We start from the raw sequence: 230,686 nt of genomic DNA, 5'->3' as shown, positions 1-230,686 counted from the left end.
AGCTGCAAGACATTATAAAGTCATTTAAGCCTACAGATATTTACTATCCTTTAGCAGATGACGTACATCCCGATCACTGGGCTGTAAGCAACTTCACAAGATACGCAATAATCGCACTTAATCTAAACGTAAGAGAGCACATGTTTTTAGTTCACCATCCACAATGGCCTGTTCCATGGTTATTGATGCCAAATGACTCTCTTTTACCACCAACAGACATGAAAGACAGCAACACTGTATGGCAAAGTATTCTTCTTTCGAAGCAAGAAGAATCTAAAAAGGAAGAAGCCATTAAGAAGTATACATCACAGATAAAAGTGATGGAGCCATTTTTATTGGCATTTGTAAGGAAAAATGAGCTTTTCGGGACAAAGCCTGTCATTACGATTCCAGAAGTTGAAACGAAGCCAAACTTATACGACAAAAACATGCCTTTCTCGCTTTTAAGCATACCAGCAGGCGGAATTCTCGAACAAGAAATCTATAAAAGTGCTGATCTTACAAAGCTTGCTTCCTTCTACTACGACAACCACTTGTATATAGGTGTTCAAACACTGTCGCCTATATCTAAAAATGTTAGATACAACATCGAAATGAGGTTGTTTTACAATAACAGCATAAAGAGAATCGATTTAGGACTGGTAAATGGCAAGCTCTATCAGTACAAAAAAGCCAATAATTCGCTTCTTAAATCTATAGCATCAAGACCAATAATAGACAAAAATATATTGTGGATAAAATTGAATATTCCACAAAAACAGGACTTGCGCTATATATTCATGGGCTCTGACTCAATATACAAAGGAAGACTTATCGATAAGATTCCTTGGAATTTGTACAAGATATCTAAGCAAGCATAGCCGCTTTTCATGAATCGAGGTGACTAATTTGCAAAAGAAATATTTAAAGACAGTGATATCGCTTTTCATCGTGTCGGTACTAATAATAACGGCAGTAGGTGGCTACTTTTACGTAGAAAAGTACAAAAAATCATCACAGGAGACTAAAGCTAAAGTTATAGAGGAAAATTCAAATCTTCCTAAACCTATAAAGCTTAACCTTCCTAAAGACGGAAGCCAATACGATGTCATAGTAGTAGGAGCAGAGCCGGAAGGCGTCGCCGCTGCAAGGTCTGCTGCAAAAAACGACGCCAAAGTCTTAATAATCGACAAGCACGATGGTCCCGGCGGCCTCATGACGTACGGTATGCTAAATACAATCGACATGAGCATAGGTCCTGATGGTACATTGCTTACACAAGGCACATTCAAAGAGTTTTTTAAAGGCATAGGCTCAAAAAACTCCTTTGATGTAAAAAAGGCAAAAGAAGTATTCTTGAAGCTTTTAAGCCTTCCAAACATCACCCAGTCGTACAATACAACATTTGAAAAACCTATAATGGACGGAAACAAGATAATAGGCATAACAGCATTAAAGGACGGAAAAGAAGTAAACTACTACGGCAAAAGGATAATCGATGCAACGCAGGATGCCTCAGTTGCAGCATCTGCAGGTGTGCCATACACAATCGGCGCAGAAGACATGGGCTTAAAAGGGAAAGTACAGGCATCGACTCTTGTCTTTAGACTAAAAGGTATTGACTGGGACAACCTAATAAAAATAATAAAATACGAAAAAAAGATACCAGAAACGTATATAAACAATACATCTGCAAATGGATTTCTATCCATCACAAAAAACTACAAGCCTTCAACGCCTATGCTTAGGTTAAGAGGTCTTAATCTCGGTAGACAAGATGACGGCACAGTATTAGTAAACGCACTTTTGATATACGGCGTAGACGGACTTAATCAATCATCAATAGAAAAAGGAATAGAATTAGCAAAGAAAGAGCTCCCAAGAATAGTACAATTTTTTAGAGAAAACATCCCTGGCTTTGAGAAAGTGCAGCTTGACGGCACAGCAGATGAGCTGTATGTAAGAGAGACAAGGCACATAAAAGGATACTACACACTTGACATAAACGATGTTGTATTCAACAGGGACTTTTATGACAGGATAGCAATAGGGTCATATCCTGTAGACGTACAAGCAACATCACCAGAAGACACGGGATATGTATACGGAAAGCCTGTAGAGTATGCAGTGCCATTTAGGTGCATAGTGCCAGAAAAAGTAGACAACCTTTTAGTAGTAGGGCGATCAGCATCCTACAGCCACTTAGCTGCAGGCTCTGCCAGAACAATACCAATAGGCATGGCAGAAGGAGATGCGGCAGGTGTAGCGTCAGCGTACTCCATAGCCAAAGACAAATCATTTGAAGACATCGCAAAGAATGAAGAAGATATAAAGAACATACAGTCCATATTGGTAAGCCAAGGAGCGTACCTTAAACCGTTTAAAGTAGAAGAAACTGTAGAGAAAAGTTGGGCTTTTGACGGACTAAAATTTGTCCTTCACTGGGGGCTTATAGTACCTGGATACACAAATGATTTTAAGCTTAATGAAAACATAAAAAGCATATCATTTTATTATATGGCATCAAACATGATTAAAAGGTCAATACCAGATAAATCACAGCTCATAGATGATGATTATCAATATCTGCAAAAATACATTGTAGACAAGCCTCTTACGAAAGAAGAAGCTGCAGATATACTATTGACGTATGCTGGATACAGAAATGAGGCTAATAAATATAGTGGTAGTTTATGCGATTTAGCACATGAAAAAGGACTAATATCTGATACAGCATATCAAAAGATGAAAGATACAAAATATATAAAATGGGAAGATTCATATGACATGATATTGTCACTTCACAATTATCTAAGCAAACTCTAACAAAGTAAAATATATGCAAAAAAGCTCGGTTTTTAGCCGAGCTTTAATTAATTCTGAAAATTAATTATTCTGTTTGCAACAATGCCAAATAAGTATTTAAACTCTTTCACTTTTAAAAGAAGCATCATACCAACGTATATAGCACCACCAATAATGACGATCAAACTTGTAAGCAACAATTCCATCTTAAATCCAACCATGTATCTTGAAAGAAAATTGTTCATTAAAAATACCGCTGCGCCCATGACAATAGAAGATAATACCAATTTACCACCGGTAATTACAATATCGCGTCCACCAAAAGCTCCCATCTTCTTTCTAAAATCCTTCATCAATAATATAGCACAGATTGCTGCAGATGCAGATGAGCCTATGGCAAGACCAGCGATACCTATATATTTTACCAGTATTATGCTTATCAATATATTTACTGCTATGCCTAAAATACTGTTTATCATAGGCGTTCTCGTGTCATTTGTGGAGTAAAATGATACATTAAACACATCTCTTATGCCGTAAAAAATCATTCCTATTGAAAGGTATAAAAGCGCAATAGCTGTAATCTCAACACTATAATCATTAAACCTACCATGTTTAAAAAGTATATCTATTATGTGGTACCTTAAAATCATGATGCCTAAAGTAACGGGAATCATGATCATATTGATATTGTTTATAGCCTTTATCATGTGAGATTTCATGCCTTTATAATCGCCGGTGCTCCCTTCCCTTGACAAAGTAGGAAATATGACTGTCACAACCGACGTGGCAAATGTCCCGTAAAAAGCACCTGTCAATAAGCTGGCATAGCTAAAAGCGGTGATGTTTCCATTCGGCAATCCTGAAGCAAGCCTCGTATTTATGATTATGTTTATCTGATTTACAGATAATCCCACAATGACAGGGCTAATGAGCTTAAGCATCCTTACTATGCGAGGATCTTTAAAATCAATTTTTAGACTGTATCTGTACTTGTTCTTGATAAGCCACGGTATCTGGTTTACCACCTGAAGGCCAAATGCGACTGTAGTGTAGATAGTAAGGCCTACTATGCCACCATCCTTTGCAAAAAACAGCATAAACACTATAGGTGGAATGTCTATCAAAATACCATTTAAAGCAGGTGCAGTAAAGTCGTTAAGAGTCTGAAGAATAGCAGTAAAACCTGCTGACATGCTTAAAAACAGCATGTTTACAATGCTTATTTTGGTCAAATTTACTGCAAGTTGGAACTTCTCACCTGTAAAATTCGACGCCATCAATCTTACCAAGTATGGCGAAAAAATCCATGCTATGACGAATATGGCAAATGAAAACAAAAATAAAATGTTCATTATATTGTTAGCAAAATCAAACATCTCATCTTTGCCACGCTTAGCATACGTCTCATTTAAAAGTGGTATAAAAGCTGTAGATACAGCAACACCTATTATAGAGTAAAGCACTGTAGGAATATTTAAAGACACCGTATATGCATCAGTAGCCCATGTGGTGCCAAACACCTTACCCTGTACAGTATTTTTCAAAAGCCCAGCAAATTTCCCCAAAATCGTTATAAATGCAACAATGCTTGCCGACTTAAACAGTTTCTTATTACTCATACGATCTCCAATCTAACTCGTAATTTTTCTTAGCAGTGATTTTAAGCTTCATAACAATTTTATATTTTACATCGCAAACGGCTTTTAGGCAATACACAGCAATTTCAAAATTGAAGAGTTTTATCGACTAAAAATAAATTTTTTACATTAATAGCCATTGTAACTTATGAAAAAAACAGATCATAATACTTCTGTATCTTCTCTTCTAAGATGTCCATGCTTATAAATCTCGCCTCTCTTATGACTTCTTTCCCTTCCACAAAAAGAAGCACTGTTGGCACAGTAAAAACCGAAAACTCCGATGATGTAGCAGGCAATTCGTCTATAGAAACATGACCACTGGATATCTTGTCATAATTTAATAGCATCTCTTCAAGTTTTGGAAGCAATGTAGTGCATATACCACAATCATTTGTTGAAAAATACAATAGCGCCATTTCTTCATCATTCACAAATTTCTTTATATCGTCAACTGCATATAATTTTTCCATCATCTTTGCCCTCCGAAATTATTTTTAAATCTAACATATAAAGTATTTTACCACAAAGCGAAAAATTTTTATATATCTTGCCTTAATATTAAAATTTAATTTTCAATGGTGATATAATATATTATGTAAAAATATACTAGGAGGGATTTAGATGCCATTACCACCATTTTTGTCATCTCTTGATAAAAATGATCCTGAATTTGCATCTGCAATAGAAAAAGTCTATTCTTATGCAATGGGACCAGGCTCATTAGACCAAAAGACAAAATTGTTAATTGCACTGGCTATTGATGCATTGTACGGCGCTAACCTTGGAGTAGAAAACATATCAAATCAACTGCGAAATATGGGGGTAAGCGAGGAAGAAATAAAAGAAGCAATTAGAATCGCATACTTCGCATCCGGAAATACAATATTAGCTTCATATATTTCTGCTTTCAAAAACAAATAACCATTAAAAAGTGAGAAGCTTTAATGAAATTTAAGCTTCTCACTGTATTAAAAATCATATAGTAGAGGTGAACACAAATATGGATAATAAAGAAAAGCTGATACATTCATATATTGACAAGAAAGTTTCCAAAAATATCAACGAAGAACACAAAGATTCCCTGACATTTGGCGATAGGATGGCAGATAAATTAGCAGATTACGCTGGCAGTTGGTCTTTTATATTTACGTTTAGCTTTCTGCTTATCGTTTGGATGGTTATAAATAGTGTCGCTCTTATAAGGCACTTTGACCCATATCCATTTATACTCTTAAATTTGGTTTTATCCTGCCTTGCTGCAATACAAGCTCCAATAATCATGATGAGCCAAAACAGACAAGAAGCAAAAGATAGGTTAAAAGCACAAAATGACTACGAAGTCAATTTAAAAGCAGAGTTAATAATAGAAGACCTACATACAAAAGCAGATAAAATCATTGAAAATCAAGAAAAAATACTGAAACTTTTAGAAAGTCAAACGCAAAAACAATAAATTATTGAATCCTCCATCTAATCCATCCATTTTGATGCAAATAGCGTAAATATTTGTTTAGTCTATCGTATGTAGGCTCAGCTTTATCGCCGTAAACTTCTTTAAGCTTAATGCCAATGTCATAAACAGTTCTTTTTCCGTCAATAAGCTTCCAAACGGTGCTGCCGATTTCATCAAGCTCTATCGTAGTTATCTTTGGTCTTTTGATAAAAAGCCTCACCAACCGCTCAACAATTTTATCATGTCTAAACAAAAGCTTGACTATGTTATCATTCTCTTCCCACATAAGTTTTTTTGAATGAATAGGTACATAAAGCATGAAATTGTTGTTCTTTTTAGCCATTTATCACATCATCCTTATATTATCGTGTTTTTTTATGCAGTCACTAAAATATATTATATCACACATTTATTTGTAGAATATCAGTGCATTACTTAAATCCCTACCTGGCTTTGTTAAATACCCACCTTTAAAATAAAGCCCAGAAGAAGCACCACCATCAAGATTCATTGCATTGTATGCACCTAAATCTTTCATTATCTGTGCCAACTGATACACAGTAATCTCTGGTGTAGTCACAAGAAGAATGTCACCTTGTGCCGTTACTCCAATAGCACTTCTCGCATATGATAAGCTTACGATTTTATCCTCTGTAAAACCCTCTCCTACAGGGTCTGCACTGACCACACCATCTTTAACAAGAGTAGGACCTGCTCCTACAGCCTCAACAACATCAGACCAGTCAACTGGATTTCCACTATCATTTGTAAAGTTGATTTTATAGTCAACTGTCTTGCCTACATTGAATACTTTAGCCAAGTATTCCTCGCTGCCATTGAGATTTATGACATATCCATCTGCAGGAATATTTACATCTTGATTTTCTTCAATATCTTTAACAACGCCATTTTCTACCACAATATTTATTCCATAGTTGAAGCCAAGGTGACTGCCCCACTCAGATGTAAATATATATACCGAGTTTATAGAAGGTATGTGATTGAAACCATAAGCATACCAATTATTTGGCCAGCTATAAGAACCATTAGTCCCACCTACAATACTTATTCTCAGCTTATCCATCTTCACCTGCCCATTAGCCGTAAAGCCAAAGACAGATCCTACATTAACTATATGCACAACTTTGCCATCTTTGATTATAGTATTCCACGGTACCGGATCTCCACCATAAGCATTGAAAAATGTACCGTTTATTGCAATATCTGCATTGTAGTATTTGGCCATGTCATATAGGCTCTGTGTAGTACCTATCTGATTATTTGCCAAAATAACCGCAGGTTTATATGGCGAGTTGTGAGGTATTCTTACAGCCGTCACAACAACACCATCAACTTTCTTAGTAAAACTTGTCGCATCTAAGCTATAATCAACCGCTTTAACATAAATATATGAATTATTAAAAGGAATAGCAGCAGTTTGCGTACTATCATCCCATTTAACTTGATTATCACCAATCAATTCAGCCAAAAACCGAAGTGGCAAAAAGGTTGATCCGTTCTTTATTATAGCAGGCACCGGCATATCTTTGCCTTCTCCATTGACAACTGCATTTGTACTGTTAATCTTAAGCACGATTTGAAGGCTGTCTTTTATGATTTTAACTGTTTGAGTATCACCATCCCATTTTACATCTGCCCCCATGCTCTGAAATACACCTCTGGCAGGCACCATCATATAGCTATTATTTTGGTATGTATACAAAAAACCATTGTAGTATGTATCAGCATAAACATGTGAAAATATAAAAACCAAAATCAAGAGTACAATAATTTGTGGAATTTTTTTCATATCAATTGGAACAACTATTATCTAAGTGTTATTCCTTATCCTCCTCTCATTTTATAGAAATAGCTTATAAGAAATTATAGTTATTATAATACTTTATTAAGATTCGACATATTTTAAAAAATTCCTTCTTAATTTTTGTTAATTTTTGTGGGAGTAATTGCTGATGTAATACGCGTTATTATAAATCCTAATATTATTAATAAAACAGGTCCACCATAGTCCTTTAATATAGGTATTATTGCTTCACTGAAGCTTTTAGAATCGACAAAATCTCCCCAACCAGCGCCGAAAAATGCAAATATACCAAGAATAAGAACTATTCCAGAAGCTATAATAACTATTGATTTCGACTTAAGCATTTCAAATGGAGCGTGATTTCCTCTCATTCTGAAAACCAGATATGCAGCCCCAAGTACAATGTAAGGAATAACCAATGAAAGTGATGATAAGTTAGTAAGCAATACAAAGAAATCATTTATTCCCTTTAGTCCTACAAGAGGGACTGCGATAAGCACAATAAGAACTGCACACTGAATCCATAATGCATTAACCATAGTTCCATCTTCACGCTTTTTAGTTATAAATTTTGGGAATGTACCCTCTGGAACTTCTGAAAACATAGCTCTAAGTGGTGATTCCATCCAAACAATATATGCTGCAATAGAAGTTATTGTATAGATAAGTGCATATATTTGAACAGCAACTTTACCACTTCCTAGTCCCCAGTTATGTGCAAGAATTTTATATACAATATATCCTGCATCCTTTAGTCCTGCCTTTTCAAGTACCTCCGGTGATGCAACAAAGCAAACTGCAAGTGAACCAATAATGTACGCTAGAGCTATAAATATAGTAGCTATAATAACACCTTTAGGAAAAGTTTTCCTCGGATTATCCACATCTTTAATATAAGTACCAGCTACTTCTGCGCCTGCAACAGCCAATAATAACCATGAGAATGTTGAAAAATATGATGCATTAAATTTAGGAATAACGGTCTTGGCAGTAAATGTAGTTGCAGATGGATTTTTACCAATTATTACTCCAACGATAGCAAATACTATAAATATGACAGTTGTTGCTAATGTTAATTTTCCTCCAATGTCGCTAATTTTCGAGAACGTTTTTACACCTAATGTAGCTATATATGTTAAGACAACTACTAAAATTAAACTTAAATAAACAAGGATAGCTGGATTTGTAAATCTGTTTTCACCAAATAAAGCCCAAGATACCATAACAGGTATTCTTGCAAAAACCATTTGAAGATAAAAAAGGTTTGCTACAAAATAAGACCATGTACCTATAAATGCCCAATTAGGACCTAAAGAACTATTTATCCAAGTATAAATACCACCTTCTTTATCTTGATTTGCAGATGCTAACTCTGCAATCATAATCGATAATGGTAAAAAATATAATAGAGAGACAATAAGCCAAGATGGAATTGCAGCTGGTCCTAATGCAACAGCATTTGTCGTAATGTTATTAAATCCAAATGTTGGTACAAAAGTTAGCATTACTAATGACCATAAACCAATTCTTTTTTTGCTATGCAAAATTTACCACTCCTTTTTTATAGAATTTATAGTTTTAAACTAGCTTTTCTAAAGCACTTTTTATTCTTTCAAGACCAATTTTGATATTTTTAACTGAAGTTGCGTAGGATAATCTAATATAATTGTCATTTCCAAAAGGTTGTCCAGGTATTATTGCCACATTAGCTTCATCTACTAAATATTTAGCCATATCAATTGAATCATTTATAATAACATTTTTATAAGATTTACCAATATAATAATCTATGTTGACATATACATAGAAAGCACCTTTTGGTATTATGTATTTAAGCCCTCTAATATTATCTAGCAATGACAGAATTAAATTTCTTCTTTTATCAAATTCTTTTTTCATTTCGTCTGTAAAATCATGACCTTCTTTTAAGGCAGCAATACTAGCATATTGTGCTATTGTATTTGGATTAGAAGTAGTATGACTCTGTATATTGCTAATTACCTTAGCTATTTTTAAGCTTGATGCACTATAGCCAATTCTCCACCCTGTCATTGAATATGCTTTTGACATGCCATTTATCACTATTGTTAAATCTTTAATTTTTTCATCTATAGATGCAATACTTACGTGTTTCCCTTCATATATTAATTTTTCATATATTTCATCAGAAATTATAAATATGTTATTTTCAACCGCTATTCTTGCAATTTCTGATAATTCTTCTCTTGAATAAATTGCTCCTGTAGGATTATTAGGGCTATTTAAAATCAATAATTTTGTTCTTTTTGTAATTGATCTTATAAATTCATCAGCGGAAATTTTAAAGTTATTCTCTTGCTTTGTTTTCACAATGACAGGTTTGCAATTAATCAACTTAACCATTTCAGGATAACTAACCCAATATGGTGATGGAATTATAACTTCATCTCCAGGGTTTAATATAGCAAGCATAGCATTGAAAATAGAATGCTTAGCGCCACTAGAAACAACTATTTGATCTACTGTGTAATTTAACCCATTGTCAAGTAATAATTTTTTGCATATAGCCTCTTTTAGTTCACCAATACCTGACGATGCAGTATATCTAGTATAATTCTTATTTAATGCGTCTACTGCTGCATCTTTTATGAATTGAGGGGTAGGAAAATCTGGTTCTCCAGCTCCAAAACTAATAACGTCTATTCCTTGCGATCTCAATTTATTTGCTTTTGCTGTTATTTCAAGTGTTGCAGAAGGTGTTATTCCCATAGCACTTTTAGATAAAATCATATTCTTATCTCCCCTAACTTAAATATCGTGTTTAATATTATCTAATTTTGATTTAAAAACAGATAATAATTTATTAGCAGTTTCCAAATAATTTTTCCTTTCATTCCATGTTTTTAAAGGATCTAGCAATTGGTTAGGGACATTATCACAATTTTCTGGTATTAATAAATCAAATACCGCATCTTTTTCAAAATTTGTCTTTTCTAATTTGCCATCTAATGCATTTTTAATTATTTCTCTTGTATATTTTAGTTCTATTCTTTTACCAATCCCATAAGGCCCACCTATCCATCCAGTATTTATCAGGTAAACTGTTGTATTATTTTCTGCAATTTTTTCCTTCAATAAATCAGCATATTTCTTGGGAAATGACGGCAAAAATGGTGCCCCAAAACATGGCGAGAATGTCGCTTGAGGCTCGGAAATTCCCTTTTCTGTTCCAGGTATTTTGCTCGTATAACCCAATAAGAAATAGTCAACAGCTTGTTCATTTGTCAATTTGGCAATTGGAGGTAATACTCCAAAAGCATCGGCTGTCAAGAAAAATATAATTTTAGGATTTCCTCCAATTCCATTTTTAGATCTTCTAGAAATATATTCAAGAGGATATGAAGCTCTTGTATTTTCAGTTACTTTACTGCTTGTATAGTCCGGTACATTATTCGTATCATAAACTACATTTTCTAAAATTGTTCCAAACTTGATTGCATTCCATATTTCAGGTTCACTATATGGGGATAAATTTATACATTTTGCATAGCAGCCACCTTCAAAATTAAAAATTCCACGCATAGACCATCCATGTTCATCGTCACCAATCAAATACCTTTCTGGATCTGTTGATAAAGTTGTCTTTCCAGTTCCAGACAATCCAAAAAAAAGTGCTGTATCATTATTTGGACCTATATTTGCTGCACAATGCATAGGTAGTACATTTCTTTTCAACATCATATAATTCATCATTGTGAAAACGGATTTTTTTATTTCTCCAGAATATTTTGTTCCACCAATTAAAATCATCTTTTCCTCAAAACTTATAATGATAAATGCTTCAGAATTTGTTCCATCAACAATTGGGTCAGCTAAAAAATTAGGAACACAAATAACTGTAAAATCAGATTCTTTTTTTAGTTCATTTTCACTTTTAGGATTAATAAATAATTGATGTACAAAAGCATTTTGATAAGCATATTCATTAACAACTGTAAGTTGATATTTATATTGTGGATCTGCACCAACAAAGCCTCTAAAAACATATAGCTTTTTATTTTTTATATAATTAACGACTTTGTTATAAATTTTTATAAAATTTTCTTTTTCCATAGATTTATTATTTGTCCACCAAATATCATTATGAATAGACTCTTCATCTACAATGTATTTATCTCTTGGTGATCTTCCAGTGTATTTCCCTGTATAAACGTCAAATGCACCATTTTCTAATAATTTTCCTTCATTATTTTTTATAGCTTCCTCTATCAAGTCTGAAACAGGCATATTATAGAGAATATTGCTAGAATTTTCCAAAACATCATCTATATCAAGCATAAACAATTCTCCTCTCAAGCATCATAAAGGTATACTAACATTGCAATGCTCTTAATATGCAGATTGAAACATTCTTTTAATTTCTTCATAATTATTTGAATATCCTAAGCTCAACATCAACTTTATTCTTGCTTTAAGCCCATTGAGATTTTCACCCAAAATAGCTCCTATTGATACTAACTCTTTACCTCCACCCTTATATCCATAAGTGTCAAGCACACGACCAGTAAGACACCGAGAAACTATAACAACAATAACATTATTGGCTAATGCATATTTGATTCCTTCTACCATAGTAGGCGTTACATTACCTCTTCCTGTACCTTCAATAACTATTCCTTTATCTCCAGAGTCAACGCAAAACTTTATTAATTTGTCATCCATCCCAATTACAGTCTTTAAAAGGCTAACTTTCTCTTCTACTGCATCAGTTAAAATTTTCTTCTGCGGTATTATGTTTCTGTAAAATATGACTTTATCGGTATCCACAAAGCCAATAGGACCTAACATCGGACTGCAAAAAGCATCCAAGCTGCTGGTACTAATCTTGACAACTTCACTGGCAGCAAATATCTTATTATTAAACACAACTAATACGCCTTTGCCAATAGATTTTTCATTAATCGCAACTCTAATTGATGCCTTTATGTTATTTATCCCATCATACTCATCTTCAGAAACATTTCTCATTGAACCAGTCAAAATAACTGGTTTAGAAAAATCCAACGTTAAATCCAAGAAATACGCAGATTCTTCTAAAGTGTCAGTGCCATGTGTCACTACAACTCCACATATGTCACTTCTATTTAATAGACTCAGAATTACACTTTTTAATTTTTTTAATAAGTCAATTGTAATATGTGGACTTGGATAATTCCCAAAATCAACTATTTCTATTTCAACATCATCAAAATGATTATTAAACAATTTCATAATTTCATAACCTGTTAATGCTGGAACAAAAGAATTTTTATCTTTATTCATCGCCATAGCAATAGTTCCACCTGTAAATACAATTGCAACTTTTTTGCTCAAACTTTTCACCTTACCTCTTTGATTAGATTAATCCGTCATTCAAACTCACTATTTTAGCCTCAACATCAAATCTCCATTAAATCTTTTGGTGAATTTGTAAGATCTAAAACATTATTTTCTTTTATTACTACCATATCTTCAATCCTAACTCCTCCAAAATTTGGTATATATATTCCTGGCTCAACCGTTACTACCATATTGACTTTTAAAATACCATTCTTATTTTTAGCCATAAATGGTGCTTCGTGTATTTCAAGTCCAACACCATGACCTAATGAATGTCCGAAATATTCACCATATCCTTCATTTTCTATGATACTTCGTGCTAGATAATCTCCTTCATTTTCTTTTATATTTGCTTTTAAATTTTCTATGGCATTTCTTTGCGCATTTAACACAATATTATATATCTTTTTTTGTTCTTCTGTAGCTTTACCTATGACTACTGTTCTAGTCATATCTGAACAATATCCATTATATTTACATCCAAAATCAAATGTAACAAACTCGCCATTTTCTATTGTTTTTTCAGATGCTTTGCCATGTGGTAATGCAGATCTAAATCCTGATGCAACAATAGTATCAAAAGATGTACCTTCTGCACCCTCTTTTCTCATGTAGTATTCTATTTCAGCAGCGATATCTTTTTCTTTCATTCCTACTTTTATAATGCTCAAGATATGTTCAAATGCTTTCTCAGCTATCCTTTGAGCTTGTTTAATATTTTCAATTTCTTTTTCATCTTTTATAGAACGAAATGACTCTATTATGTTATTCAGTGGTTCTAGCTGAATTTTGCAAGTTTCTTTTAGCATTGAATAGGTTTCATAAGTCATATAACCACTTTCGAAACCTAATTTTTTTATTCCAGACAAATTGATACATTCGCTTACCGCTTTAAACATATCACGATTATTGTCTATTATTGAAAAGCCATCTGTCTCAATTTTTGCCTGTTCAGTATATCTTGAATCTGTAATGAAAAAAGCTTTATCTTTTGTAACAATAGCAATACTATCATCTCCTGTAAAACCGGTTATGTAAGATACATTTGCCGGTTTTGATATGTAATAACCATCAAAATCGTATTGGCTCAGCAAATCTTGTAATTTTATTAAACGTTTATTCATATTAAAATCTCCTTTTCATTTTCACATTTATTTTTAATATATTGACATATTTTATAAATCTTTGTATTTTTCTTAAATAAACGGGAGATTTTCTATCCCTTTAGGTCCTTTTGTTAACTAATAATTCTACTGTTTTTATAATTATTAAACCTTTACTCGCTACATAGGTAATTAGTATAATAAGCAATATACCTAATAATCCAATAACTTGAGTCGAATTTAGTCCAAACAATCTGAGAGATGAGGTTTTGTCTGTGCCAAAAATTATATTAGAGATATTTATAAAAATCGTTGAACAAATGCTGACCATCCATACAACATATGAAGCATACCACATAAAAGTACCTACAAAGGCGTATTTAGGACCAACCGATCTTTCCATCCACGTATATATTCCGCCACTTTCTTCTTTAAATGCAGCTCCAAATTCCGCCATCATAAACGCATAAGGCAAGAAAAATGTTATACCTGATATGATGTACCACGGTATTGCGCTGTATCCCATAAGATAAAAAGCTCTTGGCATATTGTTAAATCCAAAAACAGAAGTAAAGATCATTAAAATTAAAGGCACCAGTGTCAGCTTTTTCTTTGATTCATCATTCATAATAGCACTCCTTCCTATTTGATTAAACTTTTATTTTATTTATTAAAATTTTTTAATCTAACTAAATTATAATACCTTTAACAGGTAATTGCAATACTATTTCAAATTGAATTATTAATTTTAATTTATGCAATTTTCTGTATAAATACCTGAAATTATTGTTTTGTATTTGCAGCATAAAATTCTGTTATGGTATCGTTTGAATAATTTATAATAGAAAATTTCAATAATTTTTTAGATACTTTTTAAAATATCGCCTTTTCTATTGATTCTATAAATAAAGCTTTACATCATAACGCAGAAAGTATAAATGCGTTCGAATGTCAGAAAATATTTTGATTTTTATTAAAATATTTTAATGTATTAAAACACAAAAACTATATCAACTATTAAAAATGAATCGATGCAAAAATATCTTGATTTATTTATACAAGATTATTATTGTTTTATATGTATTATATTCGACGTATTTCATCGAAATCCTGTTTAAATGCAATAAATAATTCATGAATATTTTAGATAATTTAATTTCATTAAAAACTAATATTTGCATAATACTAAATATTTTATAAATTCTCAGATTTGTATATACTAATATAAGTGATCTATTTTTCATAAAAACGTGAAGATAAATCGAAAAAGTAGTTTATTTTTTATGTTAGCAAAATATACTTTTAAAGCAAAATCCAAAAAAATAAAAGCCATGAAAGGCTTGATATCGCTTGATTTTATATGGAGGCGGCATCCAGATTCGAACTGGAGATAAAGGTTTTGCAGACCTCTGCCTTACCACTTGGCTATGCCGCCAAATTTTGGAGCGGACAACGAGACTCGAACTCGCGACCCTCACCTTGGCAAGGTGATGCTCTACCAACTGAGCTATGTCCGCTTAACTTGATGGTGCCTCGAAGTGGAATCGAACCACTGACACAGGGATTTTCAGTCCCTTGCTCTACCGACTGAGCTATCGAGGCTTTTTAAATTTTATGGCGACCCAAAAGGGGCTCGAACCCTCGACCTCCAGCGTGACAGGCTGGCGCTCTAACCAACTGAGCTATTGGGCCATGACAGTGGTCGCAATAGGGCTCGAACCTATGACCCCCTGCTTGTAAGGCAGGTGCTCTCCCAGCTGAGCTATACGACCAATTTCCGTGACAAGTATTAGTATACATAAAAAACTCTAATTCGTCAATATCCTTTTTTAATTTTTTTCGCATCTCGTCTAAATATGCATAGATAAATATTTCAAAACCCTAACATTGCTGTTAGGGTTGATTTTATCCATTAGGAAACTTTTTTAACGTTAGCGGCTTGTGGCCCTTTTTCAGCCTCCACTATATCAAACTCAACTTCCTGACCTTCTTCTAATGTCTTAAAACCATCCTGTTCAATTGCTGAGTAATGAACGAATACGTCTGAGCCTCCTTCTCTCTCTATGAAGCCATAACCTTTCTCAGCATTGAACCATTTTACTTTACCTCTTACCATTATATCTTCCTCCAAACGTGATAAATAATTTACTTCTTTATAATAGCACTGAAACATATACATTGTCAAATGAATTTTAGCCTTGTTGTGCCGCCTTTAAATATCTTACGATTTTGCTTAAAGCTTCGCCTGCCGATTCTCTTATAATTGCATCTGCCCTTCTATCTTCAGGTGTCTCTGACTTATTTATTATGACAAGATGCTTTGATAGTCTCGGAAGAAAGTTTACAGGTGATACGGTAAGCGATGAACCAATGACTATCATCAAATCGCTGTCTTCGGCCTCAAGCCATGCCTTTTCAAAATCTTCAGGCATCTGATCTCCAAACATCACAACATCTGGCCTTAAAATCCCATTGCATTTGTCGCATTTAGGCGGGATTTCCCCTTTAGACACTTTGACCTCCAATAAATCAATTGGTACCACTGTGCCACAATTTGTGCAACTTCCTGTCCTCGTCTGGCCGTGTACTTCGTATACTTTCTTCGATCCTGCTTTTTGGTGCAAATTATCTATGTTTTGAGTAATTACACTGGATATAAACCCATCTTGCTCCAGTTGCGCCAATATATAGTGTGATTTGTTTGGCTTTGCATCTTTCATGGACAGTAAAATTTTAAAACCATTGTTGTAAAACTTTTTAGGGTCATTGTATAAAACTCTTGTTGACAGTGCTTCCATAGGGTCCATCTTTTCCCAAAGTCCAGTTCCTGGACTTCTGAAATCAGGAATGCCGCTTTCTGTAGATATTCCAGCACCCGTCAGTACAACAGTCTTTTTAGAATTCTCTATCAACCTTGCAACTTTTTCATATACATCCTCTTGCCCCATTTGTCTCACCTCAAATACAAGTATACCACCACAACAAAAATTTTACATGACCGATTTATATTTTTTCTTTTTCACAATGGCTCCAATCTTCCCTGTTTCTTGTGCTGTCAAATTCGACCATCCTACCTTATGTACCTTATCTAATAGCCCCAACTCTTTAGCCGCCTCTATCTTTAATTTTTCATCCATAGTATCATCTCCTAATAGCCTTTTTCAAATTCATTTACAGATACCTTTTGACCAGTTAATGCATCCACTATTGAATTCATTGTAGACAAACGATATATTGGCATAAGCTCATATTTACTTGTGTACAAATAATAAAGAGATGGTTTTTCACCAACTAATATATTTTTTGCAATACTTTCATTCAAAATATCTGCTTTTGATGATTTATCAGCCTCATCCCAATTTAATGAGACATTTATTATTTTGCCGTTTTTATCTGTTTTAATTCTCACATAATTATCCAAAACTATTGCACCATTGTAAACTCGATAAAATACGTATGTATAATCATCATCTTCTATGGCAGGTTTCTTTAAAAGATCCAAATTGCAATCTTTTCCTCTTAAAATTTCCTTTGTAAAACCGATTATTCTGTCCAAATTGCCATACGTATCAAATAACCCATCATCATCAGAAATATCTACGTTCTCGCTTATTATATTTCCTGTCTCTTTGTCGACTGCTATATTTGCATTGGCTATTAGGCTTTTATCAGTATGATTCATATTAAATGTATATGTTTCTCTTTCAGTGAGAAAATACCTTTCAATTGTCTTGCTGTCTAATACTTTAATATCTTTTATGTGAAAGTTATTCAATTCATTCATTGCTATTTTCAATGCCTCATCGTTAGCTACTATGCTATACGATTTTTTAAAATCATTGGCATCACACTTAATCTTTAAAACATCATCATATAGCATATTACCATTAAAATCTACCAAATCACCATTTACTGCGTCTATACCAACGAGATTATAATCTATGCTTAAAGCATAGTACAGCCGATATTTAGGAAAATTATCGTTGTTGTTTTTCAAATACACAAGAATGGGATTAAACTTGCTGTTAAACACATTTAACGCGCCAACATTGTCAATCATCTTTATATTTTTATCAAAAGATAGTTCATCTACGCGCTGCCCCTTTAATTTCAATATATCGCCACTTTCAGAGTCAATGTAAACATAAGCATCTATATTGTAAACCGGTATATCATCAACTAAATTCTTGTAACGAAATTTATAAATTATTGGTCTTTCCAAAGCATTATCAATATACATTGAATCATTGATCTCAGATACATAATCAAATTTTTCTCCAAAAACATTTTCCAAAAGTTTTTTGCCTATGATTATAGCCTCATCTCTGCTTATTTTCGATTCACCACTTTTACCAAATAAATATTTCATTTGATCAACGTAATAATCTACGCTTTTGATGTTTCCATTATTGTCTAATACAGCATCAAAGGTTTTGTAGGTATCGCCTTCGCTTTTCATGTTTATTTGGATAAATCCATCGCTATTTTTTCTGATTTGATCTACCGACATATCACTTATAAATGGCATCTTATCTTTTAACGATTTTAAATAATCTTGATTTTGAATATCGCCGGAAAAACCAAATGAAAAAGCATTTAAGCTAAATGCAATTAGCAACGTCAAAGTTAAAAGAAAAATCCTTTTAATCATACATAGAATACCTCCATTAAGTAAAATATTACCATATATAGTATTCTATGTATTTCTGAAAAATCCTTTTTTTAATACAAAAAAATCCGGTTAATTCCGGATTTTTTATCTTAAAGAGCAACAACTTCCTTTACTTCAGGTATTTCTTCTTTTATTGCTCTCTCTATTCCTTCTTTCAAAGTCATTACTGCAAATGGACAGCCGCCACAAGCACCTGTAAGCCTTACTTGAACTACACCATCGTCAGTAACGTCGACGAGTTCCACATCTCCGCCATCTGCTTGAAGAGAAGGTCTTAAAAGCTTTAAAACTTCTTCTACTCTTTCTCTCACGTTACGCCCTCCTTTTTAAAATCTACAACATATATTATAACACGAATTGCGGAAAATAGAAATAAAACAATCTTAATGAATACGTTTTTGCTTGTAAAATAACTTTTTATTTGATAATTTTTATTTTTGCACCCTAAGTGGTAATATATATTTTGAAAGGAGATGTTTTTATGTTATTTACACCTATAAAAATAAAAGACATTACCATAAAAAACAGGATTATGATGTCTCCAATGTGTCAGTATTCCGCTGATAAAGATGGACTTGCAAACAGTTGGCACTTTGTTCACTACGTCAGCAGAGCCGTCGGCGGTGTAGGGTTAATAATGGTTGAAGCAACGGCAGTAGAAAGTCGAGGGCGAATAACTGATCGCGATCTTGGCATCTGGAACGACCAACAGGTAGAACCACTCAAAAGAATTGTTGATGAGTGCAAAAAACACGGTGTTACAATGGGAATACAATTAGCCCATGCTGGGAGAAAATCAGAAGTGGCAGATGAAACGCCTGTTGCGCCTTCAGCAATAAACTGGAGCGATGATTATAAATTGCCACATGAACTCACAAAAGAAGAAATAAATGCTATCGTAGAAAAGTTTAAAGATGCAGCGGTAAGAGCCTTGAATGCTGGTTTTGATGCCATTGAAATACATGCGGCGCACGGTTATTTGCTACACGAATTTCTGTCGCCCCTGTCAAACAAGAGAAATGACGGATACGGCGGTGATATCACTAACAGAGTGAGAATGCTTAAAGAAGTCATAGAAGCTGTAAAAAAAGTATGGCCAGAAAATAAACCTTTATTTGTAAGAGTTTCCTCCGACGATTACATTGAAGGCGGCATCGACATTGACGAAATGATAAAAATTTTATCATACATAAAGCCTTTGGGCGTAGACGTGATAGATGCAAGCAGCGGTGGACTTCTAAATGCAAAAATCGATCTTTATCCAGGCTATCAAATCAAATACTCTGAAAAAATAAAAAGTCAGCTTGGTTTTAAAACAGCAGCGGTAGGTCTAATAACAAAAGCTGAAATGGCTGAGCAAATCCTCAAAGACGGAAAAGCTGATTTAATAGCCTTAGGCCGTGAGCTTCTAAGAAATCCGTATTGGCCCCTGTATGCAGCCCACGACCTTAAAGAAGATGTAGAATGGCCAAAGCAATATGAAAGAGGAAAGTTTAGAGTTTAGCGGCCAGCTCCACCTCCACCGGTGGAACCACCGCCAAAACTTCCACCTCCTCCGCTGCCAAAGCCTCCTCCGAAGCCACCGCCGCCAGTTCCAAATCCGCCAAAGCCACCAAATCCTCCAGGGCCAAACCCGCCAGGACCGCGCCACCACCATCCGCGTATATTAGAAAAAATAATAAGCAATATTATCATGGCGATTATAGAAATTATTCCTTCCGCTTTGTTACTGCCACTGTCATTTTGCTGAGCATACTGGCTTTGGTCAACATTTTTTAAATCCACATTGTATTCTTTGGCAACCAATGTGACTATTGCCTTATATCCTTCTACAATGCCCCCAGAATAATCTTTATCATTCCATTTAGGCAGTACGTAATCGTCCAAAATCCTTCCTGCTACAGAATCTGGTATAGCACCTTCCAACCCGTATCCGACAGATATAAATACTTTGCCGCTTAATCCTTCCAATAGCCTTTTTTTATCTACTAAAAGAAGTACGCCATTATTTTTGTCTTTCTGTCCAATTCCCCAGCTTCTAAATAAGCTTAATGCGTAATCTGATATTTGATAGTCTCCTATATCGTCAACCGTCACTACGATGATCTGAGCACCAGTTAAGTTTTCTATCTCTTTCCCTATGTTTCTTATTGTATCAATATCGCTTTGGCTCATAAGTTTTGCGTAGTCGTACACATAATCGTACTGGGAAGGCTTAGGAGGAATTGCAGCAGCAAATATTTGGCCAAAAATTAGTATAGGAAAAAATATCAGCAAAAATAATGTTTTGGCATATTTTAACACCACATAACCTCCCTATTTCGAAAAATCGACTTTTGGAACTTCTGATGCTGATGCTTGTGCTTTAAAATACTGTTTCTCCGTAAATCCAAACATCCTTGCTATGATGACGTTAGGAAACTGCCTTATACTGGTGTTATACTGTTGAACAGCATTGTTGTAATCCATTCTGGCAACGGCGATCCTATTTTCTGTGCCTGCCAATTCATCACTTAACTGCCTGAAATTTTGATCGGCTTTTAAGTTAGGATAGTTTTCTGATATGGCCAGAAGCCTTCCTAAAGCTGTCCCAAGCTCATCGTTGGCGTTGGCTTTTTCTTGTACAGTATTTGCCGCAAGAAGCTTCTCTCTGGCTTTATTTACGCTATCAAACACAGACTGTTCATGAGCAGCATAACCTTTTACAGTCTCAACGAGATTAGGAATCAAATCAGCCCTCCTTTGTAGCTGATTTTCTATTTGGCTCCACTTGCTATTTACATTTTCCTGCTGACTTACAAGCCCGTTATAACTTGAAAAAAAGTAAACAACTATTAATAGCACGACTGCTGCTACTGAAATCAACACAACAGAAGATCTTTTCATGTTGTCTCTCCTTTCTCAGTTTTCTTTGATATTATATGATCATTTTTTATTTTTTTGCTGACTATTTCTGCCACAGCTTCTAAAAATGCTCTATCATCATCGTCAAAAGCCGCTTTTTCATCGCTGTCTATGTCAATTTCGCCGATTATTTCATCGCCAATTCTTATAGGCACTACTATCTCAGACTTTGTCTCGATGCTACAAGCCAAGTAATTGTCCTCTTTTGTCACATCATCTACGACAATTGTGGCATTTTCAGTCACGGCTCTGCCGCATATACCTTGACCAACGTTTATCTTCACATGTTCTGTGGGCCTTCCTATGTATGGGCCAAGTTTCAACATCCCATCTTCCATGAAATAAAAACCTGTCCAATTGTAGTAAGGTAAATTGCTGTCCAATATTTTCACAACCTCATGGTAAAAATAGTTTAAATCATCTATCTCACTTGATGATTTCTCTATCATCGAAAGCAATCTTTTAAATAATTCTTTTTTCTCCATCACAATCTCCCTCTCTCATTTTTCATTATATAAAAAACCCGCGTAAAGCAGGTCAATAATTTACTTTCTTATTTTCTGGATCATTTAATACACGCCTCATCATCCAGTATGCCAATATAAGTATGAAAGGAGTTGCAATCTGCGTCAAAGTAAAAAAGCCGATTCCAAGGTGCTTATTTAGATAAACTGGCCAAAATAGTGGATTGTCCCTTACAGTTTCTTCAATAAGCCCTCTCATAAGCTGATAGTAAAATATAAAAGACCAAAACTGATACCCATACGGCATGTGCTTTCTCTCGATGTAAAAATAACGTATTAAAAGGATAAGTCCCATTGCTACACCAACTAATTGTGCGGGCCATCTTCCAAAAGCAAAATCAGTCTGCCTTCCCAAAACCTCTTGGTTAAATATATTTCCTATTCTTACAAGCATATTCCCTATAGCCAATCCTATGACAGCATAATCTTCCAATGGATTTATCTTGACGTTTTTCTTATGGCAGTAATAAAGGCCTGCAAGAAATCCTCCCAATACAGCTCCATGCCATGATAGTCCACCTTGATAAATCTTAAGAATCTGTATCGGATCTTTGTAAAACCAATCAATGTCATTCGCCAATACAAACATCAATCTTGCTCCTACTATTCCGGATATAACCACAATCATCAAAAGATTTAACAAGAAATCTTCATCGTAGTTAAGCTCTTTCGACCTAACGTACAAGTAATATGCACCAGCAGCTATAGATAAAGCCATAAAAATTCCGTACCAATGTACAGCAATCGGTCCAATTTTAAATGCATACGGGCTAATAGATGGTATATACATAACTAACCTCCAATATATGTTTATTTGTCATGATTTGATTATATTATTCTTTTAACAGTAAGTCAACGTTTTATTGAATTTACCAGAGATTTCGCATCAAAATTCCAGCAAAAAATTTATCTTTACAAGAATTTTTATATTTTACATCTAGTTGAATATATGGTAATAGTAAATCCATTTAGATGCTAAAAAAGTTATACTTTCCCCTTACCCCATGAATTTTAATAATGAATTTCCAGTTTTGTTTCAAATTATGTCTTCACAAACAGTGGATTACTCCATCCAGTTTCTATGATAAATATCTCATCTTTTATATCTTCAATAATATCTATTTGAAGCATATGCTTTTCCCTAAAATTTCTTATACACCTGAAGAAATATAATTGCATCAAATTAAATGCTATTATTATAAACATTAACACAGTTTCTACACCCTCAGGACTGTGCATAAAACAGTGATTTAAGTGCCATTCTGTTTTTAATTGATGAAAAGCATTGTTTTCAATTTCCCATCTTTTATGTATTATTTTCCATAAAGTTTCTACTGAAGTAACTTTAGAGGTAGTTATTATCCATGATTCTTTTGTTTCTACTTTGCTTGAGCTATGTATCTCCTCTATAAATTTTATAAACCTTACTTCTATGTCGGAATTAGGCATTTGAAAATTGTCTTCGTCCCAGGCCTTTATTTTAATATAATTGTTACTTTTTTTCTTAACAGTCCATTCTTTATCTGCTTCTCGACACTTGAATAAACCAAGTGCATCCTTAACTATATTAAGTCTTTCATCTTTAACCCTTACTACTGCATCCATCCCTATTGATAATACTTCTTTAATCCAAGTAGATTTGCAATATAATGCATCAGCTACTATAATGTCTGCAAAATGATGAAATTCTTTATGCAATTTTCTAATTAGACGCTTGCCTGCTGTGATTTCTCCTTCGTCTTTATCTGAAGCATCTCTTTTTGGTTCAAGCATTTCCTGACCTATGATAAGATGTGGATCAGAACCTACAGATGCACATATTACTGACCTATGAAAGTAATGAGTAATCCCGTCCTTTTGGACTCGTGTAAGACAATTATCACAGCACTTATTAGTGCTTTCAAATAACTCTACACCATCTATTGCAACAACTTTTAGTCCATCTATAGTTCCTTTTCTAAAAACCTTATTTTTTGTACTTGTCTTGATTATACTATTATTAAGTTCATTTAAGCCATCTAAATCAAAATTGCTTAAAACACGCCTAATAGTGTCAATACGAGGAATTTTAGTCTTTTTAGGTAATACTTTTTTAAATTTACCTTTTTTAAGCCAATGTTCCAACCTATTAAAACTCCTTATTTGAAGCATAAATCCAAATAATACTACAAAGGTAACTGTTGAAATTTTTACTGAAGATTTTGCTCTTTTATCTTTTAGGGTATTGATTTTTTCTCCAAGATGGTATATCTTAGAGAAGTAAATAAGCATTTGTTTTAAATAACTTTTGTTCATTTTATCAGCATCCTTTCTATTTAGGTTTTCGCAAAACATATTATAGAAAGGATGCTTTTATTTTGCAAATTTTTTTCTTTCAATTTCCAGTAAAAAACGGAAAATCACATATTTCTAGCTGCTCTTAGTTAAATTATATAAATCAACGTGTTTATCACTCTATAATTTTTTAAATGCGAAATCTCTGTGAATTTACAGATGAATCAAAAACCACCCGCTATGCGAGTGGCTACTACTTACTTTGCTCCAATCTTTTTGGCTATAACCTGCCAAAATGATGGTGTTTCAAAACCTATTCTCCATATGCAAATGCCATGAATGCCGTATTTTTTCGCTATATCTATTTTCTCAGCCATCGTCGTAGAATTTTCAAACCATACCTGCCTTGTGGCGCCATATGTGCTGTCATAATATGTGTAATATGGCTCTTGATACGTATTGCTCCACTGTACTGTCACACCTTTCTGCTGAGCATTCTGAAGTATCGTCTTTGTTGGAGCAGAAAAACCACCTGACTTATTTGCAGGCCAATCGTATCCATACGTCGCAACACCAAGGCAAATCTGACTTGGTTTAAAGCCTTCTTTTAATGCATCCTTCACATTGTTCTCAACCCACTGCTCCGGAGATACTGGTCCCGGTGGCGATGAAGCATTATGCCTGTCGTAAGTCATCAATGTCACATGATCAACTAATGGTGCCAATTTGTGATAATCGTAAATTCCCGATATATCAGGTGAAACCTGATAATGAGGAATCACAGACATATCTAAGATTTTACCCTCTCTTTTCATCATCGTCCTAAAAGTACCCATAAATGCCGTAAGGTAGTCTTTATCCTTAACATAATTTTTTGTGCCATGTGGGATAAACTCAAAGTCTATGTTGTATCCGTCAAATCCATGTTTTTTAAGAAGACTTATAAGCTCATTCATGGTCTCAGTCTTCACTTTAGAATCAAGCAAAACTGAATCCTTGCTATCAGCTACGTTTACAAGCGGTATAACTTTTAAACCATTTTTCTTTGCAAAGTTTAAAGCTTGCGGATTTGTTGAATCTTTAACAGATCCATCGCCTTGAACAGTAAGCCACAGTGGCGAAACTGTGTCCATGTACTTCGCGTATTTTACAAGCGAATTGTATGAGTTGTCGTATCCAGGTGAATCAACATAAAATCCAACAACATTTAAACTTCTCTTTGATGTAACTGGCTTTTTAACTGAGCTTTTGCATCCTGCCAATGATGCAGTTGCAAGCACCATAACAAAAATCAGCATCATCGCAATATATCTTTTATATTTTTTCATGAGATATAACCTCCTCATAATTCTTTCTGGTTATATCTTTTCATGAAATCTACATATTTATGTAACAAAAATCCGTTTTTAGTTTTTTTGTCCCGGTGTGTAATCGCCTGGTTTCACATTAAACGAAATACTTTGCCCATCGCTTACAGCAATTATTGTCCCACATTCGTCTGTCCTATAGACCGGTATGTTTCTGGCTTTAAGTTTTTTCAATGTAGAACTGTGGGGATGTCCGTAGTCATTGCCTTTTCCACAGGAGATTACAGCATATTTAGGACTGACATCATCTAAAAAGCTCGCAGTAGTTGATGTTGAGCTTCCATGATGACCAACTTTAAGTACATCCGACTTCAAATCATACCCCTTTTCAATCATTTCCCTCTCCGATTCAGCACCAGCATCGCCAGTAAACAAAAACGATGTGTTTTTATAAGTAAGTTTTATCACTGCACTGTATTCGTTAAGATCGGCGTATTTAGAGCTATTTGGCGCTATAATTTCAGCACTAACAGAAGGACCAAGGTCCAAAGTCACTCCTGCTTTTGCCACATCTATCTTCAATCCCTTATTTTTTGCAGCATTTAATACATATTCAAATGTCTTTGTATTTGTAGTCACCTTTGGCATGTAAAATCTTCCTATTTCAAAGCTTTCTATTACTCTATCCATTCCACCAATGTGATCTTCGTGTGGGTGTGTTCCAACTAATATATCGATTTTTGTTACACCTAAACTTTTTATGTAGTCGACGACCTTTTTCCCCATTTCTGGTACACCAGCATCGATTAGCATCGCCTTATTGTCAGGTGTCTTAATAAAAATGCTATCGCCCTGTCCTACATCGATAAAATACACTTTAAGTAAGCCATTTGTAGATTGTACTGTAGAATTCTGAATTTCGCCTTGTTTCTGATTGAAATTTGTGGTATCAGAACATCCAACCAAAGAAAAAAGCAAAGCAAATATCAAAACGAAAATTGCTATTTTTTTAAACATGATGCACCTCTCTACTCTCTAAAAAGTTCATCTGCCAGCCTTTTTATTTTCTGGTTTCGCTTAAGCGTTTCTTCACTGTCAATTCGTACATCAAACTTTATTACATCGCCTTCTTTTAAATCTTTTGGTAAAAGAGTACGAGGAAAATTAAATGTAATACGCCCAAACTCAATTACAGCGTAATCACCTTCGAATCTGTCTATTATGCACATTTCATTCATAATCATCCCTCCCAAACTATTATATCATGGGAACCTTTTATTCCATTCACTTAAATGCAAAAAATAAAAAAATATGGCACCAATTGGGCACAAAAAAGGGTTTGGACTTAAGTAAAATGTCCAAACCCTTGATTTTTCTAAGTGGAGATGAAGGGATTTGAACCCTCGACTCCCACAATGCGAATGTGGTACTCTCCCGCTGAGTTACATCCCCATCAAAAATAATTATATCATAAGATGGTGATGATTTCTACTTTTTTGTCAAAAAGTAGAAATGTTGTTCAAGCCGCCTTTTAGAGGCGGTTTTTTGCAAAATAAAAACAGCTTTTTAAGCTGCATATTTCAGATTGGTGGGGTTAACAGGATTCGAACCTGTGGCCTCTACGATGTGAGCGTAGCGCTCTAACCGGCTGGGCTATAACCCCACTTAAAAATCCATATTTAAATTTTAAATTAGTTAAAATGGTGGGGTTAACAGGGCTCGAACCTGTGACCTCTACGATGTCAACGTAGCGCTCTAACCAGCTGGGCTATAACCCCACTCGCCTCACATGTTTAGTATATTATATTTTTACCTCTATGTCAACATCACTTTCTACACGTAAGACCTTATAAGTTTGCAATTGCCAGTAATGGTGTATTTGCCAATTGACGCAGGTATCAAAAGCGATTCACCGCTTTTCAAATCAGCTTCCCCATCTTCGTAAATTATCTTTCCTTCGCCTTCTACCATCACCAACGTATTAAAAATGCCGTTAGTCTCTATATTGACCGTTGACTCAACATAGATTACATCCGTTTTAAAGTATTTTGACTGAACGACATTGGCAATGCTTCCCCCATCTACCTTTTTATATTTAGGAACTATTTTATCGCTTTTTAAATTAAAATCAATCACGTCTAAAGCTTTATCAATGTGAAGCTCTCTTTTGTTTCCATTGTCATCTACTCTATTGTAATCATAGACTCTGTAAGTTAAATCCGAATTCTGCTGTATTTCGCAGATTAGTATGCCTTCTCCGATGGCATGTACCATCCCTGAAGGTATGTACACTACATCTCCTGGCTTTACCTCTATCTCATTTAGACATTCTTCAAGACTTTCCTTTTCAAGCAATGACTTAAATTGTTCCTTCGTCGTGCCTTCTTTTAAACCACAGATAAGTTTGGCACCAGGCTTTGCATCGATTATATACCACATTTCTGTTTTGCCTATATCGCCATTTTCATGATGATAAGCGTAATCATCATCTGGATGCACTTGAACAGACAATTTATCATTGGCATCTATTATCTTTATAAGCAATGGAAATCTACCGTACGATTTGCCTTCTCCATAAAGCTCGTCTCCATGCTTATTTGCAAGTTCGCTTAATTTAACTCCATCGTAAATACCGCCATCTACTTCACTTACAGCAGTTGTATTGTCAGAAATGCACCAAAGCTCACCTATCTTTTTGCCGTAAGGTACATTAAAGCCGTACTTTGTCTTCAAGGCATCTCCGCCCCATATCCTTTCCATAAATATGGGTTTAAACTTTAGTGGTTGCATTCTCATCACTCCCACATATTATTCAGCGATATTTAGAGCAATTTCTATCATATCGTTAAATGTCTTCTGCCTTTCTTCTGCGGATGTAGCATGACCTGTAACTAAACTATCGCTTACTGTCAATATGGTAAGAGCATCTACTCCATACTTAGCAGCTAAAGTGTAAAGACCTGCTGTTTCCATCTCAACTGCTAAAACGCCAAACTTAGCCCATAATTTCCAGCTATCTTTATCATCGTTGTAAAATGTATCTGATGAAAGTATATTGCCTACTTTTACGTTGATACCTTTCTCCAAAGCCGCATCATAAGCTTTTTTCAGGAGCTTGAAACTGGCTGTAGGAGCATAGTCCATGCCATTAAACCTGATCTTATTTATGGCGGAATCTGTCGATGACGCCATTGCTAATATTACATCCCTTATGTTTATATCTTCTTGCATTGATCCGCATGTGCCTATCCTTATGAGATTTTTTACGTTGTAGCTTTGGATAAGCTCGTTTACATATATGGATATAGATGGTATACCCATACCTGTTCCCTGAACAGATACTCTTTTACCTTTATAATAACCAGTAAATCCGTACATTCCGCGAACTTCATTGTAACAAATTACATCAGTTAAAAAATTGTCTGCAATGTACTTAGCCCTCAGTGGATCTCCAGGCAATAATACTGTACTTGCAATTTCTCCATCTTTTGCACCTATGTGAATACTCAATTCATCCATCTCCTTTTAATATTTTACAATTATATAATATCAAAAATGATGTAAACCTTCAATCGCTTTTTATATCAAGGCTTTTTCATCTTTATATATGGTCTCTATCACGCCACCTCCAAGGCAGTATTCACCATCGTAAAAGACGACAAATTGTCCCGGAGTAACAGCTCTTTGAGGCTTATCAAACACAACTAAATAACCATTGTCTTTCTTAAAAACCATTACGTCTTGGTCAGGCTGTCTATACCTGAATTTTGCTTTGCACCTAAGTTCATCGAAGTTCATGTCACCGTCTATCCAATTTACATTCTTCGTAAACAAGCCGTATGAATACAATGCAGGATTTTTATCACCTTGTGCAACATAAAGTATATTGTTTTCAACATCTTTGTCAACTACAAACCAAGGCTCTCCTGTACCTACACCACCTATGCCGATGCCCCTTCTCTGTCCTAATGTGTAAAACATAAGCCCATCATGACGTCCCAATACGCGCCCCGACAGATCCCTTATTTCTCCCGGCTTCGCAGGCAGAAATTGATTTAAAAATTCTTTAAACTTTCTCTCTCCGATAAAGCAAATACCTGTGCTGTCTTTTTTATCAGCCGTCTTCAGACCTGCCTTTCGTGCTATCTCCCGCACTTCCGATTTATCAAGGTGTCCTATTGGAAACATCGTCTTTGACAACTGCTTCTGCCCAAGCTCACATAAAAAATACGTCTGATCTTTGTTTTTGTCTACACCTTTTAGCATCTTGTAGTGCCCATCTATATGCTCTATCCTTGCATAGTGGCCTGTTGCAATATAATCTGCTCCAATTTTCATCGAAAACTCCAAAAAAGCCTTAAACTTTATCTCTTTGTTGCACATTACGTCTGGATTGGGTGTTCTACCGCTTTTGTATTCATTCAAGAAATACTGAAAAACTCTGTCCCAATATTCTTTTGTAAAGTTTATCGAATAGTAAGGAATGCCTATTTTATCGCAAACTCTCACAACATCCTCGTAATCCTCTGCTGCAGTACAGTACCCAGAATCATCTTCTTCATCCCAATTTTTCATAAATATGCCTATCACATCGTATCCTTGTTCTTTAAGAAGCAGTGCAGACACAGAGGAATCTACTCCTCCAGACATTCCAACTACAACTTTTACATTTTGATTCTCATAAGCCATTTAAAATTACAACCTCTCTCATAAAAAATTATTTAAAAAAACTCAATGCCACATGACATTGAGTTTTTGCCTTTTAATACGAGCAAGTCTATAAGCCGAGTTCTGTTTTAGATGGTCATCTATCTACAATATCAGTTACCTGATACCTCCAGCGGTTTTACCCGAGGGTCAAGCGGGCCACTTGTATTTCCCTCCTATTCTACCTTGCTCCAGGTGGGGTTTACAGAGCATTCCAGTCGCCTGGATGCTGGTGAGCTCTTACCTCGCCTTTCCACCCTTACCCACCAACTAATTCGTTACGAATAAAAAATTTATTATTAACGAATTAAATGATGGGCGGTATATCTCTGTTGCACTTTCCTTGGAGTCACCTCCACCGGGTATTACCCGGCACCTTGCCCTGTGGAGCTCGGACTTTCCTCGTACATAATGTACGCGACCATCTGGCTTACTCGTAAGTATTACTCTCCAGATATAGAATGATACCACTATCAAATAAGTTTGTCAACTGGCAATTATTACATAAACATAAACGGATCAGCTTGTGCTTCGCTGGTAATGACATTTAAGTCTACATCCATTTTTTGCGCTTCATCCCTTATGTATTCAGCGATGAAATTTACAGAAATCTTCTCTGTGCCAAAATGACCCGCATCTATTATAGCCAGTCCAATATGCCTTGCATCTACTGCATCATGGTAGCCAACATCACCTGTTATCAAAACATCGGCACCTTTAAAAGCTGAAATTGATACAAAGCTACCACCACTGCCACCGCATACAGCCACTTTTTTAACTGTCTTGTTTAAATCGCCTACGACACGTATGTTTTTTAAGCCAAGTTTTGCTTTTACATCATTTGCGAGGTTGCCTAATGTAGTGTCTTTTATTAAGCCTACTCTCCCGATTCCATATTCATCATACAATGTCTCAACAGGGTATATGTCATAAGCTACCTCTTCATATGGATGAACTTTTAACATAGCACTTATAACCCTATTTACCAATTTATCTGGTGCTATAGTCTCTATTCTAACCTCCTGAGTATTTTCCACTTTTCCTATCTCACCTATAAAAGGATTCGTTCCCTCTAACGGTTTAAAACTTCCTATGCCCATCGTTTGAAAAGTACAATCGCTGTAATTTCCTATGTAGCCTGCACCTGCATTGCACATAGCTGTCTTTACTATCTCCTCATATCCAATCGGAACATATACTACAATTTTCTTATAGCCTTCTTTATACGTAACTTGCAAAATCTCCTCGTCGTATATTCCCAGTATGTTGCAGAGAATATCGTTCATTCCGCCCTTTGCAGCATCAAAGTTGGTATGCGCTGAATACACAGGTATGTCTTCTCTTATAAGCATCGTCAAAACTTCGCCTAACGGATTATCAGTACGTAAATTCTTAAATGGTTTAAATATTATAGGGTGATGCGTTACAATCATGTCGACTTTCTTTGATATGGCTTCTAATACAACTTCTCTTGTGGCATCCAAAGCCACCATGACAGACGACACATCTTTTCTGGGATTCCCCACAAGAAGCCCAACATTGTCCCATTCTTCAGCACATTTGTGTGGTGCAAGTTTGTCAATCATTCCTGCTATTGTCTGGCATTTCAGACTCATACAATAACACCTCATATTTTTTTATTTTATTTAAAATATCCTCTTTCAGTAAATCACTTTCATTGCTTTTCGAGACTTCATCAAAAATCTTTTTTAGCTTTCCTATCTTATATGATATATAATCTTTAAGCAATGGGTGACTTTTTTGAAAGAGTTTTTCACCGATTTCATAAAAAATTTCGTCGTGGATTCTCCCCTTGCCATGTTCTACAGCAATTATCTCAAAGAACTTCCCTTTTTCAAAGACTAAATCTTCATCAACAATCAAATACCCATTCTCATAAATATACCTGCGAAGATGGTCAGATGCCGTCATAGGCTGCAAGATAAATCTCTCTACAGTTGAAGCAATACTTTTGCCTTTTTCTAAAATATCTGAAGTCAAAATGCCACCCATACCGGCTATTACAACCGTATCAACTTCATTTGGCATTAAAATGCTTAATCCATCGCCAAGCCGTACAATTATATTTTCTGACAGATTGTACTTTTTAATAACATCAATTGCTTTATTGAGAGAAGTAGATTTTACATCTGATGCAATTATGTAGTCTGAAATGCCATTTAAATAAAGGTAGACTGGTATATATCCATGATCTGTACCTATATCAGCAACTTTAGAATGAAGTTTTATCATTTTGACGATAGAATTTAATCTCTGTGACAGCTTCATACTATAAAATAAAAAGCATTTGTAAAATCAAATGCCTATCCTTTCATCATTATATGGTGGGCCTTCAGGGACTCGAACCCCGGACCAATCGGTTATGAGCCGACCGCTCTACCAACTGAGCTAAAGGCCCTAAATATGGCTCCTCAGGTAGGGCTCGAACCTACAGCCTACCGGTTAACAGCCGGTTGCTCCACCATTGAGCTACTGAGGAATACATTTATTATTATACTACATTTTTAACCGGTGTCAAGCAGTGTTAATCCAAAAAATCTTTTAATTTCTTGCTGCGGCTTGGATGTCTTAATTTCCTCAATGCCTTTGCCTCTATCTGTCTTATTCTCTCTCTTGTGACATTGAATTCTTTGCCCACTTCTTCCAATGTCCTTGCTCTTCCGTCATCCAATCCAAATCTTAGCCTCAATACCTTTTCTTCCCTCGGCGTCAAAGTATCCAATACGTCTATAAGCTGCTCTTTAAGCATTGTAAATGCTGCCGCTTCAGCAGGGGCTGGAGCATCTTCGTCTGGTATAAAATCGCCAAGATGGCTGTCTTCTTCTTCGCCTATAGGAGTCTCTAACGATACTGGTTCCTGAGCAATCTTCATTATCTCTCTGACCTTGTCAACTGACATATCCATCTCTTTAGCGATCTCCTCTGGTAGAGGATCACGTCCCAATTCCTGCAAAAGTTGCCTTGAAACCCTTATAAGCTTATTAATAGTCTCTACCATATGGACAGGAATGCGTATCGTCCTGGCTTGATCAGCTATAGCCCTCGTGATTGCCTGTCTTATCCACCACGTAGCGTATGTGCTAAACTTAAATCCCTTTCTGTAGTTAAACTTTTCTACAGCTTTTAGTAGACCTAAATTTCCTTCTTGGATCAAATCGAGAAATAACATACCTCTGCCTACGTATCGTTTAGCAATGCTTACAACAAGCCTCAAATTCGCTTCCGTAAGCCTTTTTTTAGCTTCCTCATCGCCTTTTTCTATCCTCTTTGCCAACTCTATCTCTTCATCAGGAGATAAAAGAGGTATCTTTCCTATTTCCTTTAAGTACATCCTTACTGGATCATCAATATTTATTCCTTCAGGAATAGTAAGATCCAAATCCAGATCTTCCTCTGGAATTAATTCATCTTGTTGTGGTTCTTCTCCCACGATTTCTATACCCAACTTTTCGAATGTATCATATACTTTTTCTATCTGATCTGCATCCATATCAATATCTTCAAGAGAATTCATTATTTCATTATACGTCAGCATGCCATTCTTTTTGCCTTTATCAATAAGCTCTTTTATAGAATTTTTTACTTTTTCTTTATTCACGGGTGTCCCCTCCTTTTGGGCAACCTTTTTCTCAGCCATTTTTTAAATTCAGCATCTCCTTTTCATATTTCTGTAATTGTATCAAAAGTTCTCTTTCCTTCTCAATGTCACCAGCATTATATGAATCGTCAATTTCGCGTTTAATGCTCGCTATTTTTCTTCGTATGTCGTCTTTGATTATCTCTCTTACACAGTCATCCACTATTTTTTCGCTTGCCACTTTCTCGCTATACAGCACGTTGAATATATCGTTAAATTCGTCTTTTAAATCAGCATTGTCCAGCATAAAGCTTAGGTCTTTTACATCCACATGGCCACCATCTTCAAGCCTTTCAAAAATATACGACATCACTGCCTTTAAATGTTCGTCTTCGATGTCATCTACAGAAAGCTTCCCTTTCACCCTGCTATAAAGCTTGTTGTCAATTAAAAGCAGTGCAATCAAGTACTTAAGAGACGGTATCTTTTTTGCTCCACTGTATTTAATATTATGCCTATTATTGCCAACTGTATACCTAATTTTTTTATTATTTTGCAAAAAACCCTTGACAAATTGGTCTATTTCTGCTCTAATAGTGTTTTCAGGTATTTCAGCGTCTTCTGATACGATGGAAATATACACATCTCGCTTTACTTCGTCTTTAACTGTGGCAAGATCCTTGCACACCTTTTTGATATACTTTATCCTGTCTGATGGTTTTTCTAAATCCAAATCTTGCTTGTACTTCTTTATCTTATATTCTATCAATGTATCTGTCTTTTCAAGAAGCTTTTTAAATGCATCAAAACCCTCTTTTCTCACATATTCATCAGGGTCCTTGCCATTAGGTACTGTCAATATATTTACATTTAGGTCCAGTTCATCTAAAAGGTTAAGACCTCTCATTGTGGCCTCAATGCCTGCTTCATCTGCGTCATATGAAATTACGACAGTGTTTTTGTACTTTTTTATAAGTCTACCTTGCTCTAAAGTCAGCGCAGTGCCCAACGATGCGACAACATTGTCTAGTCCGCTTTGGTACAATGCTATAGCATCCATATATCCTTCAACGATAATAAACATATCTTCTTTAGATTTTTTGGCGTAATTAATTCCATATAAGGTCTTTCCTTTTTTAAAAACAACCGTCTCAGGAGTATTTAAATACTTTGGCTTTGCATCATCCATGACTCTGCCGCCAAAACCTATCACATTGTTTTTCTCGTCTATTATAGGAAACATTACCCGATTTTTAAATCTATCGTAATATGATCCAGTGCTGCTTTTTGAAACAAGACCAGCGCTTACAAGTACGTCAGTATTGTAATTGCGGCGCTTTAAATACTTAAGCAATTCAAGTCCACTTGGCGGAGAAAACCCCAATCCAAATCTCTTTATCGTAATGTCGTCTATGCCCCTATCATAGAGGTATTTTAATGCAGCCTGTCCAAATTTTGAATAAAGATACCTGTGGTAAAACAAAGCAGCTAACCTATTTACTTCATATATTTCATCTTTCAGCTTTTTTTTCTGATACTCTAAACCTGACAAATTTTCTTCTTCAATCTCTATACCAGCTCTATCTGCCAAGAACTCAACGGCCTCCTTAAAACCTACATTTTCAATATTCATTACAAAGGTAATGACATTTCCGCTGGCTTGGCAACCAAAACAATGATAAAGCTGCTTCTCTTGGCTTACATTGAAAGATGGTGTTTTCTCATGATGAAATGGGCACAATCCCTTAAAGTCTTTGCCAGATTTTTTAAGCGAAACATAACTTGAGACAACATCAACTATATCATTTTCTTCTATTACCCTATCAATTACGTCTTTTGAATAAGACATAAACACCACCTTAATTAATAGTTCGACAAAAAATAGGAAAATCCTCTTTTTAAAAAAGAATTATAAAATTTTCATGGAATTAATATATTCGACATAAATTCCTAAAATCCTTCTTGAAATTTTTACATATTAGAAATTTTTATCTTCCCACGGTGATGGTAAGAAAATCTCTTTATACTTTGTTATAGCGTATTTATCAGTCATTCCTGCTATATAGTCAGCAACTGCCCGTTCTTTACCATATTCATGTGTTAATTCGATAAATTCCTCTGGCATGTCGTCCACATTTTCACAAAAATAATAAAAAAGCTGTTCAACAACTTTTTTCGCTTTTGCCTCTTCGCTTTTTGCCTTCGAACCTATATAAACCTTTTTAAACAAAAAATCTCTAAGGCTGTAAGTAGCATCATAAATCTCACGGCTCATGGAGATACTATCTTTTCCCATGCTGTTTTCAATTATGTCCTTAACCATTGTGTTTATCCTCTTGCTGTGAGTATCTCCTAATATACGCCTTAAATCTTTTGGTATATCATCATTTGTCAATACTTTGCCTCGAATTGCATCATCAATATCGTGATTCACATAGGCAATCTTGTCTGCTAATTGAACGATTTTACCTTCCAATGTTCCAGGATTTCCGGATGTGGAATGATTTAAGATGCCATCTCGCACTTCCCATGTCAGATTAAGCCCTAAACCATTATTTTCTATCACATCCACCACTCTTAAGCTTTGGACACTATGCCTAAAGCCATCTTTTAAAAGCCTATTTAGAACATCCTCACCAGAATGGCCAAAAGGGGTATGCCCTAAATCATGACCTAATGCTATGGCTTCGGTTAAATCTTCGTTAAGCCGCAATGCCCTTGCGATAGTTTTTGATATTTGTGCAACTTCCAAAGTATGCGTAAGTCTCGTCCTGTAGTGGTCACCTTCAGGAGATATAAAAACCTGCGTCTTATGACTCAATCTCCTAAAAGCCTTACAATGTATGATTCTGTCTCTATCCCTTTGGTAATCTGTGCGAATATCGCACTTTTCCTCGTCTCTTGTTCTCCCTTTTGATTCTCTGCTGTGTGCTGCGTACGGTGATAGTATCTTATACTCCATATCCTCGGATATTTCCCTTATTTTCATCATATCACCTTCTCACAAAAATAAAACCCAATAAGGGTTTTATTTTATATAGACGATATTATTTTCCCATCAGCAACGTCAATATCAATGAAGTAATTATGAAAACTACGGCGCTTATCGTCGTAAGCCTCTCCAAAGTACCTTCCATCGTCCTGGCCTTGTTTTTACCAAAGAAAGTCTCTGCACCACCTGCAATTGCCCCGGATATACCTGCACTTTTCCCTTGTTGCAAGAGTATAACTGCCATCATAAACAAACTAACAATAATATGAATTATAAGTACTATTATTTTTAGCATATGTTTAACCTCCGAAAATCATATTTATACTATTATATATTATATAGCAATAGCATATTTATATCAAGTACTAATTTTCTTCATCAGAAATTGATTCACCCATCATGCCATGCCTATTGCAATGTCCATGTCCATGGTGGGGTACGTCTTCACCGTAGACTTTGTAATTGCCGCCTTCTACTCTTATGGCTTTGCCATTTACAAGTGCATCTGCAACTTTTTCACGAGCTGACATGATGATCCTAAAAAATGTAGGCCTTGATACTTTCATCCTTTCCGCACAATCTTCTTGTTCTAATCCTTCTAAATCCTTTAGACGTATAGCTTCAAACTCTTCAACTGTAAGCACCACTTCACTTAATGAGTGCATAGGTATTCCTACTGGCTTAAAATAATTTATGTTTGGTTCACATTTTACCCATCTGCATTTTTGAGGTCTTGGCATTTTATCACATCCCATTTCTTTTTTTGCATAATCATAATACTATTTTATCACCTATAAGTTAATTATATCAAGATACTTTTAAATACAATGCACACATATTTCTAATACAATGAATAGCATAAATTAGTTAACAAGATTATAAAGGATGATTTTTATGACGCTATCTTCCATTATTTCAAAGTTATCGTCTGCAAGCTCTCTTGTAACAGCTATCGGTTATATACTTTTCGCAATAGGTATAAATAGCGATGGAATAACAAAAGAAAATCTTGCAGTTTCTGGCAGATGGATTATTTTTATAGGAACTTTTTTACTGTACGCCCTAAATATAATATCGATAAGACAAAATGAAAACAAAGATGAAATTATCATCGAAAATCCTGATTTGCTTATTTTGGCTGGCAGTTTTATGATTGCATCAGGTGCATTTGTAGATGCGATCGGATTTGAAAAGAAAAATTTAAAAGAAGCTCAGGTATATTGATACTGAGCTTCTTTTTATGCAGAGATAAATTATCTTACGTTGTAAAATGCGTCTTTTCCAAGGTATTGTGCTATTCCGCCTAACCCTTCTTCTATCCTCATCAATTGGTTGTACTTCACGACTCTATCTGTTCTGGAAGGAGCACCAGTCTTAATTTGCCCTGCATTGACAGCAACAACAAGATCTGCAATAGTTGAATCTTCTGTCTCACCTGAGCGATGTGATACGACAGCAGTGTATCCTGCTTTCTTAGCCATCTCTATCGCATCAAGCGTTTCAGTAAGTGTACCAATCTGATTAAGCTTAATGAGGATAGAGTTCGCAACACCCATCTTAATTCCTCTTGAGAGTCTTTCTGTATTTGTAACAAAAATATCGTCGCCAATTAATTGGATTTTCTTGCCCAATCTTTCTGTTAAGAGCTTCCATCCGTTCCAATCCTCTTCTGCTAAACCATCTTCAAGCGAAACGATAGGATATTTATTTATAAGCTGCTCCCAGTAGTCCACCATTTCTTCTGATGTTCTCACAACGCCTTCTCCATCGAAATGGTATTTCCCATCTTCTTTGTACATTTCAGATGAAGCTGGATCAAGAGCTATAGCTACATCTTCACCAGGTACGTATCCTGCCTTTTGGATTGCTTCCAATATTACCTGTATTGCTTCTTCGTTTGATGTGAGATTTGGTGCGAAGCCACCTTCATCGCCAACTGTAGTGCTTAATCCTTTTGATTTAAGCACTGATCTTAAATTGTGGAAAACTTCAGCGCATGTCCTTAAAGCCTCATGGAAGTTTTGTGCACCAACAGGCATGATCAAGAATTCCTGTATATCGACGTTATTGTCAGCGTGCTTTCCGCCGTTTAAAATGTTCATCATTGGCACAGGAAGAACTTTTGCATTTACTCCACCTAAGTACTGGTAAAGTGGCAAGCCAACTTCTTCAGCAGCAGCTTTAGCAACTGCCAATGAAACACCTAAAATTGCATTTGCACCCAGATTTGATTTGTTTGGAGTTCCATCTAAATCAATCATGGCTTTGTCTATTGCCACTTGGTCTATTGCATCCATTCCAATTATTTCTGGAGCGATCTTTTCATTTACATTTTCTACAGCTTTCAATACACCTTTTCCTAAGTATCTGTTGTTGTCACCATCTCTTAACTCAACAGCTTCAAACTGACCTGTTGAAGCACCAGATGGAACTGCAGCACGACCTACTGCACCGCTATCTAATTCCACTTCTACTTCTACTGTTGGATTTCCTCTTGAGTCAAGTATTTCTCTTGCATAAACATCAACAATTATAGACATAAACATTCTCCTTTCGTTTTTTATCTTCCTATTATTAGGGACGTACCTGTCATTTCCTGTGGTTTTGGCAGTCCCAATATGTCAAGCACCGTTGGTGCTATATCTGCTAAAATACCATCATTTCTAAGTGTTACATCGCCTTCACCTATCACTATGAATGGTACCGGATTTGTCGTATGAGCCGTCTGTGGCTCTTTAGTCACTGGATCGATCATCTGCTCAGAATTTCCATGGTCAGCAGTTATAAGAATAGTACCACCCACTTCCTGACAAGCCGTCACTATTCTGCCAACGCACTCATCAATTGCTTCTATCGCTTTGACAGCAGCACTAAATACGCCTGTATGACCTACCATGTCAGGATTTGCAAAGTTAAGCAGTATAAAACCATACTGTTTTGACTTTATTTTTTCAACCACAGTATCTGTAACTTCGTACGCACTCATTTCAGGCTTTAAATCGTACGTTGCTACTTTAGGAGATGGTATCAGTATCCTGTCTTCTCCTTTATTTGGCTCCTCTACACCTCCATTGAAGAAGAATGTAACATGGGCGTATTTTTCTGTCTCCGCTATTCTAAGCTGTTTTATGCCTTTGTCGCTTAGGTACTCGCCAAGAGTATTCTTCAAGTTCTCAGGCTTATACGCAACGTGTATATTTTCAAATGTTATATCATACTGCGTCATGGAGACAAAGTAAACAGGAATATATCCTTTTTCTCTATCAAAAAAGTTAAACACTTCATCGATAAAAGCTCTTGTAATTTGTCTTGCCCTATCAGGCCTGAAATTAAAGAAGATTATCGAATCATTGGCATCCACAGTCGCAGTTGGCTTGCCACCATCTAAAATAACCGTCGGTTCTACAAACTCATCTGTCTGATCTTTGCTATATGCAATATCTATCGCTTCTTCAGGCGAATTAGCAAAAACGCCTTTGCCTAATGCTATAGCATCGTAAGCTTTTTTAGTCCTTTCCCATCTCTTGTCACGATCCATTGCATAGTACCTTCCAGATATTGTAGCAATCTTACCAATGCCAAGTCTATTCGCTTCATCTTCAAAAGCCTTTATGTATTCTTTGGCACATGCAGGTGGAACATCTCTGCCATCTAAAAATGCGTGGACGTATACCTCATCTAATCCTTCATCTTTTGCCAGCTTCATAAGTGCAAAAAGATGTGTAATGTGACTGTGGACACCGCCATCAGACAGAAGTCCAAAAAGATGAAGCTTTGAACCATTCTTCTTTACATTTTGTATGGCATCAAGAAACTCTTGCTTTTTGAAAAAAGCACCTTCTTTAATCTCTTTGCTTATTCTTGTAAGCTCCTGATAAACTATTCTACCAGCACCTATATTAAGATGTCCAACTTCCGAATTTCCCATCTGTCCTTCAGGAAGCCCTACAGCTAAGCCACTTGGTATAAGCTTTGTATTTGGATAATTTTTAAAGTAATAATCTAAATTTGGTGTATTAGCTGAATAAATGGCATTTCCTTCTTTGCTGTCAGAGATCCCAAATCCATCTAAGACAACAAGCATTACAAAGTTTTTGGGCATGCAATCCTCTCCTTAATAATTTACAATTTTAGCGAAATCCTGCGCTTTAAGGCTAGCTCCGCCCACTAATGCACCATCAATATCGCTTTCTGACATAAGCTCTTTAGCATTATCAGGTTTAACACTGCCACCATATTGTATTCTTACCTCATTAGCGATGTCTATACCGTATATGTCTGCAATAGTCTCTCTTATGACCTTTATTACGTCATTTGCATCTTTCGACGTAGCTGTTTTACCTGTACCAATAGCCCAAATAGGCTCATAAGCTATGACGACATTTAAGACATCTTCACTTCTAATGCCATCCAATGCTTTTTTTGTCTGTTCTCTTACTACATTGAAAGCTTCTCCTGCTTCTCTTTGAGATAATGATTCGCCTACACATACAATAGGCTTAAGACCATGACCTAATGCAGATTTAACTTTTTTATTCACAGTCTCATCTGTCTCAGCGAAATACTGTCTTCTCTCGGAATGGCCGATTACGACGTACTCTACACCTATCTCTTTGAGCATAGTCGGTGAAACTTCTCCTGTAAATGCGCCTTTTTCTTCCCAGTGCATATTCTGTGCACCTAACTTTATGTTAGAGCCATCTATGGCCTTCTTTACGTCTATAAGATCCACAAACGGTGGTATTACTACAACTTCTGCTTCTGCACCAGACACTAAAGGCTTAAGCTCATTTACAAGGTTTATAGCTTCAGATGGCGTCATGTACATCTTCCAATTACCTGCGATAATAGGTCTTCTCAATCAAAACACCTCTTTATTTGTCGTTTAATGCAGCTATTCCAGGCAATACCTTGCCTTCTAAGAATTCTAATGACGCACCGCCACCTGTCGATATATGTGACACTTTGTCTGCATAGCCTAACTGTTCAACTGCCGCAGCAGAATCTCCGCCACCGATTATAGTAGTGCCACTGCATTCACTCATAGCTTTTGCGATTGCCTCTGTTCCCTTTGCAAATTCTCTGATTTCAAATACACCCATAGGGCCATTCCAAACTACTGTCTTTGCACCTTTTATGACTTTTGAAAATTCTTCAATTGTCTTCGGTCCAATGTCTACACCGATTTTGTCATTAGGCATCTTGTCTATGTCAACCACTTCATATGGAACGCCTGATTTTAATTCTGCACTGACTACTGTATCTACCGGTAAAAGCAATTTGACTCCTTTTTGCTTAGCCTTTTCGATTAAGTCTTTGGCAAGCTCTAATTTATCTTCCTCCAAAAGGGATTTACCTATTTCGTGGCCTTCAGCCTTTATAAATGTGTATGCCATACCGCCGCCAATAAGCAAACTATCAACTTTATCTAAAAGGTTCGTGATGACGCCAATTTTATCTGAAACTTTTGCACCGCCCAGTATTGCTACAAAAGGTCTTTCTGGATTTTCCAAAGCACCGCCCATGAAATTTAACTCTTTCTCAATTAAAAATCCAGATACTGCTGGCAGGTAACTTGCAACTCCCGTTGTAGATGCATGCGCTCTATGAGCTGTACCGAATGCATCGTTGACGAATACGTCAGCCAATGATGCCAACTCTTTTGAAAAATCCGGATCATTTTTCTCTTCTTCAGCGTGGAATCTGACATTTTCTAAAAGCAGCACTTCACCGTCTTTCAATGCGTTAGCTTTTGCCTTAGCATCTTCACCTATTACATCATCAGCTACAATGACTTGTTTCCCGAGTAACTCTGAAAGCCTTTTTGCAACAGGCTTCATAGAATACTCCATGTTGAACTTGCCCTTCGGCCTTCCTAAGTGTGATACTAATATCACCTTTGCATTATTGTCTAAAAGATATTGGATAGTAGGCAATGCCGCTTTTATTCTCGTATCATCAGTTATATTTTTTTCACTGTCCATAGGCACATTAAAGTCTACCCTTACAAGGACTCTCTTGCCCTTTACATCGATATCCCTTACAGTTTTTTTCATGATATACCTCCTATCTATATATTTTAGGACAAGGTTATAAGCCTTGTCCTATGATATTACAGTCTATCTGCTACATACTTAGCAAGGTCAACAACCCTGTTTGAATAACCCCATTCGTTGTCATACCATGAAACAACCTTTACCATATTGCCTTCCATAACCATTGTTGACAAGCCATCAACAATCGATGATCTTGAATCACCTTTGAAGTCCATTGATACTAATGGTTCATCTGTATATCCGAGAATGCCTTTAAGTTCGTTTTCTGCTGCTTCTTTCAATGCTGCATTTACTTCTTCTACAGTTACGCTCTTTTCAAGCTCTGCAACAAGATCAACAACAGATACGTCTGGTGTTGGAACTCTCATTGCAAAACCGTTTAATTTCCCTTTTAATTCAGGCAATACAAGTGCAACTGCTTTTGCAGCACCAGTTGTTGTCGGAATAATTGACATTGCTGCTGATCTTGCTCTTCTTAAATCCTTATGAGGAAGATCCAGTATCCTCTGATCGTTTGTGTATGAGTGAACAGTTGTCATTAAACCTCTCTTAATTCCAAATTTATTATGTAAAACTTTTGCAAATGGTGCTAAGCAGTTTGTTGTGCATGAAGCATTTGAAATAACGTGATGTGCATTTGGATCATATTTGTCCTCGTTAACACCCATAACGATTGTTATATCTTCATTTTTAGCAGGTGCAGAAATTATTACTTTCTTTGCTCCAGCTTCAATGTGTTTTACTGCATCTTCCTTGTTTGTAAACCTACCTGTTGATTCGATAACTATGTCAACACCTAATTCCTTCCAAGGTAATTTTGCAGGATCTGTTTCTTTTAATATCTTTATTTCCTTGCCATTTACAACAAGTGAATCCTCTTTTGCAACGACTTCGCCTTCGAATTGACCGAATGTTGAATCGTACTTTAATAGATGTGCTAATGTTTTTGCATCAGTAAGATCGTTGAATGCAACAATATCAAGATCTACATTTTTCTTTAATGCTGCTCTAAAAAAGTTTCTGCCTATTCTACCAAAGCCATTAATACCTACTTTTACTGTCATAATATTTCCTCCTTTAATTTTTATTTTTTATATTAAACACCTTTCGGTGTATTAACAACTTTTTAATATTTCAAATGCAGCACCTTCATCAGTTATGAGGACATCCACCATTCCACTTATGCAAGTTGATATAATCGCATCAGCTTTGCTTTTGCCACCTGAAACAGCTATCAAATTTTTGACTTTTTTTAAATCATCCTTTGTGAGAAATATGCTTGGCGTCTCATAAACTATTTCACCGTTTATGTTTAAGTAAAAGCCCAATGCTTCTGACGTGGCACCAACACTCCTAAGATACTCTTTAGTCGATGAAGGTAAATTTCGCCTGTCAGCCATCACATCTGCACGTCCTATGCCAAAAAGCACTATATCAGCTTCTTTCAATATGTCAATAACGCTTTTTATGTCTGGCTCATTCATAAGGGTCTCTATAGCTTCTTTACCTACGTTGTCAGGAATATGAAGCATTTTGTAGGAACCACCTAACTTTTTTGCAAGGACTGATGCAATTGTATTTGCTTGTTTTTCCACTTCGCGACCTAAGCCACCTCTTGCAGGTACAACCATTATATTTGATTTGGTGTAGCACTGAGGCATTTCATTTGCAACTTCCATCACACTTGAACCGCCAGTCAATGCAATGATGCTGTCATTCTTTATTATGCTTTTAAGGTAAGCTGCAGCAGATTTGCCCATGTCTTTTTTTATAAGCCTATCATTATCGACATCACCCGGTATCACGATGACTTTTTTTAGTTTCAGGCGATCTTTTAAAGTTTTTTCCAAGTTGTTTAAGCCTTTTAACTCATGGATAAACTCCTTAAGCTCCTCCAAAAGTTTCTCGCCGTCTTTAGTCACAGTCATTCCTAAAGGATTTATATCGATAAGGCCTTGTCGCTTCAAAAAAGATACCTCTGTCCTTATTATCCTCTCGCCAATATTAAGCTGATATGACAAAGCTCGCCTCCCTATTGGCTGGCTGAAATATATATTACGCATTATAGTATACCTTTTTTGCAGCAGTTCTATTAGCTCAGGCACAATTTTCTGTTGTAATGATATTATGTCATTCATGTATCAAAACCTTCTTCAGGACTTTTATAGACCCGTTGTATTTTAACTGTCCCACCAAAACATCAAATAAATATTTTTACCTTCAATACTATTTTATATTAAGACTTCTAATTTTTCAATAGACAATATGATAAAAGAGAGCATTTTCTAAAATTATTGCTCTCTTTTATCAATATCTTTTTCTCTTGTTGGACGATGGGATATTCATCTCTTCTCGGTATTTAGCGACAGTCCTTCTCGATATCGTTATGCCTTTTTGAGACAAAATCTCAGCGATTTTTTGATCGCTTAAAGTATCTTGAGGGTCTTCTTCGTTTATCAATTGCTTTATCATCTCTTTTATCATTTCCTGCGAAAACATCTCACCATCGCCATTGCCGATGCCGCTTTGGAAGAAGTATCTGATTTCAAAAACACCTAAAGGTGTATCAACGTACTTTCCGTTTACTGCCCTGCTTACCGTCGATTCATGAACTCCTACTGCATCTGCAATCTTCTTTAAGTTCATAGGTTTAATGTATTTCTGCTCTCTGTCAAAAAATGACCTTTGCTCTTTCACTATCGCGCTTAACACTTTGTACAAAGTATCCCTTCTCGACTCAATGCTTTTTATAAGCCACATAGCTGACTGAATTTTATTTGAAAGGTATTTTCTTGTATTGTCATCATCAGTAGCAGTCAAAATACTTTCATAAGACTTATTTATCCTCAAGCCAGGATACAAAGACTCATTTATAAGCACAACATAATCGCCGTCTATCTTCTTTATATAAGCATCTGGAATGACGTATTTTATATCATTGTAGCTTGAAAAACTACTTCCAGGCCTCGGATTTAGCTTTTTTATCTCGTCTACAGCATTCTGCACTTCTCTAATGTCCACATTCAACTTCTTTGCTATAAACGAAAGCTTGTTGTCCGCAATTTCGTTTAAATAATTTTCCACAATTTCTTTTACTACGCCATTATACATGTTTTTGCTTTTTAACTGAAGCATGAGGCATTCCGTTAAATTTCTCGCTGCGATCCCAGGCGGGTCAAATGATTGCACTACATTTAAAGCCGTCATAATATCTTCTTCACTGTAATTGTAATCTTCACTGAGTTTTTCGATATCATCGTTTAGATAACCATTGCTGTCAAGATCGTAAATTATGACTTTGCATATCTCTTTTATTTTCTTTGTAAGAGGTGTTATATGAAGTTGAAACAGCAAATGATCTGTGAGGGACGTATCAGTCGAGACCATGTTTTCAAAGCTTAAGTCGTCTCTTTCTTCATCATCGCTGCTGTAATTGTATTTTTCAAGGTCGCTATTTTTATTTAATTCATGGTAAATCTCAATGATGTCTTCCTTATCTTCGTACGCCTCCAGCATAGGGTTGGTTTCCAATTCACTTGTGATAAGCTCATTTAGCTCGTACGAATTTAGCTGTAATATCTCAATGGCTTGTTTAAGCTGAGGCGTCATCAATAATTTCTGTACTTGTTTTAAATTAAGTCCCATATCCAGCTTCATATTCTACACCCTCATATACATCAATATTCACATTTCAATTATAACATACTTGTAACCGTTTATAAAATGGATATTTTTAGTTTGGAGACAAGTGACCTACATTATCTCAAAAGTGTGATACATTCCTTGGTAGTCATCCCATTTTTGAGCTATACTTTCTACCCTTGCCCATCTTAGCCCATTTTTTATGTAATCGATAAGCATATTTATATCCTCTTCATTGCCTTCTGCCACAATTTCAACACTTCCATCGTACAGATTCTTTGCATATCCAGTTATATTAAGCCGCAAAGCCATGTTGTAAACAGAATACCTAAGCCCAACACCTTGCACATGGCCTGTCAAATTAAGATGGACCGTTTTTTTCACAAGAACCCCTCCTTTCAAAAGCAAATCAACTTACAAGATAAATTTATTTATAACGTAAGCGACGCCGTTTTCCATGTTTGATTTTGTGATAAAGTCTGCTGTTTTTTTAAGTTTATCTATGGCATTTTCCATTGCCACACCAAAACCTGCATACTCAACCATCTCTACATCATTTTCGCTATCACCTATTGCCACCATTTCTGATCTATCTATTCCCAGATATTCTCCCAATATCTTGAGGCCGTTTCCTTTATTTACACCTTTATTTAATATTTCTATATTATTGTGAAATGAGCTTGTGGTCTCTAATCTATCGCCTTTTTCGTTATCTATCGTTTTTCTCACTGCTTTTATTTTCTCTGAATCTTCGTCAAACATTACAAATTTCACAATGCTGTCTTTCAACTTGCTTTCAAATTCTGTATGAGAAGGTATATTCTCCACTTCTACTCGTAATGTTTCGGCGTACAATCTGTTCCACTCGCCGTACTTTTGAAATTTGCTGGTAATCTCCGGTGAATAAACAATTTTATCGCTGTAAAAATGATAATAAAGGTCGTTTTCCTTCGCCAAATCTATCAAATACGACAATATGTCTATATCAAGCACACTTTTATAAATTTCTTCATCATTGTCATCTATCACCATGGCTCCATTGCTGGCAATGATGTATGGTTTGAATCCTAAAAATTCCGAGTATGCGTAAGCAGAAGCATAAATCCTGCCTGTTGATATGACAACATAAATACCTGCATCATGAGCTTTTTTTAAAGCTTCTAAGTTTTCTCTCGAGATTTGCTTGTCATGCGTCAAAAGTGTATCGTCCATATCTATTGCAATTAATTTATATGTCATCGTAGTCCCCCATTCATCAGAATATTTTTTCAATATTACTATACCATTACTGACAATCAACTTCAAGTTTTCACGATTTTCACTATGCATTTCAAAAAATGATTGACAGCATAAAATTGCAATAGTATAATGTAACTATAAATATTACAAGAGAAATTTTATTAATTAATATTTCATAGAAAGAAGGGATATTATGGACGATATCTCGTCAATCCTGAAAGAAAAGGGATTAAAAGTAACACCACAGAGACTTGCTATCATCAACATGCTTAAAAATACCAAAGAACATCCAAGTGCTGAAACCATATACAAGACGTTGTCGTCCGATTTCCCAACAATGAGTTTGGCTACTGTCTACAAGACGCTTGAAATGCTAAAAAGTATAGGACTTGTGCAAGAACTTAATGTTGGTGAAGGTAGTTTCAGATATGACGCAAATGTCAATTCACACCCACATTTGATATGTTACGGATGCAATAGGGTAGATGACCTTGACGACTCAGCATTAGATGATCTCCTTGGTGAAGTAAGCAAACACACAGATTACCTTTTGATGGATCAAAAATTGTATTTTTATGGCTACTGCCCTGATTGCAAAAAAAAGATAACAAATTAAAAAACGAGCATCGCTCGTTTTTTAATTTGTAGGATTTATATTTTGTGGTTTTCCATTTAAATCCTCTGTAGATACGTTTTTGTCATCAATTTGGCTTTGAACACTTTCATTGTTACTTACTTCATCTTTTTTCACACCCCGTCTTATAACGCCGTCAACTGGCTTGTAGATGTCTGTATACAAAAATTCTTTTTTCACTAAAACATTGTTCTCATAAATGAGCCTGTAAGTATTTACCTTGTATCCTGTATGCTTTTCCACATCTACCTGCGTGACTCCTTCAGGCAAAGTAGGATCATCAACATACGTTACTTTTGGTTCGTACTTCTCCACAATTTCAGAATATATGTCGATCCTTTTCCATGGATCTTCCGGATATCCATAAAAATTCACTACAAAGTTATTTCCGCTGATGTACGATTCAATGTATATAGGGTATTTCGTTGGATTTTCAAACTTTAAATCGAGAACATCTCCTGAGATTGTAGCATCTTGCCCCGGCGAAACGTATCCAACAGGAAATGTGTGATGGTACCTCTCGTCGATTTTCATATCTGCTCTTAACGCAGCGTTGTAAATGGTAGTAGCAACTTGACACACCCCACCACCTATATCCGGAACAAGCTTGTTGCCAATTATCACAGGCGCTTCTTTATATCCATTCTGTATGATTCTCGGTCCTAACGTTTTATTAAGTGAAAAAACTTGCCCCGGCATAAGCAGCTTGCCATTTACAGCTTTTGCAGCTACAGCAAGATTTTCTGACCTATTTGCATCACCAGTATTGAATTGTGTGGAAAAACTGACAATTTTGCCTTTTATCATGCCGAGTTCTGAAGCCTTTATGTTTGCATCAACTTTTTTAACTGTGATAGGAACTTCTACATAATCTTCATCACCTGTCATAATCGCATTATTAACTGCACTTTTTATACTTTCAATTGTATTATTTGCATCGACTTTTAAACCCGAAATATCATTTGTAATGTTTATCTTACCGTCAGACACGTATATCTTAGCATCAACAGGTTTTTTGTCTATGTTTTTCGATACATCCATTAAAAATTTATCTAAACCATTAAAAACGGCTATAGGACTGTACTTAAGATATTTACCGTTCTTAGATATATTGTATATCGTCTTTATGCGATTTATGAAGTTCCCACTTTTGCCGATAGAATAAGCTTCATTGACGATAGCATCATAGTCGTAGCCTATTTTAACGTCATCGCTTGGAAGCACAAACTGCTTGTCATTGTACTTTAAAACGACTTTTAAATTGTTCACCGTCTTAAGGTTATCTTGCAGTTTTGAATTCGCTTCAGATTTAGTAAGTCCACTAAGACTAATTCCATTTACAAAAACTCCCTTTGCGATAGTATTTTGATTCATGACAGAATAAAACATCACAAATGAACCAGCAAACACAGTTATTATTAATATAAGAAGAATGATATAAAAATAATTGCTTTTGCTCTTTATGCTTTTTGTGTCCTTTGTCTCCATTTTGATCTCCCCATTATTTAGTTTTTTAATTTAGAACAATTTAATTATATTATAAATACATTGCAAATAAATTACATACTGATTAATTTTTTATAAAATTTTTATAAAACTTACAAATATGTTTGATAGGGCAAATATCACACTTAGGCTTCCGTGCAATACAGATATTTCGTCCATGGTATATAAGAATGTGATGAGACAAAGACCACAAATTTTTAGGTAGAATATCCATAAGCTGTTGTTCTGTCTTTAAAACATCATCGCTTTCTGCAAGTCCAATCCTATTTGACACCCTAAAAACGTGGGTATCAACTGCAATCGCATCTTGTTTAAAGGCATTGCTTATAACCACATTTGCAGTTTTCCTGCCAACACCCGGCAACTCCATAAGCTTTTCCATATCATTAGGAACAGTACCGCCATACTTATCGCACAAAATTTTGCATGTATTTATTATGTTTCTCGACTTATTCCTGTAAAGACCGCAATCCCTTATTTCTTCTTCAAGTTCTAATGGATCAACGTCCTTTAAATCAAATGGCGATTTGTACTTTTTAAAAAGTTTTTCTGTAATCATGTTGACCCTTTTGTCAGTACACTGTGCTGACAGTATTGTTGCTACCAATAACTCAAAGGCATTTTTAAAATGTAAACCAGGCTTTGCATCAGGATATGTTTTTTTAAGAATTTCTACAACCTCCAGCGCTTCATCTTTCGTTACCCTCAAAAGTCTCACCTCTAATATTCATTATGGCTTTCTTCATAAACTCCTTTGTAGATTCATCTTTTTCATTTAGATAAGCTTTTTCAATATATGAAAAAGCATTTTCTTTATCAAGGATGCTTAAAGCGTATGCGCTATAGCCTCTTATATAAGCACTTTCAGAGTTTATAAGCTTTTTCAATGGTTCGATTGCATCCTTGTCATTTGAATTAATAGCTGCAATTATTGCATTTCTTATTATAGTATTCTTGCCTCTCCAAGATGCCGATGTATCTCCAAATAATTCTTTAAACTTTTTGTTGTCAAGACGTAAAATATCTTTCAAATCGTGTTTAGGTTTAAGATTTTGTGGCGTAAATTCGCGCCTTGTGACTTTCTTTGCTTTTTGATTAAATGGACAAACATCCTGGCATATATCACATCCATATATGCGAGTGCCTAACCTTTTTAATGTGCTATCGCTTAAGTATCCTTTCTTAATTGTAGCATATGACAAGCACTTATTGGCGTCTATTTTGTATTCTTCAATCAATGCTTTCCCAGGACATGCTTTAAGACATCTTCTGCAGCTTCCACATTTTGATTCAACTTTTGAATCTGGTTCAAAAGATATGTTTATCAGCATCTCTCCTAAAAAAATGTATGATCCATATTCCTCATTTATTATCATATTATTTTTCCCGAAAAATCCAATGCCTGCATTGTAAGCGATAGCTCTTTCCAAAAGTGGATTGTTGTCAACAAGCAAAACTGTCTTGGCATCACCGCATTTAGATGAAATAAATTTTTCCAGCTTTTTAAGCAAATCAATCATGACTTTATGATAATCTACGCCCCATGCAGTCTTTGAAATAGTCCCATATCCATACCTCGGTGCTTCAAATTCATAATCTACGTTGTAAGATATAGCAACAGATATTATCGACTTAACATCACTAAGGAGATAATAGGGATTTATCCTTTTATCTACATCCTTTTCTTCAATATTGCAATTTAAACCATTGTTAAGTCTATAAAGCAATAAATCCCTATACTCAAAAAGACAATCAGGACTTGCAAAGCCTATTACGTCAATGCCGGACTTATAGGCAAAATCCTTAATCTCCTCTTTTGTGACACAAGTCACATCAAACATTCCTTTCTTTATCAGATGACTTTTCTTTTGTCAATATGTTGTAAAATAATCTTAGCTTGTTTTTCACTCTTTCGTTTATATCACTCATCTTATGACCTGTCAATATTTCCATACCTTCATCTATCGTATTTACAGTATATATGTGAAATTTTCCACTCTTGCATGCGTCTATTACTTCATCGTCCAAAACAAGGTTTATTGCATTCTGCTCTGGGATTATGACGCCTTGCCTTCCTGTAAGTCCTTTCACTTTGCATAATTTGAAAAATCCTTCAATCTTATGTGTTACGCCTCCTACAGGCTGTATGACTCCAAATTGATTGACAGAACCAGTTACAGCTATGTCCTGTCTAATGGGAATATCTGATAAGCTTGAAAGCAGCCCATAAAGCTCTGTGCTGGAAGCACTGTCACCTTCTACGCCTTCATATAGCTGCTCAAAGCATATTCTGGCTGATAAAGTAAGGGGAAAATCCAAAGCATACCTATTGCCTATAAATCCCGTTATTATCATTATGCCTTTGTCGTGAATGTGACCACTCATTTTGGTTTCTCTTTCGATGTTTACCACACCTTCTTCGCCCGGGTAAGTGGTAACCGTTATCCTGGAAGGCTTTCCAAATTGGTAATCACCTAAATTTATGACAGAAAGCCCATTTACAATCCCAACTTTTTCACCATCTACATCCATCAAAAAAGTTCCATCTTTAAAATATTCCATATACTTTTCCTCTATCATGTTGACACGCTTTATCTTTTCCTTTATAGCCTTTTCTACATTATGAGCCGTGACAGCTTTGCTTCCTTCTATTTCCGCCCAGATATTTGATTCATATAAAATCTCAACAATATCATTAAACTGTGTAGATAATTTGTTTTGGTCTTCCGATATCCTTGTTGAATACTCAATGACTTTTGCCACTCCTGTTTTGTGAAAAGGCCTTAAATTGTCTTCAATACAATGTTTCTTTATAAAAGAAGCCATTTTTAAGATGCTTTCTTCGTTTAAATCCATCACGTCGTTGAAATCAACTTTAACTTTAAAAAGCTTTTTAAAATCATCATCGTAATTATATAAAATATAGTATAAATACGGAGTTCCTATGAGTATTACCTTGACATTTAAGTCAATTGGCTCAGGTTTTAGTGATGATATGGACAAAAGGCCGTAAGACGACGCAACATTTTCTATTGCTATTTTATCCGTCTTTAGCGTACGCTTAATGGCATCCCATACGTACGGATACGTCAAGACATCCTTAGCCTGTAAAATAAGATATCCTCCATTTGCCTTGTGAAGAGCCCCTGCTTTAATCTTCGTAAAATCAGTAATCGCCACTCCAAAATCGCTTTCGTATTCAATGTTTCCTAATACATTGTTGTAGTTGGGATTGTACTCCACCACAACAGGCGCACCATTTGTATTGCTGTTATCTACAAAAAGATTTACACTGTACTTTTTGAAAACATCTTTTTTGTTCTTTCGCATGATAAATGGAAATTGATTGTCTTCATCATCATCGCTTCTGAAACTGTCGATGTTTTCTAATATATCTCTTTGAAGGCTGTCAAGATATCTCGATACACCGTCATATTCCGCATATTTATTTCTTAAATCATCGATCAAATGTCCAACAGCTATAAGTCCTACGCTATTGTCAAGCTCGTGAACAGCATCCCTTGTTTCTTTATCTATACTTTGTATATCCTTCCATATCTGCAGTGCCTTTTCTTCAAAATTTGCCGCTTTAGCTTCTATCTCTTTTCTTTTCTCATCGTCTAATAGCTCGTATTCTTCATTGCTTATCTGTTTACCGTCTACAACAGGTATACTTACTATACCAGTTTTTGTCTCTTTAAGCACAAAGCCAAAATTTTTTGCCAAATCGTTTAGTTCTTGGATCAATTGATTTTTTCTGTCTTGAAATTTCTTCACAATTTCATTTTTTTGCAAATCGTATGCTTTTGAATTAAATGCCTTAGGGATTTCTCTTTGAAGCTGCTCCACAAAATCTCTCATGTCGTTTTTAAATCTCTTGCCATCACCTGGTCTTAAATTTATAGCAATTGGCTGTGACGGTTTATCAAAATTAAACACGTACACCCAATCATCTGGCACTTTTTCTGAAGATGCGATTTTAGAAACACTGCTTATGGCAAAGCTGGATTTTCCAGTACCAGTAATCCCAGTAATAAATATGTTGTATCCTTTCTGTTTGATTCTTAAACCAAACTCCATGGCATCTTTAGCTCTTTCCTGCCCTATGAGATCTTTCAAAGGTTCCACATCATCCGTCGTTTCAAAACCAAGCAAATCTGGATCTATATGCTTTTTAAGACTTTCTGGTGTTAATTCCCTCATTCAAAGCCCTCCTTTTATAAATAAGAATTCGACATAGACTCTTTTTTCCCTTCTTTTACATAAATGATCGCTTAATTATATGATAGGAGTTATTTATAAATAATTAGCTGAAGGATATCCTTCAGCCTAATATCAATCTATCTTGCCATCTTTTTCATCCATTTGTTTTTCAGCGTATTTAATCATCTTTTTAACCATGTTACCACCAATTTTTCCAACTTCTCTGGTAGTCATATTTTCATAACAACGCCTTTCAATGTCATCATCAAGGTGTAATTCTTCGGCAACTTCTTCTTTTAATGAGTCAAGCTCGTCTTCAGCCTTTTCATACAATTTCTTTCTCTTTGACATAGAAAAAACACCTCCGCTTTTATTTTTCCTCCAGCGAAGGTATATATCCAAACTTATATATTTGTCAAAACTTATATTTCTTTTATTGCCTCAGTAGGGCAACCATCTATGGAATCACGGCAAGCCTGTTCTTCGCCTTCAGGCACTTCATCGACTATTGCCTGCGATTTGCCTTCGTCATTCCAGTCAAAAACCGCTGGACACGTGTCGATGCACAGGCCACAAGCTATACACAAATCTTGATCTACATATACCTTCATATATTTACCTCCTATGCTATTTTATACATCTAATATATCATATTTTTGCAAAAAACAAAATATTTATTTTATTATATAGTAACACGCTTCCAAATCATCTTCCGCTGCATTTACAATACTGTTTTTTAATTTATCAATAGTTTCTTCATTTACTTTAGCGCCTTTGTCGCCTAAAATCCGCGACACCACCATTTGACTGGCCATTGATTCTTTGTACCTTTCCACAAAATCTATTATCTCACTTATCTCTTTTTCTCTGTCCATAAAAACACCTCCTAAATATTTAGTTTCTAAAAAAAAACTTTTATTATACAAAAAAAGACCTAAACGGTCTTAAATGTACAAAAGCGATTCTTTCAAAAAGTTATTTAACAATGTTTTGTCATTTGCGCTTAGCTCCTTTATATATTTGTGGAATATATTAACCTTCTCAAAAACTTTCCTGCTTTCACTGGACAAATGATAGTCGATGTAGAATCCAATCACGATTCCAACAAACAAAATCACAGGCGCTTCACTGCCATTAATGTTTATGGAATTTTTTATATTTTCAATTACTGTTACATCAAGTGTCTTAATCTGCAAAAGCAACGTTGTCAAGGCATAAGCACAAAACTTAAGAGGCTTTAAAGCAGCTTTTTTTTCGTTCATAAAATCGTCAACTGATATGGAATCATCATTTTTTTTGATCACATTCAATAAGACTTCTTTTACACTGTTCCACTCATGTATACTGCTTTTATTTACCACATCATAAGCACTTTCATTAGGCATGTAAACCAATATAGATCTACCTATAGATTTATCCTCACCAATAAAATACTGCCGCTTCACATATCCCAGTTCTTCTAATTCTGTCAACATATCATAGGCAGTCCATTTGCTTATGCCCATAAAACTTGCAACGTCAGCATAGTGTACAGGAGCTTTATCCTTGTCATAAAGCTTTATAAGCGTTTCCAAAAAGTCTACCTTTCTTTTCGTTAAAGGCACACAAACACCCCATTTCTCTTACTTATAATAGGGTATTTTGCCTTTGCAGTCAAGCTTCTTTTTCGGTAGATGTCTTTGAATTCCAGATATCATCCGCTACTTCTCCCCATCTTTCTGCAACTTCCTTTAAATCACTGTACAAATTTTCAATATGTGATGCATCGCTGTTTTCCGTGTGCCTTGCGTTGGATTCTCTCACTATATTTAAAAGCTCTTCTGGGTTGTCTATAAGTGGACATGGCCTCAAATGATTTTGATTAAACGGCATCCTCTTTCTGTAAGCTTTCATAATAGGAGACATAAGGGCTTCCTTCAGACTTACGTCATTTATGTTGACATTAGCATAATGGATGAAAGCACATGGCTCAACATCGCCTGCTGCATTTATATGGAGATACCTCTTGCCTCCTGCTATGCATCCCCCACTAAATTCTCCGTCATTCCAAAAGTCGATTGCAAACAGCTCTTTCGTAGCTCTTATATAGTTTATCCTTTCATAAGCGTATTTTCTTTGTTCAGGCGATACCATGAATTTTACATCAGGATCTTTTCCAACAGGAATGTAAGTAAAGTACCATGCAAAGTAAGCACCTTTGTCTATCATCATATCTACAAACTCATCACTGAATATTTCTTCAATATTAGTTTTAGTGTATGTAGCAGAGTAACCGAATAATACCCCATTTTCTCTCATAAGATCCATGGCTTTCATCACTTTATCGAAAGTGCCTTTGCCTCTTATCTCATCATTTTTGTCTTTTAAGCCGTTAATGCTTACTGCAAATGTTATATTTCCCACTCTTTTTACTTCTTTTATCATGTCTTCATCTATAAGCGTACCATTTGTAAAGAGATGAAATACTTGATTCTTATGATTTTCAGCAAGCTTTATTATGTCTTTCATCCTGACGGTCGGCTCACCGCCAGATAGAACTATAAAGTAAACTCCCAGTTCTTCTGCCTCTTTGCATATTCTATCCATAGTTTCAAATGATAGATTGTGTGGATTGTACTTTCCTGCCCAACAGCCTACACAATTTAGATTGCATGCTTCAGTGGGATCCATAAGTATCGCCCACGGAACATTGGCATCTAATTTTTGTTCCCACTCTTGCTGTTTCGGAATACCTTTAAGGCTTGCGTTTACAAGGAAGTTTATCATGAGCGTCTTTAAGATGTTCTTGTCAATGTTTTTTATCCCTTTTACTGTAAACTTATACCAGTTGCTGTCCTTGTCGTCTAAAAACGATTTTACACTTTCTATTTGCTGTCTGTGATTCGGCAATACCGCTATTTTTGACATTAGATTGGCCATTGCTTGAAGGTTTTTCTCTGGATCTTTGTCGATGTAATTGATAAGAGCTCCAACAACAGGATCGATTATGTTCATAACATCCCCTCCTTATACCAATAAATTTAAAAATACCAAAAAGACCAAAATTCTTCTTAAAAAAATATTAGCACTAATAATATATTAATTCAATACCTTTTTAGAACTTTTTACACATCCAAACAACTTCCTCCAATGAATTCTTTCATCAAAGAATTTGGAGGTATGGGAGATTCATCTTCTAAATTTACAAAGTAACTCAATATCTCTAAAAGCTCCTGTGCAATTGAAAAAGCCTTGCTATCTTTATTTATTTCTTTTAAAAGTGGTTCAGCGTATTTCTTTATAACAGGCAGTTCATATGGAAGCGAAGAATTAAACATGATATCTGCATCTTCTTGGTACGGGAAAATATAGTTTTCCTCACCTTTTCTTACGGAAGGCCACATAAGAATTGTCTCCTCGGCATCGCTGGAACGAAACTGATTATCTCTCACAATCCTTCTTAAAAGTCGAGTCTCGGTAGTAGATATTCTGTTGTGTTCATCAAGGTTTAACTGTGTCAAAGCGCTTATGTATATCCTGTACTTGCTGTCTTTTGGTATATCCTTTGTGAGCTTTTCGTTTAAACCGTGTATTCCTTCTACAAGAATTATCTGATTTCTGTCAAGTTTAGCCTTTCTCCCTGCTTTTTCTCTTTCTCCTTTTTTGAAATTGAAAATCGGAAGCTCTACTTCTTCACCTTGCATAAGCTTTATTATGTGATCATTAAAAAGCTCTAAATCTAAAGCATCGATCGTTTCAAAATTGTAGTTGCCAAATTCGTCTTTTGGCGTCAATTCTCTTGGCAAAAAATAATTGTCAAGTGATATTGGCAGCGGTTTTAATCCATTTACTCTAAGCTGAACACTTAATCTGTGGACAAATGACGTCTTACCAGATGATGAAGGACCAGCAATAAGGACCAACTTTATCATTTTATTTTGATATATGTGATCTGCTATAGTGGCAATCTTCTTTTCATGAAGCGCTTCCGATATTAAGACAAGCTCTCTACCATTTCCGCTTTTAATCATATCATTTAAAGACGCTACATATCCTATATTAAGTATATTTGCCCATTCCTCAGCTTCTTTAAATACAGATGCCAATTTAGGAACATCTTCAAATACAGGAAGCACATCTGGACTTTTTGGTTCAGGAAATAAAAGTATTACTCCTGGAAAATAGAGTATAAGATCAAACAGCTTTAAATATCCTGTAGATGGAACACATGGGCTGTAGAAAAAATCTACAACATCTTCGCAAAAGTAAACAGGAATTTTTGCTTTATCGCTGTATTTAAAAAGACTTACTTTTTCTTCTAAGCCTTCTTTCGAAAATAGATTTACAGCACTTTCTTTGTCTAAATACTTTTTTATTATCGGATAATCTGCGTCGATTATCTCTCTCATCCTACGCTTTATATCATGCACAATTTTATTGTTCACAGTAGAACCATGAATTTCGCAGTACAAACCTTTACCTAAAGAGTGCTCAATTGTAACCTTTGAAGTCGGCAAAATATCTTTAACTGCTTTAATCAAAACAAACGTAAGGCTTCTTCTATATACCATCATCCCTTCTTCTGTTGACATATCGACAAATTGTATCTCACAGTCCCTGTCTATCTTTGTAGACAAATCAACCATGAGATTATCCACTTTTGCTGCAACTATCCTATACTTATGGTTGTCTTTAAACTGCTCTGATATTTCTTCCAGCGTCACATGATCTGGAAAAGTACAGACAGCACCTTCTACATTTAGATTCATAAAATCACCTCACCATAAATTATAATACAAATGAAGAGATTTTTAAATCTGTGTATAAAAAAACCGGCAATTGCCGGTTTTTTTACATCCAATCTATCCCGCGAAGCCGTTCGGCTATGTTTTCAAGCCCGCTTCTAAAGTGGGTATCCTGTCAATTACTTCTGAAGTCCCTTAAAACGTGGGCTTTTCATACGTAATTGAACCCAAATTCCCGTTGTCATGGTGTTGGTTGAAAACAAATTCACCGTAACTAAACTCCTCAGGACCATCTTGTTGATTACAGTATATACCTAAATGCTTTTCATTGCAATAGTAGATTGCTGGAAAAAACAAAATTATCTTTTAATGTTAAAGACGCCAAGTGCTGCATCAAGTCCAACTCTCTTGCTTTCAGGTACTGTCTGGAAAAATATTTCCACACCATAATTTTCTTCAAGTTTTAAAAGTGATTCCGTCTCTTCTTTGTTAAGACTTACAGTCGGTATTATGAATTTCCTGTCGACGCTTTTTGCTATACCGCCAATGTTTAGCTTCTTTATAGGCAGTCCTTTTTCAATGGTGTCTTTGACTGTTTTTATATTTTTAAACAATAATATAACTTTAAATCCGTCGTAATGATCTTTTTCCCACAATTTTATTGAATCATCGACGGTCAATATCTTCAATGTAATATTAGCAGTAGATGCAGACATGATGTAAATATTTTTCATGAATTCATCCTTTGCTAATTGGTCATCAATGACGAATATTGAGTTGCAATTATACCCTTTTACCCATTTTGTCATAACTTGACCATGTATAAGTCTATCATCTATTCTGGCAAAAATGATTTCTCCCATAATGATCATCCTTTCTCATTATTTAAAATAGAGGTTTAGCTAAATCACCTTTAAAGGCAATTAAGCTAAACCATGAATATTATAAAAGTCCTGTAAAGCCTAAAACCGCAAATATGACTATTAGCCACAAAAGCACTTTCACTATTTTTAAACCTTTTCTTGAGAAATACCAGTATACAAGCATAACTGTCAGTAGTGGTAACAACCCAGGTAATACTTTGTCTAAAATATCTTGTAAGACGAATTGTTTTCCTGACAAAGTCCATTTTAACGATGTATTTACTGTCACATAAGAAGCCGCCAAAATTCCCATCATAAAAGTACCTAAAACAGATAATCCATCAATGATTTTTCTAATTCTTGCACCGCTTACAATTTCAACGACTGCAGAACGTCCAAGCCTGTATCCCAATTCAGTAAAATAATATCCATATGTGAATGTCAGTGCAACAAACAATATCCAAGGAAGAAGAGCTCCCAATGCACTGCCAGCTTTTGCCCACGGTAGGAATATGCCTATCAAAATATACTGCACCGTACCTGAATCTATTGCGTCGCCTATGCCCGCCAAAGGTCCCATCAATCCAACTTTCGTACTATTTATGATCTCTGGATCAACTGCTTCATCGATTTTGCCTTCATTTAGCTTTTTAGCCCTTTCCTCCTCCAATGATGCCGTTATTCCAAGTATTGTGCCACCGCCCCATACTGCTTGCGTATTGTAAAACAAAAGATGCCTTTTATACGCTTCTTTAAGATCCTCATTCTTTTTGTATATTTTCCTTAAAATAGGCATTAACCCAAACAAAAGTGAGGGTGCCAACATTCTATCAAATGTATGAGGTATTTCATTGGCGTACCACCATCTAAACCATCCTAAAAGCAAATCTTTTCTTGTGATTTTTTTGCTGCTGTCATCAATTTCTGACGAATTTACACTGTTCTTCGCTTTTACATCTTCCATGCCACTTACCTCCTTCAAATTTGTTGGCTATCTGCTTCTTTGCTTGTAAACATAACGTAGAGATATGCCATTATTCCTCCTAAGACAGCGTACGTTACAGTATTTACATTTAATGATTTTAGTATGACAGCCATAAAGTATGCTAAGAGGAAAAATACGACAAATTTTCTCTTGCCTATGACTGTTAGTGTCAATGCAATTCCTAACGCAGGTAGTCCTCCTCCTATCACCGTCAAAACATGGAATAGCTTGCCGGCTGTGACTGTTTTTATCAACGCTGCTATCAATGGAGTTCCTTTGTAAAGCGCTATAAATATAGCTGGGAAGAACAACACAAGACTCACTAAAATAGGCAAAACAATTATTGTCAATGTCAAGCCTCTATCGTTTAATTCTTCCGCATACTTATCCGTAAGTCGTAATACAAACGTATTCAAAAGGAATCTGAATGAATACAAGTATGACCCTAATAGTCCTACAGGCACTGCGATTGCAATTGCTGCTGATGGATCAAGATGTGCCATAACCGCAACCGGAACTGCTATAGAAGCCGCAACTGCTGGCTCACTTGGCAATGTTCCACCAGGTGCGATTAACCCCATGTAGATTAACTGTATGGCAGCAGTGACTACCATTGCTTCCGGTACATTGTGCATGACGATACCTACTACAAGACCTGTCATCAAAGGCGTGAAGCGAAGCATCAATGTTGAATAACCAAGAGCACGTGCCTCGACTATAGCCACCCATAAAGCAATGATTGCAGCTTGTGATGCACTAATACTTACATGCATATAAAGTCCTCCTTTTTTTATTAAGTTTTTATATATAAAGATAACTCTTTAAAGAGCCATCTTTATTGCAGTGTATAAATTTACTTGTTGAGTATTTCTTTATTCATGTTTCTAATCCCTTCAATTCCCGACTTATAACACATATCAGCTAATGTATCAACATCATAGCTATGCCTTGACGATAATGCTTCAATAAGCATAGGTAAATTTACTCCTGTCAAATAATTAAAGGTCAATTCCTTTAAGTTAGCTGATGTCACATTAAAAGGACTTCCCCCAAACATATCTGTCAAGACCAACACACCTTCTCCTTCATCAAGATCAATGATGCCTTGCCTTACTTTATCTTTTAGTTTTAAAACATCATCACCTTCATTTAATCCCAAACACATAACTTTTTCTTGTTTTCCCAATATTAACTCAGCACTTTTTAATAATTCCTTACCAAACTCACCGTGTGTTACAACCAATATCCCTATCAAGATCATCATCCTTTCAAAATGCGATGTTTTATCTTTCATAAATTCTATAATGCAAAAATCATGCCATGAAAATGACCTATCTGCAAATGAATGTCTCTTAGGAGAAAAAAACATCATTTTCAAAATGTGTGCCATGAAAACACTTCTTCATGTAAATGTTTTTATTCAATTAAATGTGTGTCATGTTCCTAAGTTCAAGTGTGTCAATATATGTGTCAATCATCTCAGCCACATATGCATACTCACTATCTGGAATCTCTATTCCAAAGAGATTCTCCACAGCCTCAAAATGCTTCTTTATCAATTGAAATGAACCATTTTTGCGGCTTTTTATCACATCTAAATCGTTATTTGGCAAATAATCCTTTCTAATACCCCTCTCTATCAAACAAGCACAGTGAAATAAAAATTTTATCCAAATCTCGTCCTCTACTTTTTTATCCTTCTCATTGAGAATATCATTTAAAATTCCTTTTAATACAGGATAAACCTTATCAGGATTTAAAAAATTCAATGCCTGGGCTAAAAGGTCTTTTAAATTTTTCTCGTAAAACGAAATATTGTTGGTACCAGATGTAATATTGCTTGCGTCGCCATCACCACTTAACAATGGATGCAAAGATATTATCTCATCTACAAGCTTGTCTATATCCATATCTGGAGTCAAAGCCTTTCTTGTAGCTTCAAGCACTAATGGAGTACTGACCATTTCAATAGTCCTGGTTTTTATACCGGTTTTTTCGGTAATAATGTCAGAAAAAGTCCTAAGAAGCCCCATATCTACAAGAATCAGTACACCTTTACCTTGATCAATCTCTTTTATCATATTGATAGCTTTATTAAGAGTCACCTCCGGTTTTTCTTCCAACGGCATATCCAAAGCCTTTACATGATCAGTGCCAAGAAGTCTATTGGTTACTTCCGCAATACTGCTGGCAGTGCTATTTCCATGTGCCATAACTAATATACCAATCTTGCTGCTATTCTTTCCATACTGCAACGCCTGCAAAAACATCGCTATAAAAGCTGTCTCATCTTCAGGAATGTCCATATTCAATTTTTCTTCAAGCCTCTCTTTTATGACATTTGCAGCACTATAAGCGGATTTATAACTTCTTGCTATACTTTCTCTATCAGGATGCGAAATGGCAATTCCTACTTTAAGCCTCTCAACCATTGTTTTTATGTGAAATGACAATAGATAAATTGCTTTCTGAGTTATTACTCCATCAAAGCTTTCACGAACGGCATTAAAAGCATATTCCACAGCAGTCAATATATACGGATCAACAAACTTAAACAAAACACTTCTGTTTACGCCGTCAGTATTCTGTTCTATTGGATATAGATAATTTTTATAGTACAATTGTATTTGATTTTCTATGTTTTCCCTTATGTGCTCTGATGGCATCCCTTGTCTGTTAAATTTTTCCCAGTTATCCATTATGAAGTCATACAAATCATCATCTGCACTGTAGGAACTTTTTAGAAAATTAATGTTCAATTTATCTTTTACGCCTACGGTGTTTTTGCTAAATACTATATCTCCATTATTGCTTATTTCCTTGAATACAATCTCATCCCTCAAATTGTGAATTTTCAAAAGGCCTTCTTTTGCATTTTGCGGTAATGTTGATAACGAGACCTCTACCATCTCTTTTTCCTCAATTATATAATCCAAAAATGCTCTTGCACAAATTAACTTTATATCACTTTTCAATTGTCCAATATTGCCTGGACAATCATAAAGCATTATTGCTTTTAACGCATCATTTTCTAATTTAATAGGTACATTTAGTCTTTCGTATTCCTCATAAAAGAACTGATATATGAATAAAAAGCGCTCAATCAACGTTCTTTTGTCAAGACTTGGCAATTGAATTACCATCGGAATACGCCTTAAGAAAGTGTGAAGCAAAGCCGAATGAGGATTTTCAGTTGTTGCTGCAATAATCAGAACTTTTACACTTCTAACATTTTCAGTCTCACCAAGTCGTCTGTATTTCCCATTGTCAATAAGCGTGAATAGCATTTCCTGCCCTTCCGGTGGCATGCGGTGAATTTCGTCTAAAAACAATATACCGCCATCAGCTTCTTCAATGAGGCCTCTTTTTTCTTTATCTGCTCCAGTAAAAGCACCTTTAATATGTCCGAATAATTGAGACATAAGCAATTGTGGATTTTGAGCATAGTCAGCACAATTAAACACTACAAAAGGAGAATTGCTTTTAAAAACTTTAGCTTCTACGCCAAACTTGTACATCATTTCGGCAAATGTGGACTTCCCAACCCCTGTAGGGCCAATTATCAGCGTATGAAGCCCATTTGGAGGATACAATATGGCTGCTTTTGCTTTTGAAATTTGTTCTTTTAAGCTGCTTTTGGCACCGATGATATTATCAAGTATGCTTTCAGAATATTTATTGTTGATCTTTTTAGCATTAATAAATTTATTGTGATTATTTTGACTAAGTTGAAATGATTCTCGGTTCAGTATTCCTGCGCTTGTTAATGTATTCACAAAATCTTTTCTATCTTCAAAAACAGACTTTGTAAAACGGTAACTGAATTTTTCCTTAAAATACAATCTATCTAAATACAGAACTGGCTTACCTTTTATTTTTATCGCTTTTCCTGATTTTAATAGCTTGTTAAGTTCCCTGCTGGTATTGCTTCTGGAGATGTTTAGTATCTTTCCTATATATAAAGCGTCATATCCTAAAGGACTGTTAAAGTCATTGAAGTTTAAAGATTCCGTCAACTCCTTTAGTTTTTTATAAACTTTATCGCTTCTTTTTATGCTTTCGTTACTTTTGAAATCCATTACCTGTACCAGCTCCTTTTACATTTAATATAAACAGTGCTTTAAAAATAAAATATTAAGAAATCAAATGCGGGATTTTCAAAAATGATATTAAAATTCTAACACCAGTAATAATTTTATTCAATCTGAAATTTTTGCTGATTTCTTTTAAAAAACGCGATTACAGCCATAATTAAGCCAGATAACAAGTTTTTTGCACTTTATCATTTTAAGTTTGGCACATTATGCATATACAAATTTAGGCTCCTTACCTTCTAAGACGCTTTTAAGTCCCTCTACAGCCATCATGTTCATCCTATTTATAGCATCTTCTGTAGATGCACCGCAATGTGGAGAAAGTATCACATTTTCCAGTTTAATCAATTTGCTATTATATGGAGGCTCTATTTCAAATACGTCTAATGCCGCACCAGCCAATCTTTTTTGCTTTAAAGCTTCGTACAAAGCTTCCTCATTTATAAGTTCTCCACGTGAAGTGTTGATTATATATGCAGTGGTTTTAATCATTTCTAGTTCTTCTCTATCTATAAAATGATGCATGCTTTCTGTAAACGGTATGTGAAGTGTTATATAGTCTGAATTTTTTAGTAAAGTCTGCAAGTCAACATATTCCATCCCTATCTCTTTTGCAAATTCATAGTCAGGAAACATGTCATAGCCCAATATTCTCATGTCAAATCCTGTAGCCCTTTTGGCAACACTTTTGCCGATATTTCCCGTGCCGATTATGCCAATGACTTTTCCATATACTTCCCTGCCAATGACTTTATCCCATCTATTATCTCTTACGATTTTATCCATCTTAAATAGTTGCCTGCTAAGTTCCAATATCATCGTAAACACTAAATCAGCAACAGATTCTTTATTAGCACCAGGCGTGTAAGTTATCTTTATGCCTAACTTTTTGGCGTATTCTATATCAATATTATCCAATCCAACACCGTACTTTGTGATAACCTTTAATTTTTTAGCATTCGCCAAAATCTCTCTTGTTATTTTATCTACACCTACGATAATGCCGTCAACATCTTGTATAAGCTTCTTTAATTCATTTTCATCAAATGGTCTTCCTGTATCATTCATTAGAACTTCGTAATCACTAAGCATTTCAATTATATCGCTTTTTTTATGCTGCAAAGATCTTGGAGTTATCAAAATCTTACCTTTCATTGGCTCTCCTCCAATCAATATTGTAATTTAGACGAGACAATCTTCCCCCATATATAATGATGCAAATTTGATGCCAATGTTGCGACGCACAGCAAAATAAACCCTTAGGCTTAATATAAAAAAATGTGTGCAGTAAAACACATTGCAAGAAATTTATTTAGATGTGATTCAAATGTGTGTCAACTAAAATGATTAAGTGTGTGAAATTAAAAGGAAGGTTATAAGCCCTTCCTTCTTAAAAAGACACAAATTTCGTTTTTTCTGCTCCACAGACGGGACACTTCTCAGGTATAGGTCCTACCGTTGTATAACCGCAAACACTGCATATATGTACTTCATTAAATCCTACGTCTTTCCCCATATCTACTGATAGTTTTGCTTCTTTGAAAAGATCAGCGTGGATTTTTTCCGCTTCTCTTGCCCATGTAAATGACTTTAAAGCTTCCTGTTCCTGTTGAAATTCTGCTGTAGCAATATACGTCGCATACATCTCGTTTACTTCAAAAAGCTCTCCGCTTATGGCTTTACCTAAATTGTTAGACGTATTTCCTATACCGAATCCAGCCATTGATGGCACTAAAAAATCTCCTTCAATATCTCTATGTGCTTTAAAATGATTTCCTGCATGAACTTCCTCTGCATACGCTATGGCATTAAAAAGTTTTGATACGTTTTTAAAGCCCTCTTGCATGGCAATTTTACCCCACGATTTGTACCGTTGATATGCCATGCTTTCCCCGCCAAATGCAGAGCGCAGATTAGCTGCCGTCATATTATTTTTCATAAATACACCCTTTCTTTATGAGTTTGTCTATATTTTTTATCAAATTTGTTATTTTATACAATACATCATCATCTGTATGAACGTATATATCATTTTTTTCATAAATTGTATTGGGGGTTATATCATGGTTAATATAAAAAGTATATTAAATATGGCAAAAAAACTATTTAAAAGAAGCAAAGGATACGACAAAATAACATTAAGGTTGTACGGCCTTGATGTGGAGGTAAAAAGGAAGACAAACATAGATGTACCACATGAGGTCACAGTAGTTGTACCCAGAGTGGAGTTTAGAAAAAAAATAAAAGACGGTGAAGAAGACGTAGAAATAATCATGAACAGCATCACTGTGGTTCATTCACCACGCCACAAAGATCTTGGTACATCTTCTCAACCGCCAAACATCCCTAAAAGGATCAACCGTGAATAAGAGCCGGAAGACATCTTACGCAGACTTGCTTTATCTCTCCTTTGTATTTATACGTCAAAATTGGCGCATCATCATCGCTGTTGCCACAATATGAACATCTATCTTTGTCAATGGTAGCCTTGTGCTTCAATGCAGCTTCTTCGTTAAAAGGCATTGCTTCCCTTTCTTCAATAGACAAAGCGCCTGTTGGACACACATTCAAGCATACACCTGCGCCATCGCAAAGCTCTTCGCTTATGACTTTGGCTTTCCCATTCACTAAAACTATTGCGCTTTCAACACATGGTGAAATGCAAAGTCCACATCCATTGCACTTCTCTTCATCGATCTTTACTATCTTCCTTTTGACCATTTGATAACCTCCATTCATTTTTGTCCAATATATACTATACAACAAAAACAGCACAAAATTTGTGATAAATATCACAGATTTCGAAATTAATCTTTTATAGAATGCAATACAGAATCTAAAAAATGCAAATTTATATTGCCGTTAACTATCTTATAAGATTTATAGCTATTTATGTTATTATACCAGTTAAAAAGAATAAATGGTAAGTTTTAGCGGTGTCCACAGCAACATCAATATACTTATCATTGGTCACACTTATTCCGATTCTTTCATCTTTTTTATTGGTATAAAAAACAATATCGTAAGAATAATTGTTTGTACTAGTATATTTGCCATTATATTGCACAAGTTTAAATTGCTTTAAATACGATATCAAGTCATTTATTGTCTTTACATCATTGGTACTTTTTATGATACTGCTTTTATCATTGTCATTATTTTTGGCCAACATAGTCGAAACGATTTTTGAATTGTGGAAGTTACTTAAAACCAGCGAATTAAACGACCCTATTCTAAAGTAGTCTAAGTAAAGATGAATTGCAAGAAGTATACAGAGAAAAAAAGCTACAGTATATCTAATCTTTGGTCTTTTAAATTCTGGATGTTTTGAAGAAACAATCGAATATGTTATCGCTATTGCAAAAATCAATATGATAAGCAACTAAATCGACCCCCTTTAAACCTTTTTAACTATATATTTATGACTAATAGTCTTATTGATTTCTGAGTACTCATTAAGTCTGTAAAAACTATCTTAGCGCATTCTGCCACTCTTTTGGCAATGGATAACTTTTAGTAAATGCTTGACCATGATATACCTGTATTATACCAGCTTCGACAGCGGGCTTTAACGGAACATGCTGTGCAATTATCACAGAACCTGGCGGTATATCTCCAAACATCGGTATTGGACTCCAATATCTACCATCAGGAGGCAAATATAAAAAGACAACACCCTGTAATGTTATATATAAAAATTTATCATTGGCTCCATTGTTTATAGATTTAGGATCGGTTTTGTCTGTTTCAGTGTAGATGCATTTTTTTCCATGCTTTAGGCATTTCCCATGAAGTAAATGAATTTGATTTGGTACCCATATCCTCCCAAACATGTCCGTAAATATCGGAACCTACAACTGGTATTTGTGACATATCAAAAGCTGGGTTTATTTTCAATTGTTTTAAAATTTCTTTTTGTGATATTGGGTTCTCCATATCGACGCTTTGTATATTTTCAGATGATACTACACTGCCATTGCCATCATAAATGCTTGTATGTCTTGTTAACATTTGAGATAACAGTATGCCAACTATCATTCCTGCTACAAATATCATTATACTTTTTACTTTCATACAAGACCCCTCTTTAATGATTTTGAAAATTCTTCACTCAAATACATTGCATATACGAACTTTGTTCTATATAATACGATTAATATATGAAATTAAATATTTTGTTTTTATCCAGTGAAATAACACTGATTGTGTTTTTCCCCCATTGTATCATTGAATTTTGCATTGATATATCTTTCTCTGAAATTTCACCTATTGTATTTATCTTATGAGTTTTTATTTCATAAAGTTTTAAAAAATGACTGCCATTAGGACCATTTATTTCTGCTGACGGCAAAAAAGCAAACTCATCTTCATTATTGGGGTTAAATGAAATTCTCATCATGCTTTCTTTTTTTGATTCATCATACCATAATATACTGCTTTTATTTGTGTCAGTATCGACAATGACACTAATTGGAACGTTTTGAGAAAACTCTAAAATGATGTATTTCCCTGACGGAGAAGCAGTCATATAATTAATGCCATTAAACAAATCGTACTTCAACGCGTATGAAATTAAATCGACAGTCTTTACGACATTATCTTTTACATAACTAAGCTTTATATAACTTTTATCACCATCATGACTTTCTTTTAAATCACCATTTTCAACAAATAAGAATTGATTCACCCAAGCGGATAAGTGATTACCATTGTATGTAATAAGCTGTGGAATATGTTGGTTAATCTGTGTAGCATCCATACTCTCGCTATTATTTTTTACAGTATTTGAAATTTGAGCCTTTTGCAATTTACTACGGTCACCTTCACTCATTTTGTTTCCGCATCCATTTAAAAATATTGTCAAAACCAACAAGCCGATAAAAAATCTTTTCACGTGCACACCCTCCCCAAAATCTTTAACAATATTATACATCTAATTAATCTGTTAAATATTACATAATCTTCTAATCGATTAATCCCTTACCTGTATCTGTCCAACGCCATTCTGCAAATATACGCTCTGATAGTTGAGATTATATTTGTTTGAAAGGTTTTTTATTAATTCTATTGCAGCATTTTTTTCTGTATTTTTAGGATAGTAAAAAATTTGAATATAATTATAATCGTGTAAAACTTGTCCGTCTTTTGATGTTTCATAAATTCGAATAACAGTACTGCCATCACTTGAATTACTTAATTGAGTTTTCATAGACTCTGGAATGTATGTTGAAAAACCTGGCGATAATTTTGAACAATCAAAAAGTTTATAGGAGACTTTGTAATCTATTCCTTCCTCTCTAATTAGTTCTTGTTTGGTAGGTGACATTTTATTCAAATTTTTAAGATTGTCTAAATTTGTTTGTGATGCAGTGTCAGTACTTTTACTAATTATCTTGTAAGGTTTATTTGAATTTACATTATTGTTTTTAACATCAGTAATTCCGCATCCATTTAAAAATAAAGTTAAAATCAGTATGCTTGCAAAGATCTTTTTCATGCATATAACCCTCCTACAAAAACCTTTAACAATAGATTTTTTCTAAATCATTTATATTTTCAGGTTTTAATTTACAAATATATGCTTATTTTCATCATACGCGTATATATTTGTTGACCAAGTGTTCCCACCATCATTTGTCACATAAGTCACAGTATGATTTTCAGATTTGCCATCATTTGTTCTATAAAAATCGATATTTAATGTTCCATTTTTATCATCTTTAAATATAGGTACTGAAGCCGACAAGATACAATACTTTTCATAGCCTTGTGGTGTAGGAACTGAAACTTTACTCCACGTATTGCCGCCATCAACTGTTTTATACAAGATTACATCTGCTGATATCGGATTTGATACACCTATCCATCCATTATCTGTACCATAAAATATCATATCAGTTGATGTTCCTACAATTGGTAAACCAGAATAAGGATCTGATGAAGTAACATTGACTTTTTGCCATGTCTTACCTCCATCATTTGTTTTGAGTAAATACTTAATTTGCTGTTCCACTGCGCTATCAGATACAACCAAAAGCCATCCTGTATTTTGCGTTACAAATTGGATTTTCGAAATGCTTTGTGATAACTGCGGCAGTTTATAACTTAGTTTGTTCCACGTTTTGCCTCCGTCTGTTGTCTTAATCACATACAATGTAGTATCACTATTATTTATCCATGAAATCCAACCATTATTAGAGTCCAAAAAATATGGGACAACATTTTCTACATAAACGTCACTATATGCATCTTTTGGAAAAACGTTTATAGGTAAATTTATTTCAGTCCATGAATTACCTCTATCTGTTGACTTGAAAATCTGTAGATTCTCTAATGTTTTATGATTGTTTTTAAAAGACCATTTCCACATAATATCAGATTCATTTGCCTTTGAAAAGCTCTTAGACATTGTAGTATTTGAGCTAATTGTAGTATTCTGTTTTCCACCAATTCCACACCCAGTTAAAAATAAAGCTAAAATTAAAAGGTGAGCTAAAAATCTTTTCATGTGATGATCCTCCCTCACAATTTCTAGCACTATTATACATCTAATTGAACTGTCAAATATTACATAAACATTAAAAATGATTAAGAAAAAATTAAATTTTTATTGGCATCTACATTGCTCAAATACATAATAATTTTTTCATACTTTGTTTATACACTAAATATGTTAAAATACTTATGAGGTGTTTTAAATGATATCACAAGTATGCAATATATGTCCAAGAAATTGTAATGTTGATCGCAGTGCAAAAGTAGGCTTTTGCGGCATGTCAAGTGAAATACATGTGGCAAAAGCATATCTTCATGAATGGGAAGAGCCTTGCATAAGCGGCAGCAGAGGGTCTGGAACAGTATTTTTCACAGGCTGCAATTTAAGATGTGTATTTTGCCAAAACTACAAAATCAGCCAAGGGAATTTTGGAGTAAGTGTTTCACCAGAAAAGCTTGCAGATATTTTTATGAATTTAGAAAAAGCAGGTGCTCACAACATCAATCTTGTGTCTCCTACAATATATGTTCCAAAAATAAAAGAGTCTATTATTATAGCTAGAAATAATGGACTTAGCATACCTATAGTTTACAACTCAAATGCGTATGAAAATGTAGAATCTCTAAAGACTTTAGAAGGGCTCATAGATATATACTTGCCTGATCTAAAATATTACAGTGATGAATCTGCTTTAAAATACTCTAAAGCACCACATTATTTTGAGTACGCTACAAAGGCGATTTTAGAAATGTATCGTCAGGTAGGTAACCCTGTCTTTGATAACGACGGCATAATGAAAAAGGGAATAATTATACGCCATTTAATATTGCCAGGGAAATTAGATGAGACAAAAAAGATACTGAAATGGATAAAGGATAATCTATCTAACGAAGTGTATGTAAGCCTTATGGGACAATATACACCGTATTACAACGCAAATAAATACCAAGAATTAAATAAAAGGATAAGCAATAGAGAATATGAAGAAGCTATAGAATATTTCTTTGAAATAGGTCTGGAAAACGGGTTTGTCCAGGATGATGAAAGTGCATCAGAAAGCTTTATTCCTGATTTTGACTTAGAAGGCATTCTTTAAAACAGCCTTCATATCATCCGGAATTGGCGAATAGAGAGAGATGCACTTTCCAATAAAAGGCTGCCTAAATGTAAGTCTATAAGCGTGAAGTGCCTGCCTTTTTATATAAGAGGTATCCGAACCATATAACGTATCGCCAATTATGGGATGTCCTATATGGCTTAAATGAACTCTTATTTGATGCGTCCTGCCTGTCTTTAATTCTAACTTTACAAGGCTTAACTTTTCGCTTCTTTTTAGTACATAAAAATCTGTCACTGCCGTATCTCCTTCATCATCTACCATTCGCTCAATGGTGCTGCCTGGTTTTCTTTTTATAGGCAAATCTATCGTTCCTCTGCCATCCATATCTCCTTCGACTATTGCAATGTATAATTTTTTCATAGGGCAGACAATTTGAAGATAATTTTGCATAAAAGGATTTTTTGCAAAAATGATTAAGCCAGATGTATCTCTGTCTAGCCTATTGACAGGCCTTATTGGCGCCTTAATGTTATTTTTTTCGTAATACCAAGCAACACCATTTACAAGTGTACCATCAGGATGCCCGGCTGTAGGGTGGACAACTATACCAGCATCTTTATTGACAACCAAAATGTCTTCATCCTCATAGCATATATGTAAATCCATTTTTTCAGGACTTACTGATGTGTTTTCATCATCTAGCAAAAGTTCCACAGTGTCTCCTTCAAAGACAATCCTGTTAACTATTGAAATTTCTCCATTTACAAGCATCTTACCACGATTTTTGTACTTTCTTATTAGAGTTGGAGAAAAACCTTTATTTAGTAAAAACTCTTTCAATGTCAAATAAGCATCTTCTTTATTAACGACTATTTTCATTCCCTTACACCTTAAAGATCACGCTTTAATCAAGCCAAAAAGAGACTTTCTTTCTTCTTTTTTCAGTAATTTATCCAATACTTCTGTGTCATAATATTTAGCACCGCATTTTTGACAAACGTAAGTTGGAACATTTTTATAAACTACCGTCTTTTTCCCCTTCATCAACACATATTCTGCCATCTCTATCTTTACGTCTCCCCCACAGAAGCATCGATTTAGCATTATTGACCTCCTTACATATCTAAGTTCCATACATTATATCGAAAAAACGACAAGAAATTTTAACATTTGATATAAACATTATATCATTATTTGTAGAAACAGGGAATATTTTATACCGTAACAAAAATATTTTTTTATCATAATATGTTATTGTATCTGTTCCCATTTATATAAAAAAGGGGGTATTGTAATGTCTGGAACTGACTGCAAGAAGAAGCCAAAAGACGACTATTACTGGGTATGGATAGTTTTGATAATTGTCATAATATTGCTTTTAGTACCAGGTGTATTTATTCTCGATAAGCAAGAGCCTACAGTATAATATTAAAAAGGCGCGGCTTCATGCCAACGCCTTTTTTAGCTTACAAAACACTTTTAATAAAATGGCCATCTTTATAGAAAAGTTCACCGTCTGCGTATATTTCCCCACCTTGCCTCATGTCGCAAAGCATATCCCAATGGATAGCAGAACGATTTTTCCCACCTGCTTCAGGCATAGAATCACCTAACGCCATATGCACTGTGCCTCCTATTTTCTCATCAAAAAGCATATTCCTTGTAAATTTTTGTATGCCGTAATTGGTGCCTATGGCTACTTCTCCAAAATGTTTTGCACCTTCATCTGTGTCCATCAAAGCGTGCAATAAATCTTCACCTTTTTCTGCCGTAGCTTTTATGACAAGTCCATTCTCCACTTCCAGGTATATAACTTCTATGCTTTTACCCATGTATATTCCTGGGAAGCTGAAAGTGATGTGACCATTGATTTTGTTTTCAACAGGTGATGTAAAAATTTCTCCATCAGGAAAATTCTCTGTACCACTGCAGTTTATCCACTTCCTACCTGACGTATTGACGTATATGTCAGTTCCCTCTGATACTATATGCAATTCTGACTTTTTATTTAGATAATCAATCCATATATCTTGCTCCATGCGTATTTTTTGCCATAATGATATAGGATCATCGCTGTCTAATAAACCTGCGCCATAGACAAAGTCCTCATACTCACTTAGGCTCATTTCAGCTTCTTGTGCATCTGCCTGTGTAGGATATTGTGTACCGCACCACCTTAAAGAACCATTGCCCATTCTTTCAGAGTAAACTTTCCTCCATGAAGACGCTCCTTTTGTCGCCAACTTAAGCTTAGCTGGATCTACATTCGAATTAGCTTTTGTGTTTTTGTTAGCCCACGCAGTAAGCCACACATCGGCTTTTTCAAGAGCAATTCTCTGAATATATTTTTCCATAAGAAGTTGCTCATCGGTAGAGTTTTTTAAAATAATCTCTGACACATCAGGAATGTCAACCAATGTCTCAACATGGGCCCCTGCCTTAACTGCCTCCCTAACTACTTCGCTTATCCATGGTATAGCAATATCTCCTGCTTGAACCAATACAAAATCTCCTCTTTTGACTTTTGTAGAGTAATTCACCAATAGATTTGCAAGCTTTTTTAGCCTTGGGTCTGTCATCTACCCACCCCCCATTAAATAATACTTAACCATATTATTACATATTACAGACGAAAATCCAATACTATCTGCAAATTTTGTTGTATAAACACATACTGCAATATTCCCTTTTTCGGCTGACATATTCTTCAATCCCTTTAGCACCTAATAAAAATGGTGTAGCCTTAAGGATTTTCTCTAATGTTTCCATGATATAAAGATCAGAAATGTCAACTTCAACGTATTTGCCTACATCTAAAAAGTACAAAAAAGCACCTTTCAAAGTTGGAGAAAAACCACTTATAGTTTTTAAACGCCTTAAAACATGCGAATAAACATGAATCTGTGGTGTGTAATGTCTTGCTATTTTCTCCAAATCATCATCGCTATCTATTTTGTTTGTCTTATAGTCAAAAATGTACGATTCAATATTTCCATCATTTTCGTATATATCAATTCTATCAATTACTCCGTTTAAATTTATGTTGTCATCTATAGGCGCCCTAAATTTGTATTCCTTCAATCTTTTTAATAATCTGCCACTTATCTTCTTTCTATGTTTATCTCTAAGCATGTAGTAATTGTCAATATACCTTTTGATGATTTCATCATTTAAATTACTTACATCAATATAGTCATCATCATCTAAAGTTTCAAGTATTTTATGAACAATCGTCCCTCTTTCTAAAGCACTTATTTTGTCATCGCTTTCTGAGTAAATATCATCACTGTTTCCATCTAATTCAACATACTCGTCAGTAAGCGATACAATATATTTGTAATAGTAGAACATAGGACACGTCAGATAATCAATATATGCAGTTACAGAAACGTTGCCTTTAACGTTAAGAGGCATTTTATCTATCAACCCACCAAACTTTATTTTATCTGCATCTTCATTTAATTCTTTTACATAATCAAGTTTGTTCTTTGCATATGATTGTAAACAAGTGCCATCAATGTAGTCTATGTTAGAACAGCCATCTTTAATAGCAAATAGCAACTGTTTCATAAATGAGTTAAGCTTGCTATCTTCGTCAATGTCGTCTATATTATCTTTCATTTGCCCTATAAACGCTAAAAACTTCTTTGCCCTTGTAGAAGCTACATAAAAAAGTCTCCTGCTCTCCATATTTTCCTTTTCAAGATACCTGTCATATTCCTCTTTGTATAAGCTGTTTTCCGATTTATCCAAATCTCCATCATCATTGACGCCTATACAAAAAATGTAACCTTCTTCGCTTAGCATAAATAAAGGAGCCTTTCTCACCGATATGCCATCAGTAGCTTTATCCATGTCAGGTATTATTACAGCATCAAACTCCAGACCTTTTGATGAATGAATAGTCATAATCTTAACGGCATTGCTTTCTTCAGTATCCAAAAAGGCTTCAGAGTCAAGACTTGATGACTCTTTCAAAGCATCTAAATACTCAATCAAATCTTTTGAATCGAGTATGCGTTTCTCTTCAAAGCTTTTGATTATACTCTCTAACTTCTCAACATTTCTGAATTTTTGATACCCATTTGGCAATGAAATCAAAAGTTTTTTATACTCTGTGATTTTTAAAATCATCTTGAATATTTCGTATGGGTTGTATACACCCCTCATCTTCGAAATCTTATCCAAAATGTTGCAAGCTCTTTTTATGACCCATTTATCGTCACCGCACTTCGGAGAAAAATTTTTTAAAGCTTCCAGCGGATCATCTATGCATTGGCCATTGTATATATTCATGAACGCAAATAAATCATCATCGCTAAATCCAAAAATAGGCGATCTTAAAGCTGTAAGAAGCGCAATTTCATCCGATGTGTCAAAAGCCAATTTGTAAACCGAAATGATGTCAATTATCTCCCTTTTATCCCAAAATCCAATCCCACCTATGATGCAATACGGTATGCCGCAATCCGCAAGTGCACCTTCAATGCTTTTAAGACTTGACCTGCTTCTTAAAAGTACAGCAATATCCTTATATTCAAATCCTTCGCCTACAAGCTTTAAAATCCTACCTGCTATAATCTTGCCCTGAAAATCCTTTCTTGAATTAGCCAAAGCTCCGTCTTCCATCAGCAACTCATTAAGCTTTCCTTTATTGTCATCGTCTTTCAAAAGTTGTTTTATCTTTTTATATCTTTCATTCTTTTCATTAACTATATCATCTTTTTTGTAAGTAATGAGTTCTACTTTAGGGCCTTCGTCAGCAAAGCTTTGATACTTCAATTCTTCGTAAGGCTCTATCAAATTTTTAAAGACGTCATTGATTGTTGATATGATGTTTTTTGTGCTTCTGTAGCAATTGCTTAAATTAAGCACTTTTCCATCTGCTTCTATTTTTCTGCAAAACTCATCAAATATCCTAAAATCCGTCCCTCTAAAACCGTATATTGACTGTTTTATATCTCCTACAATAAACAATTTGCCATCTGGAATCTTACCATCTTTCTCAGTAAGCTTTAAAATAATCTCTTTTTGAAGGCGATTCGTATCTTGAAACTCATCTACGAGAATATATCTGTACCTTTCAAAATAATCGTTTCTTATGATATCGTTAGAAAGAAGTTTTAGCGCAATCGTCTCTAAGTCGTTAAAGTCAAGCAAATTCTTGCTTGACTTGAATGCCTTATAATTTTCCTCTATTTTCTCTAAGATTATAAGCGCCAAATTTTCCATGGCCTTTGTTGATTCATCGCTTTCATAAGACAATTTTATGTCTTCAACTGATAGTCCAGCTTCTTTCATGCGGAAATATAAGCTTATTACCTCAGATTGAAACATTTTTCCCGTAAATATCTTTGAAGGATATTTTTTTAATGCAGTTGCTAACATATATTTATTTTTTTCATCGTTTATCACTTCACCTGTCACAATTTCCACCATCTTTTTAACTGCTGTGCTAACCTCCGCCTCATCCATAATAGAAAACGTAGGATCGACTGAGGTTTCGACAAAATTATCTCTTATCATTTTCTCGCAAAAACCGTGAATAGTATCGATGTTGGCAAATATCAGTGAATCTCTAAATACAGTCCATTTTTTGCCATCCTTATCTGATTTGCACAGTGATTCTATTTCTTTTCTTATCCTTTCTTTCATTTCAGCAGCAGCTTTCCGAGTAAATGTTATTGCGACGATATTGTCAATCTTGATATCAGTCACATCATTCAAAAGCTTTATGTACCTTTTAGTCAATACTCTCGTCTTGCCAGAACCAGCACCGGCTTTTAATGCTACGTTTTTACCTATATCAAGAGCTCGTGATTGCTCTTGGCTTAGATCTTCTTCAATCAACACACTACACACCATTTACACCTCTTTTACTTTCACGTTTATCATACCTGCATATTGATACATAAGGACATCTTATATTAGAATCATCGTATGGACATTCTTCAGGCAGATTAAAAGAACCTGTCATCATTTTGCCTACATTTTCAATTCCCTTTTTTTCGATCCAATCCATTATTACATCAAAGCTACTTTTGCTTAATACATCTCTCGGGCCTGCATTTCCCTTAAAAAGATATTTCTTGTATTCATCAAGCATAATCCCATTTCTTTTGATATTTTCTACGCTGTAGTACAGCAATCCTAAACAGGATGGATTTTTGATGCCAAACTCATTTATTAGAATTTCTTCTGCAGCCATGTAATACGTAGGCAATTGAAAATCCAAACCATCTATGCACTGCCTTAGCCCTCCTACTGCCCCTAACTTATAATCGTATATAAGGTATTTCCCCGTCAAATTACCATCTATGCTTCGCTCTAAATCGATTCTATCTATCTTGCCGTAGAACCTGTAACCACCGTAATGACTGTCTATCTCGAATTTCTTTTCAAGCATTAAAGGAATAAGCTCAGCACCAGTCTTCTTGTAATAATTAAGCCTATTTGATATATCATCTACTATAAGCTTAAATATAGTGTCATACATCTCTTTTTTAAACTTTTCAAGTATAATATCATTCTTAATTCCATCTAAATTCTCACAGATTTTATCAATCACATCTTTAAGCCTTTCTTCATTCACATCGTAGAGATCTTTATTTTCACTGTAATATTTCATCAAAATCTCATGGTATGTAGAGCCCATGTTTTTCTTGAATTCAATTGACTCATCTGAAACTTTGATATCCAAAAGCGTCTCCACAAAAAACCTAAAAGGACAAGCAACATAACTGTTTAAGCTTGACGCGCTTAAGTGAATTTCATCAAGTATCTTTAAATTTTCCTCTCTATGTATTTTCCCTGTGTACTCATTTATTTCATTGCTTGTCATTCTTTTTCTCTCTAATGATGATAAATATTTAATATGCTGGTACGTTTTTGTAAGGTTTTCCCTGCCTGACAAAATGTTCAAGTCAACATCATCGCATTTCGAATTTGCCAAAAAATACATTATTTCATCTTCGCTGGATAAATTATTTAGATTATAGGTAAATCTATCTTTCATGTAAACAATAGAAGCAACTATTTTTCCTAATGATATTTCATCAAAAAGACTTTCAATCTCATATACAAATGGTGATTTAATCATTTTATTGCCTTCTTCATCTGTCGTTCTGTACGATATATAAACATCACCTAAAGAAGAAGCGATGCAGGAATTAAATCTTATTTTCTCCCTTTCTATTTCGAAGTTTCGGCTAAAAACATAGAGATGGCTATTTCCCAAATAAGCTTCATCCTGCAAATCAAAAATCGGATTGATAGAAGATGTAGTTGGAAAATCCCCCTCATTTGCACCAAGGATAAACACTGCATCGTATTTCTGACCTCTTGCCAAATCCGGATTTACCACCTTAACACCTTCAATGTCAAGATTTTTAATCATTATATCGCAGTTTACCATCATGTCTAATAAGTCCTCTTGAATAGTCTCAATGTCATCAGAAGAAGTTTCACCATACAGCCTTTTTAATTCCATAACATTCTTTAAAATTTGTTTCATCGCTTCTAACGCTTTTAAACTGTATACAAAATTCCTTCCATCTATAATGCCTGATTCGTACAACGACATTATGTTTGAATCGATTTTAAGCATCTCAATGACATTTAAAATACTATCCAGAAATTCACTTGTATCTTTATACTGCTTTTCCTTGAAATCTACAAGCATATTGATGTATTTTTTTAATCTTTCAAACTCGTCGTCGTTTAATGCAGATAAAAATTCTTCTTCATAATTGCTATGAGATACATCTATCAGTTTTGATGCTTTATTGTATACGTCAATTATTTCATTAGGCATCAGATACTTTGATTTCATTATGCTGTCAAAGCTTTTAAAATCATGATTTATCTTATATGTGATCAAACTGTAAATATCACCGGCAATCATCATTGATATTAATTTCTTGCCATCATTAAACCTTAAAGGAATGCCCATCTCGTCAAAAATATCAATTATGCTTTCTCTGTAGTCATCAATATTTTTCACAAATACAGCAATATTTTCAGGTTTTACTTTCTCAAATACTATCTTCTTCTTTATTATCCTTGCAGCTTCTCTTACTTCATGCTCTATGGAAGGACTATTCAGGATCATAAGAGTGCCGTCTACGCTTTTAATAATCTCTTTCCCTGAATACAAATATTTAGAAACTTTCTCAGCATTGCTGCCATCTATACTTTCTTCCATCATTTCATTTAGCCTAAATCCAATCTCCAATAAATCTTTCACGATGCCGTTTTTTATGAAGATTTCATTGTACTCATTTTTAAATGGAATATTCACGTAAATATCATAATCGCCATTTAAGGCCATCTTCCTCAATAATTGCATATTTACACCGTCTAAATTTATAAAGCCGTCTATTACGACAATTCCTATTCTACTGAAATAATTTGAACTATTTGCATATTGAAAGGCTTTAACTGAAATATCGTCTACATCAATCAATCCATTTTTATTCTTGTACTCCTCATAATCAATGTAAATTTCCGCTAAATTATTCAGCTTTTCTCTTAACACATCTTTTTCTAAGCCATTTGCGATTTTTTTGATATCAGTAGGATTTAACATGTTTCTCTTCGCTGTCTTTATGAAACTTAAAACAGATTTTAAGAATCCTGCTTTGTCTTTCACATTTCTATAATAACCATTGTAATGAGATTTCCGTAAGATATTTCTTAAAATTTCTTTTATCTCATAAGTCGATATTACCGTGTAATCTTTTATAAAATCACCGCACAAAAGCATCGATAGATCTTCAAACACTAATATATCCGTATCAACAATACCACCATTTAATTTAATAAACTTATCTCTTACATCAAACATAGCCTCACGGGAAGGCAATATGTATAAAATCCTTTTCCCATTTCTTATAGCTTCCATAGACTTTCCAATAAGCGTATCTCTAATATTGTTGCAAAAAGGCCCAAAAAATATCTCCTTCAATTTATCAACTCCCACAAACTAAATCACATATTTATTTTATTACATATGCTAAGGCATCTCAAGGTAAAACTGCGTATTAAAAAAGACTGATGCACTATGAACTATTCAGTCATTTGTGCAGCAGTCCCTTTTCATCATTTTTTATTAAGTTTATACTCTATTGAGTCTACAAGCGCTATCCAACTGGCATCTATTATATCTGTAGAAACACCAATGGTGCTCCAAATTTCGTTTCCATCGGATGATTCTATTATTACCCTTACTTTCGCTGCTGTAGCAGAATTAGAGTCTAAAACTCTTACTTTGTAGTCTGTAAGTTTCATCTCCTTGACTTCTGGATAAAACCTCTCTAAAGCCTTTCTGACTGCCTTATCGAGTGCGTTTACAGGTCCGTCGCCTTCTGCAGCGGTTATTTCTTCTTGCCCGTCTACTTCTATTTTTATGAGGGCAGATGAATTTACATCATCAACAGATGGTTCATTGACTATAACTTTAAATTCTATAAGCCTAAATGAAGGTTTATACAGTCCCAAAGTCTTCAATATCAAAAGCTTTAACGAACCTTCAGCACCTTCGTACTTGTATCCCTTAGATTCCATTTCTTTTAGCTTATCTAATATCTCTTTCGTCTTATCAGAATCGCGGTCTATGGTTGGATCTACTTCATTTACTATGCCTATTAAAGCACTTCTGCCAGCAACCTCTGACAATAGAAGCACTCTTTCATTGCCAACAAGCTCTGGATCGATGATTTCATACGACCTTGTGTTTTTGCAAACAGCATCTGAATGCATACCTGCCTTGTGGGCAAATGCGTTTCTCCCTACGTACGGTGCTCTTTCATCTGGTGCAGCATTGGCTATTTCACTTATTCTTCTTGAAAGTACCGTAAGCTCTCTCATCTTGTCGTCTTCAACGCATTTTATTCCTTTTTTAAACTGCAAGTTTGGCAAAATCGTGCACAGATTTGCATTTCCACATCTTTCACCATATCCGTTTATCGTTCCTTGGACTTGTACTGCACCTGCTTCTACAGCCATTATAGAATTGGCGACAGCCATACCATTGTCATTGTGAGCATGTATGCCTATCTCACAATCAAATTTATCTACAACCTTTTTGGTTATGTCATATATCTCTGTAGGAAACATGCCACCTTTTGTATCACAAAGGCAGATACTGTCTGCTCCTGCATCATACGCAACCTGAATTGTTTTCAATGCGTAATCAGGATTTTCTATAAAGCCATCATAAAAATGTTCTGCATCAAATACGACTTTTTTACCCTGCTTTTTCAAGTAATTTATCGTATCATATATCATATTGAGATTTTCATCTAAAGTCGTTCGCAATATCTCGCTAACATGGAAGTCCCATGACTTTCCAAATACTGCCACATATTCTGTCTCCGCCAATAGAAGCGAACTGACATTAGCATCTTTCTCGACAGGTGTGTTCGCCCTTCTGGTGCTGCCAAATGCTATCAACTTGGAATTTTTCAAACTTTTTCTTTTTATAATATCAAAAAACTCCATGTCTTTAGGATTGGAACCTGGATTTCCAGCTTCAATGTAATCTACACCAAAATCGTCTAAAAGCTCAACAATCTTTATTTTGTCTGATACTGTAAAGGAAATCCCCTGTGATTGAGCTCCATCTCTCAATGTAGAATCGTAAATGACAATGTTTTTCACTTCAATATCCCCCTTTGAACATATTCAACTATATCTATATATAAAGATATTTTATCAAATCAAATCATCAAAGTGAATAACTTGTTTAAAAAATTTAAATAAAAAATAGGCGGAAACACCCGCCGTTTAGTCATTTAATCCCTTCCCACTTAAAATTTACTATGTATTTTTCAATTCTTACCTGTCTCGTCTTAGATTGTTTTGGTTGAGAAAAATAAAACTTTTTCTAAATACTCATCAACTTTGGGATTTTTCATATAAAAATCTCATTTCTGTTTTTAATATATCAGCTTGCTTTATACACTTCCGGTACGTTCTTTAAGTCTTTGCATCCAGTGAGAACCATGGCTTGATACAACTCATCAGCAACCTTATTTAGATAAAACTCTATGGCTTCTCTTCCTCCTCCATGTGCAGCAATCATTATAGGTCTTCCTATCAAGACGGCTTTTGCTCCCAATGACAACATCTTTAAGACGTCGATCCCTGTTCTTACGCCGCCGTCCACCAGTACATCAATTTTGTCTCCAACAGCCTTTGCGATGTCCGGTAGAACATCAGCAGTTCCCATAGTGTAATCTAATACTCTTCCTCCGTGGTTTGAAACGACAATTGCCTTTGCACCTGCTTCTGCTGCAATCACTGCCTCTTCTGTCGTCATGATGCCCTTTAATATTAAAGGAAGCTCAATATTTTTAGTTATCGTCTCGATCTCTTTTCTCGATTTTGGTCCTACAAACTGACCGCTTCTTACCATCATAATAAGCCCAGCTCCATCCACATCGACGCCAAACGCTATAGCACCTGCTTCTTTGGCAATTTTCGCCTTCTCTATTATCTCATCTACTGTCCGAGGCTTAGAAAATGGTATACCTAAAACACCTGTTGATTTTATAGCATCAATGCCTGCAGGATACATGTCCATATCATTCGCATCGCCTGACATAAATATCGTTCCTACATTTTTACACGCTTCTGCGACAATCATATCGTATTCACGCTCAGACAAATATCCACCTGCATTTCCCTTAAGTCCTGTCATTGGAGCAACAAAAACAGGCATCTTGACTTCAAAGCCAAGAAAAGATGTGTTTATGTCTGGCTTTAGGACATCGTGAAGCGTCTTCAGCTTGACTTTCCATCTGTCTAATGCCTTTATGTTTTCAATGAATCCATTTCCCGTGCCTGTGCCTCCCATGCCGGGGACTTCACCTGCACATGCAATGCCATCACATCTTTTGCATCCTCTGCAATAGCCCTTCATGTTTTCCCTTGCTTTTTCTCTTATCTCATTCCAATCCATAAAAAGACCTCCAATGCAAAAATTTGTCCACATATATTATACAACTTTTTTAGTTTAATCATATTACATAGTATGTTTATAGGAATTCTTTGTTTTTCAAAAAATATGTGGTATAATTTAGTTGTAACTTCAAAACTAGGGGGAAATTTTATGAAAGATTTAAAAGAAGTGTTCGAAGAAAGGCGTTCTGTCAATTTCTTTGATAAAAATAAAGGACTTGATGAAGATACATTAAAGAAAATAATCGACTTAGCAGTTTTGGCCCCATCTGCGTTCAACTTACAACCTTGGGAAATAATCGCTGTAAAGTCAAAGGAAGCAAAGGAAAAACTTTATGATGTTGCATTGAAACAGCCAAAAATTCTTGATGCGCCAGTAACTTTAATCATGATTGGCGATAAAAACGCATATAAGGAAGACAATCCTGCTTGGTGGTATATGAGAGATGTGGGAATTCCTGATGATAAGATTCAAGGTAGCATCGATTTTGCTAAAAACATGCTTTACAATACAGACTTAAAGGCGAACAATTTTGCCGTTAGAAATACATCGCTTTTAAGCATGTCCATAATGTACGCCGCAAAATACTATGGCGTTGACTCACATGCAATGATCGGCTTTGAGGAAGATAAGTTAAAAGAAGCATTTGGTATACCTGATGACAAGGTCGTAGTGATGCTTATATCTCTCGGATACTTTGATGAAAGCAAAACGCTTTATCCAAGGTTAAAGAGAAATGGATATGAAAAGATAGTAAAAGTCCTATAAATATGACTAAAACCACCTATTTAGGTGGTTTTAATTTTTTATTTCAAGTATCTTATTGCCTGTATCTATGTCTAAAATATATATGCCATCATCATCAATTATGCTTATAGTATTTATTCCATCATCTCTTTTGCTTAAAGATGTAGAACCTGGATTTACGATTATGCAGTTGTCATGTCTCTTCAACACCGGAATATGAGTATGTCCAGTAATAAAATAATCAAGCTTGTACCTGAAAATTAAATCTTGTATTCCGTCTTCGCTGATCTGAACACCGTGCTGTACTAAAAACCTTTTATTCTCAATCACTGCAAAGACGTAAGGCGATTGAATAGGGATGTTCAATACCATTTGGTCTACAGATGCATCACAGTTTCCTTTTGATATCAAAATAGGTATTTTGCAATCATTTATGGCAGAAATAAGTTTCTTAGGATTATATCCAGACGGAATATCATTTCTGGGACCATGATACAAGACATCCCCTGCATGCAATATTAAATCAGCATCGTGAAGATAGCTAATAGCTTTTTCCCACGATGTATAATCGCCGTGTGTATCGCTTATTACCCCTATTTTCATGTATTGCATCTCCTTTAACGTCAATTGATATTTATATTATATCACAAAATCACCTGTTATCTACTTTTTCAGGGTACATATCATGGTAAAAAAGCCTTTTTTGTGCTACATCTTCCCACTTCGTACCAGGTCTTCCATAGTTGCAGTATGGATCTATAGATATTCCACCTCTTGGCGTAAACTTACCCCAAACTTCAATGTATTTTGGATCCAACAGTTTTATTAAATCCTTCATAATTATATTTACGCAGTCTTCATGAAAATCACCGTGATTTCTAAAGCTAAAAAGATAAAGCTTTAATGATTTACTTTCAACCATCAATTTGTCTGGAACATATGAAATGTATATTGTAGCAAAGTCAGGCTGTCCTGTCTTAGGGCAAAGGCTTGTGAATTCAGGGCAATTGAACTTTACAAAATAGTCATTCTCTTGATGCTTATTAGGGAATGTTTCAAGCAAAGATGGATCGTAATCGAAAATATACTTAGTTTCTTTATTCCCTAATTGAGATAACCCATTAAGCTCTTTCTCATCTCTCGGCATTATACTCACACTCCATCATAATTTGTTTTTCAACTGTTTGACTAACAGTACACCTACAATTCCGGGTATAATCTGACCTACTGTAATGCTTATGGCTAATATGTGATACGGTATTTTAAGCAAAACAGAAAGCCAAATTGGCACTATAAGGCCTGGAAATAATATTATAGGAATTGAGATAAACCAATCATTTAGACGATACTTTCTAACAAGGTAAACTGCATACGACGTCAATATGCCTACAAAGAAGCCTCCAATCATATCAGGAAGCCCTAAGCCTCCCATTAAAATATTACTAAGCATATTGCTTAATCCCATTGGCAATACCAAAAATGGAAAAATTGCAGACAACGCATAAATCGATGTTGCTATTCTTATTTGGTACTGGCCAAAAGCAAAATTTTGTGTAAAGTACATTACAACAAGGTACAATGCAATTACCAATCCAGAGATAGTCAATTTTTGAGTAAGGCTGTACTTTTTTTTTAAAAATCCTACGTTCATGATATACCTCCTAAAATTTCCAGTTATCACATCCTTCCATAAACATAATGAAAAAAGAGCACAGCCCACCTGTGCTCATATATGCAAACTTTCAATTTGCAATGCCCGTAGTTTTGTTTATAGACAGGATGGTTTCGAACTGTCTTATTCAATTACTTATTTATTTTAACACCTTTATAAGATTTACACAAGATTTTTTATTTATACCCATAGCTCCAATTCCAATTCTATCGATCTGTCGAAGTGATCCTCTATCGCTCTTTTGTTTCTTCCTGTTATTATGAGTATATCCTCTATGCCTGAGTTTACAGCTTCCTCAACTATATACTGAATCGTAGGTTTGTTTACTATTGGCAGTTTCAAAATTATTAAATATTTATGTGAATCTTATGTGAATTTAATTTGCCGCATTTAACTTTTCATCAATTTTATTCTTATCTCCTACTTTTCCCGACAGCAAAATTGACAAAAGCATAAATAAAATCCCAAAACATGCTAAAATAAATAAATCATGAGTAATCACTCCTGTATTAGAGCCTGAAATGGCTTCTCTCAATGCTTGAGTACCGTATGTCATTGGGAAAAATGGATTTAGAATATTAAAGAATTTCGGCTCTAATTCCATAGGAAATACGCCACCAGATGATGTCAACTGTAGCATCAAAAGCACAACGGCGAAGAATTTTCCTGCCATGCCAAGAAGCATTACAAAAAAGCCAATAATAAATACAAAAACCACAGACATTACAGCATTTATAACGTAATAGTAGATCAAATTGTTCACAGGCAATTTAAGTGCTTCTATCAATACAAAACCAGAAACTATCGATTGAAAAATGCCTAAGATGCTTAAGCTCAGCAGTTTACCTACGACAATTGAAGCGTTGCTAATATCTTTATAGCCGTTTTTATCGTAAATATCTATTATAAAGAATAAAATCAATGCGCCAACCCAAAGTGATAAAGGTATGAAATACGGTGTAAACCCAATGCCATAATTCGCTACTGGATTTAATCTCTTAGTATCAAGAATAATAGGTTCATTTATCATGCTCTTTTTCTCATCACTTGTACCCATCACTTCTATTTTGTCAGATGCATCACTAAGTTTTTTATAAAGAAGATCTTGATTTTTGTATAGTTTCTCCATGTTTACTTGTATCTGCTTGCTGCCATTAGATACCGTCACCAACCCGCTATTTAAGTCTTTAGAGCCATTGTATAAACTAGAAGCACCTTGTTTTAATGCATTAAGTCCATCATTAAGTTTTAAAAGCCCGGATGTAATTTCGCTCATCTTTTGATTTAACAACGATATTCCATTTGCATACTGAGAAATGCCATTGCTTAAATTATTTTCACCATTTATAATTTCTGTTACGACTGACTGCAATTGAGATACCCCATCATTCAATTTGTCATATCCAATTGTTAAATTATTAGTAGCGCTGTCTAATTTTTTAAGAGAATCGTTCAATGCATCCATCTTGGCCTTGTTAGTTTCAAGTCCATTGATTATTTGTTTTAATCCTGAATTTGATTCTGACACAACGGTAATCGCCGTCTTAAAATCCGCATCTGACATGGCCTCGGGATGTTTATCAACATAATTGTTTAATGCAACAACGGCGCTGTCCAAATTTGTCTGAATACTGTTCAATCCGTTACTTACCGAATCAAATTCTGTCAAAAATGACGATAGACTCTGACCAATTTGATCGTAACCATTTGTTACAGCAGTCGAACCGCTTTTCAATTGGTTTATGCTATTGCTTATCGCATTAAGACCTTGACTCACTCCATTTAAACCACTCTTTATATTATTCATTCCATTTAAAATCAAATTGCTATTTTTGTCTACTTCATCTAACTTCTGAGATAAAATCTGAGCGCCATTTGATAAATTTGACGCGCCATAAGATGCGTTATTTGCCCCAATGCTTAAATTGTACAACCCATCTTTAAATTGATTTGTTCCAGCCAAAGCTTTGTTAATGCCATCATTCAATTTTGAAACGCCATCATTTAGCATTTTTGCACCGTCTGATAATTGTTTTTCTGCTAAAGAGGCTTGTTTTAAACCATTTCCCATGTTTTTGACATTTGAAAAAACAGTATCTATATAGCTTTTTCTTATCGTATCAGCTATTCTTTGCGTCAAATTTTCTATGGCTTTATTTCCAAGCTGTGTCGCCAAAAAATTCTTTTTGTCATTTGTCATATACTGAATATGAGCTTTTTCTACGGCATTGCCATTGACACTTAAAATATTTTTGGAAAAGTCTTTCGGTATTACTATCATAAAATAATATTTATTGCCTTTTAAACCATCTAAACCATCATCGTAGCTTACAAAATTCCATTTGAAATCATGATTGTTTTTTAATTCCTTTACAATGTCATCCCCAAAACTTTTATATTTTCCATCGTATAGCACACTTTTATCCTGATTCACAACTGCAACTGGAAGTTTGTCTAACTTGCCATATGGATCCCAAAATGCATACAAATAAAGAAAACTATACAATAGCGGCATAAAAATAATTACTATGACAGCTAATCTAATAAATCTGTTTTGGGCCAATTTTTTAAGCTCATTAGAAATCACACCTATCATAAATACACCTCCAATATTTTTTATACTGACCAGTCAGTTCTAACTTATTATAGTATCTTTCATTTTAAAAGTCAATAAAAAAACCATTATAAAGATTTATCTCTATAATGGATTCCATTAAATGTATATTCAATAACACTATCTGCTATATGTTCTGGGTCTATAACATCATTATTTCTAAATTGAAAGATAATAAGAGAGCTTATCATGCCAAAAAAAGCAGAAGACAACAACTTTTTGTCACATTTTTCTATTAACTTTTCTTCAATTCCTTCATCGATGATGTCTTCAATAATCTTTAAATAATCGTAAATTTTTTCTCTAAAGCTATTCTGAATCTCTTCTTTTCCCCACAATTGACTTAGCAATATAAGGACAAAATCTTTATACTTAAATAAAAAATTCGACTGAACTACAATTATTTCTCTCAGTTTTTCTGCAGAATTTTTCATGTGGTTTATTTTCTCCAGTATTTGACTCTTTAAAAGTGACAATCCTTCGTCTATCAAAAAGATCAATATATCATCTTTGCTATTAAAATGATAATAAAGGGTTCCCTTGGCAACCCCTGCCTTATCTGCAATTTCATCCATTGTGGATTTGTAAAAACCTTTCTGAGAAATTATATCTATTGCTGCATTAAATATCTTTTCCTTTGTCTTATTCATTTAACACTATCCCTCTTCATTCGATATTATGCTATTAATATTATAATACATTTTTATACATTTTTTTAATTTGTGCCGCAATTTTTTAAACTTGTGCCTCAAACCACACGGTAATGTTTGCTCCTTTTCCTACATCTTTGTTTTTATATGATAGCCTTGAATATTGAGAAAATAAATAAGGTACCAATGCAACTGTTTTGCCTGCATCTAAAATTATTTCATTGCCATCCTCTATCCATAAATCATCACCAGGACTTATGAGGAGTTTTATTATAACTGAATTTTCACTTGTATTATACACGAAGTACGTATATTTGTCATATGCTGAACAATCATTTACATCTGTAAAATTTTCCTCGTCATATACTGTGTAAGTAGATTTTGCCTTCACAAATCTTCTTTCATTTAACGTAAAGGGGTATCCAGTTATATAAGTCAGTTGCAACATTGGCCTTAGAGAAATGTTTATAGTTTCATCTTTCGAATAAAAACTTTTCGTTTCAAAGTTTTGTACTTCTGGCGTTTTAAGCATTATCCCATTGTTTACGTAAAGCCCACTTATCCATCCATTAACTATATTCGTTATATTAAATCCATACCATCCTTCTTTTGTCACGGCTTTTGTAGAGCCAAATACTGTTTCGTCAATATTCGGCCCATTATTCCATGTTGCTGTATTTTCATCCCATTCATCCACAATTAAAAACGGTGTAATATATGCAGGAATTGATGAATTTGTTGCATAATTGAAATAAAGCTTTAAAATAGCTTCAACCACGATAGAACCTTGTGGCAACATTCCCAAATCAAATTGTATAAGAGCTCTGTACACCGATTTTCCAGAAAAACCAATGTAATACCTACCGATCCAAAGTGTAGGATCACTTCCTCTATTGCTGTTGGGGTAACCCGATTCTAATGACGTATCTTTTGTGGATGGTTGTATAATTACAGAAGGCATTCCATCACCCCTACAATCAAAAATCAAAACAATTAACTAATTTTATCTTCCTTTTTCCCACATAAATTGCTTAATATAATCATACCTTCTTCATCGATTATATCAAATAGCTTCATAGAACGTGTCAATTCTTCTTCAGCAAGTTTGTATGCTCCATGTCGATAATAAAGCTTTCCTAATCTCAGCAGAACATCTTTCTCATTTACCATATTAAGCATATTTAAAGATTTTTCAAACAACTCAAATTCCTGAATCTCAAATAATTTATCGAGTATAATAAAAATAACATTTGTATATGTGCCAGTGTCTTCAACGCCTATTGGCAATACCACATCTTTTTTAAGCAATAGGTCAAATTTGAAAAATACTTTATAAGCCTCTATAAAGTGTTTTTTTAACGACAACATTGGATTTTTTATATCTTTACCAATTAATAAACGGCAAATAATATTATTAATATGACTATCAAGGATGTATTCACCACCATCTATCATTTCAAAACATTCTACAGCTTCACCATATTTGTGTAAATACATCAATGTTCTTCCCTTTATATAATACGTTATATTATTCTTTAGTGAATTTAGTGCCATGTCTATAAATTTTAGCGATTCATGATACTTGCCATTTAAAAAGAATATATCGCTTATAATCGTATATGCTTCAGGTGACACGTCAAAATGCGAAACAATTTTTTCTATAGCAGTCTTCTCATCATATCTGCTGAAATAAGCGTTTGATAATTTGTACAGTATTGCTTTATTGGACGGATTAAGTCTGAATGAATTCAAAAAACATTCAATAGCATTGTCAAAATCTTTTATATCCATAAAAACTTCCCCCATGGCAAGGTAAGCTTTAAATCCGCCTACGCCTGTTATAAACCTATAAATAAGTGGCGGTTCTCCCATATCTATGCATCTTTTAAAGCAATTTATGGCTTCTTGATAATGATTAATCCTGTGATATAACATACCTTTTAAAAACATTATATCAGTTACATTCGGATATTTTTCAATAGACTCATTGCATAAGCTAAATGCTTCGTCAACCTTATTTAGTTGATTTAAACAAATAATCATCCTGATAATTAGTTTTGTCGTATAACCGGTCTTAACATCTTTTGAACAATAAAATGACTTTTTGAAGTAGTTATACGCACGCTCATAATCACCCAACGCCATGTACTCTGCTCCAATATTGAAATTGTGAAAAGGATTGTCTGGATCTCTTTTTAGCTCTTTTTTCAGTATAGACATGTTCCTATTTCTTTTATCTTTTTCTTTGATGATTTTGCTCAAATAGCCGTAGTGATAAACTTTTATCGGAACTTCTGCTACATTTCCACCATGATTTAATATTGAAATCAATATCTGTTCATGAATAGCTCCAATAAATCTATACTCAGCTTTATTCTTTATGAGCCTTACATTTAAGTTTGAAAGAGCATCTGAACCTGGTTCCTCTCCCACATAGCTTATTGTTTCGAATAAATATGCATCAATTTTATCATCTTCCAAAAGCACATTTATCATTTTTTTACCGTCTTCATCAAGTGCATCATCAGCATCCATCAACAAAATCCGATCACCTTTTGCCTTATCTAATGAAAAATTTCTGGCTGCACTAAAGTCATTATTCCATTTATAGTAAAATACTGTTGCACCAAATTTTTTCGCTATGTCCACCGTTTTATCAGTACTACCTGTATCCACGATTATAATTTCATCGACTACGTCGTAAACACTTTTAAGGCATCTTTCAAGATTGTCTTCTTCATTTTTTACGATCATGCACAGGCTTAACATTTGAATCCCCCTTTCGAAAATATATGGGGCTTAAAGCCCCATCGTTAAACCTGAGCGTTGTAATAAAATTCTGCAGTAGCTGCGGCACCGCCTGTATCGTAATACAACCTTGTATACTGCATAAATTTTACAGCAGTCAAGACCGTAATAGATCCACCTGCCAGACTAATACTATTGATGTCATCGACGAAATAAGTGTCAGTAGTAGTAGGACTTATCTGAAGTTTGATAGAGATAGTATTAGTACCTGTATTCGTAATATAATAAGAGTACATAGATTTGTTGCATGTATTCTCCATCAGAACAACACCTGTTCCAGTTACACCTGCAATATTTGTAGAGTCTTCTAAGAATGTCCTGCTTCCAAGTGTAAATGAATCGGTTGAAGCAGTAAGAGGCCTTATATCCAATGATGATGCAGTTACAGTCACTGTTCCAGCGACTGTAACTGTACCACTGCTAATGGTCACAGAATCAGTTGTACCACTTAAAGGTCTTATATCAAAATTTGATGCAGTAACCGTTAGAGTTCCTTGTGCCGTTACTGTACCTGCTACAGTCACAGAACCATCAACAGTTGATAAAAGCTTCCCTGTCGTCGAATCTAACAATAGAGGTGTTGGTATTGTTCCTTGCATTCCATGAACCAAAGTTTTTAGTTGCTCTGCCACTGGATTAAAAACTATATTGTTAGGCATCTATATCCCCCCTCTTTTTATGAATATTCTCGGCAACTTCTGTTGCCTGATATATCTGAATTTCAGGAGACATCTTTTAAATTTATCCCCCAAAATTTCATTCTGAAATCCTTTTTCGATTTCCAATTCATTTACATCTTTATTTACATTGTAAGATTTTTTCTTTATATTTTCCTTTTTTTAACATATATGGTTACATTCTATCTTGACTTTTTTAAATCGCCCCAATAATCGAAATGGATGGTGTTTTTACCATACTACTTGTTATTGAGGTGATTTTATGTTGGGCGCATGGCGTTCGCATTCTGATTATCAGTCTTTCCTTGTCGAAAATATTCAACCCATTTATGCTTCAGATAAAAATCGTGTCCTTCAATTTTCTGAAGCTTTATCTAAACTCTATAATTTAGATCTTGATGTTCTTAAACTTGTACTGGAACCTTATTACTCTAATACTGGTTCTCCAGCCAAAAACCAGCCTGAAGTTTTTCGGTCTTTTGTACTTATGTCTCTTCTTAAATGTCACAGTATTACTAAATGGGTTTACATGCTTCATCATGATGACCTTTTGTGTTACATGATTGGCGTGTCTCCTGATAATATTCCTGGTGTTGGTACTCATTATGACTTGATTAACAGGTTATGGCTTGAGGATCCTGATATTGAAAAAGACCGACAGGATTCTCTCCATCCTTTTAAACGCAAACCACGTAAAAAACTTGCTAAAAATCAGAAGCTTCCACCACGCCACCCTGGTATTATACAGAAATTTGTTGATTTGGCTTTACAGGGTAAAATTTTTGAGTCAAGACCTGAGAAGCTTCTTCAACAAATTTTTGCCGATGTTGCTGTTAGGCCTTCCGCCAATGATGGCATCCTCGGTGATATTGAAAAACTTACTATTTCTGGTGACGGTACTTGCATTAAAACCGGCGGAAGTCCTTTCGGTATTAGAACTTGTGATTGTGCTAATAAGGGTATATTCAATTGTGACTGCCATCGCAAGTTCTCTGACCCCGATGCTCGCTATGGTTGGGATAGTTATCATGAGACATGGTTTTATGGTTATTCTGGTTATTTTTTAGTGACATATAACGAAGAGCTTAAATTTGATATTCCGATTTATCTTCGCTTGGTTGAGGCTCCTCGTTATGATGGTGTTACTGCTATTATTGCTTTGTCTGAAGCAAGGGCTTTGTATCCTGATTTCGTTTTTGATAAATTTATTGGTGATTGTGCTCATGATAATTACCCTACTTATCATCTTCTTAATAAGTGGAATATTAAACCTGTAATTCCGCTTAATAAGAAGAATAAAAACAACAGCAAGTACCAAGGTACTATTAAAATCAATGAAAATGGTATTCCTGTCTGTATGGCAGGATTACCTATGGTTTACAATGGTTTTATGAAAGACCGTAACAGAATTAAATGGCGCTGTCCTTTTGCGACTGGTAAAGTTGATTCATGTAATTGTAAAGATAAGTGCTCCTCTTCTGATTATGGTAGAACCGTTTATACGAAGCCTTCATCTGATCCTCGCTTGTTTACCGTCATTCCACGTGGTTCTGATGAATGGAAATGCGAGATGAAAAAGCGAACTTCTTCTGAGCGTGTTAACAAAAGGCTTCTTAATGACTATGAGTTGGAGCTATCTAAAACCAGAGGCAAAAAGCGTTGGTCTTTCTGGATTATGATACACTCTATTAATATCCATCTTGATGCTAGATTGAAAAAATCTAAGTTTGATTTTATTTCTATGCTTGATGGATTATTAGGTAGAGTAGCATAAATATTGAGATTCCATATACTGTTAATTTTTAAACCTATTTTATTAGGCTTTATTTCTTATACTCTTTTTTAAAATTGATTTTCATTATTTTACATTTTCTTTCCTCTTTTCAGTATTTTATCGCAAAGGCTTTGTTATTTTCTGTATCTAATTTCTAATTTATGCCATAGTATGACGCTGGAAATTAGTTTCCGAAATTACTCTTTATATATTATGAAGATATAACTTATTTGTTACAGAAATATATATTATTAATATGTATAGAAAAACTTGTATATAGAAATGAGATTTTTAAACCATATCCACTATTGACATTTTAACGAATATTAATTATAATACCATTGTTAAGTTTTTTGACATAAAAATTTATGTGCGGATGTGGCGGAATTGGCAGACGCGCTAGACTTAGGATCTAGTGTCTTTGACGTGGGGGTTCAAATCCCTTCATCCGCACCAAAAATATATGAATTGTGATGGAGATATACATAGATAAAGGCGTTGACCTACTTTTAGGTTAACGCCTTTTAGTTTTAAGACTATCCATACATATTATCTATAAATTTTTTATGAAAAATTGAGATAATAAAGTAGGTCTGAAAGCTGCGTTTTTCTAATGTCCCATTTCCTTCTGTAAAGTTTAACCACTTTATATGGCAGGTTTAGGTTATTTACAAACTTAAAAAACTCATCGTCAAGCCAAGGTGGTGTCCATGCACCCGATCTGCATATATGTATAGCTGCTGTATATATACCATTAGGCAATGCATCAATATCATTGTAATATCTAACCTTAAAAAGTTTATTAAAATCTTTAAAATCCTCTGGCTTTTCAGTTGTATGATGGCTGTATACTATATGAGCCCTTTTTATCCGACCTTCATTTAACAGTTTACCCATCCAATTAGCACAATTTAACTTAAAACTTACTGAACTAATTCCCCCATATCCTAAATCAGCATGCGTATCTAAAGAGTACACTTCTTCACATTCATTTTTTATAGCTATATGATATGACAACATGTGAGACTCAGACACGTATACTTCAATGTCTTTTTCAAAACTGAAATGTTCTCTTATCTTATCCCAAAAATTATTCAACCGCAAGGATATGCCTACCGATTTTTCTAAGTCAACACCTCTTAAAGAGCTTTCTAAATACCTTTTATACCATATCCACTCTATATTTCTTGGTGTCTCAGTGTAGGAATTCAACCACTCTTTTTTAAAGGAATAAAGTAATCCCAATCTATACTTAGTAGACTGCGAACCATATCCCTTCATCACCCAAAATGCTTAGAATAGTGGTTTCTCTCTATTTTTCAAATTCCATACATTATATTATATCAGAGATTTCGCATCAAAATTCCAGCAAAAAATTTATCTTTACAAGAATTTTTATATTTTACATCTAGTTGAATATATGGTAATAGTAAATCCATTTAGATGCTAAAAAAGTTATACTTTCCCCTTACCCCATGAATTTTAATAATGAATTTCCAGTTTTGTTTCAAATTATGTCTTCACAAACAGTGGATTACTCCATCCAGTTTCTATGATAAATATCTCATCTTTTATATCTTCAATAATATCTATTTGAAGCATATGCTTTTCCCTAAAATTTCTTATACACCTGAAGAAATATAATTGCATCAAATTAAATGCTATTATTATAAACATTAACACAGTTTCTACACCCTCAGGACTGTGCAGAAAACAGTGATTTAAGTGCCATTCTGTTTTTAGTTGATGAAAAGTATTGTTTTCAATTTCCCATCTTTTATGTATTATTTTCCATAAAGTTTCTACTGAAGTAACTTTAGAGGTAGTTATTATCCATGATTCTTTTGTTTCTACTTTGCTTGAGCTATGTATCTCCTCTATAAATTTTATAAACCTTACTTCTATGTCGGAATTAGGCATTTAAAAATTGTCTTCGTCCCAGGCCTTTATTTTAATATAATTGTTACTTTTTTTCTTAACAGTCCATTCTTTATCTGCTTCTCGACACTTGAATAAACCAAGTGCATCCTTAACTATATTAAGTCTTTCATCTTTAACCCTTACTACTGCATCCATCCCTATTGATAATACTTCTTTAATCCAAGTAGATTTGCAATATAATGCATCAGCTACTATAATGTCTGCAAAATGATGAAATTCTTTATGCAATTTTCTAATTAGACGCTTGCCTGCTGTGATTTCTCCTTCGTCTTTATCTGAAGCATCTCTTTTTGGTTCAAGCATTTCCTGACCTATGATAAGATGTGGATCAGAACCTACAGTTGCACATATTACTGACCTATGAAAGTAATGAGTAATCCCGTCCTTTTGGACTCGTGTAAGACAATTATCACAGCACTTATTAGTGCTTTCAAATAACTCTACACCATCTATTGCAACAACTTTTAGTCCATCTATAGTTCCTTTTCTAAAAACCTTATTTTTTGTACTTGTCTTGATTATACTATTATTAAGTTCATTTAAGCCATCTAAATCAAAATTACTTAAAACATGCCTAATAGTGTCAATACGAGGAATTTTAGTCTTTTTAGGTAATACTTTTTTAAATTTACCTTTTTTAAGCCAATGTTCCAACCTATTAAAACTCCTTATTTGAAGCATAAATCCAAATAATACTACAAAGGTAACTGTTGAAATTTTTACTGAAGATTTTGCTCTTTTATCTTTTAGGGTATTGATTTTTTCTCCAAGATGGTATATCTTAGAGAAGTAAATAAGCATTTGTTTTAAATAACTTTTGTTCATTTTATCAGCATCCTTTCTATTTAGGTTGTCACAAAACATATTATAGAAAGGATGCTTTTATTTTGCAAATTTTTTTCTTTCAATTTCCAGTAAAAAACGGAAAATCACATATTTCTAGCTGCTCTTAGTTAAATTATATAAATCAACGTGTTTATCACTCTATAAATTTTTAAATGCGAAATCTCTGGAATATTTTATTTGTTTTATCTAAGTATTTTACTAAAAAATTGACTCAACCACTACATTATCCCAAATTTCTTTAATACGCTTATTACCTATAAGTGCTTTTTCTAGAAGTTCTTCGCTATCGTTGAAGGATTGGTAGACATTATCACTAAACCTTGTCAAATACCAACCCTTTTCATTATGACTAATCGAATATTTTTCATTATTGTATAAAAATTCCACTTCATGACCAATACTTAAATCCTCTTTGAGTTCTAAGTAGCTGTACTTCATTTTATCACCTCTTTACTTTCTAACAGGTTTATTGGGATTGCTCCAATACACGTATGTTCATGAGGAACTTCTGGATGTTGGTTTGGATTACCATGATTAGTGTAATCAATATCCTTAACTGCTTGACCATTTGAACCATAGTATCTTCTTTGAATTATATTCCCATTAGCATCAATTCTTTCAACAATTGAATTTGGTTTGTTGGTCATTGGAAGCTTATTATCTGTTATTTTTATTACACTTGCTTCTACAGTTTTTTCAACAGTACCAACTATTTTTTCCGATTTTTTTTCATATCATATACTGCTTCTACTGTTTTCGCTTAATTATAAATTCTTATTTTTAAAACAGCACCATAGCTTAAAACTATGGTGCTGAAATTTATAAGTCTTTACCTTTACCTATATAAGGTTTTGCTTCTTCATATTCTTTAATCACATAATTATAAAAAAATTCACAAGCTTCTTCTTCTGATGTAAAAGTTTTTATTGTATATTTGTTCCCTCTCTCATCTTGGTCATATACTATCCAATTTCCTTCCTCATTTTGTTCTAACCATGAAAGAGAAGCGGGAGAAAATTGTCCAGGTATACCCCACCATATCTGAGGTATATTTTCTTTTATTAATCTTTCTTTTAATTCTTTTAAATTCATATTACTTCTCCACCTTTCTTATATATCCTTCGTTTATTAATTCTTTTATTGTCTTTGGTAATTTACATTGTGTTCCTCCTCCTGGCTGGTCAAACCATGGAGCTGTTTTACCTTCCAATGCTTCAAATGGTTTTACTACTTCATATACATTATATGGTACTGAATTCTTATATTCTGATGGCAAAGATCTCATTTCAAAAGGTGTACCTACTGGCGCTGTAAATTCTCCTGTTTCTTTTCCATATCTATCAAACCTTTCACCTGGTTTAAATACTTTCTTTACTGGTGCACCTTCGAATCCATCATTAGGAGGCCATATATATTTTCCATTTTCGTCAAGCCATTTTGATGCAACTTTTGAGGAACTTGAAGCGGCTTCTTTTACAGTGGTCGTTTCTACTTTCTCAGTAGTCATAGAAACATTCTCTATAGCTTTTTCTGCAACTCCTACTGCTTTCTCTGCATTTGCTACATCACTCACTGCTTCTGCTGCTTCTGCTGTTCTTGCTATTACTCCTGCTTCTTCTATTCCTTTTACTGCTTTATCTATTCCTTTTGTACCTATTACTGATAAAGCTACTTCTCCTGTTATGTCACCAAGTATTTTTGCTTTTGTATTTGCATCTCCGTTTTTAAATTCATTATATGTTTTTATTGCTTCGTTTTTTATTGTATCTACTGTTTCAGCAGGATGTGATACTACATACTCTATGCCTTTTACTACTTCTTTTGGATGTGTTGCAATACTTACTATCCCTTTTGCTGTATCTTCTACGGCTTCTCCTAGCCCTTCTCCAAAGTTTTTTACTATACTGAAAAAGCTCGTTGTTTGTGTTTTGCCGTTTTTATCATAGGTTTTATACACTGCTGTACTTGTATTTCTGCTTATGTCTCCTGCAAGTGTGTCAATTTTTGAATTGTTTATGATATTTTTTGTTCCATTGCTATTATACGTAATGTATGAAACGCTGTTATTTGTTCTATTTACACTTACACTTGAAGATGATAATGAAGTGTTGTTTACGACCTGCCTTAATGCTGCTAATGTCTGCGGTCCAACTATTCCATCTGCTGTTAAGCCATGTGCCTTCTGAAAATTACGTATTGCATCGTCTGTGTTTTTGCCAAATACTCCATCAACGCCACCAGTATTATAGCCTAACTTATTAAGAATTTGCTGTGTCTGTTTTACTACTTCTCCTTTGTATTTCCTTTAGATATGTACGTGTTTGGATTATCTAAAACTCATGTTGACCTTAAAGTTCCTCCCCCTGAAGCCATAGCATTCACTTATTAACTTACTCCTTCTATTTTATATATAACTTAATAAAAAGTAAATTGTTTTTGTCATCATCCTTTTTAACAAAATTTATTTAGTTTAATTCTAGAAATATATAAATTAGCCTTTTTAGTAATTTTATGTTATTTATTTCGGTTATTTTTTTATCAACTTTAGTTATGTCTTTGGAAAATTTTTCGTAAATTTTGACATTTTTTGATATATAACCTTTTGCAAAAGTTTTAAAAATAAACTCTTTCAATTTGTTTCTTAATTATGTTTGCAATATAAGCATGATATTTATATATTTCTTTATTTTTTTCTCTCCATTCTTTCGGAAATATAACTGACCTTATTATTTGTGAATCCTTATAGCATACTATTTTGCAATCAGTATCTATTTTGTCAGACTTGATATGGCAATGATAGACCTTGCTCCATGTGCTTGGTTCTGTGATTTTCAGTATTGACAGTTCCATGTTTTTTGTATATTTCTGCGCCATTGATTCAGCATGTTTGTCATATATATAAGCTGCTGGAAGAAGCAATATCAGCAACATTATCGGTGCTATATAGAAGTGATCATTCATTTTATTTCTTTGACCTAAAAGTTTCAGGTTAAGCTGAGAAATTTAACCCCATTATACAGACATTAAATTCATGAATAATTCCGGTTTATTTTATCCTTTATATTATACTTATTTATTTTACCAATAAGCGTTGTACGCGGGATTCCAAGGTTCTTAGCAGTGTTAGTTATATTTCCGTTATTTAGTTTTAGTTTTTGTATTATTAAATTCTTTTCAAAATCATCAACCAAATCCTTTAATTTTAATGTATCTAAAATATTAGTAACTTTATGCAAATTTTTAAAAATCTCATTTTCAGCACTTTGTAAATTATAAATATTTTCACGATCAAGATTATTTAATATTGTAGAATCTTTATCTTCCATTACCAAACTTCTATAAATTATATTTTCAATCATTCGTACGTTACCTGGCCAATTATAATTTATCATTTCTTTTAAAAGTTTTTTTTTATAGTTATAATATTTTTACCTAATTTGTCAGAATATTTTTTAATAAAATAATTAACAAGAAGTGGAATATCATCTTTGCGTTCTCTAACTGGAGGAATGCGTAAAATACCTACAAAGCGATAGTATAAATCTTTACGTAATCTGCCATTTGAAATAGCTTCTTTTGGATCTTCATTCATAGCAGCCAAAATTCTTACATTAATATCAATTGGTTTAACATCTCCTACCTTTAATATTTTATTTTCTTCTATCACTCTTAATAATTTTGCTTGTATACTTAATGGCATAGAATTTAGTTCATCTAAGAAAATACTGCCACCATTTGCCACTTATAAGACCTTTCCTATTCTCTGCGTTTGTAAAAGCACCTTTAATTGTACCAAAAAGCGTACTTTCCAATAATGTTTCTGGAATTGCTGCACAATTTATAGGAATAAATGGTTTGTTTGCGTACTTACTCATAGAATGAATATAACGAATTAAAAGCTCCTTTCCCACTCCTGTTTCACCATAAACTAAAACAGGAAAATCTTCAACCGCATAAATACTCGCTGTATGTAACACTTCTTTCATTTTCTCATTTCTTGTAATTATTATTGGATTTTGATTTATTTCTTGAGTATCATTCTTTAAATAAAGTTGTTCATTAAATGTTATTATTTTTTGATATAAATTTTTTATAGAATCAGTATCTTGTCCAATTTCAATTGCTCCAATAATTTCACCTTTTTTATTGAATAATGGCATACAAGTAAATATATATTCTATATGTTTTTTAGAAATTGTATGAAAAACTTGCCGCTGTTCAATAAAACTTTTGCCATATTTGACTGATTTTAAAAATGTACTATTTTTCTCAGTTAAATCTGGATAAATATCTAAAATATATTGTCCTATAATATTGATTAAGGTGTCAAAAGTATTTTTTCATCCATGGCAAACTAAAAATATGGTAAAATAGAAATATAAACAAAAAGAAATAGAAGGAGCGATACATAGCCATGGCATTCAAACCAAACGAATATCAACAAATCACAATGGATGACAGATTCTTAAACTTGGATGAAAGGACAAGAAAGTTTGTTTTAAACTCATGGGCAAAAGGCTTTGCTGATATCATATTTCCAGCAATCAATGAAAAACGCTTTTCCGTATTGTACAGTGACAATCCTGCTTCCCGTCCAAACAGTCCTGTAAACGCAATAATTGGAGCCCTAATACTAAAAGAAATGTTTAATCTTACAGATGATGAACTATTAGCAAGCATACTATGTGATGTCCGTTTTCAATACGCCCTTCACACTACAAGTTTCAAAAGTCAACCTTTCAGTGATAGGACTTTTAGTCGTTTCCGTGAAAGGCTATATCTTTACAATCTGGAAACAGGAAGAGATCTTCTTCATGAAGAAATGGAAGCCATGGCAAACGTATTTGTAAAATACTTTGATATAAATCCATCAGTAAAAAGAATGGACAGCATTATGGTATCATCCAGTTGCAAAAAAATGTCCAGATTAGAAATACTATACACATGCGTAGCAAATATGGTCAAGGCAGTATACAAAACAGGAGAATATGAGCATCTCAAAAACATGGAACATTACCTAGACGAAGACGATAGAAACAAAACAATCTATCATAGAAAAAACGAAGAAATAACAAAAAGACTTCAAGAAATAATTGAAGATGCCTATACACTAACAAAAGAATTAGGAGAAGCATACGCTGAATTACCAGAATATCAGCTATTACAGCGTGTGCTAAAAGAACAAACAGAAATAACAGCAGAAGGCAAGATAGTACCAGTAGAAAAAGAAAAAATAAGCCCTGATAGTCTCCAAAACCCAAGCGATCCAGATGCAACATATCGCAAAAAAGCAGGAAAAGACCATAAAGGCTATGTAGCTAACATATTAGAAACAATAGACGAAAAAGCCTCCATAATAACCGGCTATGACTATGATGTAAACACACACAGCGATAGCAGCTTTTGCAAAGGAACGATAGAAAAGCTTGGGAAACAAGAAAAAGAAATAACAATAATAGCAGATGGAGCTTACAGCAGCATTGAAAACATAGAATTAGCAGATAAAAATAATATCGAACTAATAACAACAGCCCTTATAGGAAAATTACCAGATGAAATACAAAGTGAATTTGAATTAAATGAAGTAACGCATGAAGTAGTCAAATGTCCAAGAGGAGAAAAACCATATAAAACAAGATACTATGAAAAAAGTGGATTATATAGAGCATCCTTCAATAAAAAAACATGTGAACATTGTCCACTAAGAGAAAAATGTGGAGCTAAGCTACAAAAGAAATCAGCGTATGTATTGATAACAGCAAAAACAATACAAAGAGCAAGCTACTTAAAAAAGATGTCAACAGAAAAATATAGTGTACTTCAAAAGATAAGAAATGGAGTAGAGGGTATACCATCAATACTAAGACGTAAATCTCATGTAGATGTGATACCTGTAAGGGGATTAGTGCGCTCAAAAATCTGGTTTTCATTCAAAATAGGAGCCATAAATGCAAAAAAAGCACTAAAAATGGCAGCAGAGATGGCTGCGGTTTTTTACAAAAATATCAAAGTCAGATTTATTCTTACAAAATCAGGTAAAAATCAGGCAAAGTTATCATTAGTAGCTTAAAAAAATGCTTCTTATGACACTCAAATCAATTTTATCCGTATAATATTTAACGTATTGTGAATTTTCACACAATTGTTTTTGTTCCTTTCTTCTCTTTGTATTGCACCTTTTATATGACTTTTAGTTCACTTAAACATTTGTATTTAAGTATTTCTCTTATTGCTTTTCGAATGTTTATCATTGCACAACTTTCAAAGGACATACCATCTCTTTGTATATGATATATCTTTGATTTTTTCTGCTTTTTTGTTTACATCCGCTACTGATAGTTTTATTTCTTCTTTTATACCTGCTAATTTTTCTTCTGATATTATCACATTAAAGTATGGAAGGTATTTTTTTGGTACCCTCTATTTTCTATTTTTTACCACTTGCTAAGATTATCCACTAAGAAAAAAATTACCCCTATTTACTTAAACAGAGGTAATTTCTATGATTAATTTTACTTTGTAATCATAAAAGTTAAAGTAATGTTCCATATTTATTAATAAATTTAGTTTTTACAAACTGCGACAAAGCTAAATAGGAAAAGATTGTAATAGCTAAAAATAAGAAGTACAAAACCGGCAATGGTAACATCCCAAGTTGTTTCCCGAAAGCTGTATATGGAATAATAGTACCTATTACAATTGCAGTTAACGTCGACAAAAGCAATGGTATAGCTGGTAAACTTTGTATAAAAGGAATTTTTTCTGTTCTCAACATGTAAACAACCATAGTTTGTGTCCAAAGGCTTTCTACAAACCAACCTGTTTGAAATAAAGAAACAAAATTATCCCTTAAAGTTCCAGATAACATAAAATATGAACTTCCAAATGTCATAGGTCCTATTAAAAATAGCATCAATGCATAAGTAGTTATATCAAAAATTGAACTCGTAGGTCCCAACCATATCATAAATTTACTAATATTAGATGCATCCCAATTTCTAGGCTTTTCTAGATATTCCTTGTCCATATTATCCCATGGAATTAATGTCATTGACAAATCATATGTCAGATTTAAAAAAAGTATTTGCAAAGGCTGCATTGGTAAAAATGGTAAAAACGAACTAGCAACTAATACCGAAAACATATTCCCAAAGTTAGAACTCGCAGTAATTGATATATACTTCATTATATTGCCAAAAATTTTTCTTCCTTCTACTACTCCATTTTCCAAAACAAGTAAATCTTTTTCCAATAGTATTATATCAGCAGTATCTTTAGCAATATCGACAGCATTATCAACCGATATAGCAACATCTGCTACATGCATTGCTGGAGCATCATTTATTCCATCTCCCATAAATCCTACCACATGTCCATTTTCTCTAAGTATTTTTACAATCCGTGCTTTATGCTCCGGTGTAAGTTTTGCAAAAATTGTGGTCTTTTCAACGAGTTCTTTTAATGTGTTATCATCCATTTTATCTAACTGTGATCCTAATAAAATATTCTGAATGTCTAGACCTACCTTCTTAGCTATAGCTACTGTTACTCCATCATTATCACCAGTCAAAATTTTAAGATTTATCCCATAATCTTTTAATGTTCTTACAACCTCTTCAACATTATCTTTTGGAGGATCAAAAAAAGCCAAATATCCAATTAACACCATATCTGATTCATCATCTGAAGAAAAAACTCCTTCCACAGGCGGGTTCGTCTTCTGTGCAACAGCGATAACCCTCAATCCTTCACTATTAAACTTATTAACTGTATCCAAAATCTCTTTTCGCAGTTCTTCTGTGAGAGGTATAACTTCTCCATGATATTCAGCAAATTTACTGATAGAAAGCATCTCTTCTACAGCACCCTTTGTGATTAGCTGTGTTTTTCCGTTTCTGTCTTTCACAACAACGCTCATTCTACGCCTCGTAAAGTCAAACGGTATTTCATCAACTTTTTCATAGTTACTTTGTATCCATGAAAATTCCTCTCCTACATGATTTAAAATAGCACGATCCATAACATTTTTTAAACCAGTTTGAAAATAACTATTTATATAAGCATGCCGTAATACACGTGAATCTTCATTACCATGTACATCCATGTATTTTTCAAGCACAATCTTGTTCTTTGTTAGTGTTCCTGTTTTATCGGTACAGAGTACATCCATTGCTCCAAAATTCTGCATCGAACTCAAGCGTTTAACTATCGTTTTTTTCTTACTCATAGCAACTGCACCTTTTGCAAGATTCGTGGTTACTATCATAGGCAACATCTCTGGAGTTAGACCAACTGCAACTGACAATCCAAACAGAAAAGCTTCAAGCCAATTACCCTTTGTAAATCCATTTATAAAGAATACGACTGGAACCATTATTGCCATAAATCTTATCAAAATCCAGCTTACTGAATTTACACCTTTTTCAAAACTCGTTGCTTCCCTTTTTGAAGTCAAAGTTTTTGAGAGAGCTCCAAAATAAGTAGAATCGCCTGTTGCTATAACTACACATGTTGCTGTTCCACTAACAATATTACTGCCCATAAAAGCAAGATTATTACGATCCAAAGGATTTTTAATGTCTTTTAAACTCTTACTTTGCAATAAATTGTCAAATTTTTCAACTGGTTCTGATTCTCCTGTCAAAACAGCCTGATCTATGAATAAGTCTTTTGTTTTTATAACTCTTACATCAGCAGGAACTATATCTCCAGCCGCTAAATGAACAATATCACCGGGTACAAGATCTGATATAGGAATTTCTTTTCTGCCAGTATCTTTTCTCTCTACAAGTGTAGTTAATTTAACAAGGGCCTTCAATTCCTCTGATGCTTTCTCTGAACGCCATTCTTGTACAAAACGTAATATACCACTTATTAATACCATTATGCTTATTATTATTACACTGCTTGGATCTCTATCAGTTGGAGAAACAAGTAAAACATCAGTAAAAAGAGAAACAACAGCTAAAACCATCAAAACGACATTAAATGGATTGACAAAAGCAGTAAAAAGTTTGTGTAATACAGTTTCTTTTTTTCCTGTTGCTATTTCATTTGATCCAAATATTTCTTTTTTGACTTTTACATCATCCTCGTTTAAACCACTAATCGACGTGTCTAAAGTTTTCAACAATTCATCAATATTCATATCACTGTATTTTAAAAACTGTTCTGACGTATTTGTCTTTTGAGTGTTTATGATACCAATATTTTTAAACATCATTATCCCTCCTAAAATCCATTATCTATTATTAGCCGAACATTCAAAGTAATAAAAAGTAAATATATTACTACTTAGATGATGAGTAAGACAACTAAGGAAATTGCATAATTCAAAAATCAAACATAATATAACAATTGTTATAATTATAAATAAACCCCAAATATTGATACATTTTGATAAGAAAATTAATTATGAAATTCGCTCAATTAAGAATGTAATCTTATGGGAAAAATAAGAGGGATATGTGATTTGTATAAAAATCCATTTAAACACTTAGGTGAAAAGAATGGATTTTTAAAACCAAAAATAATCTTAGCCTCAATTGCAAAGCACATATATACTTATTTTCCCCATCAGTACTACTGCCAGTATCCATTCTTCTCACCTCCATTATTTTTAAAAATAAAAAAAACTTTCAACTCAACGATGAAAGATTAATAAACTACTTATCTTCGTTGAGTTTTAGCACTATACAGCTTTGGATAACTCCAGCTGCGTTAAGTAAAACCTTAAATCGGTAATACTTGTTAACCCATTGGCATCTCTCGATGTTTCCGGGCAGCAGCATATATCTGTATAGGAGCCTCACCTAACATAAGTTATTCAAATTTTCTTTCTAAAGTATATATCTTTTGTTCTATAATGTCAATACTTTTTTATAACACTACTTTGATTAAGGTGTCAAAAGTATTTTTTCATCCATGGCAAACTAAAAATATGGTAAAATAGAAATATAAAAAAAAAGAAATAGAAGGAGCGATACATAGCCATGGCATTCAAACCAAACGAATATCAACAAATCACAATGGATGACAGATTCTTAAACTTGGATGAAAGGACAAGAAAGTTTGTTTTAAACTCATGGGCAAAAGGCTTTGCTGATATCATATTTCCAGCAATCAATGAAAAACGCTTTTCCGTATTGTACAGTGACAATCCCGTTTCCCGTCCAAACAGTCCTGTAAACGCAATAATTGGAGCCCTAATACTAAAAGAAATGTTTAATCTTACAGATGATGAACTATTAGCAAGCATACTATGTGATGTCCGTTTTCAATACGCCCTTCACACTACAAGTTTCAAAAGTCAACCTTTCAGTGATAGGACTTTTAGCCGTTTCCGTGAAAGGCTATATCTTTACAATCTGGAAACAGGAAGAGACCTTCTTCATGAAGAAATGGAAGCCATGGCAAACGTATTTGTAAAATACTTTGATATAAATCCATCAGTAAAAAGAATGGACAGCATTATGGTATCATCCAGTTGCAAAAAAATGTCCAGATTAGAAATACTATACACATGCGTAGCAAATATGGTCAAGGCAGTATACAAAACAGGAGAATATGAGCATCTCAAAAACATGGAACATTACCTAGACGAAGACGATAGAAATAAAACAATCTATCATAGAAAAAACGAAGAAATAACAAAAAGACTTCAAGAAATAATTGAAGATGCCTATACACTAACAAAAGAATTAGGAGAAGCATACGCTGAATTACCAGAATGTCAGCTATTACAGCGTGTGCTAAAAGAACAAACAAAAATAACAGAAGAAGGCAAGATAGTACCAGTAGAAAAAGAAAAAATAAGCCCAGATAGTCTCCAAAACCCAAGCGATCCAGATGCAACATATCGCAAAAAAGCAGGAAAAGACCATAAAGGCTATGTAGCTAACATAGTAGAAACAATAGACGAAAAAGGCTCCATAATAACCGGCTATGACTATGATGTAAACACACACAGCGATAGCAGCTTTTGCAAAGAAACGATAGAAAAGCTTGGGAAACAAGAAAAAGAAATAACAATAATAGCAGATGGAGCTTACAGCAGCATTGAAAACATAGAACTAGCAGATAAAAATAATATCGAACTAATAACAACAGCCCTTATAGGAAAATTACCAGAAGAAATACAAAGTGAATTTGAATTAAATGAAGTAACGCATGAAGTAGTCAAATGTCCAAGAGGAGAAAAACCATATAAAACAAGATACTATGAAAAAAGTGGATTATATAGAGCATCCTTCAATAAAAAAACATGTGAACATTGTCCACTAAGAGAAAAATGTAGAGCTAAGCTACAAAAGAAATCAGCGTATGTATTGATAACAGCAAAAACAATACAAAGAGCAAGCTACTTAAAAAAGATGTCAACAGAAAAATATAGTGTACTTCAAAAGATAAGAAATGGAGTAGAGGGTATACCATCAATACTAAGACGTAAATCTCATGTAGATGTGATACCTGTAAGGGGATTAGTGCGCTCAAAAATCTGGTTTTCATTCAAAATAGGAGCCATAAATGCAAAAAAAGCACTAAAAATGGCAGCAGAGATGGCTGCGGTTTTTTACAAAAATATCAAAGTCAGATTTATTCTTACAAAATCAGGTAAAAATCAGGCAAAGTTATCATTAGTAGCTTAAAAAATGCTTCTTATGACACTCAAATCAATAAATATCTAACAAGAATACTGATTTATATATTCTCTATAAACAAATTTATAAATATTCATATACCTTTTTAAAATTTATCCTCTAATACAATCTTTGCCTTTGTTCTGTAAATTTTATGATATTATAGTATAATCCACTCCTTATTTAAACTCCTAATATAGTACATATCAATCCTGCTAAAGTAAACAGTGAAATTAACAAAATAAAACTTATGATTATTTTCTCTTTCATTTCATCCGATTGTTTTAAAATCGAATATGTGTAATTTCCAGAATATACTATATAATTAAGTATTAAAATTACAATAGGACTAAATATCACATTTGCAATAATCACAATATTTGTATTGCTAATATTTCCTGAAATCAACAAATATACTAAGAAAGATATAGAAAATAAAATTGTTATAAAAGAAATTATTAATGTTAAAGTGTATAATGACTTTTGCCTACATTTAAAAAACATACTATTACCCCTCTCTTTCATAATACAGCCATACAGCATATATATGCCATATAGCTGTATTAATTTAAATTAATGAGTAAGTCCATACCCTATAGCTGTACCACTTAAAGCACTTGCAGCAGTTGCCACACCTGCAATAGCTATTTCAGCTCCTGTTCCAGCACCTAAAATAACGCTTACAGGCATAAAACCAAGCCCTCCTGTTGCTATAGTTAAGCCTATTGCAGATATTAAAAGAGCTGTGCCTCCTAATGTAACTCCCCAATTAACTCCACCGTCAATTATCATCAAGTCCTCTTCTGTCAATTCCATAAATCCATTCATTGGCATTACAGTTTCCATCTCTTTCCCTCCTCTCTTTTTGACTACAACCGCGCGATTTTCATCTATGTTTTTAAAATACCATGGTAAATCTTTTTTCAAAATAAGTATTAGAAATAATGAACAACATGATGACTTAGAAATTATGACCATTCTGTATGTTTAGGTAAAGTTTACTCGACTAATAATTCTTCTATTGGTAAACACATTCAACCTTTAAAAAACCCCATTTTTATCTGCTTTTCCTTTTGAATTAGCTCTCATTTTCTCAATTTATCTTAATTTTATATTAATTTTCTCAAACTTCGCACTTATAAAAGTAGCTCTGTACCTTGATAATTCAATATTATTTGGCTATAAAATAGCATGAGACCTCCATTTTTGGTATAATTGAATTATCAAAAAATAAACCAATTGGAGGCTCATGCTATGAATAGTATAACACAAAATTACCAAATTGATAATAAGGTTTCTACTTCGATTAAAAGTTTCTTCAAAAAATATAGAATTTCGGCTGCTTTAAGGTTATCGAATGCTTACAAAAGCAAGGGTATTCCCGTTATTTCTATTTTCGAGTACTTATTCTGTATGATCTTTACCAATAGATCTATGTATATGAATATGCTAATGGGTACAAATCAGGTTGGTTTTAAGAAAGACACGGTTTACAGATTCTTAAACTCTATTCATATTAATTGGATTCGGTTTACCACTTGGCTTAGTGCACAGATTATAAATGAGACAATTACTGGGTTAACAAGTGACAAACGCGTAAATGTTCTTATTGTTGATGACTCTTTATTCGAACGCTCTAGCTCTAAAAAAGTAGAACTACTAGCAAAAGTATATGACCATGCTAAGAAAACATACAAATATGGCTTTCGCCTACTTACACTCGGATGGTCAGATGGAAATACTTTTATCCCAGTCAATGGATGTCTTTTATCTACTGAGAATCAAAAGAATCGTATCAATGAAGCTATACCTGTGGACAAGCGTTCCGCCGGGTATTTAAGAAGGAATCTATCCCAAACTAAAGCAACAGCCGTAGCTCTGGAATTAATAAAGACCGCTAAAAAAGCAATGATTCCAGCATCTTATGTATTGTTTGACACTTGGTTCTGTTCTCCCTCTTCTTTGATTGCTATTAAAGAAATAGGCTATGATGTTATTGCAATGGCAAAGAAAACATCAAAGATGCATTACCTATATAATGGAATAATGCAGCCGTTAACAGAAATATACAAGCAGAACAGAAAAAGAAGAGGCAGGTCTAGATACCTGTTATCCGTGGAAGTTTCCATTGAAAAAGACGGAAAATCTATTCCTGCTCGAATTGTATTTGTCAGAAACAGGAATAATCGAAAAGACTATCTGGCACTTATTACCACGGATATGAACCTTAACGAGGACGAAATCATTCGTATATACGGGAAGCGCTGGGATATAGAAGTCTTTTCAAAGTGTGTAAATCATACTTGAAGCTCAGCAAGGAATGCAATTCATTATCTTACGATGCGATGACAGCACATACAGCAATCGTATTTACCAGATACATGATGCTTGCACTAGAGAACCGTCGATCATCAGATTTACGAACAATGGGAGAGATATTTTACTACATACAGGATGAAATGTCCGATATTACGCTGATTCAGGCTTTTCATCTACTTATGCAAGTATTCATAGATACAATAACAGATAAACTATCGTTATCTTCAGAACAGCTGGACCAATTACTTGATGCTTTTATGGCTGCGATTCCCAAAGAACTTAAGGAAAGACTTCCGAAGTGTGCATAATTGTGTAAATTACTATTACTTTTTCTGGCAAAGCATTAAGTTTTCAAGGAACAGAGTAATTATTTATGTGCGAAGTTTTAGTTAATTTTTTTAATTATTTGCTTTAAGTACAATTTCCTCTGACTTAAGTTTAAAAAAACATACATACTGACTATATGTCCATGCTTCTTCAATTTTACGTTTTCTTTATTTCTTTTATAATAATAAAAAGCTGTTCATTTTTCAATATCCGAAAGTATACTATTTTTGATTTTTTTAATAAATTTTTCTGTGAAAAGTATACTTTCGTATACTAATAATTGTCATAAATCAGAAATGTCTTCCCGTATATAGCTCCTTATCATCTTTGTTTTATCTATCTAAATCATAAAAAAATATAGCACATGGCAAAATAACGTAATTCCGCCATATTTCAGTGCGCCCGGCATGGGCGATAACTTGGCGGTGAAAGTCCGCTGTGGGCTTGGTAGTGGGAACCACTAGCCGAACTGCAAGGGTGTCCATCGTGAGGTGGAATCTGAAGGAAGCAGTAGGCAAAATCTCAGTCTGATGAACAAAAACCAGATAAGAGGCTGAATTGGGGCGGACGAGTTTGCTGAACAAAACGGAGTCCAACACTACCCGAACCCCATACAGTAAATCTGGCAGATATATGAGATGAAGGTTATCGTTCTTACCCGGGGAAGTCTGAATGATATGCTCAAGTCGAGAATAAAATTTCTCCATGAGTAACCTATATCGTGAGGTATAGCTGGGCATTCAGAAGTCGGTTCAAGTCATAGTACTATTTGAACCTACCGAAAGGATAGGTAAGGAAAGGACTTGACGGTAGTAATTAAGTAGATATTAGGATAGACTGTTCATGTTTGAAAGCTGTCAACCCTGATAGGGCCTGCCTAACAGAAAATAGAGTGGAACTCGAAGATAAAGGTTAGGAGTGCTTAGTGAAATCTACGCCTAATATATATGGAGCATTCCTGTAATAAAAAAATATAAGATTTGAAATAAAAAGTACCTCCTGATAAAATACAAGATGTCGATTGTTCATGAACACGACTCTCAAAATAACAAGGAGGTACCTAATATGAAGTATAACCAAAATTTAAAGATATTGCAAATAACAGAAAAGACATTAATTGTAGGTGTAGACATTGCTAAAGAGACACACCACGCTAGAGCTTTTGATTTTAGAGGAATAGAATACGGTAAGCGTATTGAATTTAGCAATGACATTGATGGAATGGAAAAATTCTTTAAATGGGCTGTAGAAATTATGAATAAAAGCAACAAAGAGCATTTGATGGTTGGTATGGAACCAACGGGACATTATTGGCTTTGCTTTGCACAGTTTCTTAGAGATAAGAACCATAAGGTGGTATTGGTAAATCCATTCCACGTAAAAAGAAGTAAAGAATTTGATGACAACTCGCCAACTAAAAATGACAGGAAAGACCCTAAGACAATTGCAATGCTAGTTAAAGATGGAAGATATGTTGAACCTAATATACCTGATGGTATATACAGCGAGCTTAGAATTGCAGTAGACATAAGGGAAATGCTTACAAAGGACTTAAACAAGATAAAGAACCGGGTTGCAAGATGGCTTGATATATATTTCCCTGAGTTTAATAAAGTTTTTGCAGATTGGGAAGGGAAAGCGGCACTGATAACATTAAAAGAATTTCCAACGCCTGCAAAGATAATAGGTATTAGAGCTGAGGAAATACTTGCAGCTTGGAAGAAAGAAGTTAATCGTGCTGTAGGTATAAAGAGGGCTTTAAAGCTTATAGAAGCTGCGAGTCAAAGTGTTGGTAAAAGAGATGGCATTGAAATGGCAGAGATAGAGATAAAAATTATACTTGAACAGTACGAAATGATAGTAAAGCAGATTAAAGAAATAGAAAGCAAAATAGAAGAGCTTTTTATGCAAGTACCTGATTCTATATATGAGTGTAGAATAATGCCGAAATGTTCGATATATATAAGAGAAAATATATATCGGGGGCGTATTTACAAATGAAAAAGAAAAGTATTATTAAAAATGAACATGGGCAGACCATAAAGAGTTTAAAGAAATTCAAAAGAGGACTTAAAGATTCAAGGAAAATAGACCGTATTAATGTTATTATTCTTGCATTTCGAGGGAAGAATCGGCTGGAGATAGCAAAAATACTTGGGTTTAACAATCAAACCGTTGGAGAATACGTGAAAAAATACAATGAAGGCGGCTTGGAGGAATTGCTGACCATAGGGAAGGCACCTGGACGTATTCCGAAAATCACTCCTGATATTCAGGAGGAGTTAAAGGAAGTAATTTTAAAGACACCAAGTGAAATCGGGTATGCTGTGAATGTAAACTGGAATTCAAGAATTATCGCTCAATATGTAAAAGATGTTTATAATATTAATATTGAAGCCTCAAGCATTAGACGATTGATGAAGCGGATGGGTTTTACCTATACCAAGCCCACATATGTTTTGATGAAAGCAGACGAAGAAGAGCAGAAAAAATTTGAGGAAAAGTTTGAAGATATAAAAAAAACATTAAAAGAGATGAAGTAATTCTTTTCGAAGATGAATGTAAAATCAGGGATTATCAAGCCATTACAGCTACTTGGTTTTTAAAAGGGCATCAGAGAATTGTTAAGACATATGGGCATCACATAGGAGTCGGAATATTTGGAGTCATTGACTATTTTACAGGGGATATTATATATTCCGAAACTGAGACGTTGGATGCACAATCATTTTTGGACTTTTTAAGAAAGGTTGTGGAAGCCTATCCTGGCAAGAAAATAAAGATGATTTTGGACAATGGGAGAATTCATTATGCCAAACTGCTGAAAGAATTCAAAGAGAAGCACAAATGCAATTTAGAATTTATCTTTTTACCGCTTACCGCCTTACTCACCAAATCTTAATAGGATTGAGGGATTGTGGAAATGGTTGAAAGAAATGGTCATATATAATGCTTTTTATAAAACTAGAAAGGAAATTAGTAATGTTATAAAACGATTTATAGATACTATTTCCAAGAATAAATCAGCCATTATTAAAAGGTTATGTTGGTAATTTCGAAATTATATTACACGAGTATATAAACATTTTTACCACCTCCCTAAAAGCTTTTCAATATGATCCTTAGTCTTGTTGTAATTATTTTTATACCTTAAAATCCCCTCAATATGTATTGTACCGCATTAGTGCATGTTAAGGCATTTAAATACAATATACATTCACGTCTTAGTTTTGTTAAACTTTAAAATACTGTGTGGATTTTTATATACATAACTTACAGTTAACTAACGGAATTCTCTGTTTGCACAATTATTAATATTTTAATATGATTTAAAAATAAAAAGGTATCCATTTTTTAGTGGATACCCATTCATCTTCGCATTAGGACTAATTACACTTTTTATTTTTCAAGCACTTTTTTATATTCAAATAATAAAAATGGTGCGCCATTAGGGACTCGAACCCCAGACCCGCTGATTAAGAGTCAGCTGCTCTACCAACTGAGCTAATGGCGCATATTGTATGGAGCGGACAACGAGACTCGAACTCGCGACCCTCACCTTGGCAAGGTGATGCTCTACCAACTGAGCTATGTCCGCACGATATATGGTGCGGGAGAAGGGACTTGAACCCATATGCCATGACTGGCACTAGAACCTGAATCTAGCGCGTCTGCCAATTCCGCCACTCCCGCATTAACGCCAGATTGTTCTCTTTCAATATCTTTTTAAGTGACCCATCCGCGATTCGAACGCGGGACACCCTGCTTAAAAGGCAGGTGCTCTGCCGACTGAGCTAATGGGTCATGCTGGCTGGGATGGCAGGATTCGAACCTACGAACTGCCAGAGTCAAAGTCTGGTGCCTTACCACTTGGCTACATCCCATCAATGGGGTGGGTAGTGGGACTCGAACCCACGACCTCCAGAGCCACAATCTGGCGCTCTAGCCAACTGAACTATACCCACCATATTATAAAATATACATCACATTCTCCAAAAAATGGTGCGCCTGAAGAGATTCGAACTCCCGACACACGGATTAGAAGTCCGTTGCTCTATCCAACTGAGCTACAGGCGCATATTGGAGCGGGTGATGGGAATCGAACCCACGTAGCTAGCTTGGAAGGCTAGAACTCTACCATTGAGCTACACCCGCATATACAGTTGTCATCGCTTATTTCTGCCTCATCGCTCTGACAGTTTTAAATTATATCAGGAATATTTATCTTTGTCAACACCTAAAATTCAAATTTTGTTCCACTTTTTTTATTTCCAATGTATTCCTCCATGTCATCTATATTTATTAGCTGCGGTACAATGATGCCATCCTCTATATTTACTATAGATACTGTCCGTGATGACCCTTCACGTGGCATTGAAGGGCTTCCAGGGTTCAATACAAGCATATCACCAGCCCTGTATACTAATGGTACATGGGTATGGCCATAAAATACCGCATCAACGCCGTATTCCCTGGCTTTTTCTATTATGATGCTTTTTTCAAATTTGACGTAGTACTTATGTCCATGTGTTAATAATATTTTTTTACCAGCTACTTCAATAATCTTTTCGTACTTCTCTTTGTCGCCAAAATCACAATTCCCATATACATAAATAGTTGGTATTCCAAATTCTTTATCTAATTCCTCTGCATCTCTATAATAGTCACCTAAATGTATAATGTAATCAATATTTTTAATATTTTTTAAAATATTCCTGACTGATTGTAACATTCCGTGAGTATCACTTGTAACAAATAGTCTCATTTGCGGTCCTCCAAATTATTTTTTATATATTCTTTTAATTTTTTTAAAGCATTTGCCCTATGACTTACTTTATTTTTTTCTTCTAATGTAAGCTCTGCTAATGTCTTACCTATTTCATCAACATAAAATATAGGATCATACCCAAAGCCATATTGTCCTCTTGGAGCATCAATTATCCTACCATCCACTTTTCCTTCTATTATAGCTTCTCTTCCTTTGTAAATCAATGCTATTACGGTTTTAAAAGTAGCTTTCCTCTTTTCCATCGGAACACCTTTTAATAAGTTTAAAAGCTTGTTGTTGTTGTCTTCGTATGTGGCATTTACACCGGCAAATCTTGCAGTATAAACTCCTGGTTCACCATCTAAATAGTCCACAAACAAACCTGTATCATCTGCAATTACCAGTTCATCGGTTAAATATGCTATAGCCCTGGCCTTTAAAAGAGCGTTTTCTTCAATCGTCTTCCCTGTTTCTTCTACTTCATCATATGATCCAATATCATCTGCCGACAATACTTCATAATCTCCTTTAAAAAATTCCCTTATCTCATCCACTTTATGCTTGTTGTGGCTCGCTACAACTATTTTCATCGCTTTCAACTCCAATTTCTAATGATATATCTCCTAATGATTCTTTTTGAACCTGTATGATTTTATTCAAGCCTTCCTCCGCTAATTCTAAAAGCTCTGAAAAATCACTTTTGCTAAAAGGCCCACCTTCACCAGTTCCTTGTATCTCGATGAATTCGCCTTTATCCGTCATGACGATGTTCATGTCAACGTGCGCATTGCTATCTTCTAAGTAACAAAGATCTAAAAGCTTCTCATTGCCTACAATTCCTACACTTACAGCAGCGACAAAGCTTTTTATAGGGAGTTTACTTATGGCGCCCTTTTCCTTAAGTTTATTCATGGCATCTACAAGTGCTACAAACGAACCTGTGATGGAAGCTGTCCTGGTTCCGCCATCAGCCTGTATTACATCGCAGTCAATCCATATCGTCTTCTCACCTAACGCATCTAAATCGACAACAGCTCTCAATGCTCTTCCAATGAGCCTTTGGATTTCCATGGTACGTCCTGATTGTTTGCCTTTTGTGGACTCCCTCTGTGTTCTGGTTTCAGTAGCTCTCGGAATCATTGAATACTCACTTGTAATCCATCCCTTGCCAGTCCCTTTTTGAAATGGCGGTACTTTATCTTCAATTGATGCTGTGCAAATGACCTTTGTATTGCCGACTTCTATCAAAACAGATCCTTCTGCGTATCTGTTGAAATTTCTCGTTATCTTTATAGGTCTTAATGATCTGGAATCTCTTCCATCTACTCTTTTCATTTCTTCAGCTCCTTTATATTTTATACTATAATTTTAGCCTTATTTAATTTTCATTATCCAGTGCGTAAACCATAATATTATTTTAAAACCTTTTAAATCAATTTACAAGAAAGCATATAAAAAAAACAGGCGATTTTTTGCCTGTTTAATTGCTGCCATATACAGAGTTTGAAACAGTCGTGCTTATGCTGCCATTAGATAATTTGTCAAAATAATCGACAATCCCATTGTATATTCCTTGTGCTACTTTCCACTGAAAATTTTCATCAGTCAAAAGCTGAGCATCTGTAGGACTTGTGACAAATCCAGTCTCCACCAAAACAGCAGGCATCTTCGTCTGATTGAGAACAACTAAATTAGGCCTTTCTGAAAGCCCTCTGTCAGTGGTATTTATCTGTTTCATCAAATCATCATGAATTATCTGTGCAAATGTCTTTTCATCTCTTGTATCGCCATTGTAACCGTTTGGGTAATATAAAACTGTTGTGCCGTTTGCTGAAGGCGATTCAAAAGAATCAGAATGGATGCTTACAAAGACATCTGCTCCAGCATTATTTGCTTGTGAAGGCCTGTCATAAAGACCCACATCAGTATCTGTTGTCCTGGATATCATAGTCCTATATCCTCCATTGTCCAATAGCGTCTTCAATTTTAATCCAATGGCAAGATTGATATCTGCTTCGTGTATCCCTCCGACACCTATAGCACCTGGATCAGAACCTCCATGCCCTGGATCTATGTAAACTAACTGCTTCTTGTTAGGGTCTGGTTTTGTTATTGTAAGCAATACGCCCTGAGGAGTTGGTTGAACACTAAAATCTGCTTTAAGGCTTGTCTCCGCAACAATCCTAACTGTATTTGTATCAAGCTGGGAATATCTAATGCCAGTAACAACATTTCCAATATACGATATGTTACCTGCCAGTTTACCATCAGACATTGTCAGACTTGCACCTGCCACATCTATAATGATCTTGTTATCACCATATCTAGATGGGCTAAAGTGGTCGGAATCTGTATTTATCGTTATCTGATCGCCATTGTTGACCTTAGCAGCTAAAATGTTCGTCACCTTATTTTGTCCTATTTTAAACGATATATCAAATTCTTTTTTATCTTGTGACTGTGTTATGGTATATGGCATTGAATAGTCCATATTCACAACAAGCCTGGTTACTGCTGGTTGCAACTTGTTCTGCCCTATATAAGCTTGATTTAAGCCATTTTTGTCTATATTTATCTGCTTATTAGTAACAGTATTTATCGCATTGTTGAAGTCAAAGTAAATTCTTATGCTGCTGTCATCATTTACAGACCCTCGTGTATACGTTAAAGGTCCATCACCTTTAACAGTTATGGTGTACGTACCATTTGTGTAATTTGATGTAAAACTCACAATATTAACATTGTTTGCAGAGGGAGGATCTACTTTCTTAGTAGCTTGAATTAGATATTTGTCTGCAATCCATTTCACATCATAACCTAAGTTTTCAAACAAAAACCTCATAGGCACATACGTCGTATTGTTGTTTATAAGCCTTGCTGGAACATCCAACGATACATTATTGCCGTTTACTGTAGCGTAATTCTTACCTATAACCAATTTAATTACTTTGTCCTTTGAAGTCACAATAACTGTCTGAGTCTTACCATCCCAGTCGACTTTTTGACCTAATCCTTCGCTAATTGCTCTAAGCGGCACTATCGTGCTATTGTCAATTATAAGCGGTGGATTATTGCCAGTGTCAAATTTTCCTCCATCGACGGTAATCGACACGTCAGGCACATTGTAGCTTATAGGTTTGTTATCAACTACAATCGTAGCTTTATATGCATAGGCAGTTATGTAAAACGTAGACAAAAGCAGTAAAAGTGCAAAAAAAGCGATGACCTTTTTCAACATTTTCCCCCCTTTGCATATAAAATCGGCATTTTTTTCATCATATTTATATATTATTATACATATATTACAGACAAGTTACAAATATATTAAGATTTTATTAAGATGGTGAACGTTATTATTTAAATTCAATATTGATAATCTTCTCGTGAATTGCACCAGTTACTATATGGAAATGATAACTGTATTAATTTCATAGAAATAAAGCACTCAAACGAGTGCCTTATTTATCAAAAAGATGACATGCAACAAAGTGTCCACTTCCAACCTCTTTCAATTGTGGCGTGACTTGGCTGCATATGTCCATGGCATATTTACACCTTGTTCTGAATTTACAGCCTGAAGGAGGATTAATTGGGCTTGGCACATCTCCTTCAAGTATAATTCTCTCCCTCTTTCTCTCCACTTCCGGATCAGGTATTGGAACAGCAGAAAGAAGCGCTTGTGTATATGGATGCAATGGATTTGAATACAGTTCACCACTTTGTGTAAGTTCTGCAATCGATCCTAAATACATAACTGCAACTCTATCGCTTATATGCCTTACCATGCTTAAATCATGAGCAATAAAGAGATATGTCAATCCCTTTTCTTCTTGTAAATTCATAAGCAAATTTACAATCTGGGCTTGTATAGACACATCCAATGCTGATATAGGCTCATCGCAGACTATAAACTCTGGCTCAATTGCCATTGCCCTTGCTATGCCTATCCTCTGCCTCTGCCCACCGGAAAATTCATGAGGAAACCTATTAGCATGTTCTTTGTTTAAACCTACCGTCTCAAGGAGGTTGTATATCCTTTCTCTCCTCTCTTTTCCAGTGTACAAACCATGAATGTCTATTCCCTCTCCTATGATATCGCCAACAGTCATGCGAGGATTCAACGATGCGTAAGGATCCTGAAAAATCATCTGAGCTTTTCTTGCAAATTTCTTTCTTATTTCATTGTTCATTTTATGAACAGGTATATCGTCAAATATCACAGAACCACCTGTAGCCTCATAAAGCCCAATTATAGTCCTACCTGTAGTAGACTTTCCACATCCTGACTCGCCAACAAGCCCCAACGTTTCACCTTTTTTTATGCTAAAACTCACATCGTCAACAGCTTTTAACACACCGCCGCTAACGTGAAAGTATTTTTTCAAATTCTTAACTTCAAGTATTATATTATCTTTCACCAGCATACGCCTCCTTTTCAAAAGGATTCTTAACCTTCGGCGCATATGGATGCTTCAACCAACATGCTACTTTATGAGTATCAGTTTCATCTGTATACTCTGGTTGGGCCTCATAGCAAATCTTCATGGCATAATTGCACCTTGCAGCGAATGGACATCCTACAGGAGGCGCAAATAAATCAGGAGGCGTTCCAATAATAGGTACAAGCTTCTCTTTATTCTGAGCATCAAGTCTTGGAACAGATTTTAAAAGTCCCCATGTATAAGGATGCTGTGGATGCTTAAATATCTCATCAGATGTACCTGTCTCTATAACTTTACCTGCATACATGACTATGATTCTCTCTGCTATATCTGCAACAACGCCTAAATCGTGCGTAATCATGATTATAGACGTATTGAATTCTCTTTGCAGATCTTTCATCAAATCGAGAATTTGCGCTTGTATTGTAACATCAAGTGCAGTAGTAGGCTCATCAGCAATGAGAAGCTTAGGTCTACATGCCAGTGCAATAGCGATCATGGCTCTCTGCCTCATACCACCGGAAAATTCATGAGGATACTGATTTATACGCCTTTCAGCATTTGGTATACCTACTACGTCCAACATTTCCTTAGCTTTTTTCATCGCTTCAGCTCGTGTAACCTTCTGATGCTTCAAAATCACTTCGGCAATTTGCTTTCCAATTGTCATTGTCGGGTTTAAAGATGTCATAGGATCTTGGAATATCATCCCAATTTCTGAACCCCTTATTGCCTGCATTTGCCTTTCACTAAATTTTGAGATCTCTTTTCCATCGAATATGATTCTTCCAGCTTTAAATCTTCCTGGAGGCTCAGGATTTAACCTCATTACAGCCTGCATTGTAACTGATTTCCCGCATCCTGATTCTCCAACTATGGCTAACGATTCACCTTTCATAACTTGAAAGCTGACATCCCTTACTGCCTTTACTTCGCCTGCATACGTGTCAAATGAATATTCCAAATTTTGTACATCCAACAATACTTCTCTATCTTCCAAAATACTTACCTCCTTTAACGGCGAAGCCTTGGATCTAATGCATCTCTCAAGCCATCACCAAGCATGTTAAATGCCAGCATTGTTATGCTTATAAAGAAGCCTGGTATGAAAAGCTGCATTGGATACATTAGCAAAACTTGTGTAGCGTCATTCGCAAGCGTACCCCAGCTTGCCAGAGGTGGCCTTATACCAAGACCGATGTAACTTAAAAATGCTTCTGCAAATATTGCATTAGGAACATCGAATGTCATTGATACTATTATTGGACCTAATGCATTTGGTATCAAATGTCTCAATATTATCCTTCCTGGACTCGCTCCAAGCGTCTTAGCAGCTAAGACAAACTCCTGCTCTTTAAGCTGCAGCACTTGACCTCTAACTATTCTGGCCATACCTACCCAACCTGTCATAACCATTGCAGTGATGATCGTCCATAAGCCTTGACCCATGACAACCATCAAAAGGATTACAAGTATTAAGTAAGGTATGCCATAAAGTATATCAACTATACGCATCATGATATTATCTACTTGCCCACCAAAATAACCAGCTATACCACCATACGTAACACCAATTACTGCATCCAACAATGCAATTGTAACACCGATAAACAATGATACCCTTGCACCCATCCAAACTCTTACAAAAAGATCCCTTCCAAGGTAGTCTGTTCCGAACCAGTGAACTTTTGAAAATGGCTTGTTTGTATTAAACAAATCCTGATGTGCGTAGTCAAAAGGCCTTAAGTGAGGACCTATTATCGACATTATAACAAGAAGTATTAAGAAAACCAAAGATGCCATAGCAACCTTGTTCTTTTTAAGCCTTCTCCACGCATCTTGCCAGTAACTAATGCTTGGTCTTACAATCGACTGGCTTTCAGAAGCATTTGCTCCAACTATCTCAAATTTATCTTTACTTATATCCACCATTTTACTTTCCTCCCTTTGCCAGTCTTACTCTTGGATCTATAAGTCCATAAGCAATATCTACTATAAACATCATAACCACCAATATGATGCTATAAAATATGGTTGTACCCAATATCATGGAATAATCTTCATCGTATATGCTTTGCACAAAAAACTTTCCAAGACCCGGTATGCTAAAAATCTGTTCGATGACAAACGTGCCGGTGACTATTCCAGCAAATAATGGACCTAATACTGTTACAACAGGCATAATGGCATTTCTAACCATATGCTTCCATATTATCTGCAACTGTGAAAGTCCTTTCGCTTTTGCCGTCTTTATATAATCCTGCCCAATGACGTCTAACATGCTTGTTCTCATCATACGAGAAATTATAGACAGTGTAGCGAATGACAAAGCAATGGATGGCAATATAGTGTATTTAAATGAACCCCATCCTGACACAGGAAGCAGCTTTAGCTTTGATGCCAAAAGAAGCTGCAATAGGGTCGCTATTATAAAGTTTGGAACAGAAATACCTATAATGGCTAAAAACATCGAAAAATAATCCCATCCACCTCCACGCTTTAATGCTGCAACAATTCCAAAGAATAATCCGAAGACAACACCGAGGAAAATTGATTGCACACCAAGCTGGAATGAAGCTGGAGCAGATTGCTTAATTATATCATCAACTGTTCTGTTTAAGTATTTGAGGGAAATTCCTAAATCGCCATGCATTAGATTATCTAAATAATACCCATACTGGACAATGAGGGGCTTATCAAGATGATATTTTGCCAACATATTTTGCCTTATTTGTGGCGGAACCTTTTTTTCACTCGTAAAAGGATCGCCAGGTATCATGTGCATCAAGAAAAATGTCAATGTTATGATTACCCATATTGTAATAAGCATGTACACAAACCTTTTAATCGAATAATTTAGCAACCAAAACACCTCCTATAAATATTCGTTTATGGTATATATGATGATACATATATACCATAAATCTTAAATTTTAATTGTTTTGAATATAAGCCCATTTAAATTCCCAATCAGAACCGAATGTATGGAAATACAAATCTTTCACATAAGGCTTTACTACGAATGGCCTTGCTTGGAAATATACAGGTCCTATTGGCATATCATCCATTAAAATCTTCTCTGCTTGTATAAGCTCATCGTTTCTCGCCTTCAAATCTCCATTTACTTTTGCTTCATCTATAAGTTTATCATATTGGGGATTGCTATAAAATGCTGTATTATTTCCATTGTTTGTTTCCCACATATCAAGGAATGTAAGTGGATCATTGTAGTCAGCACCCCAGCCAGCAAATACCATGTCATAGTTTCCTTTGTCCATCATGTCAATTCTCACTTTAAATGCTACGTTCTGAATTTGAACATTTACGCCCAAGTTTTGGCTCCACATCTGCTGAAGTGCTTGATCATACTTCTTTGCATTGTCTGTATCATCCCCCAGCAGTGTTATTGTAGGAAGCTTACTTATGCCAAGCTCTGACATCCCTTTCTTAAGCAGCTCTTTTGCTTGTAACACATCGTTGTCCTTAAAATAAGCTTCTCCTGCTTCTTTTCTAAAATCACCATTATAACCTGGTATGCCTGGCGGCACAACAGCTTCGGCAGGAATAGAACCATCTTTTGTCACCTGTTCAACAAAAGATTTTCTGTCAATAGCCAGTGTAAACGCCTTTCTTATATCTGCATTTTTAAACACTGGATTTTTCGTGTTAAATTGTATATACCAGTTAGTGGCAAGGGCTTTATCGCTGTACTCACTTGAGCTTTTGTACTTATCGATGTAATCACCAGGCACAAATATAGAATCAAGCGTACCGCTATCATAGTTTTGAACAAGTGTGTTATTGTCTTTTATCATAGTAAAGTTAACTGTCTGCAATTTAACGCTGCTGCTATCCCAGTAATCCTTGTTCTTTTTTAAGGTTATGCTTTGCTCATGGTTCCATTGGCTAATGACAAATGGACCACTGTACACTAATTTATCAGGATCTGTACCAATCTTATCACCATATTTTTCATAAACTGATTTTTCAAGTGGTAGATATGTTACGAATGAAGTGAGTCCTAAAAATTGTGGAGTAGGTGCTTTTAGTGTAACCTGCAGCGTTTTATCATCCAATGCTTTAACAGCAACTTGATCAGCAGTACCCTTGCCAGCATTGTACTCTTCTGCACCTTTTATATAAAATAGCTGGTACGCGTACTGCGATGCTGTTTTAGGATCAAGGGCTCTTTTCCAAGCGTATTCAAAATCCTGTGCTGTTATGGGATTGCCATCGCTCCACTTAGCATCCCTTAAATGAAATGTATAGGTAAGTCCATCTTTTGAAATATCCCAACTTTTCGCAAGACCTGAACCAGGTTCTATCTTGCCATTTTTGTCATATCTTGTCAATCCATCTAATACTTCTGTCAATATATCAATAGAAACCACATCAGTCGCTTTTTGCGGATCAAGCGTAGGTGGCTCTTGTACCAGATTTAGGTTTAACACTTGCTTATCATTACCGCCATTTGATGCACTGTTTGTAGCACTCCCCCCACAACCTGTAACAACTACACTCAGCGCCATCAATAAAACAAAACCCATTATGACTATCTTCTTCTGTCCTTTCATCATTTCTCCTCCTAAAGTTAATAAAAATAAAAAATGAAAATAACAGTATTCGCCCCCCAGCTATACTTAAAAAGCACACCCCCCATTATTCATATTTTTTGATTTATATGATAATTGAATTTTTTATATACATAAATTTTATTACATTTAGATTTATTAATCAATAACAAATTTTTACCCTTTACACTTGCAGAGAGACACTATATTTTACTTATTTTAAACTGCGAAAAATTCTGCCACAAAAATTTCATAAAAATATTGTTATTTATAAACTAAACACTTTTTAAGTATAGCACCATTGACAATCAATCTCAATATTTTAAAGTATTTCGGCAATTTTTTAGAGTCAATTAAAATCCTTGTTGAATTGCACGAAAATTTGCAAACATGCAAAAACCGGGGAGCGACCCCGGTTCATCCTCATTGATGAATTATTATTGATTTTTTCCTTCTATATATGTCCACTTAAGTTCCCACTCTGTTCCGAATGTTGGAACAACCAAATCCTTAACATAGCTCTTTGTAGCTAATGCGTAAGCTTGGAAGTAAAGCGGACCTATAGCCATATCGTTCATGGCAATTTTCTCTGCCTGTATCATATCGTCGTTTCTCTTCTTCAAATCTGGCGTTGACTTTGCATCATCAATTAACTTGTCGTATTCTGGATTGCTGTAAAAAGCAGTATTGTTGCCATTGTTTGTCTCCCACATATCAAGGAATGTCATTGGGTCATTGTAGTCTGCACCCCATCCAGCTAATACCATATCGTAATTTCCTTTATTCATGTCGTCTATTCTTATCTTAAATGCCTCATTCTTTATCTGCACATTTACGCCAAGATTCTGGTTCCACATTTGCTGCAATGCTTCAGCATCCTTTTTAGCCGCACTTGTATCATCTGCTGTAAATGTAATTGTAGGCAATTCTTTTAAGCCTAATTCTTCAAGCCCTTTCTTCAGATAATCTTTTGCAGCCTGCACATCATTATCTTTAAAGAATGGTGAACCGTCTTGCTTTGAAAAATCCTCGCCGTTATATCCAGGAACTCCTGGCGGCACTATTGATTCTGCTGGTATAGAGCCATCCTTCAAAACCTGCTCTGTAAATGCCTTTCTGTCTATAGCTAATGTAAATGCTTTTCTAATATTTACGTTTTTAAATACGCCTTTCTTATCGTTAAACTGTATATACCAGTTGGTAGCTACAGGCTTTATTGAAAATTCTTTTGTATTCTTATACTTATCCATCAGATCGCTTGGAACCCTCATCTGATCAAGCGTACCATTGTCGTAGTTCTGAGCCTGTGTATTTGCATCTTTTATTATCAATAATGTGACTTTCTGTAACTTCACACTGTCTTTATCCCAGTAATCAGGGTTTTTCTCTAAAACGAGATTTTGATCGTGATTCCACTGCTTTAATACAAATGGACCACTGTAAACTAATGTATCTGGACTTGAACCTAATTTATCAACTCCTACTTTTTCTACGAAAGACTTCTCCTGTGGCAAATACGTTCCAAATGCAGTAAGACCTAAGAATTGTGGCGCAGGTGCTTTTAACTTGACTTGCAACGTCTTGTCGTCAAGAGCCTTTATTCCTACTTGGTCAGCACTGCCTTTGCCTGAATTGTACTCCTCAGCACCTTGAATGTAATAAAATTGATATGCGTATTGTGATGCTGTCTTAGGATCTAATACTTTCTTCCATGAGTATTCAAAGTCATAAGCTGTTATCGGGTTTCCATCGCTCCACTTTATCCCATCTTTCAAGTGGAATGTATAAGTGAGACCATCGCTTGATATGTCCCAACTTTTTGCAAGCCCAGAGCCTGGTTTAAGCTGGCCATTCTTGTCATACCTTGTCAATCCTTCAAGAACATCATTCAATACATCAAATGACGCAACATCTGTCGTTGTGAATGGATTTAAGTTCGGCGGATCAGCCCTTAAATTTAAAGTCAAAACCTGTTCATCTGCCTTTGCAGTTTGAGTACCTGAGCTACTATTGTTTTTGCTTTGTGAACTGCTGTTACTATTTGCTGAACACCCTGCCAATAGTGCAGAAAGTGCTAATACCAACGTCAACAATAATGCTAACCAATTTTTTCTCTTCATCAAAAATTTCCTCCCATCAAAATATAATATTTTTGATTTTACTCCCCCCAAAAATAAGTCCTCATCTCTCACCCCCAGCTATGTAAGATTTATTTTAAAGTACTTCTTGACTACATCAAAATTTTAATATTTTAATATAGGCACAACTTAATTGAAAATCAGGACATATCGCAAATAAAAATATTTTACTCACAATATACTATGCATGCGGCATTAAGATAAATTTACTGTTCATAATTTTGAAACAATTTATGATGATTTTTATTTATTATATCATTAGATGTTTTGCTAAACAAGTATATATTAAAAATTCAGTGAAAATTGTTTATATAATACTACTATCTTGTATTTTTTAGTATATTCTGAAATAATATTAAATTTAAAAAGCATACACTGTTATTAATAGTGTATGCTTAAATTTTAAAAATAATAATATTTATTTTGAGAGCTCTTCTAATAAAATTTTATTTGCCAATTGCGGATTTGCCTTTCCTTTTGTCGCCTTCATTATTTGTCCTACTAAGAAACCTATTGCCTTATCCTTGCCATTTTTATAATCTTCAACAGATTTTGGATTGTCCTCAATGACTTTTAATGCAATCTCCCTAATCTCATCTTCATTGCTAAGCTGTTTTAATCCCTTCTCCTCTACGATTTCTTCGGGATTTTTACCTGTTGCAAACATTTCCTCAAAAACGGTTTTAGCAATAGAGCCCGTAATAGTACCATTATCTATAAGATTTAAAAGCGAGGCCATCTGATGTGGTTTAATCAAAACTTCTTCAACTTCTTTTCCCGTCTCCTTTAAAAGCCTCATCATTTCGCCCATTATCCAATTACTTACTGTTTTGGCTGAGGAATACTCCAAAACGCACTTCTCAAAAAAATCTGCCAATGGTTTTGATGAAGTAATTACAGATGCATCATATTCCGGAATCCCGTATTGTGTGATAAATCTTTCCTTTTTATGCTCAGGCATTTCAGGAAGTGATTTTCTTATTTCCTCTTTCCATTCATCAGACACTATTATTGGCACAAGGTCTGGATCTGGGAAATACCTATAATCATGTGCTTCCTCTTTAGAGCGCATTGACTCAGTAATGCCTTTTTGCTCGTTCCACCGGCGAGTTTCCTGCACTATCATCTCTCCGTCTTCTATAAGTCTTATCTGTCTTTTTATCTCGTATTCCAATGCCTTCTGAACAGCTTTAAATGAATTTAAGTTTTTAAGCTCTATTTTTGTCCCAAATTCTTTGCTGCCGACAGGCCTTACTGATACGTTTGTATCAACTCTTAAAGATCCCTCCTGCATTTTACAGTCAGATACTTCTGAGTACTCAAGGACGCTTTTTAGTTTTGTCAAGTACAGGTAAGCTTCCTCAGGTGTCCTCATATCTGGTTCAGATACTATCTCAATAAGCGGCACACCTGTCCTGTTGTAATCTACTAATGATCCATCTACGTTTTCATGCATTAACTTTCCAGCATCTTCTTCTATGTGTATCCTCGTAAGCCCTATTTTCTTTTTTACACCATCAGATGTCTCAATTTCTACGTATCCATTCTTGCAAAGCGGAAGGTCGTACTGAGATATCTGGTATGCCTTAGGCAAATCTGGGTAAAAATAATTTTTTCTATCCATTTTGCTAAATTTAGATATTTCACAATTTAGCGCAAGTCCAGCCTTCACAGCATACTCTACAACTTTTTTATTCAAAACAGGCAGCGTACCTGGTAACCCTAAGCATACTGGACATACATGTGTATTAGGTTCACCCCCAAATTCAGTAGTACAGTTGCAAAATATCTTCGTCTTCGTAAGAAGCTCTGCATGTACTTCAAGTCCTATAACCGCTTCGTAATTCATCATTTAGCACCACCTTTTATACTTGGTTTTGCATTAAAGCTTAAAGCTTTTTCGAAAGCATATGCTGCATTTAATATCGTTCCTTCATCAAAATGCTTACCGACGATCTGAAGGCCTACAGGAAGTCCATCTGAAAGTCCACAAGGCAACGACAATCCCGGAAGCCCCGCTATATTAACTGGAACCGTATATACATCTGCCAGGTACATTGCCAATGGATCTTCCACTCTTTCACCGATTTTAAAAGCCGTCGTAGGCGACGTTGGCCCTATTATTACATCCACATCTTGAAAAGCCCTCTCATAATCCTGTTTAATAAGTGTCCTTACTTTCAGCGCTTTGTTGTAGTACGCATCATAATACCCCGAACTTAATGCGTATGTACCTAACATTATCCTTCTCTTTACTTCTTTTCCAAAGCCTTCGCTTCTGGATACCATGTACATATCGATAAGGTCTTCGTATTTTTCTGCTGCGTGGCCATACCGTATGCCATCATACCTTGCCAAATTTGAACTTGCCTCTGCAGATGCTACTATGTAATACGCAGCCAGAGCATAATCCATGTATTTAAGGCTTATTTCCCTTATTTCGGCTCCTAACTCCTCAAATATCTTTAACGCATCTTCGATGGATTTTCTTACTCCTTCATCAAGACCTTGCCTAAAGAATTCTTTTGCATATCCTATCTTCATTCCCTTTATATCGTCTTTTAGGAAATCTTTATAATCGCTTTTTCTTACATTGTCTACAGAAGTAGAATCTTTTGGATCATGACCTGCAATGGCATTTAACACAATAGCACAGTCTGTCACATCCTTTGTGATAGGGCCTATTTGATCTAAAGATGACGCGAAAGCCACAAGTCCATATCTGGAAACAAGACCATATGTAGGTTTCATGCCAACGACGCCGCATAATGACGCAGGCTGCCTTATAGAACCGCCTGTATCAGATCCAAGTGAAAATGCACACTCATCAGCAGCAACTGATGCAGCAGAACCACCAGATGAACCTCCAGGCACTCTTTCCAAATCCCATGGGTTTTTAGTCGTCTTGAAAGCAGAATTTTCGGTTGAGGAACCCATCGCAAATTCATCCAAATTTGCCTTTCCTACCATTACAGCGCCAAGATTGTTAAGATTTTCGACTACCGTCGCATTATATGGCGGGACAAAATCTTCAAGCATTTTCGATGCACACGTAGTTCTTATGTTCTCTGTACACATATTGTCCTTTATGACAACAGGTATACCTGTCAAGTCATTTATGTTTCCATCTTTAATCATTTTGTCAGCTTCTTCGGCTTTTTTAAGCGCAAAATCCTCTGTTTCGCATATCAACGCGTCTACTTTTGGTTCAACTTCATTTATTCTTTTTAAATACGCTTTAGTCACATCTACAGCGCTTACTTCTTTTTTCCTTAAAAGTTCATTAAGCTCATGTATTGTTAGTTCATGCAATTCCATCAATACCACCTCACTCGATTATCTTTGGTACTTTAAAGCATCCATCTTCTTTTTCTTTAGCATTCATAAGGATTTTTTCTCTGTCCATTGATGGCACAACTTCATCTTCACGAAAAACATTGCTTATTGGGACAATATGCGCTGTGGGCTCTACGCCATCTGTATTTAGCTCATTTAACTTGTCCACATATTTTATAATGCTATCAAGCTGATGAGAAAATTTCTCTAACTCGTCATCAGAAAATTTAAGCCTTGCTAATTTTGATACGTGGATAACTTGGTCTTTTGTAATTGACATGCATACACACCCTTTCAACTCTTAAATACTAATAAAAAGCATCGTTTAGTTAATTTTATCATTGTTTCAGCATGTTTTCAAACTGTTCTTCATTTAAAATCTTTACTCCAAGCTCTTGTGCTTTTGAAAGCTTTGAACCTGGATCTGCACCTACGACGACATAATCTGTTTTTTTGCTAACAGAACCTGTCACTTTTCCTCCTCTTTCTTCTATAAGCCTCTTAGCCTCATCTCTGGTATACTTTTCAAGTGTTCCTGTTAAGACAAAAGTAAGTCCTTTAAAATTGTCATTAACATTTATTGCATCCTTCTTGCGCATATTTACACCAGCAGCTTTTAATCTATCTATTATATCCAGATTTTGTTTTTCCTTAAAAAAGGCCACCACACTGTCTGCCATCTTAGGGCCAATTTCCTCTATTTCAGTAAGCTCCTCAAAAGTAGCTTTCTCAAGAGATTCCATCGTCTTGAAATGACTGGCTAAAATGCCGGCAGCTTTGCTTCCAATGAGATCAATGCCAAGCCCAAAAATCAATCTGTCTAAATCTCTGCCTTTGCTTTCTTCTATAGCATTGATGAGATTCTTTGCTGATTTATCTCCCATCCTATCAAGTTTTACCAAATCATCGTACTTCAAATAATACAGATCTGATATGTTGTGTATAAGATGGTTGTCAAGAAGCTGTCCTATTACCGCTGGTCCTAATCCATCTATGTCCATAGCATCTTTAGATGCAAAGTGTATTATGCCTCTTTTTAACTTAGCAGGACAATTTAGACCTGTGCACTTAGTCACAGATTCACCGGGAAGCCTCACCGTTGCAGCACCGCATTCGGGACACACTTCTGGCATGATAAAAAACTTCTCGCTGCCATCTCTTTCTTCTGCTACAACACTTACAACTTCAGGTATGATTTCGCCAGCTTTTTGGATTATCACCGTATCACCAATTCTTATATCCTTCTCTTTTATGTAATCTTCATTGTGAAGCGTCGCTCTTGATACGATGGAACCTGCAATTTTCACAGGCTCTAATATGGCAGTTGGTGTCAGTGCACCAGTCCTTCCAACCTGAACTACTATATCTTTGACTTTCGTTTTTTGCCTTTCTGTTGGATATTTGAATGCAATTGCCCAACGAGGATCCTTTGCAGTAGACCCCAAAATTTCCCTTTTTTCTAAATCATTTACCTTGACAACTGCTCCATCTGTTTCATAAGACAAACTATCCCTTATGTCTCTTATATAATTTATGTCTTCAATGACTTCGTCTATATTTCCACATACTTTAATATGCGGACTTACTTTAAATCCTTGATATTTTAAAAATTCTAATGCTTCAGCATGTGTTTTTAATTCTATTCCATCTATTCTCTGTAAATTAAATACGAAAATATCCAGATCTCTTTTAGCCGTGATTTTAGGATTTAATTGCCTAAGTGATCCAGCAGCAGCATTTCTCGGATTTGCAAAAAGGCTTTCTCCGTTTAATTCTCTTTCTTCGTTTAACTTTTCAAATGAAGCCTTAGGCATAAAAACCTCACCTCTTACGATGAGATTTAAATCATCTTTAAGTCTTAAAGGAATTGATTTAATGGTTTTTAGATTGTTTGTCACATTTTCACCTATAATTCCGTCACCTCTCGTGGAGCCGACGGTAAAAAAGCCATTTTCATATATAAGCTCCACAGATAAACCGTCAATTTTAAACTCTACTACGTATTCTACATCACCGACAGATGCTCTTACTCTCCTGTCAAAATCTCTAAGCTCGCCTTCAGAAAAAGCATTTGCCAAACTTTGCATCGGCACTACATGTGTAAATGGTTCAAACTCTTTCAAAGGTTCACCGCCAACCCTTTGAGTCGGTGAATCAGGCGTCTTAAACTGAGGGTACTTTTCTTCTAACTCAATGAGCTCTCTCATCATCATATCATACTCATAGTCAGATATTTCAGGCTTGTCCAGTACATAGTACATGTAGCTGTGATGATTAAGCTTATCTCTCAATTCTTTTATCCTGTCTTCTATCGCCATAAATACACCACCTTATAATATAGCCCTGATTGGAGCGTACTTCAAAGACAACCTCTTTATGCCAACATTAGGAAATGCGACTGTAATCTCCTTATCATCGCCGCTTCCATCAACGCTTACTACAGTTCCAATGCCCCATAATTTGTGCTCAACCTTATCTCCTGGATTGTAGTTTTCTTTATTATTCGCCTTCCTGGCAAAAGTATTTATATACGATGAAACTGAGACATAGTCATTTCTTTTAACAGTGCCTTTGTCGTATTCGATGACCAAGTCTCGAGGAATTTCATTGATAAACCTTGAAGCCGTATTGTACTGTGGCTTGCCGTACAGATTTCTATTTCGTGCATAAGTCATAAAAAGCCTTTCTTTTGCCCGAGTTATGCCTACATAGCACAACCTTCTCTCTTCTTCCAGTTCATGCTCGTACACAAATGACATAGAATTAGGGAATATCCCTTCTTCCATACCTGCTATAAATACGACGGGAAATTCAAGCCCTTTAGCTGAATGTAGTGTCATTAAAACTACGCTCTCTCCTATTTCACCTGCCGTATCAATATCAGATACCAATGTTATGCCTGACAAAAATGCTTCTAAAGATTTCTCCTGGGAACTTTCCATAAATTCACGTGCTGCACCGATAAACTCATTTATATTTTCTATTCTTCCTTCAGATTCTTCAGTGCCGTCGGCCTTAAGTTCCTCTATATATCCAGTTTTATCCAGTACATAATCGATAACTTCAGTGACAGTCATAAAGTCAAGCTGGCTTATCAGATCGTCAATAAACTCTTTAAAGCTATCAAGTGCCTTTCTCGTTCTTCCACTAACTTCAACATGAGGAATCGCAAAATACATACTTGTATCATGTTCTACAGCATATTTTTCTAAAGAAGCTATAGTTGACTCACCAATGCCTCTTTTAGGTACATTTATTATCCTTTTTAATGATACGTCATCGTATGGATTTACAAGAATCCTTAAATACGCAATAATGTCTTTTATCTCTTTTCGATCGTAAAACCTCAATGCTCCAACCAATTTATACGGTATGTCATTCGCCATAAAAGCTTCTTCAAATATACGAGACTGGGCATTTGTCCTATATAAGACAGCAAAATCCGAATATTTTCTCCCCTCAGAAACCAAGTTTTTTATCGTCTCTATGATGAAATTAGCCTCATCTCTCTCATTTTGCGATTCCCATACGACAATCTTTTCACCGTTTTTATTATCTGTCCACAGTCTTTTTCTTTTTCTTTTGACATTGTTATCAATTACGCTATTAGCCGCATCAAGTATAACCTGCGTTGAACGGTAATTTTGTTCAAGCTTTATAACCTTAGCCTCTGGATAATCTTTCTCAAAGTCTAAAATATTCTTTATGTCGGCCCCTCTCCATCCATATATGCTTTGATCATCATCGCCTACGACACAAAGATTTCTGTACTTTTTAGCCAATAGATTTACAAATTCATACTGTGGCCTGTTTGTATCTTGATACTCATCTATCATTATATACCTGAATTTATCTTGATAATACCTCAATATGTCCTCGTTTTTTTGAAAAAGCTCTATGGTTTTTATTATTATATCATCGAAATCCAGTGCATTGTCTTTTTTAAGCTTCTTCTGGTACAGCTTATAAACGTCAGCGATTTTTTTATTTCTGTAGTCATTGCCAAATTCCAGCAAAAAGTCGTCTGGCGATATCATCCTGTCTTTCGCCTTTGATATGGCACCTAACATTCCTTTTATTGTGTACTGCTTGTCATTTAAATTCAATTCTTTTATGCAGTCAGAAATCAGCGTTTTTTGATCTTGCGTATCGTATATTACAAAATTTCTATCATACCCGATTTTTTCAATATCTCTTCTCAATATGCGAACACATGCCGAATGGAATGTAGAAACCCAAAGATCTCCTACATATCCTAATAGTGACTCAACTCTGTCCTTCATTTCTTTTGCTGCCTTGTTTGTAAAAGTAATAGCGATGATGTTTGCTGGTGACACATTTTTTTCCCTTACAAGATATGCAATTCTATGTGTTAAAACTCTCGTCTTTCCGCTACCTGCACCAGCCAAAATCAAAACAGGTCCTTCTGTAGTGACAACTGCCTCCTTTTGTCTATCATTTAGTCCTTCAAGTATATTCATCTAATTCACTCCAAATAAAATATTTGTACCTAGACTTACGATTATATTGTATATGTAACTTTTTAATTAATCAACCATTTTATTGTTATGCCTATAATAAAATAAAATCTCGGGTCTACCGAGATTTTTCCTTTAATCTATCTAAAATCAAATTGTATCCATTCGCTCCATAATTAAGCGCCCTGTTAACTCTACTTATGGTAGCTGTGCTGGCACCTGTCTTTTCAGCTATTTCAATATACGTCTTCCTATCTCTTAACATTTTAGCCACTTGAAGTCTTTGAGCTAGCGACTTAACCTCGTTTATAGTAGCTATATCTTCAAAAAAACGATAACATTCTTCCATGTCTTTAAGCATTAAAATCGCTTCAAAAAGCTTGTCCACGTTCTCGTCTTTTATTTTAGAATCGTACATCGACAATCCCTCTCTCTTAAAATTTTTTATAAAATGTCCATCTCCATTGTACAAAATTTACACAAATTATTCAATACTTTAAAGCAAAAAAGATAAAAAGCAATCTAAAATGGCAAAATTAAAAGGTGAGGATGACTCACCTTTTAATTCAGTATTTATTTTACTTTCTTTTCAAGAGCATCTAACCTCTTGTAAAGATCTATAAGCCTTCTTATGAGGTTCTTTTCTGCAAGAGCCGTCATAAGCTGGTCTTGAGCGTGTATAACAAGGAAGTTAGGTGTTTCGCTTTGTTCACCTTGTACCAATGCGTTTTGATAATCATGACCTGCGTAAAATTCCTCATCAGCCTTTTCCAGATGCTTCTCGGCAGATTCAAAATCCCCTTTTTCTGCTGCATCTAATGCTTCATAAGCCTCGCCTCTGGCGTTTCCGCCATGTAAGACTAGATTGTAAATGATTTGCTCTAATTCCATCAAAGGGTTCCTCCTTAATATATTTTAATTATTTTTCCTCAAGCTCTCTTTCATTCTTCAAAAGCTGTGCTTCATACATTTTGAAGAATGGATAGTATATAATACCTGCTACAATCAGGTTTACAAGCTGCAAAATTGGTCCTCTCCAGTCAAGACCACTTGATATGAAACCTCCTATAAATACAGGAACTGTAAATGGAAGCTGATACAATGGTCCTGTTACTAAGTGGAAATGGAATGCGATATAGTTTATCGTGACAACCGCTGCAGGTGCAATTATAAATGGTATCATCAATATAGGGTTCAAAACTATTGGAGCACTGAAGATGAGCGGTTCATTTATATTAAATATAGCAGGGATAAGCTCTGCTGTACCTATCGTCTTAAGCTGTTTTGATGCTGAGAACAAGAACATTATGACAAGAGGCCATGTTGTACCAGAACCACCAAGGTGTGTGAACATGTGGAAGAATGGCTCTGTAACAATACCTGTCATAGGTTGATGTGCATTTAATGCCTTTACATTTGCAGCAAGCTGACTCATCCAGAAAGGATATGCTATAGACGATACGACATTCATGCCATGGATTCCAAGTGACCACAAAAGCATCATAAGGATTATCTCAGCTAAAGCTGCCCAATAGCTATTTGATGCTGCAACAAGCGGCTTAAATAACTCAATTACCAACTGTGGCAATGTGACTTTGAAGTTAGCCCATACAATCCACTCTACTATCCAGGCCGATACTACCATGACAAACATCGGTACAAGTGCCATAAAGCTTCTTACAACATAAGGTGGAACGGCTTCAGGCATCTTAATTACAAGACCTTGCTTATTGAAGAATCTAACCACAACTGCTGTCAATACGCCTATTATTATAGCTACAAACAAACCTTGTCCACCAAGGTAATTTAAAACATCACCGAAGCTTACTTTTGTAACATCTGATGCTGGGAATGTTGTAACTAAAAATGCTAACATGGAAATAATACCTGTCATTGCTTCATCAAGATCCCAGCGAGTAGCCAAACTGTAAGCTGTACCAAATGCAACCATCAAAGCCATGATGCCAAATGATAAATTGAAAGGAATCATCAACTGACCAGCAATAGGCTTAATAGCATTTGCCCATGCCACAATAGGGCCCCAATTTGCACCTTCTGCAAGTGGTGGATTAGCTATTATCAAAAACAGTGAACCTGTCAATATAACTGGCAATGCGAAACTTGAAAAAGCATCTCTTATAGATTGAAGTATGACATTTTGAGCAATCCTTGCCAGTACAGGCATCAAAGATGACTCCATCCATTTCATAAACCAATTGTTAGTAAGTCTTTCGTTCATTTACATTACCTCCTATGCATCTTTTCCATTTTTCTTAGCAAGCTCGATAATCTGATTCAATATCTTTTTTGCATCCATAAGTGCAAAAGCCTGCATATCAACGATGTCGACAGGAATGCCAAACTTTTCAGCTATCGTCTCAACTTCCTTCTTTAAATGCCTTACCTGCGGCTCTAAAAGAGCAACATCGTATTCTTCAGCTTTTTTCTTAAATTCACCTGTGCCTCCTGCATCTACTGTCACATCTAAACCTTGCTTTTTTGCTTCATCAGTCACTTTTTTTGCTAATGCACTTGATGTAGCGCCCCAACTGCATAATATAACACCATGTATAGCCATAGTAAATTACCTCCTTTTTTTATTTTTCTTTTTTATTTCATTTTTTAAATTTTTGTCATACAATTTAAGCATTCTTATCATGTACGCTTGTATAAGCGCAATTCCCGCAATGAAAAATGCACCAAACAAAAGAATCTCTAAGCCATGTGCAAATGTATCATTTATCATAGAATACACAGCAGTTGCAATCCACACCAAAGACAGCATCATATAGAAAATTTTTCGCTGTTTTACCGAAATACTAAACATTTTAATCACCTACAAGATTTCTTTTTATTTCATCGTAATACTTATCCATCAAGGCCTTCTTGACAATTTCCTTCGCCTCATCAATTTTGTCAACCTCATTGAGATTTTTTACCAAGTCTTTACTTTCAATGAACGAAACACTTAAATCGCCAAGTATCTCTATCCACATCTTGTCGCCATCTGGTGCAACCATTAGGAAAGCCGTCTTTATAATTTCATATTCGTTAATCAAATTTTTCATCTTAACATCGCTTCTCAGTTTTCCAAAGACGAGGATTGGCTCCACCAAATCAGATGCTGTACAGTGGTAGATTACAAATCCTTTCCCTGGAAGTATTATCTTTCCAAGGCTTTCTCTTCCCAAAAGCTTATCTTCTATCTGCTTTATCTTCTCATTATTAATTCCATCATTACCAGCAAAATCTTCTAAGAGAGAATCTATGATAGCTTTTGAGTTTTTGCCATACACATCTTTAAGCTTAAGGGAATCGCACAGCTCAATTATCCTTTTGCCATACCACGCAATGTGTTCTAATTCTTTGTATCTGTCGCCTATGACTTTGACTTTTTTCTCTGAAAAGTCCATTATAAAATCTGTATTTAAAGCGTCTTTCAGCTTTTTTACGTCTTCATCTAAAAGCAACGGATTGACTATTACAGTCTCTTTGCCCTTTATGTCCAGCGGAATTGTAGACACTATCAAATCAATATCATCTCTATCTTTAAAGTCTTTAACCCTCAAACTGGAAACCGTATCTACAATGTTTAATTGTGGAAACATCTGGAGCTTAGATAGAAGCATCCTCGATGTCCCTATGCCGCTGGCACACACGACTAAAATATTGTGCCTTTTCGTCATATCGCTTTTTCTTGCTATGGATGCGCCAAAATGCATCGCAATATATCCTATCTCATCATCAGGCACATCAACATTAAGCTTGTCTTTAATCACATTTGCAATAGATATACATTTTTCAAATAAACTGCTGTACCGTTCTTTAATGTCATTTATAAGCGGGTTTCTAATCGCAAGACCCATGCGAAGTCTAAAGATAGTAGGCCTTAGGTGCGTCTTTAAACCGCTTAAAAGCATCATATCATCTTTGAAGTCAGTGCCAAATTCATCTTCTGCAACGCTGATCATTTCCTGCAGTATTTCATTTAGCAGCTCGTCATTTACGTCTTCGGTATTTGCCCTGTACCTTGCTCCTTGTAGATGAATCGTTATATAACCGATTTCATCTTCCGGAATAGAAATGTCGAATTCTTCTTCCAAAAACCTGGCAAGCATTTCTGCAAATTCGAACTCATCCGACTTTTTAAGCTCATAAAGGCTTTCATTACCTATTTTTATCTTTTCGCCTTCTTTTATTCTTTTTAGCGCCAATGCCAGATGCACTGTAAGCCCCATGTACGAGCTTTCTGCTAATTCGTAATTAAGGGATTTCTCCAATTTTTGTATAGCCTTCTCTATCTTTAAAACCGTATCATAGTCTATAAGCCTAAGCAGCCTGTCATTTATGTCTTCACTAAGTTTGTTTATATTATTGTACCCCTTATTTAAAAACTCAATTAGGTCTTTTGTCTCTACATTGTCATACAAAAAATTTATAATAGCCCTTCTTATATTGTTTTCATCGCCTTTTACGTATATGCCAACACCAGGCTTAGTTACAATTGTAACATTTTGCTTGTTTAGCCATTTATCGATCTCTTTAATGTCATAGCTTATTGTTGCGGTAGTCACATTGTATTCTTTAGCGAAGTACTCAAGTTTTACAGGTTCTTTCATCTGCAAAAGCTCAGACAGTATCAGCTTTCGCCTTTTATCAGCGTCAATGCTTGGCCTATAACCTATTACATCGAATTTGAATTTTTCGATATCATTATCAGTTCCTTCTAAGACTAATGCTCCACCGTCATTTTTAAGCCTCAAATTGTATTCTTTTATATATTCATTTATTGTATTTATTTCCCTGTAAACAGTCCTTTTGCTTAACTTGTACAAAATGACGATATCGTCCAAACTGGAAACTTCTTTTGAAAGAACCTTTTTGAAGATTTCTAATTGGCGCCTACTTAACTCTTTCATAGATATTTGTCCTTTCATCTATGACAAATTATTAATAAGTTAACTTATCTTTCATCTTAATTATAATCAATTTATTAATTAAATCAACACAAACTTGTGAACACGCTGTCAGATTTATTATGACAAAAATTTAATATTGTCGCATGAAAATTTTGCTTGACTTTTCAACATCCATCCTATATAATCATTTTAACAACTAAAAACGAAATTATTCTCTTATCTAGAGAGGTGGAGGGACTGGCCCGATGAAACCCGGCAACCGGCACGTATGTGCAATGGTGCCAATTCCTGCAGCGATTGCTGAGAGATGAGAGAGGACAAAACCTCTTTCATTGGAGGTTTTTTTTATTGCTTTTTTAAATTAAATTTGCGAAAAGAAGGTGAAATGATTTGATCGAAATAAAAAACTTAAGCAAAGTTTACAACACAAACGGAAAAGATGTAGTAGCTTTAAAGGACATCAACTTAACTATAAGCGATGGTGAAATTTATGGCATAATGGGTCTAAGCGGTGCCGGGAAATCATCATTGATAAGGTGCATCAACATGTTGGAAAAACCTACATCTGGCAGCATACTGATAAACGGCGTAGAAATGACAAAGTTAAAGCCAAAAGAACTGAGAAATATGAGAAAAAAGATTGGCATGATATTTCAGCATTTCAATCTTTTGATGAACTCTACAGTGTATGAGAACATAGCATTTCCTCTTAAGATCTCGAAAGTCAGCGATTCTGCCATAAAAAAGCGCGTTGATGAATTGCTGGATGTAGTAGATTTAAAAGATAAAAAGTACGCATACCCTGCACAGCTATCTGGCGGGCAAAAACAACGGGTAGGAATCGCAAGAGCTTTAGCAAACAATCCAGACATAATTCTATCTGATGAAGCCACATCCGCTTTAGACCCTACAACGACAGAATCCATCTTAAATCTTTTAAAGGACATAAACAAGCAATATGGAATTACAATCGTGGTAATAACGCACGAAATGTCTGTCATAAGAAATCTGTGCGACAAAGTGGCAGTTTTGGAAGACGGCAGAATAATCGAGGAAGGAAATGTAATAGACATCTTTTCAAACCCTTCAACAGAAACATCTAAAAGATTTTTAAAAGATATGATAGCTGAACTTCCACCAGACATATTGCTTGATGACGATAACCCAAACGAGGAAGTCTTAAGATTATCGTTTTTTGGCAGCAGCAGCAACCAGCCTGTCATATCTCACATGATAAAAAATTTCGATGTTGAAGTGAATATCATTTCAGGAAATATCGAAAGAGTGCAAAACTCACAAGTAGGAAATCTCCTAATAAAAATAAGCGGTGAACAAAATTCCATAAAAGATGCGATAAAATTTTTAGAAAATAATGGTCTTAGAATAGAGGTGCTTAAAAATGGTGTCATCTAATACATTGCAGTATCTGTTAAACTTGTGGCAACTTATGGAGGAGCCTCTTTGGGAATCTTTGTACATGGTATTTTTCTCAACACTTTTCTCAGTAATCATAGGACTGCCTCTCGGCATAATACTCGTCATAACAGATAAAGGCCATATAAAGGAAAACCTAAAGTTAAATCAGATATTAGGTACTGTAATTAATGTCATGAGGTCAGTGCCGTTCATAATCCTCATAATCGCAATCTTCCCATTGGCAAGGCTTATTGTTGGCACAACTATAGGGCCTACTGCTGCTATTGTACCATTGTCAGTTGCTGCAGCTCCATTTGTTGCAAGAGTCATAGAATCATCTCTTAAAGAAGTAGACTGGGGTGTCATTGAAGCATCTATATCTGTCGGTGCATCAATACCACAGATAATATTTAAAGTCATGATTCCAGAATCATTACCATCACTTATATTGGGAATAACTCTTACGGTTATAAATATTTTAGGGTATTCTGCTATGGCAGGTGCTATTGGAGGAGGTGGTTTAGGAGATCTGGCTATAAGATATGGCTACCAAAGGTTTCAGACAGATGTGCTTATAGCTACAATCATAGTCTTAATAATCTTTGTAGAAATTGTACAAAGAATTGGAAATTATCTTGCAAAAAAAGTTGATAAAAGATGAAAGGATGGTATGTGATGAAAAAATCATTTTTATTTCTCACTCTCATATTGACATTTGCATTTATCTTATCAGGATGCACAAAATCAAATAACGTATCTACTACATCTAATGCAAACTCAAACACAGATAGCTCTACTAAAATGACGAAGATAGTCGTTGGTGCAACACCAAACCCCCATGCAGAAATACTTAATGTAGTAAAGCCTATTCTTGCAAAAGAAGGCGTAGACCTTGAAATAAAAGAATTTACCGACTATGTGACGCCAAATACTGCACTTGTCGACAAGCAAATCGACGCAAATTTCTTCCAACACGTTCCATACCTTGAGGACTTTGAGAAGAAAAACAATGTAAAATTGGTGCCATTAGTCAAAGTGCATGTAGAACCGATGGGGGCATATTCAAAAAAGATTAAGTCAAAAGATGAACTAAAAGACGGTGCAACAGTGGCTGTTCCAAACGATGCTACAAATGAAGGAAGAGCGCTGCTTTTACTGCAAAAAGAAGGGTTAATTAAGTTAAAAGATCCAAATGGTCTTACACAAACCCCGAGAGACATAGTGGATAATCCAAAGCATTTAAAGATTGTAGAGCTTGAAGCACCTCAGCTTCCAAGGACACTTCAAGATGTAGATTTGGCCATTATAAACACTAATTTTGCATTAGAGGCAAACTTAAATCCTTTAAAGGATGCAATTTTTATGGAGGACAAAAATTCTCCTTATGCTAATGTGTTAGTTGTAAGGCAAGACAATCAAAATGACCCAGCAATACAAAAATTAGCAAAAGCCTTAAATTCTGATGAAGTCAAGAAATTTATAGAAGACAAATACAAAGGCGCTATAGTTCCTGCCTTTTAACATTAAAAAAACCCGTTTAAAGCGGGTTTTTATTATTTATTCCTTGAAAATATAAGTCTATTTAAATCTTCTAAATATGGAAGCTTTATAAGTTGACATGATGCAATGTAAACTAAAAATCCTGATAATACTGTAATAGACATTGTAATCCATTCGTTTGCTACTGCTGTAACCAGATTAAAATAAATAATCGTGTCGTAAATCCCCATTATAAGCGCAGCTATAAGCGGTTTTAAGAACCAATTGTTAAAATCAATTTCTAAGTTAGTAATCTTAACCAATGCTTTAAAATTTAAGAAGAAGACAAAAGCATCAGCGAATATGAAGCCGTAAATATACCCGAAAAGCCTTAAACTTGGTATAGGAACTAATAGATACATGGCAATCACAGAAATTGTAGTCCAGATGACAGAATTTCTCAAAACCAAGTTTTGCATCCCAAGCCCATTCAATATGCTTGTGACTATAGACTCCAGGTATGCAAAAATGCTTCCTGCAGCTATTACCTTAACTAACAAACCTACTCCAGGACTTTTAGGGTAAAGCAATGAAGCTATTTCATCAGGCAACATCAAAAACAATACGGTTGCTGGTATGCCTATCATAGTAGTATATCCTATGGCTTGATTTATCCTCTGCCTTACTACATCCCATCTTTTTAAAGATGCCGCTTCTGACACAGCGGGAAGCACTGTCACTGACAAACTCATTGTTATAACTGCAGGCATATATGCAAGTGGATAAGCCATTCCAGATAACTTTCCAAACTCAGATATAGCGTCTTTGTGTGAAAGTCCTGATTTGACAAGCTTTGAAGGTATGATGAGAGATTCAAACAAATCCAAGATATTTACAATCATCCTTGAAATAGTAATAGGAAAAGACGTCTTTATTATTGTATTTGCAATATCTACCTTATTCCAAATCTCCCCTTCATTTGGCATTTCCTCATTTATGTATTTCAATTCACGCCTATAGTAAAATATGTACATGATAAAACTTGTGACTTCTCCTATGGCTATTCCAAATACGGCTATTGCTGCAGCATATTCCAACTTCATTCCTGTAAATACGCTGAATAGATACAGCGTCAAAAAAACTCTCACTATCTGTTCCACTATCTCAGATACCGATGCAGGAACCATGTTAATTAATCCTTGGAAAAAGCCTTTGAATATAGAAGATGATGAAACTACAATTAGTACAGGTGAAAAAATCAATATTGATAGATACGCTCGTGGTTCGTGGAGCAAGTTATTTGATATGTACTTGGCATTAAAGAATATTATAGATGAAATTGCTATGCCCATTATAATTACGATAAAAAAGGAAACTTTCATTATGCTGAAAATATTTCTTTTGTTATTTTTGGCTCTTTCCTCAGATACAAACCGAGATGTAACAGCCGTAATGCCTGATGTTATAAATGTTATTGATACAAAGTAGATTGGCAGTGCTATTTGATATATCCCCGTTCCCTCAGAGCCCAACAGATTAGAAAGGATGATTCTGAAGACAAATCCAATAGCCCTGTCTACAACATTTGCTATAGTCAAAATAAAAGCACCGCGAACAAAAGATCTATTGCGCATACATGACACCTCACAATAGTTTATTCGCGGCACCTAATATATATTACCTTCTAAAGTTTTTCCAAAACAGCCTTTGCGTACTCCTTCGCTGTAAAAAGAGAATGATCTCTATAGTTACCACACTGAATCTCATTTGTAGCAGGTACATCTTCTTCTTTTGTCGTTAAAACTCTTTCTAAGACTTTTTTCAATGCATCTTTTATTTCATCAATTGATGTGTCTCCAAACTTTGTAAGGTAAAATCCAGTCCTGCACCCCATAGGAGAAATATCTATTATGTCATCGAAATAATCTCTAAAGTAAGTAGCAAATAAATGCTCTAATGTGTGAATCCCCCCTGTAGGTATTGAATCTACATTGGGCTGTGTCAACCTTACGTCGTATTTGGTTACGACATCACCGTTAGGTCCAATCAGAGTACCTGATTTTCTCACGTACGGTGCTTTTACCGTTCTATGATCTAATTTAAAGCTTTCAACTTTTATCTCCATAACATCACCTCATAAATTGTTGATACATTATATTTTATCATTTTTCTTTACATTTACCAACATTAAGCCGATGGATTTAATGCAGAAAATAAAAATATCCGGCATAGCCGGAGGTCATGTTTAAATGGGAGGAGTTTTTCATCTATCTTAACTTGTAACTATAAGCTAATTCACTGAAATCTTCATTTCTAATTGTCGCATCAGCCGTATCTTTGTAGCCAAACTCGCTTCTTAAAAATTCTTCGTACTCAGTGTTATCTTTCTCTATCGCTGCGGGTACAAATATCATTATAAATGCCATCAATGTTATTATAAATAACATTTTCATCACCCACCCTTCAATACATATTATGCATCAATAATCTAATTTTGTCAAGATTTACTTCATATAAATTATTTTTGCAAGATTTCCTGTATTTTTGTAAATATATAAACCTATTCTCAAGATTATACATCAGTATGGCTATATATGGCAAAAAATCATGCATAAATATGTATCAAGAGCATCTTTGTTTTCCAATTTATTTTTATATATTACAAAAAAATTTTAATAAAATGCTAATTTCATAGAGAATCGCTATAATTAAGCATATTTTTAAGCATCCTCTTTTGCTTAACTGCGTCTTTTGAGTCATTTTGCAAATAATTTATGGCAGTCAATACATGTATAGCTATGCCATAAGGAATGCAGTTTTCGTCAACATCAAACATGTTGTTGTGGATAGGCTTATCTATCCCCTTCTCCTTATTTCCACACCCTAATTTATAAAAGCATCCAGGAACTTCCTTCAAGTAGTATGCAAAGTCTTCCACACCAAGCGTCGGCAATACACTTATTACATTGCTATCACCTACGATTGATGCAGCACTTCTTTTCATTATGTCTATCATATTGCTATCGTTTATAAGGCAAGGGTATCCTTCCACTCGATTAAATTCGGCTTTGCCTCCCATCGCTTCCGCGGTATTTTTAGCTATGCTTTCCACCCTTTTTGTTATCTTATCGCGATTTTCTTCATTTAACATCCTTATTATGCCAGACATGCGCACTTTGCTGGCAATTACATTTCTGGCATAGCCGCCTTCAATGCTGCCAATAGTTATGACAAGAGGCTCCAATGGGTTTGATTCTCTGCTTACGACTGTTTGAATCATGTTGATTATATTTGCAGATATTGCTATAGGATCTACAGATTTGTGTGGCTCAGCTCCATGGCTGCTTTTACCTATTACATTTATGTCAAACATATCCGATGATGCGTAAGCTTTTCCATATGTGTAGCCAATTTGTCCAACATTGAGATCTGGATCTACATGTAAGCCTATGATGGCATCTACTTTTGGATCATCAAAAACACCTGCATCAAGCATAGGCTTAGCTCCTCCTGTAGTTTCCTCAGCAGGTTGAAAGATAAATTTCACATTGCCGTCAAGCTTATCTTTCATTTTAGATATAAGCTTAGCTGCTCCAAGAGCAATTGCCGTATGCACATCGTGTCCACAGGCGTGCATTTTGCCAGGTACAGCCGAAGCGTAAGGCAAGTCATTTTCTTCCTGAATTGGAAGTGCATCTATATCAGCTCTAATCGCTATGGTTTTCTGCCCATTGCCATAAATTGTCCCTACAACGCCGGTCTTTGCAATTGTCTTTGTTTCTATACCTAAACTGCCAAGATACTTCTTTATAAGCTCAGAAGTCTTTGTCTCTTCAAAACCCAGCTCTGGCTCTCTATGTATTTTTCTCCTTATATCTACGATTTCCTCTTGAATCTTTATGGCTTCTTTTAAAATCTCATTCATTTTTCTCCCCTCTTTATCATTTTAATATTTCTCTATGTCAACGTAGCTTATGTTCTCAATGTCTTCATTTAGTATTAGTTTCGCAACATCTACAAATTTTTTCGCATCGCCGCTTACAAAATAATGAGTTACACCACCAGTCAAATTAAGCATATCATTTTCTTTCAAATAATTCATCACATCATGCGACAATCTAACAGCCGGATCAACTATAAGCACATCTTCTCTTGCGGCATTTTTGATGGCATTTAAAAGTATCGGATAATGTGTGCACCCTAAAACAAGTGTATCGATTCCTTCATCGTTTAAAGCTTTTAAATACTCTTTTGCCAATTTAAATGACTCGTCACTTTCTGATAGCCCTTTTTCTACCAACGGAACAAATCCCGGACAAGCTTTTTGAAAAACATCTACATCGCCATTTTTAAGCCTTATGCTTTTTTCATAGCTGCCGCTTTCTACCGTCCTCGTCGTGGCGATAACACCAACTTTATTGTTCTTTGTAATGTCTGCAGCGCTTTCAGCTCCAGCTTCCAGCACACTAAAAAGAATTTCCTTATATTCATCTTTATCAATTGAAGCACACGTAGTATTGCAAGCAATCACTATTATCTTCGTATTTTTCTCATTCATAAAATTGATTATTTGCCTTGCATACATTTCTATTTCACCTTTAGACTTATCGCCGTACGGCACTCTTTTCGTATCACCAAAATATATGTAATCTTCATTTGGCAATAGTTCCTTCAACTTCTTCAATACCGTAAGTCCGCCTACACCTGAGTCAAACACTCCTATCGGTCTTCTATCCATTTCACCACATCCTATTTTGTTGATATTCTATTATATAATATCACAAAAAGTGTGGATTGATAACAAATATGCAAAAAACCCGCATGGCAAAACCATACGGGTTTACTTTCAAACGGTACCTATATCGTTTCTATAGTACATTCCTTCAAAGTGTATCTTCTTAAGCTCATCATAAGCCTTTTTTCTGGCCTCTTGGTAAGTATTTCCCAGCGCGGTGACTTCCAATACTCTCCCACCAGATGTTTTGTACTTACCATCTTTTATTGTAGTTCCTGCATGGTAGACAAAAACGCCATCTGTATTTTCGACACCTGTTATATCATATCCTGTATTAAACTCACCAGGGTAACCTTCTGACGCTGCTACTACGCAAACAGCCTTTTTATCCTCCCATTCTATTTTTACATCACTAAGCTTTTCATCAATTATAGCCTCTACTATATCAACAAGATCTGTTTTCAAAAGCGGAAGGACAACTTGTGTTTCAGGATCTCCAAATCTTGCATTGAATTCTAAAACCTTCGGTCCATCTTCTGTGAGTATTAACCCAGCATAAAGAACTCCTTTATAGACTATTCCTTCTTTTTTCAGCGAAGTTATGACTGGTTTTAATATTGTATCCACCACAACACTAAGCAATTTATCATCGAAATAAGGATTTGGAGCTATATTGCCCATGCCTCCTGTGTTTGGTCCTTTATCCCCATCGTAAATTCTCTTGTAATCCATAGCAGATACCATCGGGACTATCGTCTTTCCATCAGTAAATGCCAACACAGAGACTTCTCTGCCGAAAAGCATCTCTTCTATTATCACAGTGTCACCAGATGTTCCAAACCGTTTTTCCTTCATAAGTATGTCTAAAGCTTCTTTTGCACCTTTATAGCTGTATACTAAAAACACCCCTTTACCTTGCGCCAATCCGTCCGCCTTTATGACCACAGGATACCATACATCCTTCAAAAAGTTTAATGCCGCATCGTATCTGTCAAAAGCCTTAAATCTGGCTGTAGGAATGTTGTACTTATGAAGCAGTAGTTTTGTAAAGTATTTGCTGCCTTCGATAGCAGCAGCGTCCCTTCTTGGTCCGAAAATTCTAAGTCCGCTGTTTTCGAATTCATCCACTATGCCTTTCATCAGTGGGACTTCAGGCCCTACAATAGTCAAGTCAACATTATTGTCAATAGCGAATTTCTTAAGCTTCTCCACATCAGATACATTTATATCGATGCATTCCGCTATATCCGAAATACCACCATTCCCAGGAGCACAATAAATCTTATCTACCCTTTTGCTTTCGCTGATCTTTTTAACTATGGCATGCTCTCTGCCACCGCCACCTATAACAAGAACATTCATATTCTCTCCTCCAAACAATTGGGGCTTCTATTTAATGCTTAAAGTGCCTTATGCCTGTAAATATCATTGAAATCCCGGCTTTATCTGCCGCATCAATCGATGCATTATCATTTATAGATCCGCCAGGCTGGATAATAGATGTAATACCCGCTTTCGCTGCTTCTTCCACAACATCAGGGAATGGGAAAAACGCATCTGAAGCCAGCACACTTCCCTTTGCCTTTTCACCTGCTTGTTTTATAGACTGCTCTGTCGGCCAAATGCGGTTCACCTGTCCAGCTCCAATTCCAACCGTCATCCCGTCTTTAGCCAAAACGATGGCATTTGATTTCACATGCTTTACAACTTTCCAAGCAAACCTTAAATCCTTAAGCTCACCTTCAGTGGGAGCATTTTTTGTGACAACAGTCAGTTTATCATCGTACAAGTCAACTTCATCTTTTTCCTGAACTAATATTCCGCCTTCTACCTTCTTCAAATCGTACTCTTTTACGTATCCACCTAAAAGCTTGAGAATTCTGACATTTTTCTTTTTCTCAAGAATTGCCAACGCTTCTTCCTCAAAGTCAGGAGCTATTATTATCTCTAAAAATATCTTTGAAAGCTCTAAAGCCGTATTTGCATCTAATGTGCGGTTAAACGCCACAATACCGCCAAATATTGAAACCGGATCGCATTCATAGGCTTTTTTATACGCATCATATATGTTGTCTGCAACTGCAACGCCACATGGATTTGTATGCTTTACTGCCACTGCAGCAGGTTCATCAAATTCTTTTAACAGTTCAATCGCAGCATTTGCGTCGTTTATATTGTTGAAAGAAAGCTCTTTTCCGTGCAGCTTTACGCATTCAGATATTCCAAAAGATTTTAATGAGTTTTTGTAAAATGCAGCTTTTTGATGCGGATTCTCGCCATATCTCATGTCCTGCGATTTCTCAAAAGAAAAAGTTATTGTGTCAGGAAACTCTACACTATTTTTATCCAAAAGATAATTGTATATAAGTGAATCGTATGAGGCAGTATGTCCAAATGCTTTCATAGCAAGATAGAACCTTGTTTCTTCCTTCGTATTCCCGTATTCTTTTATTTCTTCAACGACTTTGTCGTAGTCATAAGGGTCAACTAAGACTGTCACGTATTTGTAGTTTTTCGCTGCAGCTCTAATCATGGACGGTCCGCCGATGTCTATATTCTCTATTGCATCTTCCAGCGTAACATCATTTTTCAGTATCGTCTCCTTAAAAGGATACAAATTTACTGCTACTATGTCGATAGGTTTTATCCCATTTTCCTCCAACTGTTTTCTGTGGTTTTCATCATCTCTTATAGCTAAAAGTCCACCATGTATCTTAGGATGCAGTGTCTTGACTCTGCCGTCTAAGATCTCAGGAAACCCTGTAACATCTGAGACTTTTAAAGCGTTTATGCCCATATCCTTTAACAGCTTGTAAGTGCCGCCAGTCGATAATATCTCATATCCCATTTCATCTAACTTTTTTGCAAAGTCTACAATTCCATCTTTTTTAGATACACTTATCAATGCTCTCTTTGACATCATCATACCTCCTCTTTTATATAAACCTTTCTTCCTTCAACTTTAAGCCTTCCTTCAGTAAACAGCTTTACAGCATAAGGCAACAATTTGTGCTCCAGCTTTAAAACTTTAGATGCTACTGTCTCAGGTGTATCATCATCTTCAACCTTTACCACATCTTGCATTATGATAGGCCCCGTATCTGCTCCTGAATCAACAAAATGCACTGTGCAGCCAGTGTATTTCACACCGTAATCAACGACAGCCTTGTGGACATTTATTCCATAGTACCCTTTGCCGCAGAACGATGGTATTAAAGATGGATGTATGTTTATTATCCTATTGTGATATTTATTTACGATTTCCTCATTCAATATCGTTATAAAACCTGCCAAGATTATCCCATCTGGATTTATCTCATTGACAACATTGGCAAGCTCTTTATAAAATTTGTCCTTTAGCTTCTTCTTTGGAATGCAGTAAGCAGGTATATTATTCATTTCTGCTCTTTTTAAAGCATATGCTCCTTCTTTGTCGCTAATAAGTGCTACAATTTCAGCGTTGATATATCCGCTTTTAATGCCATCTATGATAGACTGAAAGTCAGTACCATTTCCTGACGCCATAACTAATAATCTCATAGCAATACCTCTTTTTTACCATTTACAATTTCTCCTATTATAAATGGTTTCTCACCTGCAGCTTTTAGGCGATTTATTGCATCATCGCACTGATGACTTGGGACAATAATAATCATTCCAATCCCCATGTTAAACGTCCTGTACATTTCCATGTCGTCAATTTTTCCGATGTCTTTTATCAATTTGAATATATGCGGAACATCCCATGAATTTTTGTCTAATTTAGCAGAAACACCATCCTTAAGCGTCCTCGGTATATTGTCTATAAACCCTCCACCTGTTATGTGAGCCATTCCTTTAATGCTTATGCCTTTTAAGGATTTAAAAGCCTTCACATATATTCTGGTAGGCTTTAAAATGACCTCCCCTAACGATAACCCGTATTCTTCTACATAATCATCAGTGCTCATTTTACCTAAATCAAACAAGACTTTTCTCACCAATGAATATCCATTTGAGTGTATCCCTGATGATGCAAGCCCTATTATTGCATCACCAACTTCAATATTTCTGCCATCAATTATCTCATCCTTCTCAACAGCACCTACAGCAAAACCAGCAAGGTCAAATTCGCCTTCATTGTACATACCTGGAAGCTCTGCCGTTTCCCCTCCTATCAATGCACATTCCGCTTCACTGCATCCCGCTGCAATGCCTCTTATCACTTCAATGCCTACATCGCTTTGTAACTTCCCAGTAGCAAAGTAATCGAGGAAAAATAAAGGTTTTGCACCACTGACGATTACATCATTTACACACATGGCAACTAAGTCTATACCTATAGTATCGTACTTTTTCATCATAAAAGCAATCTTTAGTTTTGTCCCGACGCCATCTGTGCCTGAAACCAAAACAGGATTTTTATAATCTGTCAATTGGTAAAGAGCTCCAAAACCGCCTATTCCATTTAAAACGCCGCTTTTCATAGTAGCTTTTGCAATAGGTTTTATCATTTCTACAAATTTGTTTCCCTCATCAATATTTACACCAGCATCTTTGTAGTCCATGGCATCCTCCTTGAATTTACTTTTTTTCGAAAAGGTATTTGCTGCCTTCTTTTGGGACTTCCATAGGATACTTTCCATCAAAACATGCTGCGCAGATGCTTTCTAAAGCCACACTTTCTCTTAGACCTTCTAAGCTTAAAAAGCTTAAGCTATCTGCTCCAATGTAATCCCTGATATCTTCCACTTCCATGTATGAACCTACCAGTTCCTTCTTAGTAGGAGTATCTATTCCAAAATAACATGAATACTTAACAGGTGGAGAACTTATCCTTACGTGCACTTCTTTTGCACCACCTTTTTTTAAAAGGGAAACAAGCCTTTTCATAGTAGTGCCTCGTACAATAGAATCGTCAATCAATATGATTCTCTTATCCCTTACCAGCTCTTTTAAGACATTTAATTTGACTCGTACACCGATTTCTCTGTCTTTCTGTTTTGGACAGATAAAGGTTCGCCCTATATACTTGTTTTTGATAAGACCCTCTCCTATTGGAATACCTGATTGAAAAGAGTATCCTCGTGAAGCCGGTACTCCAGAATCAGGGACAGGTACCACCAAATCAGCATCTACACTGCTTTCAATGGCTAATCTCTTTCCCATCTCATACCTTGCCTTATAAACACTGACTCCTTCTAAGACGCTGTCAGGCCTTGAAAAGTATATATACTCAAAAACACATGGCATCTTTTTTTCAAAGGTGTCGACTTTCACAGAGTTTAAACCACTTTTATCTATTATCACTATCTCTCCAGGCTCTACATCTCTGATAAGCTCTGCTCCAATCACATCCAGTGCACATGATTCAGATGATAGATAGTAATTGCCATCCTTTACGCCTATGCAAAGTGGTCTAATGCCATTTTTATCTCTTATTCCAATTAGCTTGTCTTCCATCAATATGACCAATGCGTACGAGCCTTTAATCTTTTCTATCGTTTTTACAATAGATTCTACAAGCCCGTTGCGATAATACTTAGCAATCAAATGAAGTATTATCTCACTGTCAGATGTAGTCTGAAGAATCCTACCTTCCTCTTCCAGCTCTTTTCTAAGCTCTAATGCGTTTATCAAATTGCCGTTATGGGCCAAAGCCATATATCCGCTGCTAAAATTCGCAACAAATGGCTGTGCATTGCAGGCATCGCTGTTTCCAGTAGTCGAATATCTTACATGACCTATCCCAACATTTCCTTCAAGGTCATCTATGTTTTCTTTAGAAAATACCTCTAATAAAAGCCCCATGCCTTTTATGCAGTTTACATATGAGCCTTTTAGCACAGCAATACCTGCGCTCTCCTGACCACGATGTTGCAGTGCTTGAAGTCCATAGTATATATGGTGATGTATTGGGCTATTTAAGCTAAATGCTCCAAATACTCCACATTCTTCTTTTAACTTTACAGTTTCAATCATAATTTTACCTCACTGTTTTTCAAGTCGATTCAATACTTCCACATAAGCTCCTTCTACATTTCCGAGATCTCTTCTAAACCTGTCTTTATCCAGTTTTTCCTTCGTTACACTGTCCCAAAATCTGCACGTATCCGGTGAAATCTCATCAGCCAAAACTATGCCATCTTTAGATTTGCCAAATTCCAATTTAAAATCTACTAAAATGATGTTTTTTGATGTGAAAAATTTCGAAAGTATATCATTGATCTTAAAAGAATATTCTTTTATAGTTTCCACTTCTTCCTTTGTAGCTAATTCCATCGCTTCTATGTGGTATTCATTTATGAAAGGATCTCCAAGTTCATCGTTCTTGTAGCAGAATTCTAAAACCGTCCTTTTAAGTTTTGTTCCTTCTTCTATTCCTAATCTCTTTGATATGCTTCCCGCCGCATAATTCCTTATTAAAACTTCAATAGGATAGATTTTTGCGCTTTTAACAAGCATTTCTCTGTCATTAAGTTTTTTTACATAATGTGTTGGAATACCTTCTTTTTCAAGTAGCTCAAACAAAATCGCAGATATTTCATTGTTTAACACGCCTTTATTTTGAATAGTACCTTTTTTTATGCCGTTAAATGCTGTAGCATCATCTTTGTACTCAATAATGTAATAATCTTCATCTGTGGTCTTATAGACCTTTTTTGCTTTTCCTTCGTACAACATGTTTAGCTTTTCCATTATAAAATCTCCCCCTGTAATTTTTTATCTTTCTCAATAACTTCCTCTGCTAAATTCTTTTTGTACTCAACGACTTTTCCCATAATCTCAGGATACTTTACTCCAAGTATCTCTACTGCCAACAATGCCGCATTGTATGCTCCGTCTATAGCAACAGTGGCAACTGGTATCCCCTGAGGCATTTGAACAGTAGATAAAAGCGAATCCAAGCCATCTAATGTAGATGATTTTACAGGAACTCCAATGACAGGAAGCGGCGTCATAGATGCCATAACACCAGCTAAATGAGCTGCTTTTCCTGCTGCCGCTATTATGACTTCGTATCCTCTATAAGCTGCATTTTTTGCAAAGTCATGTGCCACATCTGGTGTCCTATGTGCTGAAATAACCCTTACATCATAGTCAATTCCAAACTGCTTAAAAACATCTAATGCTTTCTTCATCAATGGAAAGTCTGAATCGCTTCCCATGACGACTGCAACTTTCGCCATAACGTTAGACTCCTCCTCTATATTTGTTTTATTTACAAAATGCAGAAAGGAATTTCTTCCTTTCTGCATTTTATCTGCTTTATCCCATAAAGAATGCAAATCTTAACAAGAACAAAAATCCAATTATATACATTAATGGATGAACTTCTTTAGCCTTGCCAACAACTATCTTTGTGATTGGATAGAATATAAATCCTGCAGCTATGCCGTTCGATATGCTGTAAGTAAATGGCATGATAGCAATTGTCATAAAGGCAGGAAATGCTTCACTAAAATCTTCAAAGTTCACCTTTGTCACAGAGCCTATCATCAATGCCCCAACGATGATGAGGGCAGGTGCCGTGGCTTGAGATGGCACTATTCCTATTATTGGCGCAAAGAATAATGACACCAAGAAAAGAATTGCAACGACTGTAGATGTCAAACCAGTCTTACCACCCTCACTTATGCCTGACGCACTTTCAACATAAGTAGTTATAGTGCTTGTACCCAAGAAAGAACCTAATGTTGTGCCTATAGCATCTGCAAATAAAGCTCTTTCAAATTTCGTCTTGAAACCGCCATTTGATTTTTCAAAATCATCTTCTTTAAAAATCCCTGTCTTTGTACCTGTGCCAATCAATGTGCCTATTGCATCAAACATATCAGCTAAGCTAAACGCCAGTATGACAGTTATAAGGCCTGTAAGTATCGAAATGATATTTCCATCAGTGCCAGGCTTTAATAGTCCAGCAAAATCCAACTTCATAAATGTTGGTGCCAAACTTGGAGGCATCTGTACAATCGTCTTAAGATTAGAAATGTTCGTTATTCCCATCGGTATACCTATAATCGTCGTGGCAATTATGCCTATCAGTATAGCGCCTTTAACGCCTCTGCTCATAAGTATGGCAATTATTACAATGCCGATTACAGTAAGTATTACACCTGGATCCTTGAAATTTCCTAAAGTTATAAGAGTATCGCTGCTTTTCGTTACAATACCGCCGTTTTCCATACCTATGATTGCAATGAAAAGTCCAATACCAGCACCAATAGCACTTCTCAATGACTGCGGTATAGCCTTTATTATAAGTATCCTTAATTTAGTAGCAGTAATAACGATGTTTATTATACCGCTTATAAGTGCAAGTGATAGTGCAGCTTGCCAAGAATAGTGCAATGTCAATACGACATAAAATGTAAAAAAGGCATTCATACCCATTCCCGCTGATAGAGCAAATGGAACATTTGCAAACAACCCCATGACTAAAGTAGCAGCTACAGACGATAATATAGTAGCGACAAAAACCGCGCCTATTACAGGGTCATTTGCTATAGATAAACCTGCTTTTACTGCTTGAGTGCCTAAAAGACCTTTCGCATTCATGCCAGCCTGCATAAGTATCGATGGATTTACAAAGATGATGTAAGCCATCGTGATGAAAGTTGTAATACCAGCAATGACCTCTGTCTTTACCGAAGTACCATTTTCTTTTAGCTTGAAGAAATTGTCAAGAAAGCCTCTCTTTTCGTTGTTTTTTACCATTATAATCCTCCTTATGATTGAAATAAAAACGAATTTTAAAAATAAATAAGCCCGAAAGGATAGATTCCAACACATAGAGTGAAACCTATCCTCCCGGGCTTTTATCCCACAGGTGTGGCAATACAATGCCTGTACCGCTCGGTCCGAACGCCTTTAAGCTTTCAAAAGCATGAACAAATAAGACTGGAACCCTCAGGTACACTTTCACTCATAGTCAGACAATTTACGGTTGTCTGGTAGAGACTTCTGAGCCGTATTCTCAGAATTATATGAGCTATTATTTACTTGTCCTGACACAATTATAATATCAAGTTTTTCAATTCAAGTCAATAATTTTACGAATATTTTTTTGATATTTTTAAAAAATGTTCGTGTTACTCCCACTCGATTGTAGCCGGTGGTTTCGATGTGATGTCATACAAGACTCTATTTACACCATAAACTTCATTTACAATGCTTGTAGATATGTCCTCCAGAATATCGTATGGCATCTTCACCCAGTCTGCCGTCATTCCATCGTTGCTTTCTACAATCCTTAAGATTATTGGGTATGCATACGTCCTGTCATCTCCCATGATTCCGACGCTTTTTATGTCTGGCAACACAGCAAATGACTGCCATACATTGTTGTACCAGCCGTATTTTTTCATCTCTCTTAGCACGATGCTGTCAGCTTCTCTCAATATGTTTAATTTTTCTTCTGTTACTTCCCCAAGTATCCTGACTGCCAGACCTGGCCCCGGGAAAGGCTGCCTATTTAAAATCTCATCAGGCATACCCAATTCTCTGCCAACCTGTCTTACCTCATCTTTAAAAAGCATCCTCAATGGTTCAATAAGCTCAAATCCTACATCTTGAGGTAATCCACCTACATTGTGGTGGCTTTTTATCGTTGACGCGACAGGGCTTCCGCTTTCGATGACATCAGGATAAAGAGTGCCTTGCACTAAATATTTCACATCGCCGATTTTTTTTGCTTCTTCTTTAAATACCTCTATAAACTCATTTCCTATTATCTTTCTCTTTTCTTCAGGATCCTTAACTCCTTTTAACCTCTCTAAAAATCTGTCCTTTGCATCTACTTTTATTATCTCCATATCAAAATTGTTTTTAAAAGTGTCGACTACTTTTTCAGCTTCGTTTTTCCTTAGAAGACCATTATCTACAAAAATACATATTAGCTGGTCGTGTATTGCTCTATTTACCAAAACTGCAGCAACAGATGAATCAACACCACCACTTAGAGCACAGACAACCTTGTCATTTCCGACCTTTTGCCTTATTTCTTTTACAGTCTGCTCAATGAGTGAATCCATTGTCCAATCTGCAGAGCAATCGCATATTTCAAACAAGAAATTCCTGATTATCTCAGTACCTCTTGGAGTGTGTATTACCTCTGGATGGAATTGTACGGCATACTGCTTTCCTTCTACGTTGGCGATTGCTGCAATAGGGCAATTTGCTGTCGATGCAACGACTTTAAAATTTTTAGGTGGAAGTTCTATTTGATCCGTATGGCTCATCCAACAGCTTGTATCTTTTTCAATTCCTTTAAACAGAGGAATATTGTTGTTTATCACAACGTCTGTTTTGCCATACTCTCTTACAGGTGCTTCCGCAACTTTACCACCTTGGATCATCGTCATAAGCTGTGCACCGTAACAAATGCCAAGAATAGGATAGTTAAGCTTAAATATGCCTTCATCGCACATTGGTGCATTTTCTGTATAAACGCTGGCAGGTCCTCCTGATAAGACCAAACCCTTAGGCTGTCTTTTCTCAATTTCTTCTGGCTTTATATTGTACGGAACAATTTCGCAAAACACATTTGCTTCCCTTATTCTCCTTGCAATAAGCTGCGTGTATTGGCCGCCAAAATCAAGTATCAATATAACTTCTCTATTAATACCCATCAAAATCCTCCTTTATTTAATACTATAATTTGGAGCTTCCTTCGTAATAATTATATCATGTGGATGGCTTTCAGTTAATCCTGCATTCGTTATTTTTATAAATTTCGTCTTCGTCCTGAGCTCCTCAATGTTGTGGACACCGCAGTAGCCCATTCCAGCCCTTAAACCTCCAATCATCTGGTAAACAGTATCCTTCAAAGGTCCCTTGTACGGCACTCTGCCTTCTACACCTTCGGGAACAAGCTTTTTCATACCTTCCTGGAAATACCGATCAGAACTTCCGCTTTTCATTGCTGATATTGAGCCCATTCCTCTATATACTTTGTAGCTTCTTCCTTGGTATATTTCTACTTCACCAGGACTTTCCTCAGTCCCTGCAAAAAGACTTCCAATCATTACCGTAGATGCACCAGCAGCAATCGCTTTGACAATGTCTCCACTGTACTTTATGCCACCATCTGCGATTACAGGTATACCATATTTATCGGCTTCTTCCGCACAATCATAAATTGCTGTAATCTGAGGAACTCCAATGCCTGCTACGACTCTCGTTGTGCAAATCGAACCAGGTCCAATGCCAACCTTAACGCAATCAGCACCTCTTTCTATTAAGTCTCTTGTAGCCTCTGCAGTCGCCACATTTCCAGCAATGATCTGCAGATCAGGAAATCTATTCTTTATCTTTTCTACCGTATTTAAGACACCGACAGAATGTCCATGAGCCGTATCAACAACCACAACATCCACATTTGCATCCACCAATGCTTTTACTCTTTCCATGACGTCTGCAGAAACACCTACAGCAGCACCAACAAGCAATCTTCCTCTTGAATCTTTTGCAGAATTAGGATATTCTACGGCCTTTTCAATATCTTTAATGGTAATCAATCCTTTTAAATTGTTGTCTTCATCCACAAGCGGCAACTTCTCTATCTTATGCTTTTTAAGTATTTCCCGAGCCTCATCTATAGTAGTCCCAACAGGTGCAGTGACTAAATTCTCTTTTGTCATGACCTCTTTAATCGGCCTGTCTAAATTGCTTTCAAATCTTATGTCTCTGTTGGTAATTATTCCCATAAGTTTGCTGCCAACTGTTATAGGCACTCCCGATATTCTATATCTCTCCATAAGTTCTACAGCATCTTGTATCTTGTGATCTGGTGTCAAATAGAAAGGATTTGTGATAACACCGTGTTCCGACCTTTTAACTCTGTCTACTTCTAAAGCCTGTCTTTCTATAGGCATATTTTTATGTATTATGCCAATTCCTCCTTCTCTTGCTATGGCAATAGCTAGAGAAGACTCTGTCACTGTATCCATTCCTGCGCTAATCAATGGTATATTCAACATTATACTATTTGTAAGGCGTGTTTTAGTGTCGACCTCCTTTGGCAGCACATCAGATTTTGCCGGTATAAGCAGTACATCATCAAATGTCAGTCCTTCTTTAACGAATTTATCAGCCATTTTTATCCCCTTCCTTTAAAATTTATTATGCCTGAGTTTAATAATAAAAATGCCCGAACAGAGAATTTCGTTCAGGCAAAAAAGAGTACAACAATAACTCCCCATAGTAAAGAGTTACGGCTCTTTGTAGATACTCCAGTGCCTATTCACCAGATTATATGCGGATAAGATTTTATTATTAAATTACTAAACAATATAACAAATTTAGATGTCCATGTCAACAGTACAAAAAAAATAACCGGGCATCCCCGGTTATTTTTCTTACATCATATCCATGCCTGCTCCTGGTGCTGGAGCTGGTGGATTCTTTTCTGGTATGTCTGCCACAACAGCTTCTGTTGTAAGTATCATAGACGCAACAGATGCAGCATTTTGGAGTGCTGACCTCGTAACCTTTGTTGGGTCAACTATACCTGCTTTTAACATGTCTACAAATTCTTCTTTGTATGCATCATAACCAAAAGCAGGGTCTTTTGATTCTTTTATCTTCTCAATGATCACTGAACCGTCTACACCAGCATTTCTTGCTATCTGCCTTACTGGTTCTTCTAATGCTCTAAGTACGATCTGAGCACCTGTTCTGAAGTCACCTTCTAAAGAATCGACAACTTTTTGTACTTCTGGTATAACATCTAACAGTGCTGTACCACCACCAGGAACTATACCTTCTTCAACAGCAGCTCTCGTAGCTGAAAGCGCGTCTTCTATCCTGTGTTTCTTTTCTTTAAGCTCTGTCTCTGTAGCAGCACCGGCTTGAATTACTGCGACACCGCCAGAAAGCTTAGCCAATCTTTCTTGCAGTTTTTCTCTATCGTAATCAGATGTCGTCTCTTCGATTTGAACTTTTATCTGATTTATTCTGTTCTTTATGTCTGCAGCATTTCCTGCGCCGTCAACTATTGTAGTGTTTTCTTTTGTTACTTTTACTTGTCTTGCACGACCAAGCATGTCTATTTTAGCTTCTTTAAGATCAAGGCCCACTTCCTCAGAAATTACTTGACCACCTGTCAAGATAGCTATGTCTTGAAGCATTTCTTTTCTTCTGTCGCCAAATCCTGGAGCTTTTACTGCAACGCATGTAAATGTGCCTCTTAATTTATTTACTACTAATGTTGCAAGTGCTTCACCTTCAACATCATCTGCAATTATCAAAAGCTTCCTTCCTTGTTGTACTACTTGTTCCAGAAGTGGCAATAAGTCTTGGATATTTGATAACTTCTTGTCTGTAATAAGTATTAAAGGATCATCCAAAACTGCTTCCATCTTATCTGTATCAGTTACCATGTACTGTGAAATATAGCCTCTGTCAAACTGCATTCCTTCTACTATTTCAATAGTCGTATTCATTGACTTTGATTCTTCTACTGTTATTACGCCATCTTTGCCGACCTTATCCATTGCTTCAGCTATTAAGTTACCGATCTCCTCGTCAGCCGCTGAAATTGATGCAACATGTGCTATAGAATCTTTTCCTTCTACTGGCTTTGATATATTTTTTAATCCTTCAACAGCAGCATCGACAGCTTTTGCCATGCCGCGTCTTAAAAGCATTGGGTTTGCGCCAGCAGCTAAATTCCTTAAACCTTCCAATACCATGGCTTGTGCTAATACAGTAGCTGTTGTCGTACCATCGCCAGCTACATCATTTGTCTTTGTTGCAACTTCCTTTAAAAGCTGTGCGCCTTGATTTTCAAAAGGATCTTCTAATTCAATTTCCCTTGCGATTGTAACACCATCGTTTGTAATTGTTGGTGAACCATATTTTTTATCTAAAACAACATTACGGCCTCTTGGTCCTAATGTTACTTTAACTGTGTTGGCAACAGCATTTACGCCTCTTTCCAAAGCCTTTCTTGCATCTTCACCGTACAAAATTTTCTTTGCCATTTCTTCTACCTCCTTATTCTACTACAGCTAATATATCGCTCTGCCTTAAGAGAAGATATTCTTCTCCATCAAGTTTTACTTCTGTGCCAGCGTACTTTGAGAATATTACTTTGTCTCCAACTTTCACTTCCAGCTCGACTCTTTTCCCATCTATGTATTCACCAGAGCCGACAGCAAGTACTTCACCTTGTTGAGGTTTTTCTTTTGCAGTGCCAGGCAATACAATGCCGCCTTTTGTTACCTCTTCGGCTTCAGTAACCTTTACTACAACTCTGTCACCAAGTGGTTTTAATCTCATAATATCCCTCCTCGAATTTTGTTAGCACTCATTCATGGCGAGTGCTAATCATCACACTTTTTATATTAGTTTAATTACAAGTTCATGGCAAACTCCAAATTTCTCTAATTTTTGCCGTTTTAGACGATTATTATAGATTTTTCCCATTTATCTTCTAATTATACGATTAATATTAAATTTACGCAAAAAAATGCAGGCTTTAGTCACCTGCAACATTATTTACATTGCCATTTGAACTTTGTTGTTTTAAATAATTTATCATGTTGTACATAAACTGCTGCTGTTCTTTCGTAAGCATTGATTTAAGACCGTTTACCACTTCCGACTGCTGATCTGTAAGTCCAAGATTTTTCGGTACATCGTCCTTCTTTATTTCCCTTTCCACATCATTGCTTTTTACACCTTCCACCATTTCATCATTTACAGCGTCTTCTGCATCTTTAACTTCTTCTGTCTTTTTATTTTCTTCAGATCTGTCAAACAAATTATTCTTCACATCGCTTCTATCGCTTTCTTCTACCTTCTCGTGCCTTGATTCACTATTTTTTGAATTCATAATGCTTTCAGCATTGTTCAAAGCTTCTACAAGCTTTATGTTTTTTATGATTTTTTCTGCCATATCCTTTTTATCATCTGGAATAACAGGTTTTATCGCTTCAAAAATATCCAGAATTTTATCTATGATGTTATTTTTATCTCCTTCCACTTCGTATTTTTTCATTTTTTCGTTTAGGTTTTGTATCCCTTCATGAAGCTTTATAAATTTGTCTATGATCATCTGCTTATCTTCTTTCATGTACGGTTTTACCGCTTTTAACATCCCAATCTGATCAAAGTCATCTTCTTGCATTTCAGCTTCTTGATTAAATTCCATCAACTGTTTGTGGCATTCAAGTATCTCGGCAATTTTTGTGAATATATCTATGTAGTACTGTTCTTTCCTGTGTAGATACGGTTTTACGCTCCCCATAAAGTTTTTGCTTTTCTCTATTATCTCAAATATATCCAAATCGCTTTTCTTCTCGTCGTTCTTTTTACTTTCTGTTTTATCATCTTTATCATGCTCCACAATTTCCTCGCCTTCTTTTTTCTTTAAAAGCTGCCTTTCTCCTTCAATGCTTAAGCCATCAAAAATTTGAAACCTTATAAAAAATATTATAAAAAGTTCAATTATCAATACCTTTAGTAATTTTTCTTTATCCACGGCAAATCCCCCATTTCCATAAATACTTCTTAAATAATATATGTATAGGGCAGGTTTATTATCACCTGCCCCATGCTTTTATTTCTTATCCACCACAAAAATACCTGGGACAAACAAGAAGATTATAAGAATCACTATTATGATCCAAATCCATCCACCGTCCCATGCTGCTCCTTTTCCTTCAGGCATATGAAAACCCCCTTTACATTATTTATCGACCACAAATATTCCAGGTACAAAGAGGAAAATTATTAGTATTATGATTATGATCCAGATCCATCCGCCGCCCCATGCTGCTCCTTTTCCTTCAGGCATACTAAAAACCTCCTTTATTTTTTGGCCTCAAGGACCTAATACATTATACGTGATGTGTTAAATATTGTTACTGAAATTCATGGTGGCCAATGACCACAAAAAGCGCCTTGCCTTTTTCCGCGGTTTGTCTTGCTGCAAGACAACTAACAGAAGAAAGAAAAACAGCAAATCTTCGAATTCAAACTTTACATCCATTACAACAGTCAATATGACAAAAAAGAATAGAAGCGTATTTCCAGATATATTCATAAGATCAGCTCCATTTAATTTACTTTAATTCATTATATTCTTATTTTTAATTATTGATATTGATTTCGTCTTTTATGTAAAACAAATGGTCCTACCGCAAGATAGGACCATTTACTTTATTTGACTTGATTCAAGAATAATCCCATTCCACCGTCCATGATTATGACTAATAGTACGAAGAAGAACAGCAATGTTTCCATTGACCATGCTCCGCCAAACCATCCGCCGCCCATAAGGACAACGAGAATTAAGAAGAAGAACAGCAAATTGCTTTCGCCAAATACTGAACTTGTTCCTGCCATAATAATCCTCCTTTTAAAAATTTAAAATTTAATCAAGCTTTAGGCTCTTCAACTATGAAGCCGGGTACAAACAAGAAGATAAGAAGTATTATAATTATAATCCAGAACCATCCACCGCCTATCCATGATGCACCTTTCTCTGTGGGCATATAAATATCCCCCTTTCGCAAGATTTATGTCAGGTCTTTTTGACCTAATACATAATATGACATCGCCAATATTTGTGACACTTCTATTTTTAAAACTAACAAAAATTTGCCTTAAACATATTCTGATATAAGAAAGGGGGATTCAATTTATGGATATAATTTCTGCTCTAATTTTGTCAAGTGTTATTCAAAGCCTTTATCCCAAAAGCAAAATAGACTCAAGGCTACTACGAAAAGCTTCCACATATAGAAGTGAGTGTGTTAGCGCTATTGTGTATTCCAACTTGCCGTACGATGCGCTTAAAAAGAAGATAGAATCAATTGGAGGAACGATAAAGTACGAACTGCCTATTATTAACGGTTGGGCTGTAAACATACCTTGCAACAAGCTAAACAGTATCGCAAAAAATAAAGGTATCAAATTTATAGCCGAAGATTCAACTGTAAAAACACAGCTTAACATTGCCACACAAGAAATCAAATCAAGAGAGGCAAATGATCATGGATACACTGGTAAAGGCGTCACAATCGCTTTTTTAGACACGGGAATTTACCCTCACCCAGACTTTACCAAGCCAAAAAACAGGATAATTGCATTCCACGACATTGTAAACGGGAAAAAAAGTCCATACGATGACAACGGCCATGGCACACATGTAGCAGGTGATGCCGCATCCAGTGGTTATTTATCAGATGGAAAGTACAAAGGTGTAGCGCCTGAAGCAAATATAGTATCAATAAAAGTTTTGGATTCCAGAGGCAGCGGCTCAACATCAGATATATTGACAGGTATGCAGTGGATACTTGACAACAGAGATAAATACAATATAAGAATCGTATCGCTTTCCATCGGTGAAACGCCATCATTGCCGCCTTTTTTAGACCCACTTGTCAAAGGAGTGGATAAACTCTGGAGAAGTGGCTTAGTTGTTGTAGTAGCAGCCGGTAATTCAGGACCATCTATAAATTCCGTCACATCGCCAGGAAACAGCATGAATGTTATAACAGTTGGTGCAGTTGATGACAAAAGAACCGTTGACACTTCAGACGATGAAATTGCTAATTTTTCAGGAAGAGGATCTGCATTCTTGCCGAAACCTGACGTAGTAGCACCCGGTGTAAAGATCGTATCAACTGCATCAGGGAATGTGCCTTTAGGGACTGACGACAACATCCTTCTCAACAAATCGTACAGAACAGCGTCTGGCACATCAATGGCAACACCAATTGTAGCAGGTGCTGCCGCACTTCTTTTGGAGAAAAACCCATCATTGACAAATTACCAAGTAAAAAATATTTTAAAGTCGACTACAACAAATGTTGACCACTACAGGTATTATTCACAAGGATATGGAATGATAAATATAGAAATGGCATTAAAAAAAGTATGAGGTATTGCCTCATACTTTAATCTTTTTTTACGTCATTTTCATTAGCTGGAATCGGCGTCGGCAAGCCTATTATCAGGTTAGCCGTAGCACCCGGTATGAATGTATACGTCAGTGCCGCATAAATCGCATACAGATACTGAAGATTGGAAAAACCTAATAGCGTAAAAATAGAAAGCAGTGTAAAGCCAAAAAATGTATCTTTAGTTATGCCTGTTGGTGGAGGAAATACAAGCTTAGGCAGTTTGCTGTTTTCATTTGGTGCTTCGAGTGAAATTGGTTCGGCAGCATAGATATTGTATATGGCTGGGAAAAATGAAATAATATCCGAAGCAGCCAAAAGTGCATTCAGTGCAATGGCAGAAAATTTTGTATCGTTAATCAAGATAAGTAAAAAAACAAAAAGTATGAACTTTGCTATATAAATAGGCTGTGTATCTGTCTCCATCTCCTCTAAAATCGGCGATATCGCATCCATCAATTTTTCCAATTTTTCTTCATCCATCGCATTAAAACTTTTAATATCTTCATTTTGCATTAAAACACCTCATTTCTCGTTGAATCCTTTTAATCTCATTATATTCAAAACAAGAAACGGGTGTGAGTAAATCCTATGCCAACATCACCCTATCGTCCACAAATTCTGCACCATTGACCTCATTAAACATCTTTAAAAGCTTATCTACAGTAAGATTTTTCTTTTCTTCCTTCAAATCAAGCACGATACGTCCTTGATGCATCATTATTATCCTATTTCCAAATTCTAAAGCATGCTCCAGATTGTGAGTGACCATAAGCGTAGTCAACCTGTTCTCGTAAATGATCTTATTTGTAATTTCATTTATTATATTGGCAGTCCTTGGATCTAACGCAGCAGTATGCTCATCCAACAAAAGCAGTTTAGGCTTTGCAAATGTAGCCATAAGAAGCGTCAATGCTTGCCTCTGTCCTCCAGATAAAAGCCCAACTTTTGTCTTCAATCTGTTTTCAAGTCCTAATCCTAATTCCGCCAGCTTTTCCTTAAAAAATTCTCTATTTTTCTTGTTAAGACCCTTTTTAAGGTTTAGTCCAGTACCTTTTGAATAAGCAATTGATAAATTTTCATCAATCGTCATAGATGGAGCTGTTCCTAAAAGAGGGTTTTGAAATACCCTGCCTATATATCTGGACCTTTTATATTCAGGATACGATGTCACATCCAAATCATCGATGACGACAGAACCACTGTCAACAGGATACGCTCCAGCTATCAGATTGAGAAGCGTAGATTTGCCTGCGCCATTGCTGCCCACAATCGTTATAAAATCACCGTCATCTACTTCGAGATTCAATTTATTGAATACCTGAATCTCATTAGGGGTATTTTTATAGAAATATTTATCCACATCTATAAGCTTTAACATAGTAAATCCCCCTTTTCAGTTAGAGCTTAAAACAATTTTCTTTAATCCAGGCAACGACAATGCCACAACTACTAAGATAGCAGTCAAAAGTTTTAGATCCGTCGGATTAAATCCTATTGTAAGAGCTATTGCTATTGCACTTCTGTAGACTATCGATCCTACGACGGCAGAAATCACTGCCCACAATATATTTCTCTCTCTTATCAACACTTCACCGATAATGACAGAAGCAAGTCCTGCAACAAGTGTTCCAATGCCCATGCCAGCATCGGCAAAGCCTTGATACTGCGACACTAACGATCCTGCCAAAGCAATATAAGCATTTGATATTACAAGTCCCAACGTAATCGTAGCATTTGTGTTTATTCCCATGCTGCGAACCATTTGCTGGTTGTTTCCTGTGGCTCTCAGCGCAAATCCCGTCCGCGTCTGCAAAAAATAATTTGTCAAAAGCAACATAAAAACGACAATAAGTCCAAAAAATAGTATGTTTTTATAGCTTCCTGCAAAATCAAAGTAGTCAAATATAGATCTATTGCTAAGCATAGGTATGTTTGACTTTCCCATTATGCGCAAGTTTATAGAGTAAAGAGCAGTCATCGTAAGTATACCTGCTAATAACTCCGTGATTTTTAGCTTCGTATTCAAAAATCCAGTGATTAAGCCGGCTAATCCCCCAGCAATGATGGAAATAAAAATAGAAAAAACAGGGTTTGCACCACTTGTTATGAGTTTTGCTGTGACGGCAGCCCCTAAAGTGAAGCTGCCCTCTACAGTCAAATCAGCAAAATTTATTATCTTAAAAGATATATAGACACCAAGTGCCATTATGCCGTAGACAAGCCCCTGCTCTAATGTAGAAATGGCAAAAGACATTGTATAGACCCCCAATTATATCTATTTATTTGATGACCTCTTGTGCTTTCTTCATGATAGAATCTGGTATTTTAAAACCAATTGCATCTGCTTCTTTTTGGTTTAGTATAAGCTGCAGATTCTTAGCAGTTTCCACTTTTATATTGGCAGGCTTTTCACCTTTTAAAATCTTAATAGCCATCAAACCTGCCTGATAGCCTAAATCGCTGTAGCTTATGCCAAGTGTAGCCAATGAACCGCCTTCAACCATTCCTTTCTCTGCAGCTATTACAGGTATCTTCGCTGAATTGGTGACCTTTATTATAGCCGCAACAGAAGAAGCAACAGTATTGTCTGTCGGAAGCCATATGGCATCAACTTTCCCTACTAAAGATTGTGCCGCTTGGCTGACTTCGCTGCTATTTGATACAGTAGCTTCTTTTACGCTAAAGCCTAATTTTGCTGCATCGTCTTTCGCAATCTTCACCTGAACTGTAGAATTGACTTCACCTGCATTGTATATTATCCCTATTCTTTTAGCATTTGGAACCAAGTCCTTTATCAACTTTAACTGATCATTTATAGGCTCCATATCGGAAGTACCTGTCACATTTCCGCCAGGATTATCCAACGATTTTACAAGCCCAGCAGCGACAGGATCTGTAACAGCAGTAAACACGATTGGAATAGTAGAAGTGGCTTTTTTAACTGCCTGTGTAGTAGGCGTTGCTATGGAAAAAATTAAATCGACATTTTTATCAACGAACTTTTTGGCTATTGTTTCAGCCGTCGACATATCACCTTGAGCGTTTTCCTTGATATAGGTGACATTCTTCCCTTCTTCATAGCCATTGTCTTTCAAAGCTTTTATAAACCCTTCTCTTGCGCTATCAAGCGCTGGATGTTCAACTATCTGTGTGATACCGATTGTTATCATTTTTCCCGTGCTACCAGTGGATGTTGTCTTGCTTTGGCATCCAGATATAGCAAAAGATATTATAAAAAAAGCTGCCAAAACAAAGATAGACCTTTTCATAAAAACTCCTCCCCTTGCATGGCAACAACAAAAATCCTACCGTGCTACCATGCTAAATTTCAAATGACACTTTTGATAAAATTTTCATTAATTAATAAAATAGTAAGATAAAAACATTTATTAGTCAATAAAAGTTTTTTGTAATATTTATTAGAAAATTTGAATATGCCTTAAAATAATTAATCTTGATGTAAATATCATCAATAAAGTATAATTATAGTAAATTTATCGTCTGTTTTCTTTAATTTTTCTACCGGTAGAGAAAAATTTTAATTTTATTAAATTTTAAAAAATGGGAGGACATATCTATGAGAAATTCGTTAAAAAAAGCTTCAATGCTTTTAGTAGGCATAATGACAGCTTCACTTCTGTTTTCTGGCTGCAGCAAAAATACCAGCGCTACAAGCAGCAACAAAATAAACGTGGGAGCCCTTTTTGAATTGACAGGACAAGTAGCGTCATACGGAACTTCTGAGTATAATGCAGTAAAACTGTATATAGATGATGTCAACAAGAACGGCGGTGTTCTTGGCAAGCAGATTAATCTTATTAAAGCCGACAACAAATCTGCGACAGATGAATCAATAAATCAGGCAACAAAGCTTATCGTTGAAGACAATGTAGTGGCAATATTAGGACCTGCCACAACAGGCAACACAAAAGCAGCTTCTTCAATTGCATTAAGCAAAAACATACCTCTTATAACTCCATCTGGTACATCTTTTGATGTAACTGTTGATCCAAACACGAACAAAGTAAAAAGCGAAATATTCAGGGCATGTTACACAGACCCATATCAAGGCAAAGTAATGGGCGAATTTGCCGCAAAAGATCTAAATGCAAAAACTGCTGTCATATACATTGACGACAAAAGCGACTACAGCAAAGGCCTTGCCCAAAGCTTCAAAGAACAGTTTGAAAAACTTGGCGGCAAGGTAATAGATCAGGAAGCTTATGTGGCAGGTGATCAAGATTTTAAGTCGACACTTACTAAGATAAAAGGATTAAATGCTGACGTCATATTCATACCCGGATATTATCAAGATACAGCAAAGATAACAAAACAAGCAAGAGAAATGGGCATAGATACACCTCTACTTGGTGGGGACGGTTGGGACTCACCTGATCTATTAAAGATAGCAGGTGCATCTGCATTAAACAACGTCTATTACAGCAACCACTTTATATCAACAGATCCAGATCCGACTGTTCAAGACTTCATAAAGAAGTACAAAGACGCTTACGGTACAGAACCAGATGCTTTTGCCGCTTTGGCATACGACTCAGCAGGTATGTTGGTACAAGCGATAAAAGATGCAAACTCAACTGACCCGGCAAAAATAACAGAAGCTTTGGCAAATCTGAAAAACTTCAAAGGTGTTACAGGCAATATTTCGATAGATGCACAACACAATCCTATAAAACAGACAGTCATTATCGAATTGAAGGACGGTAAGCAGACACTTAAGAAAAAAGTAAGTGCTGAATAAATAATCATAAGATAACTTTAAAGAAATACGGCAATGCGGTCACCTTGTGGCCGCATATATTTTAATATATTTTAACTTGAGGTGATATTTATGAAGACATTTATTGAACAGTTGATAAATGGTTTATCTTTAGGCAGCATATACGCACTCATTGCCCTCGGATATACTATGGTTTACGGCATAATGAAGCTTATAAATTTCGCTCATGGCGATATATATATGGTAGGTGCATTTACAGGCTTCTTCGCATCAACATACTTTCACCTTGGCTTTATACCATCTCTTCTATTGGCAATGTTAGTAAGCCTTATACTAGGTGTGACAATTGAGCGAGTTGCATATAGACCTTTAAGGGATAAGTCAAAAATCTCAATATTGATTACAGCCATCGGTGTCTCACTTTTGCTGGAAAACGGAGGTATAATCCTCTTATCACCACAGGTCAGGACATATCCTCAGATTTTCAAGCAGCACATGTACTCATTTTTCAATGGAATAATCACCATATCAAACCAGCAAATCGTCATATTTGTCGTATCCATAATCATGATGGTGGGACTTCAGCTTATTATATACAAGACAAAGATGGGAAAAGCTATGAGAGCTGTCTCAACAGATCCTGATGCTGCAAGGCTTATGGGCGTAAATGTAGATAGGACCGTTTCTTTCACATTTGCCATAGGCTCTGCCCTTGCTGCTGTTGCAGGCGTCTTAGTTGGCATATACTACAATTCCATTGACCCACTGATGGGTATCATGCCAGGCTTAAAAGCATTTATAGCAGCAGTATTAGGCGGAATAGGAATAATACCAGGTGCTATGGTAGGAGGCCTTTTGATGGGCGTCATAGAAGCACTTGTTTCAGGCTACGGCAGCTCTTTATACAGAGACGGCGTTTCATTTGCAATACTCATCATAATACTTTTAATCAAGCCCACAGGACTATTTGGCAAAAACGTAAGAGAGAAAGTGTAGGTGATAAAGTTGAAGCAGATATTGAAAAACAGGTTGTTGATTTTCTTAGGGCTGTTGGCTTTTTACGGTATAATACAAATCTTACTGTCAACAAATATATTGAACGATTATTACGAAATAAACATAGTTCTCATGGGCATAAATGTAATACTTGCTGTAAGCCTCAACCTGATTAATGGCTTTACTGGACAATTTTCATTAGGTCATGCAGGATTCATGTCAATCGGTGCATACACATCAGCCATAATAACATACAAGTTAGGACTTCCATTTCCACTGGCACTATTAGTAGGAGGCATAGCAGCAGGAATAGCAGGAATCTTGATAGGAATACCATCACTGAGATTAAAAGGCGACTATCTTGCCATAACGACACTTGGATTCGGAGAAATAATAAGGGTAATCTTTTTAAACACTGAATACGTCGGTGGAGCAAGCGGCCTATCTGGAATACCGAAGTACACAAACTGGACGTGGGTATTCTGGATAGCAGTCATAACTGTCGTATTAATCAGAAACTTCATAAACTCCAGCTACGGCAGATGCTGTGTAGCAATCAGAGAAGACGAGACAGCTGCCGAATCGATGGGTATAAACACAACTTTCTACAAGACATTGGCATTCACGATAGGTGCATTTTTCGCAGGAATAGGCGGTGCCCTTTACGCTCACAACTTCTACATCATACAGCCAGAAACATTCAACTTCATGAAATCATTCGATATCTTAACAATGGTTGTATTAGGAGGACTTGGAAGCATAACAGGATCTATTTTATCAGCCATCTTCTTAACTTTTGTATACGCACTTTTGCAGGACTATGCTGCACTAAGAATGGTCATATACGCTCTCCTTTTGATCATCGTAATGCTATTTAGACCAGAAGGATTGATGGGTACAAGAGAATTTTCTCTCAAAAAACTATTCAAGAAAGGGGAGAAAAGCAGTGAGTTTACTGTCAATTAAAGACGTATCTATAGACTTTGGCGGCATAAAAGCCTTGATAGACGTCAACATAGAACTGGAAAAAGGCTCTTTAACAGGACTTATAGGACCAAATGGTGCTGGAAAATCAACAGTATTCAACATAATAACCGGCATATACAAGCCTACATCAGGAAAAGTGACATTTGACGGAAAAGCTATATCTCAAAAGCCCTACAACAACACAAAGCTTGGCATAGCAAGGACATTTCAAAACATACGTCTATTTAAAAACCTAACTGTCCTTGACAATGTCAAAATAGCTGAGCACATTCACGTGCAATACGGACTTTTAAGCTCCTTTATTCAGCACAAGAAATACTTAGATGGAGAAAAAACACAAGACAAACAAGCGATGGATCTCCTTAAAATATTCAATCTTGATAAGCACGCTTTAAACCTTGCCAAAAATCTGCCATACGGCGAACAGAGAAGACTTGAAATTGCAAGAGCACTGGCAACAAAGCCAAAGCTTTTGCTCTTAGATGAACCTGCAGCAGGAATGAATCCACAAGAGACAAAAGAGCTTACAGATACAATCAGATTCATAAGAGACAAATTTGACATAACGATACTCTTGATTGAACACGACATGTCGCTGGTGATGGATCTCTGTGAAGACATATACGTCATGAACTACGGGAAAATAATCGCCCATGGCACACCAGATGAAATCAAGAAAAATCCAGAAGTAATAGCAGCGTATCTTGGAGAAGAAGACATTGATGAAAAAGAAATTTTATCAATTGAAGGAGGTGCTTAAATCATGTTAGAAATAAAAGATCTCAACGTCTCTTACGGAATGGTAAACGCCTTAAAAGGCATAGATCTTAAAGTAAATGACGGTGAGATCGTGACTATAATAGGTGCAAATGGCGCAGGCAAAAGCACTACTCTAATGACGATATCAGGCATATTGAAGCCAAAAAAAGGCTACATCAAATTCAACGATGTAGACATAACGAAAAAACCCGCTCAAAATATAGTTGATATGGGCATCTGCCAAGTGCCAGAAGGAAGAAGAATATTTGCCAACATGACTGTAATTGAAAACCTTGAGATGGGAGCATATCTCAGGAAAGACAAAATGGTAAAAAGCGACATGGAAAAAGTGTTTCACCTATTTCCACGTCTAAAAGAAAGGCATAAACAGATTGCCGGCACTTTAAGCGGTGGTGAGCAGCAGATGCTGGCAATAGGGCGAGCATTGATGTCAAAGCCAAAGGTACTTTTGTTAGACGAACCATCAATGGGGCTTGCACCCATCGTAGTACAAGACATATTCAAGACCATAAAAGGCATAAATGAAGATGGTACAACCATCCTTTTAGTAGAGCAAAACGCTAAAATGGCTCTATCTATTGCAGACAGAGCATACGTCCTTGAAACAGGCAATATCTCCCTTGAAGGTGCTGCATCTGTCTTAAAAGACGATGAAAGGGTTAAAAAGTCATACTTAGGAGGTTAAAAGAGGGTTCGCAATGAACCCTATTTTTAACGGCAATTTATTATCTATATCTGATAAAAGTTTCCCCTCAAAATCAATTTCCCAATTTCCTTTGCAGCAACAAAGGATATCTTAAAATTGACGGTGCTTTGTAGAAATATCCTAATAACAACAAAAATCCACTTATAGCAAAAAAATATACCACCGAAATTCCTTCTCGTTAGAAAATTGAAATTCCATAGCCTAAAAGATAAAGACTTGATATAAATGCATTAAAGGCAGATGTCACTTGAGGCAATTTGCAATTATCGGTTAGTTTGATCAATAAATTTTCTGAAACCAATTGGCGTATTCCCATACCTATTCCTAAAAAAGCAGATGCTAAATAAAACACGTATATCTCATTAAAAAATGCCATTGATAATAAAGAAGTTGTTAGAAAAGCAGTTCCAATATTAACAAATTTTCCTTTCGCCAATTTCGCTTCAAACTTGATGTACATCAATGATGCTAAAATAGAGAAAATAGACGAAATCGCTCTTGACCAGGCAAAAGTAGTTTCCGATTTTAAAAGAATTTGCGTAACATAAAGTATCAAAAGAGGTATGGAAATACCTTCAACAAGTGAGCGAATACCTTCAAGTATAACAAGCCATTTTAACTCTATATTATTCCATATAGTATGAAAGATAGTATGAAAGCCTTCAGTTGCCTGATGATAAAAATTCAGATTGCTTTCGCTTTCTGATAAATGTTTGTCCTCATGACTCTGAATTTTTAAAATTAAAAATGCACTCAATAAATAGCTAACTGAATCTGCCATTAAAAAAATAGTAGGTAAAATGCCTATTGAAATCAACAATGCACCAAAAGCCGGTGCTAGCATATTAATTAGATCATCTACTCCTAAAGAAATCCCAATTGTTTTAGTCAAAGTTAAATCATCTGTATTTGATTTAATTATGCTTGTTCTAAATGAACAGTATATTGAATTAAAACAGCCTAAGAAAAATATCAAACATAAAACGATATATGGTATTTTAATAAAATTTAATATTCCAACAACAATCAAAAATCTCATTAAATCACATAAGACTAAAATAAATTTATCAGACATCTTTTTACTTAAAGTATGAGGAATAATTGGTCCTATAAAAAGCCACGGCAATGTTTCAGCAATGAAGGCCAGTGACAATATAGTAGACGAATGGGTCTGATTGTATACAATTATTGGAAAAGCAAGGCTATGAAGCTGTGTCCCAAAATTAGAAATCCATTTTGCAAAAAGTAATAACCTGATATTTTTATTCATTGCTTTTTCCTTTAATATTTAGAATATTTTCGGCAACTTTTGTTGCCTTATATATTCTGAACATATTCAAATTTTATCCTCCCGAAATGTTTGTATATATTACTGTCTTATTGATTCTACAATTTTATCAGCCTTACTCAAATGATTATTACACTTGTCTGCATTACCATCTTCTAAATACAATATGGATAGCTTTATATGGACTTTTAGCAATTCTTTTATGCTGTTTATATTTTTGGCGACTTCCAATATTTTATTGTATATGTGTATCACTTTTTCTCTATCATTTAATTGCTTATAAATATCAGCCAATCTATAATTTCCCATTATGATGTATTCTATGTCATTGTTTTTATTAGCTATCGAAATGCCTTCTTCCATGAGATTTATAGATTCTTTGATGTTCCCCATTTTTAATAAAACATTGGCTTTTTCAATAAGCGTGTGGGACAATAACTTTTCATCTTTGTTACGCCTTATTTTCTCTGCTTTATCAAAATACTCCAAAGACTTTTCATAATCATTTAGATCTGCATAAATTTCGCCAATATTGTTGTAAATCAATCCTGCTATTGAATCTTCATCATTAACATTATTTAGTAATTTTTTATATACGTCTAAAGATTTTTCAAGAAAACCCATTTCCCTGAAGCAATTGGCTTTTATAGAACTTGCATAAATATAGTTAATAAGTTCATCGGATTTATTACAATCTTTAAGAAATTTCTCAACATATTCTATTGCAACATCATATTTGCCAATATGTTTATAGCATAATGAAATGTTATAAATCGCTTTATTTCTTATACTTTTATCGTTTGTCTCCTCAGCAAAACTCATGGCTTTATCAAAGTAAAATATTGCTTCTGCATAATCAGTTATATTCATCTTGCAAACGCCCAACATGTTATAAACGTATGGTATCTGTTCCTTGAATCCATACATCATCAATAGTTCAAGGGCTTTGTTGTAATTTAGTATTGCATCTATATATTTATTTGCATTATACATTATGTCGCCAATTTTAATGCTTATCAGTGCGTTTACTCGCTTTCTTCCGTATTTTTCTGCAATTTCAAGTAATTCATTTACTTTGCTTAAATCCTCTTCATTGTTAATCTCTTTTAATTTTTGGATACAATAGTATTCGGCTTCTTCAGCAGGTGTCATTAAAAGGTATTCACCATCTATGTTTAGATTTATGCCAATTTCTTTGGCTCTTTTATTAAGTTTCTTTGCAATGGCAGAAGCTGTTTCTTTGCTCATAGTGCTTCTACCGCTTTCAATCATGCTTATAAAACCTCTGGTAATGTTTTTATCCTGTAGTTCTTTCTGTTTCATCTTAAGCATTTTCCTGATTTTCTTTAGTCTTTCACCTTGAGTTGAAAATTCCATATAAATTTCCCACTTTCCTTCTTTATATACTGTCTTAAGTCTTAAATTAATATCTATTATACAATAAATGACTTCTAAAGACTATTGGTATAAAAAAATAAAACATTTAATGAACTTATGTTTTTTATTTCATTAGATCATATAGATAGTCTTTTGCTTTTTTAAGATGTTAATTCTAAATGTATTTTATTTCGTGCAACAAATCCGCTAATTAATACTATAAAACCGCCTATTAACAGTACTGCCCTCACGCCAAAAAATTCTGCTGCAATACCCCCAAATGCTAATGAAATAATCGATGTTATATTTGTTAACATTGTATTCATGCTAAATGTCCTCCCAAGGTATTGATTATCACAATTTTCTTGTATAATCGTAGTCCTTGAAATGGAATATAATGCATTAAATATTCCATTAAAAAATTGTATCAAAATTGCTAAAACGAAGAATGTATTTAATGGAAATACAGCAGTAGAAATTCCTAACCCTATTAATCCTAACTTAAAAATAACATCAACTAGCACGTTTTTTAGATATTTATATAAAACAAGCGAAGTCAGTATCATTGCTAGCCCTTTGAAAGTAAGAATTACACCATATCCCTGCGAATCTGTTTTTAAAAATTTATAAACATACATGATTAGTAATCCATTTAACATGCCAGCGGCTAATCCAACTATCGTATTTATTGATAATGTATTGAAAATTATACAATTACCCTTTATATACTTTAATCCTTCGATAAATGAAATTTTATCTGTTTGATACAATTCTACATCCTTTTTGGACCCATATTTATATAATTTTATCAAAAAAATCATTATCATGGATAATAGAAATGTCAAGGAATCAATATAAAAACAATATTTAATATCAAATTTTGAAATAATAAAGCCACTAATTGAGGGTCCTAATACCATCATTAATGAACTATATGAACTGCTTAAACTATTGACTTGTCTTAATCTATCTTTTTTAACTAGTTCCGGCAATATGCTATTTTTAGCTGTATCATAGAATATAGAAATAGTAGATACAATAAAAATTATAATAAAAACATATTCTTTAAAAAAAGGTATTAAAAAAACTAAAATAGCTCTTAAAAAATCTCCTAAAATTAAAATTTTCTTCTTATTATAAATATCAACTATTTTCCCGGCAAATACTCCAAATATTAATGAGGGCAATAGCATCATAATAGACAAAAACGACATATCTACAGATGAGTTATTAATGTTGTACACTAAGGTTAAAACAGCAATTCTATCTATCCAATCCCCTATATCAGAAATTACCTGTGATGATATGAAAAGAAAAATATTTCTACTCATATTTTTCCACCTTTATAATTATTTCTTTATCAATAAGTTCATCAATAAAATTTTTAATTGTATATTTTGCAGAATCTATATCGTCTCCTGTGAATTTACAAACATTGTAGATAATGTCATCTAAATTTTCATATTTTATTGCAAACTCGAAAATAATATATCCAATATCATTCATTAACAACGTCTCATTTTTTTTTGAATTATATAATAAATACTCTTCATCATTTTCTTTTCTAATAAAAACGTAATTATTCTTTTTATACCTCAATTAATTCTCCTCCTCAATATTCCAACACCTATTATCAAATCCATTTAAAAAGCCTGTAGTATAATATGCATATGCTCTGCATCCACCCATACACATATTAAAAATTTTACATTTGTTACATTTACCTTGAATGGATTCCAATTTCCTAAATTGGTTCATCGTATTTGAGTTTATCCAAATATCTGAAAAATCTTGGCATAGAATATTCCCGCATATAAAGCTTTTCTCTCTAAAATAAACACAAGGGGTAACATCGCCATTAGATTTTATATGAGCAATCACGTTTCCAGCTTCACATATTACTTTATTTTCATGGTTAATATATTGTAATAAGCTAATTTTATTGTTTTCTTTATCATTTTTTAATAAAACTGAAAGTAGCTTTTGTGGTTTTATAATCATTAAATTACCATTTTTACTTTCGTAATCTAATATAAGTTCGTAAGCTTTTTTTAGCTGTTGTGAAGTAGGGCAAAAAGATCTATTACCACTACCAACAGGTATAAAATCAATAAACCTTACTGCATCAACATTTAGTGATTTTGCTAAGTTTAACAAATCTAAAATATAATCAATATTCTCTCTCATTAACACCATAGCAATCGATATTTTAATATTATACTTTTTTAAGTTATTAATCCCATTTAAAGCCCTTGTAAAAGCTTCTCTTGATCTTCTTATTCCTTAATAAACTATTTTATTTGGTCCATCTAAACTAATTTGCATTAATCCAATATTATATTTGGACAACTCTTTGGCAATATTATCAGTAATCAACGTAGCATTTGTTGTTATGCGAGGAATATAACCTTTTTTTATCTAAATATGATAAAATTTGAAAAATATCATTTCTGACAAAAGGTTCACCACCTTTGATACTAATTTTAAACACACCAGCTTCAAATAATTTATCAATAATTGATTTGCATTCTTCTAAAGTTAAATCAGAAATGTTATCAGTTCCTAAAGAATTAGAACAATGTTTACATTTTAAGTTGCATTTACTTGTTATTTCCCAAGTTACCATTTCAGGAGCTTTTAAAATTCTATTCATTAAAACAGCTCTATCTAAAATAATTATAATCTGTTAAACTGTTTAAATTTTTTATATATATAACAAGCCTCAATTACAGATATTGTTTGAGGCTTGTTATATATATAAAAAATTTTAATGGACATTGTCACAGCCAACAACCATTTGCCTAATAATAAGTGATTTTTTCATAAAATTTCCTCCTTCCATTGGGTTTAATCGCGCGATTTTATATAAATATACCATTAATGGTAAATATTATTTCAAAAATTAATTAAATTTAGAATATAACCCGAAAATCAAATGAACTATGTTAGTACTGCAACTATAATAGTATTGCCAAATTGTTAAACCATTATCATATTAAACGACATTACAAACACTCGAACTATTCAAAGTTAAAGCAGGTGGGTCTTCAAGTGGAATTACGTTAATTACAAGCGTCAAAACCGCAAACATTAATGTAAATAAAATTAGTATCTTTATTTTTTTATTCATTTAAATTTTCCCCCTTAAACCAAATTTTTTATATTATTGATTTTATTATATCAATATCAAAAATTAAATGCAATATATTTTTTTATATTTATTGCATTATAAAATTGATAAACTTTAGATCAAAATTGTGCAGACAAATGTAGCAGCTTCATGCCATTTATAAGTATAAAAAATGCCCCCTTAAATTAAAACTGTCTATTTTAAGGGGAGCATATCACAAACATGGATATTTACAATTTTCAATACTTAAGAGACCTATGCCCTAATCCAATGGCAACTTCATTTAAGTTTAACATTCCAACAGCGAAAAACGCACAGACACAAAGGTGTTCGCCGTAAAATGCAATTCCGATCTTGCCACCTATATTAAGTCCCATAGCTTTATCTTTTAGCTGCATTATTGCCTCATGCGTTGCACCTGCAACAGCACCTTCACCTACATGGTTGTCCTCCACCACACCTTCTCTTTTTGCCGCTACAACTGCCCTTTCTATTATCTTTGAAATTGAATTAATGTATTCGCCGCCATAATCTACAGCCGCTACCTTGATACCCTCTTTCCCATACTTTCCCTTTAATGCAGCTTCATCCTCTCTCCTTGACATCGCCATCCTTATGGCTACTCTTGCAACATCTATGCTTCTTATTTCTTTCATACTCAATAGCCCTCTTTAAAGAGCACCTCCTTCATCATTTAAAATGCTTTTAGTATTATTTCGTATACAATAGGTATAAATATTGACGGAAGCAAGTTCCCAATCTTTATCTTCGTCAAATTCAGCATATTTAATGATATACCTATTATCAAAACACCACCAATGGCAGACATGTCCGCAATAACGTTAGTTGTCAACAAATCTTTAAGAAGCGATGCACACAAAGTTATAGAACCTTGATATAAAAGGACACTTATGGATGATATCATTACGCCTATGCCTAATGTAGATGCAAATATTATAGATGATATACCATCTAACATGGATTTTGCAAACAGTATACTGTGATCACCTTGTAGACCGTCTTTTAATGCACCTACAATCGCCATCGCTCCAATACAGTATATAAGACTTGCTGTCACAAAGCCATCGCTTATCTTATTTTCACCGTTTCTCGATAATTTTCTCTCTAAAAAGTCGCCAAATTGGTTAAGCTTTTTCTCTATTTCCAGTAGTTCACCTACAATGCCGCCTATCGTCAAACTTATTATCACCAGTAACAAATTTTTGTACTTCAATGCACTGTCAAATCCTATTATCAAAACGCTTAAAGATATGGCTTGCATAACTGTTGACTTTATTCTATCCGGAATTCCAATTTTAAATAAAGTGCCAACAAAACTACCCACGACAATAGATGCTGCATTGACAAAAGTCCCGATCATCTAATTTTTCCTTTCTTTAAACACGTCTTTTGATACATGATCTTTTGCATAGTTAAAAAGGTACTGCTGCGCAAATCCAGATAAATCGCCAAACTTCTCTTTTGCAAAATTCTGCACATCAGAATTATTTGTCTTCCTTTTTAGGTATAAAAATTCTACAACTCGCTTTATCCAAACATCTGTCGGAAATGCCTCATATCTTCCGATAGAATAAAGCATGACACAGTCTGCAACCTTCGGCCCTACACCTCTTATGCTCATAAGTATATTACGTACATCGTAAGTATCGTAAAGCTGCAACTCAAAAAGATTTACTTCGTCATTAAATACTTTTAACGCTGCATCGATTATATACTTCGATCTGAATCCACATTTGCTTTTCTCTAATACTTCTATATCTGCCATTATGAAATCCTGAACTTTCGGAAAAGTGTAATACGTCTTATCCTTATAAACGATAGGGTGTCCCAATAACCTGCTTAAATTCTCTATGACTTTTTTTATCTGTGGAATCCGATTGTTCTGAGATATGATAAATGATATAAGCGTCTCCCACGTGTCTTGCCGCAAAATCCTTATGCCTTCGCCGTACTTTATGGCTGCTTTTAAAATCTCGTCTTGCGAAAGTGTCTCTTTTATCTTGCCGTAGTCTCTGCCCAAGTCAAAGTAATCATACCATATATCATTAAAATCTGCCAAAGTGGTATTATCAATCGTCAATATATCTCCATCTAATTTTACATTTATTACTCTGTCAAATGCGACCCCCGTATAACTTCCATCATCTTCTTCATTCCATCTGAAACATTGTCCACATTCTAATGTCTCTTTAAGGTTAAAATCCTTAATTCCATGCACTATAACCTTAGAACCGGACTGCTCAACTAAATATCTCATTCTCCTCATCACCCACATATAGGTTTTTCACTGCCTTACTACATAATATTTACTAACCTCTACAATTATTATATAATTTTTTGAGGATAAAAAAAAGGCTTATTTGCCTTTATCAAGTATTTCTCGGGTTTTAAGTATCTTGTCATTTCCTTTTATATAAAGTGATTTAACGTGAATCTTTATGTCAAGCACATTTAAAGATGTCATGTACTCTACAACACTTTTTATCTTTTTTATAGCTCCTCTTAAAACGCTATTTATAGGCGTACCATGCACCATTACAATGTCTATTTTTATTATTATTCCTTCTGTGTAGTTCTCTGTTATGACTTTATTTATTTTATAGATGCCTTCAAATTTCTTCGCCTCATTCAATACAATAGAATTTATTACATTTTCAGAGATTGTGTATTTGCCAAGATAGCTGTAGTATGGCCTCACTACCGTCTTCTCAAAGTCTATCTCTTTTCGTCTAAATATCCTCAATGGATCTATAAAATATCCTGAAAAATGCTTTTTAACTTCAAATGTCGGTACAGGTATTACATGCATCCCTTCCTCATACCTTTTCTTTCTTGCAAGCTCTATCTCCTCAGAGGATAAGATGTCTTCTATATATATTCGCTCAGCAACAGGCGGTAGATTAAGCCTTTCAGCGATTTTATCCACCATTTTGTCAGACGTTCCTATTATCAATATTTTATCTGGATTTATTTCTTCAATTGATTTTTTAACCTCTCTGGCGTGCTCATCATCTGTAAAAATGGCTCTTCTTATAGCTGACAATTTTGTCTTTTCTCTTTTGGCAGAAACCCCTGATATGATCCTGTTTTCACATATTAAAAGTCCGTCATCTATGATGTACTTTATACCGTATTTCCCTGCAACAAACGACGCATGATGACTTTTGCCGCTTCCACTGGCTCCAACAAAAGAATATACCTTCAATTGATACCCTCCATGATTAAAAATGATGACTATAGGTTATATTATACGGCATCCATCGTATTTTGCAATAAAAATTTAATTTTTCTTTTTTATGCTTAGTTTTACCAATGTCTAATGCAAGATACCATCAAATCAATGTGTCGATTAAAAGTTTTACGTTTAAGGCAGTTATAATCATAGCTAAAATAATTAAAACAGCTTTACTGGCTTTGCTATTTGCATAATCGCCCATGACCTTCTTCGATGATGTAAGATAAATTTGAGTAAACACTGTAATCGGCAATTGTATGCTTAGTATCATCTGAGAAAATATCAAAAACTGTAATGAGTCTTTAAATAAAAATATTACAATAATCGCTGCAAAAAGCGAGATAAATATTCCTGTAAGCGTGTGTTTGTCTTTTATGTTGTAAGGTTCTTTAAATATTCCAGCGTATATGGAACCACCTGCAATTCCAGATGTTACCGTTGACGAAAAACCTGAGAACAAAAGTGCTATTGCAAATACCAAAGATGCCTTCCCTCCAACGATTGGCTTCAAAAGCTCTCCTGCTTGCTCTAACATGTCCACAGCAATGCCTTTAGTGTAAAATGCCGCAGCCGAAAGAAGTATCATAGCACTATTTATGGCCCAACCTATAATCATCGAAAACAATGTATCAAGAAATTCAAATTTAAGCTGCTTTTTGACAACCGATTCATCCTGCAAGTTCCATTGGCGGCTTTGAATGATTTCCGAATGGAGGAACAGATTGTGTGGCATTACGACAGCACCTAAAACGCTCATGATTACAACCATGGAATTGTGAGGTATTGATGGGTTTATCCAACTTATAGCTGCTGCTTTCCAATCTATCTTCACCATGTATACTTCAAACAAAAATGAAAGTCCTATAAGTGACACAAACCCGATTATGATCTTTTCTAAACTCTTGTAAGAATTTGTATAAAGCACCAAATATATGACTAATAGCGCTAAAACCGCCCCGATTTTTACGGGTATATTGAAAAGCATCTTTAGAGCTATAGCTGTACCTAATAGTTCTGCTGTAGATGTAGATACTGATGCAGCAACAGCCGACAGCAGTATAAGCTTCGAAAGCCTGCTGTCTATAAATATAGATGTAGCTTCAGACAAACAGTAACCCGTGACAATTCCAAGATGTGCCGCGTTGTGCTGCAATATGATGAGCATTATTGTTGATAGTGTTATAACCCACAGCAGCTTATACCCATATATTGAACCTGCAGATACATTTGTAGCCCAGTTTCCCGGATCTATAAAGCCTACCGTAACCAATATCCCCGGTCCGACGTATTTCAGAAAATTGACGAACGGTACGACACTTCTATCTTCCTTAAGAAAATCCCCAATGGTTTTTATAAATCTTTTCATGTTTGCCTCCAAGCAATACAAAAAAATAAATGGATTGTACCATTTATTTTTCCTCAACTTTAGCTTTAAGCAGATTTTCTTCATTTATTCTATACGATAATGTCAATAAGCTATCACTCAAATGTACATTTTCCAGTATTACGTCATCGGGAACCTTTAAATCTATAGGAGAAAAGTTCCATATGGCTTTTATACCTGCTTTCACCAATCTATCAGCCATAATCTGAGAATTATCTTTTGGTATGCAAAGTATAGCAATGTCTATCTTATTTTTAGACAAAAAGTCCTCTAATGTTTCAACATCCATTATCTCTATATCTCTTATTTTAAGCCCAAACAATCTTGGATTAACATCAAAAATCCCTTTTAAGCTAAACCCAGTTCTCTCAAAATTTGTGTAGTTAGCTATAGCCTGTCCAAGATTACCTGCACCAATGATAATAGTGCTGTATGTCTTATCTAAGCCTAAAATCTTTGTCAGAGTATTGTAAAGCTCTTCTACGTTGTAACCATACCCTTGCTGTCCAAATCCACCGTAATTATTGAGATCCTGCCTTATCTGCGAGGCAGTCACGCCCATCCTTTCGCTTAACTCTCTGGATGAAATCCTTTTTACATCGTTCTTCAACAATTCTTCTAAATATCTATGGTATCTCGGCAATCTCCTTATCACAGGCATCGGCACTATTGTTTTTTTAGTCATAAAATCACCCCAGACAAAATCCTTAATAAAGAAATTATATTACATTGTAAATAATATGTCAACCTGGAAATATCTATTTTTTACTTAGCAGGTTCCCATTTGTTATAATCGATGTTCATTATCACTATGTCAACTCTCCTGTTAAGCTGCCTATTTTTATCGCTATCGTTTGGCACTATTGGCCGATACTCGCCATACCCTACAGCCGAAATTTTTGCCGGATCCATCTTTACATCATTCACCAAAATTTCAACCACATTTGTGGCTCTTATGACAGAAAGCTCCCAGTTTGAATGAAATTGATTATTGTTTATGGGCACATTATCTGTATACCCCTCAACGCGGATGTAATTGGGCATCGATTTTAAAATGTTTCCTATTTTTATCAATGTCTCTTTCTGGTCAGGTTTGACATCTGCTGAACCAGTATCAAATAGCAATGTGTCATTTAGACTTATGACAAACCCTCTCTCGTCCACCTTGTAAGTCACCATGTTTTGAAGGTTGTACTGCTTTATAAGCTTGTCAAGCTGTGATGCAATCGAATTGTCGTTAGTGCCATTTGTACCTGTAGTCTTAATGCTGTCAAGTATGCTGTTTCCGCTTTGTTGCCCTATGACATAATTTGTCCCATCAAAAGTTTTACCAAGTGATGCAGCAATCTGCTGGAATTTCTGCGAATTAACAGTGCTTATTGTATAAAGCACTATAAAAAATATCATAAGCAGCGTTATCATGTCAGAATAAGTAAGCAACCATCTTTCGCTGTTTTCCTTTTTCCCTTCATCTTCCTCATGCCTTATCATCAGCAATTTCACCTTTCACACTTTGTTCTTTTGCTTTAGCAACTGATTCCCTTTCAACTACAAATGTCAGCAATTTCTTCTCCACGATCTTAGGATTCTCACCAGCTTGCAGTGAAAGGCTGCCTTCTAAGATTATCTCCTTTTCCGTCTTTTTGATCTGCGCTTTATTTTTAAGCTTATTGCCTATAGGCAGCCATACAAGGTTGGCCATACTTACACCATAAAGTGTAGCTATAAAAGCAACAGCTATTGAAGGCCCCAACTTGTCTGGTTCACTGAGATTTCCCAAGACGTGAACAAGTCCCATAACCGTACCTATGATACCCATTGTTGGAGAGTATCCTCCAGCAGCCTCAAAGATGCTGGCTTCTCTTTTCAGCTCTTTATCTTCTATGTATATCCTATTTTCCATAGTAGTCCTTATAAGCTCAATATCCGCACCATCTATGACAAGCTCAATACAGTCTTTTAAAATAGGATCGTAGTTTTTAATTTCATCTGACTGCAACTCCTGTTCAAGGCTTAAAAGCCCTTCGCTTCTGGCTTTTTGAGCGAGATATACAAAATACTTGATTATGTCACCGTATTTGTTACCTTCTTCTTTAAAAGCCTTCCCAATCAATTTCGGAAGCTTCAACATATCTTTCATCGAAAAAGAGGTCATAGTAGCACCTATCGTTCCACCTAAAACTATAAGTGCTGCCGATACACCTATTAAAGATGCAACACTTCCACCCTCCATGACAAATGCTAAGATGAGAGAGCCAAACCCTAACAAAATCCCCAATAACGTCGAAAAATCCATACACATTCACCTCGTTAATTTTGACATATATAATATCGGCAACAAAACCATAAAAATTAAATATCAATTTCACTTTAAATAGGACATAATCTTTGATATATTATATTATAACAGGAGGAGTATTAAATGGCTATAATTTCAGCAAATAACGTAAATTTATCATACGGAATAAATAGCATATTAGAAAATATCTCTTTCATTGTAAATGAAGGCGATAAAATCGGTGTTGTAGGAGATAATGGAGCTGGAAAATCAACTTTATTTAAACTTATAGTAAAAGATCTTCAGCCTGACATCGGAAACATATCAATGCCACTAATAAGCGTAGGATATCTTGAGCAAAACGCCTATATAATAAGCAACAAGTCTATTTACGATGAAGTCAAGACAGTTTTTCAAGACATTGAAAATCTTGAAAATGAAATAAAGAAGCTGGAAAAATTGATAGCAGATACAAAAGATGAACCGAAACTAAACAAGCTTCTTGACGAATATTCAAAGTTGACAGATGAGTACAATAAAAAAGAAGGTTATTCAGTCGACAGCAAAGTTCGAGGCGTGCTTATAGGATTAGGCTTTAGCCAAGAAGAATTTGATAAACCTGTTTCTACCTTAAGCGGTGGTCAAAAGACAAGGCTTATGCTGGCAAAGGCGCTTTTAAAAGATCCTGACCTTCTTCTTTTAGACGAGCCTACAAATCATCTTGATATACCTTCCATAGAGTGGCTTGAGCAGTATTTGAGATTTTTTAGAGGAACTGTAATGGTCATATCACATGACAGATTTTTTCTCGACAGAATCGCAACTCGAATATTTGAAATAGAAAATAAGACATTGAAATCCTACGATGGAAATTACACAGAGTACGTAAAGAAAAAGAATGAAGAAATAAGCATAATAATGAAGGCTTATGAAGAGCAGCAAAAGGAAATCAAGAGAATACAAGAAATGATAATGATACAGAAAAATCGCCGCCGCGAAAAATCAGTGAAAATGGCTGAAAGCAAACAAAAACTTCTGGACAAGATGGAAAAAATAGATAAGCCTTCTATAAACAATGAAACAATTAAGCTTTCATTTGATTTTATAGAAAAAAGCGGAAATGATGTTTTAAAGGTGTCTGACCTCTCATTGTCTTTCGATAAACCTGTATTTCACAATATAAGCTTTGAAGTCTACAAAGGAGATAGAATAGCTATCTTAGGACCTAATGGCGTAGGAAAAACTTCTCTCCTTAAAACCATAGTAGGCGAGATTGCAAATTACGAAGGAAGCATAAGCTTAGGCACAAATGTATCGATAGGCTATTATCAACAGGAGTTTTCAAATCTAAACGATGAGAAAACAATAATCGACGAAATATGGGATGAAAATCCTTATCTGACTCAAACAGAAGTAAGGACAATGCTGGGCTCTTTTTTGTTCAGCGGCGATGATGTGTTTAAACAAATAGGCAAGTTAAGTGGCGGGGAAAAAGCAAGAGTTTCCCTTTTAAAGCTTATCCTTTCAAAAGCCAACTTTCTACTTTTAGACGAGCCTACAAACCACCTCGACCTGAAGTCAAAGGAAGTGCTGGAAAAGGCATTGTTAGATTTTGGTGGCACACTTCTATTCGTGTCACATGACAGGTACTTTATAGACAAAATAGCCACAAAAGTATTGGAAATGTCCAGCGATTCTATCAACGAATACTATGGGAATTATTCGTACTACGTAGAAAAAAGAAATGAAAATAATACAAAAGAAGATGAAGAGGAAAAAAAGACAAAGACACAGCTTAAGAACGAAAAAATGCGAGAAAAGCTAAAGCAGAAAGAAGCCAAAAAGCAAAGGGAATACATGGTACGTATAGAAAACGAGATAATAGAAACTGAAGAGGCCATAAAAGAACTGGAAGAAAAAATGTGTAATCCCGATATATACAAAACTGGAGAAATCGTCGATACACAGTCAAAATACAATATGCTAAAAGAAAAATTAGAAAAACTGTATGAAGAATGGGAAATTTTAAGCGGGTAGATTATGCCCGCTTTAATATTGCTTCTTCAAATTCTTTTTTCCATTTGATTACATAATATCCAAACTATTAAAGTTAATCACAGTATCCACAAAGTTATCCACAGACATATTACAGCATTAAAGCAGATTTAAAGACAATTTTCCACAATATACACAGATTTTTCGCCAACAATCAAAAAAGTTTTAAGTACGGGACAGCGTTTAAGTCTAATCCTGAAACTTTTCCGCGAATAAAGTCAAAATACCCCGCACTTGCTATCATAGCACCATTATCTGTGCAGTACACTTGTTTTGGAAAATGAATCACAAACCCTTCTTCATCAGCCAGTTTTTTTAATCTTTCTCGAAGAAGGCTGTTAGAGGCCACACCACCTGCTATGGATATTTTTTTTATATTTTTAAACTTAGCAGCCTCAATAAGCTTTGTTGACAAAACATCGACTACATTCATCTGAAAGCTGGCAGCATAGTCTGCCACATTTATCTCAATGCCATTTTGCCTTTCTTTATGCAGTTGATTTATGACTGCTGTCTTCAATCCGCTAAAGCTAAAATCAAAATTGTCCTTTTCCATAAAAGACTTTGGAAAGTTATACCGATATGGATCACCGCTTTTTGAGATCTCATCTATTTTAGGACCACCAGGATAGCCAAGACCTAATGCTCTTGCCACCTTGTCAAATGCTTCTCCTGCAGCATCATCCATCGTTCTACCGAGAACCTCATACTGTCCATAGTCTTTTACAAAGACGATGTGGCTATGTCCACCTGATGCTATAAGACAAATAAATGGCGGTTCAAAATCGCTGTCAAGGTAATTTGCAGATATATGCCCTTCAATATGGTTTACGCCAACAAATGGTACGGCTTTCCCGTACGCCAACGCCTTTCCGTACGAAAGTCCTACCAGCAACGCACCTACAAGTCCCGGACCGTATGTAGCAGCGACAACATCAATGTCATCAAGCGTCACATCAGCTTTAAAAAGAGCCTCTTTCACCACATTTCCTATAGCTTCAATGTGGTTTCTGGATGCTATCTCAGGGACAACACCACCAAATTCCTTATGTATATTTATCTGCGAATATATGACATTAGACATCACAATTTTACCGTCTTTTACAACACTTGCCGATGTCTCGTCGCAGGATGTTTCAATTCCTAATACAATCGTGTTTTCCCTCATACAATCTCTCCTTACATATCGTATTTCCACATTATCACTGCATCTTCATTGTTGTCCTGATAGTACCCTCTTCTTTTGCCAACAGGTTTAAACCCGTATTTTTTATAAAGCGATTGTGCTACAAGGTTAGATTCTCTCACTTCCAGCGTCATAGACGTTATGCCTTTATTTTTAGCAAGTTCAATCAAACCTTCAACGATGGCAGAACCTACACCTTGCCCTCGAAAGTCCGGATGAACTGCAATGTTGGTTATGTGTCCTTCATCAACAACCACCCAAAAACCACCATATCCAGCTATCTGGCCGTCTACCTCAGCAACAATATAATGTGCACAACTATTTTTCGTAACTTCCATCACAAATGATTCAAAAGACCATGGCACAGAAAAGCTTAAATACTCAATTTCCATGACTTTATCTATATCGCTTTTTACCATAGGGCGAATCTTTATATCCATAAAACCCTCCAAAAGATCATTTAGAATTTTCCAACGGTGCAGGCTTTCTAACATAATACGGTTTAAAATCAAGATATGTGCATATCTCTCCATTTGATATTTTTTTAAGTGCCATCATACCAACCGATGACGCCCTTGATATGTTGTTAATCGGTGATGCAAATATAGCATCAGGCAATGCACTCTTTAATGTGTCTTTATATGGCAAAATACCATCTCCGACGAATAAAACTTCCTCACTGTATCCCTTTACTATGTCTATAACTACACCTAATTCTTCCAGCGACACATCTTTTAGCCTACTTATCTCACTACCACCTTTATAAAAAGCTGTATAGACGTTTCCTCTTAACGCGTCAATTATAGGGCAGATAATTCCTTTAAATTCTCCTATGTTATAGGCAAGGGCATCTAAGGATGATACACCAACAATTGGCACATCAAGAGATTGAGCCAACCCCTTAGCAGTAGCAGCACCTATCCTTAATCCTGTAAAAGATCCCGGTCCTTCACATACAGCTATATGAGTTATCTCCTCTTTTTTTGTCTCTGCCATTTTTAAAAGTTCATCAATCATCGGCATCAATATGACAGAATGTCTCAAATGATTTATGGAAAATTCACCTATTAAGCCACTTTCATCAACTAAAGCAACAGTAGCTGTCTTTGACGATGAATCTATTGCAAGTACTTTCATCACTTCATCTCCTTAATCACTTCATCGTATTTTGCACCATGTGATTCTATCTCTATTATCCTCTCATCAAAAGAATCACCCATGGAAATATGTATAAATATATTTTCCTCCGGGATAAGAGGCATTATCTTTTCAGGCCACTCGATGACACAAACACCGTCGCTGTAAAAATACTCCTCATATCCTATATCGTACAATTCCATGTAGTCGTCAATCCTGTACACGTCAAAATGGTAAAGGGGAATTTCACCCATATGCTCATTTACAATCATAAATGTAGGGCTTGTGACATAGTCGTATATACCCATACCTTTAGCAATGCCTTTTGTCAAAACTGTCTTGCCTACACCTAAATCTCCAGATATAAGTACGATACTTCCTCTTGTTAGTAAACCACCTAACTTAAACCCTATCTTTTCTGTTTCATCAGAGCTTTTTGTCCTAAAAGATACTTTCATACGCAACACCACCGTGAAATTTATACAAATATTATATACCAAGTATACCATAAAACAAACGCTTAATGGCTGAATAAAAAAGCACACAAAAAAATAACGGAACACTGTCCGTTATTTTAAATAACTACATCTTCAACATTGGAGATAATTTCTTGTAAATGAGGAATGTAATTAGTGATATTACAAAGCCTTTCAAGATGTTGAATGGGAAAATACCGTACGCTATCAATGTCTTCAAATCAACTATATGGCTATTTACCGCCTTTCCCATTCCAACAATGGCACTTAATGGCCAACCCATTATCTTTTGGTATAGTGGCAAAAATACATAGTAGTTTAATACTGATCCCGCAACAGCCATGACAATAGTTCCTAAAATCATGGCAAATAATGCCGACTTTTTAGATTTGTTTCTCATATAGATTATACCAACCGTAAATACGTAAATAGAGCCTACAACGAAATTTGCCACTTCTCCTATACCTGCAGATTGACTAACTGGAAGATGTATCACATTCTTTACTATCTCCACAAATATGCCGTATACAGGCCCTAACGCAAATGCTGCTAAAAGAGGTGGTATATCGCTAAAATCAAATTTTAAAAAGCCTGGAAATAGTGGCAATTGAAATTCTAAGTACATCAGTACAAATGCTATTGCGGAAAGCAACCCTACAGTCACAATCACTTTTGTCTTGCTGTGTTCCATAAATGACACCTCCAAATTTAAAAATCCCGAAGAAACATCTTCAGGATAAAAGCAACAAAAATAAATCTTCTTCCATCCAGACTGTACTGTCGGCCTTGGAATCTCACCAAGTCCACCGCATCTGCGGGTCGCGGGCTCGCTTACGCTTACCGCCGGTCGGGAATTTCACCCTGCCCTGAAGATATTCTCCACTGGTTTATTCAATTCTAAATACTATAGTGTCACAAATATATCAATTTGTCAAGTATTTTTTAATCGTCAACCACAACAGTGCCTGTATTCCCTGATAAAGCATCATGTGCTTTTTCTAAAGACGTAATTATGGCTCGCCTTCCCTTTCTTGACCTGGCAAACCTTATTGCAGCCTTGACTTTCGGCATCATTGAACCTTCTGCAAAATGACCTTCGTTTAAATATTTCTCTATATCATAGCTTGAAATTACATCGAGAGGCTTTTCATCAGGCTTTTTGTAGTTGATGTACGCTTTTTCTACAGCGGTCAAAATCAATAAAATATCTGCATCTAAATCTTCTGCCAATTTTTCAGATGCCAAATCTTTATCTATCACTGCCGCCACACCTTTTAAGCTGCCATTTTCCCTTACTACAGGTATTCCTCCACCACCTGCCGTTATTACAACGACACCGTTTCTCTCCAAAAGCTTTATTGTGTTTAATTCAACTATCTCTTTAGGCTCTGGTGATGCTACGACTCTCCTATATCCTCTTCCGCTGTCCTCTACCATCTGATACCCTTTTTCCTTTTCCAATAGCTCCGCATCTTCCTTAGAGTAAAACGGCCCTATTGGCTTTGTAGGATGTGAAAATGCAGCATCATCTTTATCTACAACAACCTGTGTAACGATTGTTGCAACATCCTTTTGTATGTTTTTCTCTTTGAAAACCTCACCTAAACATTGCTGAATCATATAGCCTATCATTCCCTGACTTTCCGCGCCGCACACATCAAAAGGCATGGCTGGTATTATGTTAGACGCTGTCTCATTCTGTATTACGATGTTTCCTACTTGTGGCCCATTTCCATGTGTCACAATGACAGAATAGCCTTCTTTTATGATGTCTGCAATATACGACGCCGTCTTTCTAACTGTATTCAATTGTGATTCGGCTGTTGGCACCATGTCCTTGTCTTGCAGTGCATTTCCCCCAAGCGCAATTACTACTTTCCCTTTCATCGTATCCTCCTACTTACGCAAATAATGACATTCTACATTATATCATTTTATTAGCGATTTGAATAGTATGTGAAAAAGCCAAGGCAATTTGCCTTGACTTTTTTAAAGAATCGTCGCTATCATGACAGCCTTAATTGTATGCTTTCTGTTTTCGGCCTCGTCCCACACCCTCGACTGCTTTCCTTCAATTACTTCGTATGTAACTTCCTGACCTTTTACAGCAGGCAAACAGTGCAAAAATATCGTGTCAGACCTCTTTGTCTTTTTCATAAGCTCATCGTTCACTTGGAATGGCCTTAAAAGCATTTCTCTCTCTTTTTGTTTTGATTCTTCTCCCATAGATGCCCATACATCTGTGTAAATTGCATGTGCACCTTCTAAGCCTTCACCAGGCACATCCGTCAGAGTAAATGTCCCTCCATTTTCAGCAGCCATTTCTCTAATCTCATTTATGTAGTCCTCTTGAGGCCAAAGCTCTTTTGGTGAATTAATCACATAGTCCATACCCATTTTGGCACAGCCAATAGCCAACGTGTTTGCCATGTTGTTCCTTCCATCGCCGACAAACACCAATTTTGTGCCTTTTAAGTGTCCAAACTCCTCTTCTATCGTCATTAAATCAGCTAAAACCTGTGTAGGATGGTATTCGTCTGTAAGTCCATTGTATACAGGGACGCCAGAATACTTTACAAGTGCTTCCACAGTGCTTTGGCTGTATCCTCTAAATTCAATGGCATCAAACATCCTGCCGAGAACCCTTGCAGTGTCTTCTATAGATTCTTTCGCCCCAAGCTGAATATCATCTGTCGACAAGAAGACAGGGTGTCCTCCTTCTTCGCCAAATGCTGTCTCAAATGCACATCTCGTCCTTGTTGAGCGCTTTTCAAATATCAGTGCAATTGTCTTTCCCAAAAACCTTTGATAGACTATTCCTGCCTTTCTTTCTGCTTTAACCTGCTTTGAAATGTCTAGAAGATACCTTATCTCCTGTGGTGTATAATCTTTTAAAGATAATAAACTCCTGCCTTTTAAATTAAATCCCATTTACTTTCCTCCTATCACAAATTGTATTTATGATTGAAATACCAATTGTCCGTTTACGAACACATATTTTGTTTTGGTCTTTATCTCAATTGGACTTCCATCAAATACAGCTATATCTGCATCTTTCCCTTTTTCAATGCTGCCAACCCTGTCATCTATGCCGACAATCTTAGCTGGATTTATAGTAATAGCTTTTAATGCCTCCATCTCATCCATACCTTCTCTTACTGCAAGCCCTGCACAAATCGGAAGGTAATTAAGCGGAATGACGGGATGGTCTGTCATGATGGCTACATCCAACCCTGCTTTTGATAAAATCCCTGGCGTCTTAAAGGTAAGATTCGAAAGCTCCACTTTTGATCTTTCAGAAAGTGAAGGACCAACGATGACTTTTGCATTTTCCTCAACAAGGTAATCAGCTATAAGATGGCCTTCAGTGCAGTGATCAAGTGTTATATCAACGTTAAATTCCTTCGCTATCCTTAAAGCAGTAAAGATGTCATCTGCCCTATGTGCATGCGCCTTCAAAGGTATCTCTCTTTTTAATACTTTAACTAATGCCTCAAGGCCCAGATCTCTTGCCGGCTTTTTCTCATCATCAGAAGGATCTTTTTCCATGTCCTCCATGTACTCTTGAGCCTTTATAAGCTCCTGTCTAAGCAGTGCAGCAATGCCCATTCTGGTCATAGGCATCTTGTGCTGTTCATTGTAAACAGATTTCGGATTCTCTCCAAAAGCCACTTTAACTGCAACAGGTTCTTTTACTATCATGTCGTCGATGCGTCTACCATAAGTCTTGATGGCTACAAATTGTCCACCTATGACATTAGCACTGCCAGGGCCTGTAACAGCCGTAGTCACGCCTGCCTCGTACGCTTCTTGAAAATACTTATCCATAGGGTTTATGCCGTCAATAGCCCTCAACTGTGGTGTAATAGGATCTGTCTCCTCATTTCCATCTGCCCCTTCAAATCCTACGGCATTCTCCCACATGCCTAAGTGACAATGAGCATCTATCATGCCTGGCATAACTGTTAAACCAGATACATCTATGATTTCCGCATCAAGCGGTGCTATTATTTCCTCACCTACATCTAATATCTTTCCATCGCCTATAAGTACATCAGCCTTTTCATAATTTTTCCCTGCCATAGTCAATACTTTGCCGCCTTTTAAAAGATACACCGTAAAACCCCCCGTCTAAAATTTTTTCAAATGAAAAGAACCTAAAAGATATTATACTACACTGATAAAATTTGTAAACAGAGTAGGAAGTTTAAGATCGTGTCAAGTATTTTTAGGTTTTTTTGAAAAAAAGACCTCACTATCACTCTAAGGATGAGTATTGATAGCTGGATTTTAAGAAAAGTTTTTAGTGTTGAAGTCTCTTAACTTCTTGATAGCATAAAATCGCCACTCACTCTATAATCTTTGATTTTCTTTTAATATCTCACTCATTCTCAGATTCTCACGCTCTTCAAAGAAGCCATCATGTATATCAATGCTATTTATTCATGAATTTTACATGTGATAGGTAACCCAAATAAGCTCCCCATAATAATAACTAAAACTACAATCTTCAATATATATGCATACTTTTAAATGGCATTTCTCAATAGTAATGATTTTATAGCCTGACTTGTTAATGTTTTTTTATTTTGCAATATTGGCAAGCTTATTATGTTTTCATAAGTTGATTTTATTTTCTTTAGTTGTTGTTTCGCTTTATACACTGTTTGCTTTGGTATTTCTATTGGCTTTAAGCTTTCATATTGCTGTTTTAATACGACACCTTTCAGCGATATGCCGCTTGCTTTTATTGCTCTTAATTTTGCCATTTTGTGAGCTCCAACCTTGCTCCATGAAATTGGTCTGCTTGATAGTCTCTCTGAAAGTACATGACTTACATGACTTTCTGCACTGCATCCTGTTATTTCTTTTTTGTAAAGGCTGTATGAATTTATTCCATCCCAATTGTTATTTATATATGTTTGGCACTTCGTTACGGGATTTTCTGTTCCGTTTAATTCTAGTTCTTTGTATTTTTGTGTTAAAAGCTCATTGACTTTTTGTTTATCTGCTTTAAATATGGCTTTCCATAATTCTCTCTTTGTTTTTTTATCTTCTTTTATTGCAGCTGTTATGTATTTTTGTAGATGAAATAGGTCTAATACGTATACGGCGTTAGGCAGATATTTTACTCCGAATTTTATCCATTCCGCTCCATCTCCAGATACGTATATGCGTTTTATTTTGTCTTCGTTATATGTGCTTGCAATGTACTCCCATACTTCTTTCCATAACTCTTCTACTTTATCTCCTTCGTATACACCGGAAAAGTATACGGCATTTTTTAGTTCATTTCTGCCTTTTGTTATTGTTTGTTTTCCTTCATGTACGTATATTAATTTTACAATGTCTGGTTTGCCGTTTTGAAGATGTATATGATCTTCATCAGCTTCTATGTATAAAGTTTCTATTTCTTTTTTAGTCTTTGGCTTTTCATATGTTTGAAGGTTGTCTATTTTTCTTAATGTGTTCATTACTGTTTGCCGGCTTACATTGCAGTTAGCTCCATTTCTTTTAAGTTCCTGAGTGGTTTTTTGATATGAGAGTATTGTAGAAAGATCCGTTATATCAGCTTTAAGCTCAGCATCTATTCTTTCATATTTTTGGATGCCAGCAGCTTTATCTACGAGATATGCCTTCTCTCCTGTTTCTTTGTTTTTATAGTACCGTCTTTTGTATGTGATATCTCCAAATGCAGTTGTTATTGTCCTTTCACAATCTTTTTGGACTACCACCCAGTTTTTCCTTTTGTATTTATCTTTATATATGCTTTGATCAAGTTCATGAAGTACATCTGCACAAATCTCTTTTCCTAATTCATTTAGAATTTTTTTAAGTTCTTCTTCAAATTCCAAATAGGTATATTTTCCATCAAGTAATCCAATAATTTTTTCTACAACAAGCAGGAATTTTTGAAGTGTATGTTGAATTATTTTCATAAGACCTCACCTTCCTATTTATTTTCTAACTCATCCTCTTGGGAGGATGGTGAGGTCTTATTTCTACATTTCATCGCTATTTTCCTGCTTTTTCACCTAAAAAAATTTTACACTAAGGAAGTTTAATTTATCTTTTTGATTATCTTGTCTTTATTTAAAAATCCGATGACAAACAAAAGAACCGCTATCGCTGAAACAACAGCAGAAACCACGTAGTTTTTATGCTCAATGTTCGAACCAATATATGAGGAAATAACTATTCCAGGAAGCCGAGCTAAAGCCGTTATGAGAAAATAGTTTACAAATTTAACTGGTGTTAATCCTGCCACATAAGACAAAGCATCTTTTGGAAGGCCAGGCATCAAAAACACAATGAAAAGTCCCAATTCTCCTTTTTTGTTGTTTATGATGTAGTCAAATTTTTTTAGCTTATCCTCTGATATCATACCCCTCACAAACTCATATCCCAAAAGCCTTGCTATGGCAAAGCACAAAACAGAGCCAATGGTTATGCCAATCAAAGAGTAAAGAGAACCTAAAACAGCACCATAAAGGTATCCACCAGCTACCTGCACCACTTCGCCGGGTATTATAAATATTACAACCTGCAGCACCTGTATAAGTATAAACACCAACACGCCTTTTGCACCGAAGCCCAAAATCCAATTCTCGAACTTTGCAGGGTCTTTTAAAAGGTATGTAAGGTAATCACCATACCGAAATAGTACCCAAAAAAACAAAAATACAAAAGCACCTATTAATAAACTATTTATAAAAAGTTTATTTTTGTTTTGCCTCATCTATTTTCCTCCTAAAGATCTCTAAACCTGCTTTCATCGTAAGACATCGAAGATTTTACGCTGTATACCTTCATTTCAGGATACCTTAAAGCAGAAAGCTTCCCTCCGAATACACACCCTGTATCTATGTTAACCGTATTATTTAAAAACCTCGGCTCTTTCACAGGCGTATGGCCGTACACGACAATCGGTTTGCCTTTATAGTCCTTTGCCCAGTCAAGCCTTACTGGCGTGCCATCTGGATTTTTTTCACCTGTTATATCTCCATATAAGACAAATTGCCTTACGTATTTTCCGTAAAAGCCTATGTATTTTTCCTTAATTCCTGCATGTGCTACAACAAGCTTGCCATCATCTAAAACAAGGTACATTGGAGCCGTTTCATAAAGCTCTTTAAAATGCGAAGCGACAATTCTCTTTTGCTTCTCGCTTAAGCCATTTAGCTCCGCTACAGTCGTCTCTAATCCGTGTATGATTTTCACATTGTGTCCTAAAAGATAGCGGTAAAGCTTGTTGCAGTGGTTACCAGGGGTGTAAAGGGCTTTTTTAGCTTTAACATTCCTGTATACAAGCTCAATGACATCTACAGAATTAGGCCCTCTATCTGTAATATCGCCTAAAAACACGAGTTTTCGATCATCTTTATGGAAGCATACACCGTCTTTTAATGTATAGCCCAATAAATCTATTAATTCTGTAAGCTCTTTATAGCAGCCGTGAACATCGCCGATAACATCATAAGCTGTCAATATAAAACCTCCACTTATTCATATCATACATATATTATTTCATTGAAAGTGATATTCTATTTCTTTCTACGTCAACATCAATTACTCTTACCTTCACTACATCACCTACAGACACCACATCCAAAGGATGATTTATGTACTTTTGAGACATCTCGGATATGTGAACGAGCCCATCTGTATGAACACCTATATCTACAAAGCACCCAAAGTCAACGACATTTCTTACAGTTCCCATCAATTCCATCCCTACTTTAAGCTCCTCGATGGTCATTACATCCGACCTTAGAATTGGCTTCGGAAGGTCTTCTCGAGGATCTCTGCCAGGCTTTTTTAGTTCATTTACAATGTCATTAAGTGTAGGAAGTCCTATGTCGTATTCTTGTGATAACTTCAAAAGTCCATACTCCTCAAGTTTGTAAGCAAAATCCCTCAAGCTTTTCGCGTCTAACTTATCCTTAACATATCCAAACTTCAAAAGAAGTTTTTCCAATACCTCATAACGCTCTGGATGTACACCTGTAGAGTCGAATATGTCGTCACCATTCAATATCCTTAAAAAGCCTGCACATTGCGTAAAAGTCCCTTCACCTAACCTTTTAACTTTTTTCAGCTCATTTCTGTTTCTAAACTTGCCAACCGTATTTCGATACTCAACTATGTTTTTCGCTATGGTCCCATTTATACCTGCTACGTACTTTAAAAGCGATACAGATGCAGTGTTTAAGTCAACTCCTACGCTATTTACACAATCTTCAACAACACCATTTAAAGCTTCACCCAGCATCTTCTGGTTTACATCGTGTTGGTACTGCCCTACTCCAATAGACTTAGGATCGATCTTTACAAGCTCAGCTAAAGGATCCTGAAGCCTTCGCGCCATCGATATAGCACCTCTTAAGCTTACATTTACGTCAGGAAATTCCTCTGTCCCTATCTCTGACGCCGAGTACACCGATGCACCAGCTTCATTTACTATGACGTACTTCAAATCTCTGCCCATCTCTTTGATTAGATCTGCTATAAAAAGTTCACTCTCTCTTGATGCAGTTCCATTTCCCAATGAAATAAGACCAACATTGTACTTCTCTATCAAGTCTTTCAAAACCACTTTTGCTCCATCTACATCATTTTGAGGTGGCGTAGGGTAGACAGTGGCAGTATCTAAAAGTTTTCCTGTTTCGTCTACAACGGCAATCTTGCACCCTGTCCTGTATGCTGGGTCAAAACCCATCACAACATATCCTTTAACAGGCGGCTCTAAAAGTAGGCTTTTTAAGTTCATCTTAAACACTTTTATAGCTTTATCTTCCGCAAATTCAGTAAGTTTATTTCTTATTTCCCTCTCTATAGATGGCCTAATAAGCCTTTTGTATGAATCAACTATTGCACTTACATGATACTCTTTAAAAGTCGATTGATTATTTACATTTTCTGTAATTAATCTATTCACTATCTTTTCATCGTCTACGTCTATCTTGACAGAAATATACCCTTCTCTCTCAGCTCTGTTAATAGCTAAAATCCTGTGAGGAGGTATCTTTCTAATTGACTCTCTGTAGCTGTAGTACATCTCATAAGGAGATTTTTCATCTTTAAGCTTTTCTGTAACAATACTGCCATCTTCCCAAATGGTATCTCTTATGTACTTTCTCGTATCTGCATCATCAGATATGTCCTCTGCCACTATGTCCATAGCGCCTTGATAAGCTTCTTCCAAAGTTGCCACATTGTCATTTAAAAACTTCGAGGCATAATCATCTGGATTTCCTTCTTTGATATTGCCTTCAGATATCAACTTAGACAGATCTTCAAGCCCTTTTTCCTTCGCTACAGTTGCCCTTGTCCTTCTTTTCGGTCTATAAGGCCTGTAAATATCATCTATTTCCTGCAGTGTCTTGCTGTTTTCTATCTTCTCTTTTATTTCATCCGTAAGCTTCCCCTGTTCATCAATCAAGCGAATCGTATCGGCTTTTTTCTCCTCTAAATTCCTTAGGTACAAAAGCCTGTCGTAAAAATTTCTCAAAACTTCATCTGACAGGCTTCCTGTCGCTTCTTTCCTGTACCTTGCGATAAATGGTATAGTATTCCCATCGTCAATGAGTTTGATGGTATTCAGTACCTGAAAATCTTTCAATCCAAATTCCTGCTTAAGTGCTAATGCAATCTTATCCATAAAACCTTCCCTTCATTTTTAAAATTTAAAATAAGGGATATCCCGCCGATATCCCTTTATGACACCTTCTGCTTTAAATATGCGTTGATAAAGTCGTCTATCTCCCCATCCATAACAGCATTTACATTGCCAACCTCAAAATTTGTCCTATGGTCTTTTACCAGCGTATAAGGCTGAAATACGTACGACCTTATCTGATTTCCCCAACCTGCTTCCTTGTGCTCTCCTTTTAAGTCCTCTATCTTTTCCTTCTGCTCTTTTATCATCATATCCATCAGTTTTGCCTTAAGCATCTTCATTGCAGTCTCTCTGTTTTGCATTTGTGACCTTTCTGTCTGGCATTGCACGATAATACCCGTAGGTATATGAGTTATCCTAATGGCCGATTCTGTCTTATTGACGTGCTGACCGCCTGCACCAGATGACCTGTAGGTATCTATCTTCAAATCCTCAGGCCTTATATCCACCTTAATGTCATCATCTATCTCCGGCAAAACTTCAACAAGCGCAAATGAAGTGTGTCTTCTTCCAGCCGCGTCAAACGGGGAAATCCTGACTAACCTATGAACACCTGCTTCGCTTTTAAGATATCCATACGCGAAAGGACCTTTTACCATAATCGTCACGCTTTTTACACCGGCATCATCACCAGGCAAATAGTCTACCGTCTCTACATCGTAATTTTTAGATGATGCCCACCTCATATACATCCGCAAAAGCATCTCGGTCCAATCTTGCGCTTCTGTACCGCCTGCACCTGCGTGTATAGAAAGGATAGCATTGTTTTTATCGTAAGGCCCACTTAACAGTGTCTTTATCTTCATGTCGTTTATCTTTTTGGAAAGAGCTTTGTACTCCTCGTGGACTTCTTGTGAAAGGGATTCATCCCCTTCCTCCAATCCCAATTCGATAAGAGTATGAAGATCCTCCCACTGCTTTTCTAATGCCTCGTATTCTGAAATAATCTCTTTTAAATCTTTCTGCTTTTTAGAAAGCTCTTGAAATTTCTCTAAATCATTCCAAAAATCAGGTTCCGACATCTTTTTGTCAATCTCTGCTACCTCTCTTTTCAATCCTTCGATGTCAAAGAGAAGCCCCCATTTCTTTTATGGTATCTATCATGTTCAAAACTTCTGTCTTGTAATCTGCTAACACCTAATCATCTCCTTCAAAAATCTTTATTGATTTGCTCCACAGCATTTCTTGTACTTCTTGCCACTGCCACATGGGCATGGATCGTTTCTTCCAACTTTTTTCTTCTTGACTACAGGCTTTTTCGGTTCATCCCCACCTTGATTTGTAGCAATAGGCTTAGCCACCTGCTCTCTATGTGGCATATTGTCATTTCTTATCTCTATATGGTACAGGAATCTCACAGTATCCTCCTGAATAGAGTTTACAAGATCTTCAAACATTTCATATCCTATTTTCTTGTACTCTATGACAGGATCTACTTGTCCGTAAGCTCTCAATCCTATGCCTTGACGAAGCTGATCCATCTCATCGATGTGATCCATCCACCTCGTATCCACAACTTTTAAGAGGACTATCCTCTCTATCTCTCTCATCTGTGGACCTATCTGCTGCTCTTTTTTCTCATACTGCCTTACAGCTTCTTCATATATTATATCTGTAAGCATTTCCTTATCGAGCCTACCAAAATCCACATCTATTACTACGCTGTCTTTTTCCAAAAATAGATCGTAAAGATGATTCAATAATCCCTCTATATCCCACTCTTCAGGGTATTTGCTGCCTGCAGTGTAGATTTCAACATTCCTTCGTATGATATCTTTTACCATATCAAGGATGTACTGCCTTAAGTCTTCTCCTTCTAATACCTTTCTTCTCTCTTTGTATATTATTTCCCTCTGCTTATTCATCACATCATCGTACTCAAGGACACTTTTCCTTACATCGAAGTTTATGCCTTCCACTTTCTTCTGTGCTTGTTCTATCTGTTTTGTCAATATCTTATGCTCGATAGGCTGATCATCTTCTATGCCCAATGTGTTCATCATATTTTTTATTCTCTCAGAGCCAAAAAGCCTCATAAGCTCATCTTCGAGAGAAATGTAGAATCGAGACTCTCCAGGATCGCCTTGACGTCCAGAACGTCCTCTTAACTGATTGTCTATTCTTCTGGACTCGTGCCTTTCCGTACCGATTATATATAGTCCACCCAGCTTAACAACTTCTTCATGCTCTTTTTCAGTTTCCTTCTTTATCTCATTTAAAAGCTCCTGATATCTCTCTCTGGCCTTTATAAGCTCTTCGCTGTGCAATGGCCCATACCCAGATGCTTCATTTATGACATCTGGAGAATAGCCCTCTTCAATCATCTTTTTCTTCGCCAAAAATTCAGGATTACCGCCTAAAATGATATCAGTACCACGTCCAGCCATGTTTGTAGCTATTGTAACAGCGCCTTTTCGTCCTGCTTGTGCTATTATCTCTGCTTCTTTTTCGTGGTATTTCGCATTTAATACCTGATGCTTTATGCCCAATTTCTTAAGCATATTGCTTAATTTCTCAGACTTTTCAATGGTAATAGTGCCAACAAGTACAGGCTGTCCCTTTTTATGATGTTCAACTATATCCTCAACGACAGCCTTAAATTTAGCTTCTTCCGTCTTGTATATGACATCTGGATGATCTATCCTTATCATCTCTTTATTGGTAGGTATTACCACGACATCAAGACCATATATAGCTCTAAACTCCTGCTCTTCTGTAAGAGCAGTACCTGTCATACCTGCCAGTTTATCGTACATCCTGAAGTAATTTTGGAAAGTAATTGTAGCAAGAGTCTTACTTTCTCTCTCGACTTTTACGCCCTCTTTGGCTTCTATTGCCTGATGCAGACCTTCGCTGTACCTTCTGCCAAACATAAGCCTTCCAGTAAACTCATCTACTATTATGACTTCTCCGTCTTTTACGACGTAGTCCTTATCCCTTTTCATTATGGCATGTGCTTTTAAGGCCTGATTTATACCGTGGGAAATCTCTATATTTTCAAGATCTGCAAGATTATCCAAATTAAAAAACTTCTCCGCTTTTTCAACACCTTTTTCAGTCAAACTTACTGCTCTCGCTTTTTCATCTATAGTATAATCTTCTTCATTTTTTAAAGTTCTTACAAAGGCATCGGCTCTTTTATATAAATCTGTGGATTTTTCGCCAACACCAGAAATAATAAGGGGTGTTCTGGCTTCATCTATCAATATGCTGTCGACTTCGTCCACGATTGCATAATTTAGATGTCTTTGTACCATTTCCTCTTTATATATGACCATATTGTCTCTTAAGTAGTCAAAACCAAACTCATTGTTTGTACCGTAAGTTATATCAGCAGCGTAAGCTTTCTTTCTCTCCTCTGAGTCCATGTCGTGAAGGATAACGCCAACACTCAAACCCAGAAATTCGTATATTTTACCCATCCAGTCACGATCCCTTTTAGCAAGATAGTCGTTGACTGTGACGATGTGAACTCCTTTCCCTTCCAAGGCATTCAAATAGGCAGGTAATGCTGCAACAAGCGTCTTTCCTTCACCAGTCTTCATCTCAGCTATTCTGCCTTGATGAAGGACAATGCCACCTATTATCTGCACTCTGAAATGCTTCATCTTAAGCGTACGCCATGCAGCCTCTCTAACGACTGCAAAAGCTTCCGGCAATATATCGTCAAGTGTTTCTCCATTTTTCAGTCTGTCCTTAAATTCTTGAGTCTTGCCTCTTAGCTCATCATCTGAAAGCTTTGACATCTCTTCCTCGTATGACAAAACCTCATCTGCTATAGGTTCAATTCTCTTTACTTCCCTCTCGCTGTAACTGCCAAATATCTTTTCTAAAACTCCTAACATTAACTCACCTTCTCAAGGTTATTATCATTCAAGTATATATTATATCATTATATCGTGACCATATCAAGGAAATGAAGGCATTGTCCTTAAATATAAAAAGATCCATGTTATCCTTACTACAAAACATGGATCATTAATGTTTCAATTCAGCGGATGTGCTTTTATGTATTCACCGTATTTTTTGTCTACTTTGCTTATATGGTTTATAAGCCAATCGACTAACTTGCGGTTTAAAGTGGTTACTATTGATACGCTGACGCCATTCTTTTTAACATCATTTTCTATTTCTTGTATGTCGCTTATAAATTTCTCGTGAAGCTTTTTATGCTGAGGCAATTCTGGGTATTTATACTTTTCTAAAAGTTTTTCTTCATCGCCAAAATGCTTCACTGTGTATTCTCTTAAAAATTCCAGTATCTCATAGACTTTGTCTTGACCTTGCTGCTTCATACATGCGTCAAAAACATCGTTAACCCTATTGAAAAGTTCTTTGTGCTCCTCGTCTATCATGTCTATGCCGACAGACAATGACTGTTGCCACTTTATCACTTCAACTCCTCCTCTCGAAAATTCTTGTTACATAATAATTATAGTATATATTTATTCGACAAAAAATCCTTTTTCTTTAAGTTTTTTCTCGATTCTATCTAAAACTTCTTTTGAATCAGCTTCTACCGTATGCAAATGAACGCCTTCTGTCAATGATGACAAAAGAGTTGCTTTGGCATTTTTCACACTTTCCATAAATCTTTCAACATCATACCGAGATGAAATCATCAATAGTCCTCTTATTTCACCATAAATGGGATGTTCAACAATCACGTCTAAGACCTTTCCACCGTTATCCACAATAGTATTCAGTTCTTCCTCAGTCCTATCAAAATAATGTTTGCTTGCAATTACTTTTGTATATTTGCCTTTATCGCTTGAGCTTAATATATAGCCTTGCGGAGTAGACAATATCTTTATTCCTTCTGCTCTTAATATGGCTATGTCTTGTACAATTATCTGCCTCGTAACACCTAAAATATCCGCCAGTCTATTGCCTTTAACAGGTTCTTCCTCTGTTTTTAAAATCTCTAATATCTTATCTCTTCTCTCTGCCGAATTCATTTATCAACACCTCTTGAAGATATAAATGCACATTTATATTTTAACTCTCTTAGAGGCATTTATCATGGCATTTGAAACCATTAGAAAAATCCCAGTTGCTATAAATAAGTCACCTACGCTGAAAGTCTTTGGAAGAGGATACGGCTTTGGCAGGTAAAGAATGTCACACAGAAATTTAAGCTTCGTAGATGAAGTCATAGCTTGATGGGTTGGAATGATGTTTTTTGTAAGCTCAGGCACTAAATAGCCGATACCTGCCGCTTTAAGAGAATTAATCGATACTGGCATCCTTCCACCATTTGCGAAAATGACTATGAAATTTAAAATAATGCCTATAGATATTATTTTCATGTATTTGTTATGTCGATTGTACCACAATCCTATAAAAAGCATCAAATAATCCAAAAAATGTATGTATGCTCTATACGTCATTATGATTGGATATTTATCCGTTAGATTAAGCACTCCGAACTCAAGTCCAAAGCCAAGTATAAAAAAAATAGGCATCTTTATATCTATGTCGGCAATGCCGCTTAATTTTCCTCTCCTTAATAAAAAGCCGTATATAAATGAAGCACCAAGAGAATCAAAAATCATGTTTGAAATCCTCCTTATTCTTCTCGTATGCTTTTTTGAAAAGTTTTATTATTCTCGGGCTAAACTGCGTACCTTCATTATCAACTATTATCTTGTACGCTTCTTCTCTCGTATAGGCGTTTCTGTAAGGTCTATCTGATACAAGCGCATCAAACACGTCTGCAATAGCCAGTATCTCTGCCTCCAGAGGTATCTGCCTTCCGCTTATACCATCGGGATAGCCATTTCCATTGTACCATTCATGGTGATACCTAACCCAATACCTTACGTTTTTTAAGAAAGGCACATCTTTCAATATCTCATAACCGCTTACAGGGTGCTGTTTGATATGGTCATATTCCTCTTTTGATAGTTTTCCAGGCTTATTTAAAATATTTTCAACGATGCCTATCTTGCCTACATCATGCAAAAGCGCAGCTATCCGCACCATTTCAGTATGTGCCTCACTGAATCCAGCTTCCCTGCAAAGATAAACGGCTAATTTTTCAACGCTTTTAGAATGTCCCAAAGTGTATCTGTCTTTGGCCTCTAACGCCTTCGTAAGGGCATTTATAGTGTCATAATAAGACTGTTTTAACTCCATATTTAATTTAAACATATACCTTACCATGATGAGTGGCACAAAAAAGATTAAAAGCGCTATATAACCATATGCAATAAAAGAAGACGCCATCAATATACCTATAAATGCTAAAAATAAGAAATTGGTCATCATCCAGCTAAAATCTTTAGTCCAAGTCTTCAAAAAAGGTTTATTCACTAACATTGAAACTAAAATCGTCACCAATATATTATTCAGAAAATAATATACAATGGCTGCAACAATAGCTTGAAAAATGTATTTCGGATAGATAAAAACACCACTTACTCCACCTAAATATTTATAAACTAAACTGGCAACAAAAACACTAATTGATATTTGAGAAATGTTAAATAAAGTCTTATAATACGGTCTGTTTAAAATTGTCCTTATATTCTTATTCTCATCAACTGCTATCTGTAAAATCATACCCAATATTGCTACTATAATAGCATTTGGAAAACCAAGTATAATTACAGCCATTAAGTCTATAGCATATCCAACAGAAACTGCAATATCCTTATTTATATACACAGGAAGTGACTCTGTTGCAGCGGCTAGTATACCCAAAACTACCGTTTCAAATATTTTATTGTAGTTTATATTTAAAATAGAATACACTATCACTAATAAGCCTAATGTTATTACAATTGACATAAAAGTTTTTACTTTTCTATTTAACATGATAACCTCCTATAAAAACATCTACCCAAACCTCATTGCCAAGATAAGTTTGCACCACCAGCAAGTGCTAATGCCAATAAAGCAAGAAGTACTTTTATGATTGTTGCTTTTTTCATCCTGAAACCCTCCTTTACCAAAGATGCTCTCAAGCTTCTCAAGCTTCAGGCGAAACGCTACGCTTAATAAAGGTTTGGGTAAAAAATAAGCTATTTAATTATCGACTGTCGAAATGACACGCCTGTTTAAAGCGTCTAATGTTGCTTTAACAAGTGCTTCACCTTCATCTTTTTTTACAATGCTGGAGCCTACAAGAAGCTCCTCGCCTTGAGGCGTCGCGTGTGTCACTGCGACTATGGCTATACGCTTTTTGGCAAAAGAATATATATCAACATCTTCTAAAATGAGATTGTGATCATCTGGAAGTATTTTGGATACACACTCAAGTGTAGCATTTACGATTATCCTGTTTTTATTCCTCTCTGTATTTACACCTTTATATACACCTTCATACATTTCAGAACCCTTTGTAAGGACAACGGTTGCTTCTAAGTTCACTCCATTGTTGGCAAACGTTAAATTTGCAAAAGCAATCCTCTCATCGTTATAGTATCTGCCACTTGTCTCCACCTGTGCAACGCTAATTATCTTGTAGTTTACGTCTACTTTAAACTCAGCCATTAAAACCGATTGTACATCTCTTGCAATCTGCTTCGCATTTCTTGATGTATCAGCTAAAACATGAATCTCCGCAATCTGACCGTTTTCAGCTATAACCCTACTTGATATTACGCTTTGTACCCTATTTATCAATTCTTCCATAGAATTGATAACTTCTTTTGTAAATTCAACCAACGTGCTCACACTCCATTTTTTCAATCAACTTTTACACATACAGGAATAATATTCTACAAAAAATTCTATTTTCCTTCTTTATCGCATAAAAAAATTGAGGGTTTTTTTATAACCCTCAATTTTTCTTCACATTGTCGGCTCTATCAATCCATATTTACCGTCTTTTCTCTTATACACAACTGTAAAATCGTCTGTCTCCGAATTCGTAAATACAAAGAAATTATGTCCTAAAAGGTTCATTTGAAGTATAGCTTCCTGTACAGACATAGGCTTCACAGCAAATCTCTTAGTCTTTACAACTTCAAACTCCAATTCATCTTGTATATCATTTTTTATGTAATCCTGTTGAACATCAAATCTGATTGATTCTGGTGTAAAATTGTTTTTCAGTTTCGTCTTGTACTTGAGTATTTGTTTTTCAAGCTTATCAACAACATTATCTATCGAAGCGTACATATCGTCGCTTACCTCTTCAGCTCTAAATATCATCCCTCTAAAAGGTATCGTAACCTCTGCAATCTGGTTATTCTTCTGAACACTCATAACAACACGTGCTTCTGTGTCATCCGCAAAAAACTTCTCTATCTTACTTAAACTCTTTATGGCTGCATTTCTAAGTCCCTCTGTTACAGCCATACCATTTCTACCGCTTACTGTAATCCTCATACAATACAACTCCTTTCTTTATGTCTATATTATTATAATTCTACATGAAATCTAATATTCCTGCATGAATTCCCATTAATATTTTGCGAATTTTGAAAAATATAATGATAGATGAAATAAAAACGGGTGCATCTGCACCCAGTAAAACTTACAGTATTTTGCTGAAAAATTCTTTTGTCCTTGGGCTTTTAGGATTGCTAAATAATTCTTCTGGTGAAGCTTCTTCGACTATCACTCCGTCATCTACAAAAATAACTCTATCTGCAACCTCTCTTGCGAATCCCATCTCATGAGTCACTACTATCATCGTCATGCCTTCATTGGCCAGCTCTTTCATGACATTTAAGACTTCCTTAACCATCTCCGGGTCCAGTGCAGATGTAGGCTCATCGAAAAGCATCACATCCGGCTGCATAGCCAGCGCTCTGGCAATAGCAAGCCTTTGCTTCTGGCCTCCAGACAGCTTCACAGGATATGCATCTCTTTTGTCCTCCAGACCAACTTTCTTTAACAGTCTCATTGCAATATCCTCTGCAGTCTTTTTGTCCATCTTCTTCACTTTAATAGGAGCCAGGGTTATATTGTCAATAGCCGTCATATTCGGAAATAAATTAAAGTGCTGAAAAACCATGCCGACTTTTTGGCGTATCTTATTTATATCAGCCTTTTTATCGTTAATTTTTTCTCCTTCAATGTATATGTCTCCTTTTGTCGGCTCTTCAAGAAGGTTTATGCACCTTAATATGGTGCTTTTCCCAGAACCACTTGGACCGATTATTACCAAAACTTCGCCTTTTTTTACTTCTAAGCTTACACCTTTTAAGACTTCTAAATTGCCAAATCTTTTATGGAGGTTATCAACGCGTATCACCAGTCCTTAACCTCCTTTCAAACTTGCTTAAAAGCCTTGAGAATACCAGTGTCATCACAAAGTAAATGGCTGCTATTATTATAAGCGGCTCAAATGCCCTATATGTCACACTTGATACTATCTCTGCTTGCCTTGTAAGATCTGCAAAGCCTATTACAGATACTATAGACGACTCTTTAAGCATTACGACAAATTCGTTTCCTAAAGCTGGCAAGATATTCTTTATTGCCTGGGGAATTATGACGTACCTCATCGCCATGCTGTGAGACATACCTAAAGAGCGAGAAGCTTCCATCTGACCCGGATCTACCGCTTGAATGCCAGAGCGTATTATCTCCGCCACATAACCGGCACTGTTCATAGAAAGGGCTATTATACCTACTACAAATCCCGGAAACTTTATACCAAATTGAGGCAAACCGTTGTATATGATGAGTATCTGCACCAAAAGCGGTGTGCCTCTTATTATCTCCACGTATGCTGAGCCAATAAAGCTTAATATCTTCACGCTGGACATTTTCATCAAAGCAACAATCAAACCCAATACTGCACCTATTGCCACAGATATAATAGTAAGCTCTATTGTCATTATGAGTCCATTTATAAAAAGCTGTGTGTATTGTGGCATACTTGAAAAATCAAGATTCATTAACCTTTTTTCTCCTTTCAAGAGGCTTTATTTTCCCATCCATTTGTTTAACATTTTTTCGTATTCACCACTGTCTTTAAGGTCTTTTATTACACTGTTTATCTGGTTTACAAGATCTTGATTTCCTTTTGCGACTGCGACTGAGTATCCTGGCACTGCTTCATTTATCTCTTTAATGTGAAGCATCTTCATGTCTTTATACTCTTTTAAGTATGCATCCGCAATTGTGCTTTCCATCAATATAGCGTCTACTCTGCCATTTTCCAATGACAAAAATGCATCACCTAATCTATTTAGCTCTTTTATGTCTATTCCCTTTATCTTCTTAGCTGCATCATCAGACGTAGTGCCAAGCTGTACAGCTACCGTCTTGCCTTTCAAGTCATTTAAATTATTTATATTGCTGGAATTTTTCACGACTAAAACCTGCTCAGAATTATAATACTCATCAGAAAAGTCAACATTTTTCTTCCTCTCTGGTGTGGCATTCATACCTGCGATAGCCATGTCAATCTGGCCACTTTGAAGAGCTGGAATAAGCCCTGTAAAGTCCATATCTTTTATCTCCAGTTTTACACCTAACTTTTTGGCAATTGCATTGGCTAAATCTACATCAAAGCCCATTATAGTATCTTTACCATTGACAACTTTGTGAAATTCAAACGGTGGAAAATCAGCACTGGTACCCATGACGATAACTCCTGATTTTTTCACTCTGCTTAACGTAGACTGTTTCGAACAACCGCTTAGCGCGATTGACATAATAGTGACAAGAATTAGAGATATTATCAACCTTTTTTTCAATTTTTTCTCCTCCCGACAACAGATAATTTACTAAATAATTATACTATCACATGCATAATATTGCAATATATTTTTTAACTCATGATCGTGTCAAGTATTTTTAGGTTTTTTTGAAAAAAAGACCTCACTATCACTCTAAGGATGAGTATTGATAGCTGGATTTTAAGAAAAGTTTTTAGTGTTGAAGTCTCTTAACTTCTTGATAGCATAAAATCGCCACTCACTCTATAATCTTTGATTTTCTTTTAATATCTCACTCATTCTCAGATTCTCACGCTCTTCAAAGAAGCCATCATGTATATCAATGCTATTTATTCATGAATTTTACATGTGATAGGTAACCCAAATAAGCTCCCCATAATAATAACTAAAACTACAATCTTCAATATATATGCATACTTTTAAATGGCATTTCTCAATAGTAATGATTTTATAGCCTGACTTGTTAATGTTTTTTTATTTTGCAATATTGGCAAGCTTATTATGTTTTCATAAGTTGATTTTATTTTCTTTAGTTGTTGTTTCGCTTTATACACTGTTTGCTTTGGTATTTCTATTGGCTTTAAGCTTTCATATTGCTGTTTTAATACGACACCTTTCAGCGATATGCCGCTTGCTTTTATTGCTCTTAATTTTGCCATTTTGTGAGCTCCAACCTTGCTCCATGAAATTGGTCTGCTTGATAGTCTCTCTGAAAGTACATGACTTACATGACTTTCTGCACTGCATCCTGTTATTTCTTTTTTGTAAAGGCTGTATGAATTTATTCCATCCCAATTGTTATTTATATATGTTTGGCACTTCGTTACGGGATTTTCTGTTCCGTTTAATTCTAGTTCTTTGTATTTTTGTGTTAAAAGCTCATTGACTTTTTGTTTATCTGCTTTAAATATGGCTTTCCATAATTCTCTCTTTGTTTTTTTATCTTCTTTTATTGCAGCTGTTATGTATTTTTGTAGATGAAATAGGTCTAATACGTATACGGCGTTAGGCAGATATTTTACTCCGAATTTTATCCATTCCGCTCCATCTCCAGATACGTATATGCGTTTTATTTTGTCTTCGTTATATGTGCTTGCAATGTACTCCCATACTTCTTTCCATAACTCTTCTACTTTATCTCCTTCGTATACACCGGAAAAGTATACGGCATTTTTTAGTTCATTTCTGCCTTTTGTTATTGTTTGTTTTCCTTCATGTACGTATATTAATTTTACAATGTCTGGTTTGCCGTTTTGAAGATGTATATGATCTTCATCAGCTTCTATGTATAAAGTTTCTATTTCTTTTTTAGTCTTTGGCTTTTCATATGTTTGAAGGTTGTCTATTTTTCTTAATGTGTTCATTACTGTTTGCCGGCTTACATTGCAGTTAGCTCCATTTCTTTTAAGTTCCTGAGTGGTTTTTTGATATGAGAGTATTGTAGAAAGATCCGTTATATCAGCTTTAAGCTCAGCATCTATTCTTTCATATTTTTGGATGCCAGCAGCTTTATCTACGAGATATGCCTTCTCTCCTGTTTCTTTGTTTTTATAGTACCGTCTTTTGTATGTGATATCTCCAAATGCAGTTGTTATTGTCCTTTCACAATCTTTTTGGACTACCACCCAGTTTTTCCTTTTGTATTTATCTTTATATATGCTTTGATCAAGTTCATGAAGTACATCTGCACAAATCTCTTTTCCTAATTCATTTAGAATTTTTTTAAGTTCTTCTTCAAATTCCAAATAGGTATATTTTCCATCAAGTAATCCAATAATTTTTTCTACAACAAGCAGGAATTTTTGAAGTGTATGTTGAATTATTTTCATAAGACCTCACCTTCCTATTTATTTTCTAACTCATCCTCTTGGGAGGATGGTGAGGTCTTATTTCTACATTTCATCGCTATTTTCCTGCTTTTTCACCTAAAAAAATTTTACACTAAGCTTAAAAACACGCCTAATAGTGTCAATACGAGGAATTTTAGTCTTTTTAGGTAATACTTTTTTAAATTTACCTTTTTTAAGCCAATGTTCCAACCTATTAAAACTCCTTATTTGAAGCATAAATCCAAATAATACTACAAAGGTAACTGTTGAAATTTTTACTGAAGATTTTGCTCTTTTATCTTTTAGGGTATTGATTTTTTCTCCAAGATGGTATATCTTAGAGAAGTAAATAAGCATTTGTTTTAAATAACTTTTGTTCATTTTATCAGCATCCTTTCTATTTAGGTTGTCGCAAAACATATTATAGAAAGGATGCTTTTATTTTGCAAATTTTTTTCAATTTCCAGTAAAAAACGGAAAATCACATATTTCTAGCTGCTCTTAGTTAAATTATATAAATCAACGTGTTTATCACTCTATAAATTTTTAAATGCGAAATCTCTGGAGCATTAAAAACCAATCGTATTATCTATCCACAAGGTATCAGAATTCAGATAAAAGATTTTGCCCAATATATCGAAAAGAACGAAGTTTGCCTCGTTACAGTAAACGGTTCTAATTACTGGGTATATCGCTATGAAGGAGCCTTAAATGGAATAGATAATGCTGTAGTAGTATTGTGTTGGCCTGAGAAAGCTTTTAAAAATCAGAATGCTCTACATGCATTTATCTGTACTGATACTGAATTAGATACCGAGACTATTCTAAATTACTACAGTCAAAGATGGCCTATAGAAATATTCTTTAGGCAGACAAAGAATAATCTTGGACTAAATACATATCAAGTACGCTCAACAAAATCAATAGATAGATTATTATGACTTATATCATTGACATACCTGTATTGTACGACTTCAGGCGACGAATATTGCAAATTTGGGCAAGGAATAAAAATAGTACGCAAAGAAGTACAAAAGCAGCGTGTTCAATGGCTATATGAGCAAGCTAATAATAAAGTACCTATTGATGAAATTTTAGAAGAACTACAGTTAGCATAGGCGTAGTGTATCTATTTTATGGTAATATTTGTTATCAATTTTTCTCATCTATAGTATTTACTATGTTTTTACTGTAGTTTTCATAGAAATAAACACTAAAAATAGTATGAATGTAACTGCCAATATGAAGATTGTTGATCATACCAGAAAGATTTTTACACATCTATCCTTCTAACGCTTACTATCATACATTAACATTCCTTTTTATAAAGGCCGCTGTGGTAGCAAATTACATACTTAACATCATATCCGCCTATCTTTTCAATCGACTTTAGATTCATGTCATCGTCAAAATTAATATCCTTTGATGAAGGGACAAGTTTTCCGTCTTTAATGTTTAGCATGTCGCCTGTAATCAACACTTTGTTCTTTTTTAAATAAAGGCAAACGTGCCCTAATGTATGACCAGGGGTATGTATTACATCAATACCACCACAAAATGGCAGTTCTTCGCCATCATTTAATGCCACATCGACTTTTGTCCTATTTTTATCAAATGATGACTTCATCTTATTGAATATTCCTTTCATTTCGTCAGGTAATGCATTCAATTTTGATTCAAGCTGAGCTAATTTTAATGGTTTCAAGTCACCTTCAATGTATGGTTTCTCATCGACATGTGCCATAACCTTTGCTATACCTTGCAATTCTTTTACCATATCTGATAAATTTCCTATGAAATTTCCAACATCACAACATTATCGCCAATTTTCATACAAACTCCTCCTAGTATAATATATTTGTAACAAAGTTACATGATTTATATCAAATCGGGAGTTAATACACCGAACAATAATTTAACATGACCTTTCCATGTTCGGATTTATTCTAATGCTCAACTCCCATATTATGCATATCTTGGCTTAAATTACTTTATATGTCACATCTTAAAAGTCATTTAAGTTGCTTTTAAATAAATAATTTGGGATATCCTTTAAGCCGGTATAGACTTAAGCTTTAAATTTGTGTACAATCTTCTCTGAATAGAGGATAAATGAAATTCCTCCTGGGCGATCATCCTTATGGTCTATACCCGTGAAATAGCTAATTATTCCATTTAGTGAGGATTAATGTTTTGGCTGGTTGGGACCGGCTTTTCGGGATACCCGCGTCACATGCTAGGTTGTTTACTCACTAAATAGAATGGATACTCTTATTCACTTTTACTTAAAGGAGTTGTTGTTTTATGAGTTTTTTGCCTAATTATATTAGTGTTGGTATTGATGTCGCTGCTGATTTTAGCTGGTTTTGCATCTTGTCACCCGATGGAAGGGAGTTTAAAAAGCCTTTTAAGGTTGAACACGATAATGCTGATTCCCTTAAAAATGCTGTTCTGACAATTAAAAAGGCAGAAGAGCATTTCTCCATGAAATCTAAGATATTTCTGGAGTCTACGGGAATCTACCATTTCCCACTCTTCTGCCACCTAAAAGAATTAGGATTTGAGGTTTTTGTTATTAATCCTCTCATTACTAATTCTAACAAAAATATTGGTATAAGAAAAGTGAAGAATGATAGACTTGATGCAAAACGTATTGCTGTTATTGGTTATTCGCCTGACACTAAGGTTTCTGTTATGCCTGCTGAGTTAATTTTAAATCTTAGATGTTTATGCAGAGAGTACTATAGCCTTGTCGATAATCGTACTTCTTATGTGAATAAACTTAAAGCTCAATTGCATATTGTTTTCCCTGGTTTCTGCAAGGTTTTCTCTGATATTACTGGAATCACAGCTATCTCTCTGTTGAAAAATTTCCTAACACCAGAAGATGTCATTAATGCTCAGCCTGATGAAATAATTAAACTTATTTCAACGTCATCAAGAAAAGGCTTGAATTATGCTAAAGCTAAGTATGATAAGTTATTTAAAGCTGCTAAAAATGCTTTGAATTTTAGGTATAATTTACCTTCTGTCTATGACATACTAAAAGTGTATATTTATTTCATAGAAGAATTTGATAAAAAGATTAACCTGGTATTATCTGAAATCAAGGCATTTGTGGATGAAAATAAGTCTGAAAAATTTGTACAGCAAATTTATTACCTTGATTCTATACCTGGTGTTGGTTTTCTCTCAGCGGTTACTCTTATGTGTGAAATAGGCGATTTTTCAGCATTTAGAAAACCTAAGCAGCTTTTTGCATATTTTGGTGTAGATCCTTCTGTTAATGAATCTGGACATTTTAAAGGTAATGACAATAAAATGTCCAAAAGAGGTTCTAAAATTGCTAGGCGTGTTCTCTATGCCATTGCTTTAGCTTCTGTAAGAGTTAAAAGAAATGGTATAGCAATAAATCCTGTACTTTATGATTATTACCAGAAAAAGAAGGAATCAAAACCTAAAAAAGTAGCTCTTGGAGCTGTTATGCACAAGATTTCAGATATTGTATTTGCTGTTCTAAGGGATAATAAGCCTTTTGTATTAAAGACACCTGATGAACACAAACAACAATATCAGAACATTCATAAAGCTGCTTAAAGTCTTGCACTATACTTGGAAATAGCTATTAACTATATTAAGTTTTCAAAGTTCGGCTCTTAATTGAGTTTGTTTGCTATACCCTTTTTTACAACGTAAAAAATTTTAAATTTCTTTTTAAAACCTATTGACTTTTACTAGCTGGTCTATTTAAAAACAATTTTTAAATAATCATGAAGATTTATAGTTTAAATACTATATATGAGTGTAGAATAATTCCGAAATGTTCGATATATATAAGAGAAAATATATATCGGGGAGTATTTACAAATGAAAAAGAAAAGTATTATTAAAAATGAACATGGGCAGACCATAAAGAGTTTAAAGAAATTCAAAAGAGGACTTAAAGATTCAAGGAAAATAGACCGTATTAATGTTATTATTCTTGCATTTCGAGGGAAGAATCGGCTGGAGATAGCAAAAATACTTGGGTTTAACAATCAAACCTTTGGAGAATATGTGAAAAAATACAATGAAGGCGGCTTGGAGGAATTGCTGACCATAGGGAAGGCACCTGGACGTATTCCGAAAATCATTCCTGACATTCAGGAGGAGTTAAAGGAAGTAATTTTAAAGACACCAAGTGAAATCGGGTATGCTGTAAATGTAAACTGGAATTCAAGAATTATCGCTCAATATGTAAAAGATGTTTATAATATTAATATTGAAGCCTCAAGCATTAGACGATTGATGAAGCGGATGGGTTTTACTTATACCAGGCCCACATATGTTTTGATGAAAGCAGACGAAGAAGAGCAGAAAAAATTTGAGGAAAAGTTTGAAGATATGAAAAAACATTAAAAGAGATGAAGTAATTCTTTTCGAAGATGAATGTAAAATCAGGGATTATCAAGCCATTACAGCTACTTGGTTTTTAAAAGGGCATCAGAGAATTGTTAAGACATATGGGCATCACATAGGAGTCGGAATATTTGGAGTTATTGACTATTTTACAGGGGATATTATATATTCCGAAACTGAGACGTTGGATGCACAATCATTTTTGGACTTTTTAAGAAAGGTTGTGGAAGCCTATCCTGGCAAGAAAATAAAGATGATTTTGGACAATGGGAGAATTCATTATGCCAAACTGCTGAAAGAATTCAAAGAGAAGCACAAATGCAAATTTGGAATTTATCTTTTTACCGCCTTACTCACCAAATCTTAATAGGATTGAAGGATTGTGGAAATGGTTGAAGGAAACTGTCAATATATAATGCTTTTTATAAAACTAGAAAGGAAATTAGTAATGTTATAAAACGATTTATAAATACTATTTCCAAGAATAAATCAGCCATTATTAAAAGGTTATGTTGGTAATTTCGAAATTATATTACACGAGTATATATCTACGAGGAAAAATTCACCGTGGAATTCAAGTCAGGCGTGACGGTGGATGTGGAGATGTGGAAGGATAAGGGAAAAACGAGCAAGGCACTCTACTGAATTACATCGTAGGGTGCTTTGTATTATTTTGTATTTGATTTCACAAACAAAATTAGAATTTATAGAGCATCGTATTATATTTAATTTCTACCTTATGTAGGAAGAAGCTCCTTTGAATAACATAGAACGCAACATGACAACCATTTCTTTTGAAGGAATAGGCTTGCCTAGATTGTACCACTTTGTGATAGCTGACAGCATTCCCGATATTGCAAATTCAAACATCAAATCCATATGAGCCTTATCTCTTTTTATTTCAAGTTTGTCAAAAATAATGAAACTAAGAGCAGATTTTAATTTTTCAGCAAACATAGGATCACCGTTTTTGCTTAACAACACACTAATATATTCACCTTTCAAATCATACAGTTGTGCCATCTGTTCAATAAAATCATCTCCAATCGATGAAACAAGACTTAGCTTAACATTATCAGATATATATTGAATTAGTGAATCCTCCAACTGATTGAGTAAATCATAGACATCGACAAAATACTGATAAAATGTGCTTCTATTGTAGCCAGCTTTTTCAGTAATATCTTTTATAGTAATTTTTCTTATGTCGTTTTCACGATATAACTGCCAAAAAGAATCCATCAATATGGCTTTTGTACGTTCTGTTACTTCTGGTTGTTTTTTCATGTACATCCCCTCTTATTATATCATCCAACAATTTGAACATATCTGATGGTTGATGAATCATTAACACGTAGTATAATTAAATTATACAACACAATGTTGGATGATGTAAAGGAGGAAATTATTATGAGATTATTATGTAGACATTGGTATAACATAGGCGCAGTGATTATGGTAGGAACAATTGCATATCTCGCAGTATTTTGGGGGCAACTGGATATGCTAGTCCGTCTGCAATTGATGAGCTTTATAGCAATTCTGTTTCATCAGTTTGAGGAATATGGATTTCCGGGTGGAGAGCCAGCTATCATAAATATCGTTCTGCAAAGCAGTGATATTCCAGACAGGTATCCACTGAATCAACTTTCTGCTATGTTAACAAATGTAATCGTAACTTATACTTGCTACTTACTTCCCGTTTTCTTCCCAAAAGTTATTTGGCTCGGACTTATGCCAATGTTGTTTGGTTTTATGCAATTTATGGTTCATGGAATAATGACCAATATAAAAATGAAATCCATCTATAATCCCGGTTTAGGTGCTGTTGTGTTTTTACATTATCCTATCGGAATCTATTACATTTACTACATTGTTTCAAACGGATTAGTCAGTGGAACGGATTGGATTTTAGCAATTGTTTATATGTTGGCAACTGCTGCAATTGTAGTCAATGGTCTGACATACAAGATAATGCCGAACAAGAATACAAAATACGTTTTCGATAAGGTTGAAATGGAACGATTCCATGTAAAGGAAAGAATGGCTAGACTGACTAAGTAGATGTTCATCTAATAAATTAAAAACCAGTTTACTTATTTTAATAAAAAAGTGGACTGCTTTTTAGACATTGTGACTGATATTATATAATCTGTACTATAAATTTCTGTTTATCCCTGCAATAGCGGCATGTTTTTACTAACATCCAACCTGCTCTCTCAACCCTTAAAGAATCAGAAAAACATCAAAATTGACCACTCATGAACCACCGACATCTAAATCGCTCTGTCACAAGGTTAAAAGCTTGTTTCGATATGTTCCCACTAAGCCAAAAATCAAGTATTTCACACTTCAGATTTCAACCTCATAATTACAGAAAAGGCTTATATAAAGGCTTTCCATACCTACTCCTTCTAAGCCCTCGTTATCAATACTACGCACTCCACATGTGATTTTTAGGTTATTTGGGGAACATGTCCAAAATCAACGAAAACGCTTGATTTTAAAGGCTTTTTCTTTGCTATTCAAAAAGCCGGCATCCAAGTCGTCATCTCACATAAGTAGGCTATTTGTATTTTCTATCACTAAATGGCTTTGTCACATTAGTGCACTAATGATATTCTTAGCATCGTATCAATCAAACTGGGATTTTATCTTTTGCCTGTTTTTATAAAACAAAGAAACTTTTCAACATCATCAAAATCATCGTAATCTCCCATTAATGCCCTCACGATGATAAACAATACCAAGCTTTTCATTGCGCTCAAGGCAATCTAAAAGCATTTCCTGACCGTATCTCTTTGCAAATAGAGTGAATCCGTAAGGCTTTATTTTTGTCAAAAGACCCTTTCGACAATCTTCTCCACAATTAAAACAATGTTCATAAAACTTCTTTATCAAGCATTTTCTATTTTCACACCAATCTTTATCAGGGCACTCCCCTGAATTGCATCCATGACACGTTTTGTTTTCAGAACACAAACAACAGGCAAGTCCGCACCTTGCAATACCATATTCTCGTTTCATAATTCCTCCACAAATTAGAATTCCTTTTTCTTCTTCGAACTATATTTCTTACTGCTGCGATGCGTACCGTCATCATCTGTGACGATATTGCTTCGCTTTTTCTTTTCTTCCTGAACAGCCACGAACTCGCTCTGCTTTATAATCGGCGGATGGCATTCTTTTATCTGATACTTATATTCCTGCGTTGCAGAGTCCAAAAACGTGACCGTACCTGTGTACTTCTCATTTTCAAGCATCTTCTCTATAGAGCGCTTGCTCCACGTTCCTTTACCAGCAGGGGAAGGAATACCTGCATCTGATAGTTTCTTTATTATACCAAGCACACTGTCACCATCAAGATACCAACGGAATATATCCCGTACCACCTTAGCCTGTTCATCGTCAATTACAAGTTCTCCGTCTTTATTCTTTGTATAGCCGTAAAGCTTTCTTTTGTAAAGTCCGGATGTACCGTTTGCCGCTCTCATGGCAAGTCCCATACGAATATTCTCGCTTCGGCTTTCATTTTCAGCCTGAGCCAAGGATTCCATCACTGAAATCATAAGATTGCTGTCGACTTCATCAGTGTCCAGGTTTTCTTGTTCAAAAATAATCCTGACACCGGCTGCCTTCAGCTTGTTGATTGCTGATAAAGTCTCTACAGTATCCCTGCCAAATCTGCTAATGCTTTTGGTGAGAACAACGGAGATATTGTGAGCTTCGCATTCTCGAATCAACTACTCAAATTCACGTCGAGGGATTTCTCCTTTCGCTGATGCAATATCGATAAAAACATCTACCAGTCGCCATTGGCTGACATTCGCAACTGCTCTCGTCAAAGCGGAAATCTGCGCCGCAAGGCTATAAAGCTGTTCTTTTTCATTTGTACTTACCCTGCAATAGATTCCGACTTTCTTTTACAAGCGGTCATTCCTTGCCGGAATATACCAGATTTTCGAATCCATCAGCCCACCTCCTTGTCTTGATTTAGCCTAATTTTATCACAATTTAGCGCCAATGATAAGTAGGTTATATTTGCCCTTCAACTGTGCAAAAACACAATATATTGAGTAATAACTGTTGCAATTCACTATATATTGCGTGACATCAATACTACGCACTCCACATGATACGTGTATGGAAACATGTCAACTGGTTGTACTTTTTTTGTTCTATATCCATTGTCTTCAAAAATTCTCAAATCCCTTGCTAATGTAGTCGGGTTACACGAGACGTAAATTATTTTTTCAGGATTCATTTTTATCGATGCTTCTACAACATCTTTGTCTAATCCTTTCCTTGGTGGATCGAACACTATGACATCAGGCTTTAAACCTTTATTACAAAGTTCTATCATGATATCTTCTGCTTTTCCAGCAATGAATTCTGCATTATTTACTCCATTTATGGCTGCATTTTGCCTCGCATCTTCTACAGCATCTGGTATTACCTCTATTCCGTACACTTTTCGCGCATGTTTTGCAAAAAATATAGATATTGTGCCTATACCGCAGTACACGTCAAAGACAATTTCATCGCCTTTTAAATCTGCATATTCTAATGCTTTCTCATACAACACTTTGGTTTGAACGGGATTTACTTGAAAGAACGACAAAGGAGATATTTCAAATTTTTTATCTCCAATAAAATCAGTAATATAATCATCACCATATATGACAATATTTTCGTTACCCATAACTTGTTTTCCATTACTTCTATTTACATTTAAAACAACACTTTTTAAGTTTTCAATTTTTCCTTTAAGCCGGCTTACAAGTTCTTTTTTGTGTGGAATATCTCTGCTATTCGCCACAATAATAACCATGACTTCTTTTGTTGCAAAGCCAACTTTAGTTATCACGTGCCTTAAAAACCCTTTCCCAGTTTTTTTGTCGTAAACTGTAATCTTATAGTCGTTTGCCCACTCTACAACAGTTTTCATTGCATTGACACTGACACTACTTTGAATCATACAAGAATCAATGCCAACCACTTCATGTGATTTAGATGCATAAAATCCTCCTTCTATCTTGCCATTTTTAATGCTTAATGGATATTCTGCCTTATCTCTATAATGCAGTGGGTCAGCCATGCCTATCGTATCAAATACGACAATATCAATTTTCCCAATTCTTTTCAAGCTTTCTCCCACTACATGTTTTTTAAATTCTAACTGTCCGCTGTATGTTAGATGCTGAAGTGTACAGCCACCACATTTATCAGCATATTGGCATTTAGGCACAATTCTTTTTTCTGATGGCTCTAATATTTTTTCCACATGTGCATTTAAGTAATTTTTGTGTTTTTCATCTATTTTGGCTAAGACCTTCTCACCTTGTAAAGCACCTTTCACAAAAACGGCAATTCCATCTAACCTTCCAACGCCCTGTCCTTCATGTGCCATATTGTCAATGTATATTTCGTATATATCGCCAATGCTTACATTTTGCAATAATTATCACTCCAAATTCATATTCTCATACACAATTATACTCTATTTAAACAATGAAAAACAGATTTCCCGGATATAGTCATCCGGAAAATCTGTGTATCACTTTGAAGCATACCTTTTATAAACGATGTCTGGCATATCAAGCACTTTGTGTTCTATATTTGATGCAAATAATATTACATATTCTGCATGTGCCCAGTTAAGAGGTGATGCTGAATCAGTAGGAAGTCCAGTATCTTCCCATACTTGCTCTGATATTATGCCGCTTTCGTTTGCAAAATTCTCCATAGCTTTTACATAAGATGTTGCATCTTTTCCCGCAGCAATTTCATACATACCTTTTTCACCTGTCAAGAGAGGCCACAATCTTCCCTTTCCAGTTCCATGATACAATTCCGTTTTGGACATCTCGCCATATCCATCATGATTGTACCTGTACCATGACGGTCCTTTCGGCGTTTCAACTTTTATTGTTTCATCTACGACTTTCAGCGTATTTAATATTTTAGGGTCATCTGCTGATTTTACTCCAAGCCTTACAAGCTCAAGAAAACTTGGATCTACGATTTCTTTTTGGTCGTATACACCACCACCATTCGCTATACTTATCATGAAATCAGCATTCGGATCTGGAAGCCCCGCTATCCTTATATAGTAGTGGCCATCTCCCAATGGACCTTTTTCTGTGTAAGTTAGGCTGTCAATAAGCCTTTGCCAATTGTCCGCCTTTTCTTGATATTTTTTAGCAGATTCAAAATCTTTATTTTGTTCAGCTATATATGCAGCACATGTAAGTCCTGCTACTTCCGAAGCCATCGTTGCTGGTGAATATCCACCTATTTCTTCCCATCTTTCTTGTCCCGTCTTAGGACCTATTTTTACGATGAAATCAGCTAAAGGCTTGACAAGGCTTTCATAAAGATCGTATCTTTTAAGCCTGTAACTTAATATTATTGGGTCCGCCTGCTCATCAAGCTGTATACCTGTCCAATATGGCTTACCATTTATCCATGTATTTTGAGGAATCATACCATTGTCTTTCACTACTTTGACTAAATAATCAAGTGCTCTATTTGCCGAATCAGTATCACCAGCAACAATAAATGCATTTGCTACATGGTACAGATCTCTTGACCATACAAGATGGTAGCCACCGATATTGTCATCTTCTTGACCATCACCCCATGGAATTGATAGGGATGCTATATATGCACCCTTGTTTGTCTTGTCTTCACTTGCCTTTAATATCATCATGCTGTTAAAATACAGTGAATTTGCTTTTCCCCCAAAGTTATTAAGGCTATCGCAATACTTCTCCCATTCGTCTATATAAGCTTTCTTTAAGCTATCGTAATTATCATTTAAAGTTTCCATGTTTGTTTTTACTGCCTCGTCTTCACTTTGTCCAAAAGACAATACAATTTCAAATTGACTGTCTTTTTTAAGATCTACCTCAGCGCCTTCTATGATGTTACCTCTTGCACTATCGTAATTGTAAGTCATTTGCATATTTTTATATAGGTCTGTCACGATGTCATTTACTTTATAATACCCTATTGAGTACTTTTTCCATCCTATATCAGATGACAAAGCAGTATAAATTCCATCTCTTTTAGCAATTAACGCAACATTGCCATTTGCCTTAACTGCATATCCTTCATTGTATTTGCCCTGATTTTTTACATGAGGATCACACATTACGTAAAGCCTGTAATCATCAATATTGCCTTTTAAGGCTTCAAACTTCGCCTTAATTATGAGAGAATTCCTCTTTACATCAGTAAATACTTCTTTAGTTATCTTATATCGCCCATCTTTATCTGTGTTAATGATTTTATATCCCAACGATTTTTCAGTGAGTTTTTCGACTTTGACTATTGTGTCCTTTGTCTCATCTGAGACAAACGTTTTTCCGTCTGTCACAAAAAATTTAATATCCTTTACATCAGCAGTATCAATAGTGGGATAGTAAACCTCAGATATCGCTCCATCTGCGAGTGTAAACCATACTTTTGAAGTGTAGTTGTTTGCGGTTCCTATGCCTTGTTTCTGAGCTTTAGCCCAAGTATCAGTCTCACCCGGACCATTTACTGCTTGTACATTATTCAATCTCTCAATTTTAATGTTTGATATATTATTGTTAGCGCATCCACTTAGTACACTTGACGCAAGAAATAGTACAGGTAGATATTTTATAAGTTTTCTATTCAATTTCATCGCCTCCAATAACATTTTACATTATATCAACGATTTGTGCAATCGATTTTACATAGAGGCAAAAAAAATAGGGCGCAATGCCCATGATATAATCGGTTACCAATACCATTATAACCAATTTATTGAATTATATTCAAGCTTTTTACTTTTTATCTAATAATATCTAAACACCATCATCATAGCATTTATTCAACATTTCATAAACATGAGGCAAAACTTTTTTTATATTTACAGGTTTTCTGTCAAGTGTCGTAAATGGGTGTTCTGTCATGCCTTGTGCTAAAAGCTTATTTTCATCTTCTTTCACTATATCGTACTCAAACCTTATTCTGGTGCCTTTTAAAAATCCTATTTTTGTCTTTATAATTATTACATCATCATACTCTGCAGGCCAAAAGTATTTGCAATTAGCTTCTATCACTGGAAGCATGACATTATTTTGCTCTAATTCTCGATAAGTCATGCCTAAAGATCTGAAAAATTCTGTCCTACCTATTTCAAACCAGTTTAAATAATTTGCATGATACACTATGCTCATCTTATCTGTTTCCCCATATCTGACCCTTACTTTTGCATCATAAGTATACATTTCATTATCACCTCAAAAAATAAAGACAAGAAGATGACTTCCTGTCCTATTTTATATTCACTATGCCTTTGTAGACCAATCCTCTGGCAGTATCGAGAGTTACCGTCATTCCATCTTTTAGCTTAGCTGTTACTCCTTCACATCCTACAATGACAGGCAATCCATAGTTTAATCCAACTATTGCAGCATGTGACGTTAGTCCGCCTTCTTCTGTTATGATAGCCGAAGCCTTTTCAATTATAGGCATATAATCCCTTTCAGTTTTTTGAGCAACGATGATGTCTCCTTCTCTGAACTTATCTTTGTCCTTGTATGGATCTCTTATGATGGAAACAACACCACTTATGGATTTAGTACCTATGCCTGTGCCTTTTACTATTACATCTCCCACAATATGAACCTTCAACATATTTGTCGTGCCTGTAGTCGCGACAGGTATTCCTGCCGATATTACTACAATATCGCCATTTCGAATTAAGCCTTCACTTAAAGCCGTATTTACTGATACTTCTATCATTTCATCTGTAGAGCTGACTTCTTGTGATATGAGTGGATGTACACCCCATACGATGCTAAGCTTTCTTGCTACATCTTTGTTTGGCGTCACTGCAATTATAGGTGCTGACGGTCTATACTTAGACACCATTCGAGCAGTATAGCCTGATATTGTAGATGTAATAATGGCAGTCGCACCTATATCTCTTGCGGTAGTGCATGTAGCATGGCTTATAGCGTTTGTCATAGAAATATTGTAATCCACATTTTTATCTAAATTTTCTTTGTAATTTATATACGTTTCAATTTTTTCAGCTATCTTTGACATTGTCTTAAAAGCTTCTACCGGATATTTGCCTTGTGCTGTTTCACCAGACAACATTATCGCATCAGTACCGTCCAATATGGCATTGGCCACATCTGTCACCTCTGCCCTTGTGGGCCTTGGATTTCTTATCATAGAATCAAGCATCTGGGTAGCAGTGACAACTGGTTTACCTGCTTTATTGCATTTTTCAATTATCCTTTTCTGAACTATAGGTATTTCCTCTATAGGAATTTCAACACCTAAATCACCGCGGGCAACCATTATGCCGTCAGAAACCTTAATTATTTCGTCGATATTTTCCACACCTTCGCGATTTTCAATTTTTGATATAATAAGTATATGACCAGCGTCATTGTCTTCTAACAATCTCCTTATAGCTATTACATCCGCTGCTTTTCTAACAAAAGACGCTGCAATCATGTCGATTCCTTTTTTTATTCCAAACTCTATGTCATCTACATCTTTTTGCGTTATAGCAGGCAAATTAAGCTTTGTACCAGGCACATTTACACCTTTGTGGTCACCTATTGTACCAGAATTCTCCACAGTGCATATTATATCTTCGCCTTTTACGTCATTGACCTTCAATGATACTAACCCGTCATCAATCAATATGCGAGAACCTCTCCCCACATCTTGAGGAAGCCCCTTGTATGAAACAGAGCAAATAGTATTATCTCCTTCAATTTCCCTTGATGTCACCGTAAATGTCTGACCTTCTTTTAGCTCTGCAATACCGCCTTTAAATTTGCCAGTCCTTATTTCAGGTCCTTTTGTATCAAGCATAATTGCTATAGGCAGATTAAGCTCTTCTCTAATCTTTATAATATTATCTATCCTGCTTCCATGCTCTTCATGGTCACCATGTGAAAAATTCAGTCTGCAGATATTAAGACCACTTTCTATAAGCTCTCTCAATATCTCATACTTTTCACTGGCAGGACCAATCGTACATATTATCTTAGTTCTACGCATATCTTCACTCCTTAAATTGATAATATTTTGCTGAGTTCATAAAGCTTTAAATTAAACTCTTTTTTCATTGCCAATGCGGTATCAATATCATCATCAACAATCTGATTATTTCTTATACTTATTATCCTTTGAGATTTGTTTTCTAATAAAAGCTCTACAGCTCTTGATCCCATTTGGCTTGCCATAACCCTGTCCATGACAGTAGGTGCACCGCCTCTTTGTATGTGGCCCAGCGTCGTATGCCTTAAATCCAATTTTGGAAGCCTCTCTTGAATCATCTTTGATAGCTCAAGACCGCTCATTACGCCTTCAGCCAATACAATTATGTGATGCAGCTTGCCCCTCTTTATGCCATACGAAATTTTTTCACAAACTTCATCAATGTCAAATTTAACTTCAGGTATTATTATAATCTCTGCTCCTCCAGCAAGTCCTGCATAAAGCGCTATGTACCCAGCATTTCTTCCCATTACCTCTATAATGTTTGCTCTTTCGTGTGATGTTGCTGTGTCTCTAATCTTGTTTATAGCATCTATAGCAGTATTGCAAGCAGTATCAAAGCCAATTGTATAATCTGTACACGGTATATCATTGTCAATAGTTCCAGGGATACCGATTGTATTAACACCATGTTCATTGCTTAAAAGCTGTGCACCTCTAAAAGAACCGTCCCCCCCTATTACTACCAGACCCTCAATATTGTGCTTTTTCAATACCTCTGCAGCCCTAGCTCTTCCTTCTTTTGTCTTAAATTCTGCACTTCTGGCTGTGCGAAGTATTGTACCACCTCTTTGAATTATGTCTCCTACAGATGACAATGTCATGTCTTCTATCTCGTCGTCTATGAGCCCTTGATAACCTCTCATGATGCCTTTCACTGTTAGCCCGTTATATATGCCGCATCTTACTACTGCCCTTATAGCAGCATTCATGCCTGGTGCATCTCCACCACTTGTTAAAACACCTATTGTTCTCATAATATATCCTCCTTACCAACCGGGTCATTATATGTCCCATTTTATTAAAAGTCCCCCTTTTAAGGGGTAATTAAAGACCATATTCAATAATAATATTCTGTGCATCCTGAGCTTCTGAATTAGGAACCATGACTTCACAGTAGCCGTCGTTATTGTCTACATTTTTTTTCAATGGTTTTAATTTTACCAAAAAGCCTTCTTTTGTCAGCACATCTTTGACCTTTTCTGCAACTTCCATGCTATGCGCCATATATATAACAGTCCACATAAAAAGGCCTCCTTGAATATTCTAACTACTATTTTAATTTATTTTTTGTATAATATCAATATATATTTACGCGTTATACAATTTTAACATTTTCTTTTCCCAGTACACTTGCAAGTTCATCCAAAAGCTCATTTGCACCATTTACCCAAAGATCTTTTTGTGCTGCCAGATTTTTATTTTCATATCTTATAAAAACCGGAATGTTTCCCTTGTATTTTGTTAAGATGCCCTTAATCTTTTCCACATCTTTTTGTTCTT

Annotated in this window: 221 protein-coding genes, 19 tRNA genes, 2 other RNA genes, 8 pseudogenes and 5 riboswitches (2 of these 255 only partly in view); of the genes and pseudogenes, 38 read left to right on the top strand and 212 right to left on the bottom strand. The window is 35.3% G+C overall.

Going from position 1 to position 230,686, the window contains the following annotated elements; translation table 11 throughout:
• Both THEXY_RS04470 and THEXY_RS04465 read left to right on the top strand, forming a co-directional pair.
• A protein-coding gene (locus THEXY_RS04470; protein ID WP_013787644.1) for a PIG-L deacetylase family protein crosses the window boundary here: on the top strand, positions 1–860 show its 3' portion. 562 nt of this gene lie to the left of the window's left edge; 860 of the gene's 1,422 nt are visible here — the last part of the coding sequence; the start codon falls outside the window, past its left edge; it ends in the stop codon at positions 858–860.
• A 28-nt stretch (positions 861–888) separates the two neighbouring features.
• The gene (locus THEXY_RS04465) at positions 889–2,805 is read left to right on the top strand and encodes an FAD-dependent oxidoreductase (protein ID WP_013787643.1); all 1,917 of its coding nucleotides are present in this window, start codon (positions 889–891) and stop codon (positions 2,803–2,805) included.
• Positions 2,806–2,852: 47 nt separating this feature from the next.
• On the opposite strand, the gene murJ is transcribed toward THEXY_RS04465, so the two are convergent.
• Both murJ and THEXY_RS04455 read right to left on the bottom strand, forming a co-directional pair.
• Entirely contained in the window at positions 2,853–4,406 is a 1,554-nt protein-coding gene (gene murJ, locus THEXY_RS04460) for a murein biosynthesis integral membrane protein MurJ (protein ID WP_013787642.1), read from the bottom strand.
• Between the two features lie 164 nt (positions 4,407–4,570).
• The gene (locus THEXY_RS04455; protein ID WP_041592206.1) at positions 4,571–4,897 is read right to left on the bottom strand and encodes a thioredoxin domain-containing protein; all 327 of its coding nucleotides are present in this window, start codon (positions 4,895–4,897) and stop codon (positions 4,571–4,573) included.
• Positions 4,898–5,048: 151 nt separating this feature from the next.
• Between THEXY_RS04455 and THEXY_RS04450 the strand changes: the two genes are divergently transcribed.
• Both THEXY_RS04450 and THEXY_RS04445 read left to right on the top strand, forming a co-directional pair.
• Positions 5,049–5,348 (top strand): carboxymuconolactone decarboxylase family protein, encoded by a 300-nt coding sequence (locus tag THEXY_RS04450; RefSeq protein ID WP_013787640.1) that lies wholly within the window; start codon positions 5,049–5,051, stop codon positions 5,346–5,348.
• Between the two features lie 79 nt (positions 5,349–5,427).
• Entirely contained in the window at positions 5,428–5,880 is a 453-nt protein-coding gene (locus tag THEXY_RS04445; RefSeq protein WP_013787639.1) for a DUF1003 domain-containing protein, read from the top strand.
• A gap of 1 nt (position 5,881) precedes the next feature.
• Here the strand turns inward: THEXY_RS04445 and THEXY_RS04440 are convergent, their stop codons facing one another.
• From THEXY_RS04440 to THEXY_RS04355, 18 genes are all read right to left on the bottom strand, one after another.
• Entirely contained in the window at positions 5,882–6,223 is a 342-nt protein-coding gene (locus THEXY_RS04440) for a PqqD family protein (RefSeq protein ID WP_013787638.1), read from the bottom strand.
• A 66-nt stretch (positions 6,224–6,289) separates the two neighbouring features.
• Positions 6,290–7,690 (bottom strand): phosphodiester glycosidase family protein, encoded by a 1,401-nt coding sequence (locus tag THEXY_RS04435; RefSeq protein ID WP_013787637.1) that lies wholly within the window; start codon positions 7,688–7,690, stop codon positions 6,290–6,292.
• Between the two features lie 128 nt (positions 7,691–7,818).
• Entirely contained in the window at positions 7,819–9,249 is a 1,431-nt protein-coding gene (locus tag THEXY_RS04430) for an amino acid permease (protein ID WP_013787636.1), read from the bottom strand.
• Positions 9,250–9,283: 34 nt separating this feature from the next.
• Positions 9,284–10,474: a pyridoxal phosphate-dependent aminotransferase gene (locus tag THEXY_RS04425; protein WP_013787635.1), complete on the bottom strand. Its 1,191-nt coding sequence runs from the start codon at positions 10,472–10,474 to the stop codon at positions 9,284–9,286.
• Between the two features lie 18 nt (positions 10,475–10,492).
• Positions 10,493–12,022: a phosphoenolpyruvate carboxykinase (ATP) gene (pckA, locus tag THEXY_RS04420; RefSeq protein ID WP_013787634.1), complete on the bottom strand. Its 1,530-nt coding sequence runs from the start codon at positions 12,020–12,022 to the stop codon at positions 10,493–10,495.
• Positions 12,023–12,073: 51 nt separating this feature from the next.
• Complete coding sequence (locus tag THEXY_RS04415; protein ID WP_013787633.1) at positions 12,074–13,066, bottom strand: asparaginase; 993 nt, start codon at positions 13,064–13,066, stop codon at positions 12,074–12,076.
• Between the two features lie 56 nt (positions 13,067–13,122).
• On the bottom strand, positions 13,123–14,187 hold the full coding sequence (locus tag THEXY_RS04410) for a M24 family metallopeptidase (protein ID WP_013787632.1): 1,065 nt from the start codon (positions 14,185–14,187) through the stop codon (positions 13,123–13,125).
• Between the two features lie 100 nt (positions 14,188–14,287).
• The gene (locus tag THEXY_RS04405) at positions 14,288–14,794 is read right to left on the bottom strand and encodes an amino acid permease (RefSeq protein WP_013787631.1); all 507 of its coding nucleotides are present in this window, start codon (positions 14,792–14,794) and stop codon (positions 14,288–14,290) included.
• 733 nt (positions 14,795–15,527) lie between these two features.
• Positions 15,528–15,601: transfer RNA gene (locus tag THEXY_RS04400), tRNA-Cys, on the bottom strand.
• Positions 15,602–15,607: 6 nt separating this feature from the next.
• A tRNA-Gly gene (locus THEXY_RS04395) sits at positions 15,608–15,683 on the bottom strand.
• A gap of 9 nt (positions 15,684–15,692) precedes the next feature.
• Positions 15,693–15,768 (bottom strand) — tRNA-Phe (locus tag THEXY_RS04390).
• Between the two features lie 13 nt (positions 15,769–15,781).
• A tRNA-Asp gene (locus THEXY_RS04385) sits at positions 15,782–15,858 on the bottom strand.
• Between the two features lie 7 nt (positions 15,859–15,865).
• A tRNA-Val gene (locus THEXY_RS04380) sits at positions 15,866–15,938 on the bottom strand.
• 140 nt (positions 15,939–16,078) lie between these two features.
• Positions 16,079–16,282: a cold-shock protein gene (locus THEXY_RS04375; protein ID WP_013298441.1), complete on the bottom strand. Its 204-nt coding sequence runs from the start codon at positions 16,280–16,282 to the stop codon at positions 16,079–16,081.
• A gap of 76 nt (positions 16,283–16,358) precedes the next feature.
• On the bottom strand, positions 16,359–17,114 hold the full coding sequence (locus THEXY_RS04370; protein ID WP_013787630.1) for an SIR2 family NAD-dependent protein deacylase: 756 nt from the start codon (positions 17,112–17,114) through the stop codon (positions 16,359–16,361).
• A 42-nt stretch (positions 17,115–17,156) separates the two neighbouring features.
• Positions 17,157–17,303: an alpha/beta-type small acid-soluble spore protein gene (locus THEXY_RS04365; protein WP_013787629.1), complete on the bottom strand. Its 147-nt coding sequence runs from the start codon at positions 17,301–17,303 to the stop codon at positions 17,157–17,159.
• A gap of 11 nt (positions 17,304–17,314) precedes the next feature.
• Positions 17,315–18,817 (bottom strand): hypothetical protein, encoded by a 1,503-nt coding sequence (locus tag THEXY_RS04360; protein WP_013787628.1) that lies wholly within the window; start codon positions 18,815–18,817, stop codon positions 17,315–17,317.
• Positions 18,818–18,927: 110 nt separating this feature from the next.
• Positions 18,928–19,149, bottom strand: coding sequence for a NifU family protein (locus THEXY_RS04355; protein WP_013787627.1), 222 nt, complete (start codon positions 19,147–19,149; stop codon positions 18,928–18,930).
• Between the two features lie 170 nt (positions 19,150–19,319).
• On the opposite strand from THEXY_RS04355, the gene namA reads away from it, so the two are divergent.
• Entirely contained in the window at positions 19,320–20,342 is a 1,023-nt protein-coding gene (gene namA, locus THEXY_RS04350; RefSeq protein ID WP_013787626.1) for an NADPH dehydrogenase NamA, read from the top strand.
• On the opposite strand, the gene THEXY_RS04345 is transcribed toward namA, so the two are convergent.
• The 24 genes from THEXY_RS04345 to THEXY_RS04235 form a co-directional block, all read right to left on the bottom strand.
• Positions 20,339–21,142 carry a TPM domain-containing protein gene (locus THEXY_RS04345; protein WP_013787625.1) on the bottom strand — a complete coding sequence of 268 codons (804 nt, stop codon included), beginning with the start codon at positions 21,140–21,142 and terminating at the stop codon, positions 20,339–20,341. The genes namA and THEXY_RS04345 overlap by 4 nt on opposite strands.
• Before the next feature lie 12 nt (positions 21,143–21,154).
• Positions 21,155–21,724, bottom strand: coding sequence for a LemA family protein (locus tag THEXY_RS04340; protein WP_013787624.1), 570 nt, complete (start codon positions 21,722–21,724; stop codon positions 21,155–21,157).
• Entirely contained in the window at positions 21,721–22,227 is a 507-nt protein-coding gene (locus tag THEXY_RS04335; protein ID WP_013787623.1) for a GAF domain-containing protein, read from the bottom strand. Before THEXY_RS04335 ends, THEXY_RS04340 begins: the two co-directional genes overlap by 4 nt.
• A gap of 52 nt (positions 22,228–22,279) precedes the next feature.
• Positions 22,280–23,056 (bottom strand): prolipoprotein diacylglyceryl transferase, encoded by a 777-nt coding sequence (locus THEXY_RS04330; RefSeq protein WP_013787622.1) that lies wholly within the window; start codon positions 23,054–23,056, stop codon positions 22,280–22,282.
• A 251-nt stretch (positions 23,057–23,307) separates the two neighbouring features.
• A complete protein-coding gene (locus THEXY_RS04325) occupies positions 23,308–24,561 on the bottom strand; it encodes a transposase (protein WP_013787621.1) in 1,254 nt (417 codons plus the stop codon).
• 236 nt (positions 24,562–24,797) lie between these two features.
• Positions 24,798–25,868 (bottom strand): glycosyl hydrolase family 18 protein, encoded by a 1,071-nt coding sequence (locus tag THEXY_RS04320; protein ID WP_013787620.1) that lies wholly within the window; start codon positions 25,866–25,868, stop codon positions 24,798–24,800.
• A 78-nt stretch (positions 25,869–25,946) separates the two neighbouring features.
• Positions 25,947–26,864, bottom strand: a complete 918-nt coding sequence (locus THEXY_RS04315; RefSeq protein ID WP_013787619.1) for a ComEC/Rec2 family competence protein — start codon at positions 26,862–26,864, stop codon at positions 25,947–25,949.
• Between the two features lie 11 nt (positions 26,865–26,875).
• Positions 26,876–27,085: a DUF3006 domain-containing protein gene (locus tag THEXY_RS04310; RefSeq protein ID WP_013787618.1), complete on the bottom strand. Its 210-nt coding sequence runs from the start codon at positions 27,083–27,085 to the stop codon at positions 26,876–26,878.
• 142 nt (positions 27,086–27,227) lie between these two features.
• A tRNA-Ala gene (locus tag THEXY_RS04305) sits at positions 27,228–27,299 on the bottom strand.
• A gap of 134 nt (positions 27,300–27,433) precedes the next feature.
• Positions 27,434–27,510: transfer RNA gene (locus tag THEXY_RS04300), tRNA-Val, on the bottom strand.
• Positions 27,511–27,548: 38 nt separating this feature from the next.
• Positions 27,549–27,625 (bottom strand) — tRNA-Val (locus THEXY_RS04295).
• Between the two features lie 55 nt (positions 27,626–27,680).
• Positions 27,681–28,637: a mannose-6-phosphate isomerase, class I gene (manA, locus tag THEXY_RS04290; protein WP_013787617.1), complete on the bottom strand. Its 957-nt coding sequence runs from the start codon at positions 28,635–28,637 to the stop codon at positions 27,681–27,683.
• Between the two features lie 18 nt (positions 28,638–28,655).
• Entirely contained in the window at positions 28,656–29,357 is a 702-nt protein-coding gene (deoD, locus tag THEXY_RS04285; protein ID WP_013787616.1) for a purine-nucleoside phosphorylase, read from the bottom strand.
• Between the two features lie 69 nt (positions 29,358–29,426).
• The gene (gene mnmA / locus THEXY_RS04280) at positions 29,427–30,536 is read right to left on the bottom strand and encodes a tRNA 2-thiouridine(34) synthase MnmA (RefSeq protein ID WP_013787615.1); all 1,110 of its coding nucleotides are present in this window, start codon (positions 30,534–30,536) and stop codon (positions 29,427–29,429) included.
• 75 nt (positions 30,537–30,611) lie between these two features.
• Positions 30,612–30,991: RNase P RNA component class A (gene rnpB, locus THEXY_RS12255), an RNA gene on the bottom strand.
• Positions 30,992–31,054: 63 nt separating this feature from the next.
• A complete protein-coding gene (locus THEXY_RS04275) occupies positions 31,055–32,170 on the bottom strand; it encodes a Nif3-like dinuclear metal center hexameric protein (protein WP_013787614.1) in 1,116 nt (371 codons plus the stop codon).
• Positions 32,133–32,843 carry a tRNA (adenine(22)-N(1))-methyltransferase gene (locus tag THEXY_RS04270; RefSeq protein WP_013787613.1) on the bottom strand — a complete coding sequence of 237 codons (711 nt, stop codon included), beginning with the start codon at positions 32,841–32,843 and terminating at the stop codon, positions 32,133–32,135. Before THEXY_RS04270 ends, THEXY_RS04275 begins: the two co-directional genes overlap by 38 nt.
• Positions 32,844–32,897: 54 nt before the next feature.
• Positions 32,898–32,973, bottom strand: a tRNA-Ile gene (locus THEXY_RS04265).
• Between the two features lie 6 nt (positions 32,974–32,979).
• Positions 32,980–33,054, bottom strand: a tRNA-Asn gene (locus THEXY_RS04260).
• A 45-nt stretch (positions 33,055–33,099) separates the two neighbouring features.
• Entirely contained in the window at positions 33,100–34,173 is a 1,074-nt protein-coding gene (rpoD, locus tag THEXY_RS04255; RefSeq protein WP_013787612.1) for an RNA polymerase sigma factor RpoD, read from the bottom strand.
• 31 nt (positions 34,174–34,204) lie between these two features.
• Positions 34,205–36,001 carry a DNA primase gene (gene dnaG / locus THEXY_RS04250; RefSeq protein ID WP_013787611.1) on the bottom strand — a complete coding sequence of 599 codons (1,797 nt, stop codon included), beginning with the start codon at positions 35,999–36,001 and terminating at the stop codon, positions 34,205–34,207.
• 129 nt (positions 36,002–36,130) lie between these two features.
• Positions 36,131–37,141 carry a deoxyguanosinetriphosphate triphosphohydrolase gene (locus THEXY_RS04245; protein WP_013787610.1) on the bottom strand — a complete coding sequence of 337 codons (1,011 nt, stop codon included), beginning with the start codon at positions 37,139–37,141 and terminating at the stop codon, positions 36,131–36,133.
• A 58-nt stretch (positions 37,142–37,199) separates the two neighbouring features.
• A complete protein-coding gene (gene secG / locus THEXY_RS04240) occupies positions 37,200–37,439 on the bottom strand; it encodes a preprotein translocase subunit SecG (RefSeq protein ID WP_013298463.1) in 240 nt (79 codons plus the stop codon).
• A gap of 70 nt (positions 37,440–37,509) precedes the next feature.
• A complete protein-coding gene (locus THEXY_RS04235) occupies positions 37,510–37,884 on the bottom strand; it encodes a DUF134 domain-containing protein (protein ID WP_013787609.1) in 375 nt (124 codons plus the stop codon).
• Between the two features lie 154 nt (positions 37,885–38,038).
• Between THEXY_RS04235 and THEXY_RS04230 the strand changes: the two genes are divergently transcribed.
• Positions 38,039–38,368, top strand: coding sequence for a hypothetical protein (locus tag THEXY_RS04230; RefSeq protein WP_013787608.1), 330 nt, complete (start codon positions 38,039–38,041; stop codon positions 38,366–38,368).
• A gap of 29 nt (positions 38,369–38,397) precedes the next feature.
• On the opposite strand, the gene eno is transcribed toward THEXY_RS04230, so the two are convergent.
• From eno to THEXY_RS04185, 9 genes are all read right to left on the bottom strand, one after another.
• Complete coding sequence (gene eno, locus THEXY_RS04225; protein WP_013787607.1) at positions 38,398–39,684, bottom strand: phosphopyruvate hydratase; 1,287 nt, start codon at positions 39,682–39,684, stop codon at positions 38,398–38,400.
• A gap of 20 nt (positions 39,685–39,704) precedes the next feature.
• Positions 39,705–41,246, bottom strand: a complete 1,542-nt coding sequence (gpmI, locus tag THEXY_RS04220; protein WP_013787606.1) for a 2,3-bisphosphoglycerate-independent phosphoglycerate mutase — start codon at positions 41,244–41,246, stop codon at positions 39,705–39,707.
• Positions 41,247–41,258: 12 nt separating this feature from the next.
• Positions 41,259–42,005 (bottom strand): triose-phosphate isomerase, encoded by a 747-nt coding sequence (gene tpiA / locus THEXY_RS04215; protein ID WP_013787605.1) that lies wholly within the window; start codon positions 42,003–42,005, stop codon positions 41,259–41,261.
• A 13-nt stretch (positions 42,006–42,018) separates the two neighbouring features.
• Positions 42,019–43,200, bottom strand: a complete 1,182-nt coding sequence (locus THEXY_RS04210) for a phosphoglycerate kinase (RefSeq protein ID WP_013787604.1) — start codon at positions 43,198–43,200, stop codon at positions 42,019–42,021.
• 56 nt (positions 43,201–43,256) lie between these two features.
• Positions 43,257–44,264 (bottom strand): type I glyceraldehyde-3-phosphate dehydrogenase, encoded by a 1,008-nt coding sequence (gene gap, locus THEXY_RS04205; RefSeq protein WP_013787603.1) that lies wholly within the window; start codon positions 44,262–44,264, stop codon positions 43,257–43,259.
• Positions 44,265–44,315: 51 nt separating this feature from the next.
• Positions 44,316–45,338, bottom strand: a complete 1,023-nt coding sequence (locus THEXY_RS04200) for a sugar-binding transcriptional regulator (protein WP_013787602.1) — start codon at positions 45,336–45,338, stop codon at positions 44,316–44,318.
• A gap of 169 nt (positions 45,339–45,507) precedes the next feature.
• Entirely contained in the window at positions 45,508–46,857 is a 1,350-nt protein-coding gene (gene rpoN, locus THEXY_RS04195) for an RNA polymerase factor sigma-54 (protein WP_013787601.1), read from the bottom strand.
• Between the two features lie 96 nt (positions 46,858–46,953).
• On the bottom strand, positions 46,954–47,226 hold the full coding sequence (locus tag THEXY_RS04190; protein WP_013787600.1) for an acylphosphatase: 273 nt from the start codon (positions 47,224–47,226) through the stop codon (positions 46,954–46,956).
• 30 nt (positions 47,227–47,256) lie between these two features.
• Positions 47,257–48,081: a Cof-type HAD-IIB family hydrolase gene (locus THEXY_RS04185; RefSeq protein ID WP_013787599.1), complete on the bottom strand. Its 825-nt coding sequence runs from the start codon at positions 48,079–48,081 to the stop codon at positions 47,257–47,259.
• A gap of 193 nt (positions 48,082–48,274) precedes the next feature.
• Between THEXY_RS04185 and perR the strand changes: the two genes are divergently transcribed.
• Positions 48,275–48,697 carry a transcriptional regulator PerR gene (perR, locus tag THEXY_RS04180; protein ID WP_013787598.1) on the top strand — a complete coding sequence of 141 codons (423 nt, stop codon included), beginning with the start codon at positions 48,275–48,277 and terminating at the stop codon, positions 48,695–48,697.
• Positions 48,698–48,718: 21 nt separating this feature from the next.
• Here the strand turns inward: perR and THEXY_RS04175 are convergent, their stop codons facing one another.
• From THEXY_RS04175 to THEXY_RS04095, 18 genes are all read right to left on the bottom strand, one after another.
• Positions 48,719–50,203 (bottom strand): VanW family protein, encoded by a 1,485-nt coding sequence (locus THEXY_RS04175; protein WP_013787597.1) that lies wholly within the window; start codon positions 50,201–50,203, stop codon positions 48,719–48,721.
• Positions 50,204–50,285: 82 nt separating this feature from the next.
• Positions 50,286–50,930: an endonuclease III gene (gene nth / locus THEXY_RS04170; protein ID WP_013787596.1), complete on the bottom strand. Its 645-nt coding sequence runs from the start codon at positions 50,928–50,930 to the stop codon at positions 50,286–50,288.
• Complete coding sequence (gene queG / locus THEXY_RS04165; protein WP_013787595.1) at positions 50,911–52,053, bottom strand: tRNA epoxyqueuosine(34) reductase QueG; 1,143 nt, start codon at positions 52,051–52,053, stop codon at positions 50,911–50,913. Before queG ends, nth begins: the two co-directional genes overlap by 20 nt.
• A 1-nt stretch (position 52,054) precedes the next feature.
• Complete coding sequence (locus tag THEXY_RS04160; RefSeq protein ID WP_013787594.1) at positions 52,055–54,424, bottom strand: Lon protease family protein; 2,370 nt, start codon at positions 54,422–54,424, stop codon at positions 52,055–52,057.
• Between the two features lie 132 nt (positions 54,425–54,556).
• Positions 54,557–54,775, bottom strand: a complete 219-nt coding sequence (locus THEXY_RS04155) for an alpha/beta-type small acid-soluble spore protein (RefSeq protein WP_013787593.1) — start codon at positions 54,773–54,775, stop codon at positions 54,557–54,559.
• A gap of 71 nt (positions 54,776–54,846) precedes the next feature.
• Positions 54,847–55,035 (bottom strand): ferredoxin, encoded by a 189-nt coding sequence (locus tag THEXY_RS04150; protein ID WP_013787592.1) that lies wholly within the window; start codon positions 55,033–55,035, stop codon positions 54,847–54,849.
• A 63-nt stretch (positions 55,036–55,098) separates the two neighbouring features.
• A complete protein-coding gene (locus THEXY_RS04145) occupies positions 55,099–55,299 on the bottom strand; it encodes a hypothetical protein (protein WP_013787591.1) in 201 nt (66 codons plus the stop codon).
• Positions 55,300–55,368: 69 nt separating this feature from the next.
• Positions 55,369–56,028, bottom strand: a complete 660-nt coding sequence (locus THEXY_RS04140) for a helix-turn-helix domain-containing protein (RefSeq protein WP_013787590.1) — start codon at positions 56,026–56,028, stop codon at positions 55,369–55,371.
• 49 nt (positions 56,029–56,077) lie between these two features.
• On the bottom strand, positions 56,078–57,418 hold the full coding sequence (locus tag THEXY_RS04135) for a radical SAM/SPASM domain-containing protein (RefSeq protein ID WP_013787589.1): 1,341 nt from the start codon (positions 57,416–57,418) through the stop codon (positions 56,078–56,080).
• A 110-nt stretch (positions 57,419–57,528) separates the two neighbouring features.
• Positions 57,529–59,172, bottom strand: coding sequence for a nucleoside kinase (locus tag THEXY_RS04130; RefSeq protein ID WP_013787588.1), 1,644 nt, complete (start codon positions 59,170–59,172; stop codon positions 57,529–57,531).
• Between the two features lie 91 nt (positions 59,173–59,263).
• Positions 59,264–59,441, bottom strand: a non-coding RNA gene (gene ssrS / locus THEXY_RS12345) — 6S RNA.
• 66 nt (positions 59,442–59,507) lie between these two features.
• Positions 59,508–60,011 (bottom strand): PTS sugar transporter subunit IIB, encoded by a 504-nt coding sequence (locus tag THEXY_RS04125; protein ID WP_013787587.1) that lies wholly within the window; start codon positions 60,009–60,011, stop codon positions 59,508–59,510.
• Between the two features lie 79 nt (positions 60,012–60,090).
• Positions 60,091–60,975 carry a PTS system mannose/fructose/sorbose family transporter subunit IID gene (locus tag THEXY_RS04120; protein ID WP_013787586.1) on the bottom strand — a complete coding sequence of 295 codons (885 nt, stop codon included), beginning with the start codon at positions 60,973–60,975 and terminating at the stop codon, positions 60,091–60,093.
• 14 nt (positions 60,976–60,989) lie between these two features.
• Complete coding sequence (locus THEXY_RS04115; RefSeq protein ID WP_013787585.1) at positions 60,990–61,769, bottom strand: PTS mannose/fructose/sorbose/N-acetylgalactosamine transporter subunit IIC; 780 nt, start codon at positions 61,767–61,769, stop codon at positions 60,990–60,992.
• Between the two features lie 80 nt (positions 61,770–61,849).
• A complete protein-coding gene (locus THEXY_RS04110; protein ID WP_013787584.1) occupies positions 61,850–62,386 on the bottom strand; it encodes a PTS sugar transporter subunit IIA in 537 nt (178 codons plus the stop codon).
• Between the two features lie 34 nt (positions 62,387–62,420).
• Positions 62,421–65,075, bottom strand: coding sequence for a sigma-54-dependent transcriptional regulator (locus tag THEXY_RS04105; protein WP_013787583.1), 2,655 nt, complete (start codon positions 65,073–65,075; stop codon positions 62,421–62,423).
• Positions 65,076–65,297: 222 nt separating this feature from the next.
• Positions 65,298–66,245, bottom strand: coding sequence for a phosphoglycerate dehydrogenase (locus tag THEXY_RS04100; RefSeq protein WP_013787582.1), 948 nt, complete (start codon positions 66,243–66,245; stop codon positions 65,298–65,300).
• 235 nt (positions 66,246–66,480) lie between these two features.
• Positions 66,481–67,029 carry a rubrerythrin family protein gene (locus THEXY_RS04095; RefSeq protein ID WP_013787581.1) on the bottom strand — a complete coding sequence of 183 codons (549 nt, stop codon included), beginning with the start codon at positions 67,027–67,029 and terminating at the stop codon, positions 66,481–66,483.
• A gap of 124 nt (positions 67,030–67,153) precedes the next feature.
• On the opposite strand from THEXY_RS04095, the gene THEXY_RS04090 reads away from it, so the two are divergent.
• A complete protein-coding gene (locus THEXY_RS04090; RefSeq protein ID WP_013787580.1) occupies positions 67,154–67,459 on the top strand; it encodes a hypothetical protein in 306 nt (101 codons plus the stop codon).
• On the opposite strand, the gene THEXY_RS04085 is transcribed toward THEXY_RS04090, so the two are convergent.
• From THEXY_RS04085 to THEXY_RS04060, 7 genes are all read right to left on the bottom strand, one after another.
• Positions 67,446–67,811 carry an ATP-binding protein gene (locus THEXY_RS04085; protein WP_013787579.1) on the bottom strand — a complete coding sequence of 122 codons (366 nt, stop codon included), beginning with the start codon at positions 67,809–67,811 and terminating at the stop codon, positions 67,446–67,448. The two genes, THEXY_RS04090 and THEXY_RS04085, sit on opposite strands and share 14 nt — an antisense overlap.
• 169 nt (positions 67,812–67,980) lie before the next feature.
• A complete protein-coding gene (locus THEXY_RS04080) occupies positions 67,981–68,472 on the bottom strand; it encodes a hypothetical protein (RefSeq protein WP_013787578.1) in 492 nt (163 codons plus the stop codon).
• 88 nt (positions 68,473–68,560) lie between these two features.
• Positions 68,561–68,713 carry a hypothetical protein gene (locus THEXY_RS12750; protein ID WP_013787577.1) on the bottom strand — a complete coding sequence of 51 codons (153 nt, stop codon included), beginning with the start codon at positions 68,711–68,713 and terminating at the stop codon, positions 68,561–68,563.
• Between the two features lie 124 nt (positions 68,714–68,837).
• Entirely contained in the window at positions 68,838–69,164 is a 327-nt protein-coding gene (locus THEXY_RS12745) for a hypothetical protein (RefSeq protein ID WP_013787576.1), read from the bottom strand.
• A gap of 79 nt (positions 69,165–69,243) precedes the next feature.
• Entirely contained in the window at positions 69,244–69,984 is a 741-nt protein-coding gene (locus THEXY_RS04070) for a hypothetical protein (protein ID WP_013787575.1), read from the bottom strand.
• 78 nt (positions 69,985–70,062) lie between these two features.
• On the bottom strand, positions 70,063–70,587 hold the full coding sequence (locus THEXY_RS04065; protein WP_013787574.1) for a hypothetical protein: 525 nt from the start codon (positions 70,585–70,587) through the stop codon (positions 70,063–70,065).
• 66 nt (positions 70,588–70,653) lie between these two features.
• Positions 70,654–71,598 carry a YCF48-related protein gene (locus tag THEXY_RS04060; protein ID WP_013787573.1) on the bottom strand — a complete coding sequence of 315 codons (945 nt, stop codon included), beginning with the start codon at positions 71,596–71,598 and terminating at the stop codon, positions 70,654–70,656.
• Between the two features lie 190 nt (positions 71,599–71,788).
• Between THEXY_RS04060 and THEXY_RS04055 the strand changes: the two genes are divergently transcribed.
• Complete coding sequence (locus THEXY_RS04055) at positions 71,789–72,682, top strand: radical SAM protein (protein WP_013787572.1); 894 nt, start codon at positions 71,789–71,791, stop codon at positions 72,680–72,682.
• On the opposite strand, the gene THEXY_RS04050 is transcribed toward THEXY_RS04055, so the two are convergent.
• Both THEXY_RS04050 and THEXY_RS04045 read right to left on the bottom strand, forming a co-directional pair.
• Positions 72,665–73,525 (bottom strand): RluA family pseudouridine synthase, encoded by an 861-nt coding sequence (locus tag THEXY_RS04050; protein WP_013787571.1) that lies wholly within the window; start codon positions 73,523–73,525, stop codon positions 72,665–72,667. The genes THEXY_RS04055 and THEXY_RS04050 overlap by 18 nt on opposite strands.
• Before the next feature lie 18 nt (positions 73,526–73,543).
• Positions 73,544–73,750 carry a YgiT-type zinc finger protein gene (locus THEXY_RS04045; RefSeq protein ID WP_013787570.1) on the bottom strand — a complete coding sequence of 69 codons (207 nt, stop codon included), beginning with the start codon at positions 73,748–73,750 and terminating at the stop codon, positions 73,544–73,546.
• Positions 73,751–73,940: 190 nt separating this feature from the next.
• On the opposite strand from THEXY_RS04045, the gene THEXY_RS12895 reads away from it, so the two are divergent.
• On the top strand, positions 73,941–74,072 hold the full coding sequence (locus THEXY_RS12895) for a hypothetical protein (protein ID WP_013787569.1): 132 nt from the start codon (positions 73,941–73,943) through the stop codon (positions 74,070–74,072).
• A gap of 40 nt (positions 74,073–74,112) precedes the next feature.
• Here the strand turns inward: THEXY_RS12895 and THEXY_RS04040 are convergent, their stop codons facing one another.
• The 5 genes from THEXY_RS04040 to THEXY_RS04020 form a co-directional block, all read right to left on the bottom strand.
• Entirely contained in the window at positions 74,113–75,225 is a 1,113-nt protein-coding gene (locus tag THEXY_RS04040; protein ID WP_013787568.1) for an aminopeptidase, read from the bottom strand.
• Between the two features lie 64 nt (positions 75,226–75,289).
• Positions 75,290–78,511 (bottom strand): UvrD-helicase domain-containing protein, encoded by a 3,222-nt coding sequence (locus tag THEXY_RS04035; protein WP_013787567.1) that lies wholly within the window; start codon positions 78,509–78,511, stop codon positions 75,290–75,292.
• Entirely contained in the window at positions 78,501–81,611 is a 3,111-nt protein-coding gene (locus THEXY_RS04030; protein WP_013787566.1) for a PD-(D/E)XK nuclease family protein, read from the bottom strand. The genes THEXY_RS04035 and THEXY_RS04030 overlap by 11 nt, the downstream gene beginning before the upstream one ends.
• 134 nt (positions 81,612–81,745) lie before the next feature.
• A complete protein-coding gene (cimA, locus tag THEXY_RS04025) occupies positions 81,746–83,305 on the bottom strand; it encodes a citramalate synthase (protein WP_013787565.1) in 1,560 nt (519 codons plus the stop codon).
• A gap of 286 nt (positions 83,306–83,591) precedes the next feature.
• Positions 83,592–84,608 carry an alpha-hydroxy-acid oxidizing protein gene (locus tag THEXY_RS04020; protein ID WP_013787564.1) on the bottom strand — a complete coding sequence of 339 codons (1,017 nt, stop codon included), beginning with the start codon at positions 84,606–84,608 and terminating at the stop codon, positions 83,592–83,594.
• 150 nt (positions 84,609–84,758) lie between these two features.
• Between THEXY_RS04020 and THEXY_RS04015 the strand changes: the two genes are divergently transcribed.
• Positions 84,759–85,376, top strand: coding sequence for a nitroreductase family protein (locus THEXY_RS04015; protein WP_013787563.1), 618 nt, complete (start codon positions 84,759–84,761; stop codon positions 85,374–85,376).
• Positions 85,377–85,406: 30 nt separating this feature from the next.
• Here THEXY_RS04015 and yfcE read toward each other — a convergent pair whose 3' ends face one another.
• The 9 genes and pseudogenes from yfcE to THEXY_RS03975 all read right to left on the bottom strand — a co-directional run bounded on the left by yfcE (position 85,407) and on the right by THEXY_RS03975 (position 93,758).
• Positions 85,407–85,958, bottom strand: coding sequence for a phosphodiesterase (gene yfcE, locus THEXY_RS04010; RefSeq protein WP_013787562.1), 552 nt, complete (start codon positions 85,956–85,958; stop codon positions 85,407–85,409).
• A 49-nt stretch (positions 85,959–86,007) separates the two neighbouring features.
• Complete coding sequence (queF, locus tag THEXY_RS04005; protein WP_013787561.1) at positions 86,008–86,502, bottom strand: preQ(1) synthase; 495 nt, start codon at positions 86,500–86,502, stop codon at positions 86,008–86,010.
• Between the two features lie 15 nt (positions 86,503–86,517).
• Entirely contained in the window at positions 86,518–87,006 is a 489-nt protein-coding gene (locus THEXY_RS04000) for a QueT transporter family protein (protein WP_013787560.1), read from the bottom strand.
• Positions 87,007–87,216: 210 nt separating this feature from the next.
• A pseudogene (locus THEXY_RS12340) lies at positions 87,217–87,363 on the bottom strand (sugar phosphate nucleotidyltransferase); the annotation flags it as partial.
• Between the two features lie 40 nt (positions 87,364–87,403).
• Positions 87,404–89,623 (bottom strand): YhgE/Pip domain-containing protein, encoded by a 2,220-nt coding sequence (locus tag THEXY_RS03995; protein WP_013787559.1) that lies wholly within the window; start codon positions 89,621–89,623, stop codon positions 87,404–87,406.
• Between the two features lie 86 nt (positions 89,624–89,709).
• Positions 89,710–90,291 carry a TetR/AcrR family transcriptional regulator gene (locus THEXY_RS03990; RefSeq protein ID WP_013787558.1) on the bottom strand — a complete coding sequence of 194 codons (582 nt, stop codon included), beginning with the start codon at positions 90,289–90,291 and terminating at the stop codon, positions 89,710–89,712.
• Between the two features lie 85 nt (positions 90,292–90,376).
• Entirely contained in the window at positions 90,377–91,252 is an 876-nt protein-coding gene (locus tag THEXY_RS03985) for a DNRLRE domain-containing protein (RefSeq protein ID WP_013787557.1), read from the bottom strand.
• 32 nt (positions 91,253–91,284) lie between these two features.
• Positions 91,285–93,060 (bottom strand): TPR domain-containing glycosyltransferase, encoded by a 1,776-nt coding sequence (locus THEXY_RS03980; protein ID WP_013787556.1) that lies wholly within the window; start codon positions 93,058–93,060, stop codon positions 91,285–91,287.
• A gap of 44 nt (positions 93,061–93,104) precedes the next feature.
• Entirely contained in the window at positions 93,105–93,758 is a 654-nt protein-coding gene (locus THEXY_RS03975) for a DUF6385 domain-containing protein (RefSeq protein WP_013787555.1), read from the bottom strand.
• A gap of 280 nt (positions 93,759–94,038) precedes the next feature.
• Here THEXY_RS03975 and THEXY_RS03970 point away from each other — a divergent pair, with 280 nt between their 5' ends.
• Together THEXY_RS03970 and THEXY_RS03965 are read left to right on the top strand one after the other, a co-directional pair.
• The gene (locus THEXY_RS03970) at positions 94,039–95,550 is read left to right on the top strand and encodes a hypothetical protein (RefSeq protein ID WP_013787554.1); all 1,512 of its coding nucleotides are present in this window, start codon (positions 94,039–94,041) and stop codon (positions 95,548–95,550) included.
• Between the two features lie 372 nt (positions 95,551–95,922).
• Positions 95,923–96,006 (top strand) — tRNA-Leu (locus tag THEXY_RS03965).
• Positions 96,007–96,114: 108 nt separating this feature from the next.
• Here THEXY_RS03965 and THEXY_RS03960 read toward each other — a convergent pair.
• The 7 genes from THEXY_RS03960 to THEXY_RS12515 all read right to left on the bottom strand — a co-directional run bounded on the left by THEXY_RS03960 (position 96,115) and on the right by THEXY_RS12515 (position 100,294).
• Positions 96,115–96,831, bottom strand: coding sequence for a hypothetical protein (locus THEXY_RS03960; protein WP_013787553.1), 717 nt, complete (start codon positions 96,829–96,831; stop codon positions 96,115–96,117).
• Between the two features lie 231 nt (positions 96,832–97,062).
• On the bottom strand, positions 97,063–97,470 hold the full coding sequence (locus tag THEXY_RS03955; RefSeq protein WP_013787552.1) for a transposase: 408 nt from the start codon (positions 97,468–97,470) through the stop codon (positions 97,063–97,065).
• The gene (locus THEXY_RS03950) at positions 97,471–98,316 is read right to left on the bottom strand and encodes a hypothetical protein (protein WP_013787551.1); all 846 of its coding nucleotides are present in this window, start codon (positions 98,314–98,316) and stop codon (positions 97,471–97,473) included.
• A 219-nt stretch (positions 98,317–98,535) separates the two neighbouring features.
• A complete protein-coding gene (locus tag THEXY_RS03945) occupies positions 98,536–98,775 on the bottom strand; it encodes a hypothetical protein (RefSeq protein WP_013787550.1) in 240 nt (79 codons plus the stop codon).
• Positions 98,772–98,984 (bottom strand): hypothetical protein, encoded by a 213-nt coding sequence (locus THEXY_RS03940; RefSeq protein WP_013787549.1) that lies wholly within the window; start codon positions 98,982–98,984, stop codon positions 98,772–98,774. Before THEXY_RS03940 ends, THEXY_RS03945 begins: the two co-directional genes overlap by 4 nt.
• A gap of 172 nt (positions 98,985–99,156) precedes the next feature.
• On the bottom strand, positions 99,157–99,429 hold the full coding sequence (locus THEXY_RS03935; RefSeq protein WP_013787548.1) for a hypothetical protein: 273 nt from the start codon (positions 99,427–99,429) through the stop codon (positions 99,157–99,159).
• Between the two features lies 1 nt (position 99,430).
• Complete coding sequence (locus THEXY_RS12515; protein ID WP_013787547.1) at positions 99,431–100,294, bottom strand: TNT domain-containing protein; 864 nt, start codon at positions 100,292–100,294, stop codon at positions 99,431–99,433.
• Positions 100,295–100,316: 22 nt separating this feature from the next.
• Between THEXY_RS12515 and THEXY_RS12510 the strand changes: the two genes are divergently transcribed.
• The gene (locus THEXY_RS12510; RefSeq protein ID WP_154645616.1) at positions 100,317–100,523 is read left to right on the top strand and encodes a hypothetical protein; all 207 of its coding nucleotides are present in this window, start codon (positions 100,317–100,319) and stop codon (positions 100,521–100,523) included.
• Here THEXY_RS12510 and THEXY_RS12945 read toward each other — a convergent pair.
• The 4 genes and pseudogenes from THEXY_RS12945 to THEXY_RS12885 all read right to left on the bottom strand — a co-directional run.
• Positions 100,523–100,603 (bottom strand): annotated as a pseudogene (locus tag THEXY_RS12945) (peptidoglycan-binding domain-containing protein); the annotation flags it as partial. The gene THEXY_RS12510 and the pseudogene THEXY_RS12945 sit on opposite strands and share 1 nt — an antisense overlap.
• A 347-nt stretch (positions 100,604–100,950) precedes the next feature.
• Positions 100,951–101,298: a hypothetical protein gene (locus tag THEXY_RS03925; protein ID WP_013787546.1), complete on the bottom strand. Its 348-nt coding sequence runs from the start codon at positions 101,296–101,298 to the stop codon at positions 100,951–100,953.
• A gap of 71 nt (positions 101,299–101,369) precedes the next feature.
• Positions 101,370–102,032 (bottom strand): annotated as a pseudogene (locus THEXY_RS13085) (sigma 54-interacting transcriptional regulator); the annotation flags it as partial.
• Positions 102,033–102,047: 15 nt separating this feature from the next.
• Positions 102,048–102,647, bottom strand: a complete 600-nt coding sequence (locus THEXY_RS12885; protein ID WP_349265818.1) for a sigma 54-interacting transcriptional regulator — start codon at positions 102,645–102,647, stop codon at positions 102,048–102,050.
• 104 nt (positions 102,648–102,751) lie between these two features.
• Here THEXY_RS12885 and THEXY_RS03915 point away from each other — a divergent pair, with 104 nt between their 5' ends.
• Entirely contained in the window at positions 102,752–104,407 is a 1,656-nt protein-coding gene (locus THEXY_RS03915) for a transposase (protein WP_013787545.1), read from the top strand.
• 462 nt (positions 104,408–104,869) lie between these two features.
• Here THEXY_RS03915 and mgtA read toward each other — a convergent pair whose 3' ends face one another.
• Positions 104,870–107,557, bottom strand: a complete 2,688-nt coding sequence (gene mgtA / locus THEXY_RS03910; RefSeq protein ID WP_013787544.1) for a magnesium-translocating P-type ATPase — start codon at positions 107,555–107,557, stop codon at positions 104,870–104,872.
• Positions 107,558–107,782: 225 nt separating this feature from the next.
• Between mgtA and THEXY_RS12505 the strand changes: the two genes are divergently transcribed.
• Positions 107,783–107,998, top strand: coding sequence for a hypothetical protein (locus THEXY_RS12505; protein WP_154645614.1), 216 nt, complete (start codon positions 107,783–107,785; stop codon positions 107,996–107,998).
• Positions 107,999–108,000: 2 nt separating this feature from the next.
• A riboswitch (M-box (ykoK) riboswitch) is annotated at positions 108,001–108,164 on the bottom strand.
• A gap of 165 nt (positions 108,165–108,329) precedes the next feature.
• Positions 108,330–109,985, top strand: a complete 1,656-nt coding sequence (locus THEXY_RS03905) for a transposase (RefSeq protein WP_013787543.1) — start codon at positions 108,330–108,332, stop codon at positions 109,983–109,985.
• Between the two features lie 174 nt (positions 109,986–110,159).
• Here THEXY_RS03905 and THEXY_RS03900 read toward each other — a convergent pair whose 3' ends face one another.
• Both THEXY_RS03900 and THEXY_RS03895 read right to left on the bottom strand, forming a co-directional pair.
• Positions 110,160–110,480, bottom strand: a complete 321-nt coding sequence (locus THEXY_RS03900; RefSeq protein ID WP_013787542.1) for a hypothetical protein — start codon at positions 110,478–110,480, stop codon at positions 110,160–110,162.
• A 69-nt stretch (positions 110,481–110,549) separates the two neighbouring features.
• A complete protein-coding gene (locus THEXY_RS03895) occupies positions 110,550–110,822 on the bottom strand; it encodes a hypothetical protein (protein ID WP_013787541.1) in 273 nt (90 codons plus the stop codon).
• Between the two features lie 408 nt (positions 110,823–111,230).
• Between THEXY_RS03895 and THEXY_RS03890 the strand changes: the two are divergent.
• The 5 genes and pseudogenes from THEXY_RS03890 to THEXY_RS13020 all read left to right on the top strand — a co-directional run.
• Positions 111,231–112,603 (top strand): annotated as a pseudogene (locus THEXY_RS03890) (IS4 family transposase).
• A 1,084-nt stretch (positions 112,604–113,687) separates the two neighbouring features.
• A pseudogene (locus THEXY_RS03885) lies at positions 113,688–114,542 on the top strand (IS110 family transposase); the annotation flags it as partial.
• Positions 114,543–114,619: 77 nt separating this feature from the next.
• Positions 114,620–115,165 carry a helix-turn-helix domain-containing protein gene (locus THEXY_RS03880; RefSeq protein ID WP_041592070.1) on the top strand — a complete coding sequence of 182 codons (546 nt, stop codon included), beginning with the start codon at positions 114,620–114,622 and terminating at the stop codon, positions 115,163–115,165.
• Positions 115,147–115,524 (top strand): transposase, encoded by a 378-nt coding sequence (locus THEXY_RS13025; protein WP_083815322.1) that lies wholly within the window; start codon positions 115,147–115,149, stop codon positions 115,522–115,524. The genes THEXY_RS03880 and THEXY_RS13025 overlap by 19 nt, the downstream gene beginning before the upstream one ends.
• Positions 115,520–115,675 (top strand): annotated as a pseudogene (locus THEXY_RS13020) (IS630-like element ISBs2 family transposase); the annotation flags it as partial. The gene THEXY_RS13025 and the pseudogene THEXY_RS13020, both read left to right, overlap by 5 nt.
• A 385-nt stretch (positions 115,676–116,060) precedes the next feature.
• Here the strand turns inward: THEXY_RS13020 and THEXY_RS03870 are convergent.
• The 29 genes from THEXY_RS03870 to THEXY_RS03730 all read right to left on the bottom strand — a co-directional run bounded on the left by THEXY_RS03870 (position 116,061) and on the right by THEXY_RS03730 (position 141,274).
• A tRNA-Lys gene (locus THEXY_RS03870) sits at positions 116,061–116,136 on the bottom strand.
• An 8-nt stretch (positions 116,137–116,144) separates the two neighbouring features.
• Positions 116,145–116,220, bottom strand: a tRNA-Gly gene (locus THEXY_RS03865).
• Between the two features lie 8 nt (positions 116,221–116,228).
• Positions 116,229–116,315, bottom strand: a tRNA-Leu gene (locus THEXY_RS03860).
• 38 nt (positions 116,316–116,353) lie between these two features.
• Positions 116,354–116,426, bottom strand: a tRNA-Lys gene (locus THEXY_RS03855).
• 4 nt (positions 116,427–116,430) lie between these two features.
• Positions 116,431–116,506, bottom strand: a tRNA-Gln gene (locus tag THEXY_RS03850).
• Positions 116,507–116,510: 4 nt separating this feature from the next.
• Positions 116,511–116,587, bottom strand: a tRNA-His gene (locus THEXY_RS03845).
• A 35-nt stretch (positions 116,588–116,622) separates the two neighbouring features.
• Positions 116,623–116,699, bottom strand: a tRNA-Arg gene (locus THEXY_RS03840).
• Positions 116,700–116,703: 4 nt separating this feature from the next.
• A tRNA-Gly gene (locus THEXY_RS03835) sits at positions 116,704–116,777 on the bottom strand.
• Positions 116,778–116,859: 82 nt separating this feature from the next.
• Positions 116,860–117,387 (bottom strand): metallophosphoesterase, encoded by a 528-nt coding sequence (locus THEXY_RS03830; protein ID WP_013787539.1) that lies wholly within the window; start codon positions 117,385–117,387, stop codon positions 116,860–116,862.
• Positions 117,384–117,980: an XTP/dITP diphosphatase gene (locus THEXY_RS03825; protein WP_013787538.1), complete on the bottom strand. Its 597-nt coding sequence runs from the start codon at positions 117,978–117,980 to the stop codon at positions 117,384–117,386. Before THEXY_RS03825 ends, THEXY_RS03830 begins: the two co-directional genes overlap by 4 nt.
• A complete protein-coding gene (gene rph / locus THEXY_RS03820) occupies positions 117,946–118,725 on the bottom strand; it encodes a ribonuclease PH (RefSeq protein ID WP_013787537.1) in 780 nt (259 codons plus the stop codon). The genes THEXY_RS03825 and rph overlap by 35 nt, the downstream gene beginning before the upstream one ends.
• Before the next feature lie 145 nt (positions 118,726–118,870).
• Positions 118,871–120,625 (bottom strand): N-acetylmuramoyl-L-alanine amidase, encoded by a 1,755-nt coding sequence (locus tag THEXY_RS03815; RefSeq protein ID WP_013787536.1) that lies wholly within the window; start codon positions 120,623–120,625, stop codon positions 118,871–118,873.
• Between the two features lie 223 nt (positions 120,626–120,848).
• Positions 120,849–121,814 carry an ABC transporter ATP-binding protein gene (locus tag THEXY_RS03810; protein WP_195890939.1) on the bottom strand — a complete coding sequence of 322 codons (966 nt, stop codon included), beginning with the start codon at positions 121,812–121,814 and terminating at the stop codon, positions 120,849–120,851.
• Positions 121,798–122,832, bottom strand: coding sequence for an ABC transporter ATP-binding protein (locus tag THEXY_RS03805; RefSeq protein WP_013787534.1), 1,035 nt, complete (start codon positions 122,830–122,832; stop codon positions 121,798–121,800). The genes THEXY_RS03810 and THEXY_RS03805 overlap by 17 nt, the downstream gene beginning before the upstream one ends.
• Positions 122,833–122,846: 14 nt before the next feature.
• A complete protein-coding gene (locus THEXY_RS03800) occupies positions 122,847–123,764 on the bottom strand; it encodes an ABC transporter permease (protein WP_013787533.1) in 918 nt (305 codons plus the stop codon).
• 1 nt (position 123,765) lies between these two features.
• The gene (locus tag THEXY_RS03795) at positions 123,766–124,695 is read right to left on the bottom strand and encodes an ABC transporter permease (RefSeq protein WP_013787532.1); all 930 of its coding nucleotides are present in this window, start codon (positions 124,693–124,695) and stop codon (positions 123,766–123,768) included.
• Positions 124,696–124,765: 70 nt separating this feature from the next.
• Positions 124,766–126,406 (bottom strand): peptide ABC transporter substrate-binding protein, encoded by a 1,641-nt coding sequence (locus tag THEXY_RS03790; RefSeq protein ID WP_013787531.1) that lies wholly within the window; start codon positions 126,404–126,406, stop codon positions 124,766–124,768.
• A 434-nt stretch (positions 126,407–126,840) separates the two neighbouring features.
• Entirely contained in the window at positions 126,841–128,523 is a 1,683-nt protein-coding gene (locus tag THEXY_RS03785; protein WP_013787530.1) for a peptide ABC transporter substrate-binding protein, read from the bottom strand.
• Between the two features lie 436 nt (positions 128,524–128,959).
• Positions 128,960–130,390, bottom strand: coding sequence for an Asp-tRNA(Asn)/Glu-tRNA(Gln) amidotransferase subunit GatB (gatB, locus tag THEXY_RS03780; protein WP_013787529.1), 1,431 nt, complete (start codon positions 130,388–130,390; stop codon positions 128,960–128,962).
• Positions 130,390–131,859 carry an Asp-tRNA(Asn)/Glu-tRNA(Gln) amidotransferase subunit GatA gene (gene gatA / locus THEXY_RS03775; RefSeq protein WP_013787528.1) on the bottom strand — a complete coding sequence of 490 codons (1,470 nt, stop codon included), beginning with the start codon at positions 131,857–131,859 and terminating at the stop codon, positions 130,390–130,392. The genes gatB and gatA overlap by 1 nt, the downstream gene beginning before the upstream one ends.
• A 10-nt stretch (positions 131,860–131,869) precedes the next feature.
• Entirely contained in the window at positions 131,870–132,157 is a 288-nt protein-coding gene (gatC, locus tag THEXY_RS03770) for an Asp-tRNA(Asn)/Glu-tRNA(Gln) amidotransferase subunit GatC (protein ID WP_013787527.1), read from the bottom strand.
• Between the two features lie 58 nt (positions 132,158–132,215).
• Entirely contained in the window at positions 132,216–134,195 is a 1,980-nt protein-coding gene (gene ligA, locus THEXY_RS03765; RefSeq protein WP_013787526.1) for an NAD-dependent DNA ligase LigA, read from the bottom strand.
• A gap of 12 nt (positions 134,196–134,207) precedes the next feature.
• The gene (gene pcrA, locus THEXY_RS03760) at positions 134,208–136,358 is read right to left on the bottom strand and encodes a DNA helicase PcrA (protein ID WP_013787525.1); all 2,151 of its coding nucleotides are present in this window, start codon (positions 136,356–136,358) and stop codon (positions 134,208–134,210) included.
• 115 nt (positions 136,359–136,473) lie between these two features.
• Positions 136,474–136,773: a YerC/YecD family TrpR-related protein gene (locus THEXY_RS03755; protein WP_013787524.1), complete on the bottom strand. Its 300-nt coding sequence runs from the start codon at positions 136,771–136,773 to the stop codon at positions 136,474–136,476.
• A gap of 155 nt (positions 136,774–136,928) precedes the next feature.
• On the bottom strand, positions 136,929–137,246 hold the full coding sequence (locus THEXY_RS03750; RefSeq protein WP_013787523.1) for a PTS sugar transporter subunit IIA: 318 nt from the start codon (positions 137,244–137,246) through the stop codon (positions 136,929–136,931).
• A 28-nt stretch (positions 137,247–137,274) separates the two neighbouring features.
• On the bottom strand, positions 137,275–138,594 hold the full coding sequence (locus tag THEXY_RS03745) for a PTS sugar transporter subunit IIC (RefSeq protein WP_013787522.1): 1,320 nt from the start codon (positions 138,592–138,594) through the stop codon (positions 137,275–137,277).
• A 12-nt stretch (positions 138,595–138,606) separates the two neighbouring features.
• The gene (locus THEXY_RS03740) at positions 138,607–138,933 is read right to left on the bottom strand and encodes a PTS sugar transporter subunit IIB (protein WP_013787521.1); all 327 of its coding nucleotides are present in this window, start codon (positions 138,931–138,933) and stop codon (positions 138,607–138,609) included.
• Between the two features lie 6 nt (positions 138,934–138,939).
• On the bottom strand, positions 138,940–139,182 hold the full coding sequence (locus tag THEXY_RS03735) for a hypothetical protein (protein ID WP_013787520.1): 243 nt from the start codon (positions 139,180–139,182) through the stop codon (positions 138,940–138,942).
• Position 139,183: 1 nt separating this feature from the next.
• Positions 139,184–141,274, bottom strand: a complete 2,091-nt coding sequence (locus THEXY_RS03730; RefSeq protein ID WP_013787519.1) for a BglG family transcription antiterminator — start codon at positions 141,272–141,274, stop codon at positions 139,184–139,186.
• Between the two features lie 213 nt (positions 141,275–141,487).
• Positions 141,488–141,588: riboswitch (SAM riboswitch) on the top strand.
• 76 nt (positions 141,589–141,664) lie between these two features.
• On the opposite strand from THEXY_RS03730, the gene THEXY_RS03725 reads away from it, so the two are divergent.
• From THEXY_RS03725 to THEXY_RS03715, 3 genes are read left to right on the top strand one after another with little or no spacing between them, the layout of a single operon-like run.
• Positions 141,665–142,687, top strand: coding sequence for a methionine ABC transporter ATP-binding protein (locus THEXY_RS03725; protein WP_013787518.1), 1,023 nt, complete (start codon positions 141,665–141,667; stop codon positions 142,685–142,687).
• Positions 142,674–143,351 (top strand): methionine ABC transporter permease, encoded by a 678-nt coding sequence (locus THEXY_RS03720; RefSeq protein WP_013787517.1) that lies wholly within the window; start codon positions 142,674–142,676, stop codon positions 143,349–143,351. The genes THEXY_RS03725 and THEXY_RS03720 overlap by 14 nt, the downstream gene beginning before the upstream one ends.
• 14 nt (positions 143,352–143,365) lie before the next feature.
• The gene (locus tag THEXY_RS03715; protein ID WP_013787516.1) at positions 143,366–144,211 is read left to right on the top strand and encodes a MetQ/NlpA family ABC transporter substrate-binding protein; all 846 of its coding nucleotides are present in this window, start codon (positions 143,366–143,368) and stop codon (positions 144,209–144,211) included.
• 32 nt (positions 144,212–144,243) lie between these two features.
• Here THEXY_RS03715 and spoVB read toward each other — a convergent pair whose 3' ends face one another.
• The 20 genes from spoVB to THEXY_RS03615 all read right to left on the bottom strand — a co-directional run bounded on the left by spoVB (position 144,244) and on the right by THEXY_RS03615 (position 165,236).
• Entirely contained in the window at positions 144,244–145,803 is a 1,560-nt protein-coding gene (gene spoVB, locus THEXY_RS03710; protein ID WP_013787515.1) for a stage V sporulation protein B, read from the bottom strand.
• Positions 145,804–145,853: 50 nt separating this feature from the next.
• The gene (locus THEXY_RS03705) at positions 145,854–146,294 is read right to left on the bottom strand and encodes an S-ribosylhomocysteine lyase (RefSeq protein WP_013787514.1); all 441 of its coding nucleotides are present in this window, start codon (positions 146,292–146,294) and stop codon (positions 145,854–145,856) included.
• A 142-nt stretch (positions 146,295–146,436) separates the two neighbouring features.
• Positions 146,437–146,622: a hypothetical protein gene (locus tag THEXY_RS03700; RefSeq protein ID WP_230197635.1), complete on the bottom strand. Its 186-nt coding sequence runs from the start codon at positions 146,620–146,622 to the stop codon at positions 146,437–146,439.
• 236 nt (positions 146,623–146,858) lie between these two features.
• On the bottom strand, positions 146,859–148,094 hold the full coding sequence (locus tag THEXY_RS03695; RefSeq protein WP_013787512.1) for a M20 metallopeptidase family protein: 1,236 nt from the start codon (positions 148,092–148,094) through the stop codon (positions 146,859–146,861).
• A gap of 21 nt (positions 148,095–148,115) precedes the next feature.
• Complete coding sequence (gene murI / locus THEXY_RS03690; RefSeq protein WP_013787511.1) at positions 148,116–148,907, bottom strand: glutamate racemase; 792 nt, start codon at positions 148,905–148,907, stop codon at positions 148,116–148,118.
• Positions 148,908–149,015: 108 nt separating this feature from the next.
• Positions 149,016–150,266 (bottom strand): phosphoribosylamine--glycine ligase, encoded by a 1,251-nt coding sequence (gene purD / locus THEXY_RS03685; RefSeq protein ID WP_013787510.1) that lies wholly within the window; start codon positions 150,264–150,266, stop codon positions 149,016–149,018.
• Positions 150,267–150,297: 31 nt separating this feature from the next.
• On the bottom strand, positions 150,298–151,824 hold the full coding sequence (purH, locus tag THEXY_RS03680) for a bifunctional phosphoribosylaminoimidazolecarboxamide formyltransferase/IMP cyclohydrolase (protein WP_013787509.1): 1,527 nt from the start codon (positions 151,822–151,824) through the stop codon (positions 150,298–150,300).
• 2 nt (positions 151,825–151,826) lie between these two features.
• A complete protein-coding gene (gene purN, locus THEXY_RS03675) occupies positions 151,827–152,444 on the bottom strand; it encodes a phosphoribosylglycinamide formyltransferase (RefSeq protein WP_013787508.1) in 618 nt (205 codons plus the stop codon).
• Positions 152,441–153,451: a phosphoribosylformylglycinamidine cyclo-ligase gene (purM, locus tag THEXY_RS03670; RefSeq protein ID WP_013787507.1), complete on the bottom strand. Its 1,011-nt coding sequence runs from the start codon at positions 153,449–153,451 to the stop codon at positions 152,441–152,443. Before purM ends, purN begins: the two co-directional genes overlap by 4 nt.
• Positions 153,452–153,467: 16 nt before the next feature.
• Positions 153,468–154,865 carry an amidophosphoribosyltransferase gene (gene purF, locus THEXY_RS03665; RefSeq protein WP_013787506.1) on the bottom strand — a complete coding sequence of 466 codons (1,398 nt, stop codon included), beginning with the start codon at positions 154,863–154,865 and terminating at the stop codon, positions 153,468–153,470.
• A 9-nt stretch (positions 154,866–154,874) separates the two neighbouring features.
• Positions 154,875–155,582 (bottom strand): phosphoribosylaminoimidazolesuccinocarboxamide synthase, encoded by a 708-nt coding sequence (purC, locus tag THEXY_RS03660; RefSeq protein ID WP_013787505.1) that lies wholly within the window; start codon positions 155,580–155,582, stop codon positions 154,875–154,877.
• On the bottom strand, positions 155,582–156,073 hold the full coding sequence (purE, locus tag THEXY_RS03655) for a 5-(carboxyamino)imidazole ribonucleotide mutase (protein WP_013787504.1): 492 nt from the start codon (positions 156,071–156,073) through the stop codon (positions 155,582–155,584). The genes purC and purE overlap by 1 nt, the downstream gene beginning before the upstream one ends.
• 79 nt (positions 156,074–156,152) lie before the next feature.
• A complete protein-coding gene (locus THEXY_RS03650) occupies positions 156,153–157,601 on the bottom strand; it encodes an NCS2 family permease (RefSeq protein ID WP_013787503.1) in 1,449 nt (482 codons plus the stop codon).
• Positions 157,602–157,792: 191 nt separating this feature from the next.
• Positions 157,793–157,894: riboswitch (purine riboswitch) on the bottom strand.
• An 81-nt stretch (positions 157,895–157,975) separates the two neighbouring features.
• Complete coding sequence (gene guaA, locus THEXY_RS03645) at positions 157,976–159,514, bottom strand: glutamine-hydrolyzing GMP synthase (protein ID WP_013787502.1); 1,539 nt, start codon at positions 159,512–159,514, stop codon at positions 157,976–157,978.
• Positions 159,515–159,526: 12 nt separating this feature from the next.
• Positions 159,527–160,981, bottom strand: a complete 1,455-nt coding sequence (gene guaB, locus THEXY_RS03640) for an IMP dehydrogenase (RefSeq protein WP_013787501.1) — start codon at positions 160,979–160,981, stop codon at positions 159,527–159,529.
• Positions 160,982–161,065: 84 nt separating this feature from the next.
• Positions 161,066–161,163, bottom strand: a riboswitch (purine riboswitch).
• Positions 161,164–161,242: 79 nt separating this feature from the next.
• The gene (gene groL / locus THEXY_RS03635; protein ID WP_013787500.1) at positions 161,243–162,868 is read right to left on the bottom strand and encodes a chaperonin GroEL; all 1,626 of its coding nucleotides are present in this window, start codon (positions 162,866–162,868) and stop codon (positions 161,243–161,245) included.
• Between the two features lie 13 nt (positions 162,869–162,881).
• A complete protein-coding gene (gene groES / locus THEXY_RS03630; protein WP_013787499.1) occupies positions 162,882–163,166 on the bottom strand; it encodes a co-chaperone GroES in 285 nt (94 codons plus the stop codon).
• A gap of 199 nt (positions 163,167–163,365) precedes the next feature.
• On the bottom strand, positions 163,366–164,370 hold the full coding sequence (locus THEXY_RS03625) for a hypothetical protein (protein ID WP_013787498.1): 1,005 nt from the start codon (positions 164,368–164,370) through the stop codon (positions 163,366–163,368).
• Between the two features lie 372 nt (positions 164,371–164,742).
• The gene (locus tag THEXY_RS03620; RefSeq protein ID WP_013787495.1) at positions 164,743–164,934 is read right to left on the bottom strand and encodes a hypothetical protein; all 192 of its coding nucleotides are present in this window, start codon (positions 164,932–164,934) and stop codon (positions 164,743–164,745) included.
• A gap of 116 nt (positions 164,935–165,050) precedes the next feature.
• Positions 165,051–165,236, bottom strand: a complete 186-nt coding sequence (locus tag THEXY_RS03615) for a hypothetical protein (RefSeq protein WP_013787494.1) — start codon at positions 165,234–165,236, stop codon at positions 165,051–165,053.
• A gap of 298 nt (positions 165,237–165,534) precedes the next feature.
• On the opposite strand from THEXY_RS03615, the gene THEXY_RS03610 reads away from it, so the two are divergent.
• A complete protein-coding gene (locus THEXY_RS03610; protein ID WP_013787492.1) occupies positions 165,535–166,776 on the top strand; it encodes a S8 family peptidase in 1,242 nt (413 codons plus the stop codon).
• Positions 166,777–166,792: 16 nt separating this feature from the next.
• On the opposite strand, the gene THEXY_RS03605 is transcribed toward THEXY_RS03610, so the two are convergent.
• The 4 genes from THEXY_RS03605 to THEXY_RS03590 form a co-directional block, all read right to left on the bottom strand.
• The gene (locus THEXY_RS03605; protein ID WP_013787491.1) at positions 166,793–167,311 is read right to left on the bottom strand and encodes a hypothetical protein; all 519 of its coding nucleotides are present in this window, start codon (positions 167,309–167,311) and stop codon (positions 166,793–166,795) included.
• Positions 167,312–167,384: 73 nt separating this feature from the next.
• Positions 167,385–168,176 (bottom strand): ABC transporter ATP-binding protein, encoded by a 792-nt coding sequence (locus THEXY_RS03600; RefSeq protein ID WP_013787490.1) that lies wholly within the window; start codon positions 168,174–168,176, stop codon positions 167,385–167,387.
• A gap of 15 nt (positions 168,177–168,191) precedes the next feature.
• Positions 168,192–169,052: an ABC transporter permease gene (locus tag THEXY_RS03595; RefSeq protein WP_013787489.1), complete on the bottom strand. Its 861-nt coding sequence runs from the start codon at positions 169,050–169,052 to the stop codon at positions 168,192–168,194.
• 25 nt (positions 169,053–169,077) lie between these two features.
• On the bottom strand, positions 169,078–170,067 hold the full coding sequence (locus tag THEXY_RS03590) for an ABC transporter substrate-binding protein (protein ID WP_013787488.1): 990 nt from the start codon (positions 170,065–170,067) through the stop codon (positions 169,078–169,080).
• A 308-nt stretch (positions 170,068–170,375) separates the two neighbouring features.
• On the opposite strand from THEXY_RS03590, the gene THEXY_RS03585 reads away from it, so the two are divergent.
• From THEXY_RS03585 to THEXY_RS03565, 5 genes are all read left to right on the top strand, one after another.
• Entirely contained in the window at positions 170,376–171,557 is a 1,182-nt protein-coding gene (locus THEXY_RS03585) for an ABC transporter substrate-binding protein (RefSeq protein ID WP_013787487.1), read from the top strand.
• Between the two features lie 90 nt (positions 171,558–171,647).
• Positions 171,648–172,532, top strand: coding sequence for a branched-chain amino acid ABC transporter permease (locus THEXY_RS03580; protein ID WP_013787486.1), 885 nt, complete (start codon positions 171,648–171,650; stop codon positions 172,530–172,532).
• A gap of 9 nt (positions 172,533–172,541) precedes the next feature.
• Complete coding sequence (locus THEXY_RS03575) at positions 172,542–173,498, top strand: branched-chain amino acid ABC transporter permease (RefSeq protein ID WP_041592200.1); 957 nt, start codon at positions 172,542–172,544, stop codon at positions 173,496–173,498.
• Positions 173,479–174,279 (top strand): ABC transporter ATP-binding protein, encoded by an 801-nt coding sequence (locus THEXY_RS03570; protein ID WP_013787484.1) that lies wholly within the window; start codon positions 173,479–173,481, stop codon positions 174,277–174,279. The genes THEXY_RS03575 and THEXY_RS03570 overlap by 20 nt, the downstream gene beginning before the upstream one ends.
• 3 nt (positions 174,280–174,282) lie before the next feature.
• Positions 174,283–174,984 carry an ABC transporter ATP-binding protein gene (locus tag THEXY_RS03565; RefSeq protein ID WP_013787483.1) on the top strand — a complete coding sequence of 234 codons (702 nt, stop codon included), beginning with the start codon at positions 174,283–174,285 and terminating at the stop codon, positions 174,982–174,984.
• A gap of 199 nt (positions 174,985–175,183) precedes the next feature.
• Here THEXY_RS03565 and THEXY_RS03560 read toward each other — a convergent pair whose 3' ends face one another.
• The 14 genes from THEXY_RS03560 to THEXY_RS03495 form a co-directional block, all read right to left on the bottom strand.
• Complete coding sequence (locus THEXY_RS03560) at positions 175,184–176,275, bottom strand: MFS transporter (RefSeq protein ID WP_013787482.1); 1,092 nt, start codon at positions 176,273–176,275, stop codon at positions 175,184–175,186.
• Positions 176,276–176,374: 99 nt separating this feature from the next.
• Positions 176,375–177,670, bottom strand: coding sequence for a helix-turn-helix domain-containing protein (locus THEXY_RS03555; protein ID WP_013787481.1), 1,296 nt, complete (start codon positions 177,668–177,670; stop codon positions 176,375–176,377).
• A gap of 161 nt (positions 177,671–177,831) precedes the next feature.
• Positions 177,832–179,001, bottom strand: coding sequence for an MFS transporter (locus THEXY_RS03550; protein ID WP_013787480.1), 1,170 nt, complete (start codon positions 178,999–179,001; stop codon positions 177,832–177,834).
• Positions 178,994–179,269, bottom strand: a complete 276-nt coding sequence (locus tag THEXY_RS03545; protein ID WP_013787479.1) for a PqqD family peptide modification chaperone — start codon at positions 179,267–179,269, stop codon at positions 178,994–178,996. The genes THEXY_RS03550 and THEXY_RS03545 overlap by 8 nt, the downstream gene beginning before the upstream one ends.
• Positions 179,270–179,857 carry an SPASM domain-containing protein gene (locus tag THEXY_RS03540; RefSeq protein ID WP_041592069.1) on the bottom strand — a complete coding sequence of 196 codons (588 nt, stop codon included), beginning with the start codon at positions 179,855–179,857 and terminating at the stop codon, positions 179,270–179,272.
• A 178-nt stretch (positions 179,858–180,035) separates the two neighbouring features.
• Positions 180,036–180,323 carry a radical SAM protein gene (locus THEXY_RS03535; protein ID WP_041592068.1) on the bottom strand — a complete coding sequence of 96 codons (288 nt, stop codon included), beginning with the start codon at positions 180,321–180,323 and terminating at the stop codon, positions 180,036–180,038.
• 716 nt (positions 180,324–181,039) lie between these two features.
• Complete coding sequence (locus THEXY_RS03530; RefSeq protein WP_013787477.1) at positions 181,040–181,456, bottom strand: HutP family protein; 417 nt, start codon at positions 181,454–181,456, stop codon at positions 181,040–181,042.
• Between the two features lie 38 nt (positions 181,457–181,494).
• Positions 181,495–182,181 (bottom strand): DUF554 domain-containing protein, encoded by a 687-nt coding sequence (locus THEXY_RS03525; RefSeq protein ID WP_013787476.1) that lies wholly within the window; start codon positions 182,179–182,181, stop codon positions 181,495–181,497.
• Positions 182,182–183,078, bottom strand: a complete 897-nt coding sequence (locus tag THEXY_RS03520; protein WP_041592067.1) for a DNA-3-methyladenine glycosylase family protein — start codon at positions 183,076–183,078, stop codon at positions 182,182–182,184.
• 99 nt (positions 183,079–183,177) lie between these two features.
• Positions 183,178–184,026: an Asp23/Gls24 family envelope stress response protein gene (locus THEXY_RS03515; RefSeq protein WP_013787474.1), complete on the bottom strand. Its 849-nt coding sequence runs from the start codon at positions 184,024–184,026 to the stop codon at positions 183,178–183,180.
• 127 nt (positions 184,027–184,153) lie between these two features.
• The gene (locus tag THEXY_RS03510; RefSeq protein WP_013787473.1) at positions 184,154–185,422 is read right to left on the bottom strand and encodes an Nramp family divalent metal transporter; all 1,269 of its coding nucleotides are present in this window, start codon (positions 185,420–185,422) and stop codon (positions 184,154–184,156) included.
• Between the two features lie 43 nt (positions 185,423–185,465).
• A complete protein-coding gene (locus THEXY_RS03505; RefSeq protein ID WP_013787472.1) occupies positions 185,466–186,125 on the bottom strand; it encodes a redox-sensing transcriptional repressor Rex in 660 nt (219 codons plus the stop codon).
• 80 nt (positions 186,126–186,205) lie between these two features.
• On the bottom strand, positions 186,206–186,931 hold the full coding sequence (locus THEXY_RS03500) for an OmpA/MotB family protein (RefSeq protein WP_013787471.1): 726 nt from the start codon (positions 186,929–186,931) through the stop codon (positions 186,206–186,208).
• Positions 186,918–187,736, bottom strand: coding sequence for a flagellar motor protein (locus THEXY_RS03495; RefSeq protein WP_013787470.1), 819 nt, complete (start codon positions 187,734–187,736; stop codon positions 186,918–186,920). Before THEXY_RS03495 ends, THEXY_RS03500 begins: the two co-directional genes overlap by 14 nt.
• A gap of 126 nt (positions 187,737–187,862) precedes the next feature.
• On the opposite strand from THEXY_RS03495, the gene abc-f reads away from it, so the two are divergent.
• Positions 187,863–189,755: a ribosomal protection-like ABC-F family protein gene (gene abc-f / locus THEXY_RS03490; RefSeq protein ID WP_013787469.1), complete on the top strand. Its 1,893-nt coding sequence runs from the start codon at positions 187,863–187,865 to the stop codon at positions 189,753–189,755.
• Between the two features lie 172 nt (positions 189,756–189,927).
• Here abc-f and tsaD read toward each other — a convergent pair whose 3' ends face one another.
• The 25 genes from tsaD to THEXY_RS03365 all read right to left on the bottom strand — a co-directional run bounded on the left by tsaD (position 189,928) and on the right by THEXY_RS03365 (position 215,104).
• On the bottom strand, positions 189,928–190,941 hold the full coding sequence (gene tsaD, locus THEXY_RS03485) for a tRNA (adenosine(37)-N6)-threonylcarbamoyltransferase complex transferase subunit TsaD (RefSeq protein ID WP_013787468.1): 1,014 nt from the start codon (positions 190,939–190,941) through the stop codon (positions 189,928–189,930).
• An 11-nt stretch (positions 190,942–190,952) separates the two neighbouring features.
• Complete coding sequence (rimI, locus tag THEXY_RS03480; RefSeq protein ID WP_013787467.1) at positions 190,953–191,399, bottom strand: ribosomal protein S18-alanine N-acetyltransferase; 447 nt, start codon at positions 191,397–191,399, stop codon at positions 190,953–190,955.
• 16 nt (positions 191,400–191,415) lie between these two features.
• On the bottom strand, positions 191,416–192,096 hold the full coding sequence (tsaB, locus tag THEXY_RS03475) for a tRNA (adenosine(37)-N6)-threonylcarbamoyltransferase complex dimerization subunit type 1 TsaB (protein ID WP_013787466.1): 681 nt from the start codon (positions 192,094–192,096) through the stop codon (positions 191,416–191,418).
• Positions 192,096–192,554 (bottom strand): tRNA (adenosine(37)-N6)-threonylcarbamoyltransferase complex ATPase subunit type 1 TsaE, encoded by a 459-nt coding sequence (tsaE, locus tag THEXY_RS03470; protein WP_013787465.1) that lies wholly within the window; start codon positions 192,552–192,554, stop codon positions 192,096–192,098. Before tsaE ends, tsaB begins: the two co-directional genes overlap by 1 nt.
• Before the next feature lie 124 nt (positions 192,555–192,678).
• Positions 192,679–193,263 (bottom strand): ECF transporter S component, encoded by a 585-nt coding sequence (locus THEXY_RS03465; protein WP_013787464.1) that lies wholly within the window; start codon positions 193,261–193,263, stop codon positions 192,679–192,681.
• A 60-nt stretch (positions 193,264–193,323) separates the two neighbouring features.
• A riboswitch (FMN riboswitch) is annotated at positions 193,324–193,450 on the bottom strand.
• Positions 193,451–193,514: 64 nt separating this feature from the next.
• Positions 193,515–194,459: a carbamate kinase gene (gene arcC / locus THEXY_RS03460; RefSeq protein WP_013787463.1), complete on the bottom strand. Its 945-nt coding sequence runs from the start codon at positions 194,457–194,459 to the stop codon at positions 193,515–193,517.
• 102 nt (positions 194,460–194,561) lie between these two features.
• A complete protein-coding gene (gene argF, locus THEXY_RS03455; protein WP_013787462.1) occupies positions 194,562–195,503 on the bottom strand; it encodes an ornithine carbamoyltransferase in 942 nt (313 codons plus the stop codon).
• 27 nt (positions 195,504–195,530) lie between these two features.
• Positions 195,531–196,688 carry an amidohydrolase gene (locus tag THEXY_RS03450; protein ID WP_013787461.1) on the bottom strand — a complete coding sequence of 386 codons (1,158 nt, stop codon included), beginning with the start codon at positions 196,686–196,688 and terminating at the stop codon, positions 195,531–195,533.
• Positions 196,689–197,101: 413 nt separating this feature from the next.
• Entirely contained in the window at positions 197,102–198,511 is a 1,410-nt protein-coding gene (locus THEXY_RS03445; RefSeq protein WP_013787446.1) for an ISLre2-like element ISTxy1 family transposase, read from the bottom strand.
• A gap of 122 nt (positions 198,512–198,633) precedes the next feature.
• A complete protein-coding gene (locus THEXY_RS03440) occupies positions 198,634–199,311 on the bottom strand; it encodes a TVP38/TMEM64 family protein (RefSeq protein WP_013787460.1) in 678 nt (225 codons plus the stop codon).
• 11 nt (positions 199,312–199,322) lie between these two features.
• The gene (gene prpE / locus THEXY_RS03435; RefSeq protein ID WP_013787459.1) at positions 199,323–200,060 is read right to left on the bottom strand and encodes a bis(5'-nucleosyl)-tetraphosphatase PrpE; all 738 of its coding nucleotides are present in this window, start codon (positions 200,058–200,060) and stop codon (positions 199,323–199,325) included.
• A 34-nt stretch (positions 200,061–200,094) separates the two neighbouring features.
• Complete coding sequence (locus THEXY_RS03430; RefSeq protein WP_013787458.1) at positions 200,095–202,233, bottom strand: Tex family protein; 2,139 nt, start codon at positions 202,231–202,233, stop codon at positions 200,095–200,097.
• Positions 202,234–202,289: 56 nt separating this feature from the next.
• Positions 202,290–203,388 (bottom strand): peptide chain release factor 2 gene (gene prfB / locus THEXY_RS03425; protein ID WP_013787457.1). Its coding sequence is split into 2 segments (ribosomal slippage): positions 202,290–203,318 and positions 203,320–203,388, totalling 1,098 coding nucleotides; the frame shifts between segments, so codons are not numbered across the junction.
• A gap of 23 nt (positions 203,389–203,411) precedes the next feature.
• A complete protein-coding gene (gene secA, locus THEXY_RS03420; RefSeq protein WP_013787456.1) occupies positions 203,412–206,096 on the bottom strand; it encodes a preprotein translocase subunit SecA in 2,685 nt (894 codons plus the stop codon).
• Between the two features lie 141 nt (positions 206,097–206,237).
• Entirely contained in the window at positions 206,238–206,645 is a 408-nt protein-coding gene (locus THEXY_RS03415) for a bacteriohemerythrin (protein WP_013787455.1), read from the bottom strand.
• A gap of 51 nt (positions 206,646–206,696) precedes the next feature.
• On the bottom strand, positions 206,697–207,209 hold the full coding sequence (locus THEXY_RS03410) for a transcription repressor NadR (protein ID WP_013787454.1): 513 nt from the start codon (positions 207,207–207,209) through the stop codon (positions 206,697–206,699).
• Positions 207,210–207,242: 33 nt separating this feature from the next.
• On the bottom strand, positions 207,243–207,806 hold the full coding sequence (locus tag THEXY_RS03405; protein WP_013787453.1) for a DUF5317 domain-containing protein: 564 nt from the start codon (positions 207,804–207,806) through the stop codon (positions 207,243–207,245).
• Positions 207,796–209,070 carry an HD-GYP domain-containing protein gene (locus tag THEXY_RS03400; protein ID WP_013787452.1) on the bottom strand — a complete coding sequence of 425 codons (1,275 nt, stop codon included), beginning with the start codon at positions 209,068–209,070 and terminating at the stop codon, positions 207,796–207,798. The genes THEXY_RS03405 and THEXY_RS03400 overlap by 11 nt, the downstream gene beginning before the upstream one ends.
• A 210-nt stretch (positions 209,071–209,280) precedes the next feature.
• Positions 209,281–209,922, bottom strand: a complete 642-nt coding sequence (locus tag THEXY_RS03395) for a hypothetical protein (RefSeq protein ID WP_013787451.1) — start codon at positions 209,920–209,922, stop codon at positions 209,281–209,283.
• Positions 209,923–210,048: 126 nt separating this feature from the next.
• Positions 210,049–210,588, bottom strand: a complete 540-nt coding sequence (gene hpf, locus THEXY_RS03390) for a ribosome hibernation-promoting factor, HPF/YfiA family (protein ID WP_013787450.1) — start codon at positions 210,586–210,588, stop codon at positions 210,049–210,051.
• A gap of 148 nt (positions 210,589–210,736) precedes the next feature.
• The gene (locus THEXY_RS03385) at positions 210,737–211,459 is read right to left on the bottom strand and encodes an amino acid ABC transporter ATP-binding protein (RefSeq protein ID WP_013787449.1); all 723 of its coding nucleotides are present in this window, start codon (positions 211,457–211,459) and stop codon (positions 210,737–210,739) included.
• Complete coding sequence (locus tag THEXY_RS03380) at positions 211,446–212,108, bottom strand: amino acid ABC transporter permease (protein ID WP_013787448.1); 663 nt, start codon at positions 212,106–212,108, stop codon at positions 211,446–211,448. Before THEXY_RS03380 ends, THEXY_RS03385 begins: the two co-directional genes overlap by 14 nt.
• Before the next feature lie 27 nt (positions 212,109–212,135).
• On the bottom strand, positions 212,136–212,912 hold the full coding sequence (locus THEXY_RS03375) for a basic amino acid ABC transporter substrate-binding protein (RefSeq protein WP_013787447.1): 777 nt from the start codon (positions 212,910–212,912) through the stop codon (positions 212,136–212,138).
• 401 nt (positions 212,913–213,313) lie between these two features.
• Positions 213,314–214,723: an ISLre2-like element ISTxy1 family transposase gene (locus THEXY_RS03370; protein WP_013787446.1), complete on the bottom strand. Its 1,410-nt coding sequence runs from the start codon at positions 214,721–214,723 to the stop codon at positions 213,314–213,316.
• A 96-nt stretch (positions 214,724–214,819) separates the two neighbouring features.
• A complete protein-coding gene (locus THEXY_RS03365) occupies positions 214,820–215,104 on the bottom strand; it encodes a hypothetical protein (protein WP_013787445.1) in 285 nt (94 codons plus the stop codon).
• A gap of 182 nt (positions 215,105–215,286) precedes the next feature.
• On the opposite strand from THEXY_RS03365, the pseudogene THEXY_RS13015 reads away from it, so the two are divergent.
• A pseudogene (locus tag THEXY_RS13015) lies at positions 215,287–215,841 on the top strand (transposase); the annotation flags it as partial.
• A gap of 191 nt (positions 215,842–216,032) precedes the next feature.
• On the opposite strand, the gene THEXY_RS03355 reads toward THEXY_RS13015, so the two are convergent.
• A complete protein-coding gene (locus THEXY_RS03355; protein ID WP_013787444.1) occupies positions 216,033–216,500 on the bottom strand; it encodes an MBL fold metallo-hydrolase in 468 nt (155 codons plus the stop codon).
• Between the two features lie 527 nt (positions 216,501–217,027).
• On the opposite strand from THEXY_RS03355, the gene THEXY_RS03350 reads away from it, so the two are divergent.
• The 4 genes from THEXY_RS03350 to THEXY_RS13005 all read left to right on the top strand — a co-directional run bounded on the left by THEXY_RS03350 (position 217,028) and on the right by THEXY_RS13005 (position 219,537).
• Positions 217,028–218,320: an IS110 family RNA-guided transposase gene (locus THEXY_RS03350; RefSeq protein WP_013787443.1), complete on the top strand. Its 1,293-nt coding sequence runs from the start codon at positions 217,028–217,030 to the stop codon at positions 218,318–218,320.
• Positions 218,321–218,590: 270 nt separating this feature from the next.
• A complete protein-coding gene (locus tag THEXY_RS03345; protein ID WP_013787442.1) occupies positions 218,591–219,121 on the top strand; it encodes a helix-turn-helix domain-containing protein in 531 nt (176 codons plus the stop codon).
• A complete protein-coding gene (locus tag THEXY_RS13010; protein WP_083815319.1) occupies positions 219,117–219,488 on the top strand; it encodes a transposase in 372 nt (123 codons plus the stop codon). Before THEXY_RS03345 ends, THEXY_RS13010 begins: the two co-directional genes overlap by 5 nt.
• A complete protein-coding gene (locus THEXY_RS13005) occupies positions 219,448–219,537 on the top strand; it encodes a transposase (RefSeq protein ID WP_083815318.1) in 90 nt (29 codons plus the stop codon). Before THEXY_RS13010 ends, THEXY_RS13005 begins: the two co-directional genes overlap by 41 nt.
• Positions 219,538–219,853: 316 nt before the next feature.
• Here THEXY_RS13005 and THEXY_RS03335 read toward each other — a convergent pair whose 3' ends face one another.
• On the bottom strand, positions 219,854–220,408 hold the full coding sequence (locus tag THEXY_RS03335) for a TetR/AcrR family transcriptional regulator (RefSeq protein WP_013787441.1): 555 nt from the start codon (positions 220,406–220,408) through the stop codon (positions 219,854–219,856).
• 123 nt (positions 220,409–220,531) lie between these two features.
• Between THEXY_RS03335 and THEXY_RS03330 the strand changes: the two genes are divergently transcribed.
• Complete coding sequence (locus tag THEXY_RS03330; RefSeq protein WP_013787440.1) at positions 220,532–221,185, top strand: HXXEE domain-containing protein; 654 nt, start codon at positions 220,532–220,534, stop codon at positions 221,183–221,185.
• A gap of 639 nt (positions 221,186–221,824) precedes the next feature.
• Here the strand turns inward: THEXY_RS03330 and THEXY_RS03325 are convergent.
• From THEXY_RS03325 to THEXY_RS03285, 10 genes and pseudogenes are all read right to left on the bottom strand, one after another.
• Positions 221,825–222,148 carry a hypothetical protein gene (locus THEXY_RS03325; RefSeq protein WP_013787439.1) on the bottom strand — a complete coding sequence of 108 codons (324 nt, stop codon included), beginning with the start codon at positions 222,146–222,148 and terminating at the stop codon, positions 221,825–221,827.
• A 14-nt stretch (positions 222,149–222,162) separates the two neighbouring features.
• Complete coding sequence (locus THEXY_RS12720; protein WP_230197656.1) at positions 222,163–222,615, bottom strand: recombinase family protein; 453 nt, start codon at positions 222,613–222,615, stop codon at positions 222,163–222,165.
• Positions 222,610–223,032, bottom strand: a pseudogene (locus THEXY_RS12715) (recombinase family protein); the annotation flags it as partial. The pseudogene THEXY_RS12715 and the gene THEXY_RS12720, both read right to left, overlap by 6 nt.
• A gap of 185 nt (positions 223,033–223,217) precedes the next feature.
• Positions 223,218–224,579: a 23S rRNA (uracil(1939)-C(5))-methyltransferase RlmD gene (gene rlmD, locus THEXY_RS03315; RefSeq protein ID WP_013787438.1), complete on the bottom strand. Its 1,362-nt coding sequence runs from the start codon at positions 224,577–224,579 to the stop codon at positions 223,218–223,220.
• Between the two features lie 99 nt (positions 224,580–224,678).
• A complete protein-coding gene (locus THEXY_RS03310) occupies positions 224,679–226,790 on the bottom strand; it encodes a glucan 1,4-alpha-glucosidase (protein ID WP_013787437.1) in 2,112 nt (703 codons plus the stop codon).
• Positions 226,791–226,959: 169 nt separating this feature from the next.
• Entirely contained in the window at positions 226,960–227,385 is a 426-nt protein-coding gene (locus THEXY_RS03305; protein ID WP_013787436.1) for an acyl-CoA thioesterase, read from the bottom strand.
• Between the two features lie 46 nt (positions 227,386–227,431).
• Positions 227,432–229,183, bottom strand: coding sequence for a pyruvate kinase (gene pyk, locus THEXY_RS03300; protein ID WP_013787435.1), 1,752 nt, complete (start codon positions 229,181–229,183; stop codon positions 227,432–227,434).
• A gap of 11 nt (positions 229,184–229,194) precedes the next feature.
• Positions 229,195–230,160, bottom strand: coding sequence for a 6-phosphofructokinase (gene pfkA, locus THEXY_RS03295; RefSeq protein WP_013787434.1), 966 nt, complete (start codon positions 230,158–230,160; stop codon positions 229,195–229,197).
• A 70-nt stretch (positions 230,161–230,230) separates the two neighbouring features.
• Positions 230,231–230,428, bottom strand: a complete 198-nt coding sequence (locus tag THEXY_RS03290) for a hypothetical protein (protein ID WP_013787433.1) — start codon at positions 230,426–230,428, stop codon at positions 230,231–230,233.
• A 73-nt stretch (positions 230,429–230,501) separates the two neighbouring features.
• A protein-coding gene (locus THEXY_RS03285; protein ID WP_013787432.1) for a DNA polymerase III subunit alpha crosses the window boundary here: on the bottom strand, positions 230,502–230,686 show its 3' portion. Its footprint extends 3,250 nt past the window's final position; only the last 185 of its 3,435 coding nucleotides appear in the window; the start codon falls outside the window, past its right edge — the gene reads right to left on this strand; its stop codon occupies positions 230,502–230,504.

Source organism: Thermoanaerobacterium xylanolyticum LX-11 (assembly GCF_000189775.2).
In the GTDB taxonomy this organism is placed as follows: domain Bacteria; phylum Bacillota; class Thermoanaerobacteria; order Thermoanaerobacterales; family Thermoanaerobacteraceae; genus Thermoanaerobacterium; species Thermoanaerobacterium thermosulfurigenes.
Note: the sequence above shows the minus strand (reverse complement) of the source record. Positions and strands in the feature narration are given on the sequence as shown.

Coding starts and splice junctions, on each gene's coding strand:
- THEXY_RS04130 (WP_013787588.1), bottom strand. CDS start 59,172: ATGAATCTAAATGTAGAAGGTGCTGTCTGTACTTTTCCAGATCATGTG.
- THEXY_RS04210 (WP_013787604.1), bottom strand. CDS start 43,200: ATGAAAAAAACTGTAAGGGATATCGATGTAAAGGGCAAGAGAGTCCTT.
- purM (WP_013787507.1), bottom strand. CDS start 153,451: ATGGACTACAAAGATGCTGGTGTAAATATTGATGAGGGAAACAAATTT.
- THEXY_RS04020 (WP_013787564.1), bottom strand. CDS start 84,608: ATGGATTGGAATGAGATAAGAGAAAAAGCAAGGGAAAACATGAAGGGC.
- groES (WP_013787499.1), bottom strand. CDS start 163,166: ATGAGATTAAAACCACTTGGTGACAGAGTTGTAGTAAAGGTTACTGAA.
- THEXY_RS04145 (WP_013787591.1), bottom strand. CDS start 55,299: ATGGACAGAGAAAAAGAGATAAGTGAGATAATAGATTTTGTGGAAAGG.
- THEXY_RS03790 (WP_013787531.1), bottom strand. CDS start 126,406: ATGAAAGGACAGAAGAAGATAGTCATAATGGGTTTTGTTTTATTGATG.
- THEXY_RS04340 (WP_013787624.1), bottom strand. CDS start 21,724: ATGAAAAGATCTTCTGTTGTGTTGATTTCAGTAGCAGCAGTCGTGCTA.
- purD (WP_013787510.1), bottom strand. CDS start 150,266: ATGAATGTTCTTGTTATAGGTGGCGGTGGCAGAGAGCATGCCATAGTT.
- pyk (WP_013787435.1), bottom strand. CDS start 229,183: ATGCGTAGAACTAAGATAATATGTACGATTGGTCCTGCCAGTGAAAAG.
- THEXY_RS03440 (WP_013787460.1), bottom strand. CDS start 199,311: ATGAGGCAAAACAAAAATAAACTTTTTATAAATAGTTTATTAATAGGT.
- THEXY_RS04405 (WP_013787631.1), bottom strand. CDS start 14,794: ATGAATGATGAATCAAAGAAAAAGCTGACACTGGTGCCTTTAATTTTA.
- THEXY_RS03895 (WP_013787541.1), bottom strand. CDS start 110,822: ATGGAAACTGTAATGCCAATGAATGGATTTATGGAATTGACAGAAGAG.
- THEXY_RS03525 (WP_013787476.1), bottom strand. CDS start 182,181: ATGATCGGGACTTTTGTCAATGCAGCATCTATTGTCGTGGGTAGTTTT.
- THEXY_RS03335 (WP_013787441.1), bottom strand. CDS start 220,408: ATGAAAAAACAACCAGAAGTAACAGAACGTACAAAAGCCATATTGATG.
- THEXY_RS03510 (WP_013787473.1), bottom strand. CDS start 185,422: ATGAAAAGATTTATAAAAACCATTGGGGATTTTCTTAAGGAAGATAGA.
- THEXY_RS03980 (WP_013787556.1), bottom strand. CDS start 93,060: ATGTTAAGCCTGTGCATGATCGTAAAAAATGAAGAAGACAATCTTGAA.
- THEXY_RS04055 (WP_013787572.1), top strand. CDS start 71,789: ATGATATCACAAGTATGCAATATATGTCCAAGAAATTGTAATGTTGAT.
- THEXY_RS03720 (WP_013787517.1), top strand. CDS start 142,674: ATGGTGTCATCTAATACATTGCAGTATCTGTTAAACTTGTGGCAACTT.
- THEXY_RS03830 (WP_013787539.1), bottom strand. CDS start 117,387: ATGAGACTATTTGTTACAAGTGATACTCACGGAATGTTACAATCAGTC.
- THEXY_RS03905 (WP_013787543.1), top strand. CDS start 108,330: ATGGCATTCAAACCAAACGAATATCAACAAATCACAATGGATGACAGA.
- groL (WP_013787500.1), bottom strand. CDS start 162,868: ATGGCAAAGAAAATTTTGTACGGTGAAGATGCAAGAAAGGCTTTGGAA.
- THEXY_RS04245 (WP_013787610.1), bottom strand. CDS start 37,141: ATGAAAATAAGGGAAATATCCGAGGATATGGAGTATAAGATACTATCA.
- THEXY_RS04095 (WP_013787581.1), bottom strand. CDS start 67,029: ATGAAAAATAATATGACGGCAGCTAATCTGCGCTCTGCATTTGGCGGG.
- THEXY_RS03730 (WP_013787519.1), bottom strand. CDS start 141,274: ATGAAAGAGTTAAGTAGGCGCCAATTAGAAATCTTCAAAAAGGTTCTT.
- THEXY_RS03995 (WP_013787559.1), bottom strand. CDS start 89,623: ATGATAGGTGTGATTTCTAATGAGCTTAAAAAATTGGCCCAAAACAGA.
- THEXY_RS04425 (WP_013787635.1), bottom strand. CDS start 10,474: ATGATTTTATCTAAAAGTGCTATGGGAATAACACCTTCTGCAACACTT.
- THEXY_RS04035 (WP_013787567.1), bottom strand. CDS start 78,511: ATGGTGTGTAGTGTGTTGATTGAAGAAGATCTAAGCCAAGAGCAATCA.
- THEXY_RS04040 (WP_013787568.1), bottom strand. CDS start 75,225: ATGACAGACCCAAGGCTAAAAAAGCTTGCAAATCTATTGGTGAATTAC.
- tsaE (WP_013787465.1), bottom strand. CDS start 192,554: ATGAAAGTATCTTTTAGGACAAAAAGCTCTGATGAAACAGAAAAGATA.
- THEXY_RS04440 (WP_013787638.1), bottom strand. CDS start 6,223: ATGGCTAAAAAGAACAACAATTTCATGCTTTATGTACCTATTCATTCA.
- THEXY_RS03800 (WP_013787533.1), bottom strand. CDS start 123,764: ATGGTGGATATAAGTAAAGATAAATTTGAGATAGTTGGAGCAAATGCT.
- THEXY_RS12720 (WP_230197656.1), bottom strand. CDS start 222,615: ATGAGAGCGGCAAACGGTACATCCGGACTTTACAAAAGAAAGCTTTAC.
- THEXY_RS03715 (WP_013787516.1), top strand. CDS start 143,366: ATGAAAAAATCATTTTTATTTCTCACTCTCATATTGACATTTGCATTT.
- THEXY_RS03740 (WP_013787521.1), bottom strand. CDS start 138,933: ATGGCTATACATGGTGTTATATTATGCAGTTGGGGCGCTACATCAAGT.
- THEXY_RS03370 (WP_013787446.1), bottom strand. CDS start 214,723: ATGAAAATAATTCAACATACACTTCAAAAATTCCTGCTTGTTGTAGAA.
- THEXY_RS04445 (WP_013787639.1), top strand. CDS start 5,428: ATGGATAATAAAGAAAAGCTGATACATTCATATATTGACAAGAAAGTT.
- THEXY_RS03925 (WP_013787546.1), bottom strand. CDS start 101,298: ATGAATGATCACTTCTATATAGCACCGATAATGTTGCTGATATTGCTT.
- THEXY_RS04115 (WP_013787585.1), bottom strand. CDS start 61,769: ATGCATGTAAGTATTAGTGCATCACAAGCTGCAATCATTGCTTTATGG.
- gatB (WP_013787529.1), bottom strand. CDS start 130,390: ATGAATTACGAAGCGGTTATAGGACTTGAAGTACATGCAGAGCTTCTT.
- purC (WP_013787505.1), bottom strand. CDS start 155,582: ATGGAAAAGCTAAACATGTTGTACGAAGGAAAAGCAAAAAAGGTCTAT.
- THEXY_RS03900 (WP_013787542.1), bottom strand. CDS start 110,480: ATGTTTTTTAAATGTAGGCAAAAGTCATTATACACTTTAACATTAATA.
- THEXY_RS03550 (WP_013787480.1), bottom strand. CDS start 179,001: ATGAGTAGAAATATTTTTCTTTTCATATCATCACAGGTAATTTCTGAT.
- THEXY_RS03620 (WP_013787495.1), bottom strand. CDS start 164,934: ATGAATATATCTGGAAATACGCTTCTATTCTTTTTTGTCATATTGACT.
- THEXY_RS04450 (WP_013787640.1), top strand. CDS start 5,049: ATGCCATTACCACCATTTTTGTCATCTCTTGATAAAAATGATCCTGAA.
- THEXY_RS04120 (WP_013787586.1), bottom strand. CDS start 60,975: ATGGAAGATGTAAAAGCGAAGAACAGTGTAAATTCGTCAGAAATTGAT.
- THEXY_RS03825 (WP_013787538.1), bottom strand. CDS start 117,980: ATGAAAATAGTTGTAGCGAGCCACAACAAGCATAAAGTGGATGAGATA.
- THEXY_RS04200 (WP_013787602.1), bottom strand. CDS start 45,338: ATGAATGACATAATATCATTACAACAGAAAATTGTGCCTGAGCTAATA.
- THEXY_RS03595 (WP_013787489.1), bottom strand. CDS start 169,052: ATGTCTTTTGCCATTTCTACATTAGAGCAGGGGCTTGTCTACGGCATA.
- THEXY_RS03505 (WP_013787472.1), bottom strand. CDS start 186,125: ATGACTAAAAAAACAATAGTGCCGATGCCTGTGATAAGGAGATTGCCG.
- THEXY_RS04050 (WP_013787571.1), bottom strand. CDS start 73,525: ATGAAAATAGTCGTTAATAAAGAAGATGCTTATTTGACATTGAAAGAG.
- THEXY_RS04160 (WP_013787594.1), bottom strand. CDS start 54,424: ATGAGGGAATTAACACCAGAAAGTCTTAAAAAGCATATAGATCCAGAT.
- THEXY_RS04135 (WP_013787589.1), bottom strand. CDS start 57,418: ATGAACATAATCGATCCTGTTGTTGGAGCTCTTATCAATTACATCGAC.
- THEXY_RS03950 (WP_013787551.1), bottom strand. CDS start 98,316: ATGAACAAAAGTTATTTAAAACAAATGCTTATTTACTTCTCTAAGATA.
- THEXY_RS04410 (WP_013787632.1), bottom strand. CDS start 14,187: ATGAATAAACGTTTAATAAAATTACAAGATTTGCTGAGCCAATACGAT.
- rimI (WP_013787467.1), bottom strand. CDS start 191,399: ATGGATATAAAGATTCGCCCTATGGTAAAAAGCGATATAGATAAAGTC.
- THEXY_RS04015 (WP_013787563.1), top strand. CDS start 84,759: ATGAAAGATTTAAAAGAAGTGTTCGAAGAAAGGCGTTCTGTCAATTTC.
- THEXY_RS03960 (WP_013787553.1), bottom strand. CDS start 96,831: ATGAAGGGATATGGTTCGCAGTCTACTAAGTATAGATTGGGATTACTT.
- eno (WP_013787607.1), bottom strand. CDS start 39,684: ATGTCTATAATTGTTGATGTTTATGCAAGAGAAATACTTGACTCAAGA.
- THEXY_RS04175 (WP_013787597.1), bottom strand. CDS start 50,203: ATGGAGACAAAGGACACAAAAAGCATAAAGAGCAAAAGCAATTATTTT.
- THEXY_RS03990 (WP_013787558.1), bottom strand. CDS start 90,291: ATGAATAAGACAAAGGAAAAGATATTTAATGCAGCAATAGATATAATT.
- THEXY_RS03615 (WP_013787494.1), bottom strand. CDS start 165,236: ATGGCAGGAACAAGTTCAGTATTTGGCGAAAGCAATTTGCTGTTCTTC.
- THEXY_RS04100 (WP_013787582.1), bottom strand. CDS start 66,245: ATGAAAGGTAAGATTTTGATAACTCCAAGATCTTTGCAGCATAAAAAA.
- THEXY_RS04360 (WP_013787628.1), bottom strand. CDS start 18,817: ATGATTAAAAGGATTTTTCTTTTAACTTTGACGTTGCTAATTGCATTT.
- gap (WP_013787603.1), bottom strand. CDS start 44,264: ATGACAGTAAAAGTAGGTATTAATGGCTTTGGTAGAATAGGCAGAAAC.
- mnmA (WP_013787615.1), bottom strand. CDS start 30,536: ATGGCTTATGAGAATCAAAATGTAAAAGTTGTAGTTGGAATGTCTGGA.
- THEXY_RS03345 (WP_013787442.1), top strand. CDS start 218,591: ATGAAAAAGAAAAGTATTATTAAAAATGAACATGGGCAGACCATAAAG.
- THEXY_RS03695 (WP_013787512.1), bottom strand. CDS start 148,094: ATGAATGAGATTTTAAAAGAAGCCATAAAGATTCAAGAGGAAATCGTA.
- THEXY_RS03700 (WP_230197635.1), bottom strand. CDS start 146,622: ATGAAAATGTTATTTATAATAACATTGATGGCATTTATAATGATATTT.
- THEXY_RS04230 (WP_013787608.1), top strand. CDS start 38,039: ATGACGCTATCTTCCATTATTTCAAAGTTATCGTCTGCAAGCTCTCTT.
- THEXY_RS04330 (WP_013787622.1), bottom strand. CDS start 23,056: ATGTATATACCATCTATTAGCCCGTATGCATTTAAAATTGGACCGATT.
- THEXY_RS03650 (WP_013787503.1), bottom strand. CDS start 157,601: ATGGTAAAAAACAACGAAAAGAGAGGCTTTCTTGACAATTTCTTCAAG.
- THEXY_RS03970 (WP_013787554.1), top strand. CDS start 94,039: ATGTTGGGCGCATGGCGTTCGCATTCTGATTATCAGTCTTTCCTTGTC.
- guaA (WP_013787502.1), bottom strand. CDS start 159,514: ATGGGTATTAATAGAGAAGTTATATTGATACTTGATTTTGGCGGCCAA.
- THEXY_RS03585 (WP_013787487.1), top strand. CDS start 170,376: ATGAGAAATTCGTTAAAAAAAGCTTCAATGCTTTTAGTAGGCATAATG.
- gatA (WP_013787528.1), bottom strand. CDS start 131,859: ATGGAATTGCATGAACTAACAATACATGAGCTTAATGAACTTTTAAGG.
- arcC (WP_013787463.1), bottom strand. CDS start 194,459: ATGAAAGGGAAAGTAGTAATTGCGCTTGGGGGAAATGCACTGCAAGAC.
- THEXY_RS03955 (WP_013787552.1), bottom strand. CDS start 97,470: ATGCCTAATTCCGACATAGAAGTAAGGTTTATAAAATTTATAGAGGAG.
- ligA (WP_013787526.1), bottom strand. CDS start 134,195: ATGGCGATAGAAGACAGGATAAAAGAATTGAGAGATAAGCTTAATCAT.
- THEXY_RS04085 (WP_013787579.1), bottom strand. CDS start 67,811: ATGGTCAAAAGGAAGATAGTAAAGATCGATGAAGAGAAGTGCAATGGA.
- THEXY_RS04065 (WP_013787574.1), bottom strand. CDS start 70,587: ATGAAAAAGATCTTTGCAAGCATACTGATTTTAACTTTATTTTTAAAT.
- perR (WP_013787598.1), top strand. CDS start 48,275: ATGGACGATATCTCGTCAATCCTGAAAGAAAAGGGATTAAAAGTAACA.
- THEXY_RS04150 (WP_013787592.1), bottom strand. CDS start 55,035: ATGAAGGTATATGTAGATCAAGATTTGTGTATAGCTTGTGGCCTGTGC.
- THEXY_RS03985 (WP_013787557.1), bottom strand. CDS start 91,252: ATGCCTTCTGTAATTATACAACCATCCACAAAAGATACGTCATTAGAA.
- THEXY_RS03940 (WP_013787549.1), bottom strand. CDS start 98,984: ATGACCAACAAACCAAATTCAATTGTTGAAAGAATTGATGCTAATGGG.
- THEXY_RS12750 (WP_013787577.1), bottom strand. CDS start 68,713: ATGTTTGGAGATATACCGCCAGGTTCTGTGATAATTGCACAGCATGTT.
- mgtA (WP_013787544.1), bottom strand. CDS start 107,557: ATGTTTAAAAATATTGGTATCATAAACACTCAAAAGACAAATACGTCA.
- THEXY_RS04110 (WP_013787584.1), bottom strand. CDS start 62,386: ATGGCACACATTTTGAAAATGATGTTTTTTTCTCCTAAGAGACATTCA.
- purF (WP_013787506.1), bottom strand. CDS start 154,865: ATGATTGAAACTGTAAAGTTAAAAGAAGAATGTGGAGTATTTGGAGCA.
- manA (WP_013787617.1), bottom strand. CDS start 28,637: ATGCAACCACTAAAGTTTAAACCCATATTTATGGAAAGGATATGGGGC.
- THEXY_RS03500 (WP_013787471.1), bottom strand. CDS start 186,931: ATGATAAGGCATGAGGAAGATGAAGGGAAAAAGGAAAACAGCGAAAGA.
- THEXY_RS03530 (WP_013787477.1), bottom strand. CDS start 181,456: ATGAAAGAAATAAGAAGCATAGATGTTGCAAGAGTAGCCATAAGGATG.
- purN (WP_013787508.1), bottom strand. CDS start 152,444: ATGAGATTATTAGTTATGGCGTCAGGAAATGGTACTGACTTTCAGTCT.
- THEXY_RS03400 (WP_013787452.1), bottom strand. CDS start 209,070: ATGTTAAATAGAAAAGTAAAAACTTTTATGTCAATTGTAATAACATTA.
- hpf (WP_013787450.1), bottom strand. CDS start 210,588: ATGAGGATTACAGTAAGCGGTAGAAATGGTATGGCTGTAACAGAGGGA.
- THEXY_RS03735 (WP_013787520.1), bottom strand. CDS start 139,182: ATGTTTAGTATTTCGGTAAAACAGCGAAAAATTTTCTATATGATGCTG.
- THEXY_RS04125 (WP_013787587.1), bottom strand. CDS start 60,011: ATGGGAGAAATCATTTTTGCCAGAATAGATGATAGACTTATACATGGT.
- THEXY_RS03555 (WP_013787481.1), bottom strand. CDS start 177,670: ATGGAATTTTCAACTCAAGGTGAAAGACTAAAGAAAATCAGGAAAATG.
- THEXY_RS03750 (WP_013787523.1), bottom strand. CDS start 137,246: ATGGAATTAGAGCAAATCATTTACAATCTAGTCTTACATGGCGGAAAC.
- THEXY_RS03410 (WP_013787454.1), bottom strand. CDS start 207,209: ATGAATTCGGCAGAGAGAAGAGATAAGATATTAGAGATTTTAAAAACA.
- tsaD (WP_013787468.1), bottom strand. CDS start 190,941: ATGAGGGAAAACACGATTGTATTAGGAATTGAAACATCCTGCGACGAG.
- THEXY_RS03935 (WP_013787548.1), bottom strand. CDS start 99,429: ATGAATTTAAAAGAATTAAAAGAAAGATTAATAAAAGAAAATATACCT.
- pcrA (WP_013787525.1), bottom strand. CDS start 136,358: ATGAATATACTTGAAGGACTAAATGATAGACAAAAGGAGGCAGTTGTC.
- THEXY_RS03380 (WP_013787448.1), bottom strand. CDS start 212,108: ATGAATCTTGATTTTTCAAGTATGCCACAATACACACAGCTTTTTATA.
- THEXY_RS03810 (WP_195890939.1), bottom strand. CDS start 121,814: ATGCTGGTGAAAGATAATATAATACTTGAAGTTAAGAATTTGAAAAAA.
- THEXY_RS04325 (WP_013787621.1), bottom strand. CDS start 24,561: ATGAACAAAAGTTATTTAAAACAAATGCTTATTTACTTCTCTAAGATA.
- pckA (WP_013787634.1), bottom strand. CDS start 12,022: ATGCTTGATATAGATGATGTTTTGGAAAATTCTAGCAATATTCTCTAT.
- secA (WP_013787456.1), bottom strand. CDS start 206,096: ATGTTAGGAGTTTTAGAAAAGATATTTGGCAGTTACAGCGAGAGGGAA.
- THEXY_RS04270 (WP_013787613.1), bottom strand. CDS start 32,843: ATGAAGCTGTCACAGAGATTAAATTCTATCGTCAAAATGATAAAACTT.
- THEXY_RS03580 (WP_013787486.1), top strand. CDS start 171,648: ATGAAGACATTTATTGAACAGTTGATAAATGGTTTATCTTTAGGCAGC.
- THEXY_RS12505 (WP_154645614.1), top strand. CDS start 107,783: ATGGGAAAAATAAGAGGGATATGTGATTTGTATAAAAATCCATTTAAA.
- THEXY_RS03565 (WP_013787483.1), top strand. CDS start 174,283: ATGTTAGAAATAAAAGATCTCAACGTCTCTTACGGAATGGTAAACGCC.
- abc-f (WP_013787469.1), top strand. CDS start 187,863: ATGGCTATAATTTCAGCAAATAACGTAAATTTATCATACGGAATAAAT.
- THEXY_RS04435 (WP_013787637.1), bottom strand. CDS start 7,690: ATGAAAAAAATTCCACAAATTATTGTACTCTTGATTTTGGTTTTTATA.
- THEXY_RS03540 (WP_041592069.1), bottom strand. CDS start 179,857: ATGAGAGAGAATATTGATTATATTTTAGATTTGTTAAACTTAGCAAAA.
- dnaG (WP_013787611.1), bottom strand. CDS start 36,001: ATGTCTTATTCAAAAGACGTAATTGATAGGGTAATAGAAGAAAATGAT.
- purH (WP_013787509.1), bottom strand. CDS start 151,824: ATGTCAAAGAGAGCATTGATAAGTGTATCTAAAAAAGATGGAATTGTA.
- THEXY_RS03745 (WP_013787522.1), bottom strand. CDS start 138,594: ATGAACGAAAGACTTACTAACAATTGGTTTATGAAATGGATGGAGTCA.
- tsaB (WP_013787466.1), bottom strand. CDS start 192,096: ATGAAAGTACTTGCAATAGATTCATCGTCAAAGACAGCTACTGTTGCT.
- argF (WP_013787462.1), bottom strand. CDS start 195,503: ATGGGATTTAATTTAAAAGGCAGGAGTTTATTATCTTTAAAAGATTAT.
- pfkA (WP_013787434.1), bottom strand. CDS start 230,160: ATGAGAACAATAGGTGTTTTAACAAGTGGTGGAGATGCACCAGGCATG.
- THEXY_RS03600 (WP_013787490.1), bottom strand. CDS start 168,176: ATGTTAAAGCTTATAGATGTGGATAAATATTTCTATAAAAATACCCCT.
- THEXY_RS03495 (WP_013787470.1), bottom strand. CDS start 187,736: ATGGATTTTTCGACGTTATTGGGGATTTTGTTAGGGTTTGGCTCTCTC.
- THEXY_RS04370 (WP_013787630.1), bottom strand. CDS start 17,114: ATGGGGCAAGAGGATGTATATGAAAAAGTTGCAAGGTTGATAGAGAAT.
- THEXY_RS04000 (WP_013787560.1), bottom strand. CDS start 87,006: ATGAACGTAGGATTTTTAAAAAAAAAGTACAGCCTTACTCAAAAATTG.
- THEXY_RS04235 (WP_013787609.1), bottom strand. CDS start 37,884: ATGCCAAGACCTCAAAAATGCAGATGGGTAAAATGTGAACCAAACATA.
- murJ (WP_013787642.1), bottom strand. CDS start 4,406: ATGAGTAATAAGAAACTGTTTAAGTCGGCAAGCATTGTTGCATTTATA.
- THEXY_RS04315 (WP_013787619.1), bottom strand. CDS start 26,864: ATGTTTAAAAAAATAGCAATTTTCGTTTTGATATTTGCTTTGCTTTTT.
- THEXY_RS04375 (WP_013298441.1), bottom strand. CDS start 16,282: ATGGTAAGAGGTAAAGTAAAATGGTTCAATGCTGAGAAAGGTTATGGC.
- THEXY_RS12895 (WP_013787569.1), top strand. CDS start 73,941: ATGTCTGGAACTGACTGCAAGAAGAAGCCAAAAGACGACTATTACTGG.
- THEXY_RS03520 (WP_041592067.1), bottom strand. CDS start 183,078: ATGAGATATTTAGTTGAGCAGTCCGGTTCTAAGGTTATAGTGCATGGA.
- THEXY_RS04275 (WP_013787614.1), bottom strand. CDS start 32,170: ATGAGTCTGAAATGCCAGACAATAGCAGGAATGATTGACAAACTTGCA.
- THEXY_RS03465 (WP_013787464.1), bottom strand. CDS start 193,263: ATGGAACACAGCAAGACAAAAGTGATTGTGACTGTAGGGTTGCTTTCC.
- THEXY_RS03945 (WP_013787550.1), bottom strand. CDS start 98,775: ATGAAGTACAGCTACTTAGAACTCAAAGAGGATTTAAGTATTGGTCAT.
- THEXY_RS04365 (WP_013787629.1), bottom strand. CDS start 17,303: ATGGATGAAAAATTAAAGATAGAGGCGGCTAAAGAGTTGGGGCTATTA.
- namA (WP_013787626.1), top strand. CDS start 19,320: ATGTTATTTACACCTATAAAAATAAAAGACATTACCATAAAAAACAGG.
- queF (WP_013787561.1), bottom strand. CDS start 86,502: ATGCCGAGAGATGAGAAAGAGCTTAATGGGTTATCTCAATTAGGGAAT.
- THEXY_RS03605 (WP_013787491.1), bottom strand. CDS start 167,311: ATGCAAAATGAAGATATTAAAAGTTTTAATGCGATGGATGAAGAAAAA.
- guaB (WP_013787501.1), bottom strand. CDS start 160,981: ATGGCTGATAAATTCGTTAAAGAAGGACTGACATTTGATGATGTACTG.
- THEXY_RS04045 (WP_013787570.1), bottom strand. CDS start 73,750: ATGCTAAATCGATGCTTCTGTGGGGGAGACGTAAAGATAGAGATGGCA.
- THEXY_RS03560 (WP_013787482.1), bottom strand. CDS start 176,275: ATGAATAAAAATATCAGGTTATTACTTTTTGCAAAATGGATTTCTAAT.
- purE (WP_013787504.1), bottom strand. CDS start 156,073: ATGGCGAAAGTTGCAGTCGTCATGGGAAGCGATTCAGACTTTCCATTG.
- THEXY_RS03975 (WP_013787555.1), bottom strand. CDS start 93,758: ATGCCTAACAATATAGTTTTTAATCCAGTGGCAGAGCAACTAAAAACT.
- THEXY_RS04155 (WP_013787593.1), bottom strand. CDS start 54,775: ATGTCAAAGAGAAAGAAATTGTATGAAAAGGCTGAAGACGAGCTTGAC.
- THEXY_RS03535 (WP_041592068.1), bottom strand. CDS start 180,323: ATGAATAGAATTTTAAAAGCTCCTGAAATGGTAACTTGGGAAATAACA.
- THEXY_RS03445 (WP_013787446.1), bottom strand. CDS start 198,511: ATGAAAATAATTCAACATACACTTCAAAAATTCCTGCTTGTTGTAGAA.
- THEXY_RS03430 (WP_013787458.1), bottom strand. CDS start 202,233: ATGGATAAGATTGCATTAGCACTTAAGCAGGAATTTGGATTGAAAGAT.
- rpoN (WP_013787601.1), bottom strand. CDS start 46,857: ATGAAGCTGGATATGGGACTTAATTTAAAACAAGTACAGAAATTATTG.
- yfcE (WP_013787562.1), bottom strand. CDS start 85,958: ATGAAAATAGGGGTAATAAGCGATACACACGGCGATTATACATCGTGG.
- secG (WP_013298463.1), bottom strand. CDS start 37,439: ATGCTAAAAATAATAGTACTTATAATTCATATTATTGTTAGTTTGTTT.
- THEXY_RS04335 (WP_013787623.1), bottom strand. CDS start 22,227: ATGGAGAAAAAAGAATTATTTAAAAGATTGCTTTCGATGATAGAGAAA.
- gpmI (WP_013787606.1), bottom strand. CDS start 41,246: ATGCCCAAAAACTTTGTAATGCTTGTTGTCTTAGATGGATTTGGGATC.
- THEXY_RS04060 (WP_013787573.1), bottom strand. CDS start 71,598: ATGAAAAGATTTTTAGCTCACCTTTTAATTTTAGCTTTATTTTTAACT.
- THEXY_RS03915 (WP_013787545.1), top strand. CDS start 102,752: ATGGCATTCAAACCAAACGAATATCAACAAATCACAATGGATGACAGA.
- THEXY_RS03880 (WP_041592070.1), top strand. CDS start 114,620: ATGAAAAAGAAAAGTATTATTAAAAATGAACATGGGCAGACCATAAAG.
- rph (WP_013787537.1), bottom strand. CDS start 118,725: ATGAAAAGAGTAGATGGAAGAGATTCCAGATCATTAAGACCTATAAAG.
- THEXY_RS03355 (WP_013787444.1), bottom strand. CDS start 216,500: ATGGTAAAAGAATTGCAAGGTATAGCAAAGGTTATGGCACATGTCGAT.
- THEXY_RS04185 (WP_013787599.1), bottom strand. CDS start 48,081: ATGACATATAAATTAATTGCAATAGATATGGACGATACACTTTTGACG.
- THEXY_RS04090 (WP_013787580.1), top strand. CDS start 67,154: ATGGTTAATATAAAAAGTATATTAAATATGGCAAAAAAACTATTTAAA.
- THEXY_RS03330 (WP_013787440.1), top strand. CDS start 220,532: ATGAGATTATTATGTAGACATTGGTATAACATAGGCGCAGTGATTATG.
- gatC (WP_013787527.1), bottom strand. CDS start 132,157: ATGTCAATTACAAAAGACCAAGTTATCCACGTATCAAAATTAGCAAGG.
- THEXY_RS04310 (WP_013787618.1), bottom strand. CDS start 27,085: ATGAATGAAATGTGCATAATAGACAGATTCGAAGGTGATTACGCTGTA.
- THEXY_RS03305 (WP_013787436.1), bottom strand. CDS start 227,385: ATGTATACTTATGATGCAAAAGTAAGGGTCAGATATGGGGAAACAGAT.
- THEXY_RS03365 (WP_013787445.1), bottom strand. CDS start 215,104: ATGAACAAAAGTTATTTAAAACAAATGCTTATTTACTTCTCTAAGATA.
- THEXY_RS12510 (WP_154645616.1), top strand. CDS start 100,317: ATGTCTCCTGCAAGTGTGTCAATTTTTGAATTGTTTATGATATTTTTT.
- THEXY_RS03785 (WP_013787530.1), bottom strand. CDS start 128,523: ATGAAGAGAAAAAATTGGTTAGCATTATTGTTGACGTTGGTATTAGCA.
- THEXY_RS03755 (WP_013787524.1), bottom strand. CDS start 136,773: ATGTACGATTCTAAAATAAAAGACGAGAACGTGGACAAGCTTTTTGAA.
- THEXY_RS03590 (WP_013787488.1), bottom strand. CDS start 170,067: ATGAAAAGGTCTATCTTTGTTTTGGCAGCTTTTTTTATAATATCTTTT.
- THEXY_RS04105 (WP_013787583.1), bottom strand. CDS start 65,075: ATGGATTTCAAAAGTAACGAAAGCATAAAAAGAAGCGATAAAGTTTAT.
- THEXY_RS12745 (WP_013787576.1), bottom strand. CDS start 69,164: ATGAAAGTAAAAAGTATAATGATATTTGTAGCAGGAATGATAGTTGGC.
- THEXY_RS04320 (WP_013787620.1), bottom strand. CDS start 25,868: ATGAAAAAATATAAAAGATATATTGCGATGATGCTGATTTTTGTTATG.
- murI (WP_013787511.1), bottom strand. CDS start 148,907: ATGGATAGAAGACCGATAGGAGTGTTTGACTCAGGTGTAGGCGGACTT.
- spoVB (WP_013787515.1), bottom strand. CDS start 145,803: ATGCGCAATAGATCTTTTGTTCGCGGTGCTTTTATTTTGACTATAGCA.
- THEXY_RS03290 (WP_013787433.1), bottom strand. CDS start 230,428: ATGTGGACTGTTATATATATGGCGCATAGCATGGAAGTTGCAGAAAAG.
- THEXY_RS03350 (WP_013787443.1), top strand. CDS start 217,028: ATGAGTTTTTTGCCTAATTATATTAGTGTTGGTATTGATGTCGCTGCT.
- THEXY_RS03325 (WP_013787439.1), bottom strand. CDS start 222,148: ATGAAACGAGAATATGGTATTGCAAGGTGCGGACTTGCCTGTTGTTTG.
- THEXY_RS04455 (WP_041592206.1), bottom strand. CDS start 4,897: ATGGAAAAATTATATGCAGTTGACGATATAAAGAAATTTGTGAATGAT.
- THEXY_RS03705 (WP_013787514.1), bottom strand. CDS start 146,294: ATGGAGATAAAAGTTGAAAGCTTTAAATTAGATCATAGAACGGTAAAA.
- THEXY_RS03610 (WP_013787492.1), top strand. CDS start 165,535: ATGGATATAATTTCTGCTCTAATTTTGTCAAGTGTTATTCAAAGCCTT.
- THEXY_RS03405 (WP_013787453.1), bottom strand. CDS start 207,806: ATGATTTTTGATTCTCTTGGTGCTTCATTTATATACGGCTTTTTATTA.